Origin of the sequence: Scytonema millei VB511283 (assembly GCF_000817735.3) — a bacterium.
In the GTDB taxonomy this organism is placed as follows: Bacteria; Cyanobacteriota; Cyanobacteriia; order Cyanobacteriales; family Chroococcidiopsidaceae; genus Chroococcidiopsis; species Chroococcidiopsis millei_B.
On the sequence record NZ_JTJC03000001.1, the window covers coordinates 1 to 230686 of the forward strand.

Annotated in this window: 211 protein-coding genes and 2 pseudogenes (1 of these 213 cut by a window edge); 103 read left to right on the forward strand and 110 right to left on the reverse strand. The window is 44.6% G+C overall.

Going from position 1 to position 230686, the window contains the following annotated elements; genetic code table 11:
- Positions 1-82: 82 nt before the first annotated feature.
- The 3 genes from ptsP to dhaK all read right to left on the reverse strand — a co-directional run bounded on the left by ptsP (position 83) and on the right by dhaK (position 4369).
- Positions 83-2389, reverse strand: a complete 2307-nt coding sequence (gene ptsP / locus QH73_RS00005) for a phosphoenolpyruvate--protein phosphotransferase (RefSeq protein WP_039717272.1) — start codon at positions 2387-2389, stop codon at positions 83-85.
- Between the two features lie 201 nt (positions 2390-2590).
- Positions 2591-3217, reverse strand: a complete 627-nt coding sequence (gene dhaL / locus QH73_RS00010) for a dihydroxyacetone kinase subunit DhaL (protein ID WP_039714739.1) — start codon at positions 3215-3217, stop codon at positions 2591-2593.
- A gap of 84 nt (positions 3218-3301) precedes the next feature.
- Entirely contained in the window at positions 3302-4369 is a 1068-nt protein-coding gene (gene dhaK / locus QH73_RS00015; RefSeq protein WP_039714740.1) for a dihydroxyacetone kinase subunit DhaK, read from the reverse strand.
- A 336-nt stretch (positions 4370-4705) separates the two neighbouring features.
- On the opposite strand from dhaK, the gene QH73_RS00020 reads away from it, so the two are divergent.
- Together QH73_RS00020 and QH73_RS00025 are read left to right on the forward strand one after the other, a co-directional pair.
- Positions 4706-4951, forward strand: a complete 246-nt coding sequence (locus QH73_RS00020; RefSeq protein WP_015157499.1) for a DUF7219 family protein — start codon at positions 4706-4708, stop codon at positions 4949-4951.
- A 127-nt stretch (positions 4952-5078) separates the two neighbouring features.
- Positions 5079-5444, forward strand: coding sequence for a response regulator transcription factor (locus tag QH73_RS00025; RefSeq protein ID WP_039714741.1), 366 nt, complete (start codon positions 5079-5081; stop codon positions 5442-5444).
- A gap of 80 nt (positions 5445-5524) precedes the next feature.
- Here QH73_RS00025 and def read toward each other — a convergent pair whose 3' ends face one another.
- Complete coding sequence (def, locus tag QH73_RS00030) at positions 5525-6040, reverse strand: peptide deformylase (RefSeq protein WP_039714742.1); 516 nt, start codon at positions 6038-6040, stop codon at positions 5525-5527.
- A 97-nt stretch (positions 6041-6137) separates the two neighbouring features.
- The gene (locus QH73_RS00035; protein WP_039714743.1) at positions 6138-7556 is read right to left on the reverse strand and encodes an HhoA/HhoB/HtrA family serine endopeptidase; all 1419 of its coding nucleotides are present in this window, start codon (positions 7554-7556) and stop codon (positions 6138-6140) included.
- A gap of 209 nt (positions 7557-7765) precedes the next feature.
- On the opposite strand from QH73_RS00035, the gene dnaA reads away from it, so the two are divergent.
- The 3 genes from dnaA to QH73_RS00050 all read left to right on the forward strand — a co-directional run bounded on the left by dnaA (position 7766) and on the right by QH73_RS00050 (position 11462).
- A complete protein-coding gene (dnaA, locus tag QH73_RS00040) occupies positions 7766-9142 on the forward strand; it encodes a chromosomal replication initiator protein DnaA (protein WP_039714744.1) in 1377 nt (458 codons plus the stop codon).
- A 216-nt stretch (positions 9143-9358) separates the two neighbouring features.
- On the forward strand, positions 9359-9685 hold the full coding sequence (locus tag QH73_RS00045) for a DUF6825 family protein (RefSeq protein ID WP_039714745.1): 327 nt from the start codon (positions 9359-9361) through the stop codon (positions 9683-9685).
- Positions 9686-9773: 88 nt separating this feature from the next.
- Positions 9774-11462, forward strand: a complete 1689-nt coding sequence (locus QH73_RS00050; RefSeq protein WP_039717273.1) for an ABC1 kinase family protein — start codon at positions 9774-9776, stop codon at positions 11460-11462.
- Positions 11463-11491: 29 nt separating this feature from the next.
- On the opposite strand, the gene QH73_RS00055 is transcribed toward QH73_RS00050, so the two are convergent.
- Positions 11492-11662 carry a hypothetical protein gene (locus tag QH73_RS00055; protein WP_165587587.1) on the reverse strand — a complete coding sequence of 57 codons (171 nt, stop codon included), beginning with the start codon at positions 11660-11662 and terminating at the stop codon, positions 11492-11494.
- Between the two features lie 326 nt (positions 11663-11988).
- Between QH73_RS00055 and QH73_RS00060 the strand changes: the two genes are divergently transcribed.
- Both QH73_RS00060 and QH73_RS00065 read left to right on the forward strand, forming a co-directional pair.
- Positions 11989-12183: an NblA/ycf18 family protein gene (locus tag QH73_RS00060; RefSeq protein ID WP_015152113.1), complete on the forward strand. Its 195-nt coding sequence runs from the start codon at positions 11989-11991 to the stop codon at positions 12181-12183.
- A 475-nt stretch (positions 12184-12658) separates the two neighbouring features.
- The gene (locus tag QH73_RS00065) at positions 12659-13405 is read left to right on the forward strand and encodes a creatininase family protein (protein WP_039714746.1); all 747 of its coding nucleotides are present in this window, start codon (positions 12659-12661) and stop codon (positions 13403-13405) included.
- Between the two features lie 140 nt (positions 13406-13545).
- Here QH73_RS00065 and QH73_RS00070 read toward each other — a convergent pair whose 3' ends face one another.
- Positions 13546-14190: a bifunctional 4-hydroxy-2-oxoglutarate aldolase/2-dehydro-3-deoxy-phosphogluconate aldolase gene (locus tag QH73_RS00070; protein ID WP_039717274.1), complete on the reverse strand. Its 645-nt coding sequence runs from the start codon at positions 14188-14190 to the stop codon at positions 13546-13548.
- A gap of 147 nt (positions 14191-14337) precedes the next feature.
- On the opposite strand from QH73_RS00070, the gene QH73_RS00075 reads away from it, so the two are divergent.
- From QH73_RS00075 to QH73_RS00085, 3 genes are all read left to right on the forward strand, one after another.
- Positions 14338-15177 (forward strand): DUF2382 domain-containing protein, encoded by an 840-nt coding sequence (locus QH73_RS00075; RefSeq protein ID WP_039714747.1) that lies wholly within the window; start codon positions 14338-14340, stop codon positions 15175-15177.
- 383 nt (positions 15178-15560) lie between these two features.
- Positions 15561-16532, forward strand: coding sequence for a DUF2382 domain-containing protein (locus QH73_RS00080; protein ID WP_039714748.1), 972 nt, complete (start codon positions 15561-15563; stop codon positions 16530-16532).
- A gap of 253 nt (positions 16533-16785) precedes the next feature.
- Positions 16786-17688 (forward strand): DUF2382 domain-containing protein, encoded by a 903-nt coding sequence (locus QH73_RS00085; RefSeq protein ID WP_039714749.1) that lies wholly within the window; start codon positions 16786-16788, stop codon positions 17686-17688.
- Here QH73_RS00085 and QH73_RS28540 read toward each other — a convergent pair.
- Complete coding sequence (locus QH73_RS28540) at positions 17682-17810, reverse strand: hypothetical protein (protein WP_286194025.1); 129 nt, start codon at positions 17808-17810, stop codon at positions 17682-17684. The genes QH73_RS00085 and QH73_RS28540 overlap by 7 nt on opposite strands.
- A 105-nt stretch (positions 17811-17915) precedes the next feature.
- Here QH73_RS28540 and sat point away from each other — a divergent pair, with 105 nt between their 5' ends.
- Complete coding sequence (gene sat, locus QH73_RS00090; RefSeq protein WP_039714750.1) at positions 17916-19100, forward strand: sulfate adenylyltransferase; 1185 nt, start codon at positions 17916-17918, stop codon at positions 19098-19100.
- A 164-nt stretch (positions 19101-19264) separates the two neighbouring features.
- Complete coding sequence (locus tag QH73_RS00095) at positions 19265-21688, forward strand: caspase family protein (protein WP_039714751.1); 2424 nt, start codon at positions 19265-19267, stop codon at positions 21686-21688.
- A gap of 20 nt (positions 21689-21708) precedes the next feature.
- Here the strand turns inward: QH73_RS00095 and QH73_RS00100 are convergent, their stop codons facing one another.
- Positions 21709-22197, reverse strand: coding sequence for a WbuC family cupin fold metalloprotein (locus QH73_RS00100; protein WP_039714752.1), 489 nt, complete (start codon positions 22195-22197; stop codon positions 21709-21711).
- A 166-nt stretch (positions 22198-22363) separates the two neighbouring features.
- Between QH73_RS00100 and QH73_RS00105 the strand changes: the two genes are divergently transcribed.
- The 7 genes from QH73_RS00105 to QH73_RS27950 all read left to right on the forward strand — a co-directional run bounded on the left by QH73_RS00105 (position 22364) and on the right by QH73_RS27950 (position 33382).
- Positions 22364-23917, forward strand: coding sequence for a CheR family methyltransferase (locus QH73_RS00105; RefSeq protein WP_039714753.1), 1554 nt, complete (start codon positions 22364-22366; stop codon positions 23915-23917).
- Between the two features lie 65 nt (positions 23918-23982).
- Positions 23983-24753, forward strand: coding sequence for a sulfite exporter TauE/SafE family protein (locus QH73_RS00110; protein WP_039714754.1), 771 nt, complete (start codon positions 23983-23985; stop codon positions 24751-24753).
- A gap of 386 nt (positions 24754-25139) precedes the next feature.
- Positions 25140-26300, forward strand: coding sequence for a response regulator (locus QH73_RS00115; RefSeq protein ID WP_039714755.1), 1161 nt, complete (start codon positions 25140-25142; stop codon positions 26298-26300).
- Between the two features lie 118 nt (positions 26301-26418).
- A complete protein-coding gene (locus tag QH73_RS00120) occupies positions 26419-27501 on the forward strand; it encodes a chemotaxis protein CheW (protein WP_039714756.1) in 1083 nt (360 codons plus the stop codon).
- Positions 27502-27507: 6 nt separating this feature from the next.
- The gene (locus tag QH73_RS00125; RefSeq protein WP_039714757.1) at positions 27508-30006 is read left to right on the forward strand and encodes a hybrid sensor histidine kinase/response regulator; all 2499 of its coding nucleotides are present in this window, start codon (positions 27508-27510) and stop codon (positions 30004-30006) included.
- Between the two features lie 167 nt (positions 30007-30173).
- Positions 30174-31526, forward strand: coding sequence for a methyl-accepting chemotaxis protein (locus tag QH73_RS00130; RefSeq protein WP_039714758.1), 1353 nt, complete (start codon positions 30174-30176; stop codon positions 31524-31526).
- 62 nt (positions 31527-31588) lie between these two features.
- Entirely contained in the window at positions 31589-33382 is a 1794-nt protein-coding gene (locus QH73_RS27950; protein ID WP_039714759.1) for a methyl-accepting chemotaxis protein, read from the forward strand.
- 115 nt (positions 33383-33497) lie between these two features.
- Here the strand turns inward: QH73_RS27950 and QH73_RS28545 are convergent, their stop codons facing one another.
- Positions 33498-33620, reverse strand: coding sequence for a hypothetical protein (locus tag QH73_RS28545; RefSeq protein ID WP_286194026.1), 123 nt, complete (start codon positions 33618-33620; stop codon positions 33498-33500).
- Here QH73_RS28545 and QH73_RS00140 point away from each other — a divergent pair.
- The 3 genes from QH73_RS00140 to cheB all read left to right on the forward strand — a co-directional run bounded on the left by QH73_RS00140 (position 33619) and on the right by cheB (position 36475).
- Positions 33619-34047, forward strand: a complete 429-nt coding sequence (locus QH73_RS00140) for a response regulator (RefSeq protein WP_039714760.1) — start codon at positions 33619-33621, stop codon at positions 34045-34047. The genes QH73_RS28545 and QH73_RS00140 overlap by 2 nt on opposite strands.
- Before the next feature lie 241 nt (positions 34048-34288).
- Positions 34289-35350: an IS4 family transposase gene (locus QH73_RS00145; protein ID WP_039711121.1), complete on the forward strand. Its 1062-nt coding sequence runs from the start codon at positions 34289-34291 to the stop codon at positions 35348-35350.
- Between the two features lie 51 nt (positions 35351-35401).
- Positions 35402-36475 carry a chemotaxis-specific protein-glutamate methyltransferase CheB gene (gene cheB, locus QH73_RS00150; protein ID WP_039714761.1) on the forward strand — a complete coding sequence of 358 codons (1074 nt, stop codon included), beginning with the start codon at positions 35402-35404 and terminating at the stop codon, positions 36473-36475.
- Between the two features lie 183 nt (positions 36476-36658).
- Here cheB and QH73_RS00155 read toward each other — a convergent pair whose 3' ends face one another.
- The 3 genes from QH73_RS00155 to QH73_RS00165 form a co-directional block, all read right to left on the reverse strand.
- Positions 36659-37087, reverse strand: coding sequence for a hypothetical protein (locus QH73_RS00155; protein WP_039714762.1), 429 nt, complete (start codon positions 37085-37087; stop codon positions 36659-36661).
- 82 nt (positions 37088-37169) lie between these two features.
- Complete coding sequence (locus tag QH73_RS00160) at positions 37170-37526, reverse strand: HesB/IscA family protein (protein WP_015152130.1); 357 nt, start codon at positions 37524-37526, stop codon at positions 37170-37172.
- A gap of 26 nt (positions 37527-37552) precedes the next feature.
- Positions 37553-37753, reverse strand: coding sequence for a hypothetical protein (locus QH73_RS00165; RefSeq protein WP_165587588.1), 201 nt, complete (start codon positions 37751-37753; stop codon positions 37553-37555).
- Positions 37754-37806: 53 nt separating this feature from the next.
- On the opposite strand from QH73_RS00165, the gene QH73_RS00170 reads away from it, so the two are divergent.
- Positions 37807-39453 (forward strand): DUF6930 domain-containing protein, encoded by a 1647-nt coding sequence (locus tag QH73_RS00170; protein ID WP_039714763.1) that lies wholly within the window; start codon positions 37807-37809, stop codon positions 39451-39453.
- A gap of 124 nt (positions 39454-39577) precedes the next feature.
- On the opposite strand, the gene QH73_RS27660 is transcribed toward QH73_RS00170, so the two are convergent.
- Positions 39578-40819: a PAS domain-containing protein gene (locus tag QH73_RS27660; protein WP_063777324.1), complete on the reverse strand. Its 1242-nt coding sequence runs from the start codon at positions 40817-40819 to the stop codon at positions 39578-39580.
- Positions 40820-41292: 473 nt separating this feature from the next.
- Between QH73_RS27660 and QH73_RS00185 the strand changes: the two genes are divergently transcribed.
- From QH73_RS00185 to QH73_RS00195, 3 genes are all read left to right on the forward strand, one after another.
- Entirely contained in the window at positions 41293-45045 is a 3753-nt protein-coding gene (locus QH73_RS00185; protein ID WP_039714764.1) for a class II glutamine amidotransferase domain-containing protein, read from the forward strand.
- Positions 45046-45268: 223 nt separating this feature from the next.
- A complete protein-coding gene (locus QH73_RS00190; RefSeq protein ID WP_015152134.1) occupies positions 45269-45385 on the forward strand; it encodes a photosystem II reaction center protein I in 117 nt (38 codons plus the stop codon).
- Positions 45386-45544: 159 nt separating this feature from the next.
- Positions 45545-47980 (forward strand): DUF3769 domain-containing protein, encoded by a 2436-nt coding sequence (locus QH73_RS00195; RefSeq protein ID WP_039714766.1) that lies wholly within the window; start codon positions 45545-45547, stop codon positions 47978-47980.
- On the opposite strand, the gene QH73_RS00200 is transcribed toward QH73_RS00195, so the two are convergent.
- On the reverse strand, positions 47977-48963 hold the full coding sequence (locus tag QH73_RS00200; RefSeq protein ID WP_039714767.1) for an ABC transporter ATP-binding protein: 987 nt from the start codon (positions 48961-48963) through the stop codon (positions 47977-47979). The two genes, QH73_RS00195 and QH73_RS00200, sit on opposite strands and share 4 nt — an antisense overlap.
- A 198-nt stretch (positions 48964-49161) precedes the next feature.
- Between QH73_RS00200 and dprA the strand changes: the two genes are divergently transcribed.
- The 3 genes from dprA to QH73_RS29430 all read left to right on the forward strand — a co-directional run bounded on the left by dprA (position 49162) and on the right by QH73_RS29430 (position 51285).
- The gene (gene dprA / locus QH73_RS00205; RefSeq protein WP_039714768.1) at positions 49162-50274 is read left to right on the forward strand and encodes a DNA-processing protein DprA; all 1113 of its coding nucleotides are present in this window, start codon (positions 49162-49164) and stop codon (positions 50272-50274) included.
- 135 nt (positions 50275-50409) lie between these two features.
- Complete coding sequence (locus tag QH73_RS00210; protein ID WP_039714769.1) at positions 50410-50943, forward strand: sll1618 family protein; 534 nt, start codon at positions 50410-50412, stop codon at positions 50941-50943.
- A gap of 180 nt (positions 50944-51123) precedes the next feature.
- Positions 51124-51285, forward strand: a complete 162-nt coding sequence (locus QH73_RS29430) for a QAALIT motif small membrane protein (protein ID WP_015152139.1) — start codon at positions 51124-51126, stop codon at positions 51283-51285.
- Positions 51286-51494: 209 nt separating this feature from the next.
- Here QH73_RS29430 and QH73_RS00215 read toward each other — a convergent pair whose 3' ends face one another.
- From QH73_RS00215 to QH73_RS00225, 3 genes are all read right to left on the reverse strand, one after another.
- Positions 51495-52280 carry an SDR family oxidoreductase gene (locus QH73_RS00215; RefSeq protein WP_039714770.1) on the reverse strand — a complete coding sequence of 262 codons (786 nt, stop codon included), beginning with the start codon at positions 52278-52280 and terminating at the stop codon, positions 51495-51497.
- A gap of 230 nt (positions 52281-52510) precedes the next feature.
- Complete coding sequence (locus QH73_RS00220) at positions 52511-52720, reverse strand: heavy-metal-associated domain-containing protein (RefSeq protein WP_039714771.1); 210 nt, start codon at positions 52718-52720, stop codon at positions 52511-52513.
- 204 nt (positions 52721-52924) lie between these two features.
- Positions 52925-53077 (reverse strand): hypothetical protein, encoded by a 153-nt coding sequence (locus tag QH73_RS00225; protein WP_165587589.1) that lies wholly within the window; start codon positions 53075-53077, stop codon positions 52925-52927.
- Positions 53078-53127: 50 nt separating this feature from the next.
- Here QH73_RS00225 and alaS point away from each other — a divergent pair, with 50 nt between their 5' ends.
- Together alaS and QH73_RS00235 are read left to right on the forward strand one after the other, a co-directional pair.
- Positions 53128-55758 (forward strand): alanine--tRNA ligase, encoded by a 2631-nt coding sequence (gene alaS, locus QH73_RS00230; RefSeq protein WP_039714772.1) that lies wholly within the window; start codon positions 53128-53130, stop codon positions 55756-55758.
- Between the two features lie 8 nt (positions 55759-55766).
- Positions 55767-55949 carry a hypothetical protein gene (locus QH73_RS00235; protein ID WP_165587590.1) on the forward strand — a complete coding sequence of 61 codons (183 nt, stop codon included), beginning with the start codon at positions 55767-55769 and terminating at the stop codon, positions 55947-55949.
- 101 nt (positions 55950-56050) lie between these two features.
- On the opposite strand, the pseudogene cphA reads toward QH73_RS00235, so the two are convergent.
- From cphA to QH73_RS00280, 9 genes and pseudogenes are all read right to left on the reverse strand, one after another.
- Positions 56051-58654 (reverse strand): annotated as a pseudogene (gene cphA / locus QH73_RS00240) (cyanophycin synthetase); the annotation flags it as partial.
- A 384-nt stretch (positions 58655-59038) separates the two neighbouring features.
- Positions 59039-59566 carry a protein-tyrosine phosphatase family protein gene (locus QH73_RS00245; protein WP_039714774.1) on the reverse strand — a complete coding sequence of 176 codons (528 nt, stop codon included), beginning with the start codon at positions 59564-59566 and terminating at the stop codon, positions 59039-59041.
- A 14-nt stretch (positions 59567-59580) separates the two neighbouring features.
- Positions 59581-60159: a Uma2 family endonuclease gene (locus QH73_RS00250; protein WP_039714775.1), complete on the reverse strand. Its 579-nt coding sequence runs from the start codon at positions 60157-60159 to the stop codon at positions 59581-59583.
- A gap of 42 nt (positions 60160-60201) precedes the next feature.
- The gene (locus QH73_RS00255) at positions 60202-62085 is read right to left on the reverse strand and encodes an NAD+ synthase (protein WP_039714776.1); all 1884 of its coding nucleotides are present in this window, start codon (positions 62083-62085) and stop codon (positions 60202-60204) included.
- A gap of 98 nt (positions 62086-62183) precedes the next feature.
- Positions 62184-63275 (reverse strand): alpha-hydroxy acid oxidase, encoded by a 1092-nt coding sequence (locus tag QH73_RS00260; RefSeq protein ID WP_039714777.1) that lies wholly within the window; start codon positions 63273-63275, stop codon positions 62184-62186.
- Entirely contained in the window at positions 63272-63610 is a 339-nt protein-coding gene (locus QH73_RS00265) for an isochorismate lyase (protein ID WP_236146858.1), read from the reverse strand. Before QH73_RS00265 ends, QH73_RS00260 begins: the two co-directional genes overlap by 4 nt.
- Entirely contained in the window at positions 63607-64353 is a 747-nt protein-coding gene (locus tag QH73_RS00270) for an NUDIX hydrolase (RefSeq protein WP_039714779.1), read from the reverse strand. The genes QH73_RS00265 and QH73_RS00270 overlap by 4 nt, the downstream gene beginning before the upstream one ends.
- Entirely contained in the window at positions 64314-64907 is a 594-nt protein-coding gene (locus QH73_RS00275; protein ID WP_039714780.1) for a nicotinate-nucleotide adenylyltransferase, read from the reverse strand. The genes QH73_RS00270 and QH73_RS00275 overlap by 40 nt, the downstream gene beginning before the upstream one ends.
- On the reverse strand, positions 64907-66337 hold the full coding sequence (locus QH73_RS00280) for a nicotinate phosphoribosyltransferase (protein ID WP_236146900.1): 1431 nt from the start codon (positions 66335-66337) through the stop codon (positions 64907-64909). Before QH73_RS00280 ends, QH73_RS00275 begins: the two co-directional genes overlap by 1 nt.
- 588 nt (positions 66338-66925) lie before the next feature.
- On the opposite strand from QH73_RS00280, the gene QH73_RS00285 reads away from it, so the two are divergent.
- Positions 66926-67078 carry a hypothetical protein gene (locus QH73_RS00285; RefSeq protein WP_165587591.1) on the forward strand — a complete coding sequence of 51 codons (153 nt, stop codon included), beginning with the start codon at positions 66926-66928 and terminating at the stop codon, positions 67076-67078.
- A 237-nt stretch (positions 67079-67315) separates the two neighbouring features.
- On the opposite strand, the gene radC is transcribed toward QH73_RS00285, so the two are convergent.
- The 4 genes from radC to QH73_RS00305 all read right to left on the reverse strand — a co-directional run bounded on the left by radC (position 67316) and on the right by QH73_RS00305 (position 71920).
- Positions 67316-68047: a RadC family protein gene (gene radC / locus QH73_RS00290; protein ID WP_039717277.1), complete on the reverse strand. Its 732-nt coding sequence runs from the start codon at positions 68045-68047 to the stop codon at positions 67316-67318.
- 259 nt (positions 68048-68306) lie between these two features.
- The gene (locus QH73_RS00295; protein ID WP_039714781.1) at positions 68307-69251 is read right to left on the reverse strand and encodes a phosphoribulokinase; all 945 of its coding nucleotides are present in this window, start codon (positions 69249-69251) and stop codon (positions 68307-68309) included.
- Positions 69252-69399: 148 nt separating this feature from the next.
- On the reverse strand, positions 69400-71313 hold the full coding sequence (locus QH73_RS00300; protein ID WP_052289937.1) for a peptidoglycan D,D-transpeptidase FtsI family protein: 1914 nt from the start codon (positions 71311-71313) through the stop codon (positions 69400-69402).
- A 148-nt stretch (positions 71314-71461) separates the two neighbouring features.
- A complete protein-coding gene (locus QH73_RS00305) occupies positions 71462-71920 on the reverse strand; it encodes a hypothetical protein (RefSeq protein WP_052289938.1) in 459 nt (152 codons plus the stop codon).
- 469 nt (positions 71921-72389) lie between these two features.
- Here QH73_RS00305 and QH73_RS00310 point away from each other — a divergent pair, with 469 nt between their 5' ends.
- Positions 72390-72533 (forward strand): hypothetical protein, encoded by a 144-nt coding sequence (locus QH73_RS00310; protein WP_015152161.1) that lies wholly within the window; start codon positions 72390-72392, stop codon positions 72531-72533.
- Between the two features lie 182 nt (positions 72534-72715).
- Here QH73_RS00310 and QH73_RS00315 read toward each other — a convergent pair whose 3' ends face one another.
- Both QH73_RS00315 and QH73_RS00320 read right to left on the reverse strand, forming a co-directional pair.
- Complete coding sequence (locus QH73_RS00315) at positions 72716-73288, reverse strand: siphovirus Gp157 family protein (protein WP_039714783.1); 573 nt, start codon at positions 73286-73288, stop codon at positions 72716-72718.
- A 148-nt stretch (positions 73289-73436) separates the two neighbouring features.
- The gene (locus QH73_RS00320; protein ID WP_039714784.1) at positions 73437-74150 is read right to left on the reverse strand and encodes an ERF family protein; all 714 of its coding nucleotides are present in this window, start codon (positions 74148-74150) and stop codon (positions 73437-73439) included.
- Between the two features lie 183 nt (positions 74151-74333).
- On the opposite strand from QH73_RS00320, the gene QH73_RS00325 reads away from it, so the two are divergent.
- Positions 74334-74780: a GNAT family N-acetyltransferase gene (locus QH73_RS00325; RefSeq protein WP_039714785.1), complete on the forward strand. Its 447-nt coding sequence runs from the start codon at positions 74334-74336 to the stop codon at positions 74778-74780.
- 29 nt (positions 74781-74809) lie between these two features.
- Here the strand turns inward: QH73_RS00325 and QH73_RS00330 are convergent, their stop codons facing one another.
- On the reverse strand, positions 74810-75496 hold the full coding sequence (locus QH73_RS00330; protein WP_236146859.1) for an HAD-IA family hydrolase: 687 nt from the start codon (positions 75494-75496) through the stop codon (positions 74810-74812).
- A 74-nt stretch (positions 75497-75570) separates the two neighbouring features.
- Between QH73_RS00330 and QH73_RS00335 the strand changes: the two genes are divergently transcribed.
- The 5 genes from QH73_RS00335 to QH73_RS00355 all read left to right on the forward strand — a co-directional run bounded on the left by QH73_RS00335 (position 75571) and on the right by QH73_RS00355 (position 83068).
- Entirely contained in the window at positions 75571-76275 is a 705-nt protein-coding gene (locus QH73_RS00335) for a hypothetical protein (RefSeq protein WP_039714787.1), read from the forward strand.
- A gap of 876 nt (positions 76276-77151) precedes the next feature.
- A complete protein-coding gene (locus QH73_RS00340) occupies positions 77152-79014 on the forward strand; it encodes an NAD(P)H-quinone oxidoreductase subunit F (protein ID WP_039714788.1) in 1863 nt (620 codons plus the stop codon).
- Positions 79015-79118: 104 nt separating this feature from the next.
- Complete coding sequence (locus QH73_RS00345; protein WP_039714789.1) at positions 79119-80609, forward strand: NADH-quinone oxidoreductase subunit M; 1491 nt, start codon at positions 79119-79121, stop codon at positions 80607-80609.
- A 136-nt stretch (positions 80610-80745) separates the two neighbouring features.
- Complete coding sequence (locus QH73_RS00350; protein ID WP_039714790.1) at positions 80746-82065, forward strand: CO2 hydration protein; 1320 nt, start codon at positions 80746-80748, stop codon at positions 82063-82065.
- A 613-nt stretch (positions 82066-82678) separates the two neighbouring features.
- Positions 82679-83068: an endonuclease domain-containing protein gene (locus tag QH73_RS00355; RefSeq protein WP_039714791.1), complete on the forward strand. Its 390-nt coding sequence runs from the start codon at positions 82679-82681 to the stop codon at positions 83066-83068.
- A gap of 23 nt (positions 83069-83091) precedes the next feature.
- Here the strand turns inward: QH73_RS00355 and QH73_RS00360 are convergent, their stop codons facing one another.
- The 7 genes from QH73_RS00360 to QH73_RS00390 all read right to left on the reverse strand — a co-directional run bounded on the left by QH73_RS00360 (position 83092) and on the right by QH73_RS00390 (position 90715).
- The gene (locus QH73_RS00360; RefSeq protein WP_039714792.1) at positions 83092-84066 is read right to left on the reverse strand and encodes an MvdD family ATP-grasp ribosomal peptide maturase; all 975 of its coding nucleotides are present in this window, start codon (positions 84064-84066) and stop codon (positions 83092-83094) included.
- 149 nt (positions 84067-84215) lie between these two features.
- Positions 84216-84482 (reverse strand): microviridin/marinostatin family tricyclic proteinase inhibitor, encoded by a 267-nt coding sequence (locus tag QH73_RS00365; protein ID WP_039714793.1) that lies wholly within the window; start codon positions 84480-84482, stop codon positions 84216-84218.
- 480 nt (positions 84483-84962) lie between these two features.
- Positions 84963-87212 carry a glycoside hydrolase family 57 protein gene (locus QH73_RS00370; protein ID WP_039714794.1) on the reverse strand — a complete coding sequence of 750 codons (2250 nt, stop codon included), beginning with the start codon at positions 87210-87212 and terminating at the stop codon, positions 84963-84965.
- 150 nt (positions 87213-87362) lie between these two features.
- Positions 87363-87593: a NifU family protein gene (locus tag QH73_RS00375; protein ID WP_015152173.1), complete on the reverse strand. Its 231-nt coding sequence runs from the start codon at positions 87591-87593 to the stop codon at positions 87363-87365.
- A gap of 109 nt (positions 87594-87702) precedes the next feature.
- Positions 87703-88353: a DUF3386 domain-containing protein gene (locus QH73_RS00380; protein WP_039714795.1), complete on the reverse strand. Its 651-nt coding sequence runs from the start codon at positions 88351-88353 to the stop codon at positions 87703-87705.
- Positions 88354-88543: 190 nt separating this feature from the next.
- Positions 88544-90328, reverse strand: a complete 1785-nt coding sequence (locus QH73_RS00385) for an ATP-binding protein (protein ID WP_039717280.1) — start codon at positions 90326-90328, stop codon at positions 88544-88546.
- 159 nt (positions 90329-90487) lie between these two features.
- A complete protein-coding gene (locus QH73_RS00390) occupies positions 90488-90715 on the reverse strand; it encodes a ribbon-helix-helix domain-containing protein (protein WP_052289939.1) in 228 nt (75 codons plus the stop codon).
- Between the two features lie 334 nt (positions 90716-91049).
- Here QH73_RS00390 and lepA point away from each other — a divergent pair, with 334 nt between their 5' ends.
- Positions 91050-92864 (forward strand): translation elongation factor 4, encoded by a 1815-nt coding sequence (lepA, locus tag QH73_RS00395; RefSeq protein WP_039714796.1) that lies wholly within the window; start codon positions 91050-91052, stop codon positions 92862-92864.
- Between the two features lie 21 nt (positions 92865-92885).
- On the opposite strand, the gene QH73_RS00400 is transcribed toward lepA, so the two are convergent.
- The gene (locus QH73_RS00400) at positions 92886-93077 is read right to left on the reverse strand and encodes a hypothetical protein (protein WP_039714797.1); all 192 of its coding nucleotides are present in this window, start codon (positions 93075-93077) and stop codon (positions 92886-92888) included.
- On the opposite strand from QH73_RS00400, the gene mnmA reads away from it, so the two are divergent.
- The 4 genes from mnmA (at position 93076) to QH73_RS00420 (ending at position 97025) form a co-directional block, all read left to right on the forward strand.
- Positions 93076-94137 (forward strand): tRNA 2-thiouridine(34) synthase MnmA, encoded by a 1062-nt coding sequence (gene mnmA / locus QH73_RS00405; protein ID WP_039714798.1) that lies wholly within the window; start codon positions 93076-93078, stop codon positions 94135-94137. The two genes, QH73_RS00400 and mnmA, sit on opposite strands and share 2 nt — an antisense overlap.
- A 108-nt stretch (positions 94138-94245) precedes the next feature.
- Complete coding sequence (locus QH73_RS00410; protein WP_052289085.1) at positions 94246-94839, forward strand: plasmid pRiA4b ORF-3 family protein; 594 nt, start codon at positions 94246-94248, stop codon at positions 94837-94839.
- 78 nt (positions 94840-94917) lie between these two features.
- The gene (locus QH73_RS00415; RefSeq protein ID WP_039710059.1) at positions 94918-96321 is read left to right on the forward strand and encodes an ISKra4 family transposase; all 1404 of its coding nucleotides are present in this window, start codon (positions 94918-94920) and stop codon (positions 96319-96321) included.
- 71 nt (positions 96322-96392) lie between these two features.
- Entirely contained in the window at positions 96393-97025 is a 633-nt protein-coding gene (locus QH73_RS00420) for a tyrosine-type recombinase/integrase (protein ID WP_039710122.1), read from the forward strand.
- Positions 97026-97151: 126 nt separating this feature from the next.
- Here the strand turns inward: QH73_RS00420 and typA are convergent, their stop codons facing one another.
- The gene (typA, locus tag QH73_RS00425; protein ID WP_015152179.1) at positions 97152-98942 is read right to left on the reverse strand and encodes a translational GTPase TypA; all 1791 of its coding nucleotides are present in this window, start codon (positions 98940-98942) and stop codon (positions 97152-97154) included.
- 188 nt (positions 98943-99130) lie between these two features.
- On the reverse strand, positions 99131-99676 hold the full coding sequence (locus tag QH73_RS00430; protein WP_236146860.1) for a hypothetical protein: 546 nt from the start codon (positions 99674-99676) through the stop codon (positions 99131-99133).
- On the opposite strand from QH73_RS00430, the gene QH73_RS00435 reads away from it, so the two are divergent.
- From QH73_RS00435 to QH73_RS00445, 3 genes are all read left to right on the forward strand, one after another.
- Complete coding sequence (locus tag QH73_RS00435; protein ID WP_015152181.1) at positions 99675-99896, forward strand: helix-turn-helix domain-containing protein; 222 nt, start codon at positions 99675-99677, stop codon at positions 99894-99896. The two genes, QH73_RS00430 and QH73_RS00435, sit on opposite strands and share 2 nt — an antisense overlap.
- 192 nt (positions 99897-100088) lie before the next feature.
- Entirely contained in the window at positions 100089-100664 is a 576-nt protein-coding gene (locus tag QH73_RS00440) for an HD domain-containing protein (protein WP_039714799.1), read from the forward strand.
- Between the two features lie 69 nt (positions 100665-100733).
- Positions 100734-101861 (forward strand): ABC transporter ATP-binding protein, encoded by a 1128-nt coding sequence (locus QH73_RS00445; RefSeq protein WP_039714800.1) that lies wholly within the window; start codon positions 100734-100736, stop codon positions 101859-101861.
- A 145-nt stretch (positions 101862-102006) separates the two neighbouring features.
- On the opposite strand, the gene QH73_RS00450 is transcribed toward QH73_RS00445, so the two are convergent.
- Complete coding sequence (locus QH73_RS00450; RefSeq protein WP_039714801.1) at positions 102007-103941, reverse strand: ABC transporter ATP-binding protein; 1935 nt, start codon at positions 103939-103941, stop codon at positions 102007-102009.
- Positions 103942-104598: 657 nt separating this feature from the next.
- Here QH73_RS00450 and QH73_RS00455 point away from each other — a divergent pair.
- Entirely contained in the window at positions 104599-108795 is a 4197-nt protein-coding gene (locus QH73_RS00455; RefSeq protein WP_039714802.1) for a non-ribosomal peptide synthetase, read from the forward strand.
- Positions 108796-108911: 116 nt separating this feature from the next.
- Positions 108912-109415 carry a DUF7733 domain-containing protein gene (locus QH73_RS00460; protein WP_039714803.1) on the forward strand — a complete coding sequence of 168 codons (504 nt, stop codon included), beginning with the start codon at positions 108912-108914 and terminating at the stop codon, positions 109413-109415.
- A gap of 41 nt (positions 109416-109456) precedes the next feature.
- Here the strand turns inward: QH73_RS00460 and QH73_RS00465 are convergent, their stop codons facing one another.
- A complete protein-coding gene (locus QH73_RS00465) occupies positions 109457-109807 on the reverse strand; it encodes a hypothetical protein (RefSeq protein ID WP_039714804.1) in 351 nt (116 codons plus the stop codon).
- A 345-nt stretch (positions 109808-110152) separates the two neighbouring features.
- Between QH73_RS00465 and QH73_RS00470 the strand changes: the two genes are divergently transcribed.
- The 6 genes from QH73_RS00470 (at position 110153) to QH73_RS00495 (ending at position 116840) form a co-directional block, all read left to right on the forward strand.
- Positions 110153-111049: a DMT family transporter gene (locus QH73_RS00470; protein ID WP_201277917.1), complete on the forward strand. Its 897-nt coding sequence runs from the start codon at positions 110153-110155 to the stop codon at positions 111047-111049.
- Positions 111050-111752: 703 nt separating this feature from the next.
- Entirely contained in the window at positions 111753-112517 is a 765-nt protein-coding gene (locus QH73_RS00475; RefSeq protein ID WP_052289941.1) for a calcium-binding protein, read from the forward strand.
- Between the two features lie 407 nt (positions 112518-112924).
- A complete protein-coding gene (locus tag QH73_RS00480) occupies positions 112925-113845 on the forward strand; it encodes a S1C family serine protease (protein ID WP_039714805.1) in 921 nt (306 codons plus the stop codon).
- A complete protein-coding gene (locus tag QH73_RS00485; RefSeq protein WP_236146861.1) occupies positions 113832-114809 on the forward strand; it encodes a S1C family serine protease in 978 nt (325 codons plus the stop codon). Before QH73_RS00480 ends, QH73_RS00485 begins: the two co-directional genes overlap by 14 nt.
- On the forward strand, positions 114809-115453 hold the full coding sequence (locus tag QH73_RS00490) for a response regulator transcription factor (protein WP_039714807.1): 645 nt from the start codon (positions 114809-114811) through the stop codon (positions 115451-115453). The genes QH73_RS00485 and QH73_RS00490 overlap by 1 nt, the downstream gene beginning before the upstream one ends.
- Before the next feature lie 1096 nt (positions 115454-116549).
- Complete coding sequence (locus QH73_RS00495) at positions 116550-116840, forward strand: Calvin cycle protein CP12 (RefSeq protein ID WP_236146862.1); 291 nt, start codon at positions 116550-116552, stop codon at positions 116838-116840.
- Positions 116841-116873: 33 nt separating this feature from the next.
- Here QH73_RS00495 and QH73_RS00500 read toward each other — a convergent pair whose 3' ends face one another.
- From QH73_RS00500 to QH73_RS00510, 3 genes are all read right to left on the reverse strand, one after another.
- Complete coding sequence (locus QH73_RS00500; protein ID WP_039714808.1) at positions 116874-117743, reverse strand: aldo/keto reductase; 870 nt, start codon at positions 117741-117743, stop codon at positions 116874-116876.
- A 103-nt stretch (positions 117744-117846) separates the two neighbouring features.
- Positions 117847-118701, reverse strand: coding sequence for an endonuclease NucS domain-containing protein (locus tag QH73_RS00505; protein WP_052289943.1), 855 nt, complete (start codon positions 118699-118701; stop codon positions 117847-117849).
- Between the two features lie 131 nt (positions 118702-118832).
- On the reverse strand, positions 118833-119465 hold the full coding sequence (locus tag QH73_RS00510) for a class I SAM-dependent methyltransferase (RefSeq protein ID WP_039714809.1): 633 nt from the start codon (positions 119463-119465) through the stop codon (positions 118833-118835).
- Between the two features lie 212 nt (positions 119466-119677).
- Here QH73_RS00510 and QH73_RS00515 point away from each other — a divergent pair, with 212 nt between their 5' ends.
- Positions 119678-120865, forward strand: coding sequence for a TRC40/GET3/ArsA family transport-energizing ATPase (locus tag QH73_RS00515; protein WP_039714810.1), 1188 nt, complete (start codon positions 119678-119680; stop codon positions 120863-120865).
- A gap of 30 nt (positions 120866-120895) precedes the next feature.
- Here QH73_RS00515 and dnaN read toward each other — a convergent pair whose 3' ends face one another.
- The gene (dnaN, locus tag QH73_RS00520) at positions 120896-122041 is read right to left on the reverse strand and encodes a DNA polymerase III subunit beta (RefSeq protein ID WP_039714811.1); all 1146 of its coding nucleotides are present in this window, start codon (positions 122039-122041) and stop codon (positions 120896-120898) included.
- Between the two features lie 715 nt (positions 122042-122756).
- On the opposite strand from dnaN, the gene QH73_RS00525 reads away from it, so the two are divergent.
- Both QH73_RS00525 and QH73_RS00530 read left to right on the forward strand, forming a co-directional pair.
- Positions 122757-123671, forward strand: coding sequence for a branched-chain amino acid transaminase (locus QH73_RS00525; RefSeq protein WP_039714812.1), 915 nt, complete (start codon positions 122757-122759; stop codon positions 123669-123671).
- Between the two features lie 18 nt (positions 123672-123689).
- Positions 123690-125291 carry an FAD-dependent oxidoreductase gene (locus tag QH73_RS00530; protein WP_039714813.1) on the forward strand — a complete coding sequence of 534 codons (1602 nt, stop codon included), beginning with the start codon at positions 123690-123692 and terminating at the stop codon, positions 125289-125291.
- A gap of 105 nt (positions 125292-125396) precedes the next feature.
- On the opposite strand, the gene QH73_RS29065 is transcribed toward QH73_RS00530, so the two are convergent.
- Both QH73_RS29065 and QH73_RS00540 read right to left on the reverse strand, forming a co-directional pair.
- Positions 125397-126635, reverse strand: a complete 1239-nt coding sequence (locus tag QH73_RS29065; protein WP_063777325.1) for a GAF domain-containing protein — start codon at positions 126633-126635, stop codon at positions 125397-125399.
- A 761-nt stretch (positions 126636-127396) separates the two neighbouring features.
- Positions 127397-128446 carry an NAD-dependent epimerase gene (locus tag QH73_RS00540; RefSeq protein WP_039714814.1) on the reverse strand — a complete coding sequence of 350 codons (1050 nt, stop codon included), beginning with the start codon at positions 128444-128446 and terminating at the stop codon, positions 127397-127399.
- A 436-nt stretch (positions 128447-128882) separates the two neighbouring features.
- Here QH73_RS00540 and QH73_RS00545 point away from each other — a divergent pair, with 436 nt between their 5' ends.
- From QH73_RS00545 to QH73_RS00585, 9 genes are all read left to right on the forward strand, one after another.
- Positions 128883-130457, forward strand: coding sequence for a sensor histidine kinase (locus QH73_RS00545; RefSeq protein ID WP_039714815.1), 1575 nt, complete (start codon positions 128883-128885; stop codon positions 130455-130457).
- A gap of 397 nt (positions 130458-130854) precedes the next feature.
- On the forward strand, positions 130855-131238 hold the full coding sequence (locus QH73_RS00550) for a response regulator transcription factor (protein WP_039714816.1): 384 nt from the start codon (positions 130855-130857) through the stop codon (positions 131236-131238).
- 323 nt (positions 131239-131561) lie between these two features.
- Complete coding sequence (locus tag QH73_RS00555) at positions 131562-132821, forward strand: glycosyltransferase family protein (RefSeq protein ID WP_039714817.1); 1260 nt, start codon at positions 131562-131564, stop codon at positions 132819-132821.
- A 36-nt stretch (positions 132822-132857) separates the two neighbouring features.
- Positions 132858-134054 (forward strand): glycosyltransferase family protein, encoded by a 1197-nt coding sequence (locus QH73_RS00560; RefSeq protein ID WP_039714818.1) that lies wholly within the window; start codon positions 132858-132860, stop codon positions 134052-134054.
- Positions 134055-134138: 84 nt separating this feature from the next.
- Positions 134139-135992, forward strand: coding sequence for an ABC transporter ATP-binding protein (locus QH73_RS00565; protein WP_039714819.1), 1854 nt, complete (start codon positions 134139-134141; stop codon positions 135990-135992).
- Positions 135976-137379, forward strand: a complete 1404-nt coding sequence (locus QH73_RS00570; RefSeq protein ID WP_052289944.1) for a histidine phosphatase family protein — start codon at positions 135976-135978, stop codon at positions 137377-137379. Before QH73_RS00565 ends, QH73_RS00570 begins: the two co-directional genes overlap by 17 nt.
- A gap of 62 nt (positions 137380-137441) precedes the next feature.
- Positions 137442-138734: a colanic acid biosynthesis glycosyltransferase WcaL gene (locus QH73_RS00575; RefSeq protein WP_039717289.1), complete on the forward strand. Its 1293-nt coding sequence runs from the start codon at positions 137442-137444 to the stop codon at positions 138732-138734.
- Between the two features lie 35 nt (positions 138735-138769).
- The gene (locus QH73_RS00580) at positions 138770-140062 is read left to right on the forward strand and encodes a glycosyltransferase (RefSeq protein WP_039714820.1); all 1293 of its coding nucleotides are present in this window, start codon (positions 138770-138772) and stop codon (positions 140060-140062) included.
- Between the two features lie 19 nt (positions 140063-140081).
- On the forward strand, positions 140082-141119 hold the full coding sequence (locus tag QH73_RS00585; protein ID WP_039714821.1) for a glycosyltransferase family 2 protein: 1038 nt from the start codon (positions 140082-140084) through the stop codon (positions 141117-141119).
- Between the two features lie 168 nt (positions 141120-141287).
- Here QH73_RS00585 and QH73_RS00590 read toward each other — a convergent pair whose 3' ends face one another.
- The gene (locus QH73_RS00590) at positions 141288-141944 is read right to left on the reverse strand and encodes a DUF938 domain-containing protein (protein WP_039714822.1); all 657 of its coding nucleotides are present in this window, start codon (positions 141942-141944) and stop codon (positions 141288-141290) included.
- Between the two features lie 165 nt (positions 141945-142109).
- On the reverse strand, positions 142110-143462 hold the full coding sequence (locus QH73_RS00595) for an FGGY-family carbohydrate kinase (protein WP_039714823.1): 1353 nt from the start codon (positions 143460-143462) through the stop codon (positions 142110-142112).
- A 212-nt stretch (positions 143463-143674) separates the two neighbouring features.
- Here QH73_RS00595 and psaM point away from each other — a divergent pair, with 212 nt between their 5' ends.
- Positions 143675-143770 carry a photosystem I reaction center subunit XII gene (gene psaM / locus QH73_RS00600; RefSeq protein ID WP_132866463.1) on the forward strand — a complete coding sequence of 32 codons (96 nt, stop codon included), beginning with the start codon at positions 143675-143677 and terminating at the stop codon, positions 143768-143770.
- Positions 143771-144247: 477 nt separating this feature from the next.
- On the forward strand, positions 144248-144634 hold the full coding sequence (locus QH73_RS00605; RefSeq protein WP_039714824.1) for a slr1601 family putative cell division protein: 387 nt from the start codon (positions 144248-144250) through the stop codon (positions 144632-144634).
- A gap of 36 nt (positions 144635-144670) precedes the next feature.
- Here the strand turns inward: QH73_RS00605 and QH73_RS00610 are convergent, their stop codons facing one another.
- A complete protein-coding gene (locus QH73_RS00610; protein WP_052289945.1) occupies positions 144671-145330 on the reverse strand; it encodes a tetratricopeptide repeat protein in 660 nt (219 codons plus the stop codon).
- A 534-nt stretch (positions 145331-145864) separates the two neighbouring features.
- On the opposite strand from QH73_RS00610, the gene QH73_RS00615 reads away from it, so the two are divergent.
- Positions 145865-146329 (forward strand): hypothetical protein, encoded by a 465-nt coding sequence (locus QH73_RS00615; protein WP_039714826.1) that lies wholly within the window; start codon positions 145865-145867, stop codon positions 146327-146329.
- A gap of 37 nt (positions 146330-146366) precedes the next feature.
- On the forward strand, positions 146367-146930 hold the full coding sequence (locus tag QH73_RS00620) for a glutathione S-transferase family protein (RefSeq protein WP_039714827.1): 564 nt from the start codon (positions 146367-146369) through the stop codon (positions 146928-146930).
- 117 nt (positions 146931-147047) lie between these two features.
- Here QH73_RS00620 and QH73_RS00625 read toward each other — a convergent pair whose 3' ends face one another.
- The 4 genes from QH73_RS00625 to QH73_RS00640 form a co-directional block, all read right to left on the reverse strand.
- A complete protein-coding gene (locus tag QH73_RS00625) occupies positions 147048-147185 on the reverse strand; it encodes a photosystem II reaction center protein K (protein ID WP_039714828.1) in 138 nt (45 codons plus the stop codon).
- Positions 147186-147312: 127 nt separating this feature from the next.
- Positions 147313-148368, reverse strand: a complete 1056-nt coding sequence (locus tag QH73_RS00630) for a fatty acid desaturase (RefSeq protein WP_039714829.1) — start codon at positions 148366-148368, stop codon at positions 147313-147315.
- A 292-nt stretch (positions 148369-148660) separates the two neighbouring features.
- A complete protein-coding gene (locus QH73_RS00635; RefSeq protein WP_039714830.1) occupies positions 148661-149173 on the reverse strand; it encodes a GNAT family N-acetyltransferase in 513 nt (170 codons plus the stop codon).
- 62 nt (positions 149174-149235) lie between these two features.
- Entirely contained in the window at positions 149236-150951 is a 1716-nt protein-coding gene (locus QH73_RS00640) for a dipeptide ABC transporter ATP-binding protein (protein WP_039714831.1), read from the reverse strand.
- A gap of 284 nt (positions 150952-151235) precedes the next feature.
- Between QH73_RS00640 and QH73_RS00645 the strand changes: the two genes are divergently transcribed.
- The 3 genes from QH73_RS00645 to QH73_RS00650 all read left to right on the forward strand — a co-directional run bounded on the left by QH73_RS00645 (position 151236) and on the right by QH73_RS00650 (position 153128).
- On the forward strand, positions 151236-151403 hold the full coding sequence (locus QH73_RS00645; RefSeq protein WP_165587592.1) for a hypothetical protein: 168 nt from the start codon (positions 151236-151238) through the stop codon (positions 151401-151403).
- Between the two features lie 15 nt (positions 151404-151418).
- Positions 151419-151550 (forward strand): hypothetical protein, encoded by a 132-nt coding sequence (locus tag QH73_RS28550; RefSeq protein ID WP_286194027.1) that lies wholly within the window; start codon positions 151419-151421, stop codon positions 151548-151550.
- Between the two features lie 192 nt (positions 151551-151742).
- On the forward strand, positions 151743-153128 hold the full coding sequence (locus tag QH73_RS00650) for an FAD-dependent oxidoreductase (protein ID WP_236146863.1): 1386 nt from the start codon (positions 151743-151745) through the stop codon (positions 153126-153128).
- A gap of 150 nt (positions 153129-153278) precedes the next feature.
- Here the strand turns inward: QH73_RS00650 and QH73_RS00655 are convergent, their stop codons facing one another.
- From QH73_RS00655 to QH73_RS00675, 5 genes are all read right to left on the reverse strand, one after another.
- Positions 153279-159224 (reverse strand): hybrid sensor histidine kinase/response regulator, encoded by a 5946-nt coding sequence (locus QH73_RS00655; protein ID WP_039714832.1) that lies wholly within the window; start codon positions 159222-159224, stop codon positions 153279-153281.
- A 360-nt stretch (positions 159225-159584) separates the two neighbouring features.
- On the reverse strand, positions 159585-161921 hold the full coding sequence (locus QH73_RS00660; RefSeq protein ID WP_039714833.1) for a methyl-accepting chemotaxis protein: 2337 nt from the start codon (positions 161919-161921) through the stop codon (positions 159585-159587).
- 24 nt (positions 161922-161945) lie between these two features.
- Positions 161946-162476 carry a chemotaxis protein CheW gene (locus QH73_RS00665; protein WP_039717291.1) on the reverse strand — a complete coding sequence of 177 codons (531 nt, stop codon included), beginning with the start codon at positions 162474-162476 and terminating at the stop codon, positions 161946-161948.
- 5 nt (positions 162477-162481) lie between these two features.
- Positions 162482-162856, reverse strand: a complete 375-nt coding sequence (locus tag QH73_RS00670) for a response regulator transcription factor (protein ID WP_039714834.1) — start codon at positions 162854-162856, stop codon at positions 162482-162484.
- A gap of 607 nt (positions 162857-163463) precedes the next feature.
- Positions 163464-164675: a response regulator gene (locus tag QH73_RS00675; protein ID WP_039714835.1), complete on the reverse strand. Its 1212-nt coding sequence runs from the start codon at positions 164673-164675 to the stop codon at positions 163464-163466.
- 365 nt (positions 164676-165040) lie between these two features.
- Here QH73_RS00675 and hmpF point away from each other — a divergent pair, with 365 nt between their 5' ends.
- Complete coding sequence (gene hmpF / locus QH73_RS00680; protein ID WP_039714836.1) at positions 165041-166624, forward strand: pilus motility taxis protein HmpF; 1584 nt, start codon at positions 165041-165043, stop codon at positions 166622-166624.
- 108 nt (positions 166625-166732) lie between these two features.
- Here hmpF and tilS read toward each other — a convergent pair whose 3' ends face one another.
- The 3 genes from tilS to QH73_RS00695 all read right to left on the reverse strand — a co-directional run bounded on the left by tilS (position 166733) and on the right by QH73_RS00695 (position 170864).
- Positions 166733-167905, reverse strand: coding sequence for a tRNA lysidine(34) synthetase TilS (tilS, locus tag QH73_RS00685; protein WP_039717292.1), 1173 nt, complete (start codon positions 167903-167905; stop codon positions 166733-166735).
- Positions 167906-167929: 24 nt separating this feature from the next.
- A complete protein-coding gene (gene ccsB / locus QH73_RS00690; RefSeq protein ID WP_039714837.1) occupies positions 167930-169012 on the reverse strand; it encodes a c-type cytochrome biogenesis protein CcsB in 1083 nt (360 codons plus the stop codon).
- A 187-nt stretch (positions 169013-169199) separates the two neighbouring features.
- On the reverse strand, positions 169200-170864 hold the full coding sequence (locus QH73_RS00695) for a DUF3352 domain-containing protein (protein WP_039714838.1): 1665 nt from the start codon (positions 170862-170864) through the stop codon (positions 169200-169202).
- Positions 170865-171034: 170 nt separating this feature from the next.
- Between QH73_RS00695 and QH73_RS00700 the strand changes: the two genes are divergently transcribed.
- Complete coding sequence (locus tag QH73_RS00700) at positions 171035-172255, forward strand: MFS transporter (protein WP_039714839.1); 1221 nt, start codon at positions 171035-171037, stop codon at positions 172253-172255.
- A 174-nt stretch (positions 172256-172429) separates the two neighbouring features.
- On the opposite strand, the gene pstB is transcribed toward QH73_RS00700, so the two are convergent.
- The 4 genes from pstB to QH73_RS00720 form a co-directional block, all read right to left on the reverse strand.
- Positions 172430-173233: a phosphate ABC transporter ATP-binding protein PstB gene (pstB, locus tag QH73_RS00705; RefSeq protein WP_039717293.1), complete on the reverse strand. Its 804-nt coding sequence runs from the start codon at positions 173231-173233 to the stop codon at positions 172430-172432.
- A gap of 62 nt (positions 173234-173295) precedes the next feature.
- Entirely contained in the window at positions 173296-174231 is a 936-nt protein-coding gene (gene pstA / locus QH73_RS00710; protein WP_201277919.1) for a phosphate ABC transporter permease PstA, read from the reverse strand.
- Positions 174228-175160 (reverse strand): phosphate ABC transporter permease subunit PstC, encoded by a 933-nt coding sequence (gene pstC, locus QH73_RS00715; RefSeq protein WP_039714841.1) that lies wholly within the window; start codon positions 175158-175160, stop codon positions 174228-174230. The genes pstA and pstC overlap by 4 nt, the downstream gene beginning before the upstream one ends.
- Before the next feature lie 150 nt (positions 175161-175310).
- Entirely contained in the window at positions 175311-176393 is a 1083-nt protein-coding gene (locus QH73_RS00720; protein WP_039714842.1) for a PstS family phosphate ABC transporter substrate-binding protein, read from the reverse strand.
- Between the two features lie 413 nt (positions 176394-176806).
- Here QH73_RS00720 and QH73_RS00725 point away from each other — a divergent pair, with 413 nt between their 5' ends.
- Together QH73_RS00725 and lspA are read left to right on the forward strand one after the other, a co-directional pair.
- Positions 176807-177394: a biotin transporter BioY gene (locus tag QH73_RS00725; protein ID WP_039717294.1), complete on the forward strand. Its 588-nt coding sequence runs from the start codon at positions 176807-176809 to the stop codon at positions 177392-177394.
- Positions 177395-177500: 106 nt separating this feature from the next.
- Positions 177501-177968 carry a signal peptidase II gene (gene lspA, locus QH73_RS00730; protein ID WP_039714843.1) on the forward strand — a complete coding sequence of 156 codons (468 nt, stop codon included), beginning with the start codon at positions 177501-177503 and terminating at the stop codon, positions 177966-177968.
- Between the two features lie 96 nt (positions 177969-178064).
- On the opposite strand, the gene QH73_RS00735 is transcribed toward lspA, so the two are convergent.
- The gene (locus QH73_RS00735) at positions 178065-178595 is read right to left on the reverse strand and encodes a hypothetical protein (protein ID WP_039714844.1); all 531 of its coding nucleotides are present in this window, start codon (positions 178593-178595) and stop codon (positions 178065-178067) included.
- Positions 178596-178933: 338 nt separating this feature from the next.
- Between QH73_RS00735 and QH73_RS00740 the strand changes: the two genes are divergently transcribed.
- From QH73_RS00740 to QH73_RS00755, 4 genes are all read left to right on the forward strand, one after another.
- Positions 178934-181219, forward strand: a complete 2286-nt coding sequence (locus tag QH73_RS00740) for a transglycosylase domain-containing protein (protein WP_039714845.1) — start codon at positions 178934-178936, stop codon at positions 181217-181219.
- Positions 181220-181391: 172 nt separating this feature from the next.
- Positions 181392-182282: a TIGR02587 family membrane protein gene (locus QH73_RS00745; RefSeq protein WP_039714846.1), complete on the forward strand. Its 891-nt coding sequence runs from the start codon at positions 181392-181394 to the stop codon at positions 182280-182282.
- Positions 182279-182665 (forward strand): hypothetical protein, encoded by a 387-nt coding sequence (locus QH73_RS00750; protein ID WP_039714847.1) that lies wholly within the window; start codon positions 182279-182281, stop codon positions 182663-182665. The genes QH73_RS00745 and QH73_RS00750 overlap by 4 nt, the downstream gene beginning before the upstream one ends.
- 167 nt (positions 182666-182832) lie before the next feature.
- Positions 182833-183501, forward strand: coding sequence for a glycine zipper domain-containing protein (locus QH73_RS00755; RefSeq protein ID WP_039714848.1), 669 nt, complete (start codon positions 182833-182835; stop codon positions 183499-183501).
- 47 nt (positions 183502-183548) lie between these two features.
- Here QH73_RS00755 and QH73_RS00760 read toward each other — a convergent pair whose 3' ends face one another.
- Positions 183549-184445, reverse strand: a complete 897-nt coding sequence (locus tag QH73_RS00760; RefSeq protein ID WP_039714849.1) for a tetratricopeptide repeat protein — start codon at positions 184443-184445, stop codon at positions 183549-183551.
- 172 nt (positions 184446-184617) lie between these two features.
- Positions 184618-184773 (reverse strand): hypothetical protein, encoded by a 156-nt coding sequence (locus QH73_RS00765; protein WP_165587593.1) that lies wholly within the window; start codon positions 184771-184773, stop codon positions 184618-184620.
- 149 nt (positions 184774-184922) lie between these two features.
- Here QH73_RS00765 and QH73_RS00770 point away from each other — a divergent pair, with 149 nt between their 5' ends.
- From QH73_RS00770 to QH73_RS00795, 6 genes are all read left to right on the forward strand, one after another.
- Entirely contained in the window at positions 184923-186248 is a 1326-nt protein-coding gene (locus QH73_RS00770) for an efflux RND transporter periplasmic adaptor subunit (protein WP_039714850.1), read from the forward strand.
- 103 nt (positions 186249-186351) lie between these two features.
- Positions 186352-187569 (forward strand): ABC transporter permease, encoded by a 1218-nt coding sequence (locus tag QH73_RS00775; RefSeq protein ID WP_039714851.1) that lies wholly within the window; start codon positions 186352-186354, stop codon positions 187567-187569.
- 557 nt (positions 187570-188126) lie between these two features.
- Positions 188127-188282 carry a hypothetical protein gene (locus QH73_RS00780; protein WP_165587594.1) on the forward strand — a complete coding sequence of 52 codons (156 nt, stop codon included), beginning with the start codon at positions 188127-188129 and terminating at the stop codon, positions 188280-188282.
- Between the two features lie 57 nt (positions 188283-188339).
- Positions 188340-189704, forward strand: coding sequence for an efflux RND transporter periplasmic adaptor subunit (locus QH73_RS00785; RefSeq protein ID WP_039714852.1), 1365 nt, complete (start codon positions 188340-188342; stop codon positions 189702-189704).
- A 132-nt stretch (positions 189705-189836) separates the two neighbouring features.
- Positions 189837-191042 carry an ABC transporter permease gene (locus tag QH73_RS00790; protein ID WP_039714853.1) on the forward strand — a complete coding sequence of 402 codons (1206 nt, stop codon included), beginning with the start codon at positions 189837-189839 and terminating at the stop codon, positions 191040-191042.
- A gap of 100 nt (positions 191043-191142) precedes the next feature.
- Entirely contained in the window at positions 191143-191880 is a 738-nt protein-coding gene (locus QH73_RS00795) for an ABC transporter ATP-binding protein (RefSeq protein WP_039714854.1), read from the forward strand.
- A 79-nt stretch (positions 191881-191959) separates the two neighbouring features.
- On the opposite strand, the gene QH73_RS00800 is transcribed toward QH73_RS00795, so the two are convergent.
- A complete protein-coding gene (locus tag QH73_RS00800; RefSeq protein ID WP_039714855.1) occupies positions 191960-192490 on the reverse strand; it encodes an orange carotenoid protein N-terminal domain-containing protein in 531 nt (176 codons plus the stop codon).
- 241 nt (positions 192491-192731) lie between these two features.
- On the opposite strand from QH73_RS00800, the gene QH73_RS00805 reads away from it, so the two are divergent.
- Positions 192732-193112, forward strand: coding sequence for a hypothetical protein (locus QH73_RS00805; RefSeq protein WP_039714856.1), 381 nt, complete (start codon positions 192732-192734; stop codon positions 193110-193112).
- A gap of 42 nt (positions 193113-193154) precedes the next feature.
- On the opposite strand, the gene QH73_RS00810 is transcribed toward QH73_RS00805, so the two are convergent.
- Entirely contained in the window at positions 193155-194426 is a 1272-nt protein-coding gene (locus QH73_RS00810; RefSeq protein WP_039714857.1) for an MFS transporter, read from the reverse strand.
- A gap of 169 nt (positions 194427-194595) precedes the next feature.
- Positions 194596-195063, reverse strand: coding sequence for a MarR family winged helix-turn-helix transcriptional regulator (locus tag QH73_RS00815; protein ID WP_039714858.1), 468 nt, complete (start codon positions 195061-195063; stop codon positions 194596-194598).
- Between the two features lie 511 nt (positions 195064-195574).
- On the opposite strand from QH73_RS00815, the gene QH73_RS00820 reads away from it, so the two are divergent.
- The 6 genes from QH73_RS00820 (at position 195575) to QH73_RS00845 (ending at position 202705) form a co-directional block, all read left to right on the forward strand.
- Positions 195575-197092: a lipopolysaccharide biosynthesis protein gene (locus tag QH73_RS00820; RefSeq protein ID WP_039714859.1), complete on the forward strand. Its 1518-nt coding sequence runs from the start codon at positions 195575-195577 to the stop codon at positions 197090-197092.
- Entirely contained in the window at positions 197089-197832 is a 744-nt protein-coding gene (locus QH73_RS00825; RefSeq protein WP_052289947.1) for a class I SAM-dependent methyltransferase, read from the forward strand. Before QH73_RS00820 ends, QH73_RS00825 begins: the two co-directional genes overlap by 4 nt.
- Before the next feature lie 59 nt (positions 197833-197891).
- Positions 197892-198695, forward strand: a complete 804-nt coding sequence (locus tag QH73_RS00830; RefSeq protein ID WP_039714860.1) for a class I SAM-dependent methyltransferase — start codon at positions 197892-197894, stop codon at positions 198693-198695.
- A 29-nt stretch (positions 198696-198724) separates the two neighbouring features.
- Positions 198725-199957, forward strand: a complete 1233-nt coding sequence (locus QH73_RS00835; protein ID WP_039714861.1) for a glycosyltransferase — start codon at positions 198725-198727, stop codon at positions 199955-199957.
- Between the two features lie 162 nt (positions 199958-200119).
- Positions 200120-201394 carry a glycosyltransferase gene (locus QH73_RS00840; protein ID WP_039714862.1) on the forward strand — a complete coding sequence of 425 codons (1275 nt, stop codon included), beginning with the start codon at positions 200120-200122 and terminating at the stop codon, positions 201392-201394.
- Between the two features lie 135 nt (positions 201395-201529).
- Complete coding sequence (locus QH73_RS00845) at positions 201530-202705, forward strand: cysteine desulfurase family protein (RefSeq protein ID WP_039714863.1); 1176 nt, start codon at positions 201530-201532, stop codon at positions 202703-202705.
- Positions 202706-202760: 55 nt separating this feature from the next.
- Here QH73_RS00845 and QH73_RS00850 read toward each other — a convergent pair whose 3' ends face one another.
- The gene (locus QH73_RS00850) at positions 202761-203729 is read right to left on the reverse strand and encodes a TAXI family TRAP transporter solute-binding subunit (protein ID WP_039714864.1); all 969 of its coding nucleotides are present in this window, start codon (positions 203727-203729) and stop codon (positions 202761-202763) included.
- Between the two features lie 120 nt (positions 203730-203849).
- On the opposite strand from QH73_RS00850, the gene QH73_RS00855 reads away from it, so the two are divergent.
- The 6 genes from QH73_RS00855 to QH73_RS00875 all read left to right on the forward strand — a co-directional run bounded on the left by QH73_RS00855 (position 203850) and on the right by QH73_RS00875 (position 210162).
- The gene (locus QH73_RS00855; RefSeq protein ID WP_039714865.1) at positions 203850-205148 is read left to right on the forward strand and encodes a DNA cytosine methyltransferase; all 1299 of its coding nucleotides are present in this window, start codon (positions 203850-203852) and stop codon (positions 205146-205148) included.
- 165 nt (positions 205149-205313) lie between these two features.
- Positions 205314-206033, forward strand: coding sequence for a deoxyribose-phosphate aldolase (deoC, locus tag QH73_RS00860; protein ID WP_039714866.1), 720 nt, complete (start codon positions 205314-205316; stop codon positions 206031-206033).
- 102 nt (positions 206034-206135) lie between these two features.
- Entirely contained in the window at positions 206136-207095 is a 960-nt protein-coding gene (gene recO, locus QH73_RS00865) for a DNA repair protein RecO (protein ID WP_039714867.1), read from the forward strand.
- Positions 207082-208758, forward strand: coding sequence for an MFS transporter (locus tag QH73_RS00870; protein WP_039714868.1), 1677 nt, complete (start codon positions 207082-207084; stop codon positions 208756-208758). The genes recO and QH73_RS00870 overlap by 14 nt, the downstream gene beginning before the upstream one ends.
- Positions 208748-208876: a hypothetical protein gene (locus QH73_RS28555; RefSeq protein WP_286194028.1), complete on the forward strand. Its 129-nt coding sequence runs from the start codon at positions 208748-208750 to the stop codon at positions 208874-208876. The genes QH73_RS00870 and QH73_RS28555 overlap by 11 nt, the downstream gene beginning before the upstream one ends.
- Before the next feature lie 113 nt (positions 208877-208989).
- On the forward strand, positions 208990-210162 hold the full coding sequence (locus tag QH73_RS00875; protein WP_039714869.1) for a glycosyltransferase family 4 protein: 1173 nt from the start codon (positions 208990-208992) through the stop codon (positions 210160-210162).
- Positions 210163-210214: 52 nt separating this feature from the next.
- On the opposite strand, the gene secG is transcribed toward QH73_RS00875, so the two are convergent.
- The 3 genes from secG to QH73_RS00890 form a co-directional block, all read right to left on the reverse strand.
- Positions 210215-210448 carry a preprotein translocase subunit SecG gene (gene secG, locus QH73_RS00880; protein ID WP_015152268.1) on the reverse strand — a complete coding sequence of 78 codons (234 nt, stop codon included), beginning with the start codon at positions 210446-210448 and terminating at the stop codon, positions 210215-210217.
- Between the two features lie 60 nt (positions 210449-210508).
- The gene (gene gpmI / locus QH73_RS00885) at positions 210509-212107 is read right to left on the reverse strand and encodes a 2,3-bisphosphoglycerate-independent phosphoglycerate mutase (protein WP_039714870.1); all 1599 of its coding nucleotides are present in this window, start codon (positions 212105-212107) and stop codon (positions 210509-210511) included.
- Positions 212108-212339: 232 nt separating this feature from the next.
- Complete coding sequence (locus tag QH73_RS00890; protein WP_039714871.1) at positions 212340-214043, reverse strand: ABC-F family ATP-binding cassette domain-containing protein; 1704 nt, start codon at positions 214041-214043, stop codon at positions 212340-212342.
- A gap of 238 nt (positions 214044-214281) precedes the next feature.
- Between QH73_RS00890 and QH73_RS00895 the strand changes: the two genes are divergently transcribed.
- Complete coding sequence (locus tag QH73_RS00895) at positions 214282-214512, forward strand: hypothetical protein (protein ID WP_039714872.1); 231 nt, start codon at positions 214282-214284, stop codon at positions 214510-214512.
- Positions 214513-214611: 99 nt separating this feature from the next.
- Here the strand turns inward: QH73_RS00895 and QH73_RS00900 are convergent.
- The 5 genes and pseudogenes from QH73_RS00900 to QH73_RS27970 form a co-directional block, all read right to left on the reverse strand.
- Positions 214612-214860: pseudogene (locus QH73_RS00900) on the reverse strand (type II toxin-antitoxin system RelE/ParE family toxin); the annotation flags it as partial.
- 29 nt (positions 214861-214889) lie between these two features.
- Positions 214890-215108 carry a hypothetical protein gene (locus tag QH73_RS00905; RefSeq protein ID WP_039714873.1) on the reverse strand — a complete coding sequence of 73 codons (219 nt, stop codon included), beginning with the start codon at positions 215106-215108 and terminating at the stop codon, positions 214890-214892.
- A 176-nt stretch (positions 215109-215284) separates the two neighbouring features.
- Positions 215285-215683 (reverse strand): hypothetical protein, encoded by a 399-nt coding sequence (locus tag QH73_RS00910; RefSeq protein ID WP_039714874.1) that lies wholly within the window; start codon positions 215681-215683, stop codon positions 215285-215287.
- Positions 215684-215685: 2 nt separating this feature from the next.
- Positions 215686-216111, reverse strand: coding sequence for a hypothetical protein (locus tag QH73_RS27965; RefSeq protein WP_236146864.1), 426 nt, complete (start codon positions 216109-216111; stop codon positions 215686-215688).
- Positions 216112-216147: 36 nt separating this feature from the next.
- A complete protein-coding gene (locus tag QH73_RS27970) occupies positions 216148-216657 on the reverse strand; it encodes a hypothetical protein (protein ID WP_236146865.1) in 510 nt (169 codons plus the stop codon).
- Positions 216658-216936: 279 nt separating this feature from the next.
- Between QH73_RS27970 and QH73_RS00920 the strand changes: the two genes are divergently transcribed.
- The gene (locus tag QH73_RS00920) at positions 216937-217479 is read left to right on the forward strand and encodes a transposase (protein WP_132866467.1); all 543 of its coding nucleotides are present in this window, start codon (positions 216937-216939) and stop codon (positions 217477-217479) included.
- A 249-nt stretch (positions 217480-217728) separates the two neighbouring features.
- Here the strand turns inward: QH73_RS00920 and prfA are convergent, their stop codons facing one another.
- The 24 genes from prfA to rpmC form a co-directional block, all read right to left on the reverse strand.
- Positions 217729-218829, reverse strand: coding sequence for a peptide chain release factor 1 (gene prfA, locus QH73_RS00925; protein WP_039714875.1), 1101 nt, complete (start codon positions 218827-218829; stop codon positions 217729-217731).
- A 116-nt stretch (positions 218830-218945) separates the two neighbouring features.
- Positions 218946-219194 carry a 50S ribosomal protein L31 gene (gene rpmE / locus QH73_RS00930; protein ID WP_039714876.1) on the reverse strand — a complete coding sequence of 83 codons (249 nt, stop codon included), beginning with the start codon at positions 219192-219194 and terminating at the stop codon, positions 218946-218948.
- A 79-nt stretch (positions 219195-219273) separates the two neighbouring features.
- Positions 219274-219696, reverse strand: coding sequence for a 30S ribosomal protein S9 (gene rpsI, locus QH73_RS00935; protein ID WP_039714877.1), 423 nt, complete (start codon positions 219694-219696; stop codon positions 219274-219276).
- Entirely contained in the window at positions 219696-220148 is a 453-nt protein-coding gene (gene rplM, locus QH73_RS00940) for a 50S ribosomal protein L13 (RefSeq protein ID WP_039714878.1), read from the reverse strand. Before rplM ends, rpsI begins: the two co-directional genes overlap by 1 nt.
- Before the next feature lie 72 nt (positions 220149-220220).
- On the reverse strand, positions 220221-221138 hold the full coding sequence (gene truA / locus QH73_RS00945; protein WP_039714879.1) for a tRNA pseudouridine(38-40) synthase TruA: 918 nt from the start codon (positions 221136-221138) through the stop codon (positions 220221-220223).
- A gap of 20 nt (positions 221139-221158) precedes the next feature.
- Entirely contained in the window at positions 221159-221509 is a 351-nt protein-coding gene (gene rplQ, locus QH73_RS00950) for a 50S ribosomal protein L17 (protein WP_015152278.1), read from the reverse strand.
- Positions 221510-221599: 90 nt separating this feature from the next.
- The gene (locus QH73_RS00955) at positions 221600-222547 is read right to left on the reverse strand and encodes a DNA-directed RNA polymerase subunit alpha (protein ID WP_039714880.1); all 948 of its coding nucleotides are present in this window, start codon (positions 222545-222547) and stop codon (positions 221600-221602) included.
- Positions 222548-222619: 72 nt separating this feature from the next.
- A complete protein-coding gene (locus tag QH73_RS28560; protein WP_286194029.1) occupies positions 222620-222754 on the reverse strand; it encodes a hypothetical protein in 135 nt (44 codons plus the stop codon).
- Between the two features lie 20 nt (positions 222755-222774).
- The gene (rpsK, locus tag QH73_RS00960) at positions 222775-223167 is read right to left on the reverse strand and encodes a 30S ribosomal protein S11 (protein ID WP_015152280.1); all 393 of its coding nucleotides are present in this window, start codon (positions 223165-223167) and stop codon (positions 222775-222777) included.
- 66 nt (positions 223168-223233) lie between these two features.
- Entirely contained in the window at positions 223234-223614 is a 381-nt protein-coding gene (rpsM, locus tag QH73_RS00965; protein ID WP_015152281.1) for a 30S ribosomal protein S13, read from the reverse strand.
- A 100-nt stretch (positions 223615-223714) separates the two neighbouring features.
- The gene (gene rpmJ / locus QH73_RS00970) at positions 223715-223828 is read right to left on the reverse strand and encodes a 50S ribosomal protein L36 (protein WP_015152282.1); all 114 of its coding nucleotides are present in this window, start codon (positions 223826-223828) and stop codon (positions 223715-223717) included.
- A 110-nt stretch (positions 223829-223938) separates the two neighbouring features.
- Positions 223939-224163: a translation initiation factor IF-1 gene (gene infA, locus QH73_RS00975; RefSeq protein ID WP_006196724.1), complete on the reverse strand. Its 225-nt coding sequence runs from the start codon at positions 224161-224163 to the stop codon at positions 223939-223941.
- A 163-nt stretch (positions 224164-224326) separates the two neighbouring features.
- The gene (locus QH73_RS00980) at positions 224327-224893 is read right to left on the reverse strand and encodes an adenylate kinase (RefSeq protein WP_039714881.1); all 567 of its coding nucleotides are present in this window, start codon (positions 224891-224893) and stop codon (positions 224327-224329) included.
- A complete protein-coding gene (secY, locus tag QH73_RS00985) occupies positions 224893-226200 on the reverse strand; it encodes a preprotein translocase subunit SecY (RefSeq protein ID WP_015152284.1) in 1308 nt (435 codons plus the stop codon). Before secY ends, QH73_RS00980 begins: the two co-directional genes overlap by 1 nt.
- 63 nt (positions 226201-226263) lie before the next feature.
- Positions 226264-226710 carry a 50S ribosomal protein L15 gene (rplO, locus tag QH73_RS00990; protein ID WP_039714882.1) on the reverse strand — a complete coding sequence of 149 codons (447 nt, stop codon included), beginning with the start codon at positions 226708-226710 and terminating at the stop codon, positions 226264-226266.
- Between the two features lie 68 nt (positions 226711-226778).
- Complete coding sequence (gene rpsE / locus QH73_RS00995) at positions 226779-227306, reverse strand: 30S ribosomal protein S5 (protein WP_039714883.1); 528 nt, start codon at positions 227304-227306, stop codon at positions 226779-226781.
- Positions 227307-227393: 87 nt separating this feature from the next.
- Positions 227394-227753 carry a 50S ribosomal protein L18 gene (gene rplR / locus QH73_RS01000; RefSeq protein ID WP_039714884.1) on the reverse strand — a complete coding sequence of 120 codons (360 nt, stop codon included), beginning with the start codon at positions 227751-227753 and terminating at the stop codon, positions 227394-227396.
- A 2-nt stretch (positions 227754-227755) separates the two neighbouring features.
- Positions 227756-228295, reverse strand: a complete 540-nt coding sequence (gene rplF, locus QH73_RS01005) for a 50S ribosomal protein L6 (RefSeq protein ID WP_039717296.1) — start codon at positions 228293-228295, stop codon at positions 227756-227758.
- 84 nt (positions 228296-228379) lie between these two features.
- The gene (rpsH, locus tag QH73_RS01010) at positions 228380-228784 is read right to left on the reverse strand and encodes a 30S ribosomal protein S8 (RefSeq protein WP_015152289.1); all 405 of its coding nucleotides are present in this window, start codon (positions 228782-228784) and stop codon (positions 228380-228382) included.
- Positions 228785-228802: 18 nt separating this feature from the next.
- On the reverse strand, positions 228803-229351 hold the full coding sequence (gene rplE, locus QH73_RS01015) for a 50S ribosomal protein L5 (protein ID WP_039714885.1): 549 nt from the start codon (positions 229349-229351) through the stop codon (positions 228803-228805).
- 114 nt (positions 229352-229465) lie between these two features.
- A complete protein-coding gene (rplX, locus tag QH73_RS01020) occupies positions 229466-229828 on the reverse strand; it encodes a 50S ribosomal protein L24 (RefSeq protein WP_015152291.1) in 363 nt (120 codons plus the stop codon).
- The gene (gene rplN, locus QH73_RS01025) at positions 229828-230196 is read right to left on the reverse strand and encodes a 50S ribosomal protein L14 (RefSeq protein WP_015152292.1); all 369 of its coding nucleotides are present in this window, start codon (positions 230194-230196) and stop codon (positions 229828-229830) included. Before rplN ends, rplX begins: the two co-directional genes overlap by 1 nt.
- Positions 230193-230477 carry a 30S ribosomal protein S17 gene (rpsQ, locus tag QH73_RS01030; protein ID WP_039714886.1) on the reverse strand — a complete coding sequence of 95 codons (285 nt, stop codon included), beginning with the start codon at positions 230475-230477 and terminating at the stop codon, positions 230193-230195. The genes rplN and rpsQ overlap by 4 nt, the downstream gene beginning before the upstream one ends.
- Before the next feature lie 6 nt (positions 230478-230483).
- On the reverse strand, positions 230484-230686 hold the 3' portion of the coding sequence (rpmC, locus tag QH73_RS01035) for a 50S ribosomal protein L29 (protein ID WP_039714887.1). The gene runs 31 nt beyond the window's last position; 203 of the gene's 234 nt are visible here — the last part of the coding sequence; its start codon lies off the right edge, out of view — the gene reads right to left on this strand; the stop codon is at positions 230484-230486.

Genomic DNA, 230686 nt, shown 5'->3' on the forward strand with positions numbered 1-230686 from the left:
TACTCATGTCGCTCTCTCGGTGCTGTGTACTAGTTATTCGCAGCTTACACCGAGTGAGCTTTTTTACTACCCAACCCACTTTTCAAACACCCTCTAAGGGTTCGGCTGCGAGTTCGCCACACAATCCTATCCAAATTCCTGCATGGTGTGCGGCTTGCACAGTTTTTTGAACTGCTTGCAATACAGCAGGATGAAAAGCGTCAGCTAATGAAGCAACTTTCGGATTGGTGCGATCGGCTGCCATGATATATTGGCTTAAATCATTCGTACCAATGCTGAAAAAATTCACTTCAGAGGCAAGTTTATCCGCGATCGCAACCGCAGATGGAATTTCTATCATGATGCCAATTTCAATATTTTGATCGAAGGGAATACCAGCTTGGGACAATTCTGTTTGTGCTTCTGCCCAAATTGCTTTAGCTGCTTGTAGTTCTGCTAAAGTTGCAATTGTGGGAAACATAACTTTAATTTGATATCCTGAGCTAGCTCGTAATATTGCTCGTAACTGAGTTTTAAAAAGCTCGGGACGATCCAAGCAAAATCGAATACCTCGCCAGCCTAAAAAAGGATTAGTTTCTGTTTGTAATCCCAGATAAGAAAGAGGTTTGTCGCCACCTATATCCAGAGTACGAATAATTAGGGAACGGTTTGCTAGAATTTGGGCGATCGCACGATAAATTTCAAATTGTTCTGCTTCTGTAGGTGAGGACGTTCTGTCAAGATACAATAATTCGGTGCGTAACAATCCGACTCCCTCTGCACCTTGAGCGATCGCAATTTGAGCATCGGCAATACTACTAATATTAGCAAAGACTTGAATTCGCTTACCGTCACGGGCGATCGCTGGTGCTTGCGCTTTGACTCGTGCTTGCTGTCTAGCGGTAATTATCGCATCTCTTTTCGCTTCGAGGGTAGCAATTGTTTTAGAATCGGGTTGTATCCAAATATTGCCATTTTCACCATCAATTGCTAGCAGCGTACCAGGTTCTAAATTTAAAATCTGTGAGTTAACACCGACAACAGCCGGAATTCCTAACGTACGTGCCAGAATTACACTGTGAGAAGTAGCGCTACCTTGTAACGTACAAATTCCTAATACTTTTGTCCGATCTAATTGGACTGTATCAGAAGGAGAAAGATCGCGAGCAACAAGAATACTGGGCTGAGTTAATTCTATATTAGCAGTAGAAACGCCAAGGAGCGATCGCAAAACTCTTTGTCCTACATCAATAATATCTTTAGCTCGTTCTTGTAAATAAACGTCATTGAGATGGCGATAACTATTTGCTATTTCATCAATGATGGTATTCCAAGCAAATTCAGCATTTTGATGTTGCTCAAAAATTCGTTTTTGGACGGGTTCGATAATTGCTGGATCTGCCAAAATTAAAAGATGTGCATCAAATATTGCTGCTTCATTCTCATGAATATGGATTCGATCTTTGATATTTTGAATTTCTTGTTGGGCAGTTGCGATCGCTGTTTGTAAACGCTGCCATTCAGTCTCTACATCTACTACACAAAGTTCGTGAACTTTTATTTGATACGAATGATGTTGGAAAACTGGGGCGATCGCAATTCCTGGGACAGCGGGAATTCCTTGTGGAAAATGAGAGAAAGTATGGAGGTGAGGAGATGAAGTATGATGAGTCTCACCAAAATTATTTTCGACAAGTGTTTGTAGTGCTAACAGTGCCGCATCTGCATCTTCACCAACAGAAGAGATCGCGATTTCGTGTCCTTGGCATACTCCTAATGTAGCAACTTGATTGATGCTATCTGCTCTCACAAATTCTGTGTTTCTGGTGATATTTCGCACGCGAATTTGAGCCTGAAACTGAGTTACTGTGGTAACAAATTGAGCCGCAGGACGTGCGTGTAGTCCTTGTGGGTTACGGATTGTCAGGTGGATTTCGTTTGTTGGGAGATCCCCCCAACCTCCCTTAAAAAGGGGGGCAATAGAATGTTTGTTTTGGGTATTTATATTTAATTGTGCTGCTTTTGCTGTGAGTGCTTGTCGTGCTTCAGAAATAACAACATCGATATCGTTACTGGATGTAGCTGCAACAGAGGCGGCGATCGCACCTTCTACTAGAGGTGCTTCACATAAATGAATTTTATCCTGTTGTTCTTCTGGCAAGAATTCTATTGCCATCTCCGCACTAAGTAAGGCACTACCGAGATCCATGAGTACGAGAACGCCATCGTCACTATAGACAGAGGCGATCGCTTCATAGACTTGCATGGCATCTGTACCTAGTGGATTTTCTGGATCGTCAATTCCTGCTGCTACGGCTATGGGTACTTTGTCCTGTACCATTTGTCGTGCAAGTTCCCGCACGCCTTCGGCTAGTTTTTTGCTGTGAGAGACAATAACAATGCTAACCATGCGATCGCCCCAAGAACATCTAGAAGCTTCTATCCTTGCAGTTACTTTATACTGCTAGCAACTTCATTGCATCAGCAACAGAGTAGACAATTCTTCAATTTTGCATAACTTTATTTGCTTTCACAAGGATTACAACGATATCTATAATGTGCTACAGATGTAAGAACTGAAGATTTAGGACATCTTTTTATTTTTAGTAATTTAATTTTCCAACGTTGCTAACAAACTCTTCAGCATTAAATAAGTAGAAGTTGCGCCTGGATCTTGGTGTCCGATACTGCGATCGCCTAAATAACTCGCTCTCCCTTTTTTAGCTAGCATGAGAATAGTCTCTTTCATCGCTTGTTCTGCTACTAATACTACTTGCTGCATCGTTTCTAAAATATTTTTATTGTTATCTACAGATTGTTGAAAACTATCCACAACTGGTAATAAAACATCTATCATAGTCTTGTCACCAAGGTGCGCTTTACCTCGTTGAACTACACCTTCTAAACCTGCTTGTAATAACTTGAGTAAATCTTCTGTTGCGAGTTCTTCTTTCCCTGTTACGGCTGTACTTGCTCTCAAAAAAAATGTGCCGTAAAGAGGACCACTTGCACCACCTACAGTAGAAATTAAGGTCATGCTGACAGTTTTTAAAATTGTGCTGATGTCTTTGTCGGCAACACTAGATAGTTGACTTGCTACTTTCTTAAAGCCGCGATCCATATTGATCCCATGATCGGCATCACCAATTGCTGCATCTAATTCTGTTAAATATTCTTTGTTTTGCTCAATCTCAGCAGCAAAATTTTGCAACCATTGTATTACTTGTTCTTTATTCATATTGATTTGTCATTTGTCATTTGTGAGGAGTCAGAAGTCAGAATAAACTGAACTGATAACTGATAACTGATAACTGATAACTGATTACCAACATAAACTTGCTGTTTTTACAGGCGTATCCCACAGCCGCAGCATTTCATCATCGACTTTGAGCAAGGTAATGGAACAGCCTTGCATTTCTAAAGATGTGATGTAATTGCCAATCAAGTTTCTCACTATTTGCAATCCCTGTTTTTGACAAATTTCGGCTAACTTGCGATACACAATATACAGTTCTGATAAGGGCGTACCACCCATACCGTTAACAAAAGCTAACACGCGATCGCCCGACTTAAATTCAGAATTGACTAACTCTACATCTACCCATTCTTCTTGAGTCTCATCCCATTCTCGGACTGTACGACTGTAGGGGCGATCGTTAATTATTGATAAGGCTAGTATTTCTGTAATCTCGTCTACAGATTTTAGCGACATTCTTTCTCTACCTGGTTCGCCGTGAATGCCAATCCCAATTTCCATTTCGCGATCGCCCAAACTAAAAGTAGGCGATCCTTTCGTGGGTACGGTACAAGATGTTAATGCCATACCCATACTGCGACCGTTTAGATTCACCCGCCGACAGAAATCTGCCACTTGCGGCAAGTTGTATCCGTCTGCCGCAGCCGCACCGCAAATTTTCTCTGCTAATACTGTCGTGCCTACACCTCGCCTGCCTTGGGTATAAAGGCTATCTTGGACGGCAACATCATCGTCTATCAATACATTTAACACCCGTATATCCTCAACACGGGCTAACTCAGTTGCCATTTCAAAGTTCATTACGTCGCCGCTATAGTTTTTGACAATGTAAAGCACTCCAGCGCCGCCATCTACCTGTTTTGCCGCTGCTAGCATTTGGTCGGGTGTAGGAGAAGTAAACACCTCTCCAGGACACGCAGCATCTAACATACCCATACCAACAAAGCCAGCGTGCATCGGTTCGTGACCGCTACCTCCACCAGAAATAATTGCTACCTTACCTGTCACGGGTGCGTCGGCGCGGTATACAAATGTAGGGTCGAAATTTACCTTTAACAAGCTGGAATGAGCTGCTGCCATGCCTGCTAAACTCTCCCGCACGAAGCTGTCCGGTTGGTTAATCAACTTCTTCATGGTTCGCTCCTATTCGAGAGGCTATTACAACTCAGGATAAAAGACTTTGGCTCAGTCTTGACATTTACTCAGCTATCCTTACCGCTCAATGTAAATTTGGTTAACATTAGGTTAAGCCATGGTTAAAATATGAGTCATAATATATTTTCCTAGAGTAAGCTCAGTTTGATAGCTCAATCGGGAAATACAACCAAAACAGGGAGATGACTGGCGAACACCAAGGCTTGTGTATTCATAACTACAGATTGAAAGATGAAAATCTTTCTCATGGATGAAGGTCAGTAGAGTTAATTTAAGGATAGGTTAAGATAAATTCTTTTTTATAGGCAGAGTAGTATGGCAAAAGCAGAGCTAAGTAATAAAAATAGTTTTATTTATGCCCAAAGCAGGTATCATGGCAAATTTACGCCAGAGCATCTGGCTTTTAATGCTAACTTACAAGAATTTGCTCAAAAACTTGCTTATATTTCTGCTTTACATACAGGCGGAAAGCTTTCCTCAGAGAAAGCATACGAACAGGTGGCAAGTCTATGGCAAAAGATAGAGCAGAGCAAACGCGCCATGAACATTGGCTCGAAGTAGCGATCGCCCTAAAAATCTTTCTGCTACTAAATTTTAAACAAACAAATTTGAACTTTAAGCAATTTAAGGTTATGGATTTACTACCAGTCCTTTTGTTATCTTGCACTCAAATTCAGAACATGTAAGAATGACGAAGGTTTTGGCGATTGAGGATGATGCACTATTGCGCGATAGTATTGTCAACTTACTCACACTAAGAGGTTTGACAGCGATCGCAGCTGAAAATGGTTACGTCGGATTAAAACTTGCACAAGAAAATATTCCTGACTTGGTATTATGCGATGTGAAAATGCCAGGACTGAGTGGTTACGAAGTTCTGAAATCGCTGCGACAAGACCCAAACACCGCTGCTATTCCATTTATTTTTTTGACTGCTGAGAATACTCCAGAAGTTACGGCTATGGGAGCAGATTTGGCAGCGAATGGTTATTTGTGTAAACCGTTTTCTACATCTGAGTTGATGAGAGCGATCGCACCTTTTATCAGTGACTAGTGACCAGTTATCAGCGATCGCGCACCACCAGCTACCAACTACCAACTACCAACTACCAACTACCAACTACCAACTACCAATTACCCACTCACTAATTTCTGATATTCCTGCTCTGTAATAATATCGTAGTTGGTTTCGAGGCGATCGAGGAAGACGATACCGTCGAGATGGTCGAGTTCGTGTTGAAAGATTCTAGCAACGAAATCGGTCAATTCTTGCTTGTGTAACTTGCCGTAGCGATCGCTATATTCAACTTCAATCGATCGATCTCGGGGTACGGAACCGCGAATCCCAGGTATACTCAGACAACCTTCCCATCCTTTTACACTCTCACTAGAACGAGCCAAGATTTTAGGATTAATCATCGGTGTTGGCTCCATTTCTGGAGCGTGAGGATAGCGGGGATTGGGACGGGAAGCAACAATAAAAATGCGATCGCCAACACCAACTTGCGGTGCAGCAATCCCTACACCATTCGTCTGTTTTACTGTAATTAATAAATCGTCTATAAGCTGTTGAATTTGCGGCTCGTCAATGTTTTCCACAAACTCAGCTTTACTTCGCAAAATCGGATTACCAAGTTGAATGATTTCCATTGTTATCAGTTATCAGTTATCAGTTATCAGTGAAGAATGGGGTGTAGGGTTGAGTTGTGACTTACGACTTACGAATTACGAATTACGACTTACGACTTCATCCTTCTTGTTGTACGGGTAAATTAGCCAACTTCACAGATAGCTGTGCGGTTTTGCCATTGCGTTGAACTTGGACGGAAACTTGGGTTCCTACAGAACTTTGTTCGACTATCTGCTGTACTTGGTCTGTTTTCGATACGGGTTGATTGTTAATTGACTGAATGACATCTCCACTTCTGATCCCTGCTGCGGCTGCGGGAGAGTTAGGCACGACTCTGACTACTAATACGCCACTCTCAGCAGGGATTTGAATTTGTCCTTGCGACTCTACTTCTAGTTGCTGTCTAATTTCTGGTGTTAACGTCACCATTTGCACTCCCAAATAAGGGTGCTGAACGCTGCCTGTAGCAATAAGTTGTTTAGATATGCGCTGGACGGCATTAATTGGAATGGAGAAGCCTAATCCTTGCGCGCCTTGAATGATTGCCGTATTCATGCCGATAACTTCACCACGGGAGTTCAGCAGGGGTCCGCCAGAGTTACCTGGATTGATTGCCGCATCGGTTTGAATAAAGCCAATCCGCTTATCAGTTACGCCAATATCACTCGCAGAACGGTCTGTTGCACTGACAATTCCTGCTGTCACCGTATTATCTAAACCGAGGGGATTGCCGATCGCAATTACCCATTCTCCTGGTTGTAGTTCGTCAGAATTGCCAATTTCTACTACGGGTAAATTATTTGACTGAACTTGAATTACGGCGATATCAGTCACCGGATCTTCGCCTAAAACTTTTCCCTCTAAAGTACGACCGTCTTTAAGCGTGACGCTGACGCGATCGGCTCCATTGACTACATGAGCGTTAGTCAAGATTTGACCGTTAGCACTAATAATAAATCCAGAACCAGTGCCGCGCACGATCCGTTCTCGCGGTTGAGCCTCTGGTACGCCAAAAAAGCGGCGAAATAGGGGATCTTCAAATGCTTCTGGTAGCTGCCGTCTCACTGTTCTAGAAGCATTGATTCTCACCACAGCCGGACCAACTTTCTGAACGGCGGCGACGACAAAATTAGGGTCGCTGACACTAGGTAAAGCAGCGCGAGGAGTACCTGGCGTAGGAGCGACGGGGGATGGAGCTACGGGAGTCTGTTGAGCTTGGGATTGACGGAAAGGCTCTGTAATAGTAGTACAGCTACTTAACGAAACGCATAAAACACCAGAGATCAGTGTCAATGCCTTCCTGCCAACAGTTCCAGACAATCGCCGCCGATCGCCCCCTGCTTTGTCTGATAAACTCTTCCTTACGAGTCCTTCAAGGTTAGTTTCAACTAGATTGCCTGTGTTGCCAAAGAAATACCCGCCAAACCCATTCCGTTTACTGCCTGGGGTTTTTTCAGTGCCATCAAGCTGCAAACGCCTTGGTTTTCTCTCTTGTGGCTCAGGTCGTGACTCAATATTGCGTTGCCTGCTGCTCATCTGTTTTGCTGTTGGTGAAAGTCGATCGGTAGCTAGTTCGATTTTGCCTCAATTGAGCGGAGTTTTGCCGCTGAGTACAGGTAAGGAGTTTTGCAAAGGAGTTATACGATCGATGTTTTTGTCGATCGCGATCGCTGCGATCGAATAAGAGTTTGGTAGATTAGTTAACCTATCCCTATTTTGACAGCTAACAGCAGAGGTGGTAAAAGGTGGATCTTTCCCCCGATAATCTTTGGACTCAAGTACTGGAGCGATTGCAACTCCAGTTAAGCAGACCTTCTTTTGAATCCTGGATTAAAACTGCCAATGCTGAGCGGCTTGAGGATAATTCCTTGACAATTTGCACTCCCAATGCATTTCATCGAAATTGGTTGCAAAAGCGTTACATCAAAACAATTGCCGATACAGTTCAAGATATTCTCGGCTATCCTGTAGAAATTCACGTTACCGTGGCTCAGGGAGATGAATCCGTGCGTTTTGCCGAGTCAGAAGTCGCTCGGTCGTCTCCGAGTAACGATACCACTCCAAAAGCTTCTCCTAGCAACAATGTGAAGCCGCCAGAACTGAATCAAAAGTATGTATTTTCGCGATTTGTCGTCGGTTCTAACAGTCGGATGGCTCACGCTGCGGCTTTAGCCGTGGCGGAATCTCCAGGACGAGAATTCAACCCGCTATTTTTATGTGGTGGCGTGGGGTTAGGAAAAACTCATCTGATGCAGGCGATCGGTCACTATCGCTTAGAAATTGATGCAAATTCTAAAATTTTCTACGTTTCTACCGAGCAATTCACGAACGATCTGATTGCTTCGATCCGCAAAGATAGTATGCAGAGTTTTCGAGAGCATTATCGTGCTGCCGATATTTTATTAGTCGATGATATTCAATTTATTGAAGGTAAAGAGTACACGCAAGAAGAATTTTTTCATACATTTAATACGCTGCATGAAGCGGGAAAACAAGTCGTTCTAGCATCAGACCGTCCGCCAAACCAAATTCCCAAGTTGCAGGCTCGCTTATGTTCTCGATTCTCAATGGGATTGATTGCCGATATTCAGCCGCCAGATTTTGAAACGAGAATGGCAATTTTACAGAAAAAGGCAGAGTATGAAAATATGCGTCTGCCCAGAAACGTGATTGAGTATATTGCCTCAAATTACACTTCTAATATTAGAGAATTAGAAGGAGCTTTGATTCGTGCTGTCGCTTATATTTCTATTTCTGGCTTATCTATGACCGTAGAAAATCTTCGACCAGTTTTAAATCCAGGCATAGAAAAAGTAGCTGCTTCAGCTGAATCGGTGATGATGGTCGTCGCCGACGTTTATGATGTCTCGGTTGAAGATTTGAAAGGCAATTCACGGCGCAGAGAAATTAGTTGGGCGCGACAAATTGGCATGTATTTAATGCGACAGTATACAGATTTGAGTTTACCGAGAATTGGCGAAGAATTCGGCGGAAAAGACCATACCACCGTACTGTATAGTTGTGAGAAAATTTCTCAGCTCAAGGATAGCGATCCCAGTTTAGAACAAAAGTTAAGACAATTAGCCGATCGCATCAGTATTACGAGTCGCTCGCGGAACTAAACTATGGAGAATGAAAAGCAAGCCAGCAGACTAACGAGTTGGCGCACAGTCGGGGGTTACTGATGAGGAAAGACTGGCTGCAATTCGCTGCTGAGACCGGATTACCGATCCCATTTCCCATCTCTAACTCCTTACACCTCACGAAAGGTACAAGCATTAGAGCGAGCCAGCAAGTTATAATCTTTGCGGATGGCAATTGTGTAGAAATTTGTAGCTATGAGTAATCCTCTGGTTCATGCCTTCTTTGTCGGTAGGGCAGCGGCTGAAATTGTCAGCGAAAAGTTAGAAAATGCATTGACCGATGCGCTGAGCGAATTAGGTAAATTTGATGCTGAAGCACGAGAGCAACTGCGGCAATTTACCGAACAGGTGACGGAGCGAGCAGAGCGGGAAATGGAAGTGGCGACTGTAGGTAGAAGTACTACGGAGATAGTGCCTCAAAGCTCGCAACCCGCCGACTTGCAGGCAACAATCGACGATATGCGGGCTGAAATTGCCCTACTACGGGCTGAATTACAACGCTATCGCAGCAACTCCCTCTAACAGCATCTCTTACCCCTTACCCCTTACCGCTCGATCAGTGTCTGTTTTTTCTGCCGACTCCGCCCAAATTACAAGTTACGCCGATCGCATGGAGAAGACTTACACGAATAAGTCCTATCGTTGGAACCGCGAAAATTACTCGCGCCAACGACGGTTCGTAGACATTTGGATGTTTGTCCTGACGCTACTGTTTGGATTGTGGCTAGATGGAAAAGCTTGGAGCTATCCAGGCGGCGTAACTGAAGCTAGAAAGATTGCTAGGCGCAAAAAACAGGCAATCTGGATTCGCAATACTTTATTGGATCTGGGTCCGACCTTTATCAAAGTCGGACAGCTATTCTCTACCCGTGCCGATTTATTTCCTGGCGAATATGTTGAAGAACTCGCAAAGTTACAGGATCGGGTTCCCGCCTTTGGCTACGAACAAGTAGAAGCAACGGTAGAACGAGAATTAGGCAAAAAGATTCCCGAATTGTTTCATAGTTTTGAACCCATACCTCTAGCAGCGGCGAGTTTAGGTCAAGTCCATAAAGCTAAATTGCGATCGGGTGAGGAGGTTGTTGTCAAAATACAACGCCCTGGATTAAAAAAACTGTTTGAAATTGACCTGGCGATTCTCAAAGGTATTACACGCTACTTTCAAAACCATCCCGACTGGGGGCGCGGTCGAGATTGGCTGGGAATATATGAAGAGTGTTGTCGCATTCTTTGGGAAGAAATTGATTATTTAAATGAAGGTCGCAATGCCGATACGTTTCGCCGCAATTTTCGCGAGTACGATTGGGTTAAAGTCCCTCGAATTTACTGGCGTTACACTTCCCCGCAGGTTTTAACTCTGGAATATGCGCCAGGGATCAAGATCAGCCACTACGAAGCGATAGAAGCCGCTGGCTTAGATCGGAAGTTGATTGCCAAACAAGGGGCTGAAGCCTATTTACACCAGTTACTTAATAATGGCTTCTTTCACGCCGACCCGCACCCGGGTAATATCGCTGTTAGTCCCGAAGGGTCGCTGATTTTTTATGATTTTGGCATGATGGGACGGATCAAGGCAAACGTGCGCGAACAGTTGATGAAGACACTGTTCGGCATTGCGCAAAAAGATGGCGATCGCGTGGTTGCATCTTTAGTAGAACTGGGCGCTTTAGCACCTACAGATGATATGGGTCCAGTCCGGCGATCGGTGCAGTTTATGCTGGACAATTTCATGGATAAGCCGTTTGAGAATCAATCGGTGAGTGCGATTAGCGACGATCTTTATGAAATTGCCTACGGTCAGCCATTTCGCTTTCCGGCTACTTTTACGTTCGTCATGCGGGCTTTTTCTACTCTTGAAGGGGTCGGCAAGGGCTTAGACCCTGAGTTCAACTTTATGGAAGTTGCTAAACCTTTTGCATTCCAGCTTATGACTGATGGTAATGGTTCTGTTGATGGCAATAGCTTCTTGAATGAATTAAGTCGTCAAGCTGCCCAAGTGGGTAGTACTGCTTTCGGCTTACCAAGACGCTTAGAAGACACCCTCGAAAAACTGGAACGAGGAGATTTGCGCGTGCGGGTACGGTCAATTGAAACAGAACGCTTGTTGCGGCGACAGAGTAGCGTCCAAGTCGCCATTACTTACGCTCTAATTGTCAGTTCCTTCACGATTTCGGCAACGATTCTGTTAATTAGTCAATTTGCTTGGCTAGCATTGATCCCTGGGGCGATCGCCGCCGGAACTGGATTTTCTCTGATTCGCTTGCTGATGCGCCTCGATCGCTACGACAAAATGTTTTAAATCAGTTATCAGTTATCAGTTGTCAGTTATCAGCGAGTAGTGAGTGTAGGGTGTGTTATGCAACGCACCCTATTTTGTTCTTTCAGAAGAAAGATGGCGATCGCCTGCCATACCGCAAAGATTGAGATATGCAACCTGCGATACATTTCGCCGACTCGCCGCAGATTGCTAGAACCTCGATCGCGATCGAAGACTAACATTTTGACTTTTGACTTTTGCCTTTTGACTTGCCAATCCGCTGCATCTAGGTCTGTCTATAAGTATATCTACTTAGTTTTGTTCGGTCTGAGCATTTTTCTGGGACAGAACTTGTTAAAACTATCGATAAATTTCCTCATATCTACCGAAATCGAGATTCTGCCTTTTGATTTAATATGTATACCCAATAAGAAGTAGCGCATCTTGTCAAGCAGTTGTTAAATTTGTTAATACATAGAGAAACAACTGCTGTTATACTCAAGCAAAGCTTCCACGAAGCCAAGCTAGAACCAACTCAGTCACTACGTTTGTTTTCAGGAGTTAACTTATGAGTCACCCAATTGAACTCTCACTCGAACAGCAATTCAACATCCGCTCGTTTGAAACTCAGGTAGAAAAGATGGATCGAGAACAGGCACAAGACTTTCTCGTGAAGTTATATCGTCAAATGGTTATGCGCGAAGCCACCTACAAGGAATTGCTCAAGCACCATTGGGGTATAGACGGAGGTAATTGGCAATAAACGCCTAAGCCATGTCTACAGCAGTAGGCGACCTCCATCTCTTGCTGAGTTCCAAGCGGGAAAGGAGCTGGGGATGCTGGGGCGTCAACTCAACACAAAAACCAAAAACTGAGAAAACATCAGACTGCGATTAGAATGTTTAATAGTTAGCGACACTACTGATGAAAAAAATCGTACAACCAACCAGTAGATGTCAATAGTAGGCTAGACCAGTGCGTGAAAATCAGAGAGTTCTCGCGATCGAGCAAACTGTGGCGAGGGTGATAGTGGACACAAAGTAAAATCCACTCAAATCATAACGAGTCAGTTAAAGAAATTTGATAGATTTGATCGGCGATCGAAAACTGCTAAGTTTCAGGTATACCAGTTTTTGATGTGCGAAGGTAATTGAGAATACTTCCACGCTCCAAAGTACAAAACATAAAACTTATGGATCGCTCATAATCAAAGAAGAGTATTGCTATCTGAGTAAGTCATGTTATTGCATCTGAGTACCTGGCTGGAAGTAGAAGCATATCTAGAGCATTCCCAAGGCGTAATTATGCCAATAGGTTCTACAGAGCAACATGGACCTACAGGATTGATTGGAACGGATGCGATTTGTGCAGAAGCGATCGCCAAAGGAGTCGGAGAGGCGACGCAAGCACTGGTTGCACCTACAATCAACATTGGGATGGCACTGCACCACACTGCTTTTCCTGGTTCTATGAGCCTGCGACCCAGCACGATGATTCAAGTGGTAAAAGAATACATAACTTGTCTAGTAAAGGCTGGATTTACCAAATTCTTTTTTATCAACGGTCACGGTGGTAACATTGCTACCCTAAAAGCAGCATTTTCCGAAACCTACGCTCATTTAGCCGATCTCAACCTACCTAATGCTGGTAACATCAAGTGCTATCTAGGTAACTGGTTTATGTGTGGTTCTGTCTATCAGTTAGCAAAAGAATTATACGGCGACAAAGAAGGTTCTCACGCTACGCCAAGCGAAGTTGCACTCACCCAGTACGTTTATCCAGAAGCAATCAAACAAGCGCCTCTATCGCCAGAAGTGGGGAGAGGATATAAAATTTACGGTGCAGAAGATTTCCGCCGTCGTTATCCCGATGGCAGAATGGGTTCCGATCCCGCCTTAGCAACCCCAGAACACGGGAAGCAGTTCTATGAGTTGGCGGTGAAGGAGTTGAGTCACACTTATCTAGAATTTGTGAATGGGGAGTAGACAATACTTGGTAATTGGTAATCGGTAGTTAGTCTGTTAACTCTCCCTTGTCTTCTTATTCCCGACTCCCCTGTACGAGCGGGTTTAGCAGATAGCTTGACGATTCCAGCTTGCGATTTTTGGTCAAAACCCGCCCCTACCTACGACTCCCGACTCCCGACTCCTAACATGAGAGTTTTAGCCAATTGCGCGATCGCCTCCCAATTTTCTGCTTCAATAAAATTTTTGGGAAATAATTGACCGGATAAGCCTACCGCGATCGCACCTGCTGCAATAAATTCTTTGGCATTTTCTAACGTTACTCCACCGGTAGGAATTAAAGGAATATTCCCCAACGGTGCTTGTAGGCTCTTAATATAGCTCGTGCCTCCTAGTGCTTGCACGGGAAACACTTTGACGCAACTCGCTCCCGCCATCCACGCCGTGACAATTTCTGTGGGAGAGAGCGCTCCTGGAACAATCGGTATACCCCGAGCTACAGCAGCTTGAATTAAGACAGAATCGACATGGGGAGTGAAGAGAAATTGCGCTCCAGAGGCGATCGCCTGTTGCAGTTGTTCTAAAGTTAGAATCGTTCCCGTACCAATTGTACAAGTAGGTAACTCGCGACGCAGTTGCGCAATCAACTCGGCGGGGCGATCGCTATTCCAAGTAACTTCGATTAACTGCATTCCTCCTGCTGCTACCGCTTTTGCCATTTGACAACCTAGCTCAATTTTATTGGCACGGATCACAGCGATTGCTCTATTTTGCTGCAATAACTTCAACCATGAATCGTTAAACATTGTCTTACCGAGCAGCTCAGCAAATCGATCGTTACCTGTCTGAAACATATGTCTAGCAACAGTTCAGATGTCAGTCGCCAGCTGGATGAACCTAAAATCAGGCGCTTTTAATCTATTATCATCCCTTTACTATTCTGAAGTATAAGTATGCCACTGCACACGCTTGTAGACTTCGATCCTAATTATCAACAAATTCTTGATGGGGATGATGTCAAATGGTTGGAAGTCTATACAGAAGAAGGACAAAAAGTTGGCACGGTGACTGACGCACTACTCGATCGCGAAGGTCGATTTCGTTATCTAGTCATTGATTATCGTTTTGATGCGACAGGAAAGCAAATATTAATTCCAATTGGACTCGCTCGAATTGATGATGACCGACGACGAATTTACGTCAACGATTTGAGTTACGCTCAAGTGGCACGACTGCCAGAATATAGCGATCGCCATGCCGTTGACTATGACTACGAAGAACGAGTACGCAATGTTTATCGTACAACTAACGAGCAGGGTATCGGCTCCGAGCGCGAGACGTACAACTATCAACAAGATGCATCTTTATATAATTTAAACGAGCAAAATCACCTGACTTTTAAACTTTATGAAGAAAGACTAATAGCTAATAAGAAGCGCGTTAAAGCTGGAGAAGTTGCGATCGGCAAACTTGTTGAAACAGAGATAGAACGGGTAGAAATGCCAATTACTAAAGAGCGATTGGTCATTGAGAGACTGCCTGCCTCAGATACCAATATAGTTGCTTCCGACGTACCTATGTTTGCTGAGGGAGAAATTGCGCGGGTAGAGCTGCACGCAGAAACGCCAGAAATTTATAAAGAAGCTTTTGTCAGAGAAGAAGTCACAGTCAAAAAAATAATAGAACAAGATCTTGTAGAAGCAACAGAATCAGTACGACATCAAGAACTAGATGTGACAGTTAAAGGTCAGCCAGATGTAGATGTAGTTAATCGGATACGCGATCGCGATTAGTCTACTCTTACCCTTACTAGTTGCGAATTTATTGTCAGGTGGGCGTTGCCCACCCTACTGAATCAAAATATATAAGTAATGCCGAACAATCTATCCATAGAAGTATGGTTTTTAAACAATCTCTTTCAATAGTAAGAGGAAATGTTGTGAGTATAGCTTTAATGTGAGTAGCAGAAAAAACCTACAAATCGCCTCCAATGGTAGATTTGTCGTTCTTTCTTTTCTATGAAAAAATTAAAGGAAACGAAACAACACTTATCTAATTGCAGACTGCCCGTATAAATAACTCATTCCCAGGATGAAATTGAATATTTCATTTGGAAGATGAGAGGTGAAAAATTGTTTTTTAGGATAGAAGAAATTGAAGCGGGAGAAAACAAATTATGGCTTTGCATAAAATCTCAGATTTCGACCCCGATTATCGCAGCAGCTTTGACGATCGCGATATGAAAGGTTACTCTGTATATTCAGAAAATGATGAAAAAATCGGCTCAGTCAGCGACATTTTAGTAGATGAAGAAGGGCGCTTCCGCTATTTTATAGTGGATCTAGGTTTTTGGATTTTTGGCAAAAAAGTTCTGTTGCCAATGGGTCGCTCCAGAATTGATTACAATGCAGACCGTATATATGCAACTGGTTTGACTCGCGAACAAGCAGAAAATTTACCAGAGTATAACGAACAAGATTTAGTCGATTACGACTACGAAGAGAGAGTCAGAGGAGTATATCGTACCCCAAATTATGGTACAGCAAGTACGATGGGTACGATGGGTACGATGGGTACGATGGGTTCAACCGCAGCTGCTCCAATCGAGCGTGAGGCTACACTTGATGCAACTGCACCGCTAGATCCATCTCCTTCTAATACAGGCTATACAGCAGCTGCTACTAGCTACAATCGCGACACCTACAAGTATGACGACCACGATTCAGACTTGTACAATCTTAACGAGCAGAACCACCAAAGTCTCAAACTCTACGAAGAAAGATTGATTGCCAACAAGCGTCGCGTCAAGACTGGGGAAGTTACAATTGGCAAGCATGTAGAGGTCGAAACAGAGAGAGTTGCAGTACCCGTAGAAAAAGAGCGAGTCGTCATCGAGCGCGTGACACCGACGGATGCTGGTAGACCTGTAGCACCTGGCGAAGTAGACTTCCGTGAGGGAGAAGTAGCACGGATGGAAGTTTATGAAGAAACGCCTGAAATTCGTAAAGAAGCGTTCGTGCGTGAAGAAGTTAAAGTGAAGAAGGTCGTAGATCATCAAACTGTTAACGCCGAAGAAACAATCCGCCGCGAAGAGTTGGATGTAAATACTGGCAACTTACCAGTTGATGAAAACCGCGATCGCATCTAAGACATACTGGAAGTAGGGATCGCTACTTCTTAAAAGTGAGTACAGACAGAGCGCAGATCGCGTACTGTCTGTACTTTTTCACAACGTTTTATTTTTTTGATTTTATCTTGCTCGCGCTCGCATTAAAAAGCTCTTTCCTACCATATTAGGAACATACCTTTCATTTATAACCAGAGTTAATACGTATTCTATAAAATAATCAGACTTTTAACACAAATATTTTTTTAATAGGTTTTGAAATAGGTGTTTTAAAATGATATATCCAACGTCCGATCGCAGCCATTTCAATCTCTTGGTTGAAAAACTCAGAAAGAAATTAAAGGATTTCTTCGTCGTAAATTTGCAAGGCGATCGAATTGGCATCGTAAAGGATATCATTGTAGATCGCCAACAGCAGTTACAATTGATCGTTTCTTCTAAAGTTGGGAGCTTAGCTTCAAACTTGCAAATCAACAGTAAGCAAATACGAAAAATTGAAGTAGCAGATAAATTTGTAGCAGTCGATTTTACATTTGTACCTGAAGAAATAGAGCGAGATATCACTCAAGAACCCGACCGAGAACTGCATTCAAGTAGCAGTCAAGACATAATGATGAGAGGCGGCTTAGAAGTTGCTTCTAGCGAACCTCTAGCAAGGCAATTGGAAGTTGTACCATCGGAACTATCAGCACCCATGACCAGCGAAATAAACAACCAAATTAATACCCAATTGAGTTCATCTCAAGACATATCAACAGAAGAGATTATTAAATTACTAGCAGAAAGAGTAGTAGTAGAGCGAACAAAACGTAAAGTTGGCGAAGTTATTGTCCGCAAAGAAATAGAAACGCGGATGGTAGAAGTCCCAGTGCGGTATGAGAAGCTGATTGTAGAACAGGTTAATCCAGAACACAAGCAAATAGCTGAAATTAATTTAGGACAAGAAACTCTTGCCGATCGCAAAGTGAATTCCTGGGATGTTGGTGAAAAAAATCAAAGTGTAGGTGAATTGACAGTAACAGGTAGATTTGATTCGCCTAAAGTTGCCAGTCTATTATTAAACGCGATCGCCCGCGAACGTCAGCACGGATGTCAGCAAATTCGGATTGAAATTGTCGTAGACAGTCCAGATAAACAAAAGACTTATCAAGAATGGTGCGATCGGTGTTCTCAGTAAGAAAGGAGTAGGGAGCAGGGAGTAGGGAGTAGGGTGTAATGGGGAGAATTCGGAATTAATTTTGAATTTTCTTGCTCCCTCAGCTCCCTCAGCTCCCTTGTCTTCTTTTTCCCTTCCCTCACTCCTCACTCCTCACTCCTCGCCCCTCAAACGATCGCTTTGTAGCAAGACACATAATCTTGGTACTATAAATGCTTGCAGCCAAGATCTAAACAAAATTTAAAGATATGACGAGCGATCGCATAGATGGTATTGCTCCCCACGGCGGACAATTAATTAACCGCATTGCCAACCACGCACAGCGTCTAGAATTCCTAGACAAAGCTGATTTTCTGCCTAGAGTTCAGTTAGACGAACGGGCAGTTTCCGATTTGCAAATGATTGCAATTGGTGCATTCAGCCCCTTGACTGGATTTATGGCACAAGCAGACTATCAGTCAGTCGTTGACAATATGCGTCTGAGTAACGGTCTACCTTGGTCAATTCCCATTACTCTCTCTGTCAGCGAAGAAGTTGCAGCCCCACTGAAAGAAGGTAGTTTAGTCCGGCTAGACGATAAAAGCGATCGCTTTATTGGGGTTTTAGAACTATCACAAAAGTATCGTTATGACAAAATCCGTGAAGCAGCCAGTGTTTACCGCACCGATGACGAAGCACATCCTGGCGTAGCCGTTGTTTACAACCAAGGTGAAGTTAACCTAGCGGGTTCCATTTGGTTGTTACACCGCGATCCACACCCTTTATTTCCCGACTATCAAATCGATCCAGCCAAATCCCGCGAACTTTTTAGAGAAAACGGTTGGCGCACAGTCGTTGGTTTTCAGACACGTAACCCCATCCATAGAGCGCACGAATATATTATCAAGTGCGCCCTCGAAATTGTCGATGGTTTATTCCTACACCCATTAGTAGGGGTAACAAAAAGCGATGATATTTCTGCTGAAGTGCGGATGCGTTGCTATGAAATTATGCTGGAACTCTACTTTCCTGAAAGCAGAGTCATTCTAGCAATCAATCCTGCTTCCATGCGCTATGCGGGTCCAAGGGAAGCAATTTTCCACGCTCTCATCCGCAAAAACTACGGCTGCACCCACTTTATAGTCGGACGCGATCACGCTGGAGTAGGAGACTACTACGGTACATATGACGCTCAACATATTTTTGACGAGTTTGAGCCAAAAGAATTAGGAATTATGCCATTAAAATTTGAACACGCCTTCTACTGCAAGCGGACTCTGCAAATGGCAACTACCAAAACCAGTCCTTCTCGACCCGAAGAACGAATTCACCTATCAGGAACAAAAGTCAGGGAGATGTTGCGGCGGGGTGAATTGCCACCACCAGAATTCTCCCGACCGGAAGTTGCAGCAGAACTAGCTAAAGCCATGAATATTACCCAATACGAGATTTAATTGGTCATATGTGAGTGGTTGGTGGAACCAGTGGCTGGTCGCTAGTTTTTATTCTAGTCACTAGTCACCAGTCACTAGCCACTCTCTACTGATAACTGATAACTGACTCCCTAGTTTATTGATAGGCTGGTAGCTGGTGAGACCAGTAGTAGCTGATAGCTAAAATGAAGCGGCGAGATTTTCTGAGACGATTAGCTCAAGCGATCGCAACATTGGGTGTGGTTGATGCTGGGTGGCTGCGAATAGGCGATCGCTATGCCCATGCCCTCGCCCAGCCAACGGGACGGAAATTAGCTCTCTTGGTAGGCATTAACCAATATCCCGCTACTTTGTCTTTGGGCGGTTGCCTCACAGATGTGGCACTCCAAAGAGAACTGCTCGTTCACCGATTTGGTTTCAATCCAGCTGATATTCTTACCCTTACCGATCGACAAGCCACTCGAAAACAAGTTGAAGCTGCTTTTCTGGAACATCTCACCCAGCAAACCAAAGCTGGGGATACCGTTGTTTTTCACTTTAGCGGCTACGGGCGGCGCGTTTTTGAGGGAGCAGAGAGCAGGGAGCAGGGAGCAGGGGGAGCTGAGGGAGCAAACAACAACCGTCAACTGTCAGCCGTCAACCAGCAACCAACAACCAACAACCAATTCCCTATCAATAGTTTAGTTTGTGCTGATGGTGAAGATCTTCTAGATGAGACTTTATGGCTGCTGTTACGATCGCTGCCGACTAAACAAATTGCAACTTTTCTCGATACGAGTTTTAGCACTCCTGTGAAGATTCTTCCAGGTAGTCTGCGCGTGCGCTCTTTTCCGCAAGCGCTACCAGGACAAGTCAGTGCAGCCGAACTTACCTTTCAACAACAGCTTCAACAAGACTTCCTTTGCCAAGGTATTTTAAATCGGATTGCTTGCGGAAGCATAGATGCTTCAATTAAACCTACACCGACTGCCAATATTCCTGGTGTGGCGATCGCCGCAGCTAGTCCTACTCAAGCTGCGATTGAGACAGCTTGGAATGGTTTTAGTGCTGGACTGTTTACCTATGCCTTAACTCAACACCTCTGGGAAGCGACTCCAGCGACAACAGTACAAGTCAGTCTTAGTCGTGTCAGTGGCACAGTAGAGCAATTAGTAGGTAACGAGCAGCAGCCACAAGTCAACAGTCAAAAAAATCCGCCGTCCGCTCTCACCGACTACCTCAGCCAAGAACCCAGCACCAGCGCTGATGGTGTTGTCATGGCTGTAGAAGAAGACAAAAAGAGCGCTCAGTTATGGCTGGCAGGACTACCACCTACAGTCCTTGCCTACTATGACGTTGGCTCTAAATTAAATTTGATTTCTTTGGACAAGGGAGACAAGGGAGAGGGGGGAGACAAGGGAGACAAAGAAAACGCCTCACTCCTCGCTCCTCGCTCCTCACCCCTTCAACTACAAGTGCGATCGCGCAATGGGTTAATTGCAAAAGCTCAAGTCGTGGGTAATTCTAGCAATGATTCTCCGCAAGTCGGACAGCTAGTACAAGAAGCCGTCAGAGTTTTACCCCGTCATATTCGCTTGATTGTTGCTCTCGATCCGAGCCTAGAACGCATCGAACGGGTAGATGCTACCAGTGCATTTGCTGCTATGCCTTTCGTGTCCCTTGCTACGACGAGCGAACAATTAGCAGATTATGTATTTGGTTTAGTTCCCCCGCCGAAATCGGCAGAAACACCAATTGTCGCAAATGCTAGTTCGCCTGCATCTCGCTACGGTTTATTTACACTCGATCGCCAACCGATCCCCAATACAGCTGGAGAATTCGGCGAAGCGGTAAAAGTTGCCGTGCAACGGTTGTCACCTAAGCTACAAACTCTATTAGCTGCTAAAATTTGGCGGCTGACAACCAACGACGGTTCTTCTCACCTCAACGTCAAAGCAACTTTGGAAATGCTCGATCCCGAAAACAGAGTGTTAATGCAACGGGAAACCCTGCGATCGCCACAAGAAGAGACACCGACTCTTATCGGAAAACTCAAAAAACAACTTCCGACTCCCCCAGATACCATTCCTGCTATACCAATCGGTAGCCGCATTCAATATCGAATCAAGAATAACGGCGATCGCCCAGTACATTTACTCTTACTGGGCTTAGATAGCAGCAAAAGCGCGATCGCGCTTTACTCTTCTCAATTACCTACCGATAATGATAATAACGAGTCTAATTCTAAGCCAATTCTTAAGGATATAGAGATTGCACCAGGAGAGACGGCGACCGTACCGCAATCAACAGCTAATTTTACCTGGACGATTCACAAGCCAACTGGGTTGGCAGAGCATCAACTGATTTTTAGTAGTGCCAGCTTTACGCAAACTTTAGCAGTCTTGGCAAATACCGAGCGGGATCTCGACGAGCTAGAAGACATTGGAGCTTTATCCAATCCCTTAGAAGTGGTTCAAGCTGTCATGAAAGATTTACAGGATGCCAGTGCGGTCCTCCCTCCACGCATCACTGCTAGCGCTAGTAATGACGCTGTTAGCCCTTCTTCAGACACTTACGCTCTTGATGTCAACGACTGGGCAAGTCTGAGCTTTGTTTACCAAGTCGTATGAGTAGAAACGCGATTGCGTTTCTACTCAAAATATGTCTCCCAGGTGGCTACTAACTGCTGAGCTGCATCCGTGCCTTCAGCCGGAAATTGCTCTAAAAATTCTTTATCTGTGCTGGAGTTGTAGGGTCCTTCTTTCAGTTCCAAAATTATCGTATCTGGAGCTAGAGCAACTGCTGTATGGTAGGTTGCTTCAGGAAGTTCGAGTCCCCACACTGCACCACCAGCACTAACAAGTTCTGTCGTGACGATCTCACCTCGATCGTTCATAACTAACATTCCTAGCGCACCTTGGCAAACTAGAAAGAACTCAAACCCGTTTATCCCACCATCGCGACAGTGACGGTGCGGACGAACATATGTACCTGGCTGGAGAATATTGACAAAGCGCTGTACTTTTTCCGAGCGATCGTGAAAGCTATAAGTCTGGCGCAAGCGCGGACTTTGACGCGCTTGAGTAGCAATCCGCTCGATTAACTCTCGATCCAAGCGCTTGATAGGTAAAGTCTGCATTTCAATCTCCTGCGATCGCCCTTACTGCACGTTCTCTAGAAATTTACCTAGATGCATTACCCATAGTCAAATGTTCGTGTGAGATTAGCTTCTACAGATGGGAATACTGGAGGTAAGCAATTAGCAGCGATCGGCTATTCTATCCCTTACCCTCAGCTCCCTAGAAATGAATGAGACAACAGTACAAAACTTTATCCAACTAATTTCTGCACGTACGGGTTTGCAAGTTCGCCCGCAAGATCGCCAAGAGCTTTGTAAAAAACTAGAGACACGGATGAAGGTTTTGAAACTGAATGCTCCAGAAAAGTACTATCAACTATTACTGGGATCGACTGATGACTCAAATAGCAACAGAGAATGGCAAGAACTACTCATTTTATTAACAGTTGGCGAAACTTATTTTTTTCGCGACCAAGGACATTTTAAGCTACTCAAACATCAAATTTTACCTGAGTTGATCGAGAGTAAAAGAAAGGCTTGCCTTAATTCTTTAACACAAAAGCCAAGTCTAAGAATTTGGAGTGCAGGATGCTCCAGCGGTCAAGAACCTTATTCTATTGCAATTTTAGTCAAAGAACTCATTCCCGATCTCAGCGACTGGGAAGTTGTGATTTTGGGAACTGACATAAATTCAGAAGCAATTGAAAAAGCAAGACGAGGCATTTACGAATCTTGGTCTTTTCGTCAAGTAGATCCTCAGCTTCAGAAGCACTATTTTCAGCAACGCAAGCTTGGTTGGGAACTCGATCCGAGAATTCGCCGTATGGTGAAATTTCAGTGTAGTAATTTGTTACAAGACTCCTTTCCTAGTTCAACTCTCAATATCCACGATATGGATATTATTATTTGCCGTAATGTCTTTATTTATTTTAGTTTTGATGCGATCGCTACCGTAATCGAGAAGTTTTATCAAACTCTCAGACCCTATGGATATTTAATTGTCGGTCATACAGAACTTTCAGGGCAAAATCTCAGTAAATTTAAGCTTAAAGCTTTTACAGAATCTATAGTCTATCAACGGCAGAATACATCAAACGAAACAAAAAACTCATTCAATAATGCTATAATTCAAAACTCGCATAATCAAGTAGATATTCCCAAATCTATTCCCAAATCCATACCTCATCAATTAACAAACTTCCAGCTCAATCATCTTAAACATAACTCTCTAAAACTGAAGCCAATATCAGAACGATCGCCCGTTGCCTTACCTACGATCGTCTCCCAATCTATCTCCGACCTCGCAATAGTAGAAACTCTCTTTCAATCAGGAGAATATAGTAGAGCAATCCAAGCAGCTCAAACACTGATTCAGCAACATCCTAAGTCTTTTAAAGCTTATTATTTAATCGCTCAATCTTGGGCAAACCTCGGTGACTATGAACGCGCAACTCACTACTGTCAGCAAGCTATAAAACTCGATAATTTATCTGAAAAACCTTATTATCTGTTAGCACGAATCGCTGAAGAGCAAGGAGATTTAGAAAAAGCCAAAACATTATTGAAAAAAATTATTTATCTTGCTCCTGAATCTATAGCAGCCTATCTAGAATTAGGTTCGCTTTATGAAAAAGCAGGCGATCGCCAGCGAGCAAATAAAATGCTAGCTACAGCCTTAGAACTTCTGAAAAAACTATCTCCTACAAGTGCGATCGAACCTTACGAGCAGGTCTTAGCAAGTGAATTAATTACTAAAATTAAACAGACTTTAGCAATATAATACAACCTACAACCGCAAAGACGAGCATAAAGGCGATCGCTTTTAGAAAGTAGGAGAAACAGATAATGAGAGGAAATTGGCTAATTTTAGCTACTGGTGGCTTATTTTCTGGTATTCTTGCTGGATTGCTAGGTATTGGTGGTGGTACTGTTCTCGTTCCCTTGCTAGTTTCTCTAGGTTATGCACCCGTACAGGCTGTTGCTACGAGTAGCTTGGCAATTTTAGTCACTTCTATTTCTGGTAGCATCCAAAACTGGCGCATGGGTTACTTTAACTGGAAGCAGGTGAGCTTGCTAGGATTTCCTGCGGTTGTAACCTCACAAATTGGCGTGTATACAGCTAGTCGCATTCTACCGTACATCCTTCTACTGGCTTTTGGTGTTTTATTGCTCGTCAACATTTATTTAGTTAACTTGCGCCAGCACCTCACTAATAAACAGACTTCGGCAGAGACACAATTTAACCCTTTACTCGCTCGACTTTTCACCGGAGGTGCAGCAGGTATTCTCGCTGGATTATTCGGTGTAGGTGGAGGGGTGATTATGGTTCCGCTTCAAATGTTACTCCTAAAAGAAGAAATAAAAGTTGCCATTCAAACGAGTTTAGGTGTAATTGTGATTACAGCTATTTCTGCAACTGTCGGGCATACCGTAACAGGTAACGTACTATTTATACCAGGATTACTATTAGGTTGTGGTGGTTTGCTAGGAGCGCAAATTAGTACTCGCATTTTACCCAAACTACCAGATCGGACAGTTAGTTTTGTGTTTCGTCTATTTTTAGGAGTATTGTCAATCTACGTTTTTTGGCAAGCTTGGCAATCTTATTCTGCTTAATATTTAGGTGTCAGTCAGTTGCTAGCTATCTTAAATTGCTAGACAAAACAATAGATACTTGAAGTCGTTTTTAATACGAGTGTCAAAATATACTGATAAAAAGTTATAAAATCTACAATTTAGAGTTAAATACTGAGTTTAACAGTATTTTTGAGTCACTAGACTTTTTAAGTTTTGGTGAAATATCGAGCTATCAAAATACTGTAATAACACTGAAAAACCTTATCTTATCTTTATAATTCGGTATTGCTACCGATACAATTACTTTTTACTATTTGCCATACTAAAAACGCAGCAATATAGCAAAAAACGCCTCATATTTAGATGACAATTCGAGCGAGCTGTGCTGTTTCTCTTGCTACATAACTTTCACGGCTAAGCAAACTATGTTGCCTAATCAGTATCAAGCACAGGAACTATCTAATCTGTTAGAAAACATCCAAACTAAACAAGCAAGTGGTGTTTTGTATATAGATGCACAAGTCGATCCAGAAAAGCCTGCAAAACCTCGCGTGCTGATTTGGAAAGACGGACGCACGCTCTATGGTGGTAAAACAGTTCCAGATGCTCCTAGCTTAGTCAAATTGTTAGAACAAAAACTAAGTCGAGAATGGGTGGCTTCTGCGGTGGCTTTTGCAATGCGCCAAGTTACAGAGCAAGCATCACTTCGCGATGTACTAGAGCGTTTGGTGCAAATGCAGCTATATAACTGGGAACAAATTGAGGCTGTTCTTTACAGTCAGTTATTATTAACGGTAGAACAAATTTTACCTTATCCCGGTAAGTTTCAATTTGATAGTCATAAGCAGCTAAATTTTTGTCGCGGCGTTGAATTATCAAAGCTAATGCTAGATATTACTCAACGTCAGGAACAATGGTACAGCTTCAGACCTACTATTATGTCAATGGATGCAGTACCGAGTTTAAAATCTGATACTTTAGCTAATGTTACAGAGCCAAATGTGCGCAAGCATTTGCAAGAATGGGTCAACGGACAGCGATCGCTAGTGGATATCGCTGAAGGATTGAATAAAGATCCGTTGAGTATAGCAAAATCCTATATAAATTGGATACAAGCAGGCTGGTTAGACATAGCAAATAACAACACTACTACAACTCAAATTTCTTTATCTACAGTTTTAGCTGTAGATGATAGTGCCGTCATGCAACAACTGATTAAAAGAGCGCTGACGGGTTATTGTCAAGTCATATTGGCTAGTAATGCTGTAGATGCTCTGAACATAATTTATCATGAAAAAATTTCCCTGTTGCTACTCGATGTTTCTATGCCAGAGATAGATGGCTTAGAGCTTTGTCGAACTGTGCGTAGTATTCCTCAGTTCCGCGACTTGCCAATTATTATGGTGACAGCAAGAGACGGTTTTTTTGATAAAGTTAAAGGTAAATTTGCTGGTTCTAATGACTATTTAACCAAGCCGTTTGATGCAGAACAGTTACGCCAGGTAGTAGGGAGATATATCGGATTGGGAATTAGTGCCAATAATAATAAAGATGCAGTTGCATTTGATTTATCTAGCTCTAGCTAGATTTTTTATTTCTTTGCAACTCGCTTGAGAGCTATTTTCATTTCATATTCAATAACATAAATTATGACGATCGAATATTAGTTAATCACTCCGTTAATTATTCAAGTGACAACCGCAAATGGAAACTAAACCTTATCTAATTTTCAGCTTGCATGACTTGCAGTATGGAATTGATGCAACTCTCGTACAAGAAATTTTTCTGCTGCCCGAGTTGAATCCTATCATTGAAGCACCAACCGATATTGCAGGCATTTTGAATTTACGTTCTCAACTCGTACCCGTAATGCATCTCGGTCTGCGTTTAGGATACAAAATACAGAATTGTCACCTCAACGATAGCGTTATCGTTTTACAATGGCAAGATTTACGGATTGGGATTATTGTTAATTCCGTTTATGAAGTAAAAAATATTAGTTCTGAAGTTATAGAAACAAATATTTCATACGGACGAGTTAAAGAAACTACAGCGCAATTTATTCAGAGTATTGCCAAATTAGATGCAGATATGATCTTGTTGCTAGATCCAGAGCAACTGATCTGCTATTCTACAGTTGAAGATATTTTACCAGCACTAAATAGCGAATTCAACGAGATAGAAACTCATGGCGATCGCCCTCAGTTAAAAGAGAAGGAAAGCATTCATAAACATAGTTTTTACGATTTATATTATCCGCAAGTCACCCCACAAGAAAAAGCAATTTTTCGGGAACGGGCTGAGAACTTGAGACGGCAAGCTGAGAGTTCTGATTTTACTGGACTTATACCATTAGCAGTATTTGGTCTTAACGGCGAATATTTTGGACTAGATTTAGATATCGTGCGAGAATTCACCAACATTCGTCATATGACTCAGATTCCGTGCTGCCCAAATCATATTGTTGGCAACATGAATTTACGCGGAGAAATTGTCACTTTAGTAGATATTCGTCAGGCTTTAAACTTATCGCTCGATCTCGATCGGACTACCTCAAAAGCCATTGTGATTCGCTTCAACGATACGATCGCCGGAATACCTGTAGATGAAGTTTTTGATGTGATGTATCTACGTCCGTCAGATTTGACACCAGTACCAGTAGCAGTGCATTCCGCTAACGATGAATACCTCAGAGGTAATGCCCCATATTTAGAAAAAATGCTGACCGTACTTGACTTACCTCAGCTTTTATCTAAGAGCAGCTTAGTTGTAGACGAAGAAATTTAACATTTTATGATAGACGATCCAGAACTGAGAGATATATATAAAACAGCTTGTGCCGAACGGATGCAGAAGTTGGAAGAGTGCTTAATGCACTTAGAAAAACATCCAGGCGATCGCGAGCAACTCGAAGACTTTTTGCGAGAGATTCACACCCTCAAAGGAGACTCTCGAATGCTGGGTGTACAGGGTGTTGAAACCCTGACGCATCAAATTGAAGAGGTACTAGCCGGAGTCAAGCGGGGTGAGAACAACTTAACCGCAGAACTGTGCGATCGTCTTTATCAAGGACTTGATGCCATGCGCCAGTTCGTCCATGAGGCGGTTACGGGTGTTGCTCCAAGCGTCAATCTTTTTTACGTCCTCGCCCGATTGATGGGCGCACAGTCCAGTCCTGTGAGTGAAGACGAGGAACTATTACCTGCTGACACTCCCATATTCACCGAACCTGTAGCCGCCGCAGACATCCCACTATTTGAGAACGATCTATTTCCCGAACCACCCATCACTGCGTTAGAAGACGATCTATTCTCCGAAACGCCTGTTACTGCTCCATCTGAAGCGATCGCCGCATCATTTGACCTACTTAACGACGATTTGTTCTTGCCCGAACCTCCTGTATTACCGAAGATTCTCCCTACACCTCCATCACTGCCAGTTAAACAACCTGAAATTACACCTGCACCCGTACCCGAAGCTAAAGTCAAGCCGCAGCCAGCTCCAGCAGCCGAAGCCAGCGAGACAGCCCAAACTAGTAACTATCAAATCGATACGATTCGTGTCGAACCGCAAAAGCTCGATACGTTGATGACTCAAGCAGGTGAGTTAACGGTGACTAAACTGCGGATCGCTCAACGCATGGGTGAAATTGAAGAAATTCTCACCCTCTGGGAAGAGTGGAGTCGGGATGCTTTTGTCAATCGCTCGGTGTTTGACAAGATAGAGCTTGGCTTGCACGCCAACAACATCAAGCAATTACAGAACTTCCAACATCGGTCGGAGCAACGTTTAGAACGCCTCGGCTCTCTGATTAACCATCTGAAAAGCACGGCTTACGAAGACACCGCTCGGTTAGATATTGTCACTGGAGAATTAGAGTCAGGGATCAAGACTCTACGCCTTTTACCTCTATCGAATATGTTTGCGCTTTTTCCCCGTCTCGTCAGAGATTTAGCCAAGCAGCAAGGCAAGGAAATCAATTTAGTCATTGAAGGCGGAGATACCAAGGCAGACAAACGAATTTTAGAGGAAATGAAAGACCCATTGCTGCACCTGTTACGCAATGCAATCGATCACGGTATTGAGACACCTCAAGAACGAGAAAGCTTGGGTAAACCACGCACGGCAACTATCCGCTTGCGAGGGTATCAATCTGCTAGCAGTATTGGGATTGAAGTTACAGATGATGGGCGCGGTTTGAACATCGATAGCATTAAACGCACTGCTGTGCGACGGGGACTCCACCGCGAAGAAGAATTGGAAGCCATGACAACGGCTCAAATTCAATCGCTAATTTTTGCCCCTGGTTTCTCGACTCGAACGACAGTGACAGAAATTTCTGGTCGCGGGGTGGGTTTGGATGTGGTGCGGGCAAATGTCGAAAGAATGAAGGGGACGATCCAAATCGAATCTTTGCCTGGGATGGGCTGTGAGTTTCGGATCAAGTTAGATACGACTTTAGCCACCACTCAAGTTTTGATTGTGGAAGTTAATCGCATGTCCTACGCGCTGCCAGTGGAGTTCGTGCAGACAAACTTGCTCGTGTCTCGGCAAGAGATCTTTGCTTTGGAAGGCAGTCAAACGATCGCGATTGAAGGTCAACCAGTTTCCGTGGCTTGGCTAGCCGATTTACTAGAGTTGCCCGCGATCGCTCCTAGTCTCAAATCTGCTGCTAAAATGCTGCCTTGTGTCATAGTGCAAGTCGGTAGCGATCGCCTTGGGTTGCTAGTAGACGCTTTACTCGATCGGCAAGATATCGTTCTAAAGCCGCAAAGTAAGTTACTCAAGCGCATTCGGAACGTAACTGGTGCAACTATCTTGGGTACGGGTGAAGTTTGCATGGTTCTCAATCCTCAAGATTTACTCAAATCCGTACAGAAGAAGCCTGTAGCCCTACACGCCAGTGAATCGAGCCAACAGGCACAAACTAAGCAAAAGCTGCTATTAGTCGAAGACTCAATTATCATCCGCACTCAAGTCAAGCGCCTGTTAGAGAGTGCTGGCTATGACGTGACTGCTGCTGTAGACGGGGCTGATGGATTCAACAAGCTGAGGACAGGCAGTTTTGATGCTGTCATCTCAGACGTGCAAATGCCGAATTTAGATGGTTTGGGGCTAGCGGCAAAAATTCGCCAACACAAAGAATATCAAGAGTTACCAATTATTCTCGTCACAACTCTTGCTTCTGATGAAGATAAACGTCGAGGTGCAGAAGCAGGAGCAAATGCTTACCTCACTAAAGGTACGTTCGATCAAAAAATCCTACTCGATACGTTGAATAGATTGATTTAAAAGTCAAAAGTTAAAAGTCAAATGTCAAAAGTTATGTGTTAGTAAAGGTGAGTTCACTAAAATATTTGTCGTAGTATAAATATCTCGATGAATTTGTCGGGACAACAGTTAAACACTGAAACGAATTTGTGGCGATCGCTAAGAAATTATAGAAATGAGGAACCACTGTGAAAATTACAAGACAATTACAAGCAACTGGCATCGGACTATTGATTTTTGCTGCAAGTAACGTAGTTTTTGTTTATCTCAATACTGCTACATCTGATAGTCGAATTGTGAATTATGCGGGGATTGTCAGAGGTGGGACTCAGAGATTAGTTAAATTAGAACTGGCTGGCAAAAAAAGCGATAAATTAAGTGCCAAACTAGACACAATTGTTAATGGATTGAGGCGAGGCGATCGCACGCTTGACTTACCTGCGGCAACCGAACCAGAGTTTATTGCCAAAATGAAAGAGATTGAAAAGGCTTGGATAACTCTGAAAGCTACTATCGCTCAAGTTAGGAAAAATTCACAATATCGCACCGACCTGTTGAGCCAAAGTGAAGATTATTTTGAATTGGCAGATAAAACTGTATCGACTGCTGAAGTCATCGCTCAAGCCAAAGTCGAAAGATTACGGATGTTGCAGCTAGTTTTATTTGGTATGAACCTATTAATTTTGGGCATTATTCTGTGGATCAACCGTAATATTGCCTTGAGTTTGCAAAAATCTGTCGGAACGATTGCCAATACCTCAACTCAAATTGCTGCGGCGATTTCAGAACAGGAACAAATAACAGTTCAACAGGCTGTTTCTGTGAATCAAGTTAGCAGCACGATGGACGAGCTAGGTGCTTCTTCTCAGCAATCGGCAGAGCAAGTAGAAGCTTCTGCTACAGGAGCTAGGCAAGCGTTGTCACTCGCTGAGGGAGGTACTAAAGCTGTCAGTAACATTTTAGAACAAATGAAATTGCTTGAGGAAAGTGTAGGTGCGATCGCCACCCAAATACTCAATTTGAGGGGACAAACAAATGAGATTGGTGGAATTTCCACTCTAGTATCGGGCATAGCCAGTCAGACCAATATGCTAGCGCTGAATGCAGCAGTGGAAGCAGCCAGGGCAGGAGAACACGGTAAAGGATTTGCTGTCGTAGCTGAAGAAATTCGTAAATTAGCCGACCAAAGCAAACAATCGGCAGAGCAAATTAATACTCTTGTTGCAGATATTCAAGCAGCAATTAATGCAACTGCGATCGCTACTGAAAGAGGCACAAAAACAGTTGGTGCGGGTATGGAAATGACTCAAGGAACGGCAACCTCGTTTCAAGGTGTGGCGAATTCAATTGACAGTATCTTTTTAAATCATCAACAAATTTCGCTCAACGCCCAGCAACAAGCACTAGCGACTCAACAAGTTATGGATACTATGAATCAACTCGCCTTATCAGCTCAAGAATCAGCGGGTGGGATTAGCCAAATTAAAGTTGGTACTCAACAACTAGAAATGGCGGCTAAAAACTTATTGGCAATGGTGTAAAAGATAATCTACACAATTCAAAACCTCAACAAAAATTTCACAGAATAAAAGGAATAGCTCTCATGAAACTTTCATTAACAGCTAAAGCAATTGCTTTTTCTATCGCCCTTGGCACGCTGCCAGCCATGGCGATCGGAGTTAGTAACTATATTTCTGCGAGTAACAACTATCGCCAAAATGCAATTCAATCGCAAGAATCTCTCGCCTTTTCTTTAGCAGATAAGGTTGGGCGTTTTATGTTCGAGCGCGCTGGTGATATTCGAGTCATCTCTAGGTTGCCAATTTTAAATAATCCCGAAGGCACAAAAGAAATTACTCAGCAGCAAAGACAAAATGTGCTAGATGGATTTATGAGAATTTATGGCGTTTACGACAGTATCGCTGTCATGGATTTGTCGGGAAAAGTAATTTTACGCACGACTGGAGAAACATCGACAAATCTAGCAGATCGTGATTATTTCAAGGAGGTGATAAGAACTAAACAGATAGCGATTATCCAACCTCGAAAAAGCTCAAATGGTGAAGTTACCGTTCACTTGGCTGCTCCGATAATTAATGCCAATACAGGCAAAATGATAGGCGTAGTTCGCGCCCGTATGCCCGTAAAAAGCTTAGACAGCATTTTAAATGAAAAAATATTCAATGCATCGCAACAGACTCAACAAGTCGGATCGAGTAGTAAAGAATATCATCTCATCAGTTCTGATGAGAAGTTCTTTGCCGCACGGGAAGCAGAACAAGTCGGTCGCGATGCCAAAGAAGACTTTGCTAGCTTTGTCAAAATGCACGCCGAGAAAAAAATGGCAACAGCGATCGATATCGATCGCCTTGACAAATCAGAACAATTAGTCTCCTACGCGCCAGTACCGAACACGGAAGGAATGCCAGAACTCAACTGGAGCGTAATCTTAGCAGAAGATACAAAATCCGTATTTGCTGGGCAGCAGCAACTCATCACCAACCTATTGCTGGGAACTGGAATCACCTTACTAGTTGCTGGTGGGTTGGCAGTTTTGTTTGCTAGCCGTACAGCTAAGATGATTCAACAAATTGCCAATGCCGTTGCTTCCTCTTCTACTGAAATTGGAGCAACCGTCGAGCAACAAGAACGCACCACTACCGAACAAGCTAGTTCTGTCAACCAAACCACCGTCACTGTAGAAGAGTTGGGCGCAGCTTCTCGCCAATCTGCCGAACAAGCCGAAGCTTCTGCTGCTGGGGCGCGTCAAGCCCTAGAACTTGCCGATAACGGTAGCAAAGCCGTACATCAAACGATGGCAGAAATGTCTACCGTCCGCGATAAAGTGGGGGCGATCGCCGAGCAAATTATGCGATTATCAGAACAAACGACTCAAATCGGTAGTATTTCCGATTTAGTTGCAGATGTTGCCAACCAAACCAATATGCTAGCCCTGAATGCAGCAGTAGAAGCAGCACGGGCAGGAGAACACGGTAAGGGATTTGGTGTAGTTGCAGGTGAAATTCGCAAACTTGCCGACCAAAGTAAGAAATCTGCCGAGAAGATCAATGCATTAGTTAACGATATTCAAGCTTCAATTAACAGCACCGTAATGGCAACGGACGAAGGCACAAAATCAGTCGATTATGGACTGCGCTTAGCCCAAGGAACCGTAGAATCCTTCACTGGAGTCGCAGATGCCGTTAACCACGTCTTCCTCAACAGCCAACAAATTTCTCTCAGCGCCAAGCAGCAAGCGGTTTCCGTGCAGCAAGTCGTCTCGGCAATGAACGAAATCAACCTCGGTGCAAAAGATACGGCAGCTGGCATCAACCAAGTTCGCGTGTCAACGCAACAACTCAATCAAGTCGCCCAACAATTACAAGCAATTGTATAGAAATAAGTCAAAAGTCAAAAGTTAAAAGTCAAAAGTCAAAACCGAGAAGATAGGAGACAGAAAACAGAAGACAAAAGTAGTTTTTCTCCCTCAGCTCCCCCAGTTCTCTTCTTCCTCAACTCTTTTCTTCCCGACTCCCAACTCCCGTACGGCAGGTTTCCAAACCCGCCCCTACCGGCTCCCGACTCCCAACTCCCTGATAACTGACAACTGATAACTGATAACTGATAACTGCCATGACACCAATTAAAGTTTTATTAGTCGATGACTCTCCCGTTGCTATGAGCATTTTCCGTAAAGTACTTGATTCTGCACCAGAAGTGCAGGTTGTAGGTACAGCTCAAGATGGTGCAGAAGCTTTAAATTTAATTCCTAGAGTACAACCTCAAGTCATTTGCACTGACTTAAAAATGCCCAAAATGGATGGTTTGGAATTCATCAAACAAGTGATGGCGAAGACTCCATTACCAATTTTAGTTTTGAGTGATGCCGTTCAAAAGCAAGACATTGATAATGTGTTCCAAGTTTTGCAAGCTGGAGCCATCGATGTAATGCCAAAACCTGCATCAGTTTCCACCGCAGATCAGGAGGAACTAAAGCGCCAATTAATTACTAAAATTAGAGTTTTGGCAAGCAAGCAAGTTAGTGCAAAACCGCTCACATAATCGTCACAGGAAGTGCGCCAACCGAATATCTGCGTCGTCGGTGTAGAGACGTTATGGCAATTCTCGATTGCGTGTGTGACATTTGTAGGAACGCACAGAGAAAGCGCCCTTACAGATCGTGTGTTTTACCCAATTGAAAAACGCTATTAGATGTAACGTCTCTCTTAGTACAGGACAAAACCTTGAAAACTAGAGAAGAAAAGGGTTTCATGGAAATTGCGAATTTTCTCGATGAAACCCTATGGATCAGGTTACGCTACTACGGCAAACTTTACAGCCCCATTTGGCATGGCATGGAGCCCGCTTAAGCTTTCTAGCCATGTTCCTCATAGCTTTGTTTCGCGTTAAAACTGTCAATTTGGCTGAATTAGCTACAGGATTTGTGGGACAAGCGCAAACCGACTCAAATTACAAACGGCTCCAACGCTTCTTCCGCAACTTTGAACTCAACTACTATGAGATAGCTAAAGTGATTGTGGGAATAATGAGCATCCCTGAACCTTGGGTGTTAAGCTTGGATCGGACTCAGTGGCAGTTTGGACAAACCACATTCAACATTCTGACTTTGGGCATCGTTCATCAAGGGATGGCATTTCCCGTGCTATGGTGGATGCTCGACAAGAAAGGGAACTCCAACACCAACGAGCGCATTGAGCTGATGGAGGAAGTAACTGCTCTGTTTCCAGACCGTGAAATCGCCTATCTCACTGCTGACCGGGAGTTTCTCGGACATGAGTGGTTTGGCTATCTGCTCAAACATCCTACCCTTCCCTTTCGGATTCGTATTCGCGCCAGTGATTGCTTGAGCAATGGACGACAAAGCTTGAAGGCAAGCGTTGTCTTTGCACACCTCAAACTCCAACAGACTCAGGTACTGCCCAAACGCCGTCGCTTGTGGGGCTATTGGTTGTACGTGGCTGCCCTACGGCTGGAGGATAACGAGCTATTGGTCGTAGTCACTCCCAATTCAGCCGCAACCGCGATCGCTGATTACGCAGCGCGGTGGGGCATTGAAACCCTATTTGGCACATTCAAAACGCGGGGCTTTTGTCTAGAATCAACCCATTTCACTGATTCAGAACGCTTGAGCAAACTCCTAGCTCTATTGACACTAGCCTTATGCTGGGCATTCCTTACAGGGCAGTGGTTGCATCAAATCAAACCGCTCAAAATCAAAAAGCACGGACGTAAAGCTAAGAGCCTGTTTCGCTACGGCTTCGACCACTTGCGGGCAATTGTCCTAAACTTGGAGCAAAAAAACGCTGAATTTCTCAATGTTTTACAATTTTTGTCCTGTACTTAGAACGTCTCTATGCTATTTGCACTTTTGTACGGTTGATTCGAGATCCGATTAATGCCAAAATTTCCAGTAAAAGTTTTATTAGTTGAAGATTCACCTGTTGTCTTGGCAATTCTGAAAAAGCTCTTAGCTACGACATCAGAAATAGAAGTCGTTGGCACGGCTAGCAACGGTCAAGAAGCTTTGGAAAAAATTCCCGAGCTGCAACCTAACGTCATTTGTACAGACCTACACATGAGAAAAATGGATGGTCTGGAGTTTACCAAACAGGTGATGGCAAAACACCCTTTACCAATTCTAGTTATCAGCAGTTCGGTACAGGAGAGCGACACCAATACGATTTTTCAATTGCTACAAGCTGGAGCGATCGATGTCTTTCCCAAACCTGCAATGGGAACACCTTCAGAGTACGATCGCATCAAGCAAGAATTAATTACCAAAATTAAAGTACTTTCTGGTGTCAGCGTCTTCACGAAACCATTAAAGCAGCCCGTACTCTCAACCGCAGCTCAACCCTTAGTTCAAGGTAGAATTTCAGGATCTCACAGCGGGTTATCCTCAATTCGGATGGTGGCTGTCGGTGCTTCTACAGGTGGTCCCCAAGCATTACAGAAGCTTTTTAGCCATCTACCAAGTCACTTCCCAGCGCCCGTTATTTGTACTCAGCATATTAGCGAAGGATTTTTGCATGGATTGGTGAGTTGGCTGGCAACTGAGTGTCAAGTCAAAGTTAAGATTGCTCAAGATGGGGAAATTCCATCACCGGGAACGATTTATTTTGCGCCAGAAAAGTGTCATTTAGAATTTAGTTCTCTAGGCAAATTTACTCTTAACCGAGCAACTGGCGTCGTAGACGGTCACTGCCCCTCAGTTACAGTCATGTTTAAATCTGCTGCCCAGTTTTACGGTAAGGGAATCATAGGCGTGCTACTAACAGGAATGGGTAGAGATGGTGCTACGGGAATGCAAGCGATCGCCCAAGCCGGAGGAATGACAATTGCTCAAGACGAGGCAACTAGCATCGTGTTTGGAATGCCAAAAGAAGCGATCGCTCTAGGAGCCGTGCAACACATCTTACCGATTCAAAGCATAGCTCCCTTCGTGCTGAGTCGGGTTTTTGTTAGGTAACAGTTATCAGTTGTCAGTTGTCAGTTATCAGAGGAATTTCTGACCAACAACAACCGTCATCACGGAGTGTAGCACAGCGCGTTTACCGTCAACCGTCTTCACGTAGCTTGCTTCCCCGAAGGGGTAGTGTAGCGAGCGCGTTTACCGTCAACCATCAACCGTCACCTAAACAACAAATAACCATCATTCAGAAGCTTCAAACAACCACTTTCTAACTCGTTCCATGCTTTGCCAATCTGGTTTGCGGCTCATGCCATCAGCAATGTTTTGCTTGACTTCATCCCGCATGTCGGAATCAATCATAATGAACTGCATAGCGCGATCGACATGTTCGCGCACGCCTTTTTGTCCGGTTTCCAGCATGGCTACGGCAAGGTTAACTCTGGACTGGGCATCTTGGGGATGTAACTTAACTGCCTTTTGCGCCGCTTTGAGGGCAGCATTTGATTTATCGCTTAATAAATACAACCACGCCAAACAAGTCCAAGCAGCGCTGCTTTTGGGAGCGCGATCGCAAATGTCTTGAAAAACTGGAATTAACTTCTCTGGTTCTTCGCCAGCCTTGTAGCGTTCGAGTGCTGATTCAAATAAAGATGAGACAGTATCGGTCATTGTTAATGAAAGAAAGTAGGTAAATAGTTAACGGTTAACGGCTGACAGTCAACCGTTAACTGTCAACTGTCAACTCTACCTATTAAACCCCAAACGATTTCCCGCAGCCACAAGTTTGATTGGCGTTGGGGTTCGTGAATTGGAAGCCGCCACCGATCATGGCATTACTGTAATCTAGCTGTAAGCCATAAAGGTATAAGATGCTTTTGCGATCGCACACGATCTTGAAGCCCTCGTAATCGTAGACTTCATCATCGGCTCTAACTTTACTAATATCTTCAAAATCCATCATGTAGGACATTCCAGAGCAGCCACCCTGACGCACTCCCACCCGCAAGCAGAGGTCTTGCCCTTGGCGATCGCGCAGAAATGAAATATGTTGCAGAGCTGCTTGGGTTAACTGAATGCCTCGCTGTTGAGACTGGGTTGCTGATGTCATAGACTGTTACAACTCCTGGTATGGTTTTAGAATGCAATATGCAGCTTTTTCGTCCATTGTAACGGCAACAGAGGTGCGGTTTGAGAAATTGTCAACGATCCTGACCAAAGCGCCACAAAGATTTCTATCCTAGAATTGATAGGTCTAATTGGATGAAACGGGATCGGGGAAAATACAACTCCTGTTGGCTGAGGCAAAGCTGCCAATTGCTTAACGACAACTCCCACACCTAAGTAAGATCGAAAGTTTGCACTGTCTCCCTGATTGGCTTGGTTGGTCTATGACAACTTCGTTAAATAGCTCCACGCGACGGCGTTTGCAGAAATTGAATCAAATTCCTTGTGTCTGGGAGGGCGATCGCCGCACGTTATCAGCGCCAAGCCCAAGAGGAGACACAGAAGCAGGGAGCGAGTGTATTTTGTGGGTAGATGGCTCTCAAGGAGTCGTGCGGGCAATGGATGTCGTGGCTACCGACAGTGGACCCGAAGTTGTCGTGCGCACGCTGTTACGAGCAATGGAGCATCCCAACAGTCCCGCCAAACCCGCTCGTCCTCAAAAAATTGTCGTGCGCGATCGCGAAATTCAGTTTTATTTGCGCGGCGTGTTACAAGAATTAGACATCGCGATCGATTACGTTCCCGATCTACCGCTAATTGATGAATTGTATCGCGGCTTTGAAGAATTTGGGGAAGCTCATCCCCCCGAATTGCCACCTCAATATGCCACCGCACTCAAAAAGAAAGCATTTGAGATTTGGCAAGCTGCTCCTTGGGAGTTATTAGAAGAACACCAAATTATCGCCGTCAAGCTCAACCATTTTGATATCGAAACCCTATATATTTCCGTGATGGGAATGTTGGGGATGGAATATGGCATTTTGCTCTATCGCTCTGCTGAATCCTTGCAAAGATTTCGGGCGAAAGTTTTGATTGAAGAAGATGCCACAGAACAGCTAGAAGAAGCTTTTCTCAAACAAGACTGCTTATTTCTTACTTTCGAGCGCTCGGAAGAGATGGATGGTGGTGGAGAATTTGTCGATCTAGCAGACTTACCCCTGTCGGAGATTGAGCCATCTTTTGGTAATATCCATCCTCTAGAAGGACTGCGCTCTGTCCTCTATGAGGAGGAGGCTAGTGCTGTCTTTGTTGCTTTGGAAGCTTTAAATCGCTTTTTGCGAAACGAGCGCCGACAACTAGGCGGGAAAACTTTTCCTGAGATTAGCCGCAACTATCGCATTACACTACCCTCATCCCAGTCGGAGAAAAAATCCCACCCCCTCAGCGTGACTGTCTCCACCTTGCCGAATTTGGCTACAGAGTTAGAGGAAATGGCAGATGCAGTTGCAACTGAGGCAATAGAAGCAGAAGATTTGGACGACATGCCTCTATTTCAGTCTTTACGGGACGACCTAATCCCAGAAGATTCTTTTCTCAGTTTGGGGGTTGTGTCTTGGGAAATGGTGCAGCAATTGCGCCAGAAAGTCACCCATCAGCAAGTCGGCAAGCCTACAGAAGCAGGAGATGGGTTGCCAGTGATTTTGATTCAAACTTCCCGTCCTAAAGCCAAAGAAGCGATCGAGGTTATCTTGAGTGCGGGAGGACTTAGAGGTATCGGTTTTAATCCCGGAGCAGATCCGTTTGGTGGCGATCGCTACGATTTAGGCGTGCTGCAAACTAATAATGGAGAGTTATTTCTATTTGGCGAATTTTTAGAAGACGATCCAGTTCACGTCGTCGCGAGAAAGAAGTGGAACGATCGCTGCAAGCATACCAAAGGCTATTGCGGCTTAATCGTCGCCAGAGGACTAATGGGCGCTTCGCGGGGACAACCCCAAATGAAAGATATGATGGCACTATTTGAAGCGCGATCGCTTTCATCTAAAGACTTAGGCATCGGAATGCTTCAGTTAATGCCACAGCTTGAATAAGTAGTCATTGGTTAGTGGTTAGTGGCTAGTGGCTAGTAGCTAGACTCAACTCTTGTCATCGGTTCCTAGTCACTGATAACCGATCGCTGATAACTGGTCACTGATAACTGATAACTGATACCAGTCACTGATTTTGTTCTACTTTATGTTGCTCTAAATTGGCGAGATCGCGAAAAATAATCAAAAATTCTTTATCGCCAATTGTACTAATTCGTGCTTCCTGGTATTGCTGTTTATTTTTGAAAGGAATCGGAAATTGAAAAATCTGGGTTGCTCCAGTTGTTAAAGCTAGTCGAGCATATGTGATGAGCTGTTGTGCCGTTTCAGATGGTAAGAACTCACTCACGTTCTTACCTAAGATATCTCCATTTAAAGTAAACGAATTAGCCTCTTTTGCTGGCATGTAACTCAGACACGTACCATCTTGTTTCATCCGCAACATAGAATCTGGCAGCGCCCTTAATATGGTACTACTCGCTGTTTCACTTTCATATAAGGCAGCTTGAATCTCCTTCTGTCGCCGCCAGTTCTGAATTAATTTCTCTACTACAAGCGCACCTAATGCACCACAGACCAAGCCGAGAATTCCAATTGGAATTAGCAAGTCTTGAGCAGAAAAATTAGATTGCGATACTTCAGATACTGCTACGTTATATTTTGTCAGAACTACTCGTGACGTTATGCCGTACAGAGCGCTACAAAATACAATTAAAAATAAGATGAGTCCCAGCCAAGCCTGTCTGCGGAGTAAAGCAACTGTATTAGCTAAAGCAGAGGGTGATAATGTTTGAACGGGAGATGGCTGCGGTTGCTGTCGCGGAATTTGACTGCCGATTAACGAAGTCATCCTAATTCCAGCAATTAATAGCGCTATTAAACCCGAACCTAATAGCAGAATGTAAAAGTTACTGAATGTCCCTCCTAAATATAATCCCTGATGGATTTCCAGCAAAAATCCGATTTGCTCTCTAGATAAACCGAGCCAATCCCTTGCGATTGTGTAAGCTACACCTGTTTCAGCGCTGATTGAAAGTGGTAAAAGTAAAATCAATGCGAGCAGCCGATGAATATTACGAATATTCGGTTTTGTCAGTTCGCGATCGCTACTCCGGCGATCGAGTAAATGCGTACCTGTTACGCTCATTCCCAATATCCCCAAGCTAATCAGAATAATGTATATGGGAACGAGACGTTTACCCAGATATTCACCTTGATGAATTGTCATCAAAACATCACCAACTGAGTTAGAAACTCCAAACCAACTTTTGCCCAAGCGGTATACAACTCCAGTCAGCGCACTAGCAAGTAGAGGTAAAAAAAGAATTGGAGCAAGCTGACGATGCAGTTTACGAAACTCTACTTTCATAACAAACAACAAAACATCTAGAGCAGCTTTTATCTTACTCTTAATAACGCTACTTAGTAAACTGTTTAGTCTTGCAAATAATTACATTAAGCCTTGCAATCTTGAGACTTGTTCCTAGTTTTTTTTGCACTTTATTTGCACTGATTTAATATTTGGGTATGAATTCATACAGTTATTTGCGTATGAGAGTTCGCCTGCCCTGAACTTGAAAAGTTTGGTGCAAAATTACATCGAAGGCATTTCCCGTGAGGCTAAGCGTTTGGTGTGCCTATCAATCTCAATTGCAAATTTTTGGCAAATTTATGTCTGATGATAGATGTTTTCTCCTTGCGTCACAAACGCTTCACGTTACAAGTATTAACAAATACTAGATTTCAGTATCGAAACATACAATATATTAATTGATTTCTCTTTTATATTGCAGTTTGAGTCATCAAGGTTGCATCTTTACGCTCGGAGTCAACAATTATTTTATGGAAATTGTCCAAGCGCTTTTGGTTCGGTCGTTGTACTGGCAGAATGTTTTTTCTTTTTTCAAAAATGTTTTTCCAGAAGTTGTGGCGGCTGCGCTCATTACGGTTATTAGTGCAAATGATTTTAATTTTCCTCTAAATTTTTTACTATTTCTATCAAGTGCAACGCTACTCAGATTGGTTTGGAACAGTGCCATTTTCATTCATGGCTTGGGACACGCGATTGCGATCGCCATTCTCGACCGACAACCAAACGCCCTAAATATTGTCAATATTCTCGAACATAGAAGTATCGCTGTAACTTTGCGATCGCTACTACCTTTTCAGCCAATATTTATTCCTGGATGCGATCGACAAAATCTATGGGTAGCAGCAGGCGATCGCACTCCTTGGCGAATCAGAATTAAAGCTCTTGGTGGGGTTTGTTTTAATCTTCTCGTTATTGCCATATTATGGCAATTTTCTTCTGATAGTTTCGGCAATATTTGGACGAGAGGCGATCGGGCGATCGCTTTTATTAGCACGTTTTTCAGTCAATCTTTTCTGAGTGCTAATTTGCTAATTATTCTTAGCTCCTGGTCCGATCTTGCAGCGTTAGTGACTGGAGTTGCAGAGATTTTTTGTTGCGGTAACTTTGGCTTTTTAGGTCAGCGCAATGCCGACGACGATCCGCACCAGCTTTTGCCAGAAAGAGTGGTAAATGTCTTTCACGAAATGGGGCGAGAAACAGAAATTCGCGGCGAACAAGCTGGTGGTGGACTGATTGTAGCGACAAACCGAGATCGTCAGACTGTATTTGTCGGGAAAAAAGTTGTCAACAAGAAAAGAGACAATTTGACAAAATCGCTTGAAACAGCTTTTGCAGCAGAAAGACGCAGAGCAGCACTAGCAGGCATTAAACCCCTAGAATCGACAGTGACGGGGGTATGGCACTATCGCTTTGGCACGAGCGGACCCCCGGCTGTCTTGGAAACTCATTGGCATGAATGGATGAATGCCAGACAAGTATCTGTATGGCAATTTCTAGAGGGAGAGTGGGTTCACCAGTATAAAAACGTCAATCATCGGATTACCCACAACGGCGATTTTGATGCTTGGACGCTGTTCGATCGCTCGATTGGAAATACTGAGTTAGGCTGGTGGCTGGAAAGAGTTTTGCATACCCCCAACCACGCGCGGGGAGATTCGCCCAAAATTGCGGGCATGATGGATCTACTGGTGACTCAAGGTATGTGGGATGCTTCGGTAAGATTAGCCTATCAACTGGCGATCGCTCCTTCAATCGAGTCAGCCTTTGGCGGACAAAAACCCACCGTTGATGCTCCGAATACAGCGCCTTCCCCGCAAGAGATCGGTAATTGGGCTGCCACGTTTGAAAATATCTTCGTGCTATATCGCAAGCTTTTAGCAGCTCCAGATTCTCCCGCCTGTAGCCAATACTTTTGTCGTCTGGAACACGATATTCTCCAAGCAACGACCAACGACAGCTCAATGAGCCAATGGTCTTGGCAGAGAAGAGTCACCTTTGTCAGAACGGCAATTCATGCTTTCTTTCACAACAACTTGTATTTCGCCACCAAAACCTTCATGTCGAGAGCCGAAGGGAGTTTTGGTTTAGTCACAGTTTCTACCCTAGAAGAGGGAAAATTGGTACTGAGCGCTCAAGGACAACCAATGTCCATTGGCTTCAATTGGCAAGACGAATACATGGTTTATGCCTCCGAACCAGCCGCCGTTGATGCTGTGTTACTGAATTTACCAGAGTCTTACCGTTTGGACTTAGACCAGAAAATGGGAGAAATTGCACTGGTCACTGCCAAAGACATTGCAATTTACTCGATGAGTCAAAAATGCGAAGTCGCTTCATCAGACCTCAAGGATAGATGGATATCGATGGCAGACCATCCCTATCTGCCCCACGTTAAATATCCTGAAAACGACACCGTAGATCCAATTGCAGCTGACTGTCGAGAAATTCCGCCAATTCTGGCAGAAATTAGACTATCGTGGCAGAATTCAACCTCACTCGATCGCCAAAGTGCAGATTATCTGGTTCAACTTTTTTGTGAGAAGGCGCATAAATTCGAGCAAAAGCGGCAAAAAATGGTGCGTGCTGGGTTAACCGGACACATGCAGCAATTACCGTCCGTCGATCTGCTCGTGACAGGTGTAGAAAATAGTTTGTGGTTGGGAGAGAGATTTGCCCAAGATTTAAAGATTGTCTTTCCGTGGCTAAACGTGCGAGTCATCTCTTCCAATGAAGTTTTGCAACAACTTCAACACGACTTTAGCAGCTTGCAGCTGGGCAAAGACTCGATCGTTCTAGCGATTACTCAATCCGGTCAAACTTTTCCTACGGTGCAGGCGATTAATACCTTCGACCAGCTATATCGGCAAGACATCATCGGCGAGCTATTTATTTTGACCGGAGAGTTAAGCAGTTTTTTAGGCTCTCGGGCGATTCAACCGAAGCACTCAAATGCTGTGCGTCATAATATCTTCGTCAATGGTAGCGGACGCAGAACTTCTGAACCTGCCACGATCGCAGTAGCCGCAGCTCAACATACTTTAACGGAATTATTACTTTATCTAGCAAAGCAGGTCAAACATCAGTTTCCTGAGTCTAGCCCTTTTGGGATGACCTTGACTCAAGAAAGTCTCGCCGCCTTAGAAAAGATGAAAGATGACTTTCTCGATATCAATGTCGTGCAAATTATGGGGACAACTCCAACTGGAAACACAATTGAAACTGCAATCCGACGAACTCTGATTGCAGGTGGTCGCACATGGGCGCTCCATATCTTAGAAACGCCTCTAGCGTGGGGAATTCATGCTTTATATGTCGCAATTACAGTTGGATGGGCAATTCCTTTCGGTCACACAATTCCCCTAGCTAAAACAATTTTGGCTCTGATTGTTTGGACAGCTCACATACCTCAAGATGCACTTTTTTTGGGAATAGTCAATCCTGTTGTTAGTTTAATTGACATTGCCATATACATTTTCGGTTCGTGGCTTTGGACGTTGGGACTGCGCTATTTTCAAGGCAGGCAACTCCTCGCGCGAATTGGCAAAAGAACTTTGGTAATTGGTGACGTACCTTGGGTGAGCAAATTATTAAAATCCTATGTCAGTAAATTGTTTTCTCTCAGCTACGGAATTGCTTCTTTAGAAGTTCATGGGGCAAATCCAGAAGACGATTTATTACACGATTTTGGACACCGAGTCGTGAGAGGGACTCTGCTATTTTTGGGCGTACCCGATGGTAGACGGGGACAGAAGCAAAAACACCAAGAAAACGCTGCAATTATGACGGGAAAACAAGCAGACGGCGTGAGAAATATTGATGTCGGACCGGAAGTTGTCGTTATGGGTGCTAACCCTGAAATTGCGCGCAAAGGCTTCAGTAGCGCGATCGTTTTAGAAGGTAACGATGAGTATTTTTACTTTAGGAATGCCGCTTTTTACTTCAAAGACCAAAATGCCGAAGATCAAAAAGAACTGATTGAGGATTTGAGAGAATCTCGATTTGGGGCTTTTGAGCGATTGCTAGCCAGCTACGTATTCTTCTGGGCTTTAGCGAAAAAAGTCGCTTCATTTCCTGTTCTGCAATACCAGCACTGGAAGTCTCAAAGCCGCACCAAGATCATGACGACTGCCGCACCAGTAGCAGGAATGAGCGTAGCAACGCCAAAACAACTCTACCAACCAGACCGAGACGACAAGCCAGAAGCAGTTATCAGTGACCAGTGACCAGTTGTCAGTTATTAGTGGTAGTTGGTAGTTGGTAGTTGGTAGTTGGTAATTGGTAATTGGTGATTGGTAATTGGGTGTTATTCTCCTCAGCTCCCTCAGCTCCCGATCGCTCCCTCAGCTCTCTTTAGTCCCTAGCCGCTTATTACGGTATTATTAGGAGAGCTGTCTGAGTTGAATCAGACACAAATATCAGCTTCTCATACAGCTTGGAGATACACCTATGCTGACGCTTAAGATTGTCGTATATATCGTTGTTGGTTTTTTCTTGACGCTGTTCGTCTTTGGCTTTTTGTCTAATGACCCAGCTCGTAACCCCGGTCGGAGAGATCTCGACTAGGTAATGATAACTAGGTAACGATAAAAAGAACCCTTTACTAGCAAGTGATGTGACAGCGCGTTTGGATTTGCCAACGCGCTCAATTTCTATCAATAAGCGGTAAAGCTGTGCGTTGGTTGGTTATACTCTGGGCTGGTTGTTTGCATTTTTAGCTGAAATATGACTCAATCTGTGCCACCGCCCAAACCACCCGCTCTCGTTCAACACCTACCACCAAAGCAAACTTTCTCGCCCCGCGGTCGAGGAGATCGACCTTTTGCTGTTGCTGAATTGTTGGCAGCTAAATCTGATTCCTCCCCAGCAGCGACGACTAGAACCGCAGCCGCGATCGCCATAAAAAAGGCTGTGATGTTGGGTTCTGAAGTTACCGTCAGCTATGGTGCGGAACAGTTTGATATTGCTCAAAAAGACATAGGTATAGAACCAATTGGCAAAGCGGAGAACAAAAAACAGAAGGTAGAAGAAAATTTTATCTGCTCCGCTGCTGCTATCTGTCATCGAACTTCTGCTGTCAAAAAACCAGCGCAACCGATTCCGGCTTTTCGTCCGTCTCCGGCGATCGTCAAATTTAACAAGCTGTTGGCACAAGTCGCGACACCAACAAACCCTTCAGAGCTTGACCCAAATCGTCCTCAAGAATTAGATTTTCGCGCCCCTACACCTTCTAGCTCCGATCGGCAAACACAGCCGCCACAACAAACACCGCAACAAACTCCTACCAATGTCCCAGCGACTAAACGCCGGGTGATAGAAATCAATTCAGATCGTCAAGAATATGATGCCAATCGCCGCATTGTGACGGCGGAAGGTAGGGTTGAGGTGAGATTGCAAGATGGAGTCCTCAATGCCGATCGCTTGCAAGTTAGCATCCCGAATTTAATTGCTGTCGGTGAGGGTAATGTTGTCTATACCACAGGGAAACAAGTTTTAAGGGGAGAGCGATTCACATTCAACATCGTTCAAGATAGCGGGACTCTCCAAGGGGGGAGAGGAGAAATTTTTATTCCCTCAGCGAGTCGAGATTTTGCCGCTCCGATTGGGTCTGATGTGACTACGAGTAGCGTTTTACCAGGTGGCGATCGCTTTGCCCCCAGCCAACCATTACAGCAAGTCACTAACGCCGGAGGACTGAATATCAACTACGGCAGCAAAAGGGGAATAGCTGGCGTTCCTGCGAGTCAAAAAGGTGGTACGGTGAAACGGCTGCGATTTGAAGCCGAGAAGATAGATTTCTACCGCGAAGGCTGGGAGGCAGAAAATGTCAGAATTACGAACGATCCATTTTCGCCACCGGAGTTAGAACTGAGAGCAGATCGGGTGACGTTGGTGCGAGAAACACCCCAACGCGATCGCATTCGCACCCAAAAGCAACGCTTGGTATTCGACCAAAGATTTGCCTTACCAATTCCCCGCGACCAAGCAGTCATCGATCGCAACCAGCGCGAAACCAACCCCGCCTTGGCTCAAATTGGTTTTGATGGCGACGATCGCGGCGGAATTTTTATCGAACGCAATTTCCCGATTTTTAATGCTGATGCAGTTCAGTTCAGCGTTACGCCGCAGTTTTTCGTGCAAAAAGCCATAGATGAGGGAAATGGTAATTTCTTTGACTCAGAATATTTTGGCTTGAGGGCAAATCTGAGAGCGAGTACGGGATTGAGAAATGCAATAACTGGTTCGGCAATCTTGACTAGTCTAGATTTTGGTGACTTAGAAGACAACTTGCGCGGCAGTTTGCGCTTTCAACAGTTAGTTGGCGGACGTTTAGCCCATACCGTCTCATTGGAAGCTAGCTACCGCGATCGCTTGTATAACGGTACCTTAGGATATCAAGATGTCCAAAGTAGCATTGGTGGAATTGTGAGTTCTCCAATTATTCCATTGGGGAATACAGGCATTAATTTAAGCTATCAAGCAGGTTATCAATATATCAATGCCAATACAGACCGCTTAGAATTGCTAGACACGGTGCGGGAGAACGATCGCGCTTCTCTCGGTCGCTTTCAAGGTAGTGTAGCCCTAAATCGCGGTTTTCTACTTTGGGAGGGAAAAGGTTTACCTGCAACAGCCGAGCAAGGATTGAAATACACGCCCGTTCCAGTCGTTCCTTACTTAGCAGCTTTTGCTGGTGTCACTGGAACTAGCAGTTTCTATAGTAACGGCGACAACCAATCAACCTTAATTGGTACGGTGGGGCTAGAAGGGCAAATCGGTCATTTCTCTCGTCCCTTTTTGGACTACACTCGCGTCAATGTCAGTTATTCCGAAGGGATTCGCAGTGGTATATCGCCGTTTCTGTTTGACCGTGCTGCCGATACTCGGGTTTTAGGCTTTGGATTTACCCAGCAACTTTACGGTCCTTTCCGCATCGGTTTTCAAACATCATTCAACCTAGACAATAACGACACGCTCAGTACCGACTACGTTTTAGAATACAGTCGGCGTACCTACGGCGTTGTCTTGCGCTACAATCCCGAACTGGAAATCGGTTCTATCAGCTTGCGAATTAGCGATTTCAACTGGACGGGTGGCGGCGATCCTTTCTCTACCACTGGAGTTCGTCCCGTGGTTGGCGGAGTGGAAAGAGGCGATTAAGATGCCACATTTCCTGCGGTAAAGACTCGCCCGATCGCCTCTTCGACTGGCGGATCGGTGACGGTTAAATCGACGACTTCTAACTCTGATAGCATTCTTGCAACTGCCCGTGTCATTTCTTCACGTTTGATACAAAAACGCACCGATAGACCCGTAACGGCTTTAATTTCACCGTAGGGTAGTAAATCTTGTTCGGATACAGGATGGGCAAGTTCTACCTGCACTTCGCGATAGGGAGAAAAGTTATCTACGAGTTGGTCTAAACTACCATCGTAAACTAATTGTCCTTTATGAATCACCAAAACTCGCTGACAAAGGGCAGTAATATCTGCCATATAGTGGCTGGTTAACAGAATTGTTGCTCCGTACCTTTGATTGTATTCCCGCAGAAATTCTCTCACTCCAACTTGCGCGTTCACGTCCAATCCTAAAGTCGGTTCGTCTAAAAATAAGACTTTAGGTTGATGCAGCAAGGCGGCTAGAAGTTCCGCTTTCATGCGTTCCCCCAAGGAAAGTTTGCGCACGGGTTGATTCAGCTTACCTTGCAGGGAGAGCATTTCTGTCAATTCTCCGACACGGTGGCGATATTCTTGAGTCGAAAGTCCGTAAATTGCCGCATTGATTTTTAGCGAGTCTAAAGCTGGCAAATCCCAGATCAGTTGTTGCTTTTGACCCATAACTAAAGTAATTTGCCGCAGAAATTCCGGTTGGCGTTGAAAAGGAATTTGTCCGGCTACTCTGACTCGTCCGTTAGAAGGATGGATCAAACCCGTGAGCATTTTAAGCGTCGTAGTTTTGCCTGCTCCATTTGCCCCTAAAAAGCCGACAACTTCCCCGGGTTCAATTTGAAACGAAACTTGCTTGACTGCTTCAATTTGTCGGTACGTACGGCGAAAAAAATGATTGATAGTTCCTTTTAATCCAGGCTCTTTTACAGCTACAGGATAAACTTTACTTAAATTTTCTACTAAGACAATAGACATAATGAGGGGAACTGATAATTGGTAATGGGTAATTGGTAATGGGGAAGTCAAAAGTTAAAAGTCAAAAGTCAAAAATTACTAATCACAAATGACGAATGACCAATTACCAACCACCAACCACCAACAACTAACAAAATTCATCAAAGACAGGCTATAACCGAGTAATCTAACAGGCGCGCATACATTAAGGATAAATCATTGACAGAAGAAAGGGCTTTTTGGCTGGCATGGGCGCAAATTTCTGGGGTTGGTCCAGTGTTGTTACAGCGCTTGCAAGAGCATTTTGGAACGCTAGCAGCAGCTTGGCAAGCGAGTTCGACCGATCTACAAGCAGTAGAGGGGATGGGAACGCAGACACTCGAACAAGTTAAGGTCGCGCGATCGCAACTGCATCCAGCAGATTTTCTCGCCACCCACACAGCACAAAACCCCCACTTCTGGACACCCGCAGACAGCCATGAGTATCCTCGCCTGCTGTTGGAAATTGCCAGTCCGCCGCCCGTGCTGTACTATCGCGGCGTGGTGGATGAAGCAGAAAACCAAGGTAGCCAACCGCTCATTGGAATTGTTGGCACGCGCAGCCCTTCAGAATATGGCAAGCGTTGGACGCGGAAAATTAGTATGGCGCTGGCTCGTAACGGGTTTACCGTCGTGTCTGGATTAGCAGAAGGAATTGACACGGAAGCACATCAAGGTTGTCTGGATGCAGGCGGAAGGACGATCGCGGTTTTGGGAACGGGAGTCGATCTCGTCTACCCACCTCGAAATCAACGGCTTTACGAGCAAATTGTCGAGCAGGGTTTAGTAGTCAGCGAGTTTCCTAGTAAAACTCCCCCAGATCGCGCCCATTTTCCCCGTCGTAACCGAATTATTGCAGGTTTATGCCGTGCCGTGTTGGTGATGGAAGCTCCTACTAAGTCAGGTGCTTTGATTACAGCACGGTTTACGAATGATTTCGGGCGGGATGTTTACGTCTTACCAGGTAGTTTAGATAACCCGCGATCGCATGGTTGTTTGGGTTTGCTCAATAAGGGTGCTACGGTAATTTTAAGTGAAGGTCATTTGCTGGAATTGCTGGGAAGTCTGCCGCACCTCGATCCAGCCCCCCCTATTATCGAGCAATTAAGTTTACCTAATTTAGAACCAGAACTTCAGCAAGTGCTGACGACAATTGCATCTGAGTTAATGTCTTTTGATGCGATCGTCCAGCAAACAGGTTACGCCACAGGCATAGTCGCCAGTGCTTTGTTACAGTTGGAATTGCTAGGGTTAGTATCTCAATTGCCAGGGATGCGGTATCAACGCTGTTAAGCTGAATCAGCTGTCAGTTATCAGCTGTCAGTTAACCGTTAACCGTCAACCGTCTTTACACATATCAGTTATCAGTTAACCGTCTTCACGCAGTGTAGCGCAGCGTCTACCGTCAACCAAAAATCTATCCTGAACATGTCACAATCCTCTCTAGAAGTACCCGCAGCAGTTTCCTTCGAGCAAGCGATCGCCTTAACTCAATCTTTGCTATCGCAAGTCGAAGCAGGAACGCTGAGTGAGACAGACATAGCCACTGTTATATCGGCACTGGTGAAGACAGAAAACGGTGCGAGGGGGTTTTTCGTAACTTACCTCACCTCAGAATCGTCCGTAGCGGATTCTCCCTCTGATGCAGTTATCGAGGCACTGCGATCGAGTCCAGACATTTCAGCAGAACTGCTAGTCAAAAATATAGCCATGTCAACAGCCCAAGCTATCTTTCATCATCGGCAGCAAAAAGAAGACATGGCAAAAGGCTCGGAACGAGTCAGCCAGCGCACGACAAAGCTCATACAGCTTGTCGATTTGCCTAGCGTCCGCGATCGCACCCAACAACTCATGCACTCAGCCAAAACTGGAGAAGGCACGTACAAAGCCTTCTTAGAACGCTGGCACTACGATACCGAGCAGCGACAGGCAATTTCTCAAGCTTTAGAGCAAATCAAGTAATTCTTCCCTACTGCCTACTCCCCATTCCCTACTCCCTAATTCATTGTGCCAGTCAAAAGACCGGAATCGAGTCCGATCGTTTTGTAGAAAATATTAGGCACACTAAGGCAAGAGTGAAAATTGCTTTCTGTGCTGCCCAGACAAGATTGCAATTACGTGTGTGGTGATGAGGAAAAAGTTATGTTTCAAAGAATATTATTAGCTTTATCGATCACTTTATCCCTCTATTTGTTTTGGGGAATCCGCCTACAACCAAATACTTCTAGGGTAGAGCGTCAGACTTATTTTGCCGAGATAACAAGTTTTGCATATCTTAACAAAAACTTAGTAAAAGGTAATTGAGCGCGATGATAAAACGATATTGTTTTAAATCAGAGCGATCGTCTACTTACTTTTTCTAATATCTGGCTGTGGGGTGGGCAATGCCCACCCTATTTATTTAAATTTTTGATTTTTTGCTTTTGTACGGGCAGGTTTACCAATTCACTCTGGCTCCAACAAATCTTTCCAATAAACCCGCCCCTACGAATGAATTTTGACTTGCCTACAAATTATCCCTTCAGCAACGATTCCCCGCCATCAATCCACATTTCCGTACCTGTAATGTGACTAGCAGCATCAGAAGCTAAAAATAAAACTAACTGAGCTACTTGTTCCGATGTTCCTGGCTTACCATCTGTTAAAGGAACTTTACCTTCGGGAAACTCTACAGGTTCCTTAATTTCTTCTAAATTGCGTCGTTCGGTATTTTCATCAATACTAGTTTCGATCGCCCCAGGACAAATAACATTTACCCGAACCCTGTGTTCTGCCAACTCTAAAGCAACCATTTTGGTAAAAGCAACTTGAGCCGCTTTCGTACAAGAATATGCAGTTGCACCTGTATTACTAAACACCCGTGTCCCATTAATTGAGGAAGTAATAATGATGGACGAACCAGGTTGTTTTTTTAGATAAGGTACGGCATATTTAACCGTTAAAAAAGTCCCCGTCAGATTGATATTTATCGTTTTGTTCCACTCTTCGGGCGTTAATTCCTCCAAAGATGCCCAAACACCATTAACACCTGCATTCGCAAAAACAATGTCCAAACGCCCCCATTTCTCAGCAGCTTTTTGGTTCGCTTGTTGCATCTGTTCGGGTTGAGAAATATCACCAATTACAGATATTGCCGTACCCCCACTCGATTCAATTTCAACTAGAGTTTTCTCTAACTCATCTTCAGAACGTCCTAATAGTGCAACTTTTGCCCCTTCCTCAGCCATCAATTTAGCGGCTGCTTTGCCAATTCCAGAACCCGCGCCTGTCACTAATGCGACTTTTCCTGCCAGTTGCATAAACCTATCTCCCTACTTTGCTCTGACAGATGTGTATCACGTAGTCAAGGAATGAGTCATACTGCTGAAGGGGTAACAGCTAAATGAGTCAAAAGTTACAAGTCAAAAGTCAAAAAGGGAAAATTTAGTTCTGGTCATACTTTCGACTGCTAGCTGTAGGCAAATTAAATGCGGGACAACTTAAAAGTTGACGGTTAACAATTAAATGTCAACCGTCAACCAATGACTGCTTACCCAGCTTGATATCCTTCAACTGTAAAACCCGCAGCTACGATTGACTGCTTAATTGTCTCTTCGGATGCCGCAGATTCTACCGTTACCGTTTTAGCATTGACATCAACATCGACCTTAGCATCGGGTTCCATCGTGTGGATCGATTCGGTAATCGTCTCCGCACAACCGTCACAAGTGATATCGGGTACTTTTAGTTTAAGTGCCATAGAAAAACCGGAAATTTGTCATTTTTTGTCTTCAGATGTCAATCTTATCGACTCAAGGCGCGATCGCTCATGACTCTTCAGCTAGATTTGTAAATGATTGGGGAGTCGGGAGTCGGGAGTCGGGAGTCGGCAAGACAAGGGGGACAAGGGGGACAAGGGGGACAAGGAAGCAGGGGAGTCATTCTAATCACTAACCACTAGCCACTAGCCACTTTCCACTCTCCACTGATAACTGACAACTGATAACTGACAACTAACAACTGGTAGCTGTAACTTTAACCAAAATGCAAAAATATATTGAGCGGGAGTCGTGAGTCGGGAGTCGTGAGTCGGGAGTTGAGAACAGTCAGCTACCAATTACCATTCACCCCTAACCCCTAACCCCTAACCCCTAATCCCTAGTTCATATGCAGTACCTCAGCGGTAACGAAATTCGGCAAACATTTTTAGAATTCTATTCCCAGAGAGGACACCAGATCCTCGCGAGTGCATCCCTCGTGCCAGAAGATCCTACCGTGTTACTGACGATCGCGGGGATGTTACCATTTAAACCGATTTTTCTGGGACAGCGATCGCCTGAGTTTAAACGCGCTACGTCATCTCAAAAGTGTATCCGCACCAATGATATTGAAAATGTCGGACGCACGGCAAGGCATCACACTTTTTTTGAGATGTTGGGCAATTTCAGCTTTGGCGACTATTTTAAAGAACAAGCGATCGCTTGGGGATGGGAACTGTCTACAAAAGTTTTTGGCTTACCCCCAGAACGTCTAGTTGTCAGCGTGTTTGAGTCAGACGACGAAGCCTATGCTATCTGGCGCGATAAAATTGGCGTTCCCGAAGTTAGAATCAAGCGCATGGGTGCAGATGATAACTTCTGGAATTCTGGTCCTACAGGACCATGCGGTCCTTGTTCGGAAATATACTACGATTTTCACCCCGAACGCGGTGATGCAAATATTGATTTAGAAGATGACACGCGGTTTATCGAGTTTTACAACTTGGTATTCATGCAATACAACCAGGATGCAGAAGGCAATCTCACACCTCTAGCTAACAAAAATATCGATACGGGAATGGGATTGGAACGGATGGCGCAGATCCTCCAGAAAGTCCCTAACAACTATGAAACCGATTTAATCATCCCGATTATCAAAACAGCAGCGGAAATCGCCGGAATTGATTACAACAACTGCGACGAGAAAACCAAAGTCTCTTTTAAAGTGATTGGCGATCATATCCGTGCTGTGATGCACATGATTGCAGATGAAATTCGCGCTTCAAATACAGGAAGGGGTTACGTTTTACGGCGGTTAATTCGGCGTGTCGTCCGACATGGAAGATTAATCGGGATTCAGGGTGAGTTTACCACTAAAGTTGTAGAAACTGCGATCGCCTTGTCTGAATCTGCTTATCCTAACGTGCGGGTGCGAGAAGCACAAATCAAAGCCGAGTTGCAACGAGAAGAATCGCAATTTCTCAAGACTTTGGAACGCGGCGAGAAACTGCTAGATGAAATTATTCAAACGGCAAAACAGCAAAATAAAACTCGAATTAGCGGCGAGAGTGCTTTTACTCTCTACGACACCTATGGTTTTCCGTTGGAATTAACCCAAGAAGTTGCTGAAGAACACAACCTCACTGTTGATGTAGATGGCTTTGAGGTGGAAATGGAAAAACAGCGCGAACGGGCAAAAGAAGCACACGAAACCATCGATTTAACCGTACAGGGTTCGCTAGATAAACTTGCCGAGCATATCCACGCTACCGATTTTATCGGATATTCTCAACCCACTGCTACATCTGAAATTAAAGTGCTGCTGATGGCTGGAAAATGCGTTGAGGAAGCAGAAGCAGGACAAGACGTACAAATTGTCCTTGACAAAACACCATTTTATGCTGAATCGGGGGGACAAATCGGCGATCGCGGTTATCTTTCTGGCGATGCAATTTTGGTTCGGGTTGAAGATGTGAAAAAAGAGTCCGATTTCTTTGTCCATTTCGGCAGGATTGAACGCGGGACTTTACGTGTAGGGGATAAAGTCACAGGCCAAATCGATCGTGCTTGTCGTCGTCGCGCCCAAGCTAATCATAGCGCTACGCACCTACTACAAGCTGCTTTGAAAAAGATTGTCGATGATTCTATTTCGCAAGCAGGTTCTTTGGTAGATTTTACAAAATTGCGATTTGATTTCAACTGTCCTCGTCCGGTGACACCAGATGAATTACAACAAATTGAAGAGACAATTAATACTTGGATTGCGGAAGCACATACAGCCGAAATTTCCATTTTGCCACTAGCAGAAGCTAAAGCTAGAGGCGCAGTTGCTATGTTTGGCGAAAAATACGGCGAGGAAGTGCGCGTATTAGATTTCCCTGGCGTATCGATGGAATTATGCGGTGGTACTCACGTCAGCAATACAGCCGAGATTGGCGTATTTAAGATTATTTCTGAAGCTGGTGTCGCTTCGGGAGTCAGGAGAATTGAAGCGGTGGCTGGACCTGCCGTGTTAGATTACCTAAATGTACGGGATAAAGTTGTTAAAGATTTGAGCGATCGCTTTAAGGTAAAACCGGAAGAATTACCGGATCGAATTACAACTTTACAAACCGAACTGAAAACCACTCAAAAACAGCTCGATACCCTCAAAGCACAACTTGCTTTAGCGAAATCTGAATCGTTATTAACCCAAGCTGAATCAGTGGGAGAATTCAAATATGTAGTTGCTCAAATGGAAGCTGTCGATCCTGAATCTTTAAAAACAGCCGCCGAAAGATTGTTGCAAAAATTAGGCAATGGTGCTGTCGTTTTAGGTTCCGTTCCAGAAGAGGGAAAGGTAAGTTTGGTTGCAGCTTTTAGTCCAGAAGTGAATAAAAAAGGCTTGCAAGCTGGCAAATTTATCGGCGCGATCGCTAAAATTTGCGGTGGTGGCGGCGGTGGTAGACCGAATTTAGCCCAAGCTGGCGGACGAGATGCTAGTAAGCTTCCAGAAGCCTTGGAAACGGCTCAAAAAGAGTTGCGCTCGGCTTTGAGTTAAGTTTAAGGGTGGGAAATTGCCCACCCTGCAATGAATATATTGATAAAATCGCCAATTTGATTCAAGCTGGCTATAAAAGTTTTAAAGTTGAGCCTAAAGAATTAATTGAAAGTACTAAAATTCACCTACAACAGCAAAAGCCAGCAGTACAAATAGAAATAATAGGAGGACAAAAACCTATTATCACATAGCGATCTGAAGTAAATTGAGTGGAATAGCTATTTAAAGAAGTGTAGTTGATAGTTGGTTGATTGATAACTGATAACTGTTCACTGATAACTGTTCACTGATACCGACTTTCTACAAGCTTAATTGCACGGCTGACGCTTTCAGGTAGAATCACAACTAAACTACCCTCAGTTGCCGTATCTAAAGCAGTATTAATTGCTGTGGTTTCGTCGAGAATGGTTTCGTAGTGAAAATCGGGTTTTTCTTCCTCAATGCCTTGACGGATCAGATCGGCAGCTTCACCACGGGGGCGATCGCGGGTGTCGTCATCTTCTTTGACTATAATGCGATCGAAGATCCCAGCTGCTAGCTTGCCTAAATTGACTAAATCTTCATCGCGGCGATCGCCTGGACCCCCCACTACACCGATCTTTTCTCCCTCATGATGACGGACAAAATCACCCATTGCTTGGTAACTCGCGCCATTATGGGCGTAATCGATTAAAGCTTGATATTTATCCAAGTCGAATAAATTCATTCTGCCTGGGGTTTGATTTGCCGATGGTTTAAAGGCGATCAGGGCAGCGCGAATATCCTCTATTTTTACACCCTGCACGAAGGCGGCTAGACTGGCAGCTAAAGCATTGGCGATCGCAAAGTTAGCTTTTCCACCCAATGTCAGCGGTACGTTAACTGCTTGTTCGATCTGTTCCGACCAATCTTGTTTTTTAAACGTTAAATAACCATTTTCGTAAACTGCGGCAAGTCCCCCCTGTTGGACGTGCGACTGGACGATTTCATTATCTGGCTGCATGGAGAAATAAGCAATCTGCGCCTTAACCCGCTTTGCCATCGCCGCCACTAAAGGATCGTCAGCATTCAGGACTGCATAACCTTCAGGCATGACTGTTTCTGCAACCACGCTTTTAACATATGCCAAGTCTTCCACCGTATCGATCCCGTCAATGCCCAAGTGATCGGCGGCGACATTCAAGACAACACCGACATCGCAAGTCGAAAAGCCCAAACCAGAACGCAAAATTCCGCCCCGCGCCGCTTCTAAAATCGCCACTTCTGCCATCGGATCTTGCAGAATCAACTTCGCACTGTGGGGACCTGTATTATCCCCTGCTTCCACAAGGCGATCGTCTATATACGTTCCATCAGTGGTCGTGTAGCCCACAATGCGTTTGGTTTGGCGGAACATTTGGGCAGTTAAACGGGTAGTCGTCGTTTTGCCATTCGTCCCTGTAATTGCCACAATTGGAATGCGGCTGGGAGTACCAGGAGGAAACAGCATATTCAAGACTGCCTCTCCTACCGGACGCGGTAAACCTTGGCTGGGGTGAGTGTGCATCCGAAAACCAGGCGCGGCATTCACTTCGACAACTACGCCGCCGACTTCTGCTAAAGGAAGGGAGATGTCAGGGGCAACAATGTCAATGCCTGCAATATCCAGTCCGATAATTTTTGCCACCCTGACCGCTAAGTAGATGTTGTCAGAGTGAATTTCATCCGTGCGATCGATCGCAATTCCACCCGTACTCAGATTAGCCGTTGCCCGTAAATAGCAAATTTCTCCTTCTCGCAGCACGGTATCCAAGCTAAACCTTTGCTTGCGCAGAAGTTCAAAACTGCTCCGGTCTAATTCAATCCGCGTCATCACGTTATCGTGTCCCTGTCCTCGGCGCGGATCGCGATTTGCCATTTCAATCAGTTCGTTAACCGTAGAACGCCCATCCCCCACTACATGGGCGGGGACTCGTTCGGCGACGGCTGCGACTTTCCCATCTACAACTAATACACGGTGGTCGCGTCCTTTGTAGTAACGTTCGACAATGACAGTCCGAGATTTTGAGGCAGCGCTTGCCGCATCGTAAGCCGCTTCTGCATCTCTCCAGGTATTGATATCCAGCGCCACACCTCTACCATGATTGCCATCAAGGGGCTTAATTGCCACGGGAAAACCACCCACGGCATCGATCGCATTTTCTAACTCGTCAAAATAGCTAATCGTCATGCCACGCGGAACGGGAACCCCTGCATCTTGGAGAATGCGTTTCGTTCCTTCCTTATCTCCTGCTAGCTCGATACCTAAAATACTGGTGCGATCGCTTTGCGTTGCCTGAATCCGATGCTGGTAGACTCCATAACCTAACTGAATTAAAAATCGCGCCCCCAATCGCAGCCAAGGAATACCTCTTGCCTCAGCAGCTTTGACAATCGCTTCCGTGCTTGGACCCAGTGCCGCCTCTGTCTCAAGTCTCTGCAAATCTTGTAAATCTTGCCGTAAATCGTCGGAATGATAGCGCCCTTTATCTGCAATACTTTGACACAAACGGACGGCAGCTCTCGCCGCATAGCGTCCCGCTTCTGGAGCTTGATATTCAAATACGATGTAATAAACTCCACGAGTTGCAGTCTTTCGAGTCCGACTGAAACTTACGGGCATTCCAGCTAAAGATTGCAATTCTAATGCTACGTGTTCGACGACTTCCTCCATCCATAAGCTGCCGTCCTGCAATCGCTCTAAAAACTTTTCTCCCAAATCGCACTCGCGATCGCCCAAACTGGGTAGCGCCTCAGTCAGCCCCTTCAAAAAGCCAGAAATTCTATTTGGTTTGCGATCGCTCAAATCCTGCAAATCGAGACGCACGACAATCAGCTTGTGATCTTGGATGCTCCAATAGTTAGGACCTTGTAACGTCTGAATTTTGAGTATTTTCATCGCAGTTTTTTCGATTGACAACTAGCGATCCGGTCATTCCACTAAAATTCCTGGCTCCACGTTTATCTTCCCATGACTTGGAAGAGAATTTTTAAGTCCTCACCTAGTAACTTATAGTTAATATCAAATTGCGATCGCAAATACAATCTCCTTAGCATTCTTCTTCACATCTTTCTTCTTTGCGCCTACTCTCCTGTGAGCAGCCGCTTTGCGTCTTTGCGTCTTTGCGTGAAACAAATCTTTTTTAAATGCAACTTGGTATGAATCATATCTCGCGGCAATTAAAATACTAACTGTCGCAAAAAATCAGTAAATTCCTATACTAAATTCCCAGGAAAATAGCGATGAATAGTTAGGAAAAATCCGCTCGCCAACTCATTTAAATTAACTGCGACAACGATCTAAAAGCGATTCCAGCTCAGCGACCATTTTAAACGGATTCTTACCTTGAAAAACTACGGCGATCGCAACTTCATAAGGATTTCTACCCATTTGCCTCACTGCGGCAATTGCCTCTCGATTAGAAAAACCGCGACCGCGCACTAACCAAGCGGCTAAAACATGACCAGTGCGCCCAACACCCCCACTGCAATGCACGACAACCTTCTCAGTCTGGCGATCGGCTTCCAGCAAAAATGGTAAAATCTTTCCAGTCAATATTTCAGGTTGAGCTAGAGTAAAATCCTCAATTGGTGTCCAGCAGACTTGTTGACTGCCAAATTCTCGTGCGTAAGTGCCAAGTAAATCTGAGTAGGGAGCAAGTTGCTTTTGGGGAAGTAAGCAGCAAACTCGTTTAATGTCTCGATCTTTCATATACTGCAACCAATCTCGCACCTTTGCTTCTGAATAGCCAGGTCGAGCCGAGCCAAATACAATAGTTTCTTGCTTGGAAGCTGGCGCAAATTTGTACATAGCAATTGCATCAACTAAGTTTGTTGCTGTAAGGCTTGGGTGAATGCTACTGTTGCATCGTACTGGTCTGATATGTTCAAACAGCGTACTAATAGATCTAAATCCAAGTCAGGTAAAAACTCGCTTCTAAATATTTGCTCGTATCCATCGGACCGTAGACGGTAAATGGATAATTGTCTATTGCGATAAAACCAGACTTCAGGCACTCTCCAGCGACGATATTTTTCTAATTTGTCTACTCCACCACTAGTAAGAACTACCTCAATAGCGATATCTGGAATTTCTTTTTTAGTTTCTAAGTTATAAGATTCGTCAGGTTCTCCCCTAACTCCTACTTCACGACTTCCCAGAGTATAGCCGCCGCGACCGTAAAATCGGATACCAATAAATCGTAAGTAAACTTCCAATAAATATCCAATAGTTGTTTTATACTCTTCATGTTCTGGTGAAGGTGTCATTATCTCCAAAATTCCATCTAAGTAAGTCAAGCGTGCTTTTGAGTCTTCTAATAATGCGGCGATCGCCTCAAATTTCTCCCATGAAATGTCATATAGTGTCACGCAGTTGTCCTGAAGTTGTTGAGTTTGAGACATCTTTTTTCCTCCAAATATTAAGTATGAATCACAAGAGGAACTTTATCGCGGTGGTAAAGAAGGACTCAAAGAAGCTTGCGACACTACCTCAGACGATGGAATTGTACTATTAGAAACCCACTTATTTGCAATCGGCATTCGCCAGCCAGTACCAAAAGCGCGATCGGTAATTTTTAACCCAGGAGGTGCTTGACGACGTTTAAATTCTGCTTTAACAACCAACTGTACGACGCGATCGACCACAGTTGCATCATGTCCAGCAGCAACAATTTGCGCCGCCGATTGATGCTCTTGAATCAACTTCTGTAAAATATCGTCCAAAATATCGTAGTCAGGTAGAGAATCTTGGTCTAGCTGACCTGGTTTCAACTCTGCACTGGGGGGTTTGTTGATGACGTTTTCGGGAACGATCGGGAGTCGGGAGTCGGGAGTGGCTAGTGGCTGGTGGCTAGTGGCTAGAATTGCTCCACTCTCCGAGAAGCCGCTGTCGCGTCTACGCTCCTCGCCCCTCTCATTCAGCCAACGACAAATAGAATAGACGCGGGTTTTGGGGACATCTGCGATCGCCGCTAATCCGCCATTCATGTCACCGTAAAGGGTACAGTAACCTACTGCCATTTCTGACTTGTTACCAGTAGAGAGTAGGAGATAGCCAAATTTGTTGGCAACTGCCATGAGTAAATTGCCACGAATCCGCGATTGGATATTTTCTTCAGCAATGCCGAAAGGCGTACCAGCAAATAGTGGTTCTAGAGTTTTGTCATAACCTTGCATTAACTCTCCAATCGGGATAGTCTGAGTTAATATGCCCAAATTTTTGCCTAATTCCAAGGCATCTTGGACTGAGTGTTCCGAACTGTAGGGAGAAGGCATGAGTACGCCAAGCACATTCTCTTTACCTAAAGCTGCGGTAGCGATCGCTGCTACTAATGATGAATCAATTCCCCCACTCAAACCGAGTACGACTTTAGAAAAGCCACACTTGCGCGTGTAGTCTCGCACGCCTAAAACAAGTGCCTGCCAGATTTCCTCATCCTCATTTGCAGGCATGGGAGCAATTTTACTTGGTTGCAAATCTCTTGCTTGCTCGTCGTATTCTACAATTAACAAATCTGTCTCAAATGCCCGCGCGCGACAAACCATTTCCCCAGCGCGATTAAAGCCAACGCTGCAACCATCAAAAATCAGGTCGTCATTTGCTCCAACTTGGTTAGTATACAATACCGGAATTTGGTGACGCATAGAGCCATGTTGCAACATCGCTTCTCGTACCTGCTGCTTATTAGCACTGTAGGGAGAGGCAGATAAATTCACCACCAGATCGACTCCTTGCTGGATCAGATCGTCAATCGGATTAATTGCATAGCTGCGCTTACCCCAAAATTCTTCGTCATTCCACAAATCTTCGCAGATTGTAACTCCAATTTTGAGTGGTGCGTGGTGAGTTACGGTTGCTTCTTCCCGACTCCCGACTCCCGACTCCCGACTCCCGACTGCTTCTAACACTAAAGAATTCGCTGCTAATCCCGGCTCAAAATAACGATACTCGTCGAATACGTCGTAGGTGGGAAGGAGGCGCTTGTGAAAGATTTGTTGGATTTTGCCGTGTTGTAGTAAAGCACTACTGTTGTATAAAGGCTTACCACCAACAGCAAGCGATCGCTCGTTAGGTTGAACGCAGCCTACCAACACTGCCATTTGAGATGGTAATTCTTCGGCTAGCTGTTGCAAAATTACTCCCATCTGAGAGACAAAACTAGGATCGAGTAGTAAATCCCGTGGTGGATAGCCGCATATGGAGAGTTCTGGTGTCAGCAACAACCGCACGTCCTGTTTTTCAGCTTCTCGTGCTGCTACCAAAATTTGCTTAGCATTTCCATTTAAGTCGCCAATTATAGGATTGAGTTGAGCGATCGCAATTTTCATAATAATCAGTTATCAGTTATCAGTTATCAGTTATCAGTTATCAGTTATCAGTTATCAGGGAGCAGGGAGTAGGGAGCAGTGACCAATTAATTCTCTACTTACGACTTACGACTTACTAGTGAGGAGTCTATATCTATCAATTTCCTACAGCCACTTAATGCCATTGCTAAACTAAGTTCGTCGCGTAAAATTTCAATAACGTGCTGTACTCCTGTCTCGCCAGCTACGGCTAAACCCCACAACACGGGACGACCGATCAAAACGGCTTTTGCTCCCAATGCTAGCGCCTTTAAAATGTCAGTACCACGTCTAATTCCACCATCCATTAAAACCTCTGCACGATCGCCTACAGCCGCGACAATTTCAGACACAGCATCAATCGTGGCGATCGCGCCATCGAGTTGTCTGCCTCCATGATTTGAGATAATAATTGCATCAGCGCCAACTTCTACAGCACGTATTGCATCATCCGAACGTAAAATTCCTTTGACCACAAGTGGCAACGGTACGAGCGATCGCAACCATGCTAAGTCTTTCCAAGTTACGCCAGGATCGAGTTGTTCGGCAAAATAGGCAAATAAACCCGACTCGCCTTGACGGTAGGGAATATCTAAGTCTTTGCCTTTTAAATGATTTAAATTGGCTAATTCCATGCCTGGAGGGAGGACAAATTGATTGCGCGTATCCCTCTCCCGTCTCCCTAGAAATGGCGCATCTACGGTGACGCACAGCGCCTTTGCACCACATTTATAGACATACTCTACTAAAGCGCGAGTTAAATTGCGATCGCGATGAATATACAATTGAAACCAAGTATAAGGATTGGCGATCGCAACTTCTGACATACTTTTTGTAGACAGCGTACTCAACACCATCCCAACACCTGAATGAGCCGCCGCCTTTGCTGTAGCAACTTCCCCTGCGGGATCGGCTAGACACTGAAAAGCCATTGGTGCAATCAGGATTGGCGCGTTCAAAGATTGCCCTAAAATTGTCGTACTCAAATCTCTTTGACTCACATCTACCAACATGCGTGGATGCAGTCGGTAGCGATTGAAAGCAGCGCGATTCTCCTGCAATGTCACTTCATCCCAAGCACCGCTAGTATAGTAATCCCAAGCCATTTGAGATAGATGTTTGCGTGCCAGCGTTTCGTATTCAAATAGATTGATTGGTTTAGCTGGAATCATAATTCCTTCGATTCCCAATGCTTCAATTCTTCTTCAATAAAATAACCAACTAAATCCCGATATAACTTCTCGATTGCATCAGGATTCAAACCAAATTCCTCCGCCCAAACTCGTCTTCGATCCAACATGGTATTCAAGCGATCTATAGCTTTGACACCATCAGTATTTTTTTTGAATTGAGCCGCTGCTTTCACATAAGTAAATCGCTTACCCAGCAATTCTATAACTTCGCGATCGATCGCATCAATCTCTTTCCGAATCTCCTCAATATCCAAACATTCTTCTGCGTCTTTCATCCCCTGCTCCCTACTCCCTGCTCCCTGCTCCCTATTCAAATAAACACCAAAGGTTTATCTTTAAAAGGGGCAAATGCTGTCGCGTCAAATCTGTATAAACTAGCCGGACGACCAGCACCCCGCGAGACTTTAATTCCCGTGTCGCATAAAAAACCTAGCTTTAATAACTTAGCCCGAAAGTTAGAATAATCAGAAAAGTTTTCACCTAAAACTGTTGTATAAAGCTGATATAAATCGCTTAAAGTAAACATTTCTGGTAACACTTCAAAGGCTACTGGGCTATATTCCAACTTATTTCGCAAACGTCGATGTCCGTATGTCAAAATCTCATTGTGATCGAAAGCTAGTTGTGGCACTTCTTTGACAGGATACCAAGCAATCCCGCTGACTCCATCGGCAATCAGTTCTGCATCCTCAAATCTCACCAAGGCAAAATAGCTTACAGAAAGATATCGGATGCCAAAACTATTAGCTTCCTCGCGCGGATCGCGATGAGGTCCTCCAAATGTATATAACTGTTCTAAATAGAGGTTTTTGGCTCGAATTTTTTCTGCCAAAATTCGATCGGCAGCATTTTCTAATGATTCTCCTTGGCGCACTAAAGTACCAGGCAAACCCCAATAATTTAAAAAGGGTTCCTGATGGCGCATAACTAACAGTACCAACAGCCGATTTTGAGAAGTATCAACGGAGAAAATCACGCTATCAACTCCAACTTTAAAATCAGCTAAAGGTTGCGAACTTATCGGATCGATAACTTTTCTTTGGATGCGTCCTGGCATTTGTACAAATGCTGTTGGTGAATGTATGCCTTGACTTGTGGGGTAACGGCTTCTGGATCGCAGCGATCGCGATACGCTGTAGAAGAGACATCTAAACCAGTCAAATCGGCGATCGCAATGTTTGCCCCCAAGGAGCGCAAGCGTGCCAAATCCGATTCCTCTATCCCATATCCTGGGCGCGGTATGACTAGTAATTGTACCTGCTGTAATAAATCTTTAATTCGATACCAGCGCAGTAATTGTTCGATTAAATCCGCACCAATAACTAACGTTAGTTCTACCTGTCCCCATTGTTGCGCCTTTTCAACTGTTTCCAATGTCCGATGGCTGCTTAATTCCTGATGAAACCCAATATTTCGCCGTTGGGGTTCGATCTCGGCAATTAACAGCCGCAACATTTGAGCGCGATGGTGTAACGGCGTTTGCTGCGACTTAAACGGGTTATCTGCTGCCCAAACCGCTACGCGATCGTAACGTTCTGCCAGCCAACACAAAATTACTTGATGTCCTGCTGTCGGTGGATCGGCACTCGTACCAAATAAAGCAATCCTCATTATCTTCCTTCGCTAGCTACAATCCTGGGCGGTTGGTGTTTTGTTGTGTCTGTCAACTCCTGCAAAGCAGCAGAAATTTGTACCTCTACTGTTGTAGGATTGTCTAACTGCCTGCACTGAGTCGGCAAGCTTTCGACTGTCGCCGCCGTCCGTTGGCGGATCTGGGCGATCGCTTCTGGTGGCTGTATTATTTTCCCTCCTTGCATCACCATTTCTAGCAAAGGTTGTTCGCCTGGTTGCGGATCTTCTGTTATCAGTCCCAGGCGATCGCATTGCCCAGAAGTTTCATGTAACGTCTCTACATGGCGAAAAATCTGCTTGCGACCAGGATAAGTCATTTTGCCACTCGATTCTTTCATGACTGGAATGCCATCTATTTCTACCAGCTTGTAGACACCATTGACAGGCGCACCTGTAACCAATCGCGTTCCCAATCCGTAACCATCAATGCAAGCACCACTTGCTCTCAGTCTGGTAATTTCCCACTCGTCTACATCACCACTGGCAAAGATTGGTACGCCAGGAAGGAGCGATCGCACTTGTTGCGATAGAGTCAGCAAATCTCCCGAATCGATTCTCACCCCAGCCAGCTGCATTTTGCCTGACCGAACTGATTCTGCCAAAGATTCAGCGGCGGCGATCGTATCGTAAGTATCGATCAATAGTGGTGAGCCAGGAAAATAGCGATGGAAAGCTGTAAATGCGTCAGCTTCGCTGCCTGCTGTAGCTGCAAGTGCCATTACTAGCGAATGTGCCATCGTCCCGCTGGGTTTTTGTCCCAGTCGCACCGCTGCTAGTACGTTCGACGTAGCATCTAGCCCTGCTGCTAAAGCGGCGCGAGCTGCCCACAGAGAAGCTTGAGGACTAAATGCCCTGCGCGTACCAAATTCTAATAACGTTGCCTCCGCACCTGCAACATCCCGCATTCGAGCAGCGCGTGTAGCTATCAAAGTTTGGTAATTAATCGTATTGAGGAGGTATGTTTCTACTAACTGCGCTTGCCACAAAGGGGCTTCCACTCGTAATAGTGGTTCGTGAGGAAATATTGCCGTTCCTTCCCGTACAGCCCATACATCGCCCGTAAATTCAGCCTCAGCCAGCAGCGACCAAAATTGTTTTGGTGCGTGGTGAAACAGTCCCGTAGCCTGCAAAGCGGCAATTTGTGCGGGGCTAAACTTCAACTTTTCCAAGTATTCTAATGCTTGCGCTAAACCCATCGCAATTAAGTAACCGAATCCTTGGGGTAAGCGACGCACTGTTAATTCAAAACTTGCCTGAGATTGTTCCAACCCTTCGCCAACATAGCAAGCTGCCATTGTTAGCTGATAAAGATCGGTCAGCAGGCTGTAATCAACCTCTGTCAGCGTTAAGGCTCGATCTTCTCGTTCTTGGAGTATGGTGTTTTCCGCATCGTTCCAGCGTGAACTCATCATCTCATCGTTCTCTCATGGCAGCGTTGTTTTGATTATAGTAAATTTTACCAAAATTATGTCAAGTCTCTTTGGGTAGCGATCGGGTGTTAGGTAATGGGTGGTTGGTAATTGGTAGGTTGACAGTTGACAGTAAACGCTGCGCTACACCCCGTGAAGACAGTTAACGGTTGCTCCTCAGCTCCCTCAGCTCCCTCAGCTCTCTTCTCCCCCCTGCTCCCTGCTCCCTGCTCCCTGATAACTGATAACTGATAACTGATAACTGATAACTGATAACTGACTAAATATATACCTTTCTTAATAGTGATTTAAAAGTAAATTGAATGACAGAAGAAGCGATCGCAAAGATATTTACTCGAACAAGTCGATTGCATGAAAACAAAATTACTTGTTACAATATCTAGCCAATGACCAATGACAGTCATAACCAACTATTTGAGTCGGCTGTATAACGAATTGCAAACATCAACAAATAAGTATTGCGATCGATTGCAATAGATTGAGGAAGACTCATAATTAGCTGATGACAAACATAAAATAAGAATTCTACAGCTATCTCATTCATCCTCACTTCTGGAGATGAACTATATGAATATTTCCAAAATGCTAGACAGCGCTGCTCAATATATTATTGAAGCCATGACACGGATTTTTGGTCCCACCGATGATGCCTATCCAGCTATTGGTACGCAGCCTTTTACAGGAGAACCCTATAAACATCGTCGTCACGCCGATTGGTAGACAGCAGATTAGTAGACAACCAATTGAAAGACAATTGTAGGGGCGTACTGAAGTGCGTCCCTATTTGTATTGTTTGCGCCAACTGTTTTAATTATGTAGTAGGTTGTAAACAACCTTGCGAACTATCGTCGCGAACAAACGCTTTCATAGCAATTTTCGATTGTGTGCGTGACACAGATAGGGGCGCACAGCTGTGCGCCCCTACAGACGTGTATTTTATCCAATTGAAAAACGCTTTCAATCTCCTTGCGGGTATTCTTCCCACAAACCAGTTAGCTCTCGCAAACTTTGATGGTTGCCATTACCTAAAATTAGATGATCGAGTATGGGAATACCTAGTAACTGCGCTCCTGCCAGTAACTGGCGGGTTAATTCAATATCTTGCGAACTCGGTTCGACATTGCCTGAAGGATGATTGTGAGCCACAATGACTCGCGTTGCTCCTTGACGAATTACCTCGCGAAAAATTTCGCGGGGAGAAGCAAGAGTTTCCGTTGCCGTACCAATTGTTATCACCTTCGTCCCAATGAGACGATTTTTTACATCTAAAAGTAAGACGGCAAAACGCTCCTGCGGTTGCCACATTAAATCTTGACTCAACACCGCTGCCGCTACTGCGGGACTTTCTATAGGTTGACGGTCTAAAGGACGCGATTGAAACACCCGCTTACCTAATTCAACAGCTGCCAAAATAGTCGTTGCTTTAGCAGGACCAATACCATCGATTTGCATCAGTTCTTGAATGCTCACTTCTCGCAGCACCGCCAATGGTTCGCGTTGATTTTTACTCAATTCTTGTAAGATATATTGCCCTAATCCAACAGCAGAAAGTTTTCCCGCTCCTTGTCCCGTACCGAGCAAAATAGCAATTAACTCGGCTGTAGCTAAAATTTGCGCTCCATGAGTTATTAGCCTCTCGCGAGGGCGCTCTGTAGTTGGTAAATCGGCAATTCTGAGGCAATAGGTCATAAAGAAAACGATCGCTTGAGCGATCGCTAGGCTAAAAAGTGCAAATCGGTAGTCTTTTGTCAACCACCGATCGCTACATTTTTATTTATCCCTATTTCGATCTCAAAAATCACAAATGAAATCAGTTATCAGTTATCAGTTATCAGTTATCAGTTATCAGTTATCAGTTATCAGGGAGCAGAGGAGCAGCCGTTAACTGTCAACTGTCAACTGTCAACTGTCAACCTACCAATTACCAGCAACAAATGACAAATGACCGCTAAACAATCCGAGCGGCTTTGAGCATGTGATAGGAGATGAGGAGTTGAGTCAAGGCAAGCGGATAACTTTGCAGGATTTCTCCAGTTGTTCCCACTAACTTACCCAGATCGGGGTTGCTATCCGTACTGCAAAATGGGATTAAAGAAGGAATCTCGCTACACAACATTCGTTCTAAGTGAATTACGTCTTCCTTGGTGGCATGACCGTCAATTTCGAGGACATCGACTGGCTTACCCATATCGCGATCGAGTTCTAGGCGAATTGGTGAGGTATAGTCAGCTCGATTCGATTGAATAATTTCAGTAAAATCTGGATGGGGGATGGTCGGACGCAACACTAGTCTGACATTCAAATTCTGTTGACTGTTGCTCTCTTCTGCATCTTCGCGCGGTGGATAGAAACTGACTACAATATCAGACCACTGGCGCTGGGGACGGATAAAAGCTTCAGAATCGGGTTCGCGCTTTTGTAATTCTCCCATGACTTGTTCTGGAGTATAACCGCGCTTCATGGTGTCGCGCTTAACTTTCCAAGTCGCCCGCAGCGATTCGGGTGGAGCGAGGTAAACTTTAACATCATAGCTTTCTCTCGCACCCCGCGTAGAATAACCGAGCAAGCCTTCAATAATGACAAATTTACTCGGTTTAATGTACTGTGGTGGCTCAAACGTACCTGTATTGTGGCTGTAGATTGGTTTGAGAATTGGCTGTCCCGTTCGCAAGAGAGACAGGTGTTGTTGCATAATATCCAGATAGTTGCAGTCGGGATGTAATGCCGTAATTCCTAGCTCTTTGCGTTGGACGCGATCGTAGCGATGGTAATCATCCGTGCAAATTACCGTGACATTTTCTTCACCTAGCACCTGAGCAATTCCTTTAGTTAAAGTTGTTTTGCCAGCGGCACTATCACCAACAATACCTAGCACGATTGGACGATTGCTCATGGTGACTCCTACGAAGCTAAAAAGGCTAGCCAAGGTAATTCTTGGATTGGCTTTATTCTAGGCAAGAATGCAGAGCAACTCAACAGCTAACAGTTATCAGTTAACAGTTATCAGTTATTAGGGAGCAGGGAGTAGGGAGCAATCTATATTAATTCCGAATTCCGAATTCCGAATTCTGAATTCTTTGAGTGGGTTGATTTGGTGGAATTCGTTCCGTAGAGATTAGGGCATCTATGACAGATTTCACTACGGGAACGGCTGTGGTAGAACCGCGAATTAGTTGACCTTTAGGTACTTTGGTCGGTTCGTCTATGACTGCTAGAATGACATAACGTGGGGCATCTACAGGTAAAATACTCACAAAACTGGTGATTTTGGCTGTACTGTCGTAGCCACCTCTAGCACTGGCTTTTTGAGCCGTACCCGTTTTACCCGCAATTCGATAACCGGGAATCCGAACACTTTTCCCCGATCCTTGTGTAACCACAGTCTCCATCATTTCTAGTACTGTTTTCGCAACTGAAGGAGAAAACACCTGCTGCGGTGTTGGTAAGGTGGGTTGCCATTGAGGATGACCATTGGAATCGAAGCGTCCTCTAACGACATGAGGCGTGACGAGTTTACCACCATTGGCTAAAGCGGCGTGCAACTGTACGAGTTTAATCGGCGTAAGAGCAAAACCTTGACCAAATGAAGCGGTAGCTGGTTCAATTGGGTAAGTGACAAACTGCTTTTTACTTTTGATTTGACTGGGAGCGACAGCAGCTAAATCTGTAGCGAGAGATTGCCCTAACCCCAATTTTTTCAACCAATCATAGTAGGTGGCTGGAGAAATTCGTTGTGCAATCTGTACCATTCCAACATTACTAGAATGTTGGAGGATGCCAGCGACGGAAAGCTCTTTGTAAGGTTCTGGATCGGCATTTTTAATTATCCTTCCACCTATTTTTATCGTGTCTGGATCGGGAAAGATTTCATTAGGATGAATTGCTTTTAGCTCCAGCGCGATCGCCACATTCAATGGCTTAAATGTCGAGCCTGGTTCGTATAAATCTGAGATTGCCCAATTCCGAAACAACTCAAAATCATATTTGTAAAATTCATTTGGATCGTAAGATGGTTCGTCCACCATTGCCAAAATGCTGCCGTCTCGCGCATCCATGACAATAACGCTACCCCGCTTCGCCTGCACTGCCTTTAACTGCTTACTGAGAGCTGCTTGAGCTGCACGCTGCAAGCGCAGATCGACCGTCAATTCCAAGCGTGTATCGTCAACCTCGGCAAAGTTATCGGGAACGGAATAACTCATAATTTCGTTATTTCCGTCCCTGGACAAAGATGGAATTGGTTTGACCAAGCTTTCTAGTTGCTGATTGTGACTCGCTTCTACCCCTGCCTTGCCTTCACGATCCGTATTGACATACCCCACTATGTCTGCTAGCAGAGTGTGTTGCGGATAGAAGCGCGAAAATTGTGGAACTAGCTCAAGACCTCTAACCTTCTTACCATCAATCGTCAAGCTATCGATCTGCGGGAACATTTCTTCAGGGACAACTGAAGTCAAGCGAATTGAATTACTAGGTTGATTGAACCGCTTGACAAGCTGAGTAGGAGAACTCTGAAGTAGGGGTGCTAGCCGAGCAGCAATTTTTTCTTTGGATAGATTAAATTGGCCGGGACGAGCATATAAGTGATAGACCAACCGATCCATCGCCAGTACATTTTGATTGCAATCTACCACTGGGCGACGGATGACAAACCCAGGGATACTTGTCAACTGCTGTTTGCGTGCTTGTGCAAACAATTTTGGTGCGTGTATGACTTGCAGCCGATACAATTTTATTCCCATTGCTACGCAAGTCCCCATCAGGACGCTCCATACAAGTAGCAGCCGCAATAAGGGCAAGCGGTTGCTCTTTTGTTGCTGATTTGAAACTGGCTTTTCTACTGTCCGAGGTTGCTTCAGCCGTTGGCGATGCTGAGGGCGGTTTGCTTGGCTGCGATCGCGGTTTTTAGCAGTACGACGCTGACGACGGGCATCAGAAGAAGGAAAGATAGACATTTTCAGTAATGCGTGGTGAGGGAGCTGAGGGAGCTGAGGGAGCTGAGGGAGCTGAGGGAGCAGGGAGCAGGGAGCAGGGGAGAATTCATTACTCACGCACCACGCACCACTGACAACTGACAACTGATAACTGACAACTGTTAACTGTCTAATAACCTAGTGGCAAAGAAGTCAAACGAGGCGGTTGAGTTGCGGGTGAAACTGGCTTTGGCGCTCTGGTAGTCTGGCTGGCAGGCTCTAGAGCGATCGCTTCAGCAGGGCTAGGATACACCAGTCCCGTTTCTGGTTGCTGTGCTTGCGTTGCTAAATCGTTTTTTAGCACTTCATTTTTTTGCATCAATTGCCGTTCTTGTTTTTTTAAGTCTTCTAGTTGACTGTGCGCTTCTTGCCATGAGCTTTGGGAGTACGCCGACCAGCCATAAGCTACAAGTAATGCAGTCACTAATAGAGCAGTCACAGCTGCACAGCGATTTTGTAAGTGGCGCAAGTTAGTCAGCCATACAGGAGCCGAGCGCGAACTACTCAAAGATCTGACGCTCTTAGCATTAGCAGGCACTGGTTTTTGCCGCTGGCGATTGGAAACACGAGTTTTAGGAGCCTTAGCCATAATACTTAGCCATCATAACTTTGGGCAGATGAACACCCCAATTCTAATGGCAACTTTCTCTAACAGATACTCTCATCAACTTTGTTAAAGAAATTTATTCACTGAAGAAGTCGCCAGAAACCATTCAGTCTCCTGTCTCCTGTCTCCTGTCTCCTGTCATCAAAGTACTGTTTAATTTCTCACACTCAAAGTTACGTCCACAGACGGAAGATATTTGACATCAAGAACGACTTCAATGAAACTTTAATTTTGAGGGCATGGCATCCATGCTTGAAGTATAAGCTTTATAAATGAAGCTCTGTGCTGCAAGTAAATAAATTCAACCAATCGTCAAAACCCTCATTCAGGCTGTATATCAGCCGTCAACTTAAGCCGCTATAGTTCCGGTAGTGTAAAAAAAGTCAACAAATGCGGTATCGTGATCAAGAGCGGCTCGTTCATTTTTACCGCATTTGGTGAAAGAGGAGTTATGAACAAAAAATTCATCGGTTTAGCTTTAGTTTTCAGCTTATTGGGCGGCTTTTTAGGAGCCTGTGGTGATGCTGGTGGTGGTGGCGGTACTGGTACTAGCCCCTCTCCTGCTGAATCCCCTTCTCCTGCTGCTACCCCCTAATCGCAGCGATCGAGTTAAAAGCTCGCTCTCTATTGATTTTCAAAATCTCTTGCACAGCACCAATTCTCAGCCCGATCCCCCTGTGAAAGCTGCTGTTGCAGGAGAATTTTTTTCAGTTATCAGTGAAGAAAGGGTGTGGGGTGTGGGGTGTAGTGAATTGTCAACTGATAACTGATAACTGGTCACTTAATCCTTATGCTCGTACTGCGATCGCCCAGGGAAGCAAAATCTAAAGTCTCTCCTGCTTCTAAGGCGGCGCGAATGGCACTCGTGTTTGGTTCAATTGAAGTGGTTGTGAACCTTTCGGGGAGTTGCTGCGGTGAGAGATCTGGTTTAAGGATTAAGGGGGCTTTACCACCATTTTTGGATAAAGACAGCCGATAACGGGTAGTTTCAATCGTTTTGAGTTGCTGCGACTCAAAAAACCATTTTAATCGCTCTTTTAAGAGTTGCGATCGCCTTTCGTCCGCTCTAGCTAGCTCCATTAGACGTTGCGCTTCTGCTTTTCTCGCCTCAGCACGCGCTTGCATTTCCGAGATCAAAGCCGCGTATCCATCCAACTTGCGATCGCGTTCTGTTCCTAGCTGTTGCAACCATTCGCTGAGTATTTCTTGTTGTTGGGTGTCGTCTCCAGTTTCATCTAAAATTTCATTTAATCGCTCTAAATCTTCACCAATACTAAAGAGCGATCGCGATCTAGATTGGGGCAAGTTATTTTCAGATGAATTATTTTCGACTGAATGAGATGGAGTCACCTTTCAAGTGTCCTAATTCAATTGATCGTGGGTAATTGGTAACGCTGGTGCAAATCAAAAGTTAAAAGTCAAAAGTCAAAAACTCTACACAAATGACAAATGACAAATGACTGACTACCAATTACCTCTCATCATAAGCAAATAATTATCAGCTTTCTTGCAGAATCGGTTGGGCTTCTGGTTCTGGTAAGGAACGCAGATGATTTAGAAATTGTTGTAGTTCCTGCTGGCTGAGTTGCTGACGGCTGGATTTGCCAAATTTATCTTGTAAGTATAGCCGTCCTTGGGTACTCGACCAACCAACCCGCTTTAATTCTGCTGTGGTTTGTTCCAGCAATACCGAGTCTACTTTGCTAGGATTGACGACATATCGATTCATCGGCTGTCTGGTATTCAGCCTTTGTGGTGTCCGTTCTGGATCGTCATCTGATGGGAGACAAAAGCAAGAACGGACGGCGTATTTTGTGGCTCCTGTAATCGCTTTATATACAGCTTTATCGCCAGTAGGACGACTATCTTTCCACGAATAGTCTTCGGCGTAACCTGGCGCGCTGACACTTAAAGACTCACCTGTTTCTGTATCTACAATCGTTAAGCGGACGACTACTGAAGCTCGTCCCGGCTCGATGTGAGATTCAATACAATCTGCGATCGCAATTAATCCTTGTTCGCTACAAGCTTTGTGGACTGGTAGAAGAACGTCGCCAGCAGTGGTGTAGCTATATTTCTGAAAGTCGTTCCAACCAGTTTTTTCTAAAGGTTGCAAATTCTTTTGTACGGCTAAGATCTTTTTATATAGCTGACTTTTAGTATGATTCGCTGTTTCGCTGGTTGCTGTGGCACTAGTTAATGTTTCGCTCATAACGCTATCCTTGGTGGTGTTACCTCAAGCTGGCTTCAGAGGCGATCGACTCCGTTCGAGCTGCGAGTGCAAATATCCCTCGCATATTATTATAGTACACTTGTACTTAAGTCTGATTTCTCTAGCTCCTCTATTACCAAGCTAGCCTGGTAGTCTGGGAATAGAGCAAATTTCAAGCAGGCTATGGAAGTTTTTCAGGCTAAAATCGAGCATCTTGAGCCGATAGCTATACTATTTGACCAATATCGCGTTTTTTATGGACAAGCATCGGACTTGGCAACTGCAAAGATTTTTCTGCAAGAACGATTGCAAAAACACGATTCTCTCATCTATGTTGCAAGTAATAGGCAAATCGTCGGATTTACTCAGCTTTACCCCAGTTTTTCTTCAGTATCGATGCAACGAATTTGGATTTTGAACGATCTATTCGTCGTCGCAACGCATCGTAGACAAGGAATTGCCAAGTTATTGCTGACAGCAGCAAAGCAGTATGCTCAAGAAACTGGAGCAATCAGAATCACTCTCGCCACACAAATTTCTAATATCTCAGCCCAAACTTTGTATGAATCACTCGGATACACTAGGGATGAACAGTTTTATCACTATTCGCTGAGAGTGAGTGAATTTTGACTTTTGACTTTTGACTTTTGACTTTTCCATCATCTTTGCAACCAAATTGCCCTTAACCCAGCCGCTTTCGCGCCGTGATAATCTTCTTGTAAACTATCGCCTACATGCCAAGCCAAATCTGCCGAACATTGATGTTTGTCTAAAGCAGCAGCAAAAATTTGTGGATCGGGTTTAGCCGCTCCAACTTCGGTAGAAATTGTTACAGAAGTGAAAAACTTGGATAAATCCAAAGCTTGTAAAACCGAATGCAGGCGCGAATCGAAATTAGATAGCACTCCTAACTCAATGCCTAGTTTCTGCCAAGATTGCAATGCTTGTAACACGTCGGGATAAAGTACCCACGGTTCTGCTGTGGAAAAATGAGCATATAGTTGGCTGAAATAGCCAGAAAAATCGGTAAAACTATCTAAAAATCCAACTTTTTGAAAAGTATTTCGCGCGATCGCTTCCCACCATTCAAATTCGCATTGAGGAATTTCCTCTGGCTGCTTCCCAGGAAATACAGGTGGTGGTGCAGTTTTGAAACTTTGATAGAAAGCACTGTTGACACGATCTGCTGGTACGGTAACGCCAAATTGTTGTGCGATCTGAGCGTACACTTCACCAACACTACCTTTAACTCCAAACATTGTCCCAACAGCATCGAGAAAAATAACTTTAGGTTGCTTGACATCACTCAGTTCGCTATCCATCGTGTTTCTTACGATTTGTGTCATTTTGTAAAATTTATGAAATAATCTATCAATAGAGAGAGTTACAAATTGTAAAAATAACTAGCAGCAAAATATAAATGAATCTGAGTAGCTTAGCGCAGCCATTGCTCAAAGAAAAGCAAGAAGAGTTAGATATTCAAGATTTACAAGGTTTATGGCGAATTAATTGGAAAATCGATCGCATTACACTTTACTCAGGAATTTACACGCGAGTAGACCAAGTGTTTATTATTTGGGCTGTCATTGTTGGCGTTATGTTTGCCACAGCGCAGTTTTTACCAATTAGTTGGACGACACAAGCGATTTGGTGGTCGAGCTTGACTATGGTTGGTGCGATCGCCATGATGAGTCTAACTTGGTTTTGGGCAGGAGTAGAACGTCTGCGTTGGGTCGTCTGTGGTTGGGCAACTTTAGTACTAACGGGTGTGGTTTTAACCGATTTGGGGATATTTCTTGGTTGGGGTGAGATTTTAATCCACCTATGCTCAATGTGGTTGAGTTTGAGTGCAATTGGTTATTTGTTTACGGGCATTGGTTTGCGATCGCGTGCTTTATTCCTGGCTGGATGTCTTCACCTTTTGGGCGTTAGTTTCTTATCTTATGTCGGCGGTTGGCAGTTTCTCACAACTGGTGCGGTCATGAGTTGTAGTTTACTACTGCTCGCTCAATTGCAATGGGATATGCGATCGCCGATTGAATATGCACTACTGACTTCCACACAGCAACAGTTTAACCGCCAGCAGCACCAGCAAAGAATTCAGAATTTGGAAATAAAATCTTAAAAGATTGTTTCAAACAATACAGAATTTTCTGACATAGTTCATAATTAAAAGTACAAACTATTAGCGAACAAATCGCTAATGTTGTTCAACCAGAGCAGGAATTTTGCTGTTTAGTCTGCTAATTTCCGCCCGTAGGAGAACGATGTCAGGGTAGAAAATGGTTGCCCCAAACTCGCGAGCGTTTAATTGACCGTACAACTTAATTGTTGGTAGTGCTGGTATTGGTGTAGGGTTTTTATCGTTTCCCCTGCTTTACAGTCTTTAGAGGGATGTGAAACCATCCATACTAGAACAGCCTGACAAGACTGACAACTATAGCTATTGCCAACAAGCGAAGCAAAAATTACCGTTACACACTTTAACAAGAATGTGTATCATGTGTCTCCGTCTGTAAATTCTGTATCCTTGATAATACTTTTCTATTTACCTCAAGTGTTGTGAACTTGAGGTTTTTATTTTGGAAGCTTTTTATTTGGGATTTTTATTTAGGTAAAAATACTTTTATTTTTGATTTCTTGTTCTTGTCTTCTGTATCTCGTCTGAGGGCGATATCGCTCGTTCTGCTAATCGGTAGCTCTCGATACTAACCATTAGCAATTTCAATGTACGCTTTCAAACCATCAACAGCAATCAATTTTAAGCATAGTTATTTTCAATGATTTTCCCTTTATAAGAAAAATTTATCTAACTTATCGCATAGTTTATTAGATAAATAAGTTCTTTGTAATCCATATAAGTGTAAGCTTTGATTAATCGAAAAATTAAAACATCATAAATCTGCTTGGTTTACATACTCTCAGCTACACCCGTAGCATTTCCAGGCAGATTCGGTGTATTCAGAGTTTGAGTTGTTTTACGCAGTGAGTATTTATACCGATGGCTGACACCTTCCTCCAAACCATCTGGTTAGTTCCCATTTATGCCTTGATAGGGGCAATTTCGACGATTCCTTGGTCGCCTGGAATTATTCGACGCACGGGACCCCGCCCAGCAGCATATATTAATTTGGTGACGACTGCTGTTGCCTTCACCCATGCTTTAATTGCCCTGAGCGCATCTTGGAACAAACCAGCTCAATATTTATATTTTTCCTGGTTGCACGTAGCCAATTTTGACTTCACGATCGCCGTAGAAGTTTCTTCACTTACGGTAGGTGCGATCGCTTTAGTTACAGGCTTAAACGTGCTAGCGATCGTCTTTGCGATCGGCTATTTAGAAATGGACTGGGGGTGGGCGCGTTTCCACGTGATGATGGCGCTGTTTGAAGCCGGGATGTGCGCCTTAGTACTATGTAACTCCCTGTTCTTCAGCTACTTTATTCTAGAAATTCTCACCCTGTGTACTTATTTGTTACTAGGCTTCTGGTTCAGTCAGCCATTGGTAGTCACGGGAGCAAGAGACGCTTTTTTAACCAAACGGGTAGGCGATTTGTTTCTATTGATGGGGGTACTTGCTCTATATCCCCTCGCTGGAACTTGGGATTTCTCAGAACTCGCACGGTGGGCGCAAACAGCTAACGTTAACCCCACAGCAATAACATTAGTGTGCTTGGCTCTGATTGCCGGTCCAATGGGTAAATGCGCCGTATTTCCACTGCACTTATGGCTGGACGAGGCAATGGAAGGTCCCGTACCAGCAACGATTTTGCGTAATTCAGTGGTTGTAGCAACAGGTGCTTGGGTACTCGTGAAACTTCAGCCAGTCCTGGCACTTTCGCCCTTTGCCCTATCTTTTGCCACATTCATCGGTGCGGTGACAGCCGTAGGTGCTTCTTTGATTGTCATCGCTCAAGTTGATGTCAAGCGCGCTTTGTCATATTCTGTCAGTGCTTACATGGGTTTAGTATTTGTGGCTGTAGGTACGGGACAAACTCAAGCCGCACTACTATTAGTATTTACCCATGCCGTAGCAATTTCACTGCTCGTCATGAGTACGGGTGGTGTAGTTTGGAATAGTATTACTCAGGATCTTCGTCTTTATGGAGGATTGTGGTCGCGCCGACCGATTTCAGCTATTGCCTTTATTGTTGGTGCAGCCGGATTAGTGGCTTTTCCACCCTTGGGCGGATTTTGGGCATTGCTGCAAATAGCCGATGGATTGTGGACAACTCAGCCTTTGTTAGTCGGAGTTATTTTAGTCACGAATGCGCTGACAGCTTTCAGCGTCACCAGGGTATTTTGTCTCATGTTTGGCAATAAACCCAAGCCAATGACCGTGCGATCGCCTGAAGTTCATTGGCCCATGATGTTGCCAATGACAATCTTAATGGGCTTTGTCATGCACGCTCCGTTAGTATTGCAAAGCTTGTCGTTACTGCCAGAATGGGCATACATCAACAAAGATGTAGCTTTGTTATTAATTTGGTCTACGATTTTTGGGTGCAGTATCTCAGCTGTAGTTTACCTCTCACCCTTGGTTCCAAAACCAGTCACGCTACCTTGGAAACCACTGCAAGACTTTTTCGCCTACGACCTCTATACAGCTAACTTGTATCGGGTAACGATTGTATTTGGAGTAGCCGTAGTTTCTCGCCTAATTGCTCTGATCGATCGCTACTTAGTTGATGGCATTGTAAATTTAGTTGGCTTAGTCTCGATTTTCGGAGGTGAAACCCTCAAATACAGCACTTCTGGACAATCGCAATTCTACGCCTTAACTATCTTGCTAGGCGTGTGTTTGTTAGGCACGATCGTCGGCTGGCCCCTGCTATCCCACATGGAACTCAGTTTTGCATTCTAGAAAGTGACTAGTGACTAGTGGCTGGTGACTGGACAAAGAATCTAGCTACTAGCCACTAGCTGCTCACCAACTACCAACTACCAACTACCAATTTCAAAATCGTTATGCTGAGTGCTTTGATCTGGATACCTGTCGTCGGTGCTGCTTGCATTGGATTTATACCAATGAAAGGCGATCGGGCGCGATCGCTGGCTTTGGCGATCGCTACTGGCATCATTATTTGGACGCTGGTGTTACTGAGTCAATTTGACATCTCCTTAGCTGGGATGCAGTTTTCTGAATTGTTGCCTTGGATTGATACCCTGGGATTGAGCTATAGCCTGGGGGCAGATGGTTTGTCTATCCCTCTAGTCGCCTTAGCAGGGGTATTGACTTGGATTGCTATTTATAGTAGCAGCGAAAATATTACCCGTCCTCGGCTGTACTACGCTTTGTTGCTGCTGATCTATGCTGGGGTGGTGGGTGGATTCCTAGCACAAAACTTGCTGTTGTTCGTTCTATTTTACGAAGTCGAGCTGATTCCTTTCTATCTGCTGATCGCAATCTGGGGTGGAACGGCAAAGCGCGGCTACGCTGCGATGAAGTTTTTGATCTACACGGCAGTTTCGGGAATTTTGATTTTAGCTGGCTTTTTGGGAATTACTTGGCTGACAGGATCTTCTAGCTTCGATTACAACGCGATCGCCACCACGGGATTACCCCTTCAAGCGCAATTGATCCTCCTAACCATCCTGTTAGTTGGATTTGGGATTAAAATTCCTTTGGTTCCCCTACATACTTGGTTGCCCGATGCTTACACGGAAGCTTCTCCACCCGTAGCGATTATGTTGGGGGGAATCCTGGCAAAGTTAGGAACCTATGGGATTATCCGATTTGGTCTAGGACTATTTCCCGAAACTTGGGCTATAGTCGCGCCTGGTTTAGCAATTATTGGGGCAATTAGCGCGGTTTACGGTGCGGTAACGGCGATCGCGCAAAAAGATATCAAGCGCATGGTTGCCTATAGTTCGATCGGACACATGGGATATGTCATGCTGGCTGCGGCTGCTGCTACTGAGTTGAGTACGGTCGGCGCAGTGGCGCAAATGGTTGCCCACGGTCTAATTTTGGCAATTCTGTTTAATTTAATTGGTGTCATTGAAACTAAAGTCGGGACTCGCGAACTTGATGTCTTGAATGGATTGATGAGTCCGATTCGCGGATTACCCTACATTAGCGCCCTTCTAGTGATGGGAGGCATGGCAAGCGCGGGAATTCCAGGCATGACTGGTTTTATTGCCGAATTTTTAGTCCTGCAAGGTAGTTATGCTAGGTTTCCCTTACCTACCCTCGTTTGCGTTCTCTGTACAGGCTTGACAGCGGTATATTTTGTGATTTTGCTCAACCGGACTTGCTTTGGCAAGCTAGATAACAAGACAGCTTACTATCCCGTCGTCACCTGGTCGGAAAAAATTCCCGCCCTCGTTCTCACAGTCTTGATCCTATTTCTAGGCATTCAACCCACTTGGTTAGTCCGTTGGAGTGAAACCACCAGCGCCGCTATGGTTGCTACGGTTCGCGTCAACACTACACAGCAAATCGCCATTAAAAATTAGAATAGGGCGCACAGCCGTGCGCCCCTACGACTCTCCAATAATTCTGTACGGGCGGGTTTAACCACAGAATTTTTTGTTCTTTAACCAAAACTCTCAAAAAACCCGCCCCTACCACTACTCACTACTCACTCCCGTCATGGTACTTGCTCAAGAAAAATCTACAGCGAAATTGCCCCCATCCAAACATGAATTTGCCGATATCATTCATCGCTTAGAAGCAGGTGGGGCGATGCTACCAGATACGCCAGAAAATCTGATGCAAATCATCGGTATTTATAAAGCTTATGCCGTACCGATGGATTTCTACTGGCGCGACTTATTGTATATTGGCGAACGAGTCTTCCTCGAACCGCTACCCTTTTTCAAATACTTCATTCCCCAGGAGTATTTAGACCTGCACAATCATTATGCAGGCGACGATGCCGATTTGCGGATTTGGCGGGGACCAGCCACAGCGCATCCCGAACTACTTGCCTTTATGGAAAAAGGTGAAACCCGCAAGATGCCTAGATTGTTGCATCACTGGTTCCACGATCGCATCAACATGGAATTTGCCGAAGAATGTATGCGGGCAATGCTGTGGCACGGTAGAGACATGGGCTATGGCAAGTTCGATGCCTATCTCGACTCGGATGAATACAAAGCTAACGCCGATCGCGCCATTAAAGCTTATTTCAAGTACAATCCAGCCATGCTGGGGCTGTATAAGTTATTTCCAGAAATGTTCTTGGAACAGTGCCGTCAGGCTTCTTATTACGCCAACTTGGGCTTATTCTGGGAAGTGATGGCTCCAGTATTTTTTGAGATGTCCGACATTTACGACGAAGGCGGATTTAAGGGAGTCCCCGACGCGATGAACTTCTTGGTGAATGGAATTTTTGCGATCGCGGGTCGTCCAATTTACCACCACGTTTATATTCGCGGCGAACGCTACGAAATTATTCCTAAATCGAAAGGGTTTACCTGGCTTTATGAAGCGGCGTTACCATATGTCGAAGCTGTTTTCTACCGCACCTCTCCTTTCCGGGGGACGAAATCATATAATGCTCAAGCCGGACAAATTCCTACCGAACAAAAAGATTTCCACTATGGCGTTTTATATGCCGATAAATTTCCTGTAGGTACGGCTGGTATTCCACCTACATTGTTGGCACAAGATATGTATCATTTCTTGCCTCAATATTTGAGAGATTATTACCAGCAGCACTGTCGCGGTGAAGATGATATTTTAGTGCAATTGGGTATTACGTTCCAGCGATCGATGTACTGCGTAACTTCTGCGGTTATTCAAGCGTTGAGGACTGCATTGTTATATCCGTTAGATGACCCCAATCCAAGACATTTGCAAGCAAATCGGGAGTTTTTTGAAAAGCAAATTAATCGCTTCTGTCGTCCAGAATTTGGTATGAAAGATGCGGCACGTTTGAGGCAAATTCAGACTGCGGATTATCGTTAGAAGATCCCCCCAACCCCCCTTAAAAAGGGGGGGCTTTTGTGTTCTCTCAATCTTCGTTTCTAGTTAAAGAGAGCCCCCCAACCCCCCTTAAAAAGGGGGGCTTTTGTATTTTGGGCGATTTCAAGGTGTTTCAGTACATAAGCAAATATATTTCAGTATGTACACAGAGGGAATTAGCTAAAGTTCGTGTTTTTATGGACTAAAATGTAGATTTATTTCTATTATGGCTTCTACTGCAACATTAGATCTCTTCATTTTGCTCGGTTAAGTACAAAGTATAGGTGCTTGTTCAAGTCCGAATCCTTTCCAATGGGTAGCTATAGTTGCTATGGTTAGCACAGCAGGAGTTTTTGCAGTTAGTACTGGAGTGGGTACAATAGCTGTTGCTAGTACACTAGTTACTCTTATTACTACAGGAGCTTCCATAGCTGTTATAGCTGCTGAAATATCGACATCAGCAGGTGCAACTGCTAGCTCATTAGGAGTATTGTCCCAACTAGTGTATGAAATTCAAAGTATTTTAGGATGCTAGCCTAAGCAAAAGTCGAAAATAATTCAATCTCCAATTCCCCCCTTTTTAAGGGGGGTTAGGGGGGATCTCCGAGGACTCAGAATGAACCGCGAAAACCTACTCAACACAGACTTTCACCTACCCTATAATCCGCAACTTGTAGAAAGAGCAAAAGAATTCCGAAAAAACATGACTCCAGCCGAAAAGCTACTCTGGAATCATTATCTCAGAAAGTTCAAATATCGAGTTTTAAGACAAAGACCTATCGATAATTTTATTGTTGATTTTTATTGTGCAGAATTAAGGCTAGTAATTGAAGTTGATGGAGATAGCCACTTTACAGATGATGGCAAAATTTACGATTTAGAAAGAACTGCAAAATTAGAATGCTACGGACTAAATGTTATGAGATTTAACAATAATGAAGTATTGAACAATATAGAGGGAGTTTGTCATGAGATTGAGGAAGCGATCGCACTTCGTTCTGAGTGAAGAGATCCCCCCAACCCCCCTTTTTAAGGGGGGTTTTTTATGAGAAGAGCTGCGATCGCCTGCGAGATTGGTAAACCAGCATGTTTTTCTAACCAATAGAACTCCCCTACAGGGTTAATTTCTAAAAATATATAACGCCCGTCTGGAGTCAAAATGAGGTCGAATGCCCCATAATTTAACTGAAAATATGTCATGATCTGTCGCAATTTTATAGCAAGATCTTGGGGAAGATGGTAGGGTCGCCAAGCATCAATCAAAGTCAATCCTTGTCGCCGCCAATCATGACTTGCTGCAGGCGAAATCTGAGAGTCAATTGCAGCTGTAAATACCTGCTGTCCAACAATTGTCGTCCTCAGTTCTAATGCTTTGGGAATGTTTTCTTGAAAGCACATCGGACAAAAGCGCAGTCCCTCTAACTTTTCTAAATCCTCCGGTTTAACGGAATTGGTGAAAACAACTTGCTCTTGTCCTCGATCGTAAATTGCAAAGGTAGTGAGCATTTTCGTCACCATACCCGAACTGCACTCTCGCGCAAATTCCAACACTGCTTGGGGATTGTTTGTAATCAGAGTGCGTGGAGTTTCTAAACCGAGCGATCGCGCAACTTGTAATTGTAACTGCTTGTGTTCAGCACGACGAATATTAGACACGGAATCGAGATGGAAAACATTGAGACTAGCGATCGCCCCGAGAATCGTAGCTTGCGACTCTTGAACCGAGGCTTGGCGTAGTTGCGCATCCATCGTTGTCGGAATCCTTGCACCCATGCGAATGCGCCGATACCAAACTGCGGATACATTTTGTAAATTGAGTTGGTTTGCACCATCAATCAGCACGAACCGTTCTGTTCCCAGTCCAAAATAGACTTCTAAATGTGTCTGAGTCGGAAAGCGATCGGTATCAAAGCGAAATGCCTTTCCACCTTGAGCTGCGATCGCCTGAATCACTAAGGAAATCCCCTCATGATCTCGACTATGAGTCACGATCAAAACTGTCATATCGTTGTACTCCAATTTGCGATCGCTAACTCGTAATTCGTAGCTATTATTCTCTACATTATTGCTATAAGATTATTTTTCATCATCAAGCTAGGAGCTTGTACCCAGAGTTAATAAATTACGACTTACGAATTACGACTTACAAATTATTATTTGTAATAATCAGAAATTGATGGAAACTTGGGAAAATCAGGCATAGATGGCATCTTGGGCATCTCCATCGAGGGGAATTCATAACCTTTATTCCCACCGTCAACGTCAACGTCAGATGGATATGCTAGCGTTGTTGCATATACGCTACCACCACTCACAGATGCCATTTCTGCTTCCGAAAGTTCTGCTCCAAATTGCCCTTCTAGAAAGTGGGCGAAAAAAGGAATTGGTGAATTTAAATTTCGTGAGTTCATGTCAGACATAGATTTTATTTACCTCCGATTGGTTAATTCAGGTTGCAGCAATAACTTAGCAAACTCTTATTAAAAGAATTTAGAATTCTAGTCGTAGAACTATGAATGACAAACCCCACAGACAAATCTACGGGGCTGAAAACAGAAAAATCTAATTTTTTCACGCCTTATATGGGCTTGAAAACATTCAACTAATTCCGAATTTCAAATTCCAAATTCTAAATTTTTAAGTTGTATTGCTAAGCTTTAGTTAGCAACCTATACTCACCACTTCATCCAGCAGTATAGAGGTTACGCATGATTTTACAAAAATTTATTTTCAGGGATATACAAAAGCAAAAAGATGTGTTTTTTTCGTCGTAGGGGCGGGTTTAGCAAAAGAGCCGCGGCTAGTCACAAGAAATCTTGGTTCAAAATCCGCCCATATAAGAGTCAGGAGCCGATTGGTAATTGCCCCCTCAGCTCCCTCAGCTTCCCCAGCTCTCTTCTCTAGGGTACTTCAATCGGAATCAAAGCATTCTCAGGCAAATACTGCTGGAATCTGCCCTCGTCTGCCAAGACCAAAACCAAGCGCAAAGGATAATCTGGTGGCATTTGCAAGTCAGCCCAAGGAACTGCTACTTCTAGGCAACGCTCTAGCGCTACTTGAGCGCGACTGGCGCGGGGATGCCATTGATAGTGTTCTCCCGCCTCTTGAAAGTGAACCGATTGTGTAAGTAAATTAACTTCCAAGCGATGGTGAAACATATAGTTCATCGGCGCTTGCTCTGGCAAGTCTACCAAAGGCGGGGGGCTGTTATGCATGGTGCGATCGGGATAGAACCAGAGCAAATTGAGTTCTGGTGGCAAGTCCTGACCTGGCTTTGCTCCTGTTTTGAAATCTAATCTGAGATAGAAATTTAAGTGATCTACCCCGTACCAAATGCGCTGTACCGTGCTGCTTTGATGCATCGTTCCCCGCGCTCCACCAACTTCTAAGCGTCCGGCTTTGTCCCAGTCCTGCTCGTCGCCCATACCGTCAATGTTGGGGTGAATGAAGCTTTGGGGGCGATGGTCGGCGGGAGCGGCATGAATTTCCACCGGACGCAGCAGCACTGGAGGAACGGGTTGATTCAAGGCTTGATAAATGCCACACAAATGCTCTCGAAATAACTGGTCGAAGATAGCATCGTGATTGGAGGAATGACCTTCACCAAACCACCAAAACCAATCGGAACCCTCGGCGGCGTATAAAGCTTCCCACACTTCGGGGTTATTCTCTTCTGTCGCCTCTGGATGCTGTGCTAACACATCTCTCGCTGCTGCTAGCAAGTCCCAAGCTCGATTTTTTGCCGGATCGCCAATCCAAGTGGTAAAGCTGCCATCTACCCAAGAACCACTGTGTAATTTCTCACCTGGAATTGTTGCAGTTGGGGGAAAAGCATCGATAAATTCCGAGACGGTGACGAGTTTGATATGAGGATGGTTGCTGAGAGTTTGATATAAGTTTTCTAAAAAGGGTTTGCCATCTTGAGGATAATATTCCCAGCAGTTTTCGCCATCTAAGGCAATTGTGACCAGCCAAGGTTGTTCTAAGCTAGTCCGATCGCCTTCTTGGTGCTGTTTGAGCTGATGGGCGATCGACTCTAAATGTCCCACCAAATCTGCGGCGGCGCGTTTGGGTGGCATCGACCCATATGTAAAACCAATTAAATCAGACAATCTATGATCGCGAAAGACAATAGATAAATCTCCCGCTGCTGTCTGCAAGCGATAGGGACGGTATAACAATTCTGGTTCGATGACATTTCCCGCCCCGTCGCGGTGGAAAAAGTGCTTGAGCGTCCACCCTAAAACGGCTTCATCAGAAACAATCCAATTAAATCCTTGCTTGATAATATAAGGAAGAATTTCAGGACTGACAGACTGTTCGGAGGGCCACAAACCCCTGGGTATTTGTCCAAAGCGGTCTTCGTATAACTCCCATGCTTTTTGCAAGTGACGCGGAATATCTTCTGCCCATTGGAATCGGTAATTGGGCAGGTTCATATTCGGTACGGCAACCCGACCGGAGTTTGTATCGGCAAGTAAAGGCAGAATTGGATGAGTGTAAGGTGAGGTAGTAACTTCTAGTTGCCCCGTTTCCTGCATGTGCCGATGTTGAGGGACAATCCGACTAATAATTTCCCTTTGTTTAGAATAAATCCGCTGGCGATCGCTTAAAGTAAAACCCCGACCTTGTTGCAACCATTGGGCAATTTCGGAGTCGTCCCAAAAAATCGGATCGATCCAAACTAAATTATGCCAAGCCAGTAGATCGCCATAATCTTCCTTCTGCCAGTTGTCCAAACACCAAGCTGCACCGCGTTCCTGCCGTTGATGGTACAACTCTGCATAACGGGGATGGGGATCGATCAGCGTATGGTGGTTGGCATCAAAAAAGTTCGCGATGATAAATTGTTGCTGCTCCCTTTGCAGTTGCTCTGTAGGTGTCAAGCTAACTGTGAGATAGGGATCGAAAGCAGTCCCAGCAATGTAATCTTCTAGTTGCAGAATCAGAGAAGGAACGAGGTTAACCGTTTGATGTAACTTAGGATAACGCTCTAGAATTAACACCAAATCTAGATAGTCTTTTGTCCCGTGCAACCTAACCCACGGCAAGCGATACTGATTGGATGTAGAAGCAGAACTGCGATCGCGACTTTTATACAGTGGTTGGTGCTGATGCCAGACGAATGCAACGTATAAAGGATGGGGCATAGGTATCGATCGGTAGTTGGTAGTTGGTAGTTGGTAATGGTAATTGGTAATCGGTGGTAGACGCTACACGGAGTGAAGACAGTCAACCGTCAACCGCGAACTGTCAACCATTAACCCATTACCCATTACCCATTACTCATTACCTCATCGCTAGATCACTTGTTCGACTTCGGCGATTTCGGGGATCATTTCCCGCAAACGGCGCTCGATTCCCATTCTCAGAGTCATGGTAGAACTAGGGCAAGAACCACAAGCTCCTTGTAACCGCAACCGCACGATTGGACCGTCGAGTTCGACTAGTTCTACGTTGCCACCATCTGACATCAGATAGGGGCGCATTTCATCCAAAACTGTTTCTACATTATCTGTTGTGAGTTCCATAGAATTAGACCTTTGTTTAACAAACTTGCTAAAACGATCCTAGCTCTAGTCAGTTATCAGTTGTCAGTTATGAGTGACTAGTGGCTAGTGACTAGCCACTAGTCACTAACTAAACAACAGCAGGCTCTAGTAGTTTGATGTTAGAGAAGTTGAATTCAGTTTTGATTCGCTCTTGTTGCTGATAGTCTTCTACAATTTGCTTGGTCATGACGTAATAGTTACCAAATTTTTCGTAAAAGTCTTGAAACTTTAATACCTTGATGACTTCGTTGGTTTGTGGATTGCGAAAAACCGCATCGTAGCGACTAGCTACATAACCCCCGCCTGTATCTAAGCTATCGTGGGTATCGATGACAAAAGCCATGCGACCCATAACGCGGCTGACTTGGCAAATTTCCGTACCGCGCACTTTGTAGTTAGAACCCATAGCATCGCCTTTGACCAGGATTTCTACTGCGCCACTGTCATCGAGTTTACCGAGGCTAAACTCATTTTTGCCGTGAGACTGCTCGAATTGCGATCGCTTGCGGTGAGTAACAATGTCTCGCAATTGGGTATAGACGCTTTCTTGTACTTTTTCGTCTTCTATACCCGTAACTTCTACGCTCAAATCGCGATTTATCCGAATTCTACCCGTGTAGACTTCATCACCTTGTGTCAATTGCACGTCTGCACTGTAACCGGGAAAGTTTTCATCCCAGGTGTAGCGATTTTCGTAAGCCGTCTTGAATAAGTCCCGCGCACTTGTTTGCTCTGTCATAGCACTGTTGTGACTTCACCTTTTACAGTTTAGTCTGAACGAGGGGTGAGGAGCGAGGAGTGAGGAGCGAGGGGTCATTTGTCATTTGTCACTGGTAAAAAAGTGGTGCGTCGTAATTGGTAATTAGTTGCTAGTCACTAATAACTGGTTACTGGTCACTGATAACTGATAACTGATAACTGATAACTGATTACTCCCCATCTCCCAGTCCTAATACCATCAACGGCTCTTGATACAGGGGGACAGTGAAGGTGACTGTGGAGCCAAGTCCCTCACCCATGCTATAAAAATTGACTGTTCCCCCCATAGCTTCGACTAGTTTTTGGGAAATTGTTAATCCCAGACCAGTACCACCATACTGCCGCGTGCGAGAGCCGTCTACTTGGCTAAAAGATTGAAATAGTTTATCTTGCTTGTCTAAGGAAACACCGATGCCCGTATCGGCAACGCGAACTTTCACCATTCCCGGTAGGACTTGATTTTGAAAGATGGTTTTTTTCCGGGTGATATCCGCACTAATAGTGACTCCGCCTTCATGGGTAAATTTGATCGCATTCCCGACCAAATTGAGCATCACTTGCAATAGCCGTTGGTAATTCCCTAAGACAATTATTTCATCTGCCGTAGGTGGTAATTGGATTTGCAAACTTAAATTTTTCTGCTCGGCTTGGGTTCTGGTAAAGTCTTCGAGATCGCTAAATAGTTCGTTGAGTCTAACTTGACCTAACTCCAAATCCATTTTGCCTGCTTCAATTTTGGCAATATCTAGAATGTCGTTGATGATATTGAGCAGGTGCAAGCCGGAGCGATAGGCTTCTTGGATAAATTCTTCCTGTTCTTCAGGATCGTCCGCCATTCCCTCAAGCACTAACTTTAAAAATCCCAGCATTCCATTCAGCGGCGTGCGGAGTTCGTGAGAAGTGTTAGCGAGAAATTCGCTTTTGAGGCGGGAGGCTTCTTCTGCTTGTTGACGAGCTTCTTCTAGCTGTCTGTATAGAGTAGCATGGGCGATCGCCGTACCAATTTGATCGGCTAAGTCTCGGACTAACTCAATTTCTTCCGTCGTCCACTGGCGTAAGCGCGAGATCGGATGCAACATCGAACTACTGTGAGTCTGTGGTTGAAGGCTGCGTTCGCAATGCTGCAAGCAAATTAAGCCGTTAGGCTTGTCGCGATCGACCGTTGCTAATAGTAAAATTGATTGTTGAAACTGGGGATTTTCTGTCTTCTCGATCGCCACAGGTGCAAGAGTCTCTAAAGCCTGACAGTAACCTGGTTCGTGCATAATATCAATTGATTGACCCAGCATCGATCGCACTGCCATTTGGCGATACTCGGCTACCACTTGCAAATGGAGATCTTCCGGTCTGTACGAGCAAATAATACAATGACTGACACCCAAGGCTTGACCCAAACTTTCTACAGTTTGCTGCCAAATTGTATTTAGATCTAACGTACGGCGAATGTTACGCGCAATTTGACTGAGAAGCTTTTTAGACGAGACTGAACCGAGCGATCCCATTGCGCTAGTCGCCAATTCTGAATAGACATCCGCTACCACTTCGTTGTCTATTTCTTCTAAGTGTCGCCCTATGACTAAAACTGAAGTAGCCGATCCCGTTGCGGGTAAAATTGGGCTAATTGCCAACTCAAATCCAAACAATTTTTGTCCGTAGCGAAATACGCAGTGACAGCGTTCGGGAACAAGACTTTCCAAAATCCTTTGCACCCGTCTTAAGTACGCAGTTGGATCTAAAGGTCCAAATGTCTGTTCTAAAGATTGTCCTACAATCCGCTCTTGCTGCAAACCAACGCTATCAGCTTGTTGCCATGAAAAACAAAGATAGCAACCCGAGCTATCCTGCACGTAGGCTAATTCAGCTCCTATAGAAGACAGAGAGCCGTTGGAATTCATACCAAATGACTCAAATGAGGATGTGAAAGCTGGCTGGTGGGAATCTGTATCAGCACTCATTACTAAAGATAGTTCGACACAGCGCAAGTCGAATGACTCGACAAACATTTGCTTCGAGTTTGGCACAAAACCTGATAAATTGGGAATTTTGCTTGGTGTCGCCAGCAATTTACCAAGCGGTCTAGTAAAGAGAGCGTTTACCAAGTCAGATGAAAACTGTTAATCGTTCCACTCACCTCGCGGTGGTACGGGTGTACGAGGGATCGTACGGGTTAGTTCATCATCTCGCTGCGTTTCACCGCGCAGCCATTGACGGATAGCGACTTCAATCACTTTACTCGGATCGTTAGTTAAATGCTGAATTTGATCGACGAGTTCCGAATCTAAATGAATCGAGAGTTTTATCTTGTCGAGGTTTGCGTCTGATGTATCGATGTTGTCATTCATAAGCGCTAAACGGTAATTGATTTAGCAAACGTACCTTTTGCCATACCTGGCTTGCAGTTCTTCCTGCGCAGCTATCTAAACTAGAACAGGACTTTTCCGACGCTACTCAAGGGCGATCGCGTCCGAATAGGTCTATTGTAAGCTTTATCAGTTGTCAGTTATCAGTTATCAGTTATTAGGAAACGGGGAACAGGAAAGAAAAAAGTTTCTTATTTCCGCCTTACGACTTACGACTTACGACTTACGGCTTACGACTTACCTTCCTACTCCCTCAATAAAAGATTAAAATGCGTTAAGTACGATCGCTATTTGCTTGCTACTAAATCGTAAAAATATGACAGATGTTTCCGCCGAGCGTATTCGTAATTTTTCAATTATCGCTCACATTGACCACGGGAAATCAACTCTAGCCGATCGCCTGTTGCTGACAACTGGTACGGTTGCAGAACGGGTGATGAAGCAGCAGTTTCTCGACAATATGGAGTTGGAACGAGAGCGCGGCATTACGATTAAGTTACAAGCGGCTCGGATGAACTATCAGGCAAAGGACGGAGAAGCTTACGTCCTCAATTTAATTGATACCCCAGGACATGTTGACTTTTCTTATGAAGTGTCTCGCTCTTTAGCAGCTTGCGAGGGAGCATTATTAGTTGTCGATGCTTCCCAAGGAGTAGAAGCACAAACTCTAGCAAATGTCTACTTAGCCTTGGAGCATGACTTAGAAATCATTCCCGTACTGAATAAAATTGACTTGCCAGGGGCAGAACCAGAACGGGTGATTGAAGAAATCGAACAAATTATTGGCTTAGATTGCAGCAATGCAATTTTAGCATCGGCAAAAGAGGGAATCGGCATTGACGAGATTTTAGAGGCGATCGTCCAGCGCGTCCCACCTCCAAGTAACACGATTGACGATCCCTTACGAGCATTGATTTTTGATAGCTACTACGATAGCTATAGAGGGGTCATCGTCTATTTTCGCGTCATGGATGGTACGGTGAAAAAAGGCGATCGCGTTCGTTTGATGGCATCGAAAAAAGAATACGAAATTGACGAATTAGGTGTCCTCTCTCCAAATCAAAAGCAAGTCGAAGAACTCCACGCCGGAGAAGTCGGTTATCTCGCCGCCGCCATTAAAGCTGTAGCAGACGCGCGGGTGGGCGATACAATTACCCTAGCAGCAAAACCAGCAGCTCAGGCTTTACCAGGTTACACCGAAGCAAAGCCGATGGTATTTTGTGGGATGTTTCCCACTGACTCAGACGAGTTTGAAAATCTGCGTGATGCTCTGGAAAAGCTGAGGCTCAACGATGCAGCCTTGCAATACGAACCGGAAACCTCAAGCGCGATGGGGTTTGGTTTCCGCTGCGGTTTCTTGGGATTGTTACACATGGAAATCGTCCAAGAACGTTTAGAACGCGAATACGATTTAGATTTGGTAATTACAGCTCCATCGGTAGTTTACAAAGTAGTTACCAACAATGGCGAAGAAATTTATGTTGATAATCCCAGCAAGTTACCAGCACCCAACGAACGGGAAAGCATTGCTGAACCCTACGCTCAAGTAGAAATGATTACGCCAGAATCTTTTGTTGGCACGTTGATGGAGTTGTGTCAAAATCGGCGGGGAATCTTCAAAGATATGAAGTATCTTACCCAGGGGCGCACGACATTAACTTATGAATTGCCTTTGGCAGAGGTAGTCACAGACTTTTTCGATCAAATGAAGTCGCGATCGCGCGGATATGCCAGCATGGAGTATCATCTCATCGGCTACCGCGAAAATCCCCTAGTCCGCCTAGATTTGATGATCAACGGCGATCCGGTAGACTCATTAGCAATGATCGTCCATCGTGACAAAGCCTATGGTGTCGGACGAGCGATGGCAGAAAAACTTAAAGAATTAATCCCGCGCCATCAATTTAAAGTCCCCATCCAAGCCGCCATCGGTAGCAAAGTCATCGCCAGCGAACACATTCCCGCCTTGCGTAAAGACGTACTTGCCAAATGCTACGGTGGTGACATCAGCCGCAAGAAAAAACTCTTGCAAAAACAAGCTAAAGGTAAAAAGCGGATGAAAGCCGTCGGTACGGTAGACGTACCCCAAGAAGCATTTATGGCTGTACTAAAATTGGATGGTTCGCAGTAGTGAGTGGCTGGTGGCTAGTGGCTAGTGGCTAGTAAATAGGGTGTGGGGTGTGGGGTGTAGGGAATTTTGAATTGCTTCCCCAGCCTCCCCAGCTCCCTCAGCTCTCTTCCCCCCGACTCCCGACTCCCAATTCCCGACTCCCGGCTCTTCCAGCAGGCGATCGCCAAGAAGATCTAAATTAGTATCAGTATCTCGCCATTTTCCCAGAACCATGAATAAAATCGTCGTCGGTCTTTCTGGTGGAGTTGATAGTTCCACCGCCGCCGCCATTCTACATAACCAAGGATATGATGTCGTTGGTCTCACCCTTTGGCTGATGAAAGGCAAAGGACAATGCTGTTCGGAGGGAATGGTAGATGCTGCATATATCTGCGAACAATTAGGTATTTCCCATCACATTGTCGATATGCGGGAAGTTTTTCAAACCCACATCATCGATTATTTAGTCTCTGGGTATAGCGACGGTATCACCCCTCTACCCTGTTCGCAGTGCAACAGAACGGTAAAATTCAGTCCCATGTTGCAGTATGCCAGGGAAAAATTGGGTGTAGACAAAATTGCGACGGGACACTACGCTCGAATTACCCACGATCCTACGTCGGGACGCTACCAATTGCGACGCGCTGTAGACCGCAATAAAGATCAGTCGTACTTTTTATACGATTTGACCCAAAATGTTTTAGCAGGTGTCGTGTTTCCACTCGGCGAAAAACTGAAAGTCGAAACGCGACAAATCGCCTCTGAATACAATTTGAAAACAGCCGATAAGCCAGAAAGCCAAGACTTGTGCTTAATTGAAAGCCACGGTTCGATGCGGGAGTTTTTGGATAAATACATTGCTCCCAAAAAAGGCGAAATTATCGATGCTGCTGGCAAGGTACTGGGACAGCATGATGGTGTCCATCATTACACGATCGGGCAGCGCAAAGGTTTGGGAATTGCCGCAGCCGAGCCGCTGTACGTGATTGGCTTAGATCCGGTAATGAATCGGGTAATTGTGGGCGATCGCACTACTGCTAACCAGCTAGAATGTACCGTGGGGCGGGTTAACTGGGTTTCTATATTGGAACCAAATGCACCCATTCGCGCTCAAGTCCAAGTGCGATATCGTTCGACTGCGGTGGATGTAACGGTGGTTCCTTTAGCAATTTCTCGCGTTAAGTTGGTATTTGACGAACCCCAATTTAGCATTACACCCGGACAAGCCGCTGTTTGGTACGATGGCGATATGGTTTTGGGTGGCGGGATTATTGAAAAGCCTGCCAATAGTTGATACATACACGTAGGGGCGCACAATTGAACAGCCCGCACCGTATACATACACGTAGGAGAGCGAAAAATTTCGGGGGAGATGAGGGACACAACGCGGTAAGATGACCCCATGTCCGATTCTTCCGAACCCGTTATCTACCAATTAAAGATAGTGTTGCTTGGCATCAGTCCCATGATCTGGCGACGCATACTTGTCAGCAGCGACAGCACGATAGAAGACTTGCATTACACGCTCCAGCTGGCAATGGGCTGGTCAGACATCCACCTGCACCATTTCATCATTCATGGTAAGCAGTATGGAATTACCCAACCAGGGGGAACGGTATTTAGTGACTGCGCCAGCGAAGTGAAGTTAGGTTCGTTTGGATTAAGACTAAAAGAAAAATTTCTCTACGAATATGACTTCAGCATATGTCCATCAATGGGTACATGGCGTTACTGGTGGCGGCATCAAATTCGAGTAGAAGCTATTTTGACTCCAGACCAAAAACAAGTTTACCCAATCTGTACTGCTGGTAAGGGTATTTGTCCCCCAGAGAACTGTGGTGGTCCTTGGGGCTTTATGAAAGCGAGGGAAGAGTTTTTTATTTGGGACGTGTTAGAGCGTTTTGCTTCAATGTTGAGAAACAAGAATTTTGACATGGATAGAGAAGAAGCCAGCGAGCTACGCGCCTTGGCTATTAGTTTATCAAAACCGCTTTGACCGTCAAGAAGTCAACAAGCATTTACGGCAATACACCACGGGAGATAGAAAGTCGTTGTTATTTGAGCAGGGAATAGTGTGAAATTTAAAGTTCAACTAGTTATTGAATCAGAATCGGGCGATACCCAGTTAATTCAAGAAGTTGCCCAAATCGAAAAAGATAGTCTAAAACCTGAAAATTTGGGATTAACTTTAGCCCAAGCCAAAGAATTATTGCTTCAGACCCAACGCAGCATAGCTTCTCAACAAATAGCCGAATACCAAAGACAGCAAGCTGCTTGTTCCCATTGCAATCAAAAGCTGTGCCACAAAGATAAACGTACCATTGTATATAGGACACCATTTGGCAAGTTACAACTACAAAGCCAACGATTGTTTCACTGTGCTTGTACCGAGCAACCAACCCGCACCTTCAGCCCAGTAGCAAATCTATTAAAAGAGCGCACATCGCCAGAATTGCTCTACCTAGAATCAAAATTTGCTTCTTTAATGTCTTATGGGCTGTCCACCAAACTATTACAAGAATTACTACCAATAGAAGGAGAAATAAACGCTGCATCTATACGCAACAATCTACACGCATTAGGTCAACGCTTAGAATTAGAGTTACCGGAAGAAGCAGGAATATTATTCGAGGGTTGCCAAAGAGATTGGGAGAAGCTCCCCAGGCCAGGTTTACCCTTGGTAGTGGGTATGGATGGAGGATATGTTCGTTTCTATGAGAGGAAATCTAAAAAAGCCGGAAATTTTGAAGTTATCGCTGGCAAGAGTATAAAAGCAGACGGCGCATCAAAATGTTTTGGCATGGTTTATTGCTACGATACCAAACCCCAACGTCGAGTATTTGAGGTGTTAAAATCTCAAGGGATGCAAATGAACCAGCAGGTCACATTTTTATCAGATGGAGAAGAGATTATACGTGACCTACAATATTATCTCAACCCCAATGCCGAACATATCCTCGACTGGTTTCACATCACCATGCGGATAACTGTGATGAAACAAATTGCTAAGGGTATAAGTAAAGAAGATTTAGAAGCAGGTATAAACAGCGAATCCATCCTCAAAGATTTGACTTCATTAAAGTGGTATTTATGGCACGGCAATGTCTTTAAAGGCTTATCAGAAATTGAAGATTTAATCGATAGTGCCTTTGTCTTAGGTTCGGATGATGACGAGCGAGAACCAAGCCTTGAAGCACAAAAACTCTGCTCTCATTTGGAAGAGTTTGAAACCTATATTTCAAACAATGGACAGTATATTCCCAATTATGGCGAACGCTACCGCAACGGCGAACCGATTTCCAGCTCCTTTGTAGAATCTGCCGTCAATCAAGTTATTAGCAAGCGATTCGTGAAAAAGCAACAAATGCGTTGGACTCCTGAAGGGGCGCATCTTCTTCTCCAAATGCGCTTGCTAGTCTTGAACGGAGAGTTAAAGAGTAAATTCCAGCAGTGGTATCCCGAATTGACCGTCAATTGATTTATACCAACTTTGGAGTCAAAGTAGGTAAGATCAATTTATATACCCCAAGCTTTGTAGCGGTTTGGGTCATGACTAAACAACTCATTCAAACACCGAAAGTTGGTATAACGAAAAAACTAAAACGTTTTTCTCCTAATTCTCGCAAGTACGCTGAAGTTAGAACTAGAGAGCATCTGTTGCCAGACGAAGTTGAGGCAATGCGCTCTGCACTAAAGAAATCAAATGGTCGTCATGCCCATCGAGACTCAACCCTGATTTTACTTATCTATCGTCACGGACTGCGAGTAACTGAAGCATCAACTTTACGGTGGGAGCAGGTAGATTTTAGCGGTGGAACGATTTACGTAAAGCGGGTCAAGAAGGGAATTCCTTCTGTGCAACCACTTTATGGTGATGAAATTCGCTCTCTCCGTAAACTGCAAAGAGATTACCCTGCTAGTCCTTATGTTTTCCAGTCTTCTCGACTTGGACCATTAGCACCCGATACTGTAGGTGGAATTGTTGAGCGAGCTGGGGAGTTAGCAGATTTGTCTTTTCCTGTTCATGCCCATATGCTACGGCATGGAACAGGTTACTACTTGGCGAATCGAGGTACTGACACTCGGACAATTCAAAGCTACTTGGGGCATAAAAATATTCAGCACACTGTTCGTTACACCGAGCTTGCGTCTACCAAGTTTCAGGGGCTTTGGGATGATTAATGTTTAGAACGCCTGCTGAATTATTACCCATCTCCCCCAAAATTTTTCGCTCTCCACGTAGGGGCGCACAGCTGTGCGCCCCTACAGATTTTTATTTCATCCGATGTAGAAACATCTCTACACGAATCATCGCTTAGCCAACTTTTTCGATAGCTTCCGCAGTCGAATTGATTTGGGGGTGACTTCCACTAGCTCGTCGGGTCCAATGTACTCTAGAGCGCGTTCTAGGCTCATATCTACAGGTGCTTGCAACTGCACTAGTTCGTCGCCGCTAGCAGCGCGGTGATTGGTTAGCTGTTTGGTTTTGCAAACATTCAGTTCTAAGTCTTGCGGACGGTTGTGTTCGCCGACAATCATACCTTTGTAGACTTTAGTACCAGGAGTGATAAAGAATACGCCTCGGTCTTCGGCGTTCTTCATGGCGTAGAAGGTGGCTACTCCCTCTTCAAAAGAAATCAGTACGCCGTTGCGACGGGCTTCGATTTCCCCAGAAATGGCGCGGTATTCGAGGAAGCTATGATTCATGATCCCTTCGCCACGAGTCATCCGCATGAATTCGCCTCGGAAACCAACCAAACCACGGGCAGGAATGACGAAATCGAGTTGAGTGCGTCCGTTACCCCCAACTTGCATATCCTGCATTTCGCCCCGTCGCTGTCCCAGGCGTTCGATACAACTACCTACAGCTTCTTCTGGTACGTCTAACACCAGATATTCAAACGGTTCGCAGGGTTGCCCGCTGACTTCGCGATAAATGACTTGTGGCTGAGAAACTTGAAATTCGTAGCCTTCGCGTCGCATGGTTTCAATTAAGATTCCCAAGTGGAGTTCGCCGCGTCCCGAAACCAGGAATTTATCGGGGGAGTCGGTTTCTTCTACGCGCAGGGCGACGTTAGTTTCCAATTCTCGCATCAGGCGATCGCGTACCTGTCTAGAAGTAACGAAGTTCCCTTCTTGTCCGGCAAAGGGCGAATCGTTAACGGAAAATGTCATTTGTAAGGTCGGCTCGTCTACCTTAATTAGCGGTAGTGCCTGGGGTTCGTTGGGACAAGTTATCGTTTCGCCAATATTAGCATCGGCAAATCCGGCGATCGCAATAATGTTACCCGCAGATGCTTCTTCTTGGTCGATTCGTTTTAAACCCTCAAAGCCCATCAATTTTGTGACTTTGCCTTTAACGATTTCCCCGGTGTCGCGGATCAAAGCGGCTTGCTGTCCGACGCGGATCGTCCCGTTGTGAATTTTACCGATCGCAATTCGTCCTACATATTCCGAGTAGTCTAGAGTTGTGACTTGTAATTGCAGTGGCTTTGCTGGATCGCCTACAGGTGGTGGAACGTGACGTAAAATCGCGTCAAATAGGGGCTGCATGTCTACCCCTTCGGCTTCTAAATCTTCTTTGGCATAGCCGCTTAAACCAGAAGCAAATAAATAGGGGAAATCGCACTGGTCATCGTCTGCACCCAGTTCCAAAAACAGATCCAACACTTTATCAACTGCACCGTGGGGATCTGCCTGGGGTCGGTCAATTTTATTAACCACAACAATCGGGCGCAGTCCCTTTTCTAGGGCTTTCTTCAGCACGAAGCGCGTCTGAGGCATCGGTCCTTCGTTGGCATCTACAATCAAGATACAACCGTCAACCATGCCCAAAACTCGTTCGACTTCGCCGCCAAAGTCAGCGTGACCGGGAGTATCGACAATATTGATCAGCGTCTCTTTGTAGCGCACTGCTGTGTTTTTTGACAAGATGGTAATGCCTCGCTCTCGTTCCAAGGCATTCGAGTCCATCACGCAATCAGGTACGTCTTCCCCTTCGCGGAAGATGCCAGATTGTCTCAGGAGGGCATCAACGAGAGTAGTTTTGCCGTGATCGACGTGGGCGATAATGGCGACGTTGCGAATGGGGAGCGTCATAAGGGCGTTCCAGAGTTTTGTATAGGATAATTAAGCTGATACGGTGTTAGCAGCCTTTAGCAGAATTGAGTCAATAATAGCAATTCTGTAAATATGCCTTAATAATTGTAGCTCAGTTAGGGAGTCGGGAGTTGGGAGTCGGGAGTCGGGAAGTCAAAAGTCAAAAGTCAAAATTAATCGGTTGCTAGTCACTGATAACTGATTACAGTGCGTAATGCGGCTAAAGCATCTGGGGGAAGGATTGGCTCGATCGTCCCGATAATTTGTTCCCAGCTGTCTAACTCGTCCTGAGAGGCTGCTTGCTGTAATTTTTGCTGATAGAATTCTTGCCAAAATTGGGGTGCTTGTTTGTTCTGCTTGGCAAACCGCTTGCGCCATCGCCAGAAATCTTTGTTTGTTGGCGGTTCGACTCCGAGGATCGGAGGTAAATCGGCATAGCTGACAAACGTACTCACGCCTTTACCTACAACGTGAATGACGTAGCGCCAGCAGTCAATTTTGTAGATTTGCTCTGGTTGAAGGTTGAGGCAAAAAGCGATCGCGTCTTTGGTGACAAATCGCGCCAGAGGATGAATATACTTTGCTGAAACGTTTTCTGTTGCTATCATATGAGTGACTTCCCACGTTGTGGGTTGTATTTTGACAAAGCGATCGTCACAGTTTGCCAGACCAAGGCGATCGCTTTTAATAGGTTTGAGTATTATAGAACGCTTCAGCTGACAAGTCAACGGCATGTCAACAAACGGATTAGTACGATTAAAAATTAGAGAATTTGCAGCGAAAGAAGGGTGGACGTTAAAAGAGGTTTCCGACCGATCGGGAGTAGCTTACGGTACAGTTAAAACTTATGCTGCTTCCCCTGGAATGGCAATGGCAGATATTAACGCACTGCGTAAATTAGCGCAGACTTTCGACGTAATTATAGAAGACTTATTAGAAGTCGTAAAAGAATAGGCGATCGCTTTTGAGAAGAGGAGCGATCGGATTAACAATATAATTATTAGGTCAAATATTATGTCAAATCTCAGTTTAGAAGAAATCAAAGCTATGCTCTTTCAGTTATCAGAACAAGAGCTAGTGGCGTTAGTTACCGATTACAGAACTCACATCTACAAAAGTTAGACCTGTTCTTGTTTTAATAGCAACATGCTATCCAGCCGCTTTACCGAAGCACTGACTTACGCCACAGAACTCCATGCAAACCAAGTGCGGAAAAGTTCCGGCGTACCTTATATTTCTCATTTACTCGGCGTGACCAGTATTGCTCTAGAATATGGAGCAAATGAAGATGAAGCGATCGCAGCTTTACTCCATGATGCAATTGAAGACCAAGGAGGTGCGGCGACACGGGAAGAAATTCGCCGTCGTTTTGGCAATACAGTCACCGACATTGTGGACGCTTGTACCGATGCAGAAATAATTCCCAAACCACCTTGGAAACAGCGCAAGGAGGCTTATATCGCTACCATTCCCCAAGCTTCTCCATCAATAATTTTAGTCTCAGCTGCCGACAAACTACACAACGCCAGGTCAATTTTAAAAGACTATCGAACTCTAGGCGAAACAGTTTGGCAACGGTTTAAAGGTGGTAAAGACGGTACATTGTGGTACTATCGCGCCGTTGTAGAAGCCTTTATTGCCAAAGGAAAGACACCAATAGTCACAGAATTAGAACGAGTAGTTGCAGAATTAGAACAATTAGTCAAGGATGATAATGGGTAATTGGTAGTTGGTAGTTGGTAGTTGCAACTTACCCCTTACCCCTTACCCTTTACCCCTTACCCCTCTAAAATGGCAAACGTCCGTCTAGAAGATATTAAACGTAGATTTAACAACGTCACTGCGATCGAAGATATTACATTTGAGGTTCCTGACGGAGAATTTTGGGTACTAGTGGGACCATCAGGATGCGGTAAGTCCACGATTTTAAGAACGATCGCAGGTTTGGAAACAGCGACATCTGGCAAACTTTATATTGGGGACACGCTGATGAATGAGATCCCCGCCAGACAGCGCGATGTCGCGATGGTATTTCAAAATTACGCCCTCTACCCTCACATGACGGTAGCAGAAAATATCGCCTTTGGATTGCAAATGCGACAAGTCGATCGCAAAATAATTCGAGAAAGGGTAGAAACAGTAGCGCGATCGCTTTCTTTAGATAATTTACTCGATCGCAAACCCAAACAGCTATCAGGAGGACAGCAACAACGGGTCGCATTAGGTAGGGCAATCGCGCGTCAACCTCAAGTATTTTTATTAGATGAACCTTTGTCGAATTTAGATGCTCAATTAAGGGACGATACGCGGGCAGAATTAAAACAGTTACACGCACAATTAGGTGTAACAACTGTGTATGTCACTCACGATCAAGTTGAAGCGATGACATTAGCCGATAAAATTGTGGTATTGAATCGCGGCAAGATTCAGCAAATTGGCGCACCACAAGAAATTTATGCCCATCCAGCTAACCGAATGGTAGCAACTTTTATGGGCAACCCTCCAATGAATATTTTGCCTGCCATTTATGCTAATAAAGGTTTTCAGGTAGGAGAACAGTACATTTCTTGTCTGACAGAAATACAACAGGAATTGAACTTAACACAGGGAAAACCTGTAGATTTAGGAATTCGTCCAGAATATGTATATCTGCAAAAGACAGAAGATAAAAATACTCAATTCCCGACTCCCGACTCCCAACTCCCAACTCCCGCTTTAACAGTTGCTCTAAAAGTAGTAGAACCGTTGGGCAGAGAGATTTTAATTAGAGGAAACATACCAGGAACGAGCGTGTTATTAAATGCACAAGTGAGTCCTGATGTCAATGTAAGAGTAGGCGATCGCTTATCTCTGGAATTAGATCTAGATCGTTTATTTGTCTTTGAGCCTGCCACAGGCGATCGGTTGTATCCACAGTAGGGTGTGTTAGTAACTAACACACCCTACAGCACAAATTACCCCTCAGATAGAGCTATCAAGGCGATCGCGTATGTTACAATTCTTAATAATTGACAAGGAAACAGAGCAGGGGGGGCTTTCAGTATTCCTCTGCCCTTTTATTTGGTTATGTACCTAACATCTGCAACTGGTGCAAACCTGCGTACAACCCACCAAGCTGTAACAACTCATTATGAGTCCCAGACTCTACTAATTCGCCCCGCTTCAAGACAAAAATTCGATCCACATTCCGAATTGTTGAAAGACGGTGAGCAATAATAATCGCCGTTCGCCCCTCTAGCAAGCGTTCTAAGGCATCTTGAATATATGCTTCCGTACCCACATCCAAACTAGCCGTAGCTTCATCTAGTACGAGGATATGAGGATTACGAATTGCCGCACGAGCAAACGCCAACAATTGCTTTTGTCCGCTAGAAAGATTCGTACCGCGCTCGCGCAACTGAGTATCGTACCCTTGGGGTAACTGCTCGATAAACTGTGCCACATTCGTATTTTCTGCGGCGGCGCGAATTTCATCAAAAGTGTAAGTATCCCCCAGCGTAATGTTACTTTTCACGTCTCCCGCAAAGATAAAACCTTCTTGTAGAATCACACCCATCCGACAGCGTAATTCTGCCTGCGAAATATCTCGAATATCAACTCCATCCACTAATATGCGTCCTTTTGATGGTTCGTAGAGACGACACAGCAACCGAATAATCGAACTTTTTCCCGCACCTGTGGGACCAACTAAAGCAATTTTTTCCCCTGGACGAATCGTAAAATCTAGATCTTTAATTACGTAATCGTCATTTTTATAAGCAAACCAAACGTGTTCAAAACGGATTTCTCCTACTTGGGTAGTTGGTAATTGGTTGACGGTAGACGCTGGCGCTACACTGCGTGAAGACGGTTGACTGTTGACAGTTAACAGTTTGCTCCCTTGTCCCCCTTGTCCCCCTTGTCTTTCCCTGCTCCCTGCTCCCTGCTCCCTGCTCCCTACCCACACAGGATCGCGAATCTCAATCGGTTCGTCTAAAATATCGCTGATGCGCTCAACAGCTGTAAATCCAGCTTGAATAGCAGTAAATTTTTCAGCAAACTGGCGTAAAGGATCGAATAAGCGTTGGGCAAACAGAATAAAAGCAGCAAGAACCCCAAACTCTAATTTTTCTTGCAAGACAAAAATACCACCCAGCCAGAGAACCCCTGCAACTGCTACTAAAGCCACCCATTCTAAAGTTGCCGATACCGCTGAATCGTGAAAAATCGTTCTATCTACCTCACGAATATAGTTTAAATTCGTAGCGCGAAATAGTTCGGCGTTGAATTGTTCGCGGCGAAACATCTGTACGACGTTAATCCCAGAAATATTCTCTTGTAAGGTGGAATTGAGTAAAGACAGTTCTTCTCTAGCTTTGTAATTAGCTTTACGATATTGCTGCTGGAAGAAAATAATTAATCCCGTGACTGGAAATAGCATCAACAACAGCATTAAGGCAAGTTGCCACTGTTGCTGAAACATGAGAACTAAAATTACCAACATAGAGAATAGATCGCTGATAATACCTATTGCTCCAGTTGTGAAGACATCTCCCAATGCTTCCACATCGCTTGTTAAGCGAGTAATTAATTTTCCCACAGGAGTACGATCGAAAAAGCGAACTGCTAAAGATGTAACGTGTGCAAATAGATCGTTACGAATATCCGCTGTCATTTGTTGCCCGACTTTTTGCACTAAGTAACCTTGCACTCCTGTAAAGATAAGACGAACTACCACTGTTAACAGCAACAAACCTTCTAGAATTTGTAAACCCTGCCCCAGAGGTAGATTTTTGAGAAAATCGTAGGTATTTGGTTCTTTACGAATGAGGGAGATCGCTTGACCGATCAAAATTGGTTGAACGGCATTGGCGATCGCAACTGGAACTAGCAAAATCGTAGAAACCAACAATAACCGACCGTGACGGCGACCGTAAGAAACTAATCTTAGGAACAATCGCCAATCATTTTGGCGGCGGCGATGTCGTATGGGTTGGTTTCCTGGGGCTGATATCGTCATGCTGCAACCTTGAGTGGGCGGATTGGTCAAACTAGATACGTTTCTTAATTTAGCGCTAGTACTGACCCCAGATCGCTCTCATTCTGGCTAGATTTTTGCAGGCGATCGCTCAATTTTTCTATTTCTCATGCAGCAAGGAACTTAGTTTGCTTGAAATGGAGCGATTCAATGCCTACTGTCCGTCTGCTACTACTCTTAATCAAAAAAATATGAAAACTACATATTACATTCACCGTTTTTCAGTATTATTATCAGTAATTCCTGTATCAATCTTTATCTGAAACCATTGCGATCGCTACGATTTTCTAGCAATCCTTTATATCAGATATATTATTTTGCATATTTATATGATTTAAACATTGAATTTTTCATAAATTACGCGCTTAGATTTCATCTTTTAATCTCCTTTAGATTCTTTCCAAAGGAGAAACCTTCTTGTTTAACTTATTTAAATTTACAACTACCTTATAAAAGTGTTTAGAAAATATTGCACGGCAAATTCGAGATGAAATAGCATACGTTTTGTAGAAACTTTATGATTAATTTTCGGCAATTTTCTGTTTTTGTCTAACAAGTCATATCTAGTAAAACTTAACTCTGAGTTTGAGGTTTAATCCAAACTCACTAGTAAACCAAACTATTAAGAATTGAATTCAAATGAAAGTAACAACTATAGAAACTGCATACCCACTTTCAGCTATGCAGCAGGGAATGCTATTTCATAGCCTCCACGCTCAACAATCTGGAGTCGATATCGAGCAGGTAATTTGTTCGATCCGCGATCGCCTCAATATTTCTGCTTTTATTCAAGCAGGGCAGCGAGTTGTGGAACGCCACCCAGTTTTAAGAACGAGCTTTGATTGGAAAAGCGATCGCCAACCATTACAATGCGTCCACCTACAACCCGCTATTGAAATAGAACGAGAAGATTGGCGCAGCTTGTCAGCTATAGAACAAGAACAACAGTTGCAAGTCTATCTTCAGCGCGATCGCGCCTCTGGCTTTCAGATGGATCGCTTGCCATTAATGCGTTTCGCTCTGATTCAGCTCGGCGATTGTGACTACCGCTTGATTTGGACTTTTCATCATGCCATATTAGACGGTCGGTCTTTACATATAGTTCTCAAAGAAATTTTTGCTTTTTACGATGCTTTTTGCCTGGGAGAGGACTTAGAACTACCACAACCTCGTCCTTATCAAGACTACATCCAATGGTTGCAGCAAGATTGGTCAGAAACTGCAAACTTCTGGCAACACTTACTCAAAGGCTTTACCGCACCAACTCCATTAATAGCTAACTCAACATTAGCCAAATCGACTTTACATGCAGACTTAGAAATCGTCGATCGCAGTTTTGGCGATCGCGAACTGCGACTGTCAGAGCAAACGACAGCGATGTTAAAATCTTTGGCACAACAACACCAACTCACGCTCAACACTTTGGTACAGGGAGCTTGGGCTATACTACTGAGCCGCTATAGTCGCGAAACCGATATTGTTTTTGGAGCCACTAGAGCTTGCCGTCACTCATCTGTAGTTGGTGCTGAGTCTATGGTAGGACTGCTGATTAATACCCTACCAGTGCGGGTAGACGTATCGCCACAGCCGCTTTTACCGTGGTTGAAAGAATTGCGATCGCAGTGGGTGACTTTGCGCGACTACGAACATACTCCTTTAGTCAAGATTCAAGGATGGAGCGACGTTCCAAGCAGTACGCCTCTATTTAATAGCCTTTTAGTATTTGAAAACTACGAATTGAATTCGGCTTTACGCGCTCAAGGTAGTCGATGGCAAAATCTAGAATTCCGATTAGAAGAACAAACGAATTATCCGCTCACCTTAGTTAGCTGTGCTGGATCGGAGCTTTCACTAAAACTCAAGTACGATCGACAAAGATTCGACGATGCGATAATCGAGCGAATGCTAGGACATCTACAAACCTTGCTGTCAAGCATGGCAACAAACCCCGAGCAGTGCATCGGACAATTGCCAATGTTGACAACGGCAGAACGCGATCGCATCGTGCGGGAATGGAACGACACTGAGACAGATTTTTCCCAAGATCTTTGTCTCCATCAACTATTTGAAGCACAGGTAGAACTGACACCCGAAGCTGTTGCCGTTGTTTTTGAAGATCGACAACTCACTTACAGAGAACTGAACTGGAGAGCCAATCAGCTAGCACGGCATCTACAGCGATTAGGCGTGAAGCCAGGAGTTTTGGTTGCCGTATATTTAGAGCGATCGCTAGAGACAGTTGTAGCCGTCATGGGGATTTTGAAAGCAGGGGGTGCATACGTACCGCTCGAACCCAGTTTTCCCAAAGCACGGATTCAACTAATACTTTCTTCACTGGCGATCGATTGTCTGGTAACGCAAACTTCGCTGCTGCGAAATATTGACGAGATTCAATCTCAACTTCCGGCGCTACAACACTTAATTTGTTTGGATGCTGGAGATTCGCAAGCGATCCCCCCTCGCCCCCCTTCACAAGGGGGGTTAGCAGAATTTAGCCCCCCTTCACAAGGGGGGTTGGAGGGATCTGAGAAAACATTCGATCGCCAAATTTGGCTGCGTGCAGATCTCGATCGACTCCCTACAGACAATTTACCTTTATCTGCCAGCTCAGACGATCTTGCCTACGTCATTTTTACCTCCGGTTCTACCGGAACGCCTAAAGGAGTCGTAGTTCGCCATCAACCCGTCATCAACTTGATTCAGTGGGTCAACAAAACTTTCGCTGTCAACTCTTCCGACAGAGTTTTATTCGTCACATCTTTGTGCTTCGACCTGTCAGTTTATGACATCTTTGGGCTTTTAGCCGCAGGTGGATCGATTCGAGTTGTGTCTAACCGTGACGTACAAGATCCAGAAGCTTTGTTGCGCATATTGCGTGACGAACCAATTACTTTCTGGGACTCTGCACCACCTGCACTGCAACAACTTGCTACTTTTTTCCCCAAGATCGAATGGGGCGATCGCCAGCCACAACTACGGCTAGTATTTATGAGCGGTGACTGGATACCAGTGAAATTACCGGATGCACTCAAAGCTACGTTCCCAGGAGTTGAAGTCATTAGTCTCGGTGGAGCAACCGAAGCCACAATCTGGTCTAATTATTATCCAATTCAAACAGTCGAGCCGCATTGGGTGAGCATTCCCTATGGCAAACCAATTCAAAATGCTCGCTATCATATTCTCGATTCTTATCTCAACCCCTGTCCGGTTGGCGTGGCTGGAGAGTTACATATTGGTGGCAAATGTCTTGCCTCTGGCTATTTGAATCAGCCCGAACTCACCGCCCAAAAATTCATTCCCGACCCCTTTAGTGACAATCCAACAGCACGACTCTACAAGACAGGAGACTTAGCCCGCTATCTACCAGACGGCAACATTGAATTTCTCGGTCGCATCGACCATCAAGTCAAAATTCGCGGTTTTCGGATCGAGTTGGGAGAAATTGAAACCGTACTGGCACAACACCCGCAAGTGAGAGAAACTGTCATCTTAGTACGGGAAGATGAGCCAGGACATAAGCGACTAGTAGCGTATGTCGTAGGACATCAACCTGCGCCTGCTACGAGCGAACTGCGACGTTTCCTTCAGGAAAGATTACCAGAGTACATGATTCCTGCTGCTTTCGTGGCGATCGCCGAAATCCCGCTCACCTCTAACGGTAAAGTAGACCGTCGCGCTTTGCCAATTCCCGATCGCGATCGACCCGATCTAGAAAAGGCTTTTGCTGCTCCTAGCAACGCCGTGGAACTCCAGTTAACTCAAATTTGGTCGGAGATTTTAGGCATTCAATCAATTGGAGTCAGCGATAATTTCTTCGAGCTAGGGGGACATTCGCTGTTAGCCGTACAATTATTTACCCAAATCGAAAGCAAGTTTGGGATAAAACTCCCACTAGCAACTTTGTTTCAAGCGCCAACAATCGAGCAGCTAGCAAATATAATCGGTCAACCGGAACAGTTGGTTTCTTGGTCTTCATTAGTGGCAATTCAGCCTCACGGAGATCGATCTCCTTTATTCTGCATCCACGCGCTGGGTGGTAACGTTCTCGGCTACCAAAAGCTAATTCGTCATCTGGGTTCGGAACAACCTGTTTATGGGTTGCAAGCACGGGGGTTAGATGGTAAACAAAACCCTCACACCAAAGTTGAAGATATGGCAGCCGATTACATTCAAGAAATGCGGACGGTTCAGCCCAATGGTCCTTATTTGTTATGTGGCTTTTCCAGTGGAGGTACGGTAGCTTTTGAGATGGCGCGACAGTTACAAGCGCAGGGTGAGGAAGTGGCTTTACTAGCCATGTTCGACACTTACAGCCCCCGTTTATTTATTCACAATCCCTCACTATTTCGCACAATTTATACTTACTTGCGTACTCTTTGGCGGTTGCCGCTACCAGAAAAACAAACTTATTTTCTACAAAAGTTAGATTGGATACACTCGCTGTTGACTGGCAAACAAAGCAGCAAATATGACCTCTGGAACAACTACGCTTTATCTGAAAATGCCAATCCTTACGATATGGTGCTAATTGAGGCGCTAAAGCAGGCAACAATGGTAGATTACGTTCCGCAAAGTTACTCCGGTCGAGTGGCTCTGTTTACGAGTAAAGAAGTTTTGAGATGGTGTTACTCTACACCCGATCGCGGTTGGAATAGTTTCGTCGAGCCAGGAGTCGAGATCTATGAGATTCCAGGTACGCATTTGGGTTTGTTGGACGAACCAAACGTGCAAGTTTTAGCTTCTAAACTCAAGAATTGCTTGGAGCAAGCACAAGTTGGCGATCGCACGTTAAGCTTAGTCGATAACAGTTGTATCATGGAGCTTTCAATCGGCTGAGGTCTTACACGATCCTCATTTGCAGTTCTACATCGCGAGCGATCGCATTCTTGCTAGAGAGACTTCGCTAAAATGCAAACAAGCGCGATCGCTCGTTGTTTATCTCTAGCTTGCAGATGTCTACAGAAGTTTACCTCCTGTTCGAGAACCTGCTGTTTTTTGCGATCGCCACGTCCTTTTTTGCCCTCGTTGGCTGGGCGTGGAGACACTCAAAACCTTTTTATCTTCCCGAACCACTGCCTGAATGGTTCAAAATCTGGTTTGGTACGGTGCAGGTTGTTGGATTATTACTACCAATAGCTGCTTTGCTGTGGGGAATTTGGCAGGGTTACACCAGTGTTTTAACTATACTCATACCGTACTTAGTCATGCTGGGTTTGCAAATTCTTTCCGAAATTGTCACCCTCAAATATTTTCACACTGTGGTGTGGGTCATGGTTCCTTACCTTTACTTGCCTTACCGTATCTGGCAGCTATATGAAGGCATGTTACTACTAAGCCCAACTGATGACCTACTTTGGATAAAAAATTTATTACTTGTCAATATTGTGTTGTGGACTTTGAACTACGCCCTCGATTTGTCCCAACTCCCAAGACTATTACGATGGGAAAGTGAATAGTTAGCTGTTAGTTATTAATTGTTGGTTGCTGGTAATACCGATCATCCGTTGCCCAATAACGCTTCAAATTCTGCCTTTAAACCATCAACATCTGCTACTCTTGCCACTAATAAATTATCTCCACCACCTGCATCATCAAAACGAGATTTCCAATACTGAACCGTGTCTGAGTTCCGCATCCAAAAACTAACAACGGTATCGATAACTTGTTCTAGATTCCAATGTTGTTTGCAAGGAATAGTTTCTATTGATTTCAAAAAAGCATCCAAGGTACACTTGTAAGCTCCTAAATACTCTACTCCTCGCCACTGAGGAACTTGTACGACTTGTTGTTGATGCTCAAAAAAATAGAGAATTGATGAAACTCCGACAATTTCAAAAGTATATTCCATCTCGCTCTCCTAATATCAGTTATCAGTTATCAGTTGTCAGTTGTCAGTAACTAAGCTCTTGTCTAATCACTAGTCACCAGCCACTAGCCACTAGCCACTTATTATTAGCAATTGTTATAGCTGTAATCATGGTGTAATGACATCCGAAAAAAGGCGGAGAATCAGCTATGTCGTGAGAGTTATTGAGTTGAAAAAATTAGCACTGTTAGCTCTTGAGTGCTAAAAAATAGCGAACAAGGATTAGCACTAAACTATTCTGAGTGCTAACCTAAAATAGACGTTATAGTATTTTATTTAAAGCGTTAAAAAGAGTTGTTCAGTATTTTTAATAACTTTTTTGCAATCTTGCAGGCAGATTTCTCAGGTGAGCTAGCAGCGTTAACAGCGGCTTGTTTGTGGGCAATATCTTCAGTCATCTACGGAAGCATCGGACAACGCATTCCACCACTAGAATTAAACATCCTCAAAGGCACGATCGCGATCGCCTTACTTGTTTGTACGTTATTGTTACAAAATGCAATATTTGCAACTGTTACCCCTAGCACTTTCGGTTTACTTCTACTCAGCGGGGTTTTAGGAATTGGTATTGGAGATACAGCGTTCTTTTTTGCTTTAAATTACTTGGGTGCTAGGCGTGCCTTGTTAATGGAGACTTTATCGCCTCCTCTTGCAGCAATTTTGGCATTAGTTTTTCTACAAGAACAGCTCCGTTTTAGTGATTGGTGCGGCATACTACTAACTATTCTAGGCGTGGCTTGGGTTATTACAGAGCAAGCCCCCAATCTATCAGAAAGCTCCACTCATATACTACATGGTGTTGGTTTTGGGATTTTAGCCGCGATCGCCCTTGCTAGTGGTGCTGTCATTTCCCGAATTGTACTAACTACTAGTGATATTAGTCCGTTGTGGGCAGCTTTATTACGCTTGTGTGGCGGCGTATTGGTTTTGCTACCCTGGAGATGGCGCAGGCAGCACCAAAGGCACTTTGAGTTCAAAAGTTTAAATGCAAAGACTGTGGTAGCAATTTGCATTGCTGCTTTTGCTGGCACTTACTTAGGAATCTGGCTGCAACAAGTAGCAGTCAAGTTTGCAGTTGTAGGAATTGCGCTCACGCTGAGTAATACCAGTCCTTTATTTGTCATTCCTATAGCTGTGTGCTTGGGAGAAAGAATCAGTTTCAGAGCAATTTTAGGGGTTTTCGTAGCCCTGAGTGGTATAGCTGTACTGTTATTGCCGCGTTGAACAATGCAGGCTATATTTCATTTCTCCTGTTGCGGATCGAGTCTTGAGTATTTCTGCTATGGTTATTGAGATACAACTATGAATTTTCGATAAAGGTTGCCTCTACCTAGAAGATTGTACTTTTCGCAAAAATGGCTGCAATAAACCTACAATAAAACTGCACCAAATCTGCATAATTGCGGCATAATAATAAATGGAGTGCGGCTAAGTTCTTCTCCGCTTTATAAAGAAATAGACAAAGTTAATAAAAAACTGTAAGATAATATCACTATTTGGTATTCAGCTCAAATATAAAAACATTATTAAAAGATTATTAATAATATATTTTTAATATTCTTCGAGCAAGAAACTTAATCATAACGATAGTAGTTACAGCTAAATTCGCTTTTTAATTGAAATTTTATTCAAATAAGCTTGCTATTTAAATACAAGCTTCGGTAAGGTTTTGAGCTGTTAGAACGAACAATATTTAATGAAAACAGCTGCAATAAGTACCATTTGAGACTGCGATCGCTACGAGAGTTTCAAAGTAGCTTTTTTTACTAAGCAGCGCAGTAATCCTTCTCAAGACAGCGGTAAGCTGCAAAGTTAGGTTGTAATTATTGGATTGAACTTCTCTGTTCTCTGTTCGTCAGTCCAACAGAGAAACTTTGTCAACCAATCTACAAATAGTTAAACAAACCTGGTACGAGGAGCAAAGAACATGGCAACTATTGAAGGAACGTTTTCTGATGACAAACTTTCCGGCAATATCGATACTGCTGAAAGCGATTTTATTTACGGATACGATGGCAACGATAAACTTTACGGTAGAGATGGAGATGACTCTCTATGGGGTGGCAACGGCAACGATAGATTGAAAGGTGACAACGGCAACGACCTACTAGATGGCGGTTACGGAGACGATACTGTATACGGCGGAACAGGTAACGACACTCTATACGGCTTCAACGGTAACGATATCTTATTTGGAGATGGAAACAACGATAACTTAATTGGGGGATTTGGCAACGACGTTTTAGATGGAGGAGAAGGAAACGACATCATCGATGGTGCTGGAGGAGGTGCGTACATCGGTAGTTCAGTTAGTCGTGGTGCTAATGAAATAGATGTCTTGACTGGAGGTGCAGGAGCAGATACATTCAGGCTTGAAGGTGGTGCTGGGCGTGATGGCGCAGGTACATCCTACAGATTTGCTGGCAATAACGATTACGCTCTCATAACAGACTTCAATCCCCTTGAAGATACGATCGTTTTAAGAAGTATTGACACATCTGGACCATCATTCATGCAAACACAAGTCACCTACAGCTTAGGTGCAGCACCAAGCGATTTACTCTTACAAGGAACGGGAATTTATGCTGAATTTGCTAACAATCCTGGCACGCAAGAACTAATCGCTATTTTGCACGGAACTACACCAGAGTCAGTTAATATTGGTGGAAGCTACTTCAAATACGTCAGCTAACAACGTATTTCAAAATAAGCTTAAGCTGAAAAATTAATTGCTATTTTGCCAGCTATTTCACTAGATTTTTTAAGTCTTAACTACGGAATAGAACTATTTAACCTACTGAGAAACGCTGACCGAATTTAAATAAATAAGCCTAGAGCTGTCCGTATTAACGGCAGCTCTTTTTTATAAATCTAGTTCCTAGTCATTTTTCTAGGTCTTCCTCTCCCCATTTTTCTGATGTCATCCATAGTATAAGTTCGGCAAGATGATGAGTAATCAGTTATCAGGGAGCAGGGAGCAGAGGGAACAGGGGAGAACCAACTACCAACTACCAACTACCTATCACCAATGACCAGTGACCAGTTGTCAGTTAACAAATGACCAATGACCAATGACCACTTCCTAAAAGGAAAAATGATATGGAGTCACCATCAATTGAAAGTAACACTTTGCTAGCACTTTCCAATAATTTAGCTGATGCAGTCGAACGGGCAGGTCGTGCTGTTGTTGCTGTAAATGCACGTCACCGTATTCCTTCAACTGGCGTTCACTGGCGTAATGGTATCATTGTTACTGCCGAACACACGGTGAGGCGGGATGAGGAGATTGCTGTCAGGCTACCAGACGATCGCACTGTAGCGGCAACTTTAATCGGTCGAGATTCCAGTACGGATTTAGCTGTACTCAAAATACCAGATACCCAGTTACCTATAGCAGAAATTGGCGATACCAGTACTTTACAAGTTGGAAATCTAGTGTTGGCTGTAGCACGTCCTGGTGAGAGCGGGTTGAGTGCTAGCTGGGGAGTAGTCAGCGCCAAAGGTATTGGTGTTACACAACGCGATTGGTGTGGCAGGCAAACTGAAGGATTGCTCAAATTAGATTTATCACTTTATCCTGGTTTTTCTGGCAGTCCATTAGTAGATGCGAAAGGTAGTGTTGTCGGTATTAATACTGTTGGTCCTCGTAATATGGTGCTAGCTATACCTGTTGCGACTGTTAACCGCGTTATTGACACCTTACTGGAAAAAGGCAAGATTGCCAGAGGCTATTTGGGGTTGGGAATGCAGCCCGTATTACTACCCGACAATCTGAAAAATGCGTTGAATCTATCCAGCAACGGGGGTGTAATTGTCGTCAGTATCGAATCCGCAGGTCCCGCCGATCGCGCTGGCGTGTTGATTGGCGACGTACTCATTTCTCTTGATGGTAGAGCGATCGCCGATACCGGAGACGTACAGGCAATGCTCGGTTCGGAGTCTGTAGGCAAAACCCTCAACGCACAAGTTATTCGAGGCGGCGCGTTACTAACAATAGCGATCGCGATTGGAGAACGGTAATCAGTTATCAGTTATCAGTTATCAGTTATCAGTTGACTACTCCTCACTCCTCACTCCTCACTCCTCACTCCTCACTCCTCACCCCTCACTCCTCACTCCTCACTCCTCACTTATGACTACACTCAATGACGAACTAGCAAGTGTTGCCGCAGCTTTGAGCCGTTCTACCGTACAGATACAAGACCGGAGATTTGGCGGCGATTCTGGTGTGATTTGGCAAGCTGACGGTGTTATTATTACGAACGCTCATGTCGTTAGGAGCGATCGCCCTACAGTTAAACTTGCAGATAATCGGGTACTCGACGCTGTCTGTACTAACCGCGATCGCCTACAAGATTTAGCTGTATTGAAGGTTGATGCTACCGATCTACCAGCTGCTCCCATTGGAGATTCTGACACGTTGCGAGTCGGTCAGATGGTATTTGCAGTTGGTAATCCTCTAGGTATAACAAATGCTTTAACAACTGGGATTATTCACGCTGTCAATCCCAAGAAGCAATCTGGAACCTGGATACAAGCAGATATTCGCTTGAATGCTGGGAATTCTGGCGGCGCTCTTGCCGATACTCAAGGTAAAGTAATTGGTATTAACACGGCGATCGCGGGTGGTTTGGGCTTAGCTATACCCAGCAACATAGTAGAGCGTTTCTTACAGCGTGGTACAGTTAAACCTTATTTAGGAGTGACGCTTCAGCCTGTGGCAATTGGACGGAGATACAGGCGCAGGTTAGGTTTATTAATCTTGGAAGTACAAGCAGGTAGTTTAGCTGAATCCGCTGGATTATTAACTGGCGATGTATTGACAGGAGTAGCCGGACGAGGTTTCGCTGACATTTCAGATTTAGCTGAAGCTCTTTGGCAGTTTTCCCCAGGAGATTTACTACAACTCAATTTGATTCGTGCTGGCAAATCGGCGATCGCTCAAATCCAAATTCCAGATAAGTCGGGAGCAGCGGCAGCGTGATGCGGGTTCTGGTTGCTGCCACTAATTCAATTGTCCGCGCGGGTTTAGAGAGTATCGTGCGGACAAATCCCGATCTACTGGCAATTGGTAGTTCTGCCGACTCAGTTACCTTAGCTGCGGCGATCGCAACTCATAACCCTGATGTAGTCCTAATCGAGCTGAGTTTACCAGAAGGAGAATCTGTCAGTGAAAAATTAGTTGCATTATCAGAAGTAGGAGAATTACCAATCGCCATTCTCTCTGACACTGAGGAGCGCGATCGCCTACCCGAACTACTTCGTTCTGGTGTCAAAGCCATCTTACCGCGATCGGCATCAGCAGAAGAAATTCTACAAGCTGTAGAAGCTGTTGCAACTGGATTAGTCGTATTGCACCCCGATGCGATCGATGCTTTACTGACTCTTATGCCAACTAGCGAACGAGTTGTAGAAGCAACGACACCACTACAAGCATTAACTTCCCGCGAAATTGAAGTTTTGGGAATGCTCGCTGAGGGATTGGGTAACAAGGCGATCGCCAAGCGTTTAGGTATCTCGGAGCATACAGTTAAGTTTCATGTTTCCTCTATTTTTAGCAAACTCAACGCCAGCAGCCGTACAGAAGCCGTGACTTTGGGAGCCAGACAAGGATTGATTATGTTGTAATTGGTCATTTGTTGACGGTTGACGGTTGACGGTTGACACTAATTATTCTCCCTTGTCCCCCTTGTCCCCCTTGTCCCCCTTGTCTCCCTGCTCCCTATTCCCCGTTCTTGAATTACTAAAAATACTTAACTATTGACACCTAGCCAAGCATATCTATCTGCTTTTAGGTAGAAAAAAGTGAATGAATAAGCTCTAACTTTCTAGTGAGTAGAAACTCTTACTGTGGTGCGATCGCTACTCTTTCTGGAATTGCTATTCTAATAACTGTAGATAATAAAAGAACGCACTGGATGGGGGTTACGCCGTTGTGACCCAGAACCATTAGCTGAAGGAGAGCGATGTCAGGCAAATGGACAGTGCAAATATCGGTTCTAAACGGTGTGGAGTTTTTATCGCTTCCTCCACTTCGTTACTACCAAGGGGAGGCGAAACCCTCCAGCAGAACGGTCTGAGGTAGTTCACGTTTAGAGTTGGCTTTTATATCTAACTATATGTTAATCATTCAGCCGCTTAGAATGCGATTGTATTCTGAGCGGCTTGATATTATGCACTATATTTTTTATTTGTAGTTACTGTTTGCGTATCTACTTTAGATTATTTTATTTTTAGAAATTAGATATAGCTATTCTCCATTCGATGGGGTACATACGAGCTGTAGGGGCGCACAGATGTGCGCCCCTACGAATGTATTTCAAACGATTGATTTACATTAGTGTTATGCTAGCTACAAAATAAGTAGGCTGACAGTCCTATTAATTTTGAGCATCTTCTAAGGCAAACACTATAATTCAGCAGAAATTGTAAATATTTTTTTAAGTTATAAGAACATTCGATCAAATGTTTAAAATATTAGAAGTCTCAGATTAATGTACGAAAAACTAAACTAAAAAATTATAAGCAAAACCGCAGCATCTAGAGAAATCGGTCTAAGATATAGGCAGTAAAAACCGATGCTTAAAATTACGGTTTTACTTACTGGCAGCTGGTCTTCTCATGCCTAAATTAGAAAAGGAAATACTCAGAGTTACCAACTTTGAGGGAGCGAGAAAGACAAGTACAGTGGAATCAAGGCTGAAAAGCTAAACAGGAGATTTTTATGACTCAGGCAACAGATCGTCCCTCCCAAGTCACTAAAATGGCTACTGCGATCGCGGGAAACGAAATTAGTAATTCTTTAGAAAAAGCGATCGTGCAAGCTTTAGAAGAAGCGCGTGCTGCGTGCCAAACTTCAGGTGACGGTTCTAGCGAATGCGCGGTAGCGTGGGACATTGTGGAAGAATTACAAGCAGAAAGAAGCCATCGTGAAGCTGCTCAACAAAGAAATAGTCTCGATCTCTACTGTATAGAGCATCCAGAAGCAATTGAATGTCTAATTTACGATGTGTAGTCATCTTGAGACGTTCCGGGGAACGTCTCTACATTAGCTTGTAGCACGATCGATCTGCCCTACTTCCTCCGAAGATAGTTGAAGTTGGGTAGATTTGACTGAATCCTCAATACTACTAACTTTACTTGCACCAGGAATAGGCACGATATAAGGCGACTTTGCCCGCAGCCATGCTAAAACGATCGCGTAGACAGAGACACCTTTTGCTTTCGCTAATTGCGCGATCGCGGGGATGTCTGGTAAGCTGGCAACGCGGCGGCTACCCCCTAAAGGACTCCACGGCAGGAAGGTTAAACCTTCACGTTCGCAATATTCTAATACTCCATCTGTCTCTGGTTGTCGCTGCCAGGGATTATACTGGTTTTGGACGGAGACGATATCAACTACATCGCGAGCGCGTTTAATCTGTTCTACAGAGAAATTAGAAACACCAACATACCGGATCGTTCCTGCTGCAACGGCTTCTTTAGCAGGTGTGAGAGATTCCTCAATTGTATAGTTTGGATCTGGGGCGTGATATTGCCACAGATCGATTGGTTTTTCTCCCCCGAAAGCCTCAAAGCTAATCTGAATCGTCTCCCGCAAGTGGTCTGGATTGCCATTGCGCGTCCAACTTCCACCAGGACGCATTAAACCGCCTTTGGTAGCAACAACTACGTTACTCGCATCACCCTGATATTGTTGCAACGCTTGATGAATTAAACGCTCGTTATGGTGTTTATCTGACTCATCTTTGCAATAGGAGTCAGCCGTATCAATTAGAGTTACACCCAAATCCAAAGCGCGATGAATAGTCTCAATTGCTTGTGTTTCTGGTGGTCTGCTACTCAATGACATTGGCATTCCACCTAGACCGATAGCGCTGATGGTGACACCAGTATTCCCTAGCTGTTTTGTTTCCATCACTTGAGATTCCGTGACTTGTTCCTCTCGCCCATTCTATCTTTCTGGACAGAAGTTGGCACAATCGAGCTTAAACAGTCAACAGCGTAGAATTACCAGTTATTTAGCCACGGCTATATCTGTATAGCGAATGTCGCCTACCACTTGGAGTGATAGTTTCAATTGCAGTCGGTACATGAGCCTTTACCCACCAATGAAAATCCCAAACACCTATACTTGAAGGAACTCGGATTGAGATGTCTCGATAACCACTCTTCGTTCTTGTTTCCTTTACTCGAATCTTGAAAAGCTTGCTGACTTTATTGGGAAAGCCCAAATTATTGAGTCTTTCAATTTCAGAAGGTTCCAACTCAGGAATTCCCAACTTATGAGCATTCTTGACAAGCACATAATAAGATAAAATGTTATCTATAGCTCTAGTATAAGTAGCAGTGCCACTGCTCTCAGTAATTACTAAGGTTTGAGGCTGTGAAACTTTTGTTTTTTGTATAAGCGATCCATTCAAAACTGTTGTTTGAATATTTTCCTTTGTATCTAAATTTTGTAACTGCAAATACACCTCGTTCTGTTGTTGGCTAAGTGTAAAAGTCATAAATTCAAAACTTAGTTGATGATATTTCTTATCTATCCAGTTATGGTAATGAAAGCTGGGAGCAACCGCTATCAGTCGGATTGGCAATTCGTAATTCACTTGCTGCTGAAAAGGCTTTTCATCTAACAAGCTGTGATAGTAACGGGTAAGTTGCTGAACTATGTATCGATCTTCAACATTTTTTAGTTCCAATATTACCAATCTGCTATTTTCATCTAGTGCCAAGATATCGCAGGTATCACCGTATACTCTGTACTGTCGTTTTAAACCAGAGAGTCCAAGCAGGCTATTAAGTCTACTCCAAACAAAATCTTCTAGATTATTTTCACTGGCAAACTGCCATTTGTTATCTACCTTTTTCAGCATGAACTCCGAACACGCTAATAAGTTGGATGATTTGTCAACCTAAGTTAGTGTGCTATATTATACAAAAAATGTGGTATAAACTCAGTAATAATAGCAGGATAGGCAGCGATCGCCTATATCAAAACCAAATCTTAGCTTGGTTTGACTCCAACTAATAAAGCTAATTCCAACCATTTCCAATAACAATCAACATCTGTGAAACCAATTTCCCGCAACCATTTGAGTTGAGTTTCAACATCTAATAATATATTTGATGGATCGTCCGGCTCATCTGCAATTCCGATCGCCTGACGAAAGCGATCGTGCAAATTTTGAGTTGGAGAAGCAACATGTTCTAAATTGCAAAAAACTCCACCTGGGACTAGGAGAGAAAAAATTTCCTCATATAAAGATCGTTTGCGATCGTGCGTTAAATGATGAATCGCAAAGCTAGAAACAACAGCATCAAATTGACCTAAAGCTGGTAAAGGTTCATCTAAATTATGAGCTATGATTTCTACTGTTTCATCTCCAGCGAAACGCTGACGCACTGCTTCTAGCATGGTAGGAGAAAAGTCGATCGCCACGCTTTGAACTTGCGGACGATCGATTTTTAACAAACCTAGTAAACGACCATCCCCCGTCCCTAAATCGAGAATTCGCTCTACAGTTTTTGGCACTTGTTCCAACAACACGCCTTCTCCCTCAGTCCGATGGGGAATTTTATCTGCCTTGGCAAGGTACCACAAAACGTGGTCAGCATTAGTCCAGAGATTGGTCTGCATTGTAGGGATTGAGGATTAGGGACAAGGGAGAAGGGGAAGTGTGGGAAGCGTGAGAAGTGTGGGGGAGAAAAAACAACACTCAAAAAACAACACTCAACTGTCAACTGTCAACCAATAACTACCAACTACCATTCAACCTAATCCCCCACCAATAATTCAATAGCTGATAGATTATAAACAAATATGAACATTTCTCAGATAGGACAATATTCATGCGTCTAATCCTCATGACTGGTAAAGGAGGAGTTGGGAAAACCTCTGTGGCGGCGGCTACTGGACTGCGCTGCGCCGAACTCGGCTATCGCACGCTGGTTCTCAGCACTGACCCCGCACACTCCCTAGCAGATAGCTTTGACTTAGAATTAGGACACGAACCTCGCCTAGTGCGCCAAAATCTCTGGGGTGCAGAATTAGACGCGCTGCTGGAATTAGAAGGAAACTGGGGTGCAGTCAAACGCTATATCACCCAAGTTCTGCAAGCACGGGGATTAGATGGAGTTCAAGCTGAAGAATTAGCCATCTTACCAGGTATGGATGAAATTTTCGGTCTGGTACGGATGAAACGCCACTACGACGAAGGCGAATACGATGTCTTAATTATCGATTCTGCGCCTACGGGTACGGCTTTAAGGTTGCTTAGCTTACCTGAAGTCAGTGGATGGTATATGCGCCGCTTTTACAAGCCACTGCAAAAAATGTCTGTAGCGCTTAGACCTTTGGTAGAGCCTTTATTTAAACCTATTGCAGGTTTCTCGCTTCCAGATAAAGAAGTGATGGACGCTCCCTATGAATTTTACGAGCAAATTGAGGCATTGGAAAAAGTTTTAACCGACAACACGAAAACTTCCGTGCGCCTAGTCACCAATCCTGAAAAAATGGTGATTAAAGAGTCTCTCCGCGCTCATGCTTATCTCAGTTTATATAATGTTTCCACAGATTTAGTTGTTGCCAATCGAATCATTCCCGAACAAGTAACCGATCCTTTCTTCCAAAAGTGGAAAGAAAATCAACAGCAATATCGTCAGGAAATTCACGAAAACTTCCGTCCTTTACCCGTGAAAGAAGTTCCTCTTTATTCTGAGGAAATGTGTGGTTTAGCAGCTTTGGAAAGATTGAAAGCGACGTTATATCAAGAAGAAGACCCCGCGCAAGTTTATTACAAAGAAACTACGCTCAAAGTCGTACAAGAACACAATCAGTACAGTTTAGAGCTGTATTTACCAGGGATTCCCAAAGATAAAATTCAGTTGAGTAAAACCGGGGATGAACTGAACATTACCATTGGCAACCATCGCCGCAATTTGGTTTTACCTCAAGCTTTAGCAGCATTACAACCATCTGGGGCAAAAATGGACGAGGATTATCTCAAAATTCGTTTTGCTGATATTGCTAAGGTTTAATTTGATAGGGTGTGTTAATAACGCACCCTATCAATTTCTAATCTGTACGGGCATAATCAAATAAGTCATCTGCAACCCACCAATGGGAGTCAAAACCACTGGAGTGACTGCCGTATTCAAATGCATTTCGATTTCCCCTGAAGGTAATGCTTTGACTCCATCCATCAAATAAGCAATATTAAAAGCGATATCGAGATTGCCCCCACCAGAAATTTCAGCAGGTAGAAATTCTTTCCCGCTACCTACATCTTGCGCGTCAACTGATAAGGCTAATTCTTGTTTGTCGGTATCAATGTGAAACTTGACAATATTATTTTTCTGGTCGGCAATAATCGCAATTCGTTCTAACGCACCCAGTAATTGTTTGCGATCGATCGCAATTTGGCGCTCGAATTGACGCGGAATTAACTGACGATAGGCAGGATACTGACCTTCTAGGGTGCGACACGTCAACCGTTGCTCTGACCATTCAAACACGATTTGACCGCGATCGCAATTCAAGGCAATTGGTTCGCTAGCTTGTAACTTCCCCAGCATCCGTTCCAGTTCTCGAAACGCTTTAGCGGGTACGGTGACTTCAAGTTGTCTAGACTCTTCGCCGTCTGAAGTGTCATTTGCAGTTTGCACGACTGCCAAGCGATGACCGTCCGTTGCTGCAAATTCTAGCGTGTCTTGCTGGACTGTCAAATGCAATCCTTTCAAAATTTGCTTGCTTTCGTCAGCACTTGTCGCAAATAGCGAGCCTTTCAAACCCTCCATCAAAGCCTCTGCTTGCAAATGCACGAATTCACCCTTTTCTAGCACGGGTAATTCAGGAAATTCTTCCACTCCCATACCGCGAATTTGGTAGCGTCCATGCTGAGAAGCGATCGCAGCAATAAATGGGACTTCTCCTTCCTCTTCTTCCAGCGTAATTTCTCCTTCTGGAAGCCTTGCCACAATGTCATTTAACAACTTAGCAGGCAAAGTCATCGCACCGCTTACCGTCACCGTAGCAGCAAACGTGGTGCGAATTCCCAGTTCGAGATCGAAAGCTGTCAAGCTTACCTGCTGCGTATCTGCGTCGGCTTGCAGCAATACGTTAGCCAAAACCGGATGAGTCGGACGCGAGGGAACGGCGCGACTGACAAGAGAAAGGTTTGTACTAAGGTCGTTTTGAGTACAGACGAGTTTCATGGACAGCTAACAGATGGCACTGGGCTAGGACAGATTTGCTCCAGAATAGACATGGTATCACTCTTGTCAAGGTTGTTGTAAGAGTAGACCAACAAACTTCTGTGCGAATAGATCCGACTTAAAGATATATTTTTTTATTAGTAGTAGTAGGTGCTGTGGAAACTGTGAAAAAAAATGGCTCTTGCTGCTTCTGTGGCGATCCTAGAGATTAAAACTTGTGGAAAACTTGTGGAAAAAAGCCTTAAGTTTTCCACAGGGTATTTATACTTACTGTAATTTTTCCACGTAAAATCAATAGTTTTCCACAAATTGTCCCCGGGTTTTCCACAGAAAACCCGAAGTTTTCCACAGGTAGAAGTGAATCTTAATTTTTATTTATACTCGCTTTAAGCTTGAGTTGTGGAGAGCGATCGCGATCGCCAACTCAATTAGCTAAAGCTCCAACAAGCCTAATTCGACTTACTGGCTGTAAACTTAGTACTTTTGATTTTACTATGCTTGATGATAATATATTAGATTTTCCAAATTCATCCGTTCTATTTGAATTTATAGCGGTTTTCAATTGGGTAAAATACACGTTCGTAGGGGCGCACAGCCGTGCGCCCCTACCTGTGACACGCATACAATCGAAAATTGCTATTAGTTCAAATCGTACTGGGATTAGAGCTGTAAAATCGTCTATAGTGAAATATCTCACCTCTGTTTAAGTTTGCCCGTGCAAAGCTTCCTACCGATCGCCTACTTTCAAAATCAGTTTGTTCCGTTTGGCGAGGCTAAGATCTCCATTGCTACCCATGCCTTACACTACGGAACGGGAGCCTTAGGTGGTTTACGCGGAATCCCTCACCCGCAGGATTCCCAGCAAATTTTGTTGTTTCGGCTCGATCGCCATTGCCAGAGATTGAGTCATAGTGCTAGATTTTTGCATTACGATTTACCAGCAGATAAAATTCAAAGCGTCATTGTTGAGTTTGTCAAACGCAATCAGCCTACAGCATCTTTCTACATTCGTCCTTTTGTTTACACTTCTGGCTTAGGAATCGCACCGCGGCTGCATTCGATCGAAAAGGATCTTTTTGTTTACGGATTAGAGTTACAAGACTATTTATCTGCTGAAGGTGTTAGCTGTCGCATCAGCTCCTGGTATCGACAAGAAGATCGCAGTATGCCACTACGGGGTAAAATTAGTGCTGCTTACATCACTTCTGCTTTAGCAAAAACAGAAGCAGTTGAATCGGGTTTTGATGAGGCAATTTTATTGAATTCTCAAGGCAAAGTTAGCGAAGCTTCGGGAATGAATATATTCATTGTTAGAAACGAAAGACTGATAACTCCTGGTTTCGATCAAGATATTTTAGAAGGAATTACTAGAGATAGCGTCATTAAAATTGCCCGAGATTTGGGAATTGAAACAATAGAAAGACCAGTCGATCGAACCGAACTTTTGATTGCCGATGAAGTGTTCTTATGCGGTACAGCGGCTAAAATTGTTCCAGTAAAAAGATTAGAAAATTATCAATTATCGCCACAAAATACGATTACGCAAAAACTCCAAGAAAAACTGATTGCCATTACCGAAGGTAGAGAACCAAAATATCAAGATTGGGTATATTCGATCGCAATTAGTTAAATAAAGAGTAGTGAGATCGTGAGTTTAACAGAAGATATTCTGACTCAATTACCAGGCAATGTTCTGAGTGGCTTGCGACAAGCCGATCGCTTACTCGCGTCGATGAGAACGGAGACGACAGCCGTACCGACAGTCGTGACTCAAAGCGAGACTCTTTTGGAAACCGTTGACTGGGATGCCGTAATTTGCGGTGGTACGCTGGGAATTTTAATTGGTAGTGCTTTGGTACAGCGGGGATGGCGAGTCGCTTTGCTCGAACGCGGAATTTTGCGGGGTAGACAGCAAGAGTGGAATATTTCTCGCCAAGAACTGGCAGTTTTTTTGCGACTGAACTTGTTAACTGAAGCAGAATTAGAACAAGCGATCGCTACTGAGTATAACCCCGCCCGCGTCAGCTTTCACAATAGTGGCGAAAATTGGGGCGGCGAAATCTGGGTGAAAGACGTACTCAATCTTGGTGTAGATCCAATTTATTTGCTAGAAACCTTAAAGCAAAAATTTCTAGCAGCAGGTGGCGTGTTATTAGAAAATACTCCCTTTGTGAGTGCGATCGTTCATCCTAATGGTGTGCTTGTGGAGCAGGGAGCAGGGGAGAAGAGAGCTGAGGAGCAATTACCAATTACCAATTACCAATTACCAATTACAACTCGCCTCCTCATCGATGCAATGGGGCATTTGTCTCCGATGACAAAACAAGCACGCCAGGGACAGAAACCCGATAGTATTTGTTTGGTTGTTGGTAGTTGCGCTCAAGGGTTTCCCCAGAATCAAACTGGCGATTTAATTGCCACTTTTACGCCGATTCAAAATCGCTGTCAGTATTTCTGGGAAGCTTTTCCTGCTAGAGATGGTAGGACGACGTATTTATTTACTTACATGGATGCTAGTCCAGAACATTTGGGTTTAGAAGCGTTATTTGAAGAGTATTTGCGATTGCTGCCACAGTATCAGGCTGTAAATTTAGATAAGCTGCATTTTCAACGAGCCTTATTTGGCTTTTTTCCTGCCTATCGCCAAAGTCCTTTACACACTCCTTGGAATCGGATTTTACCAGTAGGAGATAGTAGTGGCAACCAATCACCACTAAGCTTTGGGGGGTTTGGAGCAATGGTACGCCATTTAGAACGTCTAACGCTTGGCATTCATGCAGCACTTTCTAGCGAGCAGTTATCTGCGTCGTCTCTGTCATTACTAGCCTCTTATCAACCAAATCTCAGCGTTACATGGCTGTTTCAAAAAGCGATGAGGGCAGATATTGGGGGAAATATTCCGCCCGATCGCATTAATCGGTTGCTAGCAGTTGTATTTCTCACCATGCAACAATTGGGCGATCGCGTCCTCAGACCGTTTCTACAAGACGTAGTACAGTTTTTGCCCCTGACACAAACTTTGTTGAAAACTGCGATCGCGCATCCTTTGTTAATCGCCCAAATCATCCCTCACGTAGGTTTGGGGGCTTTAATAGATTGGACGATCCATTACACTAACCTGGGAATCTACTCAGTTCTCAACAAATTCAGTCCAATTATTCAACCTTGGTTAAAAAATCTACCCGCACCACAACAGTACCAATACCACCGCTGGATTGACGCTTGGCGCTATGGATCAGGTGCAGAGTAGTTTTCGGAAGCGAGTAGTGAGTGTGGCTAGTGGCTAGTGACTAGTGGCTGGTAACAAGAATTGAGTCTAGTCACTGATAACTGATAACTGATAACTGATAACTGATTACCCATTCACATAATCAGGCATCTGCCACAAACGCAAGACTGGTTCGATCGCTTCTCCAATGCGATCGGCAACGTAGCGAACTGTTTGTGCTTCTTTGTTGGTAAAGTGGCGCGGGTGCAAGCTACCAATATGAAATACACCAATGACTCGATTGCTAGCAAATAGAGGAACGCCCAGCATAGAATGCAGTCCCTTTTGTCGCAGTACGGGGCTGTAGACTTCTATTGTCGATAAGTCATCAACAATTGTTAACTCTGGTTGAGCGGCAATTTTACCTGCAAATCCCTGTCCGATGGGAATTCTGACTCCAGTTTCGATTTCCTCTTCCAAACCTAAGGTCGCATGAACTGCTAGTTGTTCTCCGTTTTCTGTTTGTAATAAGACTGCGACAGTATCAACTTCTAGGATGTGGCGAATACATTCTAAAGTTGCTTGGAGTAAATTTTCTAGTGGTCTATGGGCAAGTTCGTTTTTTCTAGCAGTGCGATCGCGGGATGGATTTGCTGGAACGCGATCGCCCTGAGCGATTGGGTTATATTGTTGTTGGTAAGCCACTTTTTCTTGAATTTGCAGGCGGCTATCAACTGCCCTGGCTGGTATGCCAACGGCAATGGAGTAAGGGGGAAGATCTTTAGTGACAACCGCACCAGCACCAATGACGCTACCCTTGCCGATCGTGACTCCATCTAAAACTTTCACGCCATAACCTAACCAGCAATCGTCACCAATTTCAATTCCTTTTTTCGTCACTCCTTGATCGCGAATCCTCTGTAAGGGGTCTGCAAAAATATGATTGTTAGCCACTATGCCACTGTGAGCGGCAATCATGCAGTCCTTGCCAATTTTGACATTCCCTGGACCAGCGATACAGGAGTAGGGACCGACGAACGTGCCTTCACCCAGTTCAATCGTGCAGTTATCTCCTGCACAACTAATATCAGCGCCTCGATCTATAGCAACGCGATCGCCCAGCAAAATTTTACAGTTATCGTTCCAGGCGTTCAGCTTAACGTTGCGAAATAAATAAACCTCATTGCCAAGCTCGATCTTTTCAGCACTGAGAAACTCTACTCCCTCTTGGATAAAAACTTTTTTACCCATGTGCCGTAAGATTAGCGGGTATAATTTTCGCCGTGCAGCCGTACCCATTGCAATCTTAGGTAAGGAGCCTACTATAGTAGTAATTATTAGCTCTCTTAAGCGTATCAACTTCCTTTGGGAACTTTGTTGATTCATAGAGAAACTCCAAATCGACCTAAATTTTAGAAATGAAATGCCAAATACATTGATATCGGTTAGTTAATTTATGGTATAATTAACAGCCTTATACTTTTGCTGCGGATTCCTAAAAAACCCGACTTTGCTCTAGTCGAACTATAAGGTTCTATATATTAGCTAATTTATCTATTTATTTTATATAGGTAATAATTATACATATTACAGTCACTCTATATTCTTTTTTATTTTAACAAGACTTTTAAAAGCTGCTGAATCGCTCTCTCACATTCTTCTTCCCTTTTTAGCTGTTGGCGATCGCGGCAACTGAGTGAGAGTCAGATATGCACCAAGCTAACTATTACTTTAGGAATACATTGATAATTACAACTGCGTCTTTTCTAAGTCGCGAGTCTAGTGTTAATGCTTATTATTTCTTAATAGTAGATTTACAGTTCTTATTTTACATATGACTTGAGAAAAACAACATTCACGAACGAGCGCAGCCATAACTTAGATAATAATACTTATAGAATAATCTCTATAAATTCGTTAAACACTATTCCTTCAGAAAGCTTTCTATGAAAGAAATATCTGATATTAGAATGAAGAAATGAAAGTAATAGCGTGAAAGACAATAGAGGGTTTCAAAAATACTTTTAATAATTGCAAATAGTTTCAATCGGCGATCGCCGATTGCTGATACCTGGGAAGGGCGGGTTTTGACTGAAGATGTATTGTTCAGGCTGCCAATCTATTCGCCAAACCCGCCCCTACGGTGGTCACTGGTCACTGGTCACTGATAACTGCTCCCGACTCCCTGCTCCCTGCTCCCTATAATAAAGTTTATACCAGTCAACAAAGCGTTGAATCCCTTCTGATAAAGGCGTAGTAGGTTTGAATCCAACATCGTGAATTAAATCGTCTACATCGGCGTAAGTGCATGGGACATCACCGGGTTGCATCGGTAACATCTGCGTGCGAGCTGTTTTTCCTAAAGCAGTCTCAATTGTCTGAATAAACTCATTCAGTTCTACCGGACTGTTATTACCAATGTTGTAGATTTTATATGGAGCTTGGTTTTCAGGTATTTCACTACTACCGTTTGGTTGAGAATACATTTGAGGTGGACGCTGCATAACTCGCACTACGCCTTCTACGACATCATCAATATAGGTGAAGTCGCGTTTCATCTTGCCATAGTTGTAAACTTCAATTGGTTTGCCTGCTTCAATCGCCTGGACAAATTTAAAATAAGCCATATCCGGTCTTCCCCAAGGACCGTAAACGGTAAAAAAACGCAATCCAGTAGTAGGTAAATTGTAGAGATGGCTGTAGACGTGGGCGATCAGTTCGTTGGCTTTTTTGGTAGCAGCGTAGAGAGACACGGGGCGATCGACGCGATCGCTAACTGAGAAAGGTATTTTGGTATTGGCACCGTAAACCGAACTGGAAGACGCAAAGACTAAGTGTTTGACCTGACTGTGACGACAGCCTTCTAGCAGGTTAACAAAGCCGGAAAGATTGCTGTCAGAGTAGGCAAAGGGGTTTTGGAGAGAATAACGAACCCCTGCTTGGGCTGCTAAATTGACGACGTAATCGAATCTATTATATTGAAACAATTCTAAAAGGCGATCGCGTTCTGCTAAGTCCAATTTTTGAAATGCAAACCCCGGATGTGGCTGAAGTTGCGCTAAGCGGTCGTGCTTGAGTTTGACATCGTAGTAGTTGTTGAGGTTGTCTATGCCATAGACTCCTATCCCCTCTTGAAGCAACCGTTGGGCTAAATGATAACCGATAAATCCGGCAACTCCAGTCACTAATACGTGCATGTTTTAATATCCTTCGCTAGCATTGTGGACGAGATTTCAGGTTGCTAATGGTACTAAGTATTCTTACTATGAGTTACAAGTTAAACCTAAATACAAATGTTAGTTGAATTATTTTGTTTAGGATTGGGGTAAGAATATTTCTCCTCATAGAGGAGCGATCGCCACTCACAGCTCGGTTTTGACATAGCTTCTTTCGTAGACGCATGAATTTCTGACAAGTGCCTGCTTTGACCGTAGTGAGTCTTGTTAGCTTTCTCCTAAGAGATTCTGGAATATTCCTTCTTGTTTATAGGTTTGTCAAGCCCCTTATGGAGGGATTTTAGCGTTCTGAGGTGGTAAGCTGACAAAAAAGTCCTGTTTAGCAGTTATTATGTAAACCAATAGCGAATATTAAGAAGTATTAAGCTTTTTCTCGGACTATTATAAATTTCGATCGATGCAAGGAAAACAGAGCGAGAGTAGAGCCTCTCCCCAGGTTAAATCAATTTTCTCGCCTGCCAGAGGGTTCTTTTGGGCAGCACGTACCCGTATTCTCTTGTGGTATCTGCTGACAATTGGCTTCATCTTTGTCGTCTCCATTCCTGCATTTCGTCAGGTGCTTTACGAGCGCGTCAACCAGCGTGTCAATCGGGAACTGACGGAGAAGATGGAAATATTTACTCAATTAATTGATGCAGAAACCGAAGCAAGCGATCGCGAAGACGAAGAAGTAACGGCTGCTGTTAATTTGCTCAAACAAGCAGACATACGCTTGACGAAACCTCCAGCCACAGAAGATGAGTTGGAAGAATTTTTCGATGCTTTTCTCGGTCGTCAACTATCAGAAGACGATACCTTTTTGATCGCGATCGTGGATGGAAAATTTCGTAAATCTAGTCCGAGAGCTAGACCCAAAGTACTTGCTGCTGATTCTGAATTAATTCAGTACTGGGGAAAACTGACTCAACCAGAGCAAGGTGAAAAGGAGTTTCCTACAGAACCAAATATTGACAGCGTTCTTTACACAGCCAAACCTGTTTGGATTGACGGCGAAATTGTAGGTGTATTTGTAGTTGCTCATACTACCGCTGGCGAACGAGCTGAAGTTGTAGAAGCCGTATTAGCGATCGTTCAAGTCAGTGCTGTGGTGCTAATTCTGGCTTTGCTAATAGCTTGGGTTGCTTCTCGGGGGGTTTTGGCTCCTCTGCGCCTCATACTCCAAACAACTCGTAAGATTAGCGAGTCCGATCTCAACCAACGCATTTTCGTGGAGGGAAAGGGCGAACTGGCGGAGCTGGCAACTACCTTTAATGAAATGATGGATAGATTGCAAGCCGCTTTTACTAGCCAGCAAGAGTTTATCAACGATGCGGGACACGAACTGCGAACGCCGATCGCGATCGTGCGCGGACATTTAGAATTAATGGGCGACAACCCCGAAGAAATACGGGAAACTCTAGCGCTAGTGTTAGATGAGCTGGATCGCATGAGCCGATTTGTCAATGACATGATTTTACTAGCAAAAGCGGAACGCCCAGACTTTTTACGCTGGGAAACTGTCGAGCTTCAATCTTTTACAGAGGAATTATTTGCCAAAGCACAAGCACTAGCTCAGCGTAACTGGCAATTCGACACTACAGCTCAAGGTCAGACGATCGCCGATCGTCAGCGTTTGACTCAGGCAGTGATGAACTTGATCCAAAACGCTATCCAGCACACAAAAGAGAATGACACGATCGGCGTTGGCTCGGCAATTAGTAAAAGTAGAATTAGTTTTTGGGTACGTGACACGGGAGAAGGGATCGCACTTGTAGATCAAAAAAGGATATTTGAACGCTTTGCTCGTGCTGCTAATAGTCGCCGCCGATCTGAAGGTGCTGGATTGGGATTATCGATCGTCCAAGCAATTGTAGAAGCTCACGGCGGACGAGTCTTACTCAAAAGCGATATTGGTGCTGGTGCTAGATTTACGATTGTTATACCCTTGATGCGATCGCCACAGAAAAAAAGTCATGCCGAGCGAGTTGGATGACGATTAAACCAAAGCAGAAGGGCGATCGGCGAGTTCAGAGATGAAAAATTTCTCATTCATGTTTCATCATCATCTCATCTTGAGCTGCCAAAGTAATCGATAAGAGAATAATAACTGAGAGTTCGCTAAATTGTCCGATCGCCGTTCCCAGGAAATAGTATTAAGAAAACAAAAGACAGAAAATTGAAATATTTATCTTTTATAGCGTTTATTTTGAGTCTGTTATTATCTGTATAGCTATTTCTATCATCCTACAATCATGAGGAGTGTTAAGTTGTAGCATTAGGGCGATCGCTAGCTAAGATTTGCGAGGATTTCCATGCAAGATTAGCGAAATCGTTCTCCTCAGCATTTATTTTGTTCATTTACCACTTTTTAGTAGGTATATCACAAGGTTATGAGCCAAATTTTGATTGTGGAAGACGAAGCTCGTCTAGCTGCTTTTGTTGAGAAAGGACTTGGCAAAAGTGGTTTCAATACCCTTGTAGCGACTGATGGCGAACAGGCGATTGAATTAGCTCAAACTAGTCAACCCGATCTATTACTACTCGACCTTGGTTTACCAATTAAAGATGGATGGCAGGTCATGCGAGAACTGCGTAGCAAAGGAGAAGTGCTACCAATTGTCATTATGACTGCTCGCGACGATAATCAATGTAAAGCGGCGGCTTTGCAAGCTGGGGCAAATGATTACATTACTAAGCCTTTCCTCTTCAAAGACTTATTAGGATGTATTCAAGCACAATTGGAAATCGCTTGCAAACCAACGATACTCAAATAAAGTTTTTAGCATTTGCAGAGGTGTACAGAAACATACGTAGGATGCGTTAGCCTTTGGCGTAACGCATCCTACGTATGTTTTCTTAATAGCTTTGTAGAGATGAGTCGCCTCTCTAAGTTTACGTATGCGAACGAGCGAACGAGAGTAAAACAGAGAATGATGGCGAAAATGAGAGATGTTTCATGAGAAGTTTCTCATGAAACATTCATTATCAACTCATCACTGACTGCAAAGATATATGTAGATGGAAAATAAATCGTCAGTGACGAACTGCGATCGCCAGCCAACTTTTCACAACCGACCACACAAAAAGGATATCAGTCATGCGACTGCTGGTTTATTCCCACGACGCATTTGGACTTGGCAATATTCGCAGAATGTTAGCAATTTGCGAACACCTCTTAAGCGAAATTCCCGATCTTTCAATTTTATTACTTTCTGGTTCGCCCATGCTTCAGGGCTTTCGATTACCAAAAGGACTTGATTATATTAAGCTACCTTGTTTAAATCGTGGTGAAACTGGTGAAATTGCTGTCAAATATTTAGGGATGGATGTGGAAGAGACGGTGAAGCTGCGATCGGAATTAATTTTGTCAGCAGCAATTATTTTTCAACCAGACATCTTTTTAGTAGATAAAAAACCCTATGGACTAAAGAATGAGTTACGAGGTACGCTCAATTATCTTAAAAAAACATTACCAGAGACTAAACTAGTACTGTTATTACGAGATATTCTTGACTGTCCAGAAAAAACAATCGCAGAGTGGCAAAAGAACGATTTTTATACAGCGATTGACAAGTTTTACCATCAAATACAAATAGTTGGAACGCCAGAAGTTTTTGATACGGTGCGAGAATACAGATTTCCATCTACTATTGCTGAAAAAGTACGCTACTGCGGCTATCTGCACCGTCAACCAGGACAAAAGAGTCGAACCAGCATTCGACGAGAATTACAAGTTTCGCAGCGAGAACGCTTAATTCTAGTAACCCCTGGAGGTGGAGAAGATGGCTATGAGTTAGTAGATACTTATTTGTCAGCCTTAGCAATATTACCAGCCAAGTATCGCATTAAAAGTTTGATAATTTGCGGTCCTGAAATGCCTGAAACGCAAAAGCAACTCGTCGAACGAGCAGCAGAAAACAACTCTCAAGTTCGAGTTGGAGAATTTACAGATGATTTAATGAGCTACATGAATGCCGCAGATGTTGTTGTATCTATGGCTGGATACAATACTGTTTGTGAAATTTTATCAGCAAAAAAACCATCTGTCATTATTCCGCGTAGTAAGCCGTCTCAAGAACAGTTAATTAGAGCCGAAAAAATGGCGAATTTAGGGTTAATTAAGACGCTCATACCTAGTCAAGAAAATTGCAGTTCTACAACTTTAATGAATCTACTTCTCAGTCAGTTAAAAGGACGACAAAAGCCAGACTTTAACTTAGACATGAATGGTTTAGTTCGAGTACAGAATTATTTACTTCAGCTCATGTCTCAAAAAGTTTGCAAACAACAACTGAACCAAATTTATCAAAAATATACTTCTTTACCCGCTTTAGCGCTCGATCGCTCAGCAGTTTAGATAGCCTTAATTTTAAGAATTATAAGTGAGCTAGTCATGAAAAAAATTATGTTTTACTGTCAATATTTGAGTGGTATGGGACATTTAGTTCGCAGCTCAGAAATTGTGCAAAACTTAGCAAAATATTTTCAAGTTTATTTTATTGTTGGTGGTCCTCAAATTCAAGGTTTTGAACTACCAACACAAGTAGAAGTTATTCGACTACCTGCAATATGGCTAGAAGAGGGAAAATTTACAGTTGGGGATAGTCCATTTACCGTTGAGGAAGTGAAAGAAGCTAGGAAAAAGATCTTAATTACAGAATGCGATCGCATCAAACCTGACTGTTTAATTACAGAATTTTTTCCTTTTGGTAGACACAAGCTACTCTTCGAGCTAATTCCCTTAGTCGAATATCTAAAAGCGACAAGTCCTAAAACCAAAATTGTTTCTAGCTTGCGTGACGTTATCGGAAAAGAAAGCGCTCCTGAAGAAGAGAAAACAATTTGCGATCTCATGAATCGGTATTTCGATTTGCTCCTGTTTCATGCCGATTCTCGCTTTCAAACTTTTTCGGATAGTTTTGCTAGACATAAAGAAATTAAAGCTGAAATTGTCCATACAGGATTTGTAACACAACTACCAAAAATCACCTTTACACCTTTTGATGAATTGTGGAATGAAGCTGGTTTAGATACTGTCAAAATTGTAGCAAGTATAGGTGGTGGCAGAATCGGTCATGAAGTACTAGAAACACTGATTAGATCGAGTGCGATATTGAGCCAAAGCTTACCTCATGTAATCAAGATATTTACTGGCTCGTTTATGCCAGCAGAAAAGGTGGCACACCTCAGAAAATTGGCTAGCGATCGCGACAATATTCAAATTGAAACTTATACCCCAAAACTACTTGAATACATGCAGACGGCAGATATTTCTATTAGTTTGGGCGGTTACAATACCACAATGAATATTCTGAGTACGGGAGTCCGTGCCATTGTAATTCCTATTGGTCACGAACAGGTGGATAAAGAACAGTTACACAGAACGCAAAAGTTAGAAAATTTAGGGCTGATCGATAGCATTCATCCTCAAGACTTGTCGCCCCTAAATTTATCTGAAAAAATTGTCAATTGCTTATATAAAAACACATTAAATAATTCAGAAATGTTCGATCTTCAAGGAGCTGAAAACACGGCTAATTTCTTAAAAAGCTTTCTCAATTCTCAGACTGCGGTTTTAAGCCTTGTTTGACTATCTTTGACTAATTTAACCTACCGATCGCTTTCTTCACACGCACCACGTACCACACACCATTAATTAAAGGAGAACTACTAAATGGGTCAGCGCCCCAAAGAAAAAGATTTAAGAGGAGTAATACCAGGTCTTGTAAGAATTCTGAGAAAGTTTTCTCCCTATATCCGCAAGCAAAGACTGACAATTATTGGCGCTTTTTTCGCTTTGTTAATAGAAACAGGTTTACGATTACTAGAACCTTGGCCTCTAAAGTATGTTTTTGATAATATTCTAATTCCCGCTCACAATAACTCTCCTAATATCCCTAATATCTTTGGACTTAATTCAGTTATGCTGCTGACTTTATCAGCCCTAGCAATAGTTGGCATTACTGGACTGGGTAGCATGGCAGCATATTTGAGTACTTATGGTATGTCTTTGGCTGTTGTAGAGGTATTATCTGAGGTACGCGGTCAAGTGTTCGATCGCTTGCAGCGTCTCTCTCTTTCCTTTCACCAACAACATAAAAGCGGCGACTTAATTACTCGCGTCACGGCTGATATTGAAAAGATGCGGTTGGTGACGATCAAAACTGCTCTACCTTTATTGACCAACATTATTTCTCTACTAGGAATGTTGGCAATTATGTATTGGCTGAACTGGGAATTAGCATTAGTTGCAACAGCAATATTTCCACTCCTAACTCTACTTACGAGTAAAACAATCGGTCGCATTCGTAGTTTTGCCAAACAACATCGCGATTCTGAAGGTGTTTTAGCAGCGACAACGGGTGAAACTATTGGCGCGATTAAAGTCGTACAAGTCCTTTCTTTGCAGGAGATGCTACATAGCATTTTCGCAGCGCAAAACCAAAAAAGTTTAGATGAGGCGATCGAATCTTTAAAACTTTCAGCAGCATTAGAAAGAACGGTACAAGTCCTGATGGCAGTCATTATCGCCGCAGTTTTGTGGCGCGGCTCCCATGTAGTTCTACACAAGGGACTTACTCCTGGCGAATTATTAGTATTTATGACTTATTTAAAAAATGCTTTTGAACCGATGCGAAAACTTTCCACTCAAGTCGGGCAGATTGCTAAAGCGACGGCTTCTGGTGAAAGGGTGGTGGAGTTATTGGACTACGAACCCAACGTGCGTGACTTACCAGGGGCAAAAAAAGCACATCCTTTCTTTGGGGCAATCCGGTTTGAAAATGTCTCTTTTGGCTACAGTACAGGTAAGGAAATCTTAAAAAATGTTAGCTTTGCCGTTCAGCCAGGGCAACAAGTAGCGGTGGTGGGTCCTTCTGGAAGCGGTAAATCGACTCTTTTGAGTTTAATTCTCCGCCTGTATGACCCTGATTCCGGTCGAATTTTAATTGACAGTCAAGATTTACGCGAATACACCCTAGATTCCCTGCGGCAGCAAATTAGCGTAGTTTTGCAAGATAGCGTTTTGTTTGCAGTTAGCGTACAAGAAAATATTGCTTACGGGAAACTAGGATCTTCTCGCAAAGAAGTAGAGCAAGCCGCCCGTCTTGCTAATGCTCATGAATTCATCATGCAACTGCCTCAAGGCTACGATACAGTTTTGGGCGAACGGGGTGGAACGCTATCGGGCGGACAAAGACAAAGAATTGCGATCGCCCGGGCGGCGATCCGTCAAGCACCGATTGTGATTCTGGACGAACCGACTACGGGATTAGACAGTGCTAGCGAACAAATTGTCAACGCAGCCTTAGAAAAACTTACTGAGGAGCGGACGACATTTACAATCTCCCACAATCTCAGAGCAGTGCAACACGCAGATATCATCCTCTATGTTGAGGGAGGCAGCATTTTAGAACAGGGGACGCATAGCGAACTGATGCGTCTGGGCGGACATTATGCCACCTTGTACCAGATGCAAAGCATTATTGATAGCGAGCAAACAGGAGATACTTATGCGATCGAAGCATGAGGAAAATCGAGCAACCCGCGTTATTTTAGTACGCCACGGGCAGAGTACTTACAATGCCCTCGGTCTCTACCAAGGTAGCAGCGATGAGTCAGTATTAACTGAAGTAGGGCGTAGCGACGCGCGTTTAACTGGCGATTTTCTCAAAGGAGTAGTATTTGATGCTATCTACTCCAGTTCTTTAAAACGGGTGCAGGAAACTGCCAAAGAGATTGTGAGAGTCATCTCCCCCCATATCCAAATAAGGGTGACAGACAAGTTACGCGAAACCGATCTCCCGGCATGGCAAGGATTGTCATTTCAATACGTGCGCGAAAACTTCGCCCAGGAATATCGCCTTTGGAAGCAACACCCCCATTTATTCGAGATGGAGTTACGTGCTGTCGGTGAGACAGTAGGCAGACAAAGGGAGAAGAGAGCTGGGGAAGTTGGGGAAGCAACTCAAAATTCAAAATTCAAAATTCAAAATTCAAAATTCATTCCGAATTCTCCCCACTACACCCCACACCCCACACCCTACACCCCGTCAACCGTCAACTGTCAACCGTCTTCACGCAGTGTAGCGTCAACCGTCAACCGTCAACTGTCAACCATCAACTGTCAACCCCAAAAATTCTTTCCCGCTCTCGATTTATATCAAAGGGTGCGAGAGTTTTGGCAAGAAATATTACCGCGCCACAGGGGACAAACCGTTTTACTCGTGACTCATGGCGGAACCAACCGCGCCTTGATAAGCACGGCTTTGGGAATTAAACCCGATCGCTATCATTGCATTCAGCAGTCTAACTGCGGCATCAGCGTTCTAAATTTTCCTGACGGTTTTCTGGAGTCAGGGCAATTGGAAGCAATGAATTTAAATACTCATGTAGGAGAACACTTACCCAAGCCTCAAGAAGGGGGTAAAGGTTTACGGCTGTTGCTCGTACCTTCTGGGACAAATGCAGTACAAACTCAAAGCATAGCTAAGTTTCTTAAACAAGTGCGAATCGACTTTAGCCTCAATAGCATACTTGACTCCTACCACATTACGGTGCAACAAATTCTGCAACACCATCCAGAAACGGTACAGTTTGAGGTATTGCGAGAAGATATTCCTGAAGCTTGGCAAACAGTCATTAGTAAAAGAAGTAAGACTAGTTCCGAGCAATTGACGACTGGTTTAGTTATGGCAAGTGAAGATGCGATCGCTCGTTTAATCGGTCATATTTTCGGTACAAATTCAAATAGTTCTGAACGAATATTAGTTAAAAAAGGAACGATAAGTTGTTTGCAATATCCAGGCGATCGCCATCCACTAATTTTACAGGCAATGAATATTTTAACTAATCAAAATGACTTGATTCATAAATCAGATTTAGGGTGGTCAATGTCCAACACAATAACTTTTTAATCGAGGAATAAACAACTCACAAACAACTAATGATCGACGACCAATAACTAATGGAAAAAACCATGAAAATCGCATTTATTGTCTGGCGCTTTCCAGTTTTATCAGAAGCCTTTATTCTGAATCAAATTACTGGTTTGATCGATCGCGGTCATGATGTCCGCATCCATCCAGTTAATGGATTGCCTAAAAACTATACGGGTAAGATACACCCCGTGGTTGAAGAATATCAGTTAATGAAACGTACTTATTTTCCGCCAACAGTACCAGAAAAGTTTTTTCCTCGTCTGATTAAAGGATTAGGTTTATTTCTGAAAAATTTGAATCGAGGTTCTTGGAAAACATTACAATTTTTTCAACCTGGTAAATATGATGCAGAAGTTGCGACTTTAAAATCTTTTTATAGAACTATAGCGCTACTTCAAAATGGTTCGTATGACATCATTCATTGTCAATTCGGTACGCTAGCGCCAATTGCTCTGGCTTATCGCGATGCTAACATTCTTCAAGGTAAGCTAATCACTACATTTCGCGGTATTGATATTAGTAAATACGTTCAAGAAAATGGTATTACTGTCTACGACCAACTTTTTAGGGAAGGTGAGTTTTTCTTAGCAAATTGCGAATTTTTCCGCGATCGCGCGATAAGTTTAGGCTGCGATCCAACAAGAATTGTCGTTCATGGTTCAGGGTTGGATTGTAGTAAATTTACTTTTAAGCCACGTCATTTTCCCACTAACGGAAAAATCAAAATTGTCACAACAGGACGCTTAGTAGAAAAGAAAGGAATAGAATACGGTATTCGTGCCATTGCTAAGTTAGTCAAGACCTACTCAAATCTTGAATACAATATTATTGGTGACGGTGACTTAAAAGCCTACTTCGAGCAATTGATTACCGAATTAAATGTCGGTCATGTTGTTAAATTACTCGGTTGGAAGCAGCAAAAAGAAATTATCGAAATTCTCAATGATTGTCATATTTTTATGGCTCCTAGCGTCACGGCATCCGATGGCAATCAAGATGCACCAGTTAATACTTTAAAAGAAGCAATGGCAATGGGATTACCTGTTATTAGTACTAGACATGGTGGCATTCCAGAATTAGTTCAAAATGGCATATCTGGATTCTTAGTTCCAGAGCGCGATGCTGATGCGATCGCTACAAAACTCGAATTTCTAATCGAACATCCTGAAGTTTGGCAAAGCATGGGAAAAGCTGGTCGAGAGCAAGTAGAAGCGAAATACGATATGAACAAATTGAACGATGAGTTAGTAGCAATCTACGAGCAAATGTTAAATGAAAAATTAAATCGAAAAACTTCAATCCAGAACCTTCAAAAACTAATGCATGTTTAGAGCGAGATTTTTACAAAATAAAACTTTTACTCAATATGAAAATTGCATTTTTTGTTGCTCGATTTCCCGTTCTATCAGAGCCATTTATTCTGAATCAAATTGTTGGTGCGATTGAGCGCGGTCATGAAGTTGATATTTATTCCCTAGATGGCGCTCCCAAAGATCTATCTAAAGTGCATCCTTTAGTCGAACAATATCAACTATTAGAACGAACTTTTTACGCACCCAATCGACCGGATAACGAGCTATGGCGTTGGCTGAAAGGTTTAAGTTTACTTGCAGTTAATTTCTACAAAAATCCTGCGGTCTGTTTGCAATTATTGAATACTTCTCGATACTTGAGTCAAGCAAAATCGCTGAAACTACTTTATCGAGCTATGCCATTCTTAAATAAGAAAACGTACGACATTATTCACTGTCAATTTAGCACTTTGGGAGTGTTTGGCGTGTGGTTTCGTCAACTTGGATTAATTGAAGGAAAATTAATCTCTACTTTTCGAGGCGCAGATATTAGTAAATTCTTACCCAAGTGGGGCGATCGCATTTATCAAGAAGTCTTTCAAGAAACAGATTTTTTCTTAGCAAACTGTGAGTTTTTTAAAAACAAAGCAGTTGCCTTAGGATGCGATTCAAACAAGATCCACGTCCACGGTTCGGGAATTGATTGTAGTAAGTTTGCTTACAAACCTCGATTTTGTCCTGCTGATGGCAAAGTGAAAATTGCGACGACTGGACGTTTGGTAGAAAAGAAAGGAATTGAGTATGCGATCGCCGCAGTTGCCAAAGTTGCTCAAACTCACCCAAATGTTGAATACTACATTATTGGCGATGGAGAGTTAAAAACAGATTTAGAGCAATTAATTGCTGGGTTGAATGCCGATCGGTTTATCAAATTATTAGGCTGGAAACAACAAAAAGAAATTGTTGAAGTTCTCGATACTTGTCATATTTTTATGGCTCCTAGCGTCACTGGAGCTGATGGTAATCAAGATGCACCAGTCAATACTTTAAAAGAAGCAATGGCGATGGGATTACCTGTTATTAGTACTTTCCACGGTGGCATTCCCGAACTAGTAGAAGATGGCGTATCTGGGTTTTTAGTTCCAGAACGAGATGTTGAGGCGATCGCGCAAAAATTAAACTACCTAATCAAACATCCAGAACTTTGGCAACAAATCGGTTTATCTGGTCGAGCGCAAGTAGAAGCAAAATATGATATGGACAAGTTAAACGATGAATTAATTGAAATTTATCAACAGGTATTAGATTCAAAATCACCTCAAAAAACCGTAAAGAAACGTAGTTTGGTAATCACGACAAATCGTTAGAATGGAGGAATAGATTGTAATGAAACCTATAGTGACAATCGTTGTTGTACCTCGCGAGCGTTTTAGCTGTACTCAAGCATCTCTAGAAAGCATTTACGCACACACTGATTTTCCCTTCAAGTTAATTTATGTTGATGGCAATTCTCCAGCAAAAGTACGACGATATTTAGAAACTCAAGCCCAAGAGAAGCAATTTGAAATTATTCGGACGAATTACTATCTTTCTCCCAACCACGCACGCAACATCGGTTTGAGTCGGGTCGATACTAAATATTTAGTCTTTGTTGATAACGATGTCATAGTTTCTCCAGGCTGGTTAACCGCTTTAGTTAATTGTGCTGAAGAAACAGGAGCAACTGTGGTTGGTCCTTTAATGTGTGAAAAGCAACCTATCCACCAAAGAGTTCACTTTGCTGGTGGAGAAAGTCGTGTTGTCACTGATGTGAAAGGTAGACGACATCTACGCGAAAAAATGTACAAACAAGGACATAACGCGGTAGAATTGCGTCCTCAATTGAAACGAACTCAAACTGAATTAGCAGAATTTCATTGCACTTTAGTCCGCCGAGAAATCTTCGATCGCATTGGCTATCTTGATGAAGCTATGCTCAACACCAAAGAACACCTTGACTTTTGCATGACTGTAGCGCAAGTGGGAGGTACGGTCTATTTTGAGCCAGAGAGTTTAGTCACCTACGTACCGGGTCCACCTCTAGAATGGACGGATCTGCATTTTTATATGCTGCGTTGGAGTGACGCTTGGACTTTAGGCAGCTTACAACGCCTGCGCGAAAAGTGGAATTTATCGGAAGACGGTTATTTCCAAACCAAGTATAAAAAATTGGGGGTCAGACGCATTGCCACAATTATTAAACCCTTCGTGCGTCAGGTAAGTTTTGGGTTTGAGAATAAGCCGTTGAAGAGAACCATGAAAAAACTCGACCGAAAATTCAACCGCTATCTGAGCGATCGCTATGCCAAAATGCTGCCACAACGTAAACTGGAACTACCACCAATTCAGAAAGCAACTGTACCACCAGAGTTGGCTAAAGCGTGAATAAAATTGGTAATGGGTAGTTGATAGTTGGTAGTTGACGGTTGACAGTTGACGCGCTCCGCTACATGCCGTGAAGACGGTTAATGCTCCTCTGTTCTCTTCCCCCGACTCCCGACTCCCGACTCCCGACTCCCGACTCCCGACTCCCGAATCTTCACACCTGAATCTTCACACCTGAAAAATAACTGAAAGATTATTGGCTGGCATGGCATAAGTTTTAATTAAGGAAAGATTTTCGCTGCGTGCAACTGCGACAACATCATCTAGGTCGCGCACGCCCCATTCTGGATTTTGTGCTTGTAAACTTTCATCAAAAGCAGCATTGCTAGGTGCAGTATGCTGACCCGCCTGTTTGAAGGGTCCGTACAAGTACAAAATACCCCCTGGTGGCAAAATTCGCCTTGCTCCTGCCATCAATCCCAGACAAGCCGACCAAGGGGCAATATGAATCATGTTAATGTTGGCGATCGCGACAATTGGATCGCGCTGGAAATCTATACCATGTAAAGATTCTGGCAATTTGTCCCCTTCTACCACCCAAACCGGATCGCTAGCATCTAACGCCAGTGGTGGACATAAATTATTTGTCGGACAAGATTCTCGCCAAGCTGCAATACTCTCTCGTGCTAATGGATTTGGATCGGATGGAATCCAGTTGCGCGGGTGAAGGTGAGGGGCAAAATAAACTGCATGTTCTCCCGTACCACTGGAAACCTCTAACACCGTCCCTGTAGAAGGCAAAACTTGCAGCAGCACTTCTAGAATCGGCTTGCGGTTGCGTTGAGTAGCAGGAGCGTACTGTCGTCGGCTACTTGAATTGTTCATGCAGGTTATGGGGGCAACAGCTAGTGTAGTTCAGGAGTTACGAACTTGTAACCAGAGATCTCGATCCCCCCTAGCCCCCCTTAAAAAGGAGGGGAAAAATGCCCCCTTTTTAAGGGGGTTGGGGGATCTCATCTGCATAACTCCTCATAGCTAATTTTAATTATTTCAACATGAAATCTGTGCCAACAGTGCCGTACCATAAGCTGCCTCTGCGTGCGCTGACTGCGCCACAGGCACGCCTAAATGTCTAGCTCGAATTTGACTCCAAACAGCATTTTTCGCTCCGCCTCCAGCCGTGTAGACGCATCTCAAGGGAGTTGCTCCGAGCTGCTGCAATAATTGATATCCCCGTGCTTCGATCCGTGCCATACTCTCCAATAATCCGTGTAGAAACTCAACCGGATTTTCTGGACGGGGTTCTAGTCGCGGTGGCAAATGAGGATCGTTAATCGGAAAGCGATCGCCTGCTTTGAGTAAAGGATAGTAATCTAGAAGACTTTCGCGATCGGGATCGATCTGACCGCTCAGCGTTTCTAACTCTGCATCTGTAAAAAAGTGCCGTAACACAGCTCCACCAGTATTGGAAGCCCCACCAGTCAACCACAAATCGCCGAGTCGATGGCTGTAAATTCCAGATTGGGCATCTTCCACCCGCGTCTGACTGAGTAATTTGAGTACCAAAGTCGAACCCAACGATGTCACTGCTTCTCCAGGGGAGTTGGCTCCACTAGCTAGAAACGCAGCAATACTATCTGTCGTCCCAGCACGTACCACACAGCCTTGCGGCAACCCAAACCGCGATCGCACCTCTGCCGTCACCTCTCCTACAGGCGTGCCAGGAGCGAGTATCTGGGGCAAATTTGGCAGTGCAGGCAATTTCAACAACAATTTCAACAACCAGTCAGGATAACATAACTGTTCCACGTCATATCCCAACTTTAGAGCGTTATGATAGTCACTCACTCCTAGCTGTCCGTGTAATAGAAAACTGAGCCAGTCGGCTTGGTGTAGGAAATATATTTCCTCTTGTGAGGGAGTCGGGAGTCGGGAGTCGGGAGAGTGGCTAGTGGCTAGTGGCTGGTGGTTAGTGGCGCGTGGTTTTTCTTCCTCAGCCTCCTCAGCTCCCTCAGCTTTCTTCTGCCACCACAACAACTTTGCCAAACTGGACGTAGCGCCGATCGCAACGTGATGGGGAGGAGCGATCGCGCGTAACTCTTCCATGACGGCAATGCCGCGATCGTCGTTATAAAGTAGTGGTGCAACGATTGGATTGCCTGTCGCGTCACACAGTAGGACAGTGGAAGAAGTCCCATCAATCGCGATCGCCTCTATTTTCTGCCGTAGTTCTAATGGCAGTTGCTCTAGTAAGCAAAACAATCCCGTCTGCCATTGAGCGGGTGCAGTTGCTAATTCTGCCCCTGTAAAAATATGCTTGGCTTCTGCCAGAGTCTCGCCTGTGGCATCGATTGCCACGGCTCTAGCGCCAGAAGTCCCAAAATCGATTCCCAGAGAAATCATCAGTTGTTAGGGAGTAGGGGAAGAGAGCTGAGGGAGCTGAGGGGGCTGAGGGAGCTGAGGGAGAAAAACCACGCGCCACCAGCCACTCACTACACCCCACACCCCACGCCCTATTTACTAAGAGTTGTAACAAGCTATTCCCCTGATGAGGGAATTCATTTGAAATTATGAAACTATCTGGTAAGAATACTTTGTGACTAGGAGGCTTTTTAATGAATATATCAGATACTCAAGTTTACGTTGCTCTAGTAGTAGCGTTACTACCTGGTCTACTAGCTTTTCGGCTAGCTACCGAACTGTATAAGTAGAAATTTAGGTACATTTGTTAACTATGACATTGTGAGGCAAAGGCTACTGGTTTGTTTGTTGCCTGAACAAACACTCATAGTTAAACTGCTTCCAAGTTGAGTTTTGAGTCAGGGGATTGCTCCTCGACTCAAAACCCAATCTCAAATCATTTAAATCAGTTTGAATCGAGCTTCGATTGCACAACATCTACCAACTAGCAAAACCCCGTTTCGCGATCGCCAGTTGCTCTACAACGATCGGCTGCTGACCTCCGAGAGTCCTCCCTGTTGATTTACCGTATATTCACTAGTCTTAATTGTGCGATGGTAAACAGTTTTGGTTTCGTTTGCGTAAAACTACGGTTGGGAGCTAGAGCAGAGTGAGAGTAAGGTTTTGGGGATTCTTTGCATCAGAGTAAACTTTGTATCAGAGTAAACAAAAAGCCCAATCCACAAACTGTATAAGACTAGTTGTTTAATCGCCCCTTTTGAGCAATTATGAACGCCATTCAACCGTCTAGACCACCTCTACAGCCGCAAAAGACTCGCCGCCAGGATCGCCGTAGAAAGACCGTACAGCGCCAGCAGCGTCATCCCAATCGCACGTTAGTTTTAGAAAACACTGCAAAACTATTTGCTAACTGTGCTATTTCTGCCATAACGCTGTATAGTTTGGTGCAGTTAGCACCTTATCTTTGGTCGCAGCAGCAAAAATCGAAAGCAATTAATACCGAAGTCAAGCAGATAGAACAGCGCGTCGGTCATTTGCGTCAAGACCTCAACCGCTACTTCGATCCCCGTCAAAGCTATTCTTTGATGAAAGAGCAAAATAATTTAATCGAGCCAGGACAGCGCCAAGTCTACTTTCTCGACAAATCTAGATAACAATTAGCGATCGGCAATTAGCCGCCAGCATCATCGCTAATTGTCAATCGTTAATAATTGGTTTAACCAAGTTTCCACCTGAGCGTGTAAACGGAGAGCGGAATCGGTATTGGAGCTGTTGTGCTGTGGTAAAAGCTCTAAAGCACGGCGATAATCAGATATGCAGCAGTTCCAATCACCCCATAAATGATAAGTCCGACCGCGTTCGGCATAAATACGTCCTTCTAGCTGTCCTAGTAACAGTGCCAAGTCGAAACTTTCAATTGCCTCTTCGTAGCGTTCCAAATCGCGTAGAGTGATGCCTCGATTGAGTAACGCCCGCACGTAGCTGGGATTTAGATCTAAGGCGCGATCGTAGTCAGCCAAGGCAGCGAGGAAATTTCCACAGGCGGCGTGGTAGTTAGCCCGATTGTTATAAGCTTTTGCTAAATTCGGATTCAGTTCTAGCGCGCGATCGTAGTCAGCGATCGCCTCTTGGAATTGACCAGCCTGAAAGTATACTAATCCCCGATTGTTGTAGTCGATCGCATTTCCAGGGCAACGATAAAGCAGTTGGCTTAACAGGGCGATCGCCTCGGCATATTTTCCCTGCTGTGACTTCTCCGCAGCACATGCACGTAAGTATGTATCGGACAAGGCTAGTTCTGGTTGCCGTTTACCGTTTTTGGAGGCTATTGGCGACTGATTAGCCGCCATCCCACTACTATTACGTTGATGACGGCATTTCCGATTCTTTTTTTCTGCTTCTAACGATTGGCTTCTCATGATGGTTGCTGGGCTGTTGAGCCACAAGCTCTATAAAATAAACTTATAATTATCTAGACTCTATCTGGTGTATCTTTGTGGCACTTACTTAGGTGTCTTCGCCTAGATTTTGTTATGTCAGGAATTAGTAGCGCCCAAGTCGATGCTCACACTCTATGATTCTCACTTCATACTGGATCATTCATCTTTCCGCAGATAAATTCCAGAAGATTTAGGAATTAGATATCAGTTATCAGTGAAAAAAGGGGTGTGGGGTGTGGGGTGTAGGGTGTGGGGTGTAGGGAAGTTTTGAATTTTGAATTTTGAATTTTGAGTTGCTCCCTCAGCTCCCTCAGCTTCCTCAGCTCCCTCAGCTCTCTTTTCCCTGCTCCGTGCTCCCTACTCCCTTTTCTTCAATACGTTCGACAAGTTGATAAAATGCAAGCACGGTGACTGCTGTGTTTGAATTTTTGAGAGAATTTTGTTATGACTACTGCTACTGTGTATGCCAACGCGCCCGAGCTATCCCCAGAAGACTACGTTGCGATCGGGTTAGCTACTTGCTTTGTGAAGGAAGATGGAGAAGTGCGCGAACTGGAAATTATCGAGCCAATCCCTTCTGCTGCTTTAGAAGCGATCGCTAAAGGTATTCCCACATCTTACAAACTGGTAAGCGCTACAACCCTGGGAACGGTTTTAGCTGGGGATAAATTACAGATACCTGCTGATTTTCCCACTTCAGCCCAATTTAGCGACGACTTCGGACAACGGGCGATCGCTGCTGCTCGTACTTTCAAGAGCCGTACTGTTGCCCAGTCTCTCATTCCTCTCGGCACAACTCGCGAAGATTTTAATTATTCCACAGAACGCAAGCGCGTGCTAAACACGAAACGAGTTGTTAGTAAAGACGATAACGTGAAGCAGCACGCCTACACCCATCAAGTTCTGTGATTGTCGAGTTTTGTAACAGTATTTTAATCTTTCCAACATGCTCAAGCTTTATGGTGGTGCTTTTAGCCGTGCCGCGATCGTTCAATGGTATCTGGAAGAACTAGAAGTTTCCTACGAATTTGTGATGCTGGATATGAAAGCAGGAGAGCATCTCCAGCCAGAATATCTTGCTATCAATCCCTTTGGTAAAGTTCCAGCAATTGTAGACGGAGATGTTCGACTGTGGGAATCTGGTGCAATTCTGGCGTATCTTGCCGACAAATATGAAAAAGCTGAGCTGTCTATAGAAGAACGCGCTCAGCTGAGCCAATGGATTTTATTTGCTAATGCCACACTAGGACCAGGAATTTTTGTTGAAGCAAACCGCGATCGTGAAATGCCGCGTCTGATGACTACCCTAGATCGAATTCTGGAGCAGCAATCTTATTTGCTCGGTCAACAGTTTAGTGTAGCTGATGTCGCAGTCGGCTCTATCTTAAGTTACATTCCCATCATGCTAAAGCTAGATCTGAGTGAATACCCAGCAGTTGTTAGCTATGCCAAAAGACTCGCCGAACGTCCGGCATTTCAAAAGTCAATGGGTTCTCGCCGTGGCGGGTGAAGAAAAGTAGCCTGCAAAGTTTATTTCATCAAAATTTGTTGGCACAAAAAATAGCAGGGTAGGCAATGCCTACCCTGCTTCCACGTATTAAGAGTTAGCCCTGCGTTTAGCCCTAGCTTATCTAAAGCCAACAGCCGCTTGCCAAACAAAAGCTAGCAGCAAGAAAAATAGAGGAATCAAGGGCAGAACGTCAACTAGAGGATCTAGGATGGAATATGCTTCCGGTAGTTTTGCTAACAATAATGCGGCTTCCATACTTAAATTTTCCTTCTCAACACAGCTTTCAGAATTGACATGCATCTTAACATGAATCAGTTGTCAGGGAACAGGGAGCAGGGAGCGCCCGAGCAGTGACCACTCATTTCTGACTTCTTCCTTGTCCTTATTTTCTATTTCCCGAGCGAAATTCCCGACAAGACTGGTAGCAATTGTCAGGATCGTAGATATGACACTGAGACGTAATTTCCTGCATTAGAGACCAAGAAAAGTTAGATTCTGGGTGTAAATAATCACCCCAGTTTTGCTGTAAGCTGCGATAAGCTTGCCACAGTTTGTAGGAAGGAATTGCAGTCGAAATGTGGTGGGGAATATGGACGCTAATGTCGTGGCAGAGAAATTCTACCCATTGGGGATAATTGCAATGGATAGTACCTGACAACTGCGATCGCGCCGCATTCCATTCATGGGGATGATAGAAAGGAATATCTACTGCTGTATGGTGTACCAGAGTAAAAGTACTCATCCAAAAATGATAGACCAACCAAGGGATAAACCAAAATTTGATGACTCCCCAGAAACCAGTGGTAGCAAAAAGTAGCGGAAATGCGATCGCGGCAAAAACAATGACTAACATTGCCGAAAATCTGACCTGTTCGCGCTGTTTTCCTTCAAATCGAGTCCAATTAAAGTGTAATGCTCCCCAATGCAAGGTAGAAGCCATCCACCAGAATTCACCCCGCATCAGTCGATAGCCCCATTGTCCAAGGGAACCTAAACTAGCATAAAACTCTGGTTGAAAGGGTTGCCATGCGTTGTCTTCACCTATCTTATTAGTGTGTAAGTGGTGGTGATTGTGTAAGATGCGCCAGCTATGGAAAGGGTAAATTAACGGTAATAGAAGCGTATGACCTACTAAATCATTAACCCAACGACGTTTAGCAAACGAACGATGTCCGCAATCGTGGGCAATCACAAAAAAACCGGTCAACGCTGTACCGGTAAAAATCCAAACAAAGGGTAACAAATACCAAGGCGCGATCGCTAAACCTACATAACCCACCACAACCATAAAAATATTAATGAATACCTGCGACCATGCTTGCAGGCGATCCCGTTGAAAGCACTCCTTAGGTATGGTTTTGAGGATATCTTTGAGACGTATTTCAGTATTGAAGGAACCATAAGTTGGTTGTTGAGGCTGTGGAATCAGTGTAGTCATGAACACCTGTAAGAAACGATACCAATTGCTAACACACCACGAAGTTGATAGCGTGCTGATAGTTTTGCGATCGAACTGCTTCGGAATTATATCAACCTTAAGTATCCTAGAAAAAGGGGCATTTATATAGATGAAGTCGCGCATTCGCGCATTCGCAAGTCAGAAATGAGTGGTGCGCGGTCATTTGTCATTAGTTGACGGTTGACGGTTGACGGTTGACAGTTGACGGTTGACAGGGTGTGAGAAGAATTCGGAACTAATCAATCGCTGATAACTGATAACTGATAACTAGTCACTGAATTTGCTTTCCCATTATGACCAAATCGCGCTCTACACCGTCAAGATTGGCGACCTGGGGTAAATAACCCCAACGCTGAAAGCCAAATGCATCAAATAGTTCTATGCTGGGCTGGTTATGGGCAAAAATGAAGCCTAATAGAGTCTTTAACTCCAAGCTGGGGCTTTGCTCGATCGCGTAAGATAGCAATTGTCGTCCCACGCCACAGCGACGATAGCTAGGAGCAACATATATACTCACCTCGGCAGTTGCTTTATAAGCTGGTCGTCCATAAAAAGATTGAAAACTCAGCCAGCCAGCTATAGCTGCATCTATTTCTAATACCCAAATCGGACGCTCTGTCGGAGAATGGGCAAAAAACCAACCCGTGCGGCTTTCTACAGATACGGGTTCTAGATCGGCTGTTGCTAATCGGTCGGGAATTGCAGCATTATAAATTGCGACAATTTCTGACAAATCGGCAACCACTGCATCGCGAATCGTTCTCATCACCTCTTCACCCCTCATCTACTTGGGCGCACAACGCTTGCGTTTCCCACTCCCGTACGGGTGGGTTTCCAAACCCATCCCTACCGACTCCCTAATAAAGGTGCAGCTGCCAATAGCGTTTGGGTATAAGGATGCTGAGGATTGTTAAAGATAGCTTGAGTCGTATCGATTTCGACAATCTGACCGCTATTCATCACAGCAATGCGATCGCATAAAAATCGAGCTACCCATAAGTCATGGGTAATAAATAAATAAGTTAGATCGAACTCTCGCTTTAATTCCAGCATTAAATCGAGTACCTGAGCTTGGATGCTAGCATCAAGCATACTGACAGGTTCGTCACAAATTATCAGTCGCGGACGAGTAATCAACGCACGGGCGATCGCGACTCGCTGCTGTTGTCCGCCAGATAGTTCGCTAGGATAGCGGCTGTAGTAATTCTCTAGTGGAGTTAGTCCGACGCGCTTCAGCATTGCCATGACCTGCTCTTTTGCTTCCGCAGGATTAGCTATTTGATGAATCAACAAAGGCTCGGCAATATTCTGTCCCACTGTCATTGTTGGATTAAGACAAGCATGGGGATCTTGAAAGATCATTTGCATCTGTCGGCGAGAAAGGCGTAGCTCTTGTCGCGACAAAGTAGTTAAATCCGTGCCTTGCCACTCTACTTTTCCCGATGTAGGACGAGCTAACTGCAATATTGTTCTAGATAAAGTACTCTTACCACAACCCGATTCTCCAACTAATCCCAAAATTTCCCCAGGGAAAAGTTCCAAATTTATGCCATCTACAGCCTTAATTGTCTGGTCTTCAACCTTAAACAACCGCTCAATAAAATTGCTTTCTAAGCTGTAATACTGTTTGAGATCGGTAATTTTGAGAATTGGTAATTGGTAATTGGTAGTTGGTAGTTGGTGAGTGGCTGGTGGCTGGTGGCTGGAATTGCTTCCTTGTCCCCCTTGTCCCCCTGCTCCCTGCTCCCTGCTCCCTGCTCCCTGCTCCCCATGAATATGCAAAGCCGCCTGCAAAAGCGATCGCGTGTATTCGTGTTGGGGTTGCCGAAATACTGTTTGGGAGGAACCAGTTTCGACTAATTCTCCGTCGTGCATTACGCCAATGCGATCGCAGTATTCTCCCACCAGTGCCAGATCGTGAGAAATCAATAACAAAGCCATGTCCCGCTCGCGACATAGGCGCATCAGTTCTTTTAAGATTTGCGCCGCTACGGTTACATCTAGACTAGTTGTTGGTTCGTCGGCAATAATTAATTTGGGATCGAGCATCAAAGCTAGGGCGATCGCCACCCTTTGGCGCATTCCACCGCTAAATTCATGTGGATATTGATGCCAGCGATTTTCGGGAATTTTCACGGCGGCGAGAGTGGCGATCGCTTTATCCCTTAGTTCTCGTTCTGACAGTTGGGGTTGGTGCGCCCTTAGAGTTTCCACGCAGTGCTTGCCAATCGTCATCAGCGGATCGAGGCGCGTCATCGGATCTTGAAATACCAGTGCTACTGCTTCCCCGCGAAATTGCCGCATCTGGGTAGGCGTGAAATCTAATACCGATCTATCCTCAAACATGACTTTGCCATTCACGCGGCTGGCGGTTGGTAACAGGCGCATTACAGCCCGCCCTAGAGTCGATTTACCGCAACCTGACTCCCCCACCAGCCCCAGGCGTTCGCCCCGTTGCAGCGTCAGAGAAACGCCGTTGACAGCCCATTGCAGATTTTCCCAATCTTTTTGGTGTGGATAGGCAACTTTGAGATTGTCGATACAAAGTAGAGCTTGGCTCATATTATCAGTTATCAGTTATCAGTTATCAGTTATTGGTGAATCAATTTTAGATGGTGGATTTTGAATTGGTCATGGGTAATGGGTAAGTCGTAGGTGAGAATTAACTGGTCAGGAGTCACCGGCTCGGTGGTGGTTTTACTGGTTTATTTACTGCTCTACATTTAAGCCATCAGCACTGCTCTCTACCCATCGTGGCGATCGATCTCGCGTGAAGTTTCATGTTTAAACCCTTACTCTATGAGTTTTTGAGTGGGAAATGAAATCGGATTTGGTGTGAGCTAGATATGACGATTGATTATCTAGTTTTAGGTTTAGGTAGCACTACGGGTTATTTTGGCGTAGAAGGAGCAAGCGAGCATTCTTTTTCGTTCCGCACTAGAGAAGATGCGATCGCGTTAGGAAGACATCTACGCGATTATCTCCAAAGAGCAAGTCAAACAGAAGATATATAACAACGCCGCACTCTATTGACGTTTGCTGTCTTGGGTGCTGGTTGTTCTGGAGTAGAGCTAGCTGCTACCTTAGCAGACTTATTACCCGATTGGTATGCTCAAATTGGTGGTAACAAACAAGAAATCCGGGTAGTCATTCTTCTTTGAGCCAAGGGCGAACCGAGCCAGAATCCTTCCCAAATACCGCGCATGACTATAGTATTCTCATTTGGGCGATCGGCTCGCGCTCTTAGAGTGCTTCTAGTATCAAGCCATTCGACAAATGACCAATGACCAATAGCAGCATTTTGGTAGAGTGTCGAATATATATCTATGAATTAACATGAAAGAATAACTATTATGACGAGCGATCGCAACGGCTTAGAAATGTTATTGGATCGAGACAAACCGACAGTGCAATCTGAAAATCTTCCTTATGAAGTGGCTGTCATTGGAGCTGGTATTTCTGGAACTGCTTTGCTGTATAGCTTAAGTAAGTATACTAATGTAGAGCGGATTCTCTTAATAGAAAAAGAATCAGAAGTTGGCTTATGCAATTCTCATAAAACAATGAACAGCCAAACGCTTCATTTTGGCGATATAGAAACTAACTATACTCTAGAAAAAGCTCAAAAAGTGAATCGAGCTGCAACTTTAGTCAAAAACTATCTTTTAAGGAACGACACCAGCCAAAAAAGCTATAGCAAGTACCATAAATTAGTCTTAGCTATTGGAGTAGAGCAAGTTCAAGAACTGCGAGATAGATACAGAGAATTTCAATCGTTATTTCCGCAATTAAAATTAATTCAAAAACCAGACATAGAGGCAATTGAACCTAATGTTATTAAAGATAGAAAGCCTGACGAAGAAATTATAGCTTTATATTCTGAATCAGGCTACACAATAGATTTTCAGGCACTATCTCGCTCGTTTTTGGAAAACTCAATTGAAACTAAAAAAACAATTGACATTCTAATGTCAACAAAAGTTAAGTTTCTCAAAAAAGCGCAAGATTTATACTATATACAAACCGATCGAGGAACATTTTCGGCGAAAACCGTGGCTTTTGCCACTGGAGCATATAGTCTTTTATTTGCCAAAACTCTAGGTTATGGAAAAGATTATGCCCTTTTGAACGTAGCTGGAAGTTTTTATTTCTCACCAGGTGTTTTAAATGGCAAAGTCTACACCGTACAAATGAAAAAAATTCCCTTTGCTGCTATTCATGGAGATCCGGAAGTTCACGACCAAAGCCTGACTAGGTTTGGTCCCACCGCCAAAGTCACTTTACTATTAGAGAATCGCAAATATGCTACTGTTTTAGACTATCTTAAAACAGCAGGATTCAGTATTAATGCTATTATTAGTTTCTTAAATATACTATCAGATCCAACCATTTTTAAATATATTTTGAGGAATTTAATTTACGATCTACCGTTAGTCGGTAAAAGACTATTTCTAAAAGAAGCACGTAAGATTGTTCCTTCTTTACAACTGAGCGAATTACAATTTGCTGAAGGTTATGGAGGAATCAGACCCCAAATTGTTAATACAAAAACTAAGCGTCTTGAAATGGGAGAAGCGAAAATTGTTGGAGAAAATATTTTGTTTAATATAACTCCTTCTCCTGGTGCTTCTACTTGCTTGCAAAATGCCGAATACGATACTGATAAAATTGTCGCTTTTTTAGGCTCGCAATATACATTTAATAAGCAACAATTCTGGAAAGATTTAGGAGATGAGTAAGGATAATAGGGAGTAGGGAGTAGGGAGGCAAGAGAGCTGAGGGGGCTGAGGGAGAGAATATAAATTCGTTATCTCTACTTCTTACTACACATAAATCAAGAGATGTGCTACGGCACATCTCTTCTAGCAAACTGAAACTAACTCAATTGCCTACATACTACTAGCATTACTAACAGCAATTAATACCTCACCTTTAAGCATTCTCTGAGCGCCATCAAGCAATGCTTCTTCTAAATATGGTTTAGTGAAGTAGCCGCTAGCTCCTAACTGGAGTGCCATTTGGCGGTGACGGTCGGAACCCCGCGATGTCAACATGGCTATTGGTAGTTGACTCAATCTCTCCTCTTTTTGCATCCGCGATAGCAACTCTAAGCCATCCATTCTTGGCATTTCAATGTCGCAGAAAACTAAGTCGCAAGGTAAACCATCGCGGAGCTTGTCCCAAGCTTCCTGACCGTCACGCGCTTGTTCCACACGATAGCCAGCATTGGTAAATGTCATCGACAACAGCTCGCGGACGGTAATCGAATCATCAATAATTAGTACTAATGGTTCTGTTTTAACTGGCGCTGCTGGTATTGGTGGTGCAGGAATATGTCTGGGCGACCAAACAGTACCTCTACCATCTTTCTGAATCCGTCCTACAGATAGATCGATTAACTCCAATACATCTGCGATCGGCACGATCCGACCATCCCCCAAAATTGTAGCACCAGCAATTCCCACGGGCTTGGGTGCAGGCGCTTCAAATTGTTTAATGACAATTTCTTGTTCGCCTAACACTTGGTCAACTTGGAGCGCAAAGAATGTATCGGCAGAACGGAGAATCACAATTGAAATAGCGTTATCGTCGCGGCTGCTGCCATAAATGCTACCTCTACCTAATTGGCGAGTGAAACCAAGCAATTCTTTTAAGGGTCGGAATGGTAACAAGGAATCGCGCCAAGGAATGCAAGTCTGTCCCTCTGCGTTGGTGACGATATCATTCAGGGGAATGTCTATCATCTGTTCCACGCCGTCCATCGGGAATGCAATGCGAGCCTTATCGCTCACGCAACAAAGTGCTTTACAAATACTCAGTGTTAGAGGCAGACGAATCGTGAAGGTTGTTCCCTTGCCCAGAGTGGAATCAGTGTGAATTGTACCCCGCATTTGTTTGAGGCTAGTCAGCACCACATCCATCCCAATACCTCGTCCGGCAAATTGATCTACTTGCTCTTTGGTGCTAAAACCTGGTTGAAAGATCAGGTTAAAAACATCCAAACGATCCATGCTGTCTGCTTCTGCTGAGGTAATTAGCCCATTTGCGATCGCTTTTGCCTTCACTTTTTCTGGATCGATCCCAGCTCCATTATCGCTAACGGTAATTACAGTCTGATTGCCTTGGTGAAAAGCGCGAATTGTAATTTTGCCAGCCGCAGCTTTGCCTTTAGCAGTTCGCTCATCTGGGGTTTCAATTCCGTGAGTAATCGCATTGTTGACTAAGTGGGTCATGGGGTCGTAGAGTTGCTCTAAAAGCCCCTTGTCAATCAAAGTCTCGTTGCCTTCTACTTGTAGTTCTGCTTGCTTGCCGTATTTGAGAGCAATGTCACGCACGGCTCTAGGCAACCGTTCGGCAATTTGACTGAAGGGAACCATTCGCGATCGCGTGATCCCTTCTTGCAAGTGGGTTGTCACTTGGCGGAAGTTGCGCGCTACTTGCTCGGTTTCACCCGTGACAAATTCAATATCCGAAGAAGCCTCGCGTACCCTGACGATCAACTCGATCATTTCCTGTGCTAAGGTATGGAAGCCTGTAAAGCGATCCATTTCTAGTGCGTCAAAGTTGACTCCAGTAGCGTGCCGTTCCTCTACTGAGGCAGAATTGCCATCTGGAACTGAAATTAGTTTTCCTGCCTGACGACTATTGAGCAGGGATGCTTCTAAGAGCGATCGCTCGTATAGTTCCTGCATCCTCGTACCCACATCACCCAACTGCTGGACTTGGTGCAGCAAGTTGTCGAGGAACTGCCGCAGCCTTTCTTGATCTTGCTCTAAGCTATTCCGGTATACGACTAGCTCCCCAACCATATTACCAATACTGTCTAGTTGCTTTACTGGCACGCGCATCATCTGCTCGAAGGCGGGACGGCGAGGGCTAGGGGACGCAGCTGCTGGTTGCGTTGCTGCTGGCGCTGGTTGAGGTGCAACTACGTTGGTAGTTTTCGCCGGACTCTTGTGTAATAACTGTTCCAAATCGCCAAAGTCATCACTGCTGGGAGCTGTGGTAGTAGCTGCTGCAACTTTAGGAGTTTCCTGCAAGAGTAAGTCTAAATCGCCAAAGTCATCATCACTGCTGGGAGGCGTGGTAGTAGGTGACTCGATCGCAGGTACGATTGGAGATGAGCTTAAATCTAATAAAGCTTCTGCCGTGGCGATCGCATTTGTGACTGATTCTTCCTCATGCAATAAAGCATTTAGTTCGGGAAAATCATCATCTGTTGCCAACTGCGAGTCAGCCAGAAAATCTGCTTGGGCTTCTCCTAGCAAGACATCATTTTCAGTTGTATCTTGGCAGATAGATTCCACCACGGACATTAGCTCTGTAATGTTCTCATCGATGATATCCGCAGTGGAAGTAGAAAATAGCTCGGCATCACTTTCAGCCATTTCAGCCATGAAATCGAAGTTATCGCCCAACTCCAAACTCGGTTCGAGTTCAAAGCTGAGAATATCTTCGTTCTCAGTTTGAGTGAGATCGCTAGCCAAACTTAATTCTGTTTCCCCAACATCCCAGGCGGCGCTTGTAATAGAACTCTCATCATCTATGTCGCTGCCAGTGTCCCAGTCCACCATCAGTTCGGTACTGCTGAAATCGTCTGTCGCTGTCAGCGATGTGTCGGTGAGTAAATCGCTGCTAGGCTCTAATTCTATATTGAAAGAATTATCTAATTCTTCTACCGTTTCTTCTACCGTGGCAGAGTCAAAGCCCATCTCTAAGGTTTCGCTGCCAGTATCCGATTGCGCGAGCGATTCTGTATCTTCTGTAGAAGTTTCGACTACTAAGTTTTCGGCTACTAAGTTAAAGTTATCGCCTAACTCCAAACTCGGTTCGAGTTCAAAGCTGGGAAGTTCTTCGTTCTCAGTTTGATTGCTATCAAAATCTAAACCTAGTTCTGCTTCCCCAACATTCCATGTCGTACTAGGAGTGATATTTTCATCATCTTCCCCGACATCCCATGTCGTAACAGGAGTGGTACTTTCCTCATCAACAGGTACTGATGCTGATTGTGTGAATAGCTCTAAGTTAGATGCGTCAAAACTGGTACTGTCGCTCAACTCGATCGTAGTGGAATCAACCCCGATTTCTAGGGCTTCACTGCTAGTATCCCACCCTGTCATCAGCTCGGCACTACTGAAATCGTCTGCTGTTGTTAGTGATTCGTTGGTGAGTAGATCGCGATCGGACTCTAATTCTGAGTTGAGAGTGTCATCTAACTCGATTGTGGCAGAGTCAAAGCCTATTTCTAGAGTTTCGTTACCAGCATCCCATTGTGCGATCGATGCTGTATCTTCTATAGGCACTTCATCTGTTGATTCTGCCTGCATAAAAGAAGAATCAATGTTTGTTAGTGCTATCTCTTCTGAAGTGGGAGAAGTCAATAAATCAGCAGTACTATCAAAGCCTAATTCATCACTATCCCATTCCGATTTAGGGATGCCACTACTGTCGTCCCACTGGGAATTAGCTTCTGTTTCCAAACCAAGCTCGTTACATAATTCTAGATTAGAATTGGCTTCTAAACCGAAACCATCACCTAGTTCCAAACTAGAATCGATTGTCAAATCAAGCTCGTTCCCTAGCTCCGAACTGGAATCAGCTTCTAAATCGCGATTCTCGCCTAGTTCTAGACTAGAATCAGCGTCTAAACCAAAGCTCTCACCTAGCTCCAAGCTATGACTAAAATCGGTTGTCAAATCAAGGCTCTCGCCTAGTTCCAGACTAGAATCGGCTGCTAAACCGAAACCATCACCTAATTCCCAGCTATGGCTGGAATCAGTTGTCAAATCAAGGTTCGTGCCTAATTCCAGGCTAGGGCTAGAATCAGCTGCTAAACCACAACTTTCACCTAATTCCAGGCTAGGGCTAGAATCAGCTGCTAAACCACAACTTTCATCTAGCTCCAAACTAGAATCGGTTGTCAAAGCAAGACTCTCACCTAATTCCATTTCTGTAGAGTCGAAACCCATCTCTAGGGCTTGGTTGCCAGTATCCCATCCTGCCATGAAGTCTGGATTGCGATCGTCGGCTATTGATGTCAATAGTTCTAAGCTAGATTCAGTCCCAAAACTAAGCTCGCTGCTCGACTCCATTGAAGAAAAGCCAAGTTCTAACTGCCCTACATTACTATCATCCCATCCTTCATTAATCTTAGGAGCAATGTTGTCAGTTTCTAAGCATAAATTATTATCTATTTCAGGAACTAAATCGCAATTTAATTCTACTGCTTCAATCTCATGGTTCCATTCGGTCAATGATTCTGTAACATCATTATCAGCATTGATTGTAAATATTGGTGTTACACTTGCTGGATATGCGATCGCGGCTAAATCAAACTCTGATTCAGTCAACTCAGATTCTACTTGTGGCACAAAAGCAATCAAGTCATCTGACATAGCCAATTCATTGCTTAGTTCAAGCTGTATTTCTGTATCGGCGATCGCTTCTACCGAACTATCGACAACAGCTTCGGAGCCTAATGTTTCGAGCTGCGGTAAGCTCTGAGTTTCCTCTGTCCACAACTGATTTATATTGACATTTTCTGAATTATCTGTGGGATGCGTTGCTTCCAGAGATGTAACGTCATCTAAACCTGCTGTTGGAGCGCTAAACAAATTCAAAAAAGCAGGTTCTTCGTCAATTGAATTTAGAGAAATATCTTGGGCTTCAGTAAATAAATTATTGAGCGCTAAAGTCTCTTCAGAAGAAATTGAAGATGGCGATTCAATATCTTGAAGCGAGATATCATCAGAGCGATCGTTGATGACATCTAGCAGATCGGTTGTTTCTTGCCAAAGTTGATTATTGCTGTCCGACTTGGGAGTAAATAAGCTGCTAAGAGCGTCATCATCTGACAAGTTGTCCAGTTGTTCTTCTGTAGAGAATGCTATTTTGACTTCATTATCAACAATCGCAGGAGGTGTGAAGATATCCGCTCCTAAAACGAGAGAATTTTCAGTAAACTGATTCTCGTTTAACTCAAAACTATTGCTATTGTTTTCTTCCCAATCCAGTAAGAAAGTATTAATCGACAACGATTGCAATTGTTCGCAGATGATAATTTCATCTGCACGGTGAGCGAGAATGAGTTCCTGTGCTTGTTTGAGTTCGCGAATAATGACTGGAGCAAGAGTACGATAAGAGTTGTCGGCATTGGCGATCGCTCCTGCTGCTGTTTCGCACAACGTCAACCAGCCAGATAAGTCATATTCCACTCCCATCTCAGCGAGTCGGGTACAGCACGCCTGAAGTTCTTGGCGCGTTTGAGATGTCTCCGGCTGCTTAAATAGTTGTAACAACTCTCTGAGTGTTTCTGGGACGCTGTACTCAAAAGCGGATGCGATCGCTGCTTGCGCATCCGCAGTAACCGCAGGCATGGGTAATTCATCTGGATGCATACTACCACCAGCTTGTCCCACAAGTACAGATAGTTGATGTTCCAGAGCAGCAAACACTGGTTCGACTTCTGCCATTAACCGACTGGCTTCACCATCGCTTAAGTTAGAGCCATTTTGAAGTTGCTCCAAAAGTGCCTTTAAATTATCGAAAACTTGCAAAAATAATGATTCTAGAGTTTGCTCGATCTGAATCGACGGACACTCTTTCAAAATTTTGAAAAAATCTTCCAAGCGGTGAGCTGTACGCTGGATGCTATTCAGCCCCAGCATTGCTGCTCCCCCTTTAATTGAGTGAGCAGCTCGAAAGATTTCATTTACCATCTCCGAATCTGCAAGCGTACTTTGCAGATTTAACAAGCCTTGCTCAATCGTATTTAGGTGGTCGTTGGCTTCTTCGAGAAAATAGCCCAAAATCCGCTGTTGTTGTTCCGGCAGCATAATAATTATTTTGAGTTTTGAGTTCTAAGTTTTCAGGTAAGAGAATTAGTTTTGAGTTAAGAAATTATTTTGAGTTTTGAGATCGAAGGATAGTATTGAGTTGAGGTTGTAGCCATAAATCAATACTTGACAATAAGTGAAAAAATAGCAATAGACAATTTCATCCCTACTCGTGTTAAACTCAAAACTCAGTAGAATTGGGCGAACATAGAATTCCAAACACTCAGTTAAGAACATTATTCGTACTATTTAACTGAAAGTTTTTGATTTTGGAATTCCTTTAATTAATTTAGGTTATTACATTCCAAAATTCCAAATTCAAAATGGAATCGCCCTTTGCTACCATTCAAAACACCATAGCTACACTCGGAAGCGTTCTACTGAAGTCTGTAGTTCTCCAGCTACCTGCACGAGGTTTTGCAGAGAGCCAGAAACTCGCTGAGCTTCCCGAGAGGTTTCTTGTGCTGTTAACTCTACTGACTGTACCACAGCTGCCACGGCGCGAGAGGTTTCTGTTTGTTGTACGGTGTCAGCAGTGATCGAACCAACCAAAGCATCAATACGATTGGAGACTTGCACGATGTCTTCCAGCGATCGCTTGGCTTGTTCGGCTAGCCTCGTTCCTTGAATAACCTGTTGAGTTCCCTCTTCCATCGCTGTCATTACCGAACCCGTCTCGCTTTGAATTTGCCTTACGATCTGTTCGATTTCTTTCAATGCCTTGGCAACTCTATCTGCTAGCTGACGTACCTCATCCGCAACAATGGCGAAGCCTCGACCTGCTTCTCCAGCTCTTGCTGCTTCAATACTGGCATTAAGTGCCAACATATTCGTCCGCGAAGCAATTTGAGAGATCAGTGCCACAATCTTAGAAATTTCTTGCGAGGATTCTGCCAGCCGCTTTACCTTGCGAGTGGTTTCCGCCACCGTCTGCCGAATCTCTAAAATACCTGCTACCGTTCTTTCTACTGCCTCACCGCCTTTTTGAGCGGTGTCGGAAGCAGAACGCGCTACAGATTCAGCCTCTCTCGCCGATTCTGCTACCCGTTGAATTGCGTCTGTTAGCACTTGTACGGAATTAAGCGTAACTGCTAGCTCTTCAGCTTGACGCAAAGCGTCTTGGGACAGCGCCCGAGCAAATGTTTCGTTGTCGGCAGATCCTTGACTGACCTGTCGAGCTGCTAGTTTTACTTGTCCGACGATCTCTCGCAGATTTTGAATTGTTAAGTTAAACGAGTCGGCAACCGCTCCTAAAACGTCAGCAGTGACTTCAGCCTGTACGGTTAAGTCTCCCCTTGCCGCACCTTCTACATCGTCTAGTAGTCGAATAACCTGCCGTTGTAATTCTTCTTTAGCCTGTTCTTGTTCTTGTGCTTTGCGCTGCGTTTCTGTAGTAATTTGAGCAATGCCTTGTAGCATATCGTTAAACTCAGAAGCTAACAGTCCAAACTCATCTTGAGAGTAAACTGTAGCTCTAGCATCGAGATTGCCCGTCCGCACGGTATTAAATTGTCCGCGCAGATCCATTGTGGTTTGTTGAATTTGTTTGAGCGTCAGTCGTCCCATGAAGCGCGAACTAGCAAAACTTGTAGCTCCAGCAACGAGAGCCATTGCTAGACCTGTGGTTTGTACTGCACCTCGGTTTTCCTCCTTCAGTAACATCGACCCACCAAAACCAACGGCAGCGACAACCAAAGCAGAGGTAATACCGACAGTGCTAGCGGTCAGCCATTGCTTTTTCGCTAGAGGAGCTTGCTCGAACTGTCCTACCAAACCGCCACTGTTGGCAGATAATTGGCGATCGCCTGTATCATCCGCTTGCAAATTGGGAATAGACGATGCCAAATGAGCTGGTTCTGCTTTGTTGCTAGCGCGGTCGTTTAATTCGCCGTGACTATCCGCAGCCGGTAAGGAGGAGGTACTGCCTGATAGAGGAGAAGACAACAATCCAGAATCTAGCAGTTCAGAAGCCGACTCTGGAAGTTCAAACTCTTCGATTGAATTGCGTTCAGAGCTACTAATATTGTTGTTTTCGGTGTCAAGATCGTAGCGATCGGGAAACTCGCGATCGAATTGAAAGTGAGACAAGTCTGAATTTTGGGGATGAGAAAGCTCGTGCTGGCTCAAATCTGGTAGACTCAACTCTAAATTGCTATCTTCTGATGAATTACTTTCTGGCTGATTCCACACAAAAGGATTGCCAAAAGGCATAGAAGAATTGCTACTGCTGGTAACATTTGTGCTGTCGAGATGCGATTGAGCAAACGGACTGTCAAATTGATGCGAAAAAGACTTCGGAGAATCTGAATAGGACGACTGCTCTGTAGCGTAGTAGTCCGGTGGTTCAGCAGCGTCAGCTCCTAACAAGAAAGTATTTTCAATTTCTGATGCTGGCATTCTGCCATTACTATACTGCTCCGAACTTTCGTACTGTTTAACTGACTCCAAGCCGTTTTTCGCACAATCAATCAGTTCTGGATCTTGTGTCAGTTGTAATACAGTTTGATATTGTTCTCTAGCAATTTCATACTGCCGAAGAACGCAGTAAATGTGACCTCGTAGGAGGCGACTATTAGGATCGGTAGGAAAGTCTTCGATCAATCGATCGACAAAAGTAGCCGCTTCCTCATAGTTGCCTTGAATGTATGCTGTTTGAGCTTGTTGATATTGCTGCTCGTGATTAGTACTTGATGTCATTTGCTGCCTCTGCTTGCCTTGATTTCATGCTGCCCAAAGTTCGCTCGATATAATTGCCTTGTGATCTAGCAGTCGAAGACGCTGATGGGTATCTTCATCTAAAATCCACTCACCACGGACAAAGGGAGCCATACTGGTTGCAACTTGAGTAGGCTGCTGGACTTTTTCCGCACTCAGCCATTCCATCCCGACAATGCGATCGACTGCCAATCCTAAGAGTATTTCTTGCTCTTCTACGGCAATTACCGGAATTTCTGGTCGCTCTGTGTTTAAGGCTGTTGATTCTCCCAAAATTTGGCTGAGGTCAGCTACCCAGATCACTCGTCCGCGTAAGTTGATCGTGCCCAAGAGTAAGCTGGATGTATTGGGAATTGGTGTAATGCGATCGAGAGGAGCTGAGATGACCTCCCGAACAATAATTGCTGGCAATGCCAGCTCTTGAGTGGGTGTGACAAAAAAGCGTAGGTGTAGTTCTCCTTCCCGAATCTCTAATTGCTGAAATTCTGACGCAACTTGAACTTGGTCAGCACCCATTGACAAGTCCAGATCTACCATGCCACTCACCCTTGCCCTCGCAGTAATTGTTTAACTGTTGCTAGTAATTCTTTTGGTTGAAATGGTTTGACAATGTAAGCGTCTGCGCCCTGTTTCATTCCCCAGTAGCGATCGAATTCCTCGCCTTTGGAAGAACACATCACCACTGGAACATTTTGGGTTTTTGGATCGGTTTTCAGCTTGCGACAAACCTCGTAACCATTCATTCTGGGCATGACAATATCTAGCACCACCAAATCGGGACAAGACGCTTCTTGCAAATGCTCTAAAGCCTCCATACCATCAGTGGCTATCATCACCGTCAATCCACTCCCCTGAAGAAGATCGATAATAATCTCCCTTTGAGTAGGACTATCTTCCACGACTAGCACTGTACTCATAACTGTTTCTTTGCCTCCTGGCTTCAACGTCCCGCCTGTGGGCACGACCACCGTGGTTAACTAAAAATTATGCATCAATTAAGCAAGCTAATTTATTTACAATCGAGCTGTAAGAATGCCGAAAATTTAGTATAAATATGTGTAAAATCAATTTCAATTTTGTCCTGCATGAACTTGCAAAATATAAGTTAATGGCTCAAATAATTGTAGGCAAACTCAAAGAGTGCTGATTTTTAGATAAAGCTCTTGCATGAGCTTCGATCGAATAAGATACTTAGGCGAGACTTCACAGTTTTTATGCTGTCAATACACGCAATAAAAGACATTCTCTCAGATGCAATACAAATTATTTGGATAGTTAGTATTTTAAGAGAATCTTAGATTACTAAACTACAGCATCAACTTAGCTCTACCTCAATCGTTTATCCAAGCGCAAATCCACTGAGAACTTAATCCTATTTAAGTTAAAAACTTACCACAATCGGTGGATCTACAGAGGCGAACAGTTATCAGTTATCAGTCAACCGTCAACCGTTAACCAATGACTAATGACCAATGACCGGACGAGCAATTGATAGGTAGTTAATTTTGCCTTATGACTAGTGAGTTATGAGTTGTGACTTGTCCTCACACCCTTCTTATGCAGGTGTTTTTCTACTAGCATTAATAACTCGCTATTGGTGAAAGGTTTAGTGAGATAGTCGGTTGCCCCTACTGTTCTGGCTTTGACGCGATCGATGAATCCGTCTTTACCTGTTAGCATGACAATAGGTGTTTGCCGGAAGACGCTGGAGCGGCGCAGCATGGCACATAGCTCGTAGCCATCTAGTACGGGCATGACAATATCGCACAGAATTAAATCTGGTGGCTGATGAAACAGCAGACTAAATGCCTGAAGCGGATCGCTACAGCTCAAGACTGTAAATCCTTGCTGCTGTAGGATAGTTTCTACAGTTTTGCAAATAGCGATCGCATCGTCGATGCATGTGATTGTTAGCGTTTTGATACCAGAAGACAAATGAGGATTATCGGTTGTTATCCCAGTGATTTTTGGTGTGTGAATTTGTATCCAACCGTGTTTCACGCAAGGATAAACCGCTCTGCCTACGGTGAAAATATCTCGATTGAGATAGCGTGCTAGTTGCCGCAAAGAGGTTTTACCATCTATCCAAGTCTCTAGTCGATTGGCGGTTACTGCTGGCAAGCCTTGACGCAATCCTTGAAGATCGGCGATCGTCAAAGAGCGATCGGGAGATTGAATATAAGGATATAACTGTTTCCATGCTTGCACCTGCTGCACGATCTTGGTTGCTAAAGCAGCACTAGCTAAAGTTGTCAAGTGCGGCGATCGGGTAACTCCTGGCTCGAAAATAAACAAACCTTGATGCAAGCTCAACAGATCGAACAGGGTTTCATGCACAATGCTGTGGATGATGCTACGAGCTTGAGCAGGGGTGAGAACGCGATCTTCTAGCAATGTCCAAAGATAAGCATACTCTAGAGCGTTATGAGCTGCGAACATAGAAGTTGTAATTTGCTCTAGGTCGATCTCGATTCGATAGTGTCGTAGATAATCGCGTAGACGAGATAAACTGCGATCGCCATCTGTGGCATAGACGATTTGACCGTTGAGAAAAAAGATAAACCAACACTGCGATCGCGGGTACGAACTCCTGTGACACAAGGCAAAGTTTGGATCTGCGTGATTCACGTTACTAGAAGGACTGTAGGCTTCAACAAACAATTCCCCCGTTCGCTGTCCTAATTCAATGAGTTGTAAAATACTGCGAATATCAATTTCACTTAAGTTACCCTGCATTTAGCTGATGAAGCTCCTATGTAATCGCGTATACCCCTTCGTTAAGTCTTCCCTTTTATAGTCATCAGTCATCAGTTGGCTAACATTGACTCTGACCAATGGCAGATGACAAATGACGACTAATCGCTAGTTGCCAATTTTGTAACAAAATTTAACAAAAAAGAAGTGAAGAAGTTAAGCAATAACTCGGAAGTGACATTGACTGTACTCAGTCCAAAATAGAGTCGGATATTTCTGCGCCTGCTGATATTAGCTTTAACCAAAATGGGGTTTTGACCACAAAGGAGATTTAACCAAGTGAGTCAAACATGACAAGCAAGATCGGTTCGCAGCTGAGGCATTGGTAAATCAAGAGGACGACTGGTGTGCTGTATTTAGCAGAAGTACAAAAGCAAAAAGCTTTTATGGGTCTGAAGACAGAAATCAAGCTGCTGGCATTTCAAAGAGCTGACCAGAGTTGGTCTTCTGTACAGGGAGAAGAGATTGTTGCAGCTGAGGAAGCAAACAATCTCAATGCTGGAGCGCTGATATTAGCTGACTTAAATGCCAATCGACAAGTACAACGCATTCAAGAGGCAGGGCGACCTTTAGTTAGCATCTTAAGTGGTTTCTCCCGCCAAATTGAAAAGGCGAAGCTTCAGGAAGAAGAAATCGAGCAGTGGAAGGAATCTCTCACCTTTCAAAGGGATGAGATGTCCCGCCGCCACGAAGAAATGGAAATACGTTTGGAAGAGTTGGAACACATCGAGGAGGAATATAGGCGATTACAGAGCAGCCAGTCGGTAGGATTGGACGAAACAACTGTTAGCCAAGTTGAAGAATTGCTCGAACGCTTATCTCAAGGCTTACCACCGACTACAGCAGTCAGGCAAGAACTAACCTTGGCTCTAGAATTGGTAGAGACCCAGCAAGCGACCTTGAGTCCGCATTGGCAGAAACTAGAACAGCAAAAGCAAGCGATCGACCAGCAGCAGTTAGAAGTTGATAGCCAAACTCAGAGATTACAGCAAGGTCAACAGCAGTGGTCGGAAACACAAAAATCTCTAGAACAGCGAAAAGTCAAACTACAAGCGCAAGCGGTGGTGTTGCAAGCCAAGCAAGAATACGCTCAAACCCTCAACGCACATCAACGCCATCAAGAAGATTTACATCAGCAACTGAATCGTTTGATCCAACCTGTCGATGATTTTCTCTTCAGCCAGCAAGTTGATTCTGCTGCGTTAGAACAAATGCCTTTAGATCAACTGCAGCAAGTGGTACAAGATTTGCGGCGAGATTGGGAGAATGCTTGTCAGTTTGTCCACGAGCAAGAAGAGGAACTCAGAGCTAATCAACAGGCAATTGATGAAATTAAGGGGCGCTTGAGCCGAGCTGCTAGCGACGGGGAACGGGCGAATATAGAAGCAGAACTAAAAGACGAACAAGACAGTTATGAATTTCTGCTGCAAACCTTGATGGGTCAACGCCAAAATTTACAAGATCGCAAAGAAACTTTACGACAACACCAAACTATATTGTGGAGACGGCAGGGAATTCCAGTTGGCAATCGAGAAGGAGATTATAAATTAGATTTAGATCCACTATTAAGTCAAATTCAGTCGCAAAAACAACAGCAATCCCTAATACTGCAACAGCTAGAAAAGGAAATCGAGCAGATGCGCTCTGGATTTGACTTAGAGCAGGGAATGCTCGATCGGCAGGTGCAAGAACAGGAAAGACAGTGGCAGCAATTACAGACTTGGCAGCAAGAGTTGCTATCTTTGCGATCGCTGGCTGCCGATTGTAGCGGTAGAATAAATCTTTATAAAGAAATCCTCCGACCAGTACAAGATAGTTTGGATGGACTGCGACAGAAATTACAAGGAGTGGCGGGCATACTGAGCGTAGAAGCTAGCGAACCACCACAAGCAGCGATCGCTCAAATTCGCGCCAAAATTACGAGAAACTGATAAAAAAAGTCAAAAATCAGAAGTCAAAAGTCAAAAACTTAACGCTATAAGCATTTTGTATTGCGGCTTACTGGTGGCTGATTTCTGCCATGCTGCACTATGTTTAATTTATTTTAACCAAATCCAATCTTTGTCTACTGTGGCGATCGCACCGCCAGGAAAAGGATCTGTTTGCGTTCCGTTTGGAGCTGCAATCAAAGCCATAAGCTTTTCAATCTGCTCGAAGTTAGGAGAGCAACATAAAGTTTGCTGCAAAATCTGCCGCATCACGCGCCGTTGTAGAGCAATGTGGGCTGTTTGTAGAATGCGGCGGTTGATTTTTATGAGGGAGTTGGGAGTCGGGAGGAGCCAGTTGCGTGCGGGGGTGTCCCCCGTTGAGCAAACTGGCGTTCGGGAGTCGGAGAATATTAGATTTTGGATTTTGGATTTCGGATTGTTCCTCTGCCCCTCTGCTCCTCTGCCCCTCTGCTCCCTTGCTTCCTTGTCCCCCTGTCCCCTTTTCCCTTTGTCTTCCCAATCGACAGCAAGCTGTCGCAACTCATCGGCTGCTCGTTCGAGATATTCGACTTCTGCTTGTAAAAGCTCCGCAGTTTGAGCTAGGGTTAGCTCTACTTGAGAGTTGAAGTGGGTTTGGATGTAGGGCAACAATTCTTGTCGGATGCGGTTACGGGCATATTTGAGGTCTAAGTTAGTTGTATCTTCCCATACCTGAAGTTGCCGCTCTTGGCAAAATCGAGCGGTTTCAGTTCGCGTAACTTCTAAGAGGGGACGTACTAGTAGGGGTACGTAGCTTTGCGTCCCTACATGCAGAGGGCGTTGCCAAGTTAAAGCTTGCAAGCCATCTGCACCACTACCGCGAATTAAATTGTATAGTAAGGTTTCGGCGCGATCGCTGGCTGTGTGTCCCGTAGTGATAGAGGGGTAATTATGCGTTTGAGCGATCGCGGCTAGAGTTTGATAGCGCCATTGTCGTGCGGCTGCTTCATTGAGTAGAGGCTGCTCGGCTGTATGGCAATAAAAAGGAACTGCCCAATGTTGAGCTAATCGCGCCACAAAGTCAGCGTTAGCCTGAGAGTCAGAACGCCAACGATGATCGCAGTGAGCAATTCCTATGTGCCATTCCCACTTGGGTTGTAAATCTAAGAGTAATTGGACGAGGCATAAAGAATCTTGTCCGCCAGATACAGCGACGAGCAATCGCTGACGCTTCTCCAAGAGATGACGCGATCGCAGGGTACGATGTAGGCGGGCGTGAAGCGGAGTCCAGTTAGCGTGACTCATCTTAGTTGGTTTTTTGTCTGTCACTTAAAAAAACCAACCGTAAGAATGCAAACCTTTACCTAAAAGATTCACACCCAGATAGCAAACCCAAACGATGACGAAACCAGTTGCAGCTAGAATGGCTGGGCGACGACCTTGCCAACCACGGGTAATACGGGCGTGAAGATAGGCAGCAAATACTAACCAAGCAATCAACGCCCATGTCTCTTTCGGGTCCCAACTCCAGTAAGAACCCCAAGCCTCGTTAGCCCAAACTGCACCCGCAATAATACCGATTGTTAGTAAAGGAAAGCCGAGTCCAATGGTGCGATAGCTAATGTTGTCTAAGGTTTCGGCAAGACTGAGGCGTTGGGGAGAGAGTGTGAGGGAGTCGGCAGCCGATAGGGGCGCACTGCTGTGTGCCCGTACAGAAGAGTCGGGAGTAGAGGATGTCATAACATTGAGAACAGCAGTTTTACCGTTTCCATTAGTTTCTAGCATTAAAGGATTAGAAGCATCGGCAGCAACTGCTGGAGAAAGTTGAGTTAGATCGGTATTGCGTTGGAGACGATAGCCGTTTTGTCGATAACCTCCAGTACCAACAGAACTACCATGCAATTCAATTTCTTTGCCACCAGAAACGATCAAAAAGGCGATCGCTAGCAGAGAACCTACAAGTAAAGCAGCATAACTCAGCATCATGACGCTAACATGCATCATTAACCAATTAGACTTGAGGGCAGGGACGAGGGGGGCAGAGGTTTGCATATCTGATGGTAAAGTCAAAGCTGCAAAAGCAGCGATACCCATAGCAACAGGAGCGGTGAAAACTCCTACCAATCGGCTACGGCTGCTACTTTCCGCGATCAGATGAACCGCAGTTACTCCCCAAGCAAGGAAAAATAGAGATTCATAAAGATTGCTAATCGGAAAATACCCAGCTTCCAGCCATCTTGCTCCTAACAGAGTCGCAATACATAAATTAGCGATCGCCATTCCCGCCGTACCCACAGTTGGGAGAAAGCGCAGCCCTGGAAAAGCCGCTCCAACCCAATAGACTAACATTGTCAGAAATAGGACGGCAAACGAGGCATTGTCCAGCCAATTCTGAAGTAAAACCAAATTCATAATCAGTGTTCTCCTATATTTTTTTGTCAAGCATCGAGAGTCTTATTTCGATCCTACTGGGGAACAGTTATCAGTTACCAGTTATCAGTCACCAGCGACCAGTTAATTCCGCCTCCCGACTTCCCTACGGGCGGGTTTAACAAATAGATTGACAGCAAGGGCTGTAAATTTTGGTGAAAACCCGCCCCTACCGACTCCCGATCTTCTTCAGGGCAACAAAAACATCGTAACGGATACTGCGATCGCTACTGATGGCGGAGGTAACACCGATGGAACGGGTCGCGTCGAAGAATATTTGTTGACCGGAAAACAGCTGCGGCAGGGGCAAGGCTTTGACTGTTGGTTCCACATCAAGAAAAAACTGACCGTTAGTTGCGTTCAGCGCTGAAGGAACTGTCTGTTGAAATTGTGCGGCACTCGCTAAATTGCTTTGAGGCTGAGGAATCAGCCGTTCTGCTACAGGTGCGCCGAGAGCGAAGAAAGCAACATCTCCATCCAGCCAACCGCGCGTCGCCACTGTGCCGTAAGGTGCAATCCAATTTGTCACAGTACGATCTTTGATTTTGGTTTCTTGTACTTGAAATTGATATTTACTCCGCATCACCCGTTCGAGTTGAAATAAAGCTTGTTCGGCTTTATTGCGATTTTTGGTTTGGACTAAAAATACTAAAGAAAGGGCAAAATTATCTGGCGCACCTGCTTTGGGAGCCGCAGGAACCATAGATACGGCAAACTCACCATCCATCCAACTGAGCAAATCTTGGTCTAAGTCCAGTCCTGTAACTGAGGTTACACCTTTACGCAGTTCTTGGGGACGGATAGGTGCTTGGGGATTAGATTGTACTTCTCGGGCGTATTCTTGCCATAGCCGCTGTAAATTGCCGCTTGAGAGCATCATTAATGTTTCTGCCGGTAGGCGGCTTTGCATTTTGCCCGCATTGTTTTCTACAGCGAATACTTGTTGGCTGTCGGGCTTGCGCCAGGAAATACTTTTGAGGCGAATTCCTTCTGATTCCAGATTAATAGTAGCAGCTACACCTTGGTTATTTTGCAACTGAGCTAATCCTTGGGGTGAAAACGAGCGGCTGGGATTTGCAGCAGCAATTCTCGCAGCTACGGGTACGTTGACGTACAGTTGAGCAAAACGCTGCTTGGTAGCAATCTGCTCAAAAGCATTGGTGTAACCTGCTGTTTGCTTTAGGGAAGCAGCCGTACCTTTATAAGTATCGATCGCTCTATCCGTCGCTTGCGGACGATCTGTGACGATTAAATAACGCCCATCTAGGACGGCGGCTGAATAATATTGCGCTTTGGCTGCTTGAGTCTCTCTAATCTCAACGCCTTTATAGTTTCGCTGGCGAGTTTTGCCTTGTGCGGACGGTTTGGGTTGCTCTAAAATCCGCTTTGCTGCAATTCGATCGGCAATGGGCAACACCATCACCAGAGACTGCTGGCGATCGCTATTCGGTGGCAAAGATGAGTTTGATGTCGCTGGTATGGACGGTGGCAGAAAGGCAATACTAACTTCTTTACCAACCCAAGGCTGGATATCGCGCTGGTAGTTGTAACCGTTTGCTGTGAGGAGGCGATCGCCCAACTGGGCTAAATTTGTCTTGAGCTGGGCTTGAATTTGGGGCGTACCGAACTGTTGGAGTTGCTGCCACTGCTGGGTATTTGTAGAAATAGATAGAGCCACCAAAGCATCTTGGGGGATAATATTAGAACCCACAGGCAGGTTTTCTAATTGCCCTTGGCTTTGGAGGAATACCCAGTAAGCAGTTGCTCCCCCACCAATTAATAAGCCAGTAGCTCCCAAAGTTAATAGAAGGGAAGGTTTACGTTTTTTAGGCATGGGATTAATGAAGACAGAGGATGTCTCGGCGAGCGAAGATCTGTAACGATTTTGCCCTCAAAATAGCCTAGAGAAGCACTATTCTAGTTTATTTTTTCTGTGCTTATACTGCCTCTAGGCGATCGCCAAAATCACCAGAAAATAACGAATCTACAAGTTAAGATTTCTTCATGCGTAAAAGTTCGCCATCTAAAAGTAACGCTAGTCATTTGCGGCAAGTCCCATCAACTATATGGATGTTAGGTTTCACTAGCTTATTTGCAGATGTCAGCACGGAGATCGTTCAAAGTGTCTTGCCAGTGTTTCTCGTATCAAGTTTGGGAGTTAATCTCGTCACTGTAGGTTTGATTGATGGGTTAGGTGAAGCCATAGCATCTATTGGCAAGATTTTTTCTGGGGCAATTAGCGATTACATCGGTCATCGTAAGTGGTTAGCTGTGTCAGGTTATGGACTTAGCGCGATCGCCAGACCCATGTATCCACTTGCCAACAGTGTCATCGGAGTTTTGATGGCAAAGTTGTTAGATAAATCGGGCAAAGGCATTCGTGTTGCGCCACGCGATGCCCTTGTTGCAGATTGCGTACTGCCACAAATACGCGGTACAGCCTATGGTTTGCGTCAAGGACTAGATACTATTGGAGCAATAATTGGACCCCTGATTGCTGCTACTGTACTAAATTCAATTTCTGGAAGCTTTCACGTAGTTTTCTGGATATCTTGTATTCCAGCGGCGATCTCTGTATTGGTTCTAGCCTTGGGTGTAAAAGAACCAAATATCAGCCATGCTGGGCAACGACGTAAATTTCCTCTAGGGTTTGCAGAACTCAAACGTCTGGGAATAAGTTTTTGGTCGCTCATGCTTGTCATCGTTATGTTGCTGTTGATGCGCTTTAGCGAGTCCTTCATGCTTTTACGAGGGGAGAATTTAGGTTTATCTGTTGCATCCGTGCCGTTGCTGTTAGCAGCAATGAATCTTGTCGCTGCTTCTGTTTCTTTGCCTTTTGGTCGATTGTCTGACAGAATTGGTCGTCGAGGGCTAATTGCTGCGGGTTTTGGCGTTCTTGTTGTGTCTCACATTGTTTTCATGCTTGCTGTTGCTCCACAAATGGTATTTGTTGGTGCAGCCCTGTGGGGATTGCATCTTGGCATCACGCAAGGTGTGTTGACAGCATTAATTACAGATGTCGTACCTTCTGACCTTCGAGGAACTGCCTTTGGTGCATTTCACCTGATTTCTGGACTGACAATATTACTTGGCAGCCTAATTGCTGGTTGGCTTTGGGATAGTTTTGGAGCGCCAGCCCCATTTGCTCTAGCTGCTTGTTCGGGCGTAATTGGAATCGCTGCATTTCAGTTTTTGCCATCAAGTCAAAGTAGTGGCGCTGTTTGAACATTACACTTTATACAGATAGCTATTTCAGGCATGGTTATTTGTAACTACTAGCAATAAATTACAAACGATTCGGGAAGTTAACTGATTCTATTCACAAACAAACTACTGCCATAACTGAAGCAGTAGTTTTACAGTTTTTAGTCGGAATACCTAGAGGCAAGACTTACCTCTTTAACCAAATCTACCGCTAACGTATTCTTGCGTAGCTTGTTGTTCGGGAGATTGGAAAATGACTTCAGTGGGATTGTATTCTACCAAATAACCCATCTTGCCACCTTTTTCTGTGGCTTGAGCGTTGTAAAAGGCAGTCATGTCTGATACCCGCGATGCTTGTTGCATGTTGTGGGTAACGATAATAATCGTGTATTTCTCTTTCAGTTCCATCAGCAATTCTTCTACCCGTAATGTCGAAATCGGGTCGAGAGCAGAACAGGGTTCGTCCATTAAGATAACTTCTGGTTCAATCGCCAATGCACGGGCAATACACAACCTTTGCTGCTGTCCGCCAGAGAGAGAAAGACCGCTTTGTTTAAGCTTATCTTTGACTTCGTCCCACAACGCAGCTTGACGGATCGCTCGCTCGACTAATTCATCCATATCACCTTGATAGCCGTTAATTCTAGCTCCAAAGGCAATGTTTTCATAAATCGATTTGGGGAAGGGGTTCGGTCTTTGAAATACCATACCAATGCGACGACGCAGTTCTACTGGGTCAACGCGGCGATCGTAAATATCTGCTTCTTGAAATGTTATTCTACCTTCAATGTGCGCCCCTGGAATTAGATCGTTTAACCGATTAAAACATCTCAATACGGTACTTTTACCACACCCAGAAGGTCCGATAAAAGCAGTAATTTTGTTTTTATAGATATTGAGATTGACATCTCGTACTGCTTTAAAATTACCGTAAAAAACAGATAGATTATCAGTTCGTAACACTGTATCGGTTGCCGTGGTTGTGGTATTGAATAGCATATAGATAGATCGTGACAGTTGATATTGCGATCGCAGCATCTAAAACAATTTTAGCTTGCGACTTAGGGGCGGTTTTGCTGGAATCTATTGCGTAAATAAATTGCTGAAGCATTCATAATTAACAGCACGACCATCAATATGATGATGCCAGCAGCAGCATTAGTGTGAAATTGCGTTTGAGGGCGAGAAACCCAGTCAAAAATTTGAATTGGTAGTGCAGTAAAAGAACTTTGCAAGCCGCGTGGAGATAATTCTGGTAGAAAGGCAATATAGCTCACGGCTCCAATGACGATCAGGGGTGCTGTTTCGCCAATAGCGCGAGATAGTGCCAGAATTGTTCCGGTTAGGATACCTGGTAAGGCGATCGGAAAAATATGTTCGCGGATCACTTGCCATCTCGTTGCACCCAAAGCAAAACCTGCTTGGCGCAAACTATCTGGGACTGCCCGTAGTGCTTCTCTCGTGGTGATGATGATAATGGGTAAGATCAACAAACTGAGAGTTAAAGCACCGGCAAGAACGCTCCGTCCGTTGGTAATCGGTTGCAGCCACCGGACAAAAATTTGCAATCCCAATAAGCCGTAAATAATGGATGGAACTGCGGCTAGGTTAGCAATATTGATCTCAATTAACCGCGTGAACCAATTATCCTTGGCATATTCTTCCAGGTAAATGCCCGCGCCTACTCCCAAGGGAAAGGCAACTAAAGCCGTAACGATTAACAGCCAAACACTACCGACAAGGGGAGCTAATATTCCCGCAGCAGCAGCACGGCGCGAGGAGAAACTCGTGAGAAACGCCCAATTGATGCGTCCGAGTCCGTCAATCAGGATATCTACCAGTAAAACGGCAAGAATGACTAAGCCAAACAGAGTGGCAATCCAAGCGGCTGTAGAAAAGATTTTGTCAAATTTATAACGCTTGGACAACGACACATTGAATTTGCCCGTCGCACCAAAGCCGCTTTTGTCCATAGGTTGGGGTGCAGGTGTAGTCATTCGTATTTCTCCCGAAAGCGGCGCACGAACCAGTAACTAAAGATATTCAAAGCCAGGGTGATGAGAAACAGAGTCATACCCACAGCAAAAATAGTTTTGTAGGCTAGAGATCCTGCTGGGGTATCGCCTTTACTCACTTGAACGATGTAGGCTGTCATCGTTTGGATTGGTACTAGGGGGTTAATACCAAGGCTGGGGTTTTGTCCGGCGGCGATGGTGACAATCATGGTTTCCCCGATTGCTCGGGAAATTGCCAAGATGAAAGAAGCGACAATTCCAGAAAGGGCAGCTGGTAGGACTACAGAAACAATGGTTTCCCGTTTGGTGGCTCCCAAAGCATAAGCGCCATCGCGTAAACTTCGAGGCACGGCATAGATCGCATCTTCACTTAAAGAAGCCACGAGGGGAATAATCGACACACCAAGTACCAGTCCAGCACTCAAGGCGTTGAACCCTTGTAAGCCAGGAATGAGTTTTTGCAGAAATGGCGTGACTGTCAGCAGGGCAAAGTAACCGAAGACGACAGTGGGAACCCCTGCCAAAATTTCCAGTGCTGGTTTGAGCCAGCGGCGCATTCTCGCAGGAGCATATTCGCTCAAGCAGATAGCAGCTAATAAGCCTATCGGTAAGGCAACGGCGATCGCGATCGCAGAAGTTAGTAAAGTAGCGCTAATCAGTACCATGATGCCAAATTGCTTGTTGGCAAACAATGGTGTCCAAGCGCGATCGGTTAAAAATCGCCAAATCGGTACTTCGCTGAAAAACGATACAGTTTCAAAAATTAGCGTTAAGACAATGCCGATTGTAGTAGCAACTGAGACAAAAGCAAACGTGGCAAATATGCCTTTTACTAATGCTTCTACTCGTTTACTTGCTGCCCGCTTTGGTCGCCATAGGCTCGACCCGTCAGGCGTTGACGTGGCAGACATACAGGAAATACCTCATTATCAGTTATCAGTTGTCAGTTATCAGTTGTCAGCGAGCAAGGCGAGAGGCAAGAGGTCAGTTAGTTCTAGCTTCCGATTCTGACTTCTGACTTCTCCCTTGTCTCACTTATTCAGGAGTCGCGATCGCGGTTATCATTTCTCTTGTTTGAGTAGGTCTGCAAGGGTAACACCTGTCTGCGAGCCTTTGCCCTCAAAAACCGAGCCTACCTTACCTTCTTTAAAGCGTGCTTGTACTTGACCAACCAAATCGTTTGGTAGCGGTACGTATCCGACTTCTGATATGAGTTCTTGATTTTCTGGTGCGAAGTGGAAATTAACAAATGCTTGGACTTCTGGACGGGTTGCCGCAGATTTTTTCACGTAAATAAATTCTGGGCGAGATAGCGGCTGATAAGTCCCGTTACCGATTGTTTCTGCACTTGGCTGAATGCAACCTTTGCCATTATCAATACCCACTAGTGCCAACTTGTCTTTGTTGTTTTCGTAGTAAGCATAACCAAAGAAGCCAAGTCCACCAGGATCGGCACTCACACCTTGTACTAGGGTATTGTCATCCTCAGATGCAGTGTAGTCTCCTCGACTCTCACCTTCTTTGCCCACAACAGCGTTGGTAAAGAAATCGTAAGTACCGGAATCAGTTCCAGGACCATAGAGTCCTAGTTTTTGGTTGGGGAAGTCAGGGCGAATTTGATTCCAAGTTGCGACTTTACCTTGAGCTGCTGGTTCCCACATTTTTTTCAGCTCGGCGATTGTCAGGCATTGGGCAAACTTGTTTTGCGGATTAACCACAACGGACAGTCCGTCGTAAGCTACTGGCAGTTCGATATACTCAACGTTCCCCTTTTTGCACAGCTCTACTTCTTCTGCCTTAATCGGACGGGAAGCATTGGAAATATCTGTTTCATTGTTGCAGAATTTCTTGAATCCGCCACCAGTACCAGACTGAGCTACCGTGACTTGGACACCAGGATTTGCTTTTTGAAATTCCTCCGCCATTGCTTCGGAGATGGGAAACACGGTACTGGAGCCGTCTACCTTGACTGTCCCAGATAAATTAGAGCCAGTAGTCGTATTTGCTGCTGGACTTGCACCTTCCCCCTGAGGAGAGGCAGGTGCGTTACTTGCAGTCTGGTTGCCACCGCCACAAGCAGTTACTCCCAAGACTAAAACCACAGCCGAAGCAAGGGATGCTACACGAATATTGCGAGAAAGCATACTAGTTGTTATTTCTGGAATCTTTGCACGGATACTCCTAGAGGAGTATAGAGCTTTACTGTAAATATGCTAATACCTGCCAGTTAAGCGAAGGTTAATGGTAACTATAAATATTCCTTTGGGTAGATTATCACCTTTTGTTAGTGCTGAGAAACCAGGTTTGTATCCGAGTTTGTCACTTCTAAATTTGTATCAAATATCGCCATTATCATACCATCGATCGCATGTTGGAACTGCGGAGCGCTGCAATGATGGGAAAGGATAATTGAGATGACAGCTTAATACAACTTTGAGTTCCCCCGATCGCCTAGATGGACGTGATAATATAGCCAGTGCAACGCCAGAAGAATTGCGATCGCGCTGCATTCAGACAAAAGCGTCAACTCACTCTCTATTATTTACTTTTATCGCTAGTGGCTGTTCCTAACCAATTTCTTTGGTCTCTGATTGGTTTACTTCTTACCATTGGTGGCACTTTTGTAGAAGCATACATTACTAGTGCGCCAATAAGTTGGCACGAACGCGGGATACAGACAATCTCTTTAGGTGTCACCTGTCAAATTGGTGCTGTGCTACTCGTGGGTTGTTTGGGTGGCAAAAGTGCAGCAGCATTATCCCAAATTGCTTATTTGTTGCTCGGCTTGGTTTGGTTGCCAATATTTGCTCAAGGTGGCGGTTTTGGCTATTGGCGAGAACTCAATTTTGGATACATACTGGGTTTTATTCCTGGGGCTTGGGTTTGTGGCTCACTGGCGTTTCGGCAAGATGACATGAAACTAGAGAGTCTTGCTGGTAGTTGTCTAGGTGGTTTGTTGATAATTCACCTCTGCGGTTTAGCGTATTTGCTGCCCAGCCAAGTTTTTCACTGGGCAAGCACGCAAGCTCAATCTATAATTCAACCTATACTTCAGTATTCTTTGTATCCTCTCCCAGGACAACTAGCCGTAGTCTGTGCTGTTGCTGTGATTGCTTATGGCTGGAGACTGATAATGTTTTATTAGTCATTTGTCAGTGACTAGTGACTGGTGACTAGTGACTAGACTGGAACAAGAGTCTAGCCACCAACCTCTAGCCGCTAGTCACTTATCAATTACCAATGACTAAATCATGAAAAATCGCCGTTTCTGGATGGCAGCGATCGCCAGTTTTATCTTAGACCAGCTAACTAAATTCTGGGTGGTGCAAAATTTTGACTTGGGCGAAACTTATCCAATTTGGTCTAACGTGTTTCATTTCACCTATGTGACCAACACTGGTGCTGCCTTCAGTTTGTTTGCTGGCGAAGTGGGGTGGTTGCGCTGGCTATCTCTGATAGTGAGTTTGCTGTTAATTGCATGGGCTTATTTTGGTCCGCCCATGAAACCTTTGGAACAATGGGGCTATGGTTTCATTTTGGGAGGAGCGTTAGGTAACGGGATCGATCGCTTTTTTGCGGGTTATGTGGTCGATTTCTTAGATTTTCGGTTAATTGGATTTCCTGTTTTTAACCTGGCAGATGTGTCGATCAATTTGGGCATTGTCTGCATCCTAATTGCAAGTTTGCCAAGAGTCTCTACTCTTAAGAGATTGCGATAAACAAAAAAAATGTAGAGACATTACATGTAATGTCTCTACATACTAAATATCAAAGCATTAAGATTGCTAACAAATGCCTGCTTTTACCAACTCAAACTAGGGAGTTGTAGGAGCTGGCTCAGTTCCAGGGGTGGTAGGCATAGATCCATCGGGAGCCGGCGCAGTTCCAGGGTCGCCGCTAGGCATGGTACCATCAGGAGCTGGCGCAGTCTCGGGGGTGGTGGGAATAGTACCATCAGGAGCTGGCGCAGTCTCGGGGGTGGTGGGCATAGTACCATCGGGGGCTGGCGCAGTCTCGGGAGTAGTAGCATCGGGAGCTGGCGCGGTCTCGGGAGTAGTAGCGTCTGGAGCTGGCGCAGTCTCGGGAGTAGTAGCATCGGGAGCTGGCGCGGTCTCGGGAGTAGTAGCATCGGGAGCTGCTTCAGTACCAGTAGGCGCACCACCAGTTAAAGGCTGACCACCAGGACAACGAGAATTCAACGGAAACTTTTCGCAGAGGATTTTCTTCCCTTCTTCCGAAAGCTTAATCTCTGGGGGTTCTTTAGCGGCTTCTTGAGCGAATGCGACGTGGCTCGATAGAGTTAGTGCAAATGCCGCACCTAATAGTGATAAAAACTTGATCTTCATCCCACTCACACCTCAGATTAAATATTTCTGATTAAGTCAAAAACAAATTTCGTTAAATGGTACCATATTCTCTATGAAAAGTCAAGATATATAATAAATTTTCAAAGGAAATCGACTCAATCAAAACTTGTTTGCCAAGCAAACGCCATTATCTAATATCTAGAAGATATATTGAGAAGCACTGTAAATGCGATAAAGTTAAGTCTGCGTAGAAGGTCAGAGAATTTTTATCGGCTAAGTAGAATGGTAGCAGAAGCGATCGCGATCGTAATCCGTAGCTGTCGTTTGTTATTGCCAATGACAAATGACAAATGACAAATGACAAACGACTGTAAAACATGACCCCTCCCCAGCCACCGCGAAAACCGCAAACATTGCTCAGTCGGGCAACTCAGGTAGTCAAAACGCTTCAAGCTAAAGTGCAGATTCCAGGGCTTGCCCTGAAGCCAAACGCCAGAGTTGCCGAATTGTGGATACAGGATGCGGGGACAGACAAAGCAGAGACCTATCCTCTACTAGGCGATCGCTACTCGATCGGACGCAGTGCTAAATCTTGCGATATCGTCGTGCGCAACCCTGTTGTCAGCCAAATTCATCTGTCATTAGCTAGAGATACTAGCAAGAGGCAATCGCCCTTCGTCCTGCGGGATGAAAATTCTACGAATGGCATTTACTGGGGTAAGCGCCGCGTTGCCGCGATCGAACTTCATCACGGTGACGTTTTCACTCTCGGTCCTCCAGAACTTGCCGCTGCCGTGCGGATAAAATTCCATAATCCTCCACCTCAGTACGTCCGCACGCTGCAATGGGTGGCATGTGGGATTGGTGGCGTGACGGCATTGCTGGCGCTCATTGTAGGGTACGAGTGGACGAAGTTTTCTGTCACTCCTTTACCTGCTGCAACTGGGGGTCCAACGATCGTTTTTGCCCGCGATGGAGAAACAATGCTGCGTCAACCTCGCAGTACAGCACATACAGATCTGCAAAACTTGCAAGACTTTTCAACTTATTTGCCCAAAGCCGTCATCGCTTCCGAAGATAGCCGTTATTACTGGCATTTTGGCGTTGACCCCATTGGCATTTTACGCGCTACGGTTGTCAATGTCGGTAGTCGAGAATTCGAGCAAGGGGCGAGTACTGTCACTCAACAGGTAGCGCGGAGTATATTTCGCAGCTACGTCGGCGCAGAGGACTCGTTAGGACGAAAGTTACGCGAGGCAGTGGTAGCGCTGAAGTTGGAAACGTTTTACAGCAAAGATTTTATTCTACTGATGTATCTCAACCGCGTTTTTCTGGGAGCAGATACATACGGCTTTGAAGATGCAGCACGATTCTATTTTGATAAATCAGCCAAGGAACTCAATCTTTCGGAAGCTGCGACTTTAGTGGGAATTTTACCCTCTCCCAACGGATTCAATTTTTGTGGTGACGTGCGCAGCAATCAAAAAGCAATTGAATACCGCAACCGCGTTATCAGTCGGATGTTGGCGCAAGGAATGGTGACGACAGAAGAAGCAAATCGGGCGCGGCGATCGCAAATTGAAGTGAGTTCTCGCGTCTGTGAAGCCCAAGCCAAAACGATCGCGCCATACTTTTACAACGCTGTCTTTCAAGAACTGCAAGCAATTTTGGGTAAAGAGTTAGCAGCAGAGGGTAATTACATTGTCGAAACCCAGCTCGATCTAGATATGCAAGCCAAAGCAGAAGAAGCTTTGCGCAACTCGGTACGGCAAGCTGGAGCCAGTATCGGCTATTCCCAAGGGGCAGTTGTCACCCTCGATGCTAGTACGGGTGCAGTACTGGCAATGGTAGGAGGCACTGATTACAAAACCAGCCAATTTAACCGCGTAACTCAAGCTCAACGCCAACCCGGTTCGGCTTTTAAACTATTTACTTATGCGGCGGCGATCGAAAAAGGAATTTCCCCAGAAAAATCTTATTCTTGTGCGCCTGTATCTTGGCAAGGACAGCGATTTCGCGGCTGTATTCGCGGCAGCGATGAGTTAGATGTAGCGACGGGGTTAGCCCTATCGGAAAACCCGATTGCCTTGCGAGTTGCTCAAGATGTCGGGCTAGATAGCATCATGCGCATGGCGCAAAGATTGGGAATTCAGTCACCCTTGCAACCAGTCCCAGGCTTAGTTTTAGGGCAAAGTGAAACGAGTTTACTCGAAATGACTGGAGCATATGGGGCGATCGCCAATGATGGCGTGTGGAACCGTCCCCATCTGATTATGAGAATACTGGATAGTAGCGACTGCGACGATCGCCAAGACTTGAAAACCTGTCGCGAGATTTACGCTTACAATCGCACCCAAACCACAAATCGGCGGATACTCAGCCCAGGCGTAGCCCAGACGGTAACTTCCATGCTACGCGGAGTCGTAGAACGCGGTACTGGTACAGCAGCAAATATCGGACTGGGTGAGGAAGCAGGTAAAACTGGTACGAGTGGTTTAGCAGCAAGAAATCAGAACTTTGACCTTTGGTTTATTGGGTTTCTTACCAGAGAAAAACTCGTTACAGGGGTATGGTTGGGTAACGATAATAATGCTCCTATGTCCGGTTACGGCGTACAAGCGGCGCGTTTGTGGGGCAACTACATGCGGGAAGTGGTGCGGTAATAACGTTCTTGAGGGCGTACATCTGGGGCGTATAGGAATAGGGGCGCACGGCTGTGCGCCCCTACAAACATAATTCTCGGTCAAAAATCTAACTTTCAGCTCTCATGAAGTAGCTAAATAACTGAGAGAATTGTGCTATTGAACGCAAAAAAGGCTGATTAGCCCGATAAGTATGAATCGTCGGCTAAAACTAGAGCGATCGCTTGCTAAGTCGCTACAAGAATACCTCAGAGGTATTACTGGGGGGCTGTTGTTTAGTTTGCCCCTACTGTACACGATGGAAGTTTGGTGGGCTGGCTTTATCGTCCATCCCGTACGCTTGTTAATTTACGTGCTGGCTACTTTTACGCTGCTCTTGGCATACAACCGCTATGCAGGCTTGCGCAGATCTGCTGGTGCGTTAGAAGTCGCAATCGATTCCGTGGAGGAAATGGGTATAGGATTGGTCGTTGCTGCCGTCATGCTGTGGCTGTTAGGACAAATTAATGCCGATATGAATCTGACAGAGATTGGCGGGAAAATCGTTGTAGAAGCTATGACTGTTGCTATTGGCGTATCTGTTGGGACTGCCCAACTCGGCGGAGAAGCCAAGCAAGAAGGCGATACAGGAATGCAGGGAGAAGATTCCCAACCTAGTTCTAGTCCCGTACCTTTTTTGGCAGATGACGAAGGCGACTTTGGGGGACAAATGGCGATCGCCTTATGTGGCTCAGTTTTATTTGCTGCCAACCTTGCCCCTACAGAAGAAATTATCGTGATTGCAATTGAATCGTCAACAGCGAGACTGTTAGGGCTTGCCTTACTCTCAATTTTATTTGCCGTGCTAATCCTGTTTTATAGCGACTTTACTGGTTCCCAGCGTTTTAGCCAAATTAGAGGAATTAAAAATATTTTCTTTGGTGCAGTAGTCACTTATGCGATCGCGTTAGTTGGATCTGCGGCTATTCTCTGGTTTTTCGGACGCTTTGACGATACGACTCTCTTCATTTGTCTAGCTCAAACCGTTGTTTTAGGAGTCGCTGCTACTTTGGGGGCTTCTGCTGGGAGGCTATTGTTGCAATGAAAAAACTAGAAAAAAATTGGTTAGAGTGGATTGTTTTTGTTATTAGTCTCATTCTCGTATTATTTACGCTGGGTTACATAGTTTATGACGGTGCAACTTTAGGTGAAACTCCACCAAATATCGAACTACAACTCGATCGACCTCAACCGCAAGGCGATCGCTTTATCGTTCCCGTCACTGCTACAAATCGCGGTGATGAAACAGCAGAAACCGTACAAATCGAAGTGACGCTTAATAATGATGGTAAAGAAGCCGAAACTGCCGAATTTGAAATTGCTTTTCTTCCCCGTCACTCAACTCGTCGAGGCTGGGTAACATTTCAAACCGATCCTCGAACCGTAGAACAAATTGAAGCACGGGTACTAGGATTTGAAAAACCATGAATATAAGTCGTAAGTCGTAAGTCGTAAGTAACGTTCCCTGATAACTGATAACTGATAACTGATAACTGATAACTGATAACTGATAACTGACTTTGGAACCTTATGATTCTTCCGTAAGTCTTGTTATTTAACAGATTTAGCAATATATAGCGGAGAGGAATAAGTATATGCTTACTTTTAAACCCTGGCAGACAGGGACAGCTTTTCTTATGGCTTTAACTATTGGTACTAGCGCTACTCTACCAATGGTAATGACAGCTCCAGCAACGGCTCAAGTGTTCCCATCGTCGCCAGGAAGTAGCAGAATTAGCGATCGCACGACTATTCGGGCTGGGGCAAGAATTCCCGTGCGCTATGATGAAGCCGAAAAGATCGTTATCAGTCCGAAAGAGAGGATGCGCTTAACTCTTACGGTAGCTGCTAACATTACTAACCGCAACGGCACGGTGTTAATTCCGGCTGGTAGCCTGATTGAAGGCGAACTCGTTCCTGCTGATGGTGGTTCTCAATTTATTGCCAGAAATCTAATTATTGATGATGGCAGACGGCAATCAATTGATGCTTCCTCTGATGTGATTGAAACTACTCAGCTGCGTAGGGGAGTGAGTACGGGATCGATTCTCAAAGGTGCAGTCGTGGGAGCTGCCGCTGGCGCAGCTTTAGGTGGACTGACAGGCAATCGCCGTATTTCTACCGGAGAGGTATTAATTGGTACGGGAGTCGGTGCTGCGGGTGGAGCGGCGCTAGGACGTAAAAAAGCTGATGTAGTTGTCATTAACCCTGACACCGACTTAGATCTGATTTTGGATTCTAGTCTGACAGTCGATCGCTATTAAAGAGAAGAATTGTAGAGGCGTTTCACGAAACGTCTCTACAATAGCAATTACTGCGGAGAAATCTGAATCGGAGAAGTTTCTTGTTGTTGTTGCTCTTGGCGTTCCTCAATTGTGGCTTGAATTTTAGGATTAGCTAACAGTTTTTTCGTGTCAGCTAACAAGCGATCGCCCCACAAATTTTGTTTGAGAAATTCTAAGTCACCATAACGGCTGTCAATTTTGAGGGCTGCTGTTCCTAATTGTAAACCTCTTGTTTGTTCGCCTTGGCTATATAAAGCAACTGCCATTGCAAGTTGGGGTTCTGCGGCTTGCTTGTCAACGGCTAAAGCTGCTTGCCATTGCTTCATTGCCTCGTCTATGTTGCCCTGTTCGTATTGAATTAAGCCGATATTATTGATCGCGGGCCAAAACTTTTTATCTAAGGCGATCGCTTTGTCATATTGGGCGATCGCATCTGGTAATTGCCCGACTTTGTAGTAAGAATTTCCCAAATCGAACAATGCTTCCTTATCGTTTGGTTTGAGTTTCAAACCAGCTTGCAAACTATCGATCGCTGCTTTGTAATTGCCTTTTTGAAAGTGCGCCGAACCCATTGCAAACAACACGGAAGGGTTTTGGGGAGCTAACGCCTGCGCTTTATTCAGAGCCGCGATCGACTCGTTATATTTGTTTGTCTGTAAGTACAAACCCCCCAGAAGAAACCAAGCCATATAGTTTTTGGGAGCTAACTGAGTTGCCAGCCGCGCCCTCGGTACAGCCATTTCAAACTGTTGAAACTGCGCTAACTGAGCAGCCTCCTGCGCCAAACTCAATCCCTGTCGCTCCAACTGAGCTGAATCGAGTTGTAGCGTATGTGGAACGAGTGCCTGCCCCAGTGCAGGGGGAGCTACACTCCCTAAACCCAAAATCACCAGTAAAGACAGCCAGGATTTACGACTTGGCACAGTACACGCCTCAATTATCTTGCAACATAACCTTCAGCTAGCTTAAACCATACTAGGGACGAGTGAGTAGTGAGTGGCTGGTGACTAGTGACTAGTAAATTATGGTGTGGGGTGACAGTGACCAGTGACTCCTGACTCCTGACCAGTTAGTTATTTTATCTCCTCAGCCTCCTCAGCTCAAGAGCAGCTCTCTTCCTCCCTCAGCTCCCTTGTCTCCCTTGTCTCCTAGAAAAGAGCGGATAACCCTAATTTCCGTGGGGAGCGATCGCCCTTTTGCTAGAGATGAGGACACGGTAGTAGTCGTTACGATAATAAGTGTACGAAACATTTTAGTTATTGATGCTTCTTTATTACTGGGAACAATATCAGCAAGATAGTGCGGCAAGTGCGCAGGCGTATCAATGATTTATGACTTGCACCTCATAAATTTTGCTTGCTTCTTCCCTTATCCCTCACTCCTCATTCCTCGCTCCTAATATGACCGCTACCCAGCCTATAGAACTCCCCCTGATTGGTAAAATTAAGCATCCAGCGCGTTGGTTAGTTGGGCTAGTGGCTGCTGGTGTCGTAGTGGCTGGTTCTGCAACTTACGTCATCGTAGATCGATCGACACCTAAGATTGACTTGGCTAAGTTAACCGTACCAGTTGAAGCCAAAGACTTGACACTGCGAATTAATGCCAGCGGTAAAGTCGTGCCGATCCAAAGCGTCAACGTCAGCCCTAAAGTGGCGGGAGTGCTAAAGAATTTATTAGTAGAACAGGGCGATCGCGTCCAAGCCGGACAGATTATTGCCAAGATGGATGATGCCGACTTGCAAGCGCAACTGATCCAAGTACGTGCCAAACTCGCTCAAGCCCAAGCCGAATTAGCTCAAGCCCGTGCGGGAAATCGCATACAGGAGATCGATCGCGCTCAAGCGCAGGTAGATGCAGCCCAAGCTAGGGCAAACTTCGCACGGGAAAAACTAGAGCGTTATCGGAGATTAACGCAACAAGGTGCGATCGCCCAAAACGAGTTAGATCAATATGTCAGCGAAAGTCAAAGCGCTCAAGCCAATCTACGGGAAGCACAACGTCAGCTATCGCTACTCAAAAGCGGTAGTCGTCCAGAAGAAATCGCCCAACGCCAAGCAGTCGTGCAAGCAGCTCAAGGTGAGTTACAAGCTCTTCAAGTTAAGCTCAACGATACAATTATTCGCGCTCCCTTTACTGGTCTGGTAACGCAAAAGAATGCTTCAGAAGGGGCTTTTGTGACCCCAACAACCTCTGCATCTAGCGGCACGTCTAGCTCGAATTCATCGCTAGCAAACTCAACTTCGATTGTCGTGCTGGCGAAAGGTTTGGAAGTTTTGGCAGAAGTACCAGAAGTTGATATTGGACAAATTAAATCGGGACAGCCAGTCGAAATCGTGGCTGATTCTTATCCCGATCGCATTTTTAAGGGTCACGTCCGTTTAGTTGCTCCCGAAGCCGTTGTCGATCAAAACGTCACTTCTTTTCAAGTTCGAGTAGCGCTTGATTCTGGTACAGATAAATTACTATCTGGGATGAATGTAGACTTAACATTCTTGGGGCAAAATCTCAACGATGCCTTAGTCGTACCCACAGTATCGATCGTCACTCAACAAGGTAAAACTGGGGTTTTAGTCCCAGGAGAAAAGAACAAACCCGAATTTCGTCCGGTCACAATTGGCTCTAGCATTCAAGACCAAACGCAAATTTTACAAGGTGTAAAACAAGGCGATCGCGTTTTTCTCGACCTACCAAAAGACCAACAACCACAGCAAGAAAGCGATTTGTAAGTCGTAACTCGTAACTCGTAAGTCGTAAATCAGAAACTTTTTTCTTTCCTACTCCCTGCTCCCTGCTCCCTGTTAACTGATAACTGATAACTGATAACTGTCAATGGATATTTTAGAAAGTGGTAAGATGGCAACGAAAACGCTGCTATCTAATAAGTTGCGTAGTGCCTTAACGATGTTAGGAATCGTCATCGGCAATGCTTCGGTGATTGCGATGGTGGGGATCGGACAAGGAGCGCAAAGATTTGTTGCCGAACAATTTGAATCTTTAGGAACTAATGTTTTGTTTGTGATCCCAGGTAATCGGGATGCTCAAAGAACGACGGTAGATTTACCAAAAACTTTGGTTTTAGAAGATGCCAAGGCGATCGCTACTCAAGTACCGACAGTGGCTAAAGTCGCGCCTCAGCTTCAGTCAAGAGAATTAGTCACGTATCGCAACAAAAATACCTATAGTTCAATTGTCGGTACAACTCCAGAATATACTGCTGTTCGTAACTTCAATCCAGAAAAAGGACGATTTTTTACCCAGCTTGATGTGAAGCGAAATAATCAAGTTGTTGCTTTGGGTTCGGATTTAGCCAAACGATTATTTATTAATCAAGATCCAATTGGTAAATACGTCCGCATTAAAGACGTACGCTTTTTAGTGATTGGTGTAATGGAATCGAAGGGTTCTGTCTTGGGAACCAATTATGACGATAGCGCTTTGCTGCCAATTACCACTATGGCGAGCCGCATCGTCGGCGAAAATTCTCCTTATGGAGTGAGTCTAACTTTTATTTCAATTTCAGCTAAAAGCGATGCCAGTGTAGAAGCAGCTCAATTTCAAATTCAAAACCTGCTGCGATTGCGGCACAAAATTACTAGAGAAGACGATTTTAGCGTTCAAAGTCAAAAAGATGTACTAGAAATTGCGGGAACTGTCACGAGTGCTTTAACGGTCATGCTAGCTGCGATCGCAGGTATTTCTCTACTCGTGGGTGGCATCGGTGTCATGAATATCATGCTCGTTTCCGTGACCGAACGCACGCAAGAAATCGGGTTGCGTAAAGCTTTGGGTGCTACTCAGCACGACGTTTTGATTCAATTTCTGATTGAAGCCGTCATGTTGTCGGCAGCTGGTGGCATCGTGGGAACTGCCTTGGGTGTAGGTGGCATCCTACTAATTGGTACGTTTACTCCCTTTCAAGCAGGTATTTCACCTGTAGCAATTGCTCTGGCTGTCAGTATCTCCGGCGGTATTGGCGTTGTCTTTGGTGTCGTTCCTGCCCGTCGTGCTGCCCAACTCGATCCGATTGTTGCTTTGAGAAGCGCCTAAGTGAAGAGAGCTGAGGGAGCGATTGGGAGCTGAGGGAGCTGAGGGAGACTAAGAAACCAGTTTTTTGTTGGGAACACTTTTTCTGCTAGATTCGTCCTTTGTGTGCGATAAGCGATCTAGATTAGGCAAGACACAGCAGCTCGATCGAGCGGTCATTAAATGCATTACCAATGACCAATGACAACCCCAACGAATATTTCCCGACTCAAATCGGGTGGTCATATAAATAATTGTGAGGTTGGCTGTAGTTTTGTTGAAACTCGATCGCAAAAAATAATAAAAAATTTGAGCGTTTATTAAAATTTTCTAAAATAAACGACAGCTTGATGCTGCCTCCGACAAATTCTTGGAATTATGGCTGTAGTCAATAGTAGAGATGACTGTAGCGAGGTGAAACAGGCTGTTGAGAGCGAATAACATAGCGAATAACACCAAGTGAAAAGGCGCGATCGCGTGGCGATCGGAATCAGTTTGGTATTAAATACACGTTGTTTTGGCAGAGCGAACTTTCTCCTCAAGGAGTAGATAGAACTTGAAGCTTGAGGTAAGGTAGAGGCGTGTCTGTCACTGATGATTGCGATTGCCCAACTGCTAAAGTTTGGGAGTACGTACCTGCCCTTGGCAAAAGTTGTCGTGCCAATTGTGCAAATCTGACACGCTTGCCAGGAGCCTTTTACTTTGTCATGCCGTTACGTGCTGCAAGCGGACAATAAAAACTGAATATTTACTGAATATAAAAACTAAATTCATAAACCATAAACTATTTATCTATGATGAACCCTGAAGCGCCAAATAAAGCTGTATCCTTGCCATTTGGAAAAGCTAAGCGCCGTAAGTCGTGGTTGGCAGGATTCATGACAGTGGGATTGCTGGGCAGTGCTGCCGTTGCTTTTGCGATCGCCCGTACTCAAACCCCTGAAATCGACATTGCCAGTCTCCAAACAGTAATGGTCGAATCTCAAGACTTAAAAGTCCAAATAAAAGCCAATGGCGTAGTTCAGGCAGTCAGAAAAATTAATCTCAGTCCTAAAGATGCAGGGCGAATTGAAGAATTATATGTCGATGAAGGCTCCCAGGTGAAAAAGGGTACGCTCATCGCCCGGATGGACAACGAAGAATTTCAGGCACAAGTCAAGCAATATCAAGCAGGTTTGGCAAAAGCTAAGGCAGAACTAGCAAAAAAGCAGACTGGCAATCGTCCCGAAGAAATCGAGCAGGCTAAAGCTGAATTAGCAGAAAACGAAGCTCAAGTCCGAGAAGCTAAATCGCAGTTAACGCTGCATCGGGAACGAGTCCAGCGCAAACTCAGACCAGCGAAAGAAGGAGCAATTTCTCGCGACGATTTAGACCAAGCTTTGACAGAAGAACGTACAGCCAGGGAAAACCTCGACCGGGCGATCGCCAGTTTAGCAGTAGCCAAACACGAGCTGACACTGCAAATGAAGGGGTATCGCAGCGAAGAAATTACCCAAGCCGAAGCCGAAGTTGCCCAAGCCGAAGCCCAACTGAAGTACTACCAAACTCAACTATCAAACACTTTAGTACGCGCTCCTTTTGCAGGCACGATCACGCGCCGCTACGCTCAACAAGGCGACTTCGTGACCCCCACAACATCTGCTTCTTCCTCGGATGGCGCTACTTCCGCATCGATCGCCGAACTCTCTAGCGGTTTAGAAGTAGAAGCCAAAATCCCAGAATCCAGCATTGCCCGGATTACTCCCAATCAGCCAGTAGAAATCCGTTCCGATGCCTACAATAAAACTTTTAAAGGTCGCGTCCGCACGATCGCACCCAGAGCAATCAGGGAAGATAACGTCACCTCCTTTCGCGTTAAAGTCAGCCTGCAAACAGGGCAAAACCAGCTCAAATCAGGCATGAATATCAAACTCACCTTCCTTAGCGACAAAATTAAAGATGCAGTTGTCGTACCCCTGACAGCAGTTGTCACCAAGAAAAACGGTCAAACAGGGGTATTTATGCCAGATCGAGAAGGACACATCAAATTTCGCGAAGTTTCTCTAGGTGCGAGTAGCAGCACTCACGCTCAAGTTCTCGAAGGCGTGAATCGAGGCGATCGCGTCCTCATCACCCCTCCCCCCGGTCAAGCCATTCCTGGCGTGGATGAAGAGAGCTGAGGGAGCAGGGAGACAAGGGGGACAAGGGGGACAAGGAAGCAATCTGGTTTCACCAGCCACTAGCCACTAGTCACTGATAATTGTCAGCTGTCAACCGTCAACTAACAACCAACTACCAATTACCAATTCTTCATGAATCCGATTGAATGTATCAAAATGGCAGTTGCTACTCTGACGGCTGATAAGCTGCGGAGTAGCTTAACTATGTTAGGAATTGTCATCGGTAATGCTTCTGTAATTGCAATGGTAGGCATAGGACAGGGAGCGCAGAATTACACTCTTAATAAACTCGATTCTTTTGGACCAAATCGACTGTTGGTATTTTCCAGTCGCGATGATTCAGAAGGATTTATTTCCGAACAACGAGGGCTAGTACTCTCGGATGCGGAAGCCGTGAAAAACCAAGCATCAGCGGTTAAGTCAGCAGCTCCAGTCATTGAAAATAACTTATTAATTTCTTACCGCAACAATCAAACTTATACCCAAGTCAAAGGGACAACACCAGCACTGCGGGAGATTAGAAATCTCATTGTCGATCGCGGTCGGTTTTTTGATGCTTCTTTAATGCGTCAAAGTTCTCCCGTGGTCGTTCTAGGTGCAGAATTAGCAGAAAAACTCTTCGATCGCGAAAACCCAATTGGCAAAGATATCCAGATTAAGAATACTAGCTTTCAGGTGATTGCAGTCATGACAGCTAAGGGTTCTTTTGCCGGAGAAAATGAAGATAACGTTGCCTACATTCCCATCACGACAATGGCAACTCAAGTTGATGGCAGAAGATCGGCGTTTGGAACTCCAATCAGCCACATTCAAGTTGCGGCAAAAGATAAAGACAACGTGCGAGTTGCAGCTTTTCAAATTACTAACTTACTAACACGATTGCACGGTAGAAAAGACTTTGTAGTCGTCGCCAACAAATCTTTTCAAGAATTAGTCTCGCAGGTGACAGGAGTACTATCGCTGATGCTGGGAGCGATCGCGGGTGTATCGCTGTTTGTTGGCGGCGTAGGCATCATGAATATTATGCTGGTGTCAGTCACCGAACGCACGCCAGAAATCGGCTTGCGTAAAGCAATTGGAGCGACTCCCCAAGCAATTTTGGCACAATTTTTAGTTGAATCAATTATTCTCTCAGTATCGGGTGGCTTAATCGGTACGGCGATCGGTATCAGTGGTGTGGCGATCGTTGGTGTATTAACCCCACTCCAACCCAGCGTTCCCATTGCCGCGATCGCTCTAGCGGTAGGGATTTCTGGTGGTGTCGGACTCATATTTGGCGTAGTTCCCGCCCGTCGCGCCTCCCAACTCGACCCGATTATCGCTTTGAAAAATAGTTAGGATGAGTGGTAATTGGTAGTTGGTAGTTGGTAGTTGACGGTTGACGGTTGACGGTTGACTGACAACTGATAACTGATAACTGATAACTGATAACTGATAAATGACTAATCTAAAAACTATTACTAAACCAGTTATCGTCCGTTTGGAAAATATCTCTAAAATTTATGGTTTTGGAGAAACAGAGGTGCGGGCGCTAGTCGATGTCAATTTAATTGTGGAACAAGGCGAATATTGTTCGATTATGGGCGCGTCTGGTTCTGGTAAGTCTACAGCTATGAATATGATTGGCTGTCTCGATCGCCCGACCAGCGGACACTACTATTTAGATAATTTGGATGTCGCTCAGTTAGATGATGCTGACTTAGCACATATTCGCAATCTCAAAATTGGCTTTGTCTTCCAACAGTTTCACCTGTTACCTCAACTCAGCGCTTTAGAAAATGTGATGCTACCGATGGTTTACGCTGGGATCAAACCAGCCGAACGCCGCGATCGCGCTACAGCCGCACTCAAGCGCGTTGGTTTGGAAAATCGCCTGCACAATAAGCCCAATCAACTTTCTGGCGGACAACAACAAAGGGTAGCAATTGCCAGGGCGATCGTGAATCAACCAGTTTTGCTCCTAGCAGACGAACCGACTGGCGCTCTCGACTCTCGTACCACCCAAGAAGTTTTGCAGATATTTGGCGAACTCAATGCCAGTGGGATCACAATTATTATGGTGACGCACGAACCAGACGTAGCAAAGCAAACTCACCGAATTGTTTGGTTTCGCGACGGTCAAGTCATCCACTCACACCTAACTCCCGATGATATCGGTCAAGTTGCAGCTTCTTAGTAGGAAGTTTTGAGAATTTATTGAACTCTGTTGCATGAAAAAAACCCGCAGTAGCGGGTTGCGATTGCACTTGCACAAATTAAAGACTAGAAGTTTTGCCTGTCTGAGCTTGAGTTTCTATAGGCTTAATATCGGTGTAACCCATATTACTTGAAATTGTGCGGAAGATCGAAATCTGATCTTCAAAATCGAGTCCTTCAATTTGGGAAAGTAAATTCTTAATTGGCTCAGATGCTTGATAATTTGAAGGCATTCCGACAACAGTATCACCCATAGCTTGCGCCCAAGCATACCAAACCATCAGTTGATTATTTTCTTTCAATGCACCGTAGGCGCGAGAATATTCTGTATCTTCTTTGTTAACGATCTGCCGCATAATTGCCAGCTGCTCGTCATCCGATAATTCGTAGTAATCTCCTAGCAGTCTTGGTGCTAGTTCAGGCTCGGCAGCAGTTGGTGCAGCTGGAGTGATTGAATCTCCCATCTTTTTGTAAACCAAATAAAACCAAGCCAACTTAGCGTCAGTGTCTAAAGCATCAAAAGCTTTTACGACTTTTTGAGTCTCGGCAGAAAGTGCTTGAGACCGATCTGGATTGAAGCTTGATGTCATTGCTGATATCCCAGTTAATTTAAACTCTCAAGCTTAGGGTTATCAGAGTTGGGGGACGCAATTCGCCCTCCGAGAGAGATAGTTTTAGCTGGTGAGAACTTATATCTTTAGTAGCAGAAACGGCAACGACAGTAGAAAGAGAAGGGATGAGAGAAAAATCTATCTTAGTGAGGTTATGAGAGTAGGCGATCGCATTGATAAGATTGCCTCACGACTAAAATAATTTTAATAGGAGTGACCCATGCCAGAAGAGATTAAACCCAATCCTAACGAAACTCCTACACAAGATGCTCAGCTAGCAGCTGAGAATATAGCTACTGGTGCAGAAAAAGCTCCGACGGTGGATGTTGAGGCAGATTATGCCGCTGCCCAGCAATACAGCGTTAGCGAAATCGATCGTAAGGGCGAAGGTGCGATGGCGGCTGAAAAGGTGACTCAACCTGAATTCCAAGTGTCCGAGTCAGTCGAACAGCAAACAGTAGCTAAGCCAACGGGAGATCCAGCTGACTACATGGATATGGCAAAGGATGTGAATTCTCCTTCAAAGGAAATCAACCAAGAATCGAAGTCAATCGGAAATCCATCTGATTACATGGATATGGCAAAGGATGTGAATTCGTAGTTTGAAGTAGAGAGATAAATAGAGACGTTCCCGCGAGCGTCTCTACGTTTTTGTCTGGGATAATATACCTCTTTGTTGCAAAACTGGACGGGCTGCTTGTCTGAGTTTAGGTAACTGTCTGGTAAATAACAGCGAACCGATAATACAAAAACTTCCACCAATAATTAAAGTATTAGTAGCACCAATGCGATCGGCAGCAAATCCAGCAAATAAGTTACCAAATGGAACCATTCCTAAAAAGGACATGGTGAATAAACTCATGACTCGTCCGCGTTTATCATCTTCAACAATAGTTTGAATGACAGTGTTGCTGGAGGAAATAGTCAGAATAGAACCTAATCCTATTAGCGCAGACATCAGAGTGGATAACCACAGCATTCTTGACAAGGAAAAAAAGATAATTCCCAGGCCGCAAAGTGCTGGAGCTAAAGCAATGACTTTGCCCAAACCAACAACTGTTTTGCGCGTGCTTAAATAAATTCCTCCCCCAATTGCCCCCACTCCCGAGGCTGCCATTAATAAGCCTAAAGTGCGTGCGTCTCCAGCTAAAATTTTGGTGGCAAATATGGGAACTAAGGTAATATAAGGCATTGCCATTAAACTAAATAAAGCTAGTAATAGCAAGGTCGAGCGGATCGGAGAAAAGTTGTAGGCGTAAACAAATCCTTCTTGCAATCTTTGCAATGGGTTGGCGGTTGTAACGACTATTTTCTTTGGTTTTAAGCGCATTGCCATTAAAGCCGCAATGACAGCAATATAGCTGACACTGTCAATTAAAAAACAGTAAGCAGCGCCAATTCTAGCAATCAAAATTCCCGCGATCGCAGGTCCAACTAACCGTCCGCCATTAACTAGAGAAGAATTCAACGCGATCGCACTAGCTAAATCGTCTCTCTTCTCGACCATTTCAGGCACAAATGCTTGTCTAGCCGGAGCATCTACAGCATTAATGATACCTTGAAATAAACTCAAAATAATAAAATGCCAAATATGAATCGTGCCTGATAGCGCTAACACTGCTAGTGCTAGAGACTGAATCATAGCTAATATTTGAGCAATAACTAAAATTTTATGTGTATTGAATCGGTCTACTAAAACTCCACCCCAAACGGCTAAGAAGAAGCTAGGGATTTGACTGGAAAATCCCACAATACCCAGCATGAGTGCTGAATTCGTGAGTTTGTACACTAACCAAATTGTTGCCGTTTGCGTCATCCACGTACCGATTAATGAAACCCCTTGTCCAAAGAAAAATAGACGGTAGTTTCTCGATCTCAAAGCAGGTACGATCGCAATATTTGCAAGTCTATTCATTTTTTAGCTAGATTCAGGAAAGCACTTATTTATTAAATAAATACTTGGTTGCTTCGGAACACCATCCAGAGAACTATTGTTGAAACATATTATTTAGAATCCATTGCCAATAATAATTTCTCTACGTCCGGCGATCGCTGTGTATGAGTAACAGTGGAATTGTTAGTTTTTAGGAAAGATTGGCGATCGCTTGGTCAATTAATCTGGAAAACAATTGGCGTTCTTCCAAAGAAAAGCCTTGCATGGCTTGCTCTCTCAGATCTAAAGCGATTGGGGGTAATATATTTTCTAGTTCTCGACCAGCACCCGTCAGCCAGATCCGCCAAATGCGGCGATCGCGAGGGTCGCGTTCTCTGCGGATCAATCCTCGTTCCTCCATGCGATCGAGGACTCCCGTTAAAGTCCCTCCTACCTGCTGCAATTTCTCCCCAATGCTACAAGTGGCTAAGCCATCTTCCTCCCACAAACAGCACAACACGACCCAGTGAAAGGGTGTCAGACCAAAGGGTTCGAGGCGTTCTTGAAATCTGCGACTCCCCAACTGACCTAACAGCTTAATGCGGTAGCCAACGCTATACGGCGCTAAAATTTCTCGCAATGGCTCGGCAATTTTTTGTTCGGTAGAAGTAGAAGGCATGTTGGGGATATTTCGCATACGTAACATTACTATTTTAGCTAAATTCTTCCGAGTTTGACAATCTGTCATAACTGTCTCTAAAAATGTAACCACAAAGCAAGTGGGTAATTTCGTATAGCAGAGCATGGATTGTTGCATTCATTTGTAGATCGTGCCTCTTGCTCGCACAAATATAACTTCAGAAATAGTTTTGTTACTAGTCGGAATTACAATCGCGAGTGATGCTGGTTTGACAGGGAATAATTTTAGATGTACGAAGGATTTGGATTGAATTCAGGGTTCGGTGTAAGTTTACTTGTGCAAAAAAACACATTGTCGTGCAAGATGGAAAAAATCAAAATAGCGCGATCGCAGTTATTCGACCGGAAGTTATTGCTGAAAAGGCAACTCTAGGGTAGAATTGCCCGAATTCAAACTTTTGATTATGATGCTCACAAGTCAGAGTGATTGGTTCAACGATCGAGATTGAACGATCGCGAGATCGATCCCGTTAACTTATACAGGTGCAGCCTTGCCAGAGTCTTTAAAAACCAGCTCCGAACAGAGCGATCGCGACCGACACTTTCGTACCGATCATCTCAATGCCGACCTCAAAAAGCGTTCCGTACGCGGCGGAGCAGTGACGCTGGTAGCTCAAGCTTGTAAGTTTACCTTGCAAATGGGTTCTACAGTCATTTTAGCCCGCTTGCTAGCCCCGCAGGATTACGGTTTGGTTGGGATGGTGACTGCCGTGACGGGTTTTGTTGCCTTGTTTAAAGATATGGGGTTGTCGATGGCAACTATCCAAAAGGCAGAAATTAACCACCGCCAGATTAGCAACCTGTTTTGGGTAAATATTGCCGTTAGCCTGTTATTAACTCTCGTAACTTGCGCGATCGCTCCCGTTGTCGCCGTATTTTACAACGAACCCCGTTTAACCTTAATTACCGTCGTTTCAGCAATTGGTTTTCTGTTTGGAGGCTTAACAGTCCAGCATCAAGCTTTGCTCAACCGCCAGATGCGATTTACGGCTTTGGCAGCAATTGATATTGTGGCTATGGGTTTTGGAGTCATCAGCGCTTTAGTTTTAGCCTGGTATGGTGCGGGATATTGGGCATTGGTAGTCATGCAAATCGCGATCGCGATCGCTCAAATGGGAGGTGCGTGGTTGTTGTGTAGCTGGCGACCGAGTTTGCCACAACGACACGCTCATATTCGCGAATTATTGACTTTTGGCAGCCATCTCACGGGCTTCAACGTAATTAATTACTTTGCCCGCAACCTAGATAACATTTTAATCGGTCGGTCTTGGGGTGCGGGACAACTAGGGCTGTACTCCAAAGCTTATGGCTTGTTACTCTTACCATTGCAACAAATTAACGCCCCGATTACTGCGGTTGCGATTCCTAGCTTAAGCCGATTACAGGCAGACCCGCAGCAATTTCGCCACTACTACCTCAAAGCAGTCTCGCTAGTTACATTTCTCACGTTGCCTTTAGTTATCCTGTCGATCGCGATCTCTGAAGAAGTGGTGACGCTAATTCTCGGTTCTCAATGGCGAGAAGCTAGTTTTCTCTTTCGGTTTCTCGGTGTCGCCGCCATATTTCAACCACTTTGCAATACGGCTGGATGGTTGTATATTGCTACAGGCAAAACAGACCGCATGTTGAAATGGGGCGTATTTGCTTCTAGTTTGACAGTGGTATCGTTCTTTATCGGTCTGCCTTATGGAGCGCGGGGAGTTGCTTTATGCTATGCCGTAGCAATGCTCTTACAAGTTTATCCTTGTATGTATTATGCAACTCGCGGTTTAGAAATTAAGACGAGCGATTTATTCTCGGCGATCGCCCAATCGCTTGCTGCTGCTTTTATGGCGGGGCTTGCCACAATTGGAGTTAAATTTGTACTCAATCCGATTTTACCAGTGTGGGGAATCGCGATCGCTTGCACGTTAGTGATGGCAGGATTTTACGTGGCGATCGTGTTTTACTTGTTTGGCAAGAAATCTTTTTATCTGTCCTTCCTGCAAGAATTTAAACAACGACGATGAAAGTAGCGACACCTGCTAAATACACTTATCAAGTCCAAGAACGGGGCGATCGCGTGCGTCCCAACCGCTTTCACTCCCGCTATGCAATTCTCAATTTGCTGCTGGAAAAGTTACAGTACCTAGTTGAATCTGAGTTGCTTGTCCCAGGAGAAAAGTTACTTGATTACGGTTGTGGTAACAAGCCTTATGAATCGTTATTTAAACAAAAATTCGCTCGCTACATTGGGGCTGACTTTCCAGGTAACGATCGCGCAGAAATTGCGGTTGGTCCCCAAGGACAACTACCAATTGCTGATGCAAGTATTGATTGCGTCCTCTCTTCTCAGGTTTTGGAACATGTAGAACAACCTCAAGTCTATTTGAAGGAAGCTTATCGAGTCCTCAAGCCAGGTAGCGCTTTGGTGCTTTCGACTCACGGAATTTGGCGATATCATCCCGATCCTTGCGATTACTGGCGCTGGACGGCTGCTGGTTTGCAACGGGAAATCGTTCGAGCTGGGTTTGAGATCGTATCGGTGCAAAGTGTATTTGGGATGGCATCTGCTGGGCTGCAACTTTGGCAAGATGCTACGGAAGAGAAAATACCAGGTCGTTTGCGCAAATTCTACATCTGGTTGCTTCAACGGGCGATCGGTTGGATGGAATCGCGCCATCCCGATGAGTTATCTAACGATGCAGCAGTGTATATTATCCTTGCTAAAAAGTCGATAGGGCAGGAGACTGTTTTATCCCACTTGTAGCTTTTCTAGCGCAGAATTTTATTGTATCATTTTCAGCAAAAAAGGAGAAATTCAAATCTATGGTGGTTAGTCCAGTTGAAACTTTCTACAACAACTTTTCTCCAACTTTTATTCGAGATTACGTTTACGGTAACGAACGTATCGATCGCCAGCTAGAGTTTTTTACAAAGGCAATTCATCCCGATACGGCAAGAATATTAGTTATTGGTTGTGGTTCGGGACAAGGGACTCATTTTATTGCTAAATGGATCGCCAAAAAAGCTCAGATTTTAGCAGTAGATATTAGTTCGGAAAATCTTCGTTTGGCTCGGAGTTTATTTAGTCATCCTCGAATTGAATATCGCCAAGTTAACGTGGTGACAGAAGTAATTGAGGGAAATTGGGATACGATCGTTTTACCTGATGTTTACGAACATATCCCTCTAGCAGCAAGGGGAGATTTACATCGTAAATTCAACGCTTTGCTGAGTCCTCAAGGCAAAATTTTGTTTACGATTCCTAGCCCAGGAAAGCAAGCAGCACTCTACGCATCGGGCGAAGGTTTGCAAGTCGTGGATGAAGTCGTCACGCTCGAAGATTTGGTTGAAGTAGGAAAAGCAGTTGAAGGAACGCTGACCTATTGGAGTACAATTTCTGTATGGAACACAAACGATTATATCCACGCGATTGTGGAACGAAAAGCGGCAGAAATTGGCACGATCGCCCAACAAGATTATTTACCAATTAAAGGGTTCAGTTCTCTGCGGCAAAATTTATCTTATCGTGGCTTAGTTACCCTCACAAATTTACCTGGAATTGTTCGGGCTACAAGATGGTGGAAGCGCCAACGAGTGCAAAAGTTAGTGAAGGGCGATCGCTTTTAGATAATAGAGTTGTTTCTACTTGGTTTTAGATGAAAATAGCCTTTGTCGTGCAGGAATTTCCAGCTTTGTCTGAAACCTTTATCCTGAATCAAATTTCAGGTTTAATCGATCTAGGACATGAGGTAGATATTTATGCCGTTCAGCCGCGATCGCAAGATTCAAAAGTGCATCCAGATGTCGAAAAATATGACTTGCGATCGCGAACTTTTTATGCTGCTAAAATGCCTGATAATCGCTGGCAACAATGGTTGAAAGGATTGGGTTTGATCGCAACTAACTTCCCCAAAGCACCTCATGCGATCGCGCGATTGCTTTATTCTGAATCTGTCAAACAAGTCAGCCGACTCACGCTGATTTATGAGTTAACTCCTTGGCTAAGACGCAGTAGATCGTATGATATCATTCACTGCCATTTTGGGATGAATGGTGTGAAAGCATCTGTATTAAAAGAAATTGGGGCAATTCAAGGTCGATTAATTACCGTATTTCACGGATTTGATATTACCATTTATCTTCAGCAAGTCGGCGATCGCGTTTACGATCGCTTGCTATCGACCGCAGATTTATTAATGCCAATTAGCAAGCTTTGGCAGCAAAAACTGATTGATTTAGGTGGCGACGAAAAGAAAATTGTCGTTCACCATATGGGAATTGATTGCGATCAATTTACCTTTAAACCGCGTCAATATAGCGATCGCGCAGTGCGGGTAATTACTATTGCGCGTCTGGTCGAAAAAAAAGGCGTAGAATATGGAATTCGTGCTGTAGCAAAACTAGCAAAAGATTTTCCCCAAATCGAATATCAAATAGTAGGAGACGGTTGCTCAAAAGACGAGTTACAAAGGCTAATTCAAGAACTTAAAGTAACCGATAAAGTGAAGCTATTAGGCTGGAAACAACAGCAAGAAATTACCGAACTTCTGTCTCAAGCTCACATCTATATGGCTCCCAGCGTGACAAGTAGAAATGGCGATCGAGAAGGTATTCCAGTTTCTTTAATGGAAGCAATGGCTTGCGGAATGCCAATTTTGAGTACCATGCATAGCGGCATTCCCGAACTCGTCGAACATGGCAAATCGGGATTTTTAGTACCAGAACGAGATGCGGATGCTTTAGCTGAAAAATTGAGTTATCTGCTAGAAAACCCCGAAGTTTGGCAAGAAATGGGCGTAGCAGGTCGAGCCTGTGTGGAACAATACTACAATATCCAGCGACTTAACGGACAACTCGTCGATATCTATCAAAAACTATTAGGTGCTTGAGGACACAACATTTAGCTTTGCAGCAAGAGTAGTAAGAAAAACTTCTGAATCGCGATTAGATATAATTCACCCAGGAGAAAGCAGAGAAATAGCATGGCGGCGCTGACAAAGATTGTATAGGTTTTATCGGAACAAAGTAATAAAATACACAAAAAAAAATTTATGGCACTCGGACAACAAAGCTTCCTATTACCAGTTCCTACAGGCTCTCTACTCATACCTGAAACTGCACCAGCCGCTACCTCAGATAGAGACTTTCAGACAAATAGAGGACAAAAAAGCTATTCGGTACGCTTTTCTCTGATAATACCTACATATAACGAAGGAAAAAACATTCAGGCGATCGTCAGCATTCTCACGAATTTGCTCGATCCAGTTTTGCCAGAAGATTATGAATTAATCGTCGTTGACGATGATAGCCCGGATCGGACTTGGGAAATTGCTCAGCGTCTAATGGTAGAGTACCCCCAATTGCGGGTAATGCGACGAACTACAGAAAAGGGACTTTCTACAGCCGTGGTGCGCGGTTGGCAAGCAGCCAATGGAGAAATTTTAGGCGTAATTGATGGCGACCTACAACATCCACCACAAGTCTTGTTGAAACTCTTAGCTGCGATGAACGATGGTGCAGATTTAGCTGTAGCTAGTCGTCACATTGAAGGTGGGGGAGTGAGTAGCTGGAGCGCGGTACGTCGCTTTTTGTCAAGAGGCGCACAACTATTAGGCTTGGTCATCTTACCGCAAGTGGTGGGGCGCGTGTCTGACCCCATGAGCGGTTATTTTATGATACAGCGACAAGCGATCGCTGGAGCAGCTCTCAGTCCTGTAGGCTACAAAATTTTGATTGAAGTCTTGGGACGAGGAGACATTAAAGAAATTGCCGAAGTTGGTTACGTTTTCCAAGAACGGCGCGAAGGCGAAAGCAAAGTTACGTGGAAGCAGTATGTAGACTATATCAAGCACTTGGTCGGACTGCGAGTTTCGCGAGGACGGATCGGCAGAATTCGGCAAAAAATTAATTTCCCGATTGGCAGATTTATCCGCTTCGGTGCGGTGGGTTTCAGCGGTGTATTTGTCGATATGGCAGTTTTATATCTCCTCCACGATCCGAGTGGTTTGGGATGGGGTTTGACGCGCAGTAAAGCGATCGCGGCGGAAGCTGCTATTATTAATAACTTTTTCTGGAACGATGCTTGGACGTTCAGCGATATGTCCCGACAGCAACGCGGTTGGCGCAAGCGGATCAAGCGGTTGTTAAAATTTAATATCGTCTGCTTGATGGGTTTGGTGTTGAATATCCTGCTGTTGAATGTCCTGTACAACACTTTGCACGTTCACTATCAAATCGCCAATCTTCTCGCGATCGCGATCGTCACGTTCTGGAACTTCTGGATTAACCTCAAACTCAGCTGGCGCGTCACCGAAAGCAGTGACTAGTGGCTAGTGGCTAGTGGCTAGTGGCTAGTGGCTAGTGACTAGTGATTAGTGGCTGGTGGCTAGTAAATTCCGACTTACGACTTACGACTTACGACTTACGACTTACGACTTACGACTTACGACTTACAACTTACCATGTCTCGCCCAATTTACTTAGATTGCCACTCGACTACGCCGCTAGATGAAAGAGTTTTGCAGGCGATGTTACCCTACTTTCGAGAGCATTTTGGTAATCCGTCGAGTAACAGCCACGTTTACGGCTGGGAAGCAGAAGCGGCGGTGAGACAAGCAAGGGAAATATTGGCAGATGCGATCGCGGCTACGCCAGAGGAAATTGTCTTTACGAGTGGAGCGACGGAAGCAAATAATTTAGCTATTAAAGGGGTGGCTGAGGCTTATTTTCAGAAAGGACGGCACATTATTACGCTGGCGACAGAGCATAATGCTGTTATCGACCCTAGCGAATATTTGCGATCGCTCGGTTTTGAGGTGACGTTTTTACCCGTGCAAATCGACGGGTTAATCGATCTAGAAGAATTAGCACAAGCATTCCGTCCCGATACGATTTTAGTCTCGGTGATGGCAGCAAATAACGAAATTGGTGTATTGCAACCGTTAGCAGAGATTGGCAAAATGTGCCGCGATCGCCAAGTTTTATTTCATACTGATGCTGCACAGGCGATTGGTAAAATTCCACTCGACGTGCAGGCGATGCAGATCGATTTAATGTCGCTGACGGCGCACAAAGTGCATGGACCAAAAGGGATTGGTGCTTTGTACGTGCGAAGGCGCAATCCTAGAGTCCAACTAGCACCACAGCTACACGGCGGCGGACAAGAACGGGGAATGCGTTCTGGGACTTTGTATACGCCGCAGATTGTTGGTTTTGGTGAAGCAGTCGCGATCGCCTTGGCAGAACGGGAGACAGAGGCAAAGCGCCAAATGCAACTACGCGATCGGCTGTGGCAAAAGTTGAGCCAATTAGACGGGGTGTATTTAAATGGACATCCCAGCCAAAGGTTGCCTGGTAATTTGAACGTTAGCATCGAGGGTGTTGACGGCACGGCGCTGCATTTGGGCTTACAACCTGTTGTAGCGGTGTCCTCCGGTGCGGCTTGTTCTTCTGCCAAAACAGCCTCGTCTCACGTTTTACTAGCCTTGGGGCGCTCGGAACAGCTAGCTTATGCCTCAATTCGATTTGGGATTGGGCGGTTTAATACGATAGAGGAGATCGATCGCGTGGCAGAACACGTTGTGGCGACAATCTCCAGCTTGCGACGGCAAAAACAGTTAACAGTTGTCAGTGACTAGTGGCTAGTGGCTGGTGGTTAGCAACCAACAACTAATAACTAATGACCAATGACCGCTAAAACAGCTTTTTCACTCCGTCGTGATAGTCTAACTTGGCGTATGCGCCGTTTTTAGCTTGAGCGATCGAAAAGAGTTGCCAAAAAGGGTTTTGAGATTTCAGCACCGACGAATTTGCATAGGCAGCTTTGGCTAAATCGTAGACCTTCTGAGGTTCCATAGCACGATTCACAAACAAAGCAGAAAAAGTAGCAGCGGTATTTACGGCTTGTTTTTGCCAAGGGTAGGTATTGCCAGGAACGGTTGCAGGTAAATACAAAGGCGATTTAGTTTTGGGAAATATTGCTTCTGGTTTGAGTGATTGGACGTTAATCGATAACAATTTCAGGTTCTTCCCCTGCTGAGCAGTAATCTTTTTCAATAACGGCGCACCCATACCAGCAGTATAGAAAGCGGCATCGAGTTCCCCAGATATAACTTGGGCGATCGCATCTGCAACTTCTGCGGTCACGAGATTCTCTTGAGTAACATCCAGATCGTGCAGTTGATAGAGTAAAATTGCACTGACGTAAGTGCCTGAGTTTTCGGGACCAACTCCCACATTTTTACCAGCTAAATCTGTAAATTTATCGATTTTAGCCGTAGAGTTGACTATTAAGTGTACGTCTTCGTTGGTGACTGGAGCGAATACCTTAACATTATCTGCCAGTCGTGAAAGGCTTTCGTCAGATAAACTTTGCAAAAATGTGAGTACGTCTTGCTGAGCAAATGCTAAGTCAGCGCGGCCGCTGCCTAACTGTTGCAGGTTTTGGAAAGAGCCAGGAGACTCTCGAACGTCGAGTTTAAATCCAGAATCTTTGAGACTAGCAGCTAGTTCAGTAGCAGCTTGGTAATAAAGGCTATCTTTTCTAGCGGTGAGAACTGTTATACTTTCTTGGGCGATCGCGGCATCTTTCAGCAGTGGTTGCCCTAGTCCTAATATCAAAGCTGTCAAGACTAATAACAATAAGAATAATCTTTTACTCATAGATAGATGTTTTCCATCTAGGAAATGCTAACTAACTTAACAAAATAGATGAAAGAGAAAAAAAAGACAAGTCGCAGGCGATAATTAACTTTCAAACACAATACAGTTTGAAAAATGGGAATGGATAGCGGACGACCTATCGGTGTAGATTTGTTTGCAGGTGTTGGTGGGATGACGCTTGGTTTTGAGCAAGCAGGTTTTGATGTCCTGGCATCTGTGGAAATCGATCCGATCCATTGTGCAACCCATCAGTTTAATTTTCCATTTTGCTCGATTTTATGTAAGAGCGCGATCGATACTACAGGTGCAGAAATTAGAAATCGTTCGACAATAGGCGATCGCGATATTGATGTTGTCTTTGGCGGTTCACCCTGTCAGGGATTTTCGTTAATTGGCAAACGCACTTTGGACGATCCACGCAATGCGTTGGTACATCACTTTTTGCGATTGGTACTAGAGTTAAATCCAAAATATTTCGTGTTTGAAAATGTACCAGGATTAACTATTGGCAATCATCGGCAATTTCTTTCAGAATTAATTACAGCTTTTAGCGCTGGTGGGTACGAAGTCAAAACAGATTATCGGGTTTTAAATGCGGCAAACTATGGCGTACCTCAAGATCGAGCCAGATTATTTCTGCTTGGCTGTCGTTACGGTTTACCTCTGCCCGAATATCCTCAACCGATAACAAAACCCTCGCTCTCTCGTAAATCAAAATATATTTTAATTTTACCTCATTTAAAACCAACTCCCACAATTTGGGATGCACTATGCGACCTCCCAGTAGTAGAAATGTATCCAGAATTACTGCGACAAGATTGGGCAATCGTTGAATACGACAAACCCAGTCATTATAGTAGTAAAATGCGCGGTATTTTTGCTAACAATGATAACTACGCTGGCGATCGCTATTTCGAGCCGTGCTTATTAACTTCTAGTTTGAGAACTCGTCACGGTGACAGTTCTATTGCTAGATTTGCTACTACCAATTGGGGGGAAGTAGAGCCAATCAGCCACTTTTATAAACTTGCTCCTGAAGGTATTTGCAATACTTTGAGAGCTGGGACGGCGAGTAATTTGGGTGCTTTTACTTCACCCCGTCCGATTCATCCTTATAAGCCTAGATGTATTACTGTTAGGGAAGCCGCCCGATTGCATTCTTATCCCGACTGGTTTCGATTTCATCAGACAAAATGGCACGGTTTTCGCCAGGTAGGAAATTCTGTACCACCACTTTTAGCTCAGGCAATTGCCAGAGAAATTATCCGTGTTTTAGGAGTAGTACCAGTCAAACCAAAAGAAACACAACAGATGGGAAGCGATCGCCTACTTCAACTCAATATGACTCAAGCAGCGCGAATCTATGGTGTAGCGGCAAATGCGATCGCGCCAAGGTTAAGACAGAAGCGAAGAGAATGAGTGTCGTTTTCGGTATTGTTGACTAGAGTTGGTAGGCTATTTGTTTCTCGCTAGCCGAGAGTTATGGGCGATCGCGCCAGTCAAAAACTTTAAATTAAAAAAACTTTAAATAATGTCTCAGAATTCTGATAAAACTTAAAACAGAGGTGACTGAGAGCATACGTGATGGTGGCAGCAGCAGACTACCGAGAGATTGACATTGCCCCATTAATCGACCATACCTTGCTGATCCCGACGGCAACGCCCGCCCAGGTAGAACAGTGGTGTATGGAAGCAGACAGATTTGGATTTGCCGCAGTTTGTATCAACCCCGTCTACGTGCGGCAAGCAGCAGAATTGCTCCACGGCAAAAAACCAAAAGTTTGCACGGTGATTGGCTTTCCTACTGGAGCCACGACATCAGCGGTGAAGCTGTACGAAGCGCAAGAAGCAGCCGACAGCGGGGCGACTGAATTAGATGTCGTCATCAATTTAGGCTGGCTTAAAGCTGAGAAAATAGAAGCACTGCACCGAGAAATAGCCGAGATTTGCGCAGAAACGGGGCAAACAGTCAAAGTTATTTTAGAAACCACCCTTCTGACAGAGGCAGAAAAACGACTTGCCGCAGATATATGTATGGATGCGGGAGCAGCGTTTCTCAAAACAAGTACGGGATGGAATGGGGGTGCAACAGTGGCAGACGTGCGCTTACTTAAAGAAATTGCTAAGGAACGAGTCGGTATTAAGGCATCGGGAGGAATTCGCACTATAGACCAGGCAATAGAGCTAATATTGGCAGGGGCGACGCGACTAGGTACATCTCGTAGCGTCGATCTACTCCGCCAGCGCGATAACCTGGAAAAAGAGACAAGCTTCGAGGAGCGAGGAGTGAGGAGTGAGGGGTAAGTGGAATTAAATATAGACAAGTAGAATTATTACTGTTTCTCCGCCTCTGTTTCCCTAATTTTTTCCCTCGCTCCTCACCCCTCACTCCTTACCCCCTAATTTATGAGTCGTACCTACAAAGCCACTGGAATTAATTTAAAGAGTATGCCTTTGGGTGAGGCGGATCGGTTGCTGACGATTTTGACTCAGGAGTTTGGTTTGATCCGAGCTGTTGCGCCTGGGGTGAGAAAGCAAAATTCAAAGATTGGTGGTAGAAGTGGGTTGTTTGTCGTCAACGAATTGTTGATTGCTAAGGGGCGATCGCTCGATAAAATTACTCAAGCTGAAACCCTAGAGTCCTACCCCGCTCTGGGTCAAGACTTAGGTAAGCTAGCAGCTAGCCAGTATTTGGCAGAAATGGCGATGTGTCAAGCTTTGAGCGAACAACCCCAAACTGAATTGTTTTACTTGCTCAACGAGCATCTTAAACGCCTGGAACAATTGCCTAAATCTTCAGGATTTTCTATCTTGGCTCATCTATGCCATGCAGCGTTTCACCTGTTAGCTTTGGCAGGGGTTGCGCCCCAAGTTCAAGCTTGTTCTTTAACGGCAAATTCCCTGACTCCAGATTTTTCTACTCCTGACTGGCAAGTAGGATTTAGTACATCAGCAGGGGGAACGGTAAATTTGTCTGCTTGGGAAAATGCATCGGCTACAGGCAAAAATAGCGATCGAAACAAATCCATAAAACCTGATGATGTTACTAATACCAAGATTTTGCCATCTACGGGCAGAGTGGCAGAGGCGATCGGTACGGGTTATCGGGCGATCGCCCACAAGCAAGAGAAACTCGTACTCGATCGGCGGCTAAATGCCGCAGAACTAACTCTATTGCAACATCTGTCTCAGGCTAATCTACCTGCGATCGCTGATTTGCATCACCATGATTGGTTATCCATCGAACGCATTTTGCGTCAGTACGTACAGTATCACTTCGGTCGCCCAATTCGGTCAGCTGCCCTAATCGATAGTTATTTCGCTTCCCTGCCGAGTCCTTTAACAGAAAATCATGCAACCGTTTGATTTAGATACAAGAAATATCAAGCCATCCTCTGCTGAGGCTAATTCCCTCAGAAGTCCCATTGGAGGTCACGCTGCTAATTCGCGGTCTACGCCATCTACGCCCAGATATTTATCTAGTAAAAAGCAAATAAATCAAAATTCTGTAGCTGAAAATACAAATTTCCCAGAAAAAACCAACACTCAAGAAAACAGTGAATTGTATATGAGAGAGGCAGATGACAAGCTGCCAAAAATAGAGCAGTTAAATGAAACTGTTAGAAATGGCGTAGTTACAAAAACGCTAGAAAGTAAGGATAGCGCGATTGCCACGGAGTTGGGTGGCTCAAACGGCAGTTCTCAAGTGCATGGAGACGAGCCACCATCTGAAGAGCCACAAGGATTTTTGCCCGTTTTGCGCAACCGCAATTTTCTCTCTTTATGGAGCGGTCAAGTCTTTTCTCAACTCGCTGATAAAGTTTATTTAGTGATGACGATCGCGATCGTTTCCAGCCGCTTTCAAGCCAGCGATCAAAGTATCAGCGGCTGGGTTTCGGCGATTATGATGGCTTTTACCATCCCCGCAGTCTTATTTGGCTCAGTTGCAGGGGTATTTGTCGATCGATGGTCGAAAAAGATTGTACTCGTAGTGACAAACTTGCTACGGGGCGTTTTTGTGTTGTCAGTCCCATTTCTGTTGTGGTTCACGCAAGACTGGCATTCAATTTTTAATTTGCCCGTAGGCTTTGCGATTCTTTTAGGATTATCGTTTGCGATCTCGACACTGACACAGTTCTTTGCTCCAGCCGAACAAGCAGCGATTCCGTTAGTCGTGGAGCGAAGACACTTACTATCAGCTAACTCGCTTTACACCACGACAATGATGGCTTTGGTGGTTGTGGGATTTGCGGTAGGAGAACCGTTACTGGCGATCGCCGATACAATTACCGATCGTATTGGTGTCGGTACGGGTATGGGTAAGGAAATCGTTGTTGGCGGGAGTTACGCGATTGCCGGACTGATTTTATTTCTCCTCAAAACTGGCGAAAGTCTGCCCGATAGCGATCGAGAACCGCCTCACGTTTTGCAAGACTTGCGCGATGGACTGAGCTATCTGAGGCACAATCGCCGCGTCCGCAATGCTCTCCTCCAGCTAATCATTTTATTTTCGATCTTTGCAGCTTTAACCGTGCTTGCCGTGCGGCTAGCAGAAGTCATTCCAGGGTTAAAATCTTCTCAGTTTGGCTTTCTGTTAGCGGCTGGCGGCGTTGGAATTGCCTCTGGTGCAACTCTCCTCGGTCAATTCGGTCAACGCTTTTCCCACGCTCAGTTAAGTTTGTGGGGTTCTGTGGGCGTAGCAGCCTCCTTAGTCGGTCTATCGATGTTCTCCCAACAACTGTGGTTTGCTTTAGCATTGATTGCGCTGCTAGGGGCTTGTGCTGCCTTAGTAGCGATCCCCATGCAGACCACAATTCAAAAAGAGACTCCGCCTGACATGCATGGTAAAGTCTTTGGTCTCCAAAATAATGCCATTAATATTGCTTTGTCTCTACCCCTAGCACTGGCTGGTTTAGCCGAGACATTAATTGGTTTACAGGCAGTTTTTCTAAGTTTAGCCGTAATCGCGATCGCAGGAGGTCTCTTAACCTGGTATATTTGCCGTACAGAGACCCAGATTGTTAGTTAGTTATTATCAACGAGAGGCTTTGGGGGGAATTAAGGGAGTAGGGAGCAGGGAGCAGGGAGCAGGGGAAAGAGAGAGTCGCGGAGCTGAGGGAACTGAGGGAGCTGAGGGAGAGAATTGACTCACCACGCACCACACCCACACCCCACACCCTACACCCTACACCCTACACCCCACACCCCACACCCGACTCCCTAAGTCTCTTACTAGATCGGAAAATCGAGCCGCAACCGAATGCATATTGCCTGGATTGGAAAAAAATCACCCTTTTGTGGCAATGTTACTTACAGTCGAGAAGTTACTAATGCCTTGCTAGACCGAGGAAATCAGGTTAGTTTTCTTCACTTCGCTCAAGAAGAAGAAGAAGCTAAGCGGGATAATTGGCCCGACTGCCCAGAAGTCCCTCTACCTTTCCTCTATAAGTCTCAAGTCTATACAATCCCGACTTTAGGGGCAACAAAGGTTTTAACTCAGTCGCTACGGGAGTTAAAACCAGATTTAGTTCATGCATCTTTAACGCTATCTCCCCTAGATTTCATCCTGCCAGAGATTTGCGAGGAGCTGAACCTGCCTCTTATTGCAACTTTCCACACTCCCTATGCTGGTAAAGGGGCAAAACTCGTATCGGGTACTCAATTGCTGGCATATCAACTGTATGCTCCATTTTTAATCAACTACGATCGCGTTATCGTCTTTTCGGAAGTCCAGCGAGAGTTGTTTGCCAAAATGGGTTTGACTGCTGACAAAGTAGCAGTGATCCCCAACGGCGTAGACGTACAGAAATATAGTCCTGGGACTTCACGTATCAAGCAAGAATTCCACGCCGAACGACTATTCGTCTATCAAGGTCGAATTGCTGCGGAAAAAAATATCGAAGCATTGCTTCGCGCCTGGAAGCAAGCGGATATGAAACCTAGTAGTAAATTGCTCATGGTAGGTGATGGTCCCCTTACCGCTTCTTTGCGACCTTTCTACAGCGCAGAATTTGGTATTTACTGGCTGGGATATATTGCTGATGAAAATCGACGGTTGGAGATTTTGCGTGGTAGCGATGTGTTTGTTTTGCCGTCTTTGGTAGAGGGATTGTCAATTTCTTTGTTAGAGGCAATGGCTTGTGGTCTGGCATGTTTAGCTACAAATGTGGGTGCAGATGGGGAAGTGTTAGAAAATGGCGCTGGTGTAGTTCTCACTCCCAGGCGCGTCACGTCACAACTATCAACTCTGCTACCTTTGTTTCAAGATCATCCAGAACTTACCATCTTACTAGGGCAAAAAGCGCGACAGCGAGTATTAGAGCGCTATACCCTGAGTCAGAATATCGATCGGCTAGAGCAGCTTTATGACAGCGTATTGTCACAACGGCAAAGTTCAAAAATTCTCAGTTCTAAGTTTCGCGCTCGACTATAGATAAATTGTAGAAGATAAATTGTAGAGGCGCTCCCGGGAACGCCTCTACAATTTATCTATTCAACCAACCAGCACTTAAAACTACTGTTAAACCTAAAAACGTTACTACCAATGCCCAAGTAACGCGGTTTAGCGTTGTTTCTGCACTTTTGGTACTGCTAAATAACTGTGCCTGACCGCCGATCGCACCGATCCCATCACCTTTGGGACTGTGCAGTAGTACCAAAACAATCAAACCCACGGCAGAAAATGCCCAGATAGCTTCAAGAACTGTAGTAACTGTCATAGTGCGAATTAGCTCAGATAGCGCAAAAAAAGTATAGCTTACTTGCTTACTTATTTAACTTTACCAGCCCATTCTGACAGGAGTACGGGAAGATTGAACTTCATACTTAGCTGGGGCAATTAAAGATTGACCAGTCATCTCTGCTGGTTGGGGAAGCTGCAAGATTTCTAGAATCGTCGGTGCGAGATCGGCAAGCTTGCCGTCACTCCTAAGCGCTACCTCTGTACCGTAGCCGGGTATCTTCGCTTTTTCGCCTTCAATCAGTATTAAAGGAACTGGATTTGTCGTATGTGCCGTCCAGGGATTACCACGTTCGTCTCGCATGTACTCGGCATTACCGTGATCGGCAGTAACTATAGCCGTGCCTCCTACTTGACCGATACTTTCCAATAAATGTCCCAAACAGCGATCGACAGTCTCAATTGCTTCAACAGTTGCTGGAATCTCGCCTGTATGACCCACCATATCGGGGTTGGCGTAGTTAATGACTACCAGAGAGTAAATTTGTTGCTTTATCGCGGCGATCGCTACATCTGTCACCGCTTCAGCTGACATGGCTGGCGCTTTGTCGTAGGTCGCTACCATCGGACTCATCACCATTTCCCGATCTTCACCTTCAAATGGGTCTTCTAAGCCGCCATTGAAGAAGTAAGTAACGTGGGCATATTTTTCTGTTTCTGCGGTGCGAAACTGCTTGAGTCCGTGTTGAGCAATGACTTCACCTAAAATGTTATTGAGATTCTGCGGCTCAAAAGCGATGGGGACGGAAAGTTCGGAGTCGTACTGCGTAAACGTGACAAATGATAAAGGCTCGATCTGCTGCCTTTCAAAGCCGTCAAAGTCTGGCTTGACGAAAGCATAAGTCAGTTGTCTGGCGCGATCGGGGCGAAAATTGTAAAAGAGTACGCCATCGCCTGGTTCTATCGCTCCCGGAGCGATCCGTGTAGGGATGACAAATTCATCAGTGACTCCCTCATCGTAGGAAGCTTGTAAGACCTCAACTGCCGATCGCCCGTCGCCTGCACCGTCTTGAGTCATCACATCGTAGGCACGTTTGACGCGATCCCAACGGCGATCGCGATCCATTGCATAGTAACGACCGCTGAGAGTGACGATCTGACCGACACCAATTAAATCTACGTGTTCTTGAATCTGTTTGAGAGCTTCTACGCCTTCTGTAGGTGTTGTATCACGTCCATCCGTAATTGCATGGATGCAGACCTGAGCGATCTTTTGTGCCTTTGCTAAGTCTAGCAATCCTAACAAGTGGCTTAAATGGGAGTGTACCCCACCTTCCGAGCATAAGCCGATTAGGTGCAGTTTACCATTTCTGTCTTTGACTTCTCGGCACAACTGAGCGATCGCTGCGTTTTGCCCAATTGAACCATCTTCGACCGCGTCTGTAATTCTGACTAATTCTTGCGGTACAACTCGCCCTGCACCAATATTCAGGTGTCCGACTTCCGAGTTGCCCATTTGACCCTCTGGCAACCCTACTGCTTTGCCTGAAGTGCGAATTAGAGTTCTGGGATAGACTGCCCAGAGGCTATCCATTACAGGAGTTTTTGCAGATGAAATCGCGTTACCGTCTGCTGCCTCGCGATAACCCCATCCGTCTAATATCACTAGCACCACGGGAGCAACAGGTGCTTGGGTCATACGATGTTACCCTTTACTTTTGTTAACTCAACCGTCATGATACCACTGCTGATTGTCTCTGCAAGGGTTTTTTTGCTGATTTTGTCATTTTCTCTACTATAACTTTCAGTTTTTCTACTGGGGATCGCTTCTGGGAGGGGCGAGGAGTGAGGAGTGAGTAATTTTAGATTTTAGATTTCAGATTTTAGATTGAACCTCCCCCTTGTCTTCCTTGTCTCCCTTGTCTTTTTTTCTAACCCCTACTCCCTTTCTTAGCGGCAGCTTTAGAGGCTTTGGCGGCTTTTTTAGCAGCTTTCTCGGCAGCAATCGCGGCTTGTCTTTCCTGTTCTCGTTCTTCTGCTAATTTATTTTGGTAGTAATGGTAATCTCCCAAATAAACTCGAAATTCTCCATCGCGGATTTCGATAATTTTGTTAGCGACTTGAGAGATGAAGTAGCGATCGTGAGAAACGATCAGTACCGTACCATCGTAATTTTGAATTGCTTCTTCCAGCATTTCTTTCGCTGGAATATCTAAATGATTTGTCGGCTCATCTAAAATCAATAAATTTGCCGGACGTAGCAGCATTTTTGCTAAAGCGAGACGGGCTTTTTCGCCTCCACTTAAGGCTGCAACTTTTTTAAATACCGTGTCGCCGCTGAATAAAAATCTTCCTAACAACGTGCGAACTTCTTCATTCGTCCAGTCGGGAACTTCATCATGGATCGTTTCCATGACGGTTTTGTTTAAATCTAAGGCTTCTGCTTGATTCTGCTCGAAATAGCTAGGAATCACGTTATGAGCGCCCAGTTCGACTACTCCTTCTGTCGGTTCCTCCATTCCCGTAATCAGACGCAGTAATGTAGATTTACCCGCACCATTGGGACCGAGAAAAGCAATGCGATCGCCTCTTTCTATTAAGAGGTTTCCACCTAAAAATAATATTTTGTCGTCGTATATATGGGTTAAATCTTGAATCTTCACCACTTCTCGTCCGCTACGAGGTGCGGGTGGAAAGCGAAAGTGCAGGGTTTTTAAATCTGATATCGGTGCTTCGACGCGCTCGATTTTATCTAATTGTTTCTCGCGGCTTTTTGCTTGCGTACTGCGAGTAGCACTAGCTCTAAACTTATCGACAAATGCTTGCTGTTTATCAAGCTCTTTCTGTTGCCGTTCGTAGGCACTTTGTTGGGCTTCCTTAGCTTCAAATTTTTGTTGTAAATAAATTGAATAGTTACCTAAGTATGTGGTGGAAACTCCTCTCTCAGTTTCGACAATTTGAGTGCAAAGGCGATCGAGAAATTCGCGATCGTGAGAAACAATTACCATCGGTGTAATTAACCCTTTCAGGTAATTTTCCAACCACTCAATAGTTTCTAAATCTAAATGGTTAGTCGGCTCGTCTAGAAGTAACAAATCGGGTTTTTGTAGTAAAATCTTGCCCAAACTCATCCGCATCTGCCAACCGCCACTAAAAGCGCTGACAAGGCGATCGCCATCTCCTAGTTCAAATCCCAGCTCTGGCAAGATTTTATCGATTTGCGCCTCCAGGCTGTAACCATCCAAAGCTTCAAACTGGCGCTGGAAGCGATCCATTTGTCGCAGGAGTTTATCTAATTCTTCGGGTGTTGCGGTTTCTAACTGATGTTGTACGTTTGTCAAACTTTCATGAACTTCGTTTGCCTCAACAAAGGCACGCCAGAACTCTTCCTTTACAGTACGAGTAGGATCGACTTCAAATTCTTGGGTCAAGTATGCTATGTGTAAACTAGCAGGACGAATCACCTCTCCGGTGGTTGGCTCAATCTCTCCAGCAATAATTTTCAGTTGGGTAGACTTGCCTGCTCCGTTGACACCTACTAAACCGATGCGATCGCCTGCTTTGACTTCCCAATTCACATCTTTCAGGACTTCACCAGTAGGATAAATTTTACTAATGTGTTCCAGTCGCAGCATTCAGTCTCTCCAAGGGCGATCGCTTCATCGACATCGTAACAAAATTTAATCGCAAGATGTAGGGGGCATTCTTCAAGACCGACAAAAGATTTGGAGAATCTTAATTTCTAGGTTGAAGTCACATAAGGTGACTAATATGATTGACGCGCAGTCCTCACACCTCTATATTGAATTATCTTCATTAGGCTGTTGGTACGCAAATTCGGTGCATCAAATTGATTCAAACAAGGAATAACAAATGAGCTTGTATGATGAGACAATTTCCAAAATTCTCCAACTGCCAGAACCGCTTGTTAAGGAAGTGAGCAATTTTGTAGATTCTTTGCGACTAGACCAAGATAGCACTCGCTCGGCTTTATGGATGCATTCTACCGAAGCCTTGAAAATTAGCACCTCAGATATTTCAGATTATTCCAAGCACCCAGAAGAGTACGAAGCACGCCTAGCGCGGGGAGAGATTCAACAGTAGTATTAGGCTGGCTGTATGGGGGGTGGGCGATCGCGCTTATCGGGCATTAGAGGAGGCGATCGTAATTCTCAGCAGAAAGTTAAAGAGTGCCATCAAAATTTAATAAACCTCATCGTGTGAGCCTAAAGTTAGTAGTAAGATTTCTTCACCCAACTCAGAGCTTTTTACAAACTCAAACAAGATGCGATTACTATAGTCAATTGAACAAGCCCATCTTCCTGCTAAATCTCCTTTGAGTTTATGAGTACGCAAACTAGGGTGAAATGGATCTTCCGCTAACTGCTGCAAGACTCGTTCGATTTGAGGAAGCATCTGTGGATTTTGGCGAACTAGACGTTTAACAGCGCGAGTGAATGCTGAACTTCAAACTAAACTTTTCAATCGTCCAGCTCCGCTAAGAAGTCTTTGACTGAACCACGCTTCACATTCCCCTGAGCATAGTCTTGTTCTGCTTCTGCGATTTCTTGTAAAAGTTGCTCCCGTCGTTGTTGTACGAGTCTTTTTTGCAGAATTTCTAGCAACATTGCTTGCTCATCGATTGATAAAGCTTCTACCGTTTCGATCGCCTGCTGAAACTTAGAGGTTTTGATTGTCATAGGTTCAGATTGTCTGTTGACTTTATTAAATCTATCCTAAAGTGTAATTTACAGCCTTCGCTTTTACTTCCAAGCGATCGCAATTCTCAGCAGAAAATTTATTGGTTTGAATAATAAACCTGTAGGGGCGCACAGCTGTGCGTCCCTACAAGATCTGTATTATTTCAAAATGTTTATCAAAATGTCCATTCGCGGTTTGGATCGTCTAGTGCTGCTCTTACCGAAGTTAAATTAGCAAGTTCTTTGAATGGGCTGGATTTAGCTATTTCTGTAATTGAATGTAAAGCTACTGCTAGTTGCTCGTTATTACCTGTTGTAATTGCGCGATCGACTACTTTAAATAAAGCCCGAAAATTTTCCGCTCGTTCGTCAAAAGAGCGATCGAGATATTCTATTAATACATCTCGCTGAGCATTGATTCTCGCGATCGTTTCTTGTTCCCAAGCTTCAATCTCACGACGCTTAGTTTGTTCTTGTTCGGCAATTATTTTGTACTCAGTATACGCTGAGACTACTTGCTGTAGAGACTCTAAGAGATTTACATTCTCTTTGAAGAAAGCTTTCTTGACTGGCATTTCTAATTACCTGAAATAGTAGAATACTTGGCTCGAATGGTAGCAGTAACAGGATTCAATTGTCCTTGTTCATCTAAAACAGGAGTTTTCATAATTTCTGCAAGTGCTTTTATCAGAAGTCCTAGCTGTTGAAACTTTTCAGTATCTCTATTTTTATCAAATGATGGTAATAAATCAAGTTCGTTAAGACTAAGAACAGCACGGTCATTAAGTAATTCGATTAAACCCTTTAACTCAGAAATTCTCTGTCTAACTTGTTGTAGAAAATCTTTTGCTGCGTCAATTTGAGCAATCGCGATATTTACATCAGCTTCGTACTTCCGTGCATTGGTTAAAGCTTTCTCACCCTCACCAGCAAGCACAAAACCGCCAATCAACACAGCGGGACCAACGGTAATACCACCCAACACAAGAGAACCAAGAGCCATTCCACCACCACCCGCCGCGAGTGAACCACCTCCTAACTAGGCTAGTGTTGCATTCCAAGCTGCCGCACCACTAAGTCCAGAGATAGCTGTTCCAGTACTTGCCACTCCTACTGAGGTAACAAGACTCATTGCACCGCCATATCCTGCTGTTGCTACTCCAACAGCCTTAGCTTCACCCACAAAGTAATGCTCGGCTTGCATGGTCGCCGTTTTGTACTCATCAAGCTGCTGAACTGAAATTCCTTCCAATCCTTCTAAAAACTCTTTATCACTCTGTTTTGCTTTGCCAATTTTTCGCTCAATAAAGTCAACAAAACGTCCAATTGTACGCACTATTACATCAATTTGAAGTTGCCCATACTCTTGCGCTAGGTCATTAGTAGCATTCCAGTCTATTTGCAATTGATTGACAGCTTCTTCACGTCGCTTTTGGGCGCGTTGACCGATTTCATTAGCTTCATTCATGCTGGTAACGCCTGAAATGCCTGCTCCTACACCAAATACGGCAGTCCCTAAAGCAACAGCACCTAATATTAGTGGAATCACAAAAGTCTCCGATTTTTAGTCATGTACAACTAGTAGGGGCCCACAGCTGTGCGCCCCTACAGATATGTTTCGCATACAGTTGAGAATTGCTACATATTTTATTAATTTACACGTTAAAAATTTGGAAAATTTGAGCCTTAAGTGAAGGTAATTAAAAGCTTGTATAAAGTTTGTCGATCGCGATTATTTTTAATAAATTACTTCCGATACGGTTGAGTAGGGACGCACAGCTGTGCGCCCCTACAGATGTGCAAGACATTCAGTCAAAAAAAGGCAATAATGATCTCATACAATTCCAAAATTCATCACCGCCAGTCGATTCGTTTACGTGGTTACGATTATTCTCAAGCAGGAGCTTACTTTATCACTATTTGTACTCATCATCGAGAATGCTTATTTGGTGAAGTTGTGGATCGTCAAATGCACTTCAAAGTGGGATGTATAGTAGCTGAAGAATGGTTGCGCTCATCCAAAATTCGGTCGGGAATCGAATTAGATGAATGGGTTATCATGCCTAATCACATACACGCGATCGTTGTATTCAAATCTTCTGTAGGAATACCAGATCCGGTAGGGGCGCACAGCTGTGCGCCCCTACATCGCAAACCGCGTTCTCTGCCGTCATTGATTGCTGGGTTTAAATCAGCTACTACTAAACGAATTAATGAAATACGCCAGACTCCTAAAATACCAGTCTGGCAGCGAAATTTTTATGAACAAATTATTCGCAATGAAGGATCTTTAAGTAAGATTCAGCAGTACATTATAAATAATCCTTCTAATTGGCTCCACGATACAGAAAATTTAACTAATTCTATATGACAGCCAGATCGCCATTTTCGCAAGTAGGGGCGCACAGCTGTGCGCCCCTACAAATTGGTGTAATTAAACAAGAACTGCTATAAAATGCGATCGCACTTCCTCACCCCACAATCCCTAAGCGCGATCGCATTTTCTCATCACAGGGATCTTCCCTGGCGCAGTTTCACATACCCAAAAATTAATCCTCCCTAAATTTAGGAAGGATTATGTTGCCATATCTTAACGTACTAATCCAAGCGCGATCGCCTTCTACGCACCCGCACTAGATGCAGCCAATTCTGCTAACTGTTCCTGTTGATCTTGAGCGATACAATCTTGAATAATTGTTTCTATATCGCCTTCTAGGACAGGGTTCAGAGAATAATTCTGTCCCAAACGATGGTCTGTGACGCGATTATCTTTATAGTTGTAGGTGCGAATCTTCTCCGATCGCGAACCCGTACCAACTTGCGATCGCCGCATTGAAGTCACAGCTTCTTGTTGTTCCCGCAGCTTCATTTCATATAATTTAGCTCGCAGAATTTGCATCGCCCGTTCTTTGTTTTGTAACTGGCTGCGTTCTTCTGTACAGAAAATCCGAATTCCCGTCGGTTTGTGGAATAAGTCTACTGCTGTCTCCACCTTGTTGACGTTTTGACCGCCAGCACCGCCAGAGCGAGCTGTTTTCATTTCAATTTCCGTGGGATCGATGTGAATTTCCACATCGTCTACTTCTGGCATCACAGCTACAGTCGCAGTAGATGTATGAACTCTTCCCCCCGCTTCTGTCACTGGTACGCGCTGAACGCGGTGAACCCCTGCTTCAAACTTGAGTTTGCTGTAGACCGAGTCACCTTGAATTTCTAGCACTGCTTCTTTGAAGCCGCCCATTTCCGCCAAAGATTCGCTCACCAGCTTGACACGCCAGTTTTGAGTATCGGCATAGCGCGAGTACATTCTAATTAAATCGCCCGCCCAGATACTTGCCTCATCGCCACCAGTGCCCGCCCGAATTTCTAACATGATATTCTTGTCATCGTTCGGGTCGCGGGGTAGCAGTAAAACCTTCAAACGATTTTCTAGCTGTTCCAACTGCGCTTCTAATTCCTGCACCTCCAAAGCTGCCATTTCCTGCAACTCTGGATCGCCAGCCGCCTCTTTTAAGACTTGACGCGCTCCCTTGAGTTCTTCCTGAGCATTTTTCCAAGTCTCATAGGTATTAACGACTTCTTCAAAAGAAGAGCGCGCCTTCGCTACCCGTTGCATCTCTACCGGATCGGTAGCAATGTCTGGGTCGGCAAGGCGACGAGTCAATTCGTTATAGGTTTGCTCGACAGATTTAAGCTTGTTTAGCAGGTAAGGTTCCGCCATAATCGCGATCGCTCAGCAAATAGTAGATTGGGTCATAAACAAAAATTTGTGAACTTAGATTCAGATTTTTTCCGACCTAAATCCAAAATCTAAAATCCAAAATTGAGTTGACCGCGCTACTTCTTCTTGGACTTGCCTTCTGACGTACCTTGCTGAGAATCCATCATGCCGTATTTTCTCAAGAAGCGTTCTACGCGCCCTTCAGTATCGATAATCTTTTGAGTTCCAGTATAGAACGGGTGGTTGCCAGACCAGACATCAACGTGGAGTTCTGGCTTGGTCGAACCAACAGTCATAACTAGTTCCCCGTTGCAGTAAACCTTAGCTTCGGGATACCACTGCGGATGAATATCTGGTTTTGCCATCTCTTTTTCCTATCTTTCCTTTCTTATTGTAACTAATTGGTCATTTATCACGATCCCAACAAATGACCAAGGACAAATGTTATCGCTTCGAGAACTGGGGCGCTTTCCGTGCTTTATGTAAGCCGTATTTCTTCCGTTCTTTAGCTCTAGGATCGCGAGTTAAATAACCCTCTTTCTTCAGATGTAAGCGATTTTCAGGCTCTAACTGGCAAAGAGCGCGAGCAACTCCCAAACGAATTGAATCGGCTTGTCCGGTTAAGCCGCCGCCGTGGGCGTTTACGAGAATGTCGTATTCGTTCTCTAGACCTAGCGTCTCTAGAGGTGCTTTAGCAGCTGCAAGATAGCTAGCATTAAATTGAAAATATAAGTCGCCAGCTTTACCGTTGACGACGAGTTGACCGTTACCTGGAACTAGACGAACCCTAGCTACAGACGCTTTGCGTCGTCCTGTACCCCAGTACATGACTCGCCCGTTGGTGGTAGCGGTTTGTGTTGCTTGCATTACTTATCTCCTGGGATGGTTTGAATTTTAATTGCTTCTGGTTTCTGTGCTTGATGGGGATGTTCTGCCCCAGCGTAGACTTTGAGCTTAGTAAATAGTTGTCTGCCCAAGCTATTTTTTGGCAGCATACCTTTAACAGCCTGTTCTACAATGCGCTCTGGTATTCGAGCTTGAAGTTGAGCAAAGGTTTCGGTTTTCATCCCGCCAGGTCTTCCAGAATGACGGCGGTAAACTTTTTGACTGCGTTTTTTCCCTGTCACTTTGATCTTCTCAGCGTTCACAACGATGACAAAATCACCAGTGTCCATGTGTGGGGTAAATTCTGGCTTGTTTTTGCCTCGCAGGAGATTAGCGATTTCAGTGGCGAGCCTGCCTAGTCGTTGGTCGGCAGCATCGACCAGATACCACTGCTGATTAATCGTATCTTGAGGGGGAATGTAGGTTTTGGTCATGGTGGTTTTACTATCCTGAAATAATCTACTAGAATATCTACCCTAAAATAATTTACTTGAAATAATTTGGGTTCATGTTTGTGCGGCAGCTTGAGAAAGCCGAGAAGCTGCTATGCAGGACGGAGTAGGAATCAGCTCGTTTTGTTCTATTGGGGTAGTGGTTACATCTGGTAAGAAAAACTGGGGCTGCGTATCGTACCAAATTTCAGCCGGAAAGGGAAATTCGGCATAGCCAACTCGCAACAAGCACAAGCCAGCAGCAGGGGCGGCGTACTTGACTTCGGCACGGCGCTGCTGCTGCCAAATCTCGGTAAAATTAGCTAGCGATCGCTGTTTGCTACCCACTTGAACCAGTAATCCCATTAACAACCGCACCATTCCGTACAAAAACCCATTTGCCTGCAATTCAATTTGCACGAACGAACCTTGGCGATGGCATTCTGCTGCTTGTATTTCTACCCAAGAGTGAGCGCGGCTAGAACCCGCCCGATGAAAAGCTGCTAAATGGTGGTTGCCGAGTAGAGGTTTTAATGCTGCTTGAATTAATGATTCATCTAGAGGTGCGTGATAATAGTGCCAGCTCAAAGCTTTGACAAACAAATTCGGTCGGGGATCTGTGTAGAGCGTGTAGCGATAGCGCCGCCATTTAGCAGAAAAGCGGGCGTGCCAATCTAAGCTCACCTCAGCCGAAGCGCGAATCAAGATATCTTCTGGCAAGCGACTGTTGAGAATTGCTGCCCAGCGATGGGCTGGAATCGGACAATTCACCACGTTAAAATGAGCGACTTGGGCAGCAGCATGAACTCCTGCATCCGTTCTGCCTGCTCCATGAATGACAACTGGATAACCCAGAACATTGGCGATCGCAGTTTCTATCTCTTCCTGCACTGTACGCTGCTGCGGCTGTCGCTGCCATCCATGAAAACGAGTACCCAGGTATTGAATTACCAGGGCGACTCTACTTGTCAATTCAGGTTGCCAAACAGCCATTTCCAAAGCGCCACAGTGTTTTAAACGAGTTCGATAATTGCCATTTCTGCGTTGTCGCCCCGACGACGTATCGTTTGTAAAACGCGAGTGTAACCACCAGCGCGGCTACCATAGCGATCGGGAACTTGCTCGAATAGAGCGTGTACGAGTTGCTTATCGTAGATATATCCCATAGCTTGACGACGAGCTGCTAAAGAGCCATCTTTAGCTAGGGTAATCATTTTTTCTGCTTCAGACTGTACGACTTTTGCTCTGACTTTAGTGGTGGTAATTCGTCCGTGTCTGAGTAGTTCGGTAGTTAGCGCTCGTAGTAGGGCGCGGCGTTGGTCTGCTGGTTTACTAAGTTTTTTAATGCTATTGCGGTGACGCATGATCGTAAAAGGATGTAGGGTGAAGCCCTTCCCGTAGGGTAGGATCGGGGGTGAAGGATGGATTGCTACATCCTTCTTTCAAAGAGTATTTCAGGTAGGTTTAGAAGATTTTTCGTGCGGCAAGGTAATGCCTAGACGCTTCTGCAACGCTTCGATCACTTCCTCTGCTGACTTCTGACCGAAGTTCTTAATTTCTAGTAGATCTTCTTGGGTGTAGTCTAGTAAGTCAGCTACCGAATTCACCTGCGCTCGTTTGAGACAGTTGTAAGCCCTGACGGAAAGTTGCAGTTCTTCAATTGGAATCTGACTAGTTGGGTCTTCGTCGGCGGGAATTTCGTCTTTCATCGCCGCCAGCGAGATGTCTTTTAAGGGTGTGAACAGGTCAACGAGAATATTTGCGGCAGAAGAAAGGGCTTCCTGCGGTGTTAGGCTACCGTTTGTCCAAATTTCCATAATCAACCGATCTTTTTGCAGCGAGCCGTCTACCCGCGCATCTTCAACGCTGTAGTTGACCTTACGAACTGGCATAAAGATCGAGTCAATTTGCAGGTAATCGATGGACGTAGCTTCGTCGCGCCCTCGTTCGACCGTACGATAGCCCTTTCCCCGTTCGACCCGAAATTCCATTTCTAATTTTGCCCCGTCTGCTAGGGTAGCTACGTACTGATTGGGGTCGATAATTTCTACTTCTGCTGGTAGATCGAAATGAGCCGCAGTAACCGTGGTAGCGCCGTGGACGAGCAATCGACCAGTTACGGCTTGCGAGGAGTGGCTTCTGAGGACGATTTCTTTCATCTGCATCAGAATTTCCATTACGTCCTCGCGCACGCCAGGAATTGTAGCAAATTCATGGCTTACGCCTGCAATTCGGACGGCTGTGACTGCTGTACCTTCTAGATTAGAGAGTAAAATTCGCCTTAAGGCGTTACCTACTGTCGTTCCTTGACCGCGATCGAGAGGTTCCAAGACGAACTTACTATATTGACTCCGATTCTCCTGCGTAATAGACTCAACACATTCGATTTGAAATTGCGCCACGGAGTAACCTCCCCTATTGTTAGCTCCTATAAATTGGCATAGCAACCGCTTGCCTGAATTTTCTTGCTTGGATTACTTAGCCTGAATTTTTTTACCTGAATTTCTGACTTGGTTTATCTGTGCCGCCGTTTCAGTTTCTAGCTGACTTTGGGGACAAGATAACGCGATCGCCCACTGGACGAACGCGCAGGTTGCAGAAATTCCCACATCTTTTTGGACATTTGAGTTTATACTCGGCGGCGTTTGGGCGGACGACAGCCATTATGTGGAATAGGCGTGATGTCGCGAATTAGAGTAATTTCTAATCCCGCCCCTTGCAGCGCTCTAATTGCTGTTTCTCTGCCTGCTCCAGGTCCGCTGACCATGACTTCGATCTGACGCATACCTTGGTCAACTGCGCGCCGTGCAGCACTTTCAGCTGCGGTCTGCGCGGCAAAAGGAGTGCCTTTCTTCGCTCCCTTAAAGCCGCTAGAACCAGCCGATGCCCACGAAATCGCATCGCCATTTTGATCTGTAATGGTGACTATGCTGTTGTTGAATGTGGATTGGATGTATGCCATGCCATTTGGTACGTTGCGTTTTTGCTTTTTCGTACCGCTTTTCTTAGTTGGTCGCGCCATAGGGTTACGATCGGTTTAATTTTGCTCTACTCAATTCAAAAATGCTCTATATAGCCAGGAGGCTATTTATTTCCCTGGAGCCTTTTTCTTTCCTGCTACCGTTTGTCGTCTGCCTCGACGGGTACGAGCATTGGTACGAGTGCGTTGTCCTCTGACGGGTAAGCCCATCCGATGGCGACGACCCCGATACGTACCAATATCGATCAGGCGCTTGATGTTCATCGTTTCCAAACGCCTTAAATCTCCTTCAACTTGATAGTTTGCTTCTATCTCGTTTCTCAGAGCTGCTACATCGGCATCGCCGAGATCTTTGACGCGGGTATCTGGGTTGACACCTGTAGTCGCCAAAATTTCTTTCGATCTCGTTAAACCAATCCCATAAATATAGGTCAGACCGATCTCAATCCGCTTATCTCGCGGAAGGTCTACACCAGATATCCGTGCCACGCTGTTTCTCCCTAGTCTTGCTTTGTTGCAACAATATTTACTCTTTCATGGTGTTAACTGAAACACCAAATGTCGACGATCGCCGCCAATCATTTTATAGTTAGCCTTGACGTTGTTTGTGTTTCGGGTTAGAACAAATAACCATTACCCTACCTTTACGGCGGATAACGTTACACTTTTCACAAATTCTTTTTACAGAAGCTCTAACTTTCATGGCTTTTACATTACAAACTCTATATTATAATACTACGATTGAATTTTCTGCAAGAATTTAACACTCATACTGAGTTTTCGGACTTGGATGTTGCTAAAAATTAACTTCAATTATTTTTTGCGTAATCTATAGGTAATTCTACCTTTAGACAAATCGTATGGCGTGAGTTCGACTTTCACGCGATCGCCAGGTAGAATCTTGATATAGTTACGGCGAATTTTGCCGGAAATATGGGCGAGTACGTTAAAGCCGTTGTCCAGATCGACGCGAAACATAGCGTTAGGCAGCGATTCCGTCACCGTGCCTTCCATCTCAATTAAATCTTGTTTAGACAACTTGTTGATTCCTCAACTCTACTGGTTTTTTTGTGGAATTAGCTCTAGCACTTTTGGACATATTTTTCCACTGTTAATATATCTTATCGAAAATAGGGAGCAGGGTGGCAGCGAGCAGGGAGCAGGGGAAAATAATACCCACTACTCACTACTCACTCTTGAGTTAAGAATTAACTGCCGTTTGCAGATGAGCTGTAACCTGTTCCATAGACTGATTGCCATCGACTGAGACGAGTTGTTGGCGATCGCGGTAGAAATCAATTAAGGGCGAAGTTTCTTGGTGATAGACTTCCAAGCGACGGCGAATCACTTCTTCAGTGTCGTCAGCTCGTCCTTCTTTTTCTGCCCGTTTCAGCAGCCGATCCACAACGATCGCTTCTGGTACTTCTAGATTCACCACTCGCGTAGAACCTTGGTGAAGCTTTTGCAGCAGTTCGTCTAAAAATACTGCTTGGCTGAGTTTGCGGGGAAAACCATCGAGAATCCATCCTACTTGCGCGTCACTCTGCTGAAGGCGTTCGGCAACGAGATCGTTTACTAGTTGGTCGGGGACGAGTTCGCCTCGGTCAGCATAGCCTTGAGCTTGAATTCCCAAAGGCGTGCGATCGCGCATAGCTTGGCGCAGAATATCACCAGTCGAGATGTGAGGAATCTGCCAGGAATTGGCAAGGTGTTTTGCTTGCGTGCCTTTACCTGCTCCTGGCGGTCCCAAAAAAATCAATCGCGGCACTACTTCACCATTCCTTCATAACGCTGGGAGATCACATAGGTCTGAATCTGTTTCGCCGTGTCGATTGCCACACCAACCAGAATCAACAGCGAAGTCGCTCCTAATCCTTGAAAGGTCGGTACTCTGGTGGCGCTTTCTACTGCTGTAGGAATAATTGCCACTGCGCCGAGAAAAACAGCTCCCAAAAATGTCAGCCGATTAAGCACCCGTTCGACGTATTCGCTCGTTGCTTTACCTGGTCTAATGCCTGGAATACTAGAACCCATCTTCTTCAAGTTCTGTGCCAAGTCAACCGGATTCACGATCAACGTGGAGTAGAAATAACTGAAGAAAACAATCATTACGAAGTACACTAGGGCGTAGAGCCAAGGTGTAGAACCGCCAGGACTGATCGCATTGGAGATGTTAATCACATATTCGTTTTGAGTAAACCTAGCGAGTGAAGCTGGCAGAATTAGGACGGCAGAAGCAAAAATAATTGGCATTACACCGCCTTGATTCAACCGCAAAGGTAGATAGCTACTCCGCTCTAGATAAAGCTTGCGTCCTACTTGACGACGAGCTGAAATAATCGGAATGCGTCGCGTCCCTTCTTGAACGAAGACAATCCCGACAATCATGACCAAAAATACGAGCAACAGAACGATGACTCGTCCGATGGTTTCCCTGCCTCCAGTCTGTGCCAGAGTAATGGTATCGCCTAAAGATTTAGGTAGAGAGGCAACAATGTTGACAAAAATCAACAGCGATGCACCGTTACCGACACCTCGCTCCGTGATTAACTCTGATGCCCACATGACAAACATCGAACCAGCTGTGAGTGCGATCGCGGTTTCGATGACAAATACGGGTCCTGGGTTGAGGGCAAACGGTCTGATCCAAATTGCTGCAATAAACGTACTTTGCAGAATTGCCCAACCCAAAGCGACATAGCGAGTCACCTGCGAAATTTGTCTTCTGCCTGCCTCACCCTCATTTTTCTGTAAATTCTCTAAAGCTGGGATTGCAGCTGTCAGTAATTGGATTATGATCGAGGCATTAATGTATGGCAAAATCCCTAAGGCGAAAACCCCCAAAGTTGAAAGTCCGCCGCCGGAAAAGATGTCTAAAAAACCGATGACAGCACTATTATTTTGTACGCTTTGAGCGAACTGTTCGCGGTTGATTCCTGGTACAGGTAAAAATACACCCAAGCGAGCCAAAATTAACATACCGATAGTGACAAGCAACCGTCCTCTCAGTCCGGCTGCTTGTGCCATCTGCATGAAAGTTTCTTGAGCTGTTGGGGCTTTATCTCGACTAATCATAAACGGCTACCTTTCTACTGCCATAGGCATCTTGCGTTAAATAACTTCAGTCAAAAACTTTAGCTACTTAACAACTTCACAACTCCCGCCAGCTGCTTCTATCTTGCTTTTAGCTGATGCCGTAAAAGCTGCTGCTTTTACCTTGAGGGCAACGTTTAATTCCCCATCTCCCAAAATTTTGAGCGAACCTTTAGCGGCTTTAATTATTCCTGCCTCTTTTAATGAGGACAAGTTAACTTCCGTATCAGCAGGAAGTGAAGACAGCTTGCTTACATTCATCGTAATGTATTCTTTACGATTAATAATTGGAAAGCCTTTCAACTTAGGTAGACGGCGATACAAGGGCTGCTGACCGCCTTCAAATCCTGGTCTAGTGCCACCACCAGAACGGGAATTTTGTCCGCGCATCCCTTTACCAGCACTCGCGCCTTGTCCGGCAGAAACTCCCCGACCGAGACGACGAGCGCGTTTTTTTGAGCCTTTTTGGGGTCTAACGTCAGTTAGTCTCATAACTTTTTTGTTAGTTGGTCATTGGTCATTGGTCATTGGTCATTGGTCATTTGTTTGACGCATGACGATTAGACGATATAGAGCTTTTCTACTGGAATGCTGCGTTCTTCTGCGACTTCGGCAAAAGTGCGGAGTGTAGCAAGGGCATTAACGGCAGCTCTGGCGTTGTTCAGGGGATTGTTGGAACCTAGCTGTTTGGCTAGAATATTCCGCACTCCTGCTAATTCCAGTACGGTTCTGACTGCACCGCCGGCAATTACGCCCGTTCCAGGTGCGGCTGGACGCATTAATACTTTTGCTCCGCCACCAGTGCCATTAGTTGGATGGGGAATGGAGTTAGATTTGGTCAATGGGACATCAATGAGATGTTTTTTGCCATCTGCTACGCCTTTTTTCACAGCGCCGATTACATCTCCAGCTTTACCTACTCCGATCCCAACTTGACCGCGCTCGTTACCGACAGCGACAATGGCACGGAAGCTGAGTTTTTTTCCTCCCTTGACGACCTTACTCACCCGCCGGATTTGAATCACCCGCTCTTGAAAAGTCGTTTCTTTTTCTTTAGTTCGATTAGCTTTGCGACGACCTGTTGCCATATTGAGTGCCTCTAAAAATGTTAATTGCTAATTGTTAATCGTTTATTGTTAATTGCCATCAACTATTAACTATTAACCATTAACAAATTAAAAATCTAATCCTGCTTCCCGTGCTGCGTCAGCTAGTGCTTTGACTCGACCGTGGTAGAGGTTTCCGCCTCGGTCAAAGACAACTTGTGATATGCCTTTAGCTTTAGCTCGTTGGGCAATTAATTTGCCAACTTCCACTGATGCTTCGCACGTTCCTTTAGATTCGAGGGATTTTAAATCTGGGTCTAAAGTAGAAGCAGCTACCAAAGTATGATGTTGGGAATCGTCTATGACTTGAGCATAGATATGCTGATGAGAGCGAAACACTGCTAGGCGCGGGCGTTCCGTGCTGCCTACGATAACTTTTCTGATCCGACGATGCCGTTTTTCCCTGGATTCTCGACGACTGAGCTTCATAATTACTTCTTACCTGCCTTACCAGCTTTACGTCTGACGGCTTCTCCGGCGTAGCGAACGCCTTTACCTTTGTAGGGTTCTGGCGGGCGCTTGTCGCGAATCTGGGCGGCGACGTTGCCGACTAATTCTTTGTCAAAGCCGCTGACAATAACGTTCGTGTTGTTTTCGACTGCGAGTTGAATACCTTCAGGTGGTTCGATTTGCACGGGATGGCTGTAGCCAAGACTGAGGACTAAGTTGCGTCCTTGAACTTGCGCTCGGTAGCCGACTCCCTGAATTTCCAACCGCTTTTGGAATCCTTGCGAAACTCCATCCACCATATTTGCCACTAGAGTGCGGGATAAACCGTGGAGTTGTCGCGAGAGGCGAGATTCATCGTGCCGTTTGACTAAAATTGTGTCTCCTTCCTGTTCCACCGTAACGGCACTAGGAAGGACGCGAGCGAGTTCCCCTTTAGGACCTTTGACGGCAACGTGGGAGCCGTTAATGGTGACGGTAACTTTGCTGGGGATGGTAATGGGACGTTTGCCGATTCGAGACATGATTAACTCCTTGTTTGTCATTGGTCATTGGTCATTGGTCATTGGTGAATAGAAATGACAAATAACAAATGACAAGTGACGAATTTACCAGATATAGCAGAGAACTTCGCCACCTAGACCTTGACGGCGGGCTTCGCGATCGGTCATGATGCCGTGCGAGGTGGAGATGATAGCAATGCCAATACCACCTAATACTCGCGGTAATTCTTTTCGGTTGGAGTAAACTCGCAGTCCTGGTCTGCTGACTCTTTTGAGTGCAGTGACAATCGGCTGGCGATTTTTACCCTTGTACTTGAGGGTAACTACCAGATTGCGTTTTACCCCTTCTTGCGCTTCTTCTTCAAACTGGGCGATAAAACCTTCTTCTTGTAGGACTCTAGCAAGGTTGCGAGTCATTTTGGTAGAAGGGATTTTAGTTGTCTGATGCCGCGCCATATTAGCATTGCGGATGCGCGTCAGCATATCAGCAATTGTGTCGTTAGCCGCCATCGTTTCCTCTTGTAGAATTTATTGATCTCGGAAGGGCATACCAAATGCTTTGAGTAAGGCACGACCTTCCTCGTCAGTATTGGCAGTAGTAATGATGGAAATATCCATGCCGCGAATTTGGTCGATACTGTCGTATTCGACTTCGGGGAAAATTAGCTGTTCTCTTACGCCAAGGGTGTAGTTACCGCGTCCGTCGAAGCTTTTGGGACTGATGCCGCGAAAGTCACGAATCCGAGGCAAGGCAAGATTGACAAAGCGATCGAGGAAAGCGTACATGCGATCGCCCCGCAGAGTTACCATAATGCCTACTGGCATCCCCTGGCGAATTTTAAAGCCCGCGATCGCTTTTTTGGCTCGCGTGACTACGGGTTTTTGACCTGCGATCGTTGCTAGCTCAGCCAAAGACGATTCCATTGCTTTAGCGTTTTGTGCTGCTTCACCTAAACCTCGGTTTATAGTGATTTTCACTAGCTTGGGGACTTGATGGATGTTTTTGTATTGAAACTGTTCCACCAATTGCGGCACTATTTTTTCTTGGTATATGCTTTTGAGTTTTGACGATGCCATATTCTTTCCTTGTTTACCCTGGTCTTGGTCAGGGGGTATCAATTTTTGATTTTTGATTTTGGATTTTAGATTTAATCCAAAATCGGCAATCTAAAATCTAAAATTGTATGACAGTTATTTGTCGATGATTTCGCCTGTTTTTTTCAACATTCGCACTTTTTTGCCTTCTTGGTTGAAGGTATAGCAAATTCGGCTAGCGACGTTTTGCTTGGTGGAATAGTGCATGACGTTGGAACTGTGGATGGGAAATTCTAAGGTAACGATCCGACCCGACTCCCCTTCTTCTTTGGGCTTGACGTGCTTGGTTTTGACATTTACGCCTTTGATAATCACTTGGCTTTTTTCTGGAAGCGATCGCACAATTTCGCCGACTTTACCTTTATCTGCTCCAGAAATTACCTGTACCGTATCGCCAGTTTTGACGTGCATTTTGTGGCGAACTGGTTTATTTTCTTTGGCTCCTTTTCTCTTTGCCATTACAGCACCTCCGGCGCTAAAGAAACGATTTTGGTATAGTTTTTATCCCGTAGCTCTCTGGCTACAGGTCCAAATACCCGCGTTCCTCTGGGGTTACCATCTTGGTTGATAATCACGGCAGCATTGTCATCAAAACGAATGCTCATGCCGCTATCGCGCCGCAAACCTTTGCGGGTACGAACGATTACCGCTCGCACGACATCAGATTTTTTCACTCCCATATTGGGGATAGCATCTTTAACAACGGCGATAATTACATCGCCGACGTTCCCGTAACGACGATTACCAGCACCGAGGACGCGGATACACATTAATTTTCGCGCCCCACTATTGTCCGCGACGTTGAGGTAGGTTTGGGGTTGAATCACTGTTGTTCTCCCGTTGTGGTAGTTGCAGCGATCGCGGTGGTGGGACTATCGAGAATCTCTATCACTTCCCAGCGTTTCGTACGGCTGAGAGGTCTAGTTTCGCGAATGCGGACGCGATCGCCCTCTTTACATTTATTCTCTTCGTCGTGAGCTTTGTAGCGCCGAGTACGCACGACAATTTTGGCGTACTTGGGATGAGGAGAGCGGTTTTCTACCGCGACTACCACAGTCTTTTGCATTTTGTCGCTCACGACTAAGCCAATTCTTTCTTTGACTGCCATCGTTACTTACTCTTCTGTTGCGGGTTCGGCTGCATTTGTGTTTGCCACTTGGCGTTCGCGTTCCACCGTGAGCAATTGCCCTAACCGATGTTTGGCGTGCTTGATTTGGTGTGGCTTGTCTAACTGGCGGGTTGCTTTTTGCAAGCGCAGACTAAACAATTGCTTTTTCACGGCAATAATTTCTGTAGCTAACTGTTCGTCAGTTAATT

Coding starts and splice junctions, on each gene's coding strand:
- ptsP (WP_039717272.1), bottom strand. CDS start 2,389: ATGGTTAGCATTGTTATTGTCTCTCACAGCAAAAAACTAGCCGAAGGC.
- dhaL (WP_039714739.1), bottom strand. CDS start 3,217: ATGAATAAAGAACAAGTAATACAATGGTTGCAAAATTTTGCTGCTGAG.
- dhaK (WP_039714740.1), bottom strand. CDS start 4,369: ATGAAGAAGTTGATTAACCAACCGGACAGCTTCGTGCGGGAGAGTTTA.
- QH73_RS00020 (WP_015157499.1), top strand. CDS start 4,706: ATGGCAAAAGCAGAGCTAAGTAATAAAAATAGTTTTATTTATGCCCAA.
- QH73_RS00025 (WP_039714741.1), top strand. CDS start 5,079: ATGACGAAGGTTTTGGCGATTGAGGATGATGCACTATTGCGCGATAGT.
- def (WP_039714742.1), bottom strand. CDS start 6,040: ATGGAAATCATTCAACTTGGTAATCCGATTTTGCGAAGTAAAGCTGAG.
- QH73_RS00035 (WP_039714743.1), bottom strand. CDS start 7,556: ATGAGCAGCAGGCAACGCAATATTGAGTCACGACCTGAGCCACAAGAG.
- QH73_RS00045 (WP_039714745.1), top strand. CDS start 9,359: ATGAGTAATCCTCTGGTTCATGCCTTCTTTGTCGGTAGGGCAGCGGCT.
- QH73_RS00050 (WP_039717273.1), top strand. CDS start 9,774: ATGGAGAAGACTTACACGAATAAGTCCTATCGTTGGAACCGCGAAAAT.
- QH73_RS00055 (WP_165587587.1), bottom strand. CDS start 11,662: ATGTTAGTCTTCGATCGCGATCGAGGTTCTAGCAATCTGCGGCGAGTC.
- QH73_RS00060 (WP_015152113.1), top strand. CDS start 11,989: ATGAGTCACCCAATTGAACTCTCACTCGAACAGCAATTCAACATCCGC.
- QH73_RS00065 (WP_039714746.1), top strand. CDS start 12,659: ATGTTATTGCATCTGAGTACCTGGCTGGAAGTAGAAGCATATCTAGAG.
- QH73_RS00070 (WP_039717274.1), bottom strand. CDS start 14,190: ATGTTTAACGATTCATGGTTGAAGTTATTGCAGCAAAATAGAGCAATC.
- QH73_RS00075 (WP_039714747.1), top strand. CDS start 14,338: ATGCCACTGCACACGCTTGTAGACTTCGATCCTAATTATCAACAAATT.
- QH73_RS00080 (WP_039714748.1), top strand. CDS start 15,561: ATGGCTTTGCATAAAATCTCAGATTTCGACCCCGATTATCGCAGCAGC.
- QH73_RS00085 (WP_039714749.1), top strand. CDS start 16,786: ATGATATATCCAACGTCCGATCGCAGCCATTTCAATCTCTTGGTTGAA.
- sat (WP_039714750.1), top strand. CDS start 17,916: ATGACGAGCGATCGCATAGATGGTATTGCTCCCCACGGCGGACAATTA.
- QH73_RS00095 (WP_039714751.1), top strand. CDS start 19,265: ATGAAGCGGCGAGATTTTCTGAGACGATTAGCTCAAGCGATCGCAACA.
- QH73_RS00100 (WP_039714752.1), bottom strand. CDS start 22,197: ATGCAGACTTTACCTATCAAGCGCTTGGATCGAGAGTTAATCGAGCGG.
- QH73_RS00105 (WP_039714753.1), top strand. CDS start 22,364: ATGAATGAGACAACAGTACAAAACTTTATCCAACTAATTTCTGCACGT.
- QH73_RS00110 (WP_039714754.1), top strand. CDS start 23,983: ATGAGAGGAAATTGGCTAATTTTAGCTACTGGTGGCTTATTTTCTGGT.
- QH73_RS00115 (WP_039714755.1), top strand. CDS start 25,140: ATGTTGCCTAATCAGTATCAAGCACAGGAACTATCTAATCTGTTAGAA.
- QH73_RS00120 (WP_039714756.1), top strand. CDS start 26,419: ATGGAAACTAAACCTTATCTAATTTTCAGCTTGCATGACTTGCAGTAT.
- QH73_RS00125 (WP_039714757.1), top strand. CDS start 27,508: ATGATAGACGATCCAGAACTGAGAGATATATATAAAACAGCTTGTGCC.
- QH73_RS27950 (WP_039714759.1), top strand. CDS start 31,589: ATGAAACTTTCATTAACAGCTAAAGCAATTGCTTTTTCTATCGCCCTT.
- QH73_RS00140 (WP_039714760.1), top strand. CDS start 33,619: ATGACACCAATTAAAGTTTTATTAGTCGATGACTCTCCCGTTGCTATG.
- QH73_RS28545 (WP_286194026.1), bottom strand. CDS start 33,620: ATGGCAGTTATCAGTTATCAGTTATCAGTTGTCAGTTATCAGGGAGTT.
- QH73_RS00145 (WP_039711121.1), top strand. CDS start 34,289: ATGGATCAGGTTACGCTACTACGGCAAACTTTACAGCCCCATTTGGCA.
- cheB (WP_039714761.1), top strand. CDS start 35,402: ATGCCAAAATTTCCAGTAAAAGTTTTATTAGTTGAAGATTCACCTGTT.
- QH73_RS00155 (WP_039714762.1), bottom strand. CDS start 37,087: ATGACCGATACTGTCTCATCTTTATTTGAATCAGCACTCGAACGCTAC.
- QH73_RS00160 (WP_015152130.1), bottom strand. CDS start 37,526: ATGACATCAGCAACCCAGTCTCAACAGCGAGGCATTCAGTTAACCCAA.
- QH73_RS00170 (WP_039714763.1), top strand. CDS start 37,807: ATGACAACTTCGTTAAATAGCTCCACGCGACGGCGTTTGCAGAAATTG.
- QH73_RS27660 (WP_063777324.1), bottom strand. CDS start 40,819: ATGAAAGTAGAGTTTCGTAAACTGCATCGTCAGCTTGCTCCAATTCTT.
- QH73_RS00185 (WP_039714764.1), top strand. CDS start 41,293: ATGGAAATTGTCCAAGCGCTTTTGGTTCGGTCGTTGTACTGGCAGAAT.
- QH73_RS00190 (WP_015152134.1), top strand. CDS start 45,269: ATGCTGACGCTTAAGATTGTCGTATATATCGTTGTTGGTTTTTTCTTG.
- QH73_RS00195 (WP_039714766.1), top strand. CDS start 45,545: ATGACTCAATCTGTGCCACCGCCCAAACCACCCGCTCTCGTTCAACAC.
- QH73_RS00200 (WP_039714767.1), bottom strand. CDS start 48,963: ATGTCTATTGTCTTAGTAGAAAATTTAAGTAAAGTTTATCCTGTAGCT.
- QH73_RS00210 (WP_039714769.1), top strand. CDS start 50,410: ATGTCACAATCCTCTCTAGAAGTACCCGCAGCAGTTTCCTTCGAGCAA.
- QH73_RS29430 (WP_015152139.1), top strand. CDS start 51,124: ATGTTTCAAAGAATATTATTAGCTTTATCGATCACTTTATCCCTCTAT.
- QH73_RS00215 (WP_039714770.1), bottom strand. CDS start 52,280: ATGCAACTGGCAGGAAAAGTCGCATTAGTGACAGGCGCGGGTTCTGGA.
- QH73_RS00220 (WP_039714771.1), bottom strand. CDS start 52,720: ATGGCACTTAAACTAAAAGTACCCGATATCACTTGTGACGGTTGTGCG.
- alaS (WP_039714772.1), top strand. CDS start 53,128: ATGCAGTACCTCAGCGGTAACGAAATTCGGCAAACATTTTTAGAATTC.
- QH73_RS00245 (WP_039714774.1), bottom strand. CDS start 59,566: ATGTACAAATTTGCGCCAGCTTCCAAGCAAGAAACTATTGTATTTGGC.
- QH73_RS00250 (WP_039714775.1), bottom strand. CDS start 60,159: ATGTCTCAAACTCAACAACTTCAGGACAACTGCGTGACACTATATGAC.
- QH73_RS00255 (WP_039714776.1), bottom strand. CDS start 62,085: ATGAAAATTGCGATCGCTCAACTCAATCCTATAATTGGCGACTTAAAT.
- QH73_RS00260 (WP_039714777.1), bottom strand. CDS start 63,275: ATGATTCCAGCTAAACCAATCAATCTATTTGAATACGAAACGCTGGCA.
- QH73_RS00270 (WP_039714779.1), bottom strand. CDS start 64,353: ATGCCAGGACGCATCCAAAGAAAAGTTATCGATCCGATAAGTTCGCAA.
- QH73_RS00275 (WP_039714780.1), bottom strand. CDS start 64,907: ATGAGGATTGCTTTATTTGGTACGAGTGCCGATCCACCGACAGCAGGA.
- QH73_RS00280 (WP_236146900.1), bottom strand. CDS start 66,337: ATGAGTTCACGCTGGAACGATGCGGAAAACACCATACTCCAAGAACGA.
- QH73_RS00285 (WP_165587591.1), top strand. CDS start 66,926: ATGAATATTTCCAAAATGCTAGACAGCGCTGCTCAATATATTATTGAA.
- radC (WP_039717277.1), bottom strand. CDS start 68,047: ATGACCTATTGCCTCAGAATTGCCGATTTACCAACTACAGAGCGCCCT.
- QH73_RS00295 (WP_039714781.1), bottom strand. CDS start 69,251: ATGAGCAATCGTCCAATCGTGCTAGGTATTGTTGGTGATAGTGCCGCT.
- QH73_RS00300 (WP_052289937.1), bottom strand. CDS start 71,313: ATGTCTATCTTTCCTTCTTCTGATGCCCGTCGTCAGCGTCGTACTGCT.
- QH73_RS00305 (WP_052289938.1), bottom strand. CDS start 71,920: ATGGCTAAGGCTCCTAAAACTCGTGTTTCCAATCGCCAGCGGCAAAAA.
- QH73_RS00310 (WP_015152161.1), top strand. CDS start 72,390: ATGAACAAAAAATTCATCGGTTTAGCTTTAGTTTTCAGCTTATTGGGC.
- QH73_RS00320 (WP_039714784.1), bottom strand. CDS start 74,150: ATGAGCGAAACATTAACTAGTGCCACAGCAACCAGCGAAACAGCGAAT.
- QH73_RS00325 (WP_039714785.1), top strand. CDS start 74,334: ATGGAAGTTTTTCAGGCTAAAATCGAGCATCTTGAGCCGATAGCTATA.
- QH73_RS00330 (WP_236146859.1), bottom strand. CDS start 75,496: ATGACACAAATCGTAAGAAACACGATGGATAGCGAACTGAGTGATGTC.
- QH73_RS00335 (WP_039714787.1), top strand. CDS start 75,571: ATGAATCTGAGTAGCTTAGCGCAGCCATTGCTCAAAGAAAAGCAAGAA.
- QH73_RS00340 (WP_039714788.1), top strand. CDS start 77,152: ATGGCTGACACCTTCCTCCAAACCATCTGGTTAGTTCCCATTTATGCC.
- QH73_RS00345 (WP_039714789.1), top strand. CDS start 79,119: ATGCTGAGTGCTTTGATCTGGATACCTGTCGTCGGTGCTGCTTGCATT.
- QH73_RS00350 (WP_039714790.1), top strand. CDS start 80,746: ATGGTACTTGCTCAAGAAAAATCTACAGCGAAATTGCCCCCATCCAAA.
- QH73_RS00355 (WP_039714791.1), top strand. CDS start 82,679: ATGAACCGCGAAAACCTACTCAACACAGACTTTCACCTACCCTATAAT.
- QH73_RS00360 (WP_039714792.1), bottom strand. CDS start 84,066: ATGACAGTTTTGATCGTGACTCATAGTCGAGATCATGAGGGGATTTCC.
- QH73_RS00365 (WP_039714793.1), bottom strand. CDS start 84,482: ATGTCTGACATGAACTCACGAAATTTAAATTCACCAATTCCTTTTTTC.
- QH73_RS00370 (WP_039714794.1), bottom strand. CDS start 87,212: ATGCCCCATCCTTTATACGTTGCATTCGTCTGGCATCAGCACCAACCA.
- QH73_RS00375 (WP_015152173.1), bottom strand. CDS start 87,593: ATGGAACTCACAACAGATAATGTAGAAACAGTTTTGGATGAAATGCGC.
- QH73_RS00380 (WP_039714795.1), bottom strand. CDS start 88,353: ATGACAGAGCAAACAAGTGCGCGGGACTTATTCAAGACGGCTTACGAA.
- QH73_RS00385 (WP_039717280.1), bottom strand. CDS start 90,328: ATGAGTGCTGATACAGATTCCCACCAGCCAGCTTTCACATCCTCATTT.
- QH73_RS00390 (WP_052289939.1), bottom strand. CDS start 90,715: ATGAATGACAACATCGATACATCAGACGCAAACCTCGACAAGATAAAA.
- lepA (WP_039714796.1), top strand. CDS start 91,050: ATGACAGATGTTTCCGCCGAGCGTATTCGTAATTTTTCAATTATCGCT.
- mnmA (WP_039714798.1), top strand. CDS start 93,076: ATGAATAAAATCGTCGTCGGTCTTTCTGGTGGAGTTGATAGTTCCACC.
- QH73_RS00400 (WP_039714797.1), bottom strand. CDS start 93,077: ATGGTTCTGGGAAAATGGCGAGATACTGATACTAATTTAGATCTTCTT.
- QH73_RS00410 (WP_052289085.1), top strand. CDS start 94,246: ATGTCCGATTCTTCCGAACCCGTTATCTACCAATTAAAGATAGTGTTG.
- QH73_RS00420 (WP_039710122.1), top strand. CDS start 96,393: ATGACTAAACAACTCATTCAAACACCGAAAGTTGGTATAACGAAAAAA.
- typA (WP_015152179.1), bottom strand. CDS start 98,942: ATGACGCTCCCCATTCGCAACGTCGCCATTATCGCCCACGTCGATCAC.
- QH73_RS00435 (WP_015152181.1), top strand. CDS start 99,675: ATGTCAACAAACGGATTAGTACGATTAAAAATTAGAGAATTTGCAGCG.
- QH73_RS00430 (WP_236146860.1), bottom strand. CDS start 99,676: ATGCCGTTGACTTGTCAGCTGAAGCGTTCTATAATACTCAAACCTATT.
- QH73_RS00440 (WP_039714799.1), top strand. CDS start 100,089: ATGCTATCCAGCCGCTTTACCGAAGCACTGACTTACGCCACAGAACTC.
- QH73_RS00445 (WP_039714800.1), top strand. CDS start 100,734: ATGGCAAACGTCCGTCTAGAAGATATTAAACGTAGATTTAACAACGTC.
- QH73_RS00450 (WP_039714801.1), bottom strand. CDS start 103,941: ATGACGATATCAGCCCCAGGAAACCAACCCATACGACATCGCCGCCGC.
- QH73_RS00455 (WP_039714802.1), top strand. CDS start 104,599: ATGAAAGTAACAACTATAGAAACTGCATACCCACTTTCAGCTATGCAG.
- QH73_RS00460 (WP_039714803.1), top strand. CDS start 108,912: ATGTCTACAGAAGTTTACCTCCTGTTCGAGAACCTGCTGTTTTTTGCG.
- QH73_RS00465 (WP_039714804.1), bottom strand. CDS start 109,807: ATGGAATATACTTTTGAAATTGTCGGAGTTTCATCAATTCTCTATTTT.
- QH73_RS00475 (WP_052289941.1), top strand. CDS start 111,753: ATGGCAACTATTGAAGGAACGTTTTCTGATGACAAACTTTCCGGCAAT.
- QH73_RS00480 (WP_039714805.1), top strand. CDS start 112,925: ATGGAGTCACCATCAATTGAAAGTAACACTTTGCTAGCACTTTCCAAT.
- QH73_RS00490 (WP_039714807.1), top strand. CDS start 114,809: ATGCGGGTTCTGGTTGCTGCCACTAATTCAATTGTCCGCGCGGGTTTA.
- QH73_RS00495 (WP_236146862.1), top strand. CDS start 116,550: ATGACTCAGGCAACAGATCGTCCCTCCCAAGTCACTAAAATGGCTACT.
- QH73_RS00500 (WP_039714808.1), bottom strand. CDS start 117,743: ATGGAAACAAAACAGCTAGGGAATACTGGTGTCACCATCAGCGCTATC.
- QH73_RS00505 (WP_052289943.1), bottom strand. CDS start 118,701: ATGCTGAAAAAGGTAGATAACAAATGGCAGTTTGCCAGTGAAAATAAT.
- QH73_RS00510 (WP_039714809.1), bottom strand. CDS start 119,465: ATGCAGACCAATCTCTGGACTAATGCTGACCACGTTTTGTGGTACCTT.
- QH73_RS00515 (WP_039714810.1), top strand. CDS start 119,678: ATGCGTCTAATCCTCATGACTGGTAAAGGAGGAGTTGGGAAAACCTCT.
- dnaN (WP_039714811.1), bottom strand. CDS start 122,041: ATGAAACTCGTCTGTACTCAAAACGACCTTAGTACAAACCTTTCTCTT.
- QH73_RS29065 (WP_063777325.1), bottom strand. CDS start 126,635: ATGAATCAACAAAGTTCCCAAAGGAAGTTGATACGCTTAAGAGAGCTA.
- QH73_RS00540 (WP_039714814.1), bottom strand. CDS start 128,446: ATGCACGTATTAGTGACTGGAGTTGCCGGATTTATCGGTTATCATTTA.
- QH73_RS00545 (WP_039714815.1), top strand. CDS start 128,883: ATGCAAGGAAAACAGAGCGAGAGTAGAGCCTCTCCCCAGGTTAAATCA.
- QH73_RS00550 (WP_039714816.1), top strand. CDS start 130,855: ATGAGCCAAATTTTGATTGTGGAAGACGAAGCTCGTCTAGCTGCTTTT.
- QH73_RS00555 (WP_039714817.1), top strand. CDS start 131,562: ATGCGACTGCTGGTTTATTCCCACGACGCATTTGGACTTGGCAATATT.
- QH73_RS00560 (WP_039714818.1), top strand. CDS start 132,858: ATGAAAAAAATTATGTTTTACTGTCAATATTTGAGTGGTATGGGACAT.
- QH73_RS00565 (WP_039714819.1), top strand. CDS start 134,139: ATGGGTCAGCGCCCCAAAGAAAAAGATTTAAGAGGAGTAATACCAGGT.
- QH73_RS00570 (WP_052289944.1), top strand. CDS start 135,976: ATGCGATCGAAGCATGAGGAAAATCGAGCAACCCGCGTTATTTTAGTA.
- QH73_RS00575 (WP_039717289.1), top strand. CDS start 137,442: ATGAAAATCGCATTTATTGTCTGGCGCTTTCCAGTTTTATCAGAAGCC.
- QH73_RS00580 (WP_039714820.1), top strand. CDS start 138,770: ATGAAAATTGCATTTTTTGTTGCTCGATTTCCCGTTCTATCAGAGCCA.
- QH73_RS00585 (WP_039714821.1), top strand. CDS start 140,082: ATGAAACCTATAGTGACAATCGTTGTTGTACCTCGCGAGCGTTTTAGC.
- QH73_RS00590 (WP_039714822.1), bottom strand. CDS start 141,944: ATGAACAATTCAAGTAGCCGACGACAGTACGCTCCTGCTACTCAACGC.
- QH73_RS00595 (WP_039714823.1), bottom strand. CDS start 143,462: ATGATTTCTCTGGGAATCGATTTTGGGACTTCTGGCGCTAGAGCCGTG.
- psaM (WP_132866463.1), top strand. CDS start 143,675: ATGAATATATCAGATACTCAAGTTTACGTTGCTCTAGTAGTAGCGTTA.
- QH73_RS00605 (WP_039714824.1), top strand. CDS start 144,248: ATGAACGCCATTCAACCGTCTAGACCACCTCTACAGCCGCAAAAGACT.
- QH73_RS00610 (WP_052289945.1), bottom strand. CDS start 145,330: ATGGCGGCTAATCAGTCGCCAATAGCCTCCAAAAACGGTAAACGGCAA.
- QH73_RS00615 (WP_039714826.1), top strand. CDS start 145,865: ATGACTACTGCTACTGTGTATGCCAACGCGCCCGAGCTATCCCCAGAA.
- QH73_RS00620 (WP_039714827.1), top strand. CDS start 146,367: ATGCTCAAGCTTTATGGTGGTGCTTTTAGCCGTGCCGCGATCGTTCAA.
- QH73_RS00625 (WP_039714828.1), bottom strand. CDS start 147,185: ATGGAAGCCGCATTATTGTTAGCAAAACTACCGGAAGCATATTCCATC.
- QH73_RS00630 (WP_039714829.1), bottom strand. CDS start 148,368: ATGACTACACTGATTCCACAGCCTCAACAACCAACTTATGGTTCCTTC.
- QH73_RS00635 (WP_039714830.1), bottom strand. CDS start 149,173: ATGAGGGGTGAAGAGGTGATGAGAACGATTCGCGATGCAGTGGTTGCC.
- QH73_RS00640 (WP_039714831.1), bottom strand. CDS start 150,951: ATGAGCCAAGCTCTACTTTGTATCGACAATCTCAAAGTTGCCTATCCA.
- QH73_RS00645 (WP_165587592.1), top strand. CDS start 151,236: ATGACGATTGATTATCTAGTTTTAGGTTTAGGTAGCACTACGGGTTAT.
- QH73_RS00650 (WP_236146863.1), top strand. CDS start 151,743: ATGACGAGCGATCGCAACGGCTTAGAAATGTTATTGGATCGAGACAAA.
- QH73_RS00655 (WP_039714832.1), bottom strand. CDS start 159,224: ATGCTGCCGGAACAACAACAGCGGATTTTGGGCTATTTTCTCGAAGAA.
- QH73_RS00660 (WP_039714833.1), bottom strand. CDS start 161,921: ATGACATCAAGTACTAATCACGAGCAGCAATATCAACAAGCTCAAACA.
- QH73_RS00665 (WP_039717291.1), bottom strand. CDS start 162,476: ATGGTAGATCTGGACTTGTCAATGGGTGCTGACCAAGTTCAAGTTGCG.
- QH73_RS00670 (WP_039714834.1), bottom strand. CDS start 162,856: ATGAGTACAGTGCTAGTCGTGGAAGATAGTCCTACTCAAAGGGAGATT.
- QH73_RS00675 (WP_039714835.1), bottom strand. CDS start 164,675: ATGCAGGGTAACTTAAGTGAAATTGATATTCGCAGTATTTTACAACTC.
- tilS (WP_039717292.1), bottom strand. CDS start 167,905: ATGAGTCACGCTAACTGGACTCCGCTTCACGCCCGCCTACATCGTACC.
- ccsB (WP_039714837.1), bottom strand. CDS start 169,012: ATGAATTTGGTTTTACTTCAGAATTGGCTGGACAATGCCTCGTTTGCC.
- QH73_RS00695 (WP_039714838.1), bottom strand. CDS start 170,864: ATGCCTAAAAAACGTAAACCTTCCCTTCTATTAACTTTGGGAGCTACT.
- QH73_RS00700 (WP_039714839.1), top strand. CDS start 171,035: ATGCGTAAAAGTTCGCCATCTAAAAGTAACGCTAGTCATTTGCGGCAA.
- pstB (WP_039717293.1), bottom strand. CDS start 173,233: ATGCTATTCAATACCACAACCACGGCAACCGATACAGTGTTACGAACT.
- pstA (WP_201277919.1), bottom strand. CDS start 174,231: ATGACTACACCTGCACCCCAACCTATGGACAAAAGCGGCTTTGGTGCG.
- pstC (WP_039714841.1), bottom strand. CDS start 175,160: ATGTCTGCCACGTCAACGCCTGACGGGTCGAGCCTATGGCGACCAAAG.
- QH73_RS00720 (WP_039714842.1), bottom strand. CDS start 176,393: ATGCTTTCTCGCAATATTCGTGTAGCATCCCTTGCTTCGGCTGTGGTT.
- lspA (WP_039714843.1), top strand. CDS start 177,501: ATGAAAAATCGCCGTTTCTGGATGGCAGCGATCGCCAGTTTTATCTTA.
- QH73_RS00735 (WP_039714844.1), bottom strand. CDS start 178,595: ATGAAGATCAAGTTTTTATCACTATTAGGTGCGGCATTTGCACTAACT.
- QH73_RS00740 (WP_039714845.1), top strand. CDS start 178,934: ATGACCCCTCCCCAGCCACCGCGAAAACCGCAAACATTGCTCAGTCGG.
- QH73_RS00745 (WP_039714846.1), top strand. CDS start 181,392: ATGAATCGTCGGCTAAAACTAGAGCGATCGCTTGCTAAGTCGCTACAA.
- QH73_RS00750 (WP_039714847.1), top strand. CDS start 182,279: ATGAAAAAACTAGAAAAAAATTGGTTAGAGTGGATTGTTTTTGTTATT.
- QH73_RS00755 (WP_039714848.1), top strand. CDS start 182,833: ATGCTTACTTTTAAACCCTGGCAGACAGGGACAGCTTTTCTTATGGCT.
- QH73_RS00765 (WP_165587593.1), bottom strand. CDS start 184,773: ATGTTTCGTACACTTATTATCGTAACGACTACTACCGTGTCCTCATCT.
- QH73_RS00770 (WP_039714850.1), top strand. CDS start 184,923: ATGACCGCTACCCAGCCTATAGAACTCCCCCTGATTGGTAAAATTAAG.
- QH73_RS00775 (WP_039714851.1), top strand. CDS start 186,352: ATGGATATTTTAGAAAGTGGTAAGATGGCAACGAAAACGCTGCTATCT.
- QH73_RS00785 (WP_039714852.1), top strand. CDS start 188,340: ATGATGAACCCTGAAGCGCCAAATAAAGCTGTATCCTTGCCATTTGGA.
- QH73_RS00790 (WP_039714853.1), top strand. CDS start 189,837: ATGAATCCGATTGAATGTATCAAAATGGCAGTTGCTACTCTGACGGCT.
- QH73_RS00795 (WP_039714854.1), top strand. CDS start 191,143: ATGACTAATCTAAAAACTATTACTAAACCAGTTATCGTCCGTTTGGAA.
- QH73_RS00800 (WP_039714855.1), bottom strand. CDS start 192,490: ATGACATCAAGCTTCAATCCAGATCGGTCTCAAGCACTTTCTGCCGAG.
- QH73_RS00805 (WP_039714856.1), top strand. CDS start 192,732: ATGCCAGAAGAGATTAAACCCAATCCTAACGAAACTCCTACACAAGAT.
- QH73_RS00810 (WP_039714857.1), bottom strand. CDS start 194,426: ATGAATAGACTTGCAAATATTGCGATCGTACCTGCTTTGAGATCGAGA.
- QH73_RS00815 (WP_039714858.1), bottom strand. CDS start 195,063: ATGCCTTCTACTTCTACCGAACAAAAAATTGCCGAGCCATTGCGAGAA.
- QH73_RS00825 (WP_052289947.1), top strand. CDS start 197,089: ATGAAAGTAGCGACACCTGCTAAATACACTTATCAAGTCCAAGAACGG.
- QH73_RS00830 (WP_039714860.1), top strand. CDS start 197,892: ATGGTGGTTAGTCCAGTTGAAACTTTCTACAACAACTTTTCTCCAACT.
- QH73_RS00835 (WP_039714861.1), top strand. CDS start 198,725: ATGAAAATAGCCTTTGTCGTGCAGGAATTTCCAGCTTTGTCTGAAACC.
- QH73_RS00840 (WP_039714862.1), top strand. CDS start 200,120: ATGGCACTCGGACAACAAAGCTTCCTATTACCAGTTCCTACAGGCTCT.
- QH73_RS00845 (WP_039714863.1), top strand. CDS start 201,530: ATGTCTCGCCCAATTTACTTAGATTGCCACTCGACTACGCCGCTAGAT.
- QH73_RS00850 (WP_039714864.1), bottom strand. CDS start 203,729: ATGAGTAAAAGATTATTCTTATTGTTATTAGTCTTGACAGCTTTGATA.
- QH73_RS00855 (WP_039714865.1), top strand. CDS start 203,850: ATGGATAGCGGACGACCTATCGGTGTAGATTTGTTTGCAGGTGTTGGT.
- deoC (WP_039714866.1), top strand. CDS start 205,314: ATGGTGGCAGCAGCAGACTACCGAGAGATTGACATTGCCCCATTAATC.
- recO (WP_039714867.1), top strand. CDS start 206,136: ATGAGTCGTACCTACAAAGCCACTGGAATTAATTTAAAGAGTATGCCT.
- QH73_RS00870 (WP_039714868.1), top strand. CDS start 207,082: ATGCAACCGTTTGATTTAGATACAAGAAATATCAAGCCATCCTCTGCT.
- QH73_RS00875 (WP_039714869.1), top strand. CDS start 208,990: ATGCATATTGCCTGGATTGGAAAAAAATCACCCTTTTGTGGCAATGTT.
- secG (WP_015152268.1), bottom strand. CDS start 210,448: ATGACAGTTACTACAGTTCTTGAAGCTATCTGGGCATTTTCTGCCGTG.
- gpmI (WP_039714870.1), bottom strand. CDS start 212,107: ATGACCCAAGCACCTGTTGCTCCCGTGGTGCTAGTGATATTAGACGGA.
- QH73_RS00890 (WP_039714871.1), bottom strand. CDS start 214,043: ATGCTGCGACTGGAACACATTAGTAAAATTTATCCTACTGGTGAAGTC.
- QH73_RS00895 (WP_039714872.1), top strand. CDS start 214,282: ATGAGCTTGTATGATGAGACAATTTCCAAAATTCTCCAACTGCCAGAA.
- QH73_RS00905 (WP_039714873.1), bottom strand. CDS start 215,108: ATGACAATCAAAACCTCTAAGTTTCAGCAGGCGATCGAAACGGTAGAA.
- QH73_RS00910 (WP_039714874.1), bottom strand. CDS start 215,683: ATGCCAGTCAAGAAAGCTTTCTTCAAAGAGAATGTAAATCTCTTAGAG.
- QH73_RS27965 (WP_236146864.1), bottom strand. CDS start 216,111: ATGGCTCTTGGTTCTCTTGTGTTGGGTGGTATTACCGTTGGTCCCGCT.
- QH73_RS00920 (WP_132866467.1), top strand. CDS start 216,937: ATGATCTCATACAATTCCAAAATTCATCACCGCCAGTCGATTCGTTTA.
- prfA (WP_039714875.1), bottom strand. CDS start 218,829: ATGGCGGAACCTTACCTGCTAAACAAGCTTAAATCTGTCGAGCAAACC.
- rpmE (WP_039714876.1), bottom strand. CDS start 219,194: ATGGCAAAACCAGATATTCATCCGCAGTGGTATCCCGAAGCTAAGGTT.
- rpsI (WP_039714877.1), bottom strand. CDS start 219,696: ATGCAAGCAACACAAACCGCTACCACCAACGGGCGAGTCATGTACTGG.
- rplM (WP_039714878.1), bottom strand. CDS start 220,148: ATGACCAAAACCTACATTCCCCCTCAAGATACGATTAATCAGCAGTGG.
- truA (WP_039714879.1), bottom strand. CDS start 221,138: ATGGCTGTTTGGCAACCTGAATTGACAAGTAGAGTCGCCCTGGTAATT.
- rplQ (WP_015152278.1), bottom strand. CDS start 221,509: ATGCGTCACCGCAATAGCATTAAAAAACTTAGTAAACCAGCAGACCAA.
- rpsK (WP_015152280.1), bottom strand. CDS start 223,167: ATGGCGCGACCAACTAAGAAAAGCGGTACGAAAAAGCAAAAACGCAAC.
- rpmJ (WP_015152282.1), bottom strand. CDS start 223,828: ATGAAAGTTAGAGCTTCTGTAAAAAGAATTTGTGAAAAGTGTAACGTT.
- secY (WP_015152284.1), bottom strand. CDS start 226,200: ATGATTAGTCGAGATAAAGCCCCAACAGCTCAAGAAACTTTCATGCAG.
- rplO (WP_039714882.1), bottom strand. CDS start 226,710: ATGAGACTAACTGACGTTAGACCCCAAAAAGGCTCAAAAAAACGCGCT.
- rpsE (WP_039714883.1), bottom strand. CDS start 227,306: ATGGCAACAGGTCGTCGCAAAGCTAATCGAACTAAAGAAAAAGAAACG.
- rplR (WP_039714884.1), bottom strand. CDS start 227,753: ATGAAGCTCAGTCGTCGAGAATCCAGGGAAAAACGGCATCGTCGGATC.
- rplF (WP_039717296.1), bottom strand. CDS start 228,295: ATGTCTCGAATCGGCAAACGTCCCATTACCATCCCCAGCAAAGTTACC.
- rpsH (WP_015152289.1), bottom strand. CDS start 228,784: ATGGCGGCTAACGACACAATTGCTGATATGCTGACGCGCATCCGCAAT.
- rplE (WP_039714885.1), bottom strand. CDS start 229,351: ATGGCATCGTCAAAACTCAAAAGCATATACCAAGAAAAAATAGTGCCG.
- rplX (WP_015152291.1), bottom strand. CDS start 229,828: ATGGCAAAGAGAAAAGGAGCCAAAGAAAATAAACCAGTTCGCCACAAA.
- rpsQ (WP_039714886.1), bottom strand. CDS start 230,477: ATGGCAGTCAAAGAAAGAATTGGCTTAGTCGTGAGCGACAAAATGCAA.